This is a genomic window from Corynebacterium humireducens NBRC 106098 = DSM 45392 (genome assembly GCF_000819445.1).
GTDB classification, from domain to species: Bacteria; Actinomycetota; Actinomycetes; order Mycobacteriales; family Mycobacteriaceae; genus Corynebacterium; species Corynebacterium humireducens.
Genome location: NZ_CP005286.1, coordinates 786,931 through 1,010,109 on the forward strand (window position 1 = coordinate 786,931; position 223,179 = coordinate 1,010,109).

A 223,179-nucleotide genomic window follows, 5' to 3' on the forward strand; every position below is an offset into this window, starting at 1 on the left:
GCAGCAGGTGCACGAGACCCTCGGCCGGGAGGGCGTGTGGGCCGCGAAGCCGGAGATCCGGGAGGTCACCGACGACATGCCGGTCGAGCTCGTCGGCGTCGGCCTGCCCGAGGAGGGCGCGTCCTACCCGGTGATCACGGGTGACTACACGCAGCAGCAGGCTGTGTGGGAGCGGGTCGAGGTCGTCCCGGGTACGCCGCTGAGCAAGCCGCAGCCGCTCATCCAGAAGCTGGACCCGGAGCTGGCGGAGACCGGCCCGGAGTGGGCCCCGGTCCAGTAAAAGGTGTGACGTACTAGGCTGGGCCTCCACACAACGCTAGGAGGTCCAGTGTGAGTACCCCACGTCCGCGGTCGACGCAGGCCCTGTCTGCGCTCCTGCTCTTCGCCGCCGTGTTCTTCGCGGCGGTCAACCTGCGCTCCGGCATCTCCTCCCTCGGCGCCGTGCTCGGCGACGCCCTCGAGGCCTTCGGTGCCGGCGGTTCCCTCGCCGGCGTCATCACGGCGATCCCCGGCCTGTTCTTCTCCCTGCTGGGTCTGCTGGCGGTACCGCTGGCCACCCGGCTGGGGCTGTCGCGCACGCTCTTCATCGGCATGGCGTTGTCGCTGCTCGGCCTGGCGGCGCGCCCCTGGGTGGGCGACGTATGGGCGTTCATCGTGCTCACCGTCTCCGTCACGGTGGGTATTGCGCTGGCGAACGTGCTGCTGCCGGCGTGGATCAAGAACCACGGCGGCCGCCACATCGTCGCCCTCATGACGGTCTACGGGTCGGTGCTGGGCATCTCGGGTGCCGCCGGGCCGCTGACCGCCCTGCTCTCCGACGACTTCCGCTGGGCCCTGTTCCTCTGGGCCATCCCCGCTGCCCTGCAGGTCGTCGTCTGGTTCTTCGTCGTCCTGCGCGTCGGACGCGACGTGCCGACGTCCACCTCGCCGCGGGCGGCGGGGGAGCAGGGGGGCGTCGTGAAGCAGGTGTCCCTGTGGAGGTCCCCGACGGCGGTGTTCCTCATGCTGTTCTTCGGTCTGCAGTCGATGCACGCGTACATCCAGATGGGCTGGCTGCCGAAGATCTACGTCGACCACGGGGTCCCCGCCTCCACCGCGAGCCTGGCGCTGGCGCTGGTCGGCAGCTTCAACATCGTCGGCGGGCTCATCATGCCGGTCATCATCGACCGGCTGCGTTCCATCGTGTGGCTGCCGGTGCTCTTCTCCGCGCTCATGGGGGCGGGGTACGTGGGCCTGTGGCTGGCGCCTGCCGCCTCGCCGATGCTGTGGGCGTCACTGCTGGGCGTCGGCGGCTTCTGCTTTCCGACGGCCATCGCCCTCATCCCCGCCCGCTCCCGCGTCCCGCTGGTCACCGCCCGGCTCTCCGGTTTCGTCCAGCCGGTCGGCTACGTCATCGCGGCAGTCGGTCCGCTCGTGGTGGGCGTGGTGCGCGAGTCGACGGGGGACTGGTCGCTCATCCTCCCGGTGCTCGCCGCGATCTGCGTGCTCATGGGAGCGGTGGGTTTCCGGGCCGCCCGCAACGTGTACATCGACGATGAACTCGCAGCTCAGGCCTAATGTCGGGGACGTGGTCTAGCGTGGGGGCCATGCAGGCAACCAGAGATCGGGCCAATGAACTCCTCACCGGCATCGCGGGGCCGGGCGCGCAGCTGCGCGACGACCAGTGGACCGCGATCGACGCACTCGTGAACGCGCGGCGCCGCATGCTCGTCGTGCAGCGCACCGGCTGGGGCAAGTCGGCGGTGTACTTCATCGCCGCCAAACTGCTGCGCGACTCCGGGGCCGGGGCCTCCCTCATCATCTCCCCGCTGCTGGCGCTCATGCGCAACCAGGTGGCCGCCGCGCAGCGCGCCGGCATCCGCGCCGCCACGCTCAACAGCGCGAACATGACCGAGTGGGAGGAGATCCAGGGCCGCGTCGCCGCCGGGGAGGTCGACGTGCTGCTGGTGTCCCCGGAGCGGCTGAACAACCCGGGTTTCCGGGACGAGGTGCTGCCCGCCCTGGCGGCGACCGTCGGCATGGTCGTCGTCGACGAGGCGCACTGCATCTCCGACTGGGGGCACGACTTCCGCCCCGACTACCGTCGCATCCGGGACCTGCTCGCGGGGCTGCGGCCCGGGGTGCCCGTCCTGGCCACCACTGCGACGGCCAACGACCGCGTTGTCGCGGATGTGCAGGCCCAGCTGGGGGAGGACACCGGCCTGCTGCGCGGCGGGCTCGACCGGGAGTCGCTGCACCTGTCCGTCGTCCGCCTGCCGGACACGACGGAGCGCCCCGCCTGGCTGGCCACGCACCTCGCGGAGCTCGAGGGCTCCGGCATCATCTACTGCCTCACCGTCGCCGCCGCGGAGGATCTCGCGGAGGCGCTGGAGGCCGCCGGGTGGAACGTCGCCGCCTACACCGGCCGCACCGAGGCCACGGAACGCGAGAGGCTCGAGCAGGCGCTGATCGACAACGAACTCAAGGCGCTGGTGGCCACGTCGGCGCTGGGCATGGGCTTCGACAAACCCGACCTCGGTTTCGTCGTCCACGTCGGCGCGCCAGGCTCGCCCGTGAGCTACTACCAGCAGATCGGCCGCGCGGGCCGTGGCACCGACCGCGCCGACGTCATCCTCCTGCCGGGTGCCGAGGACCGTGACATCTGGGAGTACTTCGCCTCCGTCTCCTTCCCCGACGAGGCCACCGTGCGCCACCTGCTCGGCGTGCTGGGGGAGGAGGCCCAGTCGACCATGCGGCTGGAGGCCCAGGTGGATCTCTCCCGCTCCCGCCTGGACCAGGTGCTCAAGGTCCTCGACGTCGACGGCGCGGTCCGGCGCGTCCGCGGCGGGTGGGTGTCCACCGGTCAGCCCTGGGAGTACGACGCCGCCCGCTACGCCGGCCTCGCGCAGGCCCGGCGGGCGGAGCAGGAGGCGATGGTCGCCTACGAGACCACCGACTCCTGCCGCATGCTCTTCCTGCGCGGCCAGCTCGACGACGTGGAGGCCACGCAGCCCTGCGGGCGGTGCGACAACTGCACCGGCCGGCGCCGGGAGGCGACGGTGGACCCGGCCGTCGCCGAACGTGTCGACGCCCGCCTCACCGCCCCCGGCGTCCGTGTCACCCAGCGCCGCCAGTGGCCCACGGGGATCTCCGTCCGCGGCCGCATCCACGGCGTGGAACCCGGCCGCGCGCTGGGCCGCCTCAACGACATCGCCCGTGGCCCGGCGTTGACGCAGCTTCTCGACGACCCCTCCTGGCGCCCCACCTCCCCGTGGCAGCAGGACACCTGGTTGCCGCGCATCGTCGCGGTGCTCTCCGACTGGGGCTGGCCACAGCGGCCCACCACCGTGGTGGCGCTGGGCTCGCACGATCCGGAGCGCACCGCGTTCGTCGCGGCGCTGGCCGAGGCGATCGCCGCGGTGGGCCGGATGAGCTTCGCCGGGGTGCTGCCCGTGCGCCCCGGGGCGGGGGAGGTCACCGCCCAGAACTCCGCCTACCGCGTCACCGCGCTGCTCGACCACTGGGACTTCACCGGCGTGGGGGCCACCGACGGTCCGGTGCTGCTGGTCACCGACCTCATCGACACCGGCTGGTCCGTCACCGTGGCCGGCTCGGCCCTGGCGGAGCGTACCGGTCAGGTGGTGCTGCCGTTCGCGCTGGCCAGCAGGGGGTGATCCAGGAGCTGGTCCAGGGAGGCCAGCGCCCGGACCGCCGTCCGCTGGCGCCGACGCAGTTGCGCCCGACGCTCGGCAAGTAGTCCGGTACGGTGGCCTGCCGCCATCTCGTCGAGTCCGTCGCGGATCTGCGGAACAGACATCCCGGACCTGCGGAGCGTCTTGATCAACCGGGCGCGGTTGACGTCGCGACGGGTGAAGACGCGGTAGTGGGTGGCCGGGTCTCTCGCAGGAGTGAGCAGCCCCTCCCGTTCCCACACGCGGAGGGTGCTGGTGCGGACCTGCAGATGACGTGCGAGTTCCCCGATGCTGTACTGGGCGGACGGCAGGCGGACCCGTTGCCGGGGAGCCTTCCGGAGAATCGCGTCGAGGTCGTTCACCTCCTCGAGATCGGTGTGGAGTCCACTGATGAGCGAGGTGACTGCATCCAGGGCGGAGTCGGTGTCGCCGCCCCACAGGAGGGTGAGGACCCGGCCGGCTGCCGCGTGGTCGAAAGCACGGGAGAGGTGGAGGTAGGCGTGGAGCGCTGACACGTGGACCTGCCCGTAGCGGCGGTAACCGTTGGGCTCCCTGTCAGCGGCCGGGATGAGTCCCCGTGCCTCCAGGTTCCGGACGGTCTGCGTGGACACACCGCATGAGGCGGCCAGCTCCCCGGTTCTCATTTCCTTCAACTCCTCTTTGAGGGTCAGGGCAGGAAAAGGCTGTTCATTCCGTGTGAACTACCAACCAGCAGTTCAAGGATACGGTTCATAGGGGTCGGAAGGTCTCCGACGGTGTGAATCGCTGAAAGAAGGATGAGATGAGACTGACCTTGAGCATTGATCTGGACGCTGTGTCTGACGACCCCACCGCCGAGGTGGGCCGGATTCTCCGGTACTGGGCCGGGGCCGTCGGGCAGATGGATCTGACAGAGGAGGCTGAGCACCCCCTCATGAACTCCACCTACACCGCAGAGGTCGGACGGATCAGGCTTCACCGGGGGTGAGGGACCACCGCCATCGCCCGGCACGGGAACGATGACCCACCCGCGGGCACCGGCCAGGACACCCACACCTGCGCGCCCGTGGCGGGGACCGCGTCCAGGCCGGCGAGCAGCTCCACCTGCCAGCGGTCGTGTTCCAGCCACCAGCGCTGCGCCGGGTATTCCCCGCGGTCGGTCAGCTCGGCCGGGTCGGTGTTGAGGGTGTCGTGGCCGATGGCCCGCACCCCGCGGGCGTGGAGCAGCTGCACCGCCTCCAGCGACCACCCGGGCTGAGGGGCACCCGGAACCCACCCGGTGTGCAGGGCGGCGAAGCACCCGGCGGGCACGGGGCCGTGGACGTCCTCCCAGGCGAGGACGTGGGCGGCGGTGAGGGAGGGGGACGCGGGGGCGTCGGCAAGCGAAAACACGACGAGCGGCAGCACCATCTCGGGGAGGGGGATGTCGGCGAGGGTGCGGCCGCCGGGCAACACGTGGGAGGGGGCGTCGACGTGCGTGCCCGCCGGACCGACCAGTGAGTAGGCGCAGACCTGGAAGGAGTCCGCAGCTGCGGACTCCAGCTCGCTGACCTGCAGCGGTGGGTCGGTGGGGAAGCGGGGCATGTCGGGGTGCAGCGGGCGGGTGAGGTCGACGAAGCGGGGCATGTCCCTAGAATGTCAGCCATGTCGAAGAAGAAGCCCCGTCCCACGCCCGTGCCCGCTGATCCGATCCCCGGCATCGTCGACGCCCACACGCATCTGGCGTCGGCGGGGGCGCGGACCCCGGAGGAAGTCGACGCGATTGTCGCGAGGGCGGTGGCGGCGGGCGTCGAGAAGCTGTGCACCGTCGGTGACGGGCTGGCGGAGGCGGAGCTGGCGCTGGCTGCCGCGCAGCACAACGAGCGCGTGTTCGCGGCGTGCGCGATCCACCCCACGCGGGCGCGCGAGCTGGATGACGCCGCCCGCGCGCGGCTGACCGAGATGGTCGCCGATCCGCGGTGCGTCGCCGTCGGGGAGACCGGCCTGGACACGTACTGGATCCGGCATGAGCCGGAGCGCACTGCGCCGTTGGAGGTGCAGGAGGAGGCGCTGCGCTGGCACATCGACCTGGCGGTCAGCTCCGGGAAGGCGCTCATGCTGCACAACCGGGAGGCTGATGAGGAACTCATGGCGGTGCTGGCTGACGCGCCGCGGCCGGTGGAGACGATCCTGCACTGCTTCTCCTCGCCGCTGGCGGTGGCGGAGGAGGCCCTGGAGCGGGGCTATGTGCTCAGCTTCGCCGGGAACGTGACGTTCAAGCGGAATGAGGAGCTGCGGGAGGTCGCCCGGATCACGCCGCGGGGGCAGCTGCTCATCGAGACGGATGCGCCGTACATGACGCCGGAGCCTTTCCGTGGGGGTCGTAACGAGCCGGCCATCATCGGGCACACGGCGCTGTGCGTGGCGGAGGCGAGGGGGCAGGACGTGGCAGATCTAGCGCTCGAGCTCTCGGAAACGTTTCAGCGGGTGTACCAGCGGGGGTAGTGACAACATTCACAGAGCCCTCTGAGCTGCGTTTTTGTGAAGGAAGGGGCCTCAGTTAACTGAGTTTCCTGAGAAGCTGACGTGTCTCAGGTTCCCTGGCGGTCACATTACTGTTACCGTACTGTGATCAACGAGCCAGCGGCGCCTGCTGCAGGATGGCACGACTTCCCCGAATGAGATCGAGAACTTAAAACCCCATGGGCCTGAACAAGACTTCACGAATCACGCGGATCAACAACTCCGGCACCTCCACCCCCAAGCGACTCGCCACCGGCGGAGTCCTGGGTGCCCTCCTCGTCGGCGGCGTCACCGTCGCAGGTGCCCAGAAGGACGTCACCCTCGACATCAACGGTGAGACCACCGAGCTGACCACCCTGTCCCGCGACGTCGCGGGCGCGCTGGACGCCGCCGGCGTCGTCGTCGACGACGCGGACCTGGTCTACCCGGCCCCGAGCGAGGCCCTCACCAAGGGCGCGACGATCACCGTCCGCACCGCGAAGCCGGTCGCCGTCGTCATCGACGGTGAGGAGACCGAGCTCACCTCCACCGCCCTGACCGTCAACGACCTCATCGGCGAGCTCTCCGACCTCCGCCCGTCCGCGAAGGTCGCCGAGTCCGGCGACACCCGCGTCACCGACGGCATGCGCCTGGCCATCACCACCCCGAAGATCGTCGCCGTCAACGACGGCGGCAAGGTCGTCTACACCGAGGTCGCCGCCTCCAACGTCAAGGAGCTTCTCGACGCCCGCGGCATCGAGCTCGGCGAGCACGACCGCGTCACCCCGGGTCTGGACACCGCCCTGCGCAACAACACCCAGGTCACCGTCGAGCGCGTCAGCGTCACCGAGGAGACCGTCACCGAGTCCTACGAGGCCCCCGCCGAGTACGTCGACGACCCGCAGTCCCCCGAGGGCACCGAGACAGTCCTCCAGCCCGGCACCCCGGGCACCCGCGAGGTCACCACCCGCATCACCACCGTCAACGGCGTCGAGTCCTCCCGCGAGACGGTCGCCGAGCACGAGATCACCCCGGCGACCGCCGCCCGCATCTCCCGCGGCACGAAGGCCGCCCCGAGCGCACCGTCCGTGGCCGGCGGCTCGGTGTGGGACACCCTCGCGCAGTGCGAGTCCGGCGGCAACTGGGCCATCAACACCGGCAACGGCTACCAGGGTGGCCTGCAGTTCTCCCCGTCCACCTGGGCCGCCTACGGTGGCACCCAGTTCGCGCCGACCGCCAACCTGGCCACCCGCGAGCAGCAGATCGCCATCGCCGAGAAGACCCTCGCCGGCCAGGGCTGGGGCGCCTGGCCCGCCTGCACCGCCCGCATGGGACTGCGTTAGGCGTCTGCGCCGGAGCCCGGAAATCATTACCCTCGGGGCATACCACCCCCCGAGAAAGGTAATGAGCATGTCTGACTCCACCGCACTGCAGAACGTCCGGGTCGCCGTCATCGCGACCCACGGATTCGAGGACTCCGAGCTGACCAAGCCTGTCGAGGCGGTCCGTGCCGCCGGGGCCGAGGTCACCGTCCTCGCGCCCGAGGCGGGGACCATCGAGGGCAAGAACGGCACCGAGGTCACCGTCGACGGACTCACCGCCGACGCCGACCCGGCCGACTTCGACGCCCTCATCCTGCCCGGCGGCACGGGCAACTCCGACAAGATCCGCATGGACAAGCCGGCGGTCGCCTTCGTCCGCGCCCACGTGGAGGCGGGCAAGCCGCTGGGCGTGATCTGCCACGGCGCGTGGATCCTCACCGACGCCGACGTCCTCGCCGGCCGCACCCTCACCTCCTACCCGTCGATCCAGACCGACCTGCGTAACGCGGGTGCGACCTGGGTGGACGAGGAGGTCCGCGTCGACAGGGGCATCGTCTCCTCCCGCACCCCGGACGACCTCCCGGCCTTCAACGAGAAGATCGTCGAGGAGTTCGCGGCGGGCGGTCGCTGACACCCGACACATATACTGAACGGTCAGTTGGTAAATCCCGTAGTCCCGGAAAGGACCACCATGACCGTCACCCCGTTCGAGCCCGGCATCTTCGCAGGCCAGTCCGTCAACACCCAGTTCATCGGCGGCGAGTGGCGTGACGGGCGCTCGGAACGGGTCGCGGAGATCACCAACCCCTACGACGACTCCGCCGTCACCAGCATCCGCCTCGCCGACGCCACCGACCTTGACGAGGCCTACCGCGCCGCCGCGGAGGCCCAGCGGGAGTGGGCGGCGGTGGGGCCGGCGGGGCGTCGCAAAGTGATGCTCGCCGCCGCCGAGATCCTGCGCTCCCGCCGCATGGAGATCGTCGAGTGGCTGGTCCGCGAGGGCGGCTCCACCACCACCAAGGCCCACATCGAGGTCACCCTCGCCGTCACCATGGCGCAGGAGGCGGCGTCCTTCCCGACGCGCCTGTCCGGCCAGCTCTTCGACACCAACACGCCGAACCGTGAGGTCCGCGTCGAACGCGGCCCCGTCGGCGTCGTCGGCGTCATCAGCCCGTGGAACTTCCCGCTGCACCTCACCCAGCGTTCCGTCGCCCCGGCCCTCGCCGTGGGCAACGCCGTGGTGATCAAGCCGGCGAGCGACACCCCCGTCACCGGCGGCCTGCTGCTCGCCCGCGTCTACGAGGAGGCCGGCCTGCCCGCGGGAGTGCTCTCCGTCGTGGTCGGTGCCGGATCCGAGATCGGCGACGAGTTCGTCGCACACCCCGTCCCCGGCCTCATCAGCTTCACCGGCTCCACCCCGGTCGGCCAGAACGTCGGCCGCGTCGCCGTCGGCGGCACCCACCTCAAGCCCGTCGCCCTGGAGCTCGGCGGCAACGCCCCGCTCGTCGTGCTTGACGACGCCGACCTCCCCGCCGCCGTCCACGCCGCCGTCGTCGGCTCCTTCCTCCACTCCGGCCAGATCTGCATGGCGGTCAACCGGATCATCGTGACGGAGGGGGTGCGGGAGGCGTTCGTCGGGAAGCTGGTGGCCGCGGCCGGCAGGATCCGCACCGGCGACCCCGCGCTCAAGGACACCCTCGTCGGCCCCATCATCAACGACTCCCAGGTGGAGGCCCTGCACGCCAAGATCGCCCGCGCCCGGGAGGAGGGGGCGACGGTCGCGCTGGCGGGGGAGACCGAGGGCCGCGTCATCCCGCCGCACATCTTCACCGACGTCACCCCCGACATGGAGATCGCCCGCGAGGAGATCTTCGGCCCCCTCATCGGCATCCTCACCGCCCGCGACGAGGAGCACGCCCTGGAACTGGCCAACGACAGCACCTACGGACTGTCCGCCAGCGTGTTCACCCAGGACCTCGACCGCGGCCTGCGATTCGCCCGCCGTATGGAGTCCGGGATGGCCTTCGTCAACGAGGGCCCGATCCAGGACGAGGCGCACGTCGCGTTCGGCGGCACCCGCAACTCGGGGCTGGGCCGTTTCAACGGTCCCTGGGCGATGGAGGCGTTCACGCGGACGCAGACCCTCGGCGTCGTCCGAATCGGTGACTAACCGCTGGTGGTCTAGATTGGTTGCATGACCTCCAGTGAACAACCCGCCGACCTGCTCGGCCCCGTGGAGATCCGCGCCCTGGCGGAGAAACTCGACGTCACCCCGACGAAGAAGCTCGGCCAGAACTTCCTGCACGACCCGAACACCGTCCGCATGATCATCGCGGCCGCGGACCTCTCACCGGAGGACCACGTCGTCGAGGTCGGGCCCGGCCTCGGTTCGCTCACCCTGGGACTGCTGGACACCGTCGACCGCGTCACCGCCGTGGAGATCGACCCACGCCTCGCCGCGGAGCTGCCCAGCACCGTCGGGTGGCGCGCACCCGCGCAGGCCGGGAAGCTGACCATCGTGCAGAAGGACGCCCTCCGCGTCGAACCCGCCGACCTGGGCGAGCCGACGGCACTGGTCGCGAACCTGCCCTACAACGTCTCCGTGCCGGTGCTGCTGCACCTGCTGGCGACCTTCCCGTCGATCCGCCGCGTCCTCGTCATGGTGCAGGCGGAGGTGGCGGACCGGCTCGCCGCGGAGCCGGGCTCCAAGATCTACGGTGTACCCAGCGTCAAGGCAGCGTTCTACGGGGCGGTGCGGCGCGCGGGGTCCGTGGGCAGGCACGTCTTCTGGCCGGCGCCGAACATCGAGTCCGGTCTGGTCCGCATCGACCTCTTCGCCCCCGGCACCGAGCCGTGGCCGATCACCGACGAGTCCCGCGCCCGGGTATGGCCGCTCATCGACGCCGCCTTCGCCCAGCGCCGCAAGACCCTGCGCGCCGCGCTCTCCGGCCACTACGGTTCCGGCGCCGCCGCCGAGGAGGCTCTCCGCGCCGCCGGGATCGATCCGCAGCTGCGTGGCGAGAAGCTCGACGTCACCGACTTCGTCCGTCTCGCGGGGCTCACCTCATGAGCGGGCGCATGCGGACCATCAGTGCCCGGGCGCACGCCAAGGTCAACCTGCATCTCGGGGTCGGTGACCTGCGTGAGGACGGCTACCACGACCTCACCACCGTCTTCCAGTCCCTGAGCCTGTCCGACACCGTCACCCTGGAGATCGGCCCCGACCGTGACCTCGTCGTCGAGGGGTCCATCGTCTCGGGGCTCTCCGCCACGGGGCTCGACGCCGCCTCCGTGCCGACGGATGACTCGAACCTGGCGTGGCGGGCCGTCGACAAGCTCGTGGAGTACTACCGGACGCACCACGGCCTCGCGGAGTCGCGCAGCGTGCACATCCAGATCCACAAGGGCATCCCGACCGCCGGGGGCATGGCCGGCGGTTCCGCCGATGCCGCGGCCGCCCTCGTCGCCGCCCACGCCTTCCTCTCCGAGACGCACCCCGCCGTGCCGATGTCCGTGCTGGTCGACATCGCCGCGGAGCTCGGCTCGGACGTGCCCTTCACCCTGCGCGGCGGGACGATGCTCGGCCGCGGGCGCGGTGAACTGCTCACCCCGCTGCTCTCCCGCGGGACGTACCACTGGGTGCTGGTCTTCTTCCGGGAGGGACTGTCGACGCCGCGGGTGTTCGCGGAGCTCGACACCCTCCGCGAGCAGGGCACGTCACTCGGCTGGAGCATGGAGACCGACGACCTGGCCAAGGCCCTCCTGTCCGGCGAGGCCCGGCAGGTGGCGGCCCACCTCCACAATGACCTGGAGGCCCCTGTCCGCCAGCTCCGTCGCGACGTCGACCGGATGCGTGAGGCCGGCCTCGAGGCGGGCGCACTGCGGGCCGTGGTCTCGGGTTCCGGCCCCACGGTGGCCTTCCTCTGCGAGTCGGAGCTCCACGCCCGCGACGTCCTCGACGATCTGCTCGCCGACGGCGCCTACTCCGGCACCGTCGCACACGGTCCGGCGAAGGGTGCCCACCTGCTCACGTAGTGGGGTCGGAGTCCGCAGCTGCGGACTCCGGGTCGTCGAAGCTGTCCTCGTGCTCCCAGATCTGCAGCAGATGCTCATCGCCGGGAGGCACCGCGCCGGAGGTGTAACGGTCACCCCACCGGCCCATCGCCTCATCCGACACGGCGAGGCCCCGGTTCTCCGAGGTGAAGGACTCCCCACCCGGCAGACGGAAGCGGAGGAACCGGGGATCGGTGTCGATGATGATCGTCATGACCCCCGCCGACACCAGCATGTGGCACCCCGAGCACAGGGGCAGGAGGTTGGACAATTCAGTGGCTCCGCCGTCCCTCCACGGGACGATGTGGTGGAACTCGAGGAAGCGGGTGTGGCTGCAGCCCGGCCCGGCGCACTGGTAGCCCCACGCCACGAGGAGCGCCTTGACCTGCGCGGACGTGGCCAGACGCTGGGAGCGTGTCGTCTTCAGCGTCAGCCCCGACCGGTCAAGCAGGTGGTAGCGGACCGCCCCGTTGAGCACCAGGCGCATGAGGTCACCCGTCATCCCGCCGGGGTGGCCGGGGATGTAGGCCCGCTGGTCCTGGGTGAACAGGACGTTGACCTCCGCGCCGGGGGCACGCACGCGGCTGATCGGATGGCTGCGCACCATGTGGACGAGCCCCATGAAGGCGGTGAACACGGTGACGGTCAGTCCCGTGCCGAAGCGCGAGCGGTTGTGCCGTGGTTCCGTGTCGCCGGCTGAGTCGGGGTCGGGGGTCTCCCGTGCGTCGTCAATGAGCTTCTCGACGGCCACCGGATCATCCAGCACCTCCTGGTCGATGGTGTCCAGGTCGATGAGGTTGGCCAGCTCCGAGATCTTCAGTGCGGCCTTGAACTCCGCCCCGCGTTCGGGGTCGAGCTCACCCCAGAAGCGGACACGGCCGGTCTCGGGGTCGGTGACCACGGAGATCTTGTTCGCGCGCGGGGTGGCGCCGGGTTGATCGCGTCCGGCGAGCAGCGCGGTGAGTTCTGCCAGCGGGTGGGCCCTGGCGAGGGTGAGGAGCTCCTCCTGGTTGTCCTCGGTGAGGTAGCGCAGCAGGAGGCGGACGACGGAGTAGGAGAACTCGGCGTCGAGAAAGGCCTGCGCGAGCAGCGGGAAGACCCGGAGCTTCCGGCCGACGCCCAGGTACTCGAAGGCGGTGGAGCGGGAGAGGTGGAACGTGCGTTGGAGCCACGCGGCGGTGCCCGGCGCGGCGTGGGTACGGGCGAGGTCGCGGGCGTCGAACTCCGCGACCGAGAGGATGAAGCGGGCCTTGAAGTGGGTGAGCTGGCGGTGGGCGGAGGTGAGTTCGGCAGTGAGTTCGGTGTCGGTCCGGTCGATGATGGTCGCGAGCAAGTTATCCCCCAGAAGTCGAATTGCTGTGCGATCGACTGCACCGTAACATGCGCCCCCGACATGAGATCCTGCATGGGAAAACCGCAGGTCAGAAGGGGTCCGCAGTCCGCAGCTGCGGACCCCTGCCGCCACGTGACTAGTGGTCGTGTCCCTCGTGGTCCCCGTGGTCCCCGTGATCATGGTCGGCGGCCGCGGCGTCGACAGCCGCGATACCGTCGACGACGGCGATCTCGAAGGGGGTGACGTCGAGGCTGAAGCGCTCCTTCACCTCGCCGCTGAGCAGGTCGATGAGGACGAGCTCCTTCTTGGCGGGGTCGGTGACGTAGGCGGTGTGGCCGACGACCTGGAGGATCGGGCCCGGCTCCTGCCAGTTGTCGTTCTCGCGCCACTCGGAGATGGCCGGGATGTCTGCGGTGATCTCACCGGACTCCGGGTCGATGACCTTGAGGGCTCCGTCGCCGGTGAGCACCAGGGCCTCGCCGTGCGGGCCGCGGGCCAGCGTGCGGAAGGAGTAGGCGCTGTCGAGCTCCACGGCCTGCATGGTGTTGGTGCGCGAGTCGATGAGGCTGATCCGGGTCGGGCGCTCCCGCTTGCCGTCCTTGTCGGCCTGCTCGTCGGTCTTGTGGTCGCTGAGGAAGACAGGGGAGTCCGGGTGCCCGACGAGGGTGCCGGACTTTTGGAACTCCACGCCCGCCGGCAGCGGGACCTTGTGGAACTCCTTTCCGTCGAACACGACCGGCCCGCCGACGCAGCCGAATGCGGCGGTGCCGTCGGCGCCGGTGGCCTCGCCGTGGATCTTCGGGCAGTCCGTGGTCTCCGCGAGGACGGTGCCGTCGGCGGCGCGGTGCTGGATGGTGTCGCGCTTCTTGTCGTCGCCCACCGTGATGAGCACCGAGCCGTCCGCGAACGGCACTGCGACGCCGTGGTGCGGGGCACCGCTCTCGACGACCACGCCGTCGGCGGCCCGGTAGCCTCCGGCCACCTGGTCGGTCGGGATGATGCGCACGGAGCCCTCGCCGTCGGAGAACAGTGCGGTGAGGCCGTCGTTGACCACGACGTGGCCGGCGGCCGGGGAGTCGTAGGTGAGGTCGCGCAGCTCCGGCTGTCCGGAGTAGTGGTGGGCGTGGTCGCCGTGCGGGCGGGACTTGAGGGCGGCGTCGAAGGCGAGGAAGCGGTCGCCGTCGGCGACGAGGACGTGGCGGCCGTCGCCGGAAGGGCTCAGGCGCAGCAGTCCGCTGCGGTCGGTCCGGGAGATCGTCTCGCCGGTGGCGGTGTCGAGGACCGTCAGTCCGCCCTCGTGGGAGATGACCACGCGCGGGGTGATCGCGGAGACCTCCTGCAGCTCGGCTGCTGCCGCTCCCGGGGCCGCTTCCGCGGTGCTGCTCGTGGCCGGGGTGGCGGTGGCCTGGTCGGCGGCGGGGGTGGTCGGGCTGCCGCAGGCGGCGAGCAGGAGAGCGGTGAGGAGGGTGGGGACGGCCAGCGCGGCCGGGCGGAGTCGTTTCTGCATGGGCGGTACACTAATGCACATGAAAATCATGTGCAACAAGGGGGTCGGAGAGGTTCGCTCCCACCCCTGCCCACGGCCTAGACTGTGCAGTTGACATGACGAATCTGATTAATCTCGAGAACGTCTCCAAGACCTGGGGGCTCAAGACACTCCTCGACGGCGTGAGCCTCGGTGTGCAGACCGGCGACCGCATCGGCGTCGTGGGACTCAACGGCGGCGGCAAGACCACCCTCCTGGAGGTCCTCACCGGCATCGAGGAGCCCGACTCCGGCCGCGTCTCCCACAACTCCGACCTCCGCATGGCCGTGGTCACCCAGCGTGCGGAACTCGACCCGGACGACACCATCGCGGACGTCGTGGTCAAGCCCCTCGGTCTGCAGACCTACGAGTGGGCCTCCGACGCCCGCGTCCGGGAGGTCCTCGGGGGTCTCGGCGTCGCGGAGCTCGGCCTCGACACCCGGGTGGGCAGCCTCTCCGGTGGTGAACGCCGCCGCGTGAACCTCGCCGCCGCGCTCGTCCGCGACCTCGACCTCGTCGTCCTCGACGAGCCCACCAACCACCTCGACGTCGAGGGTGTGCAGTGGCTCGCGCAGCACCTCCTGGACCGCCGCATCGCCGTCGTCGTGGTCACCCACGACCGCTGGTTCCTCGACCAGGTCGCCACCCTGACCTGGGAGGTCCACGACGGCCGCGTCGACACCTACGAGGGCGGCTACAACGACTGGATCTTCGCGCGCGCCGAACGCGCCCGCCAGGCCGACGCCATCGAGCAGCGCCGCCAGAACCTGGCCCGTAAGGAACTCGCCTGGCTGCGCCGTGGCGCCCCCGCCCGCACCTCCAAGCCGCGTTACCGCGTCGAGGCCGCGGAGGCGCTGATCGCCGATGTCCCCGCCCCGCGCGACACCGTCGAGCTCATGGCCTTCTCCCGCCAGCGGCAGGGCAAGGTCGTCATCGAGCTCGAGGACGCCCGCATCGAGACCCCCGACGGCCGCATGCTCGTCGACCACCTCACCTGGCGTCTCGCGCCGGGCGAGCGCATCGGCCTCGTCGGCGTCAACGGCTCCGGTAAGACCACGCTCCTGCGGGCACTGGCCGGGGAGCACCCGCTGGCCGCCGGCCGCCGCATCGAGGGGCAGACCGTCCGCCTCGGCTGGCTGCGTCAGGAACTCGACGACCTCGACCCGGAACGCACGCTTCTCGACGCCGTCGAGGACGTCGCCACCTACGTCCACCTGGGCAAACGCGAGATGTCGGCCTCCCAGCTCGCCGAGCGCCTCGGCTTCTCCCCGAAGCGCCAGCGCACCCCCGTCGGCGACCTCTCCGGCGGTGAGCGCCGCCGCCTGCAGCTCACCCGCGTGCTCATGTCCGAGCCCAACGTGCTGCTTCTCGACGAGCCCACCAACGACCTCGACATCGACACCCTGCAGGAACTCGAGTCGCTCCTCGACTCGTGGCCCGGCACCCTCGTCGTCATCTCCCACGACCGGTACCTCATCGAGCGCATCGCCGACTCCACCTGGGCACTGTTCGGCGACGGCCAGCTCACCAACCTGCCCCGCGGCATCGAGCAGTACCTCGAGGTCCGCGCGCAGCAGGCCGAGGCCGCCGGGTCCGGACCCCTGGATCTGGGGGAGAGGGACCAGGCGCCCGTCGAGAAGCAGTCGGGCCTGAGCTCCCAGGAGGAACGCGAACTGCGCAAGCAGCTCAACGCCCTCGAGCGGAAGATGTCGCGTCTCGACGAGCGCATCGCCACCTTCGAGCAGGAGATGGCCGAACTGTCCGCAGCTGCGGACCCGGACTACGGGAAGATCGCCGACGCCAACACCGCCCTCACCGAGGCCCGTGCGGAACACGAGGAACTCGAGATGGAGTGGCTCGAGGTGGGGGAACAGCTGGAGGCCTGACCCCGATCTGGGGATAGGTGATATCTCAATTTCGGGTGCGAAAGGAACTCTGTCATCCTTCTCCCATGACCAACTTCCTCCGTCTCGCGGTCGCCGCAGCCACTGCCGCCACTGCCGCCACCGTCGCCCTCGCCCCCTTCTCCGTCGCCCACGCCAGCTCCTTCGGCGGCTCCTCCAACGGCTCCGCCGCCGTCGTGGACAAGCCCCAGCCGACCGAGCCCCAGCCGAGCCAGCCGGGCCAGACCGTCGAGCAGATCGACCGGGAGGTCAGCGAGACCCTGCGGAAGAAGTTCCGGGACGCCCTCAACAAGGCCGGCCACACCGAGAACGCCGACGCCACCGGCAAGGCGGAGGAGCTGGTGCAGCGTGCCCTGGCCGGCGAATTCACCCTCACCCACCGGGGCAACGGCGTCTACGCGTGGGAGGGTCCGCTGATCGAGGACGGCTACTACTACGGAGTGGTCATGCGGATGCCCAAGGCGGAGACCACCTTCGGCGTCCAGGTCATGGACCAGTTCGAGATGGAGTCGCAGGAGCACGCCTACCCCTACGGTGTCGCCACCGACTTCAACGACGACTACCACTTCCTCGCGGTCGTGCTGAAGCCCTTCTAGAGGGTGTTACGAAAGTCGTTTCAGCCAGTAGCGGATATTCGCCAACTGCACCGTGGCCTCGAAATGCACCGCTAACTTGTCGAAACGCGTGGCACACCCACGATGCTGCTTGATCCGGTTGATACCCCGCTCCACGGCATTACGCCGCTGGTAAGCCACGGCATCGAAGGCAGGGGGTCGGCCACCGGCCGACCCCCTGCGCCGACGGTTGGCGACCTGGTCCTTCGGCTGGGAGATCGTCGCCTTGATCCCCCGCGCCCGCAACCACGCCCGGTTCGCCCGTGAGGAATACGCCTTGTCCGCCAACACCCGCTCGGGTCGTTTCCGCGGCCGACCACGCGTGGCGGACGGCACCCGGATTTTCTCCAGTACCCGCACCATCTGTGGACCATCACCGGCTTGACCTGGGGTGATCGCAAAGGACAGCACCCCGCAGTCAGCGTCAATGGCCACATGGATCTTGGTCGACCACCCGCCCCGCGAGCGGCCGAACCCATGATGATCCGGCTCCCCCGGGTGGCGGAGGGGGCTGTCTTTCCGTGCACCCGCGGCGTGGATATGTCCACGGGTGGTTGTGGAATCCACGCTGACCTCCCAGGAGAGTTTTCCTTTCTCCTGGGCGTGGGTGAGCAGCCGGGTGTGCACGTTCTCCCATACTCCGTTGGCCCGCAGCCGGGCGAACAGATCGTGGACCCGCCACCAGGGGCCGTAGCGCTCATGGACGTCGCGCCACGGGCAGCCGGTGCGGATGCGAAAGAAGATGCCGTTGACCAGGGACCGTAGGTCCCAGGTGCGGGGGCGTCCCCGCCGTGACGGGGCCGGTAGCAGTGGGACAAGCAGGTCCCATTCAGCGTCGGTGAGGTCATGGCGTGCTGAGGGCGGTACAGTAGGCAACGAGGGTTTCCTTGCAAGCGTTGATGATTCGACACCAACAGCGTGCGCGGGGAGACCCTCGTTGCTGTTTATGACACGCCGGTCTCGGGTTAAGCACCAAAAAGTGTGTCTGGCCCGGGCGTGTCGTCTGGGCCAGACGAGGCGGGTCAGCGGCCTATCCATCCTTGCTGGATGCCCATGGAGTGCTGGTAGCTGGAATCAATCGCAGTGTCGTAGCCTGCAGGGGCACCGATTCCGTTTATGTCGGGGCGGGTGTTTTCGTGGTTGACCAAGTCCTGCGCCGTGGAAAGTGCGACTTGGCCCCAGGACTGACTCCTGGCGATCGCTACTGGATCGTCAGGAGTTTGTGTCTTCAGGTACAGCCACCAGTCAATGACGGGGTCAAGTCCTGGGAAGTGGTGTTTCTGCCTTTCTGGGCTTGCCCGCAAATCGTGGACAAATAGTTAAGCGGCTACCAGCGCCGCAGCTGGCTGATCAAGCGATAATTCATAGGCCACCGGACTCAGAAAGCCGATGGCGGAATGCCGGCGGTAGCGGTTGTAGAAGACCTCGATCCACTCACTGACACCGTCGTAAACCTCCACCCTGGTGGCGAAGGCATGCCGGTAGAAATACTCGACCTTCAACGTCGCCCAGAACGACTCGGCCATCGCATTATCCCAGCACACCCCGGTCTGACCCATCGACATCCGCACACCGACTTCACGGGCGGCCTCATCCAGCTGCCAGCTGGTGAACTGGGCACCGCGGTCAGCGTGCAAGATCACCTGCTCCGGGAGGCTGCCACGGGTGGCTCGCGCGTTGTTCAACGCTGTGAGCACCAGATCGGTGTCCTGCCTCGGTCCCATCGAATGCCCAATGACCCGACGAGAGTGCCCATCGCGGATAGCACACAGATACACCCAGCCTTCGCCGCAGCGCAGGTAAGTGAAATCCGTGATCCAGGCGGCGTCGAGACGTCCGTGATCCCAGGTACGCTCACACAGATCCTCGTGCCGGCACTGCGCCTGTATTTTACGCCCGGGCACCCGAAACGACCTGGTCGACAGTCCCTCCAGGCCTTGACGTCGCATGGATCGTGCGACCGTCTTACGGTCCACGTCCACACCGGCATCATGCAGGTCAGCGGTGATTCTCGGGGCACCGTAGGTGCCCCGGGAACGGTCATGGAACCAGCGGACCTGCTCATCCAGATCCTGCTGACGCGCACGGCGTTTACCAAGAATGTTCCGGCGCTGTGACCAGGCGTAAAACCCGGACCGGGAGACGTCCAGCACGCGTGCCATCATGGTGACCGGGTAGTTCGCCTTCTCTTGCGCCATTAGCTCGAACCGTTCCGGTGCTGTTGCTTGGCGGCGAAGAAGGCGCTGGCTTTTCCCAGGAACTCGTTTTCTGCCTTCAGGTCAGCGACTTCCTTACGTAGCCGGGCGATTTCGGCTGCCGTTTCCTCCGGTGACGGCTGTCCGGTGTCGGTGGAGGTGCGCCGGATGCGTTCTTTTTTGACCCAGCTACCGAGCAGTTGTTCGCCGAGGTCGAGCTGCTGGGCGACCGCCCGGATCGTTTGTCCGGTATCGAGGACCAGGCTCGCGGCGTCGCGGCGGTACTCCTCGGTGTATCGGCGTCGTTGTCCCATGTGAACATCCTTCCGCAGGGCACGGTGGCCCCGCTAGTTTAGGTGTCCACGACAAGAGGGTAACCCCATTCGATAAAACAAGCAGCGTGACGGTGTCAAGGACCGGCACGAGCCTGGGGCCGTGACTTGCTCATGCGACCTCCTGAGTAGCTTCGCCGGCATCGATCACAGCCGCGGCCATCATCGCCTTCGTCTGCTCCAGGCTGGTTAGCGACATGTAGCGTTTCTGCTGGATCCAGTCATCATGCTGCTCCGCCAACACGGCACCCACGAGGCGGACCACGGCCTCGCGGTTGGGGAAGATCCCGACGACGTCGGTACGCCGGCGGATCTCCCGGTTGAGCCTTTCGGTCGGGTTGTTCGACCACACCTTCGTCCACACCGCCTTCGGGGCGTGGGTGAAAGCCAGCAGCTCGTCGAGGGCTTCTTCCAGGGACCTGACCCCTGTTTGGTAGACACCCGACAACCCGGCTTTCTGCCGGGGAAGAAAGGTAACCTGCCACCATGCCGATCAAGACCTACACCGAGGAGTTCCGCCGCGACGCGGTCGCCCTCTACGAGAACTCACCCGAGGTATCGATCAACGCCCTCGCCACAGAACTCGGCGTCAACCGCAACACGCTCCAGATCTGGGTCCGCAAATACGGCACCGGCGCCCGCACCAGCAGCTCGGATTCTTCCTCCAGCTCTGACACACCGACCGTGGTGACCGAAGCGGAACGCATCCGCCAGCTGGAACGAGAAGTTCGCAGACTCCGGGAGGAACGCGACATTCTGCGCAAGGCCGCGAAATATTTTGCGGAAGAGACGAACTGGTGATCCGCTTCCAGTTCGTTGACGACGCCCGGAACGACCATTCGGTTAAGCGGTTATGCGAGGTCCTCAAGCTCAATCGGTCCTCGTACTACAAATGGAAAAACACCTCCGCCACCAGGAAGAAACGTCTGCTCAGCGACGCGATCCTCGGCGCAAGGGTCAAGGCCGTGTTCACCAAGGAACGCGGATGCTACGGGGCGAAACGCATCACTGCGGAACTCAACGACGATTCGACCGCAACCCCGGTCAACCACAAGAAAGTCGCCCGCATCATGCGCTCGTTGAAGCTGTTCGGGTATTCGAAGAAACGCAAGATCACCACCCCGGTGTCCGAGGGAAAGAAGTCGGTTTTTCCGGATCTCGTGGGAAGGAAATTCACCGCTGAGCATCCCAATCGGGTCTACGTCGGCGACATCACCTACCTGCCGATCGCGGACGGGTCGAATATGTACCTGGCCACCGTCATCGACTGCTATTCCCGTCGGCTGGTCGGCTTCGCGATCGCCGATCACATGCGCACCTCCCTGGTCCAGGACGCGCTGGTGATGGCGAAGGGACAGCGTGGAAGTCTAAAGGATGCTGTTTTTCACTCGGATCACGGAAGTGTCTATACCTCGCATGCGTTCCAGGACACGTGCGGGGAGTTAGGGATCCGGCAGTCGATGGGCGCGATTGGTGCCAGTGCTGACAATGCCTTGGCGGAGTCATTTAACGCCGCGTTGAAGCGCGAGGTCCTCCAGGACGCGAAGACGTTTACCAATCAGTTGCAGTGCCGGCGAGATGTTTTCCGCTGGTGTACCCGCTACAACACCACGCGTCGACATTCCTGGTGTAAATATCTCGCGCCAGCAGTGTTTGAGGAGCGGTGTCCTGTTATGCTGAGATCTGCTTCCTGATCACATCCCCTGTGTCTACTTTCCGGGGGTCGGGCCCGTGGGTTAACGTGCGGGAAATAGCTGTTCGGGAGCTATTAAACCCCGGTTTAGTGGCACTGTGCTGGGGCTACGCAGAGTCACGGACACACTTTTTAGTGCTTAACCCCCGGTCTCACTCACCGGATTTTCGTAACACGCTCTAGTCCGCAGCTGCGGACTCCTCCGCCAGCAGCGTCCCCAGCCACACGCCGAGGACCAGGTCGTCGATCTGGCCCAGCCACTTCTGGCGGACCCGGCCCTGCCGGTCGACGAGCATGGTGGTGGGGGTGCCCTCCAGCTGCCAGCGCTTCATGGTGACCGGCAGCACGCCGGTCTCGTCGGGGCGGTCGACGGCCACGGGGAAGGTGATGCCGAACTCGTGGAGGAAGACCTCCAGCGCATCCGGCCCGGTCACCGCGTGGTGCTCGAAGACGCTGTGGATGCCGAGCACCACCACCTGGTCGCCCTTGACCAGCCGGTGGACGCGTTTGGCCTGGGGGAGTGAGTGGTTGACGCAGCCGGGGCACAGCATCTGGAAGAACTCGATCAGCACCACCCGGCCGCGCAGGTCCTCCGGGGAGAGCGGTTCCGAGTTGAACCACTGTGTGACGTCGAACTCCAGCGGCTCGTATGCAGCCATGACGGCCTCCTTGTGCAGTAGGTCACAGTCTACCCGGTGGTCCGTCGGTACCCTGGGCACCATGATCCTCATCAACGTCCGATTCCGCCCGCTGCCCGAGTACGTCGAGAACTTCCGTGACCTGGTCGACGAGTTCACGCGGAAGACCCGCGAGGAGCCCGGCTGCATCTTCTTCGACTGGTCGCGCAACACCGACGACCCGAACGAGTACATCCTCATCGAGGCCTTCCACGACGACGGCGCCGAGGCGCACGTCAACTCCGAGCATTTCCGGGCCGCGACCGAGATGTTCCCGAAGATCCTCGCGGAGACCCCGCAGATCATCAACACCCTCATCGAGGGCAAGAACGGGTGGGACCGTATGGCCGAGTTCCAGGTCGGCTGAAGGTAGTCTGAGTTGTATGGCTAAGAAGGACACCGCTGACCAGACTCCGACACCGAAACCGAAGAAGCTGGACAACAAGGCCTACGAGAAGGAGCTCAAGAGGCTCCAGGCCGAGCTGGTGGACATGCAGCAGTGGGTCGTCGAGACCGGTGCGCGTGTCGTCGTCATCATGGAGGGCCGTGACGCCGCCGGCAAGGGGTCCGCGATCAAGCGGATCACCCAGTACCTCAACCCCCGTTCCGCACGCATCGAGGCGCTGCCCGCCCCGAGCTCCCGCGAGCAGGGGCAGTGGTACTTCCAGCGTTACGTCGAGAAGCTGCCGACCGCCGGCGAGATCGTGATCTTCGACCGTTCCTGGTACAACCGGGCGGGCGTCGAGCGCGTCATGGGTTTCTGCACGTCGCAGGAGTACCGCCGCTTCCTCCACCAGGCACCGATCTTCGAGCGTCTGCTCGTCGAGGACGGCATCCTCCTGCGCAAGTACTGGTTCTCCGTCTCCGACGAGGAGCAGATCGCGCGTTTCCAGTCGCGTCTGGAGGATCCGCTGCGCCGCTGGAAGCTCTCGCCGATGGATCTGCAGTCCATCACCCGTTGGGAGGACTACTCCCGTGCGAAGGACGAGATGTTCATCCACACGGACATCCCCTCCGCCCCGTGGTACACGGTGGAGAGCGAGGACAAGAAGCGTTCCCGCATCAACGTGATCGCCCACCTGCTGTCGACGATCCCCTACGAGAAGATCGACCGCCCGCTGCCGCAGATCCCGAACCGCCCGGAGTCCGACAACGGCTACGAGCGTCCGCCGCGCGCCGAGTTCCGTTACGTCCCGGACGTCGCGAGCAAGCTCGCCGTGCCGAAGCGGAAGAAGAACAAGAAGTAGCTCACTGCCGCAGCAGGTCGCGGAGGACGGTCACCACGCCGGCCTCCGTGTTCGGCGGGGCGATGTGGTGCGCGATCGCCTTGATGTCGGGGTGGGCGTTCTCCATCGCCCACGCCGTGCCCGCCGCCTGCAGCAGTTCCAGGTCGTTGAGGTAGTCACCGAACGCCGCGATCTGGTGCTTTCCGACGCCCATCGCCTCCGCGAGCGCCGTCAACGCCCGGCCCTTGCCCGCTCCGGCGGCCATGATGTCCACCCAGTGGGCGCCGGAGACGACGACGTTGGCGTCGGGGGCGGCGTCAAGAAGCGCCGGGTAGATCTCGCGTTCGGCGTCCCCGGTGGTGAAACCCGCCAGCTTGATGACGTCCGTCACCGAGTGCAGGTCCTCCGTCTCCTGGCGTGAGTGGTAGTACTTCGCCAGTTCGGCCTCCGTCGCCGCGGAGATCCCCGGCAGATGGTGGGCGACCGTCGGGGTGCACACCACGAGATCCATGTCGAGGCCCGCGGCGGCGTCGATGACGGAGTGGACGGTCGCGGCGTCGAGAAGCGTCGTGGACACGACCTCCCCCTCGTGGAAGACGCAGGTGCCGTTCTCCGCGATGAAGGTGTCGCCCGGGAAGATGGCGCGCAGCGTGGCCAGCTGCCGGCCGGAGGCGGGGGCGACGGCGACGCCGCGGGAACGCAGCTCCTCGAGGACCGGCCAGAAGGAGTCGGGGATCTGACCGGCGGCGTCGAGAAGCGTGCCGTCCATGTCGAGGGCGATGATCCGGAACTCCATTACTATGACCTTTCGCGTGGGTAGGCTGTCGGGCATGAATGAACAGCCCGTGCATGTCAGCGTCCGCCACACTACCGGCGTTCTGGAACTTGACCGACCCGAGGCGCTCAACAGCCTCAACCACGAGATGATCCGCATCATCACCCGTGCCCTCGAGGAGTGGCGTGATGACCCGGCGATCGAGCAGGTCCTTATCACCTCGCGTTCCCCGAAGGCGTTCTGCGCCGGCGGCGACGTGCGCTCGGCACGCGAGGGCATCCTCGCCGGGGACCACGCCAGCGTCGATGAGTTCCTCTCCGATGAGTACGCGATGAACAACCTCATCGGCACCTTCCCGAAGCCTTTCATCGCGGTGTGGGACGGCATCATCATGGGCGGCGGCCTCGGGGTGTCCTCCCACGGTTCCCACCGCGTGACCACCGAACGCGCGTGGGCCTCCATGCCGGAGCTGGCCATCGGCTACGTCACCGACGTCGGCATCTCCTGGTCCTCGCAGCGCTGGCCGGGCTCATCCCCGGCGATGGGCGCGTTCATCGGCCTGACCGGCTACCGGCTCAACGAGGAAGACATGCTCTACGTCGGCCTGGCCACCCACATGGTGGAGGACGCCGCCGAGTTCGCCCTCGACGTCATCGGCCTGGGCATCGACGCCGCCCTCGGGGAGCACGCCGTCGAGCCGCGGGAGAAGTCCCGTCTCGAGAGGTGGCGCGAGGACATCGAGGCCACCTTCGGCGCCGGGTCCTGGGCGGACATCGACGCCGCCCTCGAGGCCCACCCCAACCGGGAGTTCGTCGGCGACGTACGCCAGCTCATGGCCAAGGCTTCCCCGTCGGCGGCCGTCGCCGTCGCGGAGCTGTACCTGGCCAACCGTGACGCCCCGACGCTGCGCGACGGACTCGACAACGAGGAACGCCTCGGCGAGCTGGTCCGCCGCCAGCCGGACTTCGTGGAGGGGGTGCGCGCGGTCCTCGTCGACAAGACGCACGACGCACAGTGGAGCCCGGCCCACGACCCGGAGGTGTACCGGGCCGTGCTGGAGTGAGGGCCTGGGGCTGGTACCTGGGCATCGCCGCGGTCCTCGCGGCGTGCTGGTTCTGGCTGTGGACGAACTTCCACCTGGTGCCGGATCCCATGCCCATCCACTTCACGCTGGACGGTCAGCCGGACGCCTGGGCCACGAAATCACTGCCCAGCGCCCTGAGCCTCACCGGGTTGCCTACGCTCATGCTCGGGATCGTCGGGGCGGCGGCCGTCGGCCTCACCTCCGTCTCCGCCCGGGAGGCGGGGGAGCGGCAGAAGATGATCTCCACCGGCTTCGGCCCGGTACTGTCGCGCTGGATGTTCTGGATCTCCACGATCATCGTCGTCTCCTTCACAGCCTCCCTGCTGGGCCACTACGGGCCGCTGAACGACCTGCTGATGGTCAGCGGCCTCATCCTCAGCACGGTGTTCTTCGGGCTGCGGATCAGGACGCTGTACCGACGCGTCAGCGCCGTCTACCCGCCCGGGGAGAAGGAACAGCACATGCGGTACGGCTTCTACTGGAACCGGGACGACCCCGACACGGTGGTCAGCCTCGAGAACGGCATGTCCACCACCCTCAACTTCGCACGCCCCGGGGCGTGGGGCATCCTCGCGCTGCTGCTCGCCCTGCCGACGCTCGCGATCATCCTGGGTCTGCTGGCAGGGTGACGCCCCGGCGCTGCGCGTAGGCCTCCCGGGCCCTGCGCTTGTCGACGCCCTCCGGCACCCCCGCCCCCAGCACCATCTCCACGGCGCGCCGGGTCCGGGGGTCCTCCGGCCCCGGGAGGGTGAGGTGCGGGGCGTCGAGAAGCACGACGGCGTCCGTCTCCGGGGTGAGGGGGACGACGGCGTGGGTCCATACGTCAAGGACCGGCTTGGCCACGTCGATCAGCCCCGGGTCGAGGGGCAGGCGGGGGCGGACCAGGTCGATGATGCCGTGGTCCAGGCCGAAACGGCGCAGGTTCGCGGCGGGGGAGGGCGGCAGGTGCGGGTCCGCCCAGGCCCACGTCCACGTGCCGTCGGTGACGGTCGCGATGACGAGCGCCCGGGCCTCGTGCCCGTCGATCCGGGCCCGCCCGGCGGGGATATCCAACCGGATGTCCGGGTCCGGATGGAGCCCGTGCAGCAGCAGCTGATGCTCCCCGGACAGGTGGAGGGCGTCCGCCCGCACCTCCCGCAGGCTCAGACCCCCGGACACGTCCACGGGGCGGTCCCCCTCGAAGGTCACGGTCGTGCCGTCCGAGAAACCGAAGGAATCCTCCGTGGTGCGGACGCCGAGGCCGCGGGCGGCGGCGAAGGAGAGGAGGGCACGGCGGGCGTCGAGAAGCGGGGACAGCTGCGCCAGGCCCAGGGTGAGGGCGCTGCGGACCGGGCCGGGGGCGGTGTGGACGTCCACGGCGACGGCGCGCGCCCCGTCCGGGTACGGGGCGAGCAGCACCGGCACGTTGCCGTGCAGCGTGCGGGCGGCGCGGAGCAGTTCCTCACCGGCCGGCTGCGGGTCGTGGAGCTCCGGGACGTCGAGGTCGTGGTCCTCGCTCCAGGTCCACTCACCGTCGACGATGCGGGCCACCTCGCGGGCCGGGAGGTCCCGGACTCCGGCGCGGGAGTGGAGGCGCACGGTGTCACCGGTGAACTCCACCCCCGTGACCGTGCCCTGCGTGGCGGACCAGGTGGCGTCGACGTCGGCCTGCACAAGAGCACCGTCGGCGATGAGTTCATCCAGGGACGTGGGGGCGGGGAGATTCATGGATCCCAGACTAGTGAACACCCGGAGGTTGGCTGTGGGGACGTCCGTGGGTGATCATGGTCCAATGCACCGCATCCTCCGTACCCTCCGGTCGACCGCGCTCCTCGCCGCGACCACGCTGCTCCTCACCGCCGTGCCCGTCCATGCCCAGCCCCATGACCACGGCATGGACCCCGACGTGGTCGTCAACCCCGCCGACACCCCGAACCGACCGGACTACCACGGCCCGGAGTCCAGCTCCTGGCTGCCGGGCGGGCTGCAGAGGATGTCCTCGGACCCGACCGTCTACGAGGGTTTCATCCAGGATTTCCGCCCCCAGACCGTCAACCCCATGTTCCCGGGCGGCCGCGACCACCTGCCCAAGGCCGACATCGACATGGACCCGCAGATCCTCGCGCGCCTGCGTGAGTACGCGCGTGTCGACGGCGACCGGATCCGCCAGATCAACGCCTACTCGCCGTCCATGGGCCGGACGATCCCGCTCATCTGGATCGTGCCGGAGGACCTCTCCGAGCCGCGGCCGGTGGCCTACTTCCTCGGTGGCGGCGACGCCGGGCAGGGGCGCGACAACTGGATCACCAAGAGCGACATCGTCGACTTCTACTCCCAGCGCAACATCCACGTCATCATGCCGATGCTCGGCGCATACTCCATGTTCAGCGACTGGCTCGAGGACTACCCCGACCAGGGCGGGAAGCAGATGTGGGAGACGTTCCTCACCCACGAGCTGCCCGGCCCGCTCGAGGAGGCGCTCGGGGCGAACGGGAGGCGCAGCCTCGTCGGCATGTCCATGTCCGGCACGACCGCCCTGCTGTACGCCACCCACCAGCCCGGCTTCTACGACTCCGTCGCGGCGCTGTCCGGCTGCGGTGACACGAACTCGTGGATCGGGCGCCGCATCATCGCGTCGATCATCGAGAAGGGCAACGGCACCCCCGAGATGATGTGGGGCGCCCCCAACAGCGACTACTCCCGCTACCAGGACGCCATCATCAACGCCGAGCGGCTCCGGGACCAGCCCAACATGTACGTCTACAACGCCACGGGGCTGATGAACAGCGTCGACTTCGAGGGGCCCAACGCCCCGGAGGCCGAGTGGCAGCTCAAGGACCGCCTCACCATGGGACTGGTCATCGAGGCGGGCACCAACCTGTGCACCCACCGCCTCAAGGCCGCGACCGACGCCGCCGGCATCGACACGATCCACTACGACTTCCGCACCACCGGCACCCACTCCTGGGACGCCTGGTGGAACGCCGTCCTCGAGTTCTGGCCGCTCCAGGCCCGCGGCTTCGGCATCGACGCCGGTCCCGTCACCCCCGGCCTCGACGTCGGCTCCTCCGAGCCCGGACGCTTCCCGGACATCTGGGGCTCGGCCGCGCGCTCCTACGGCAGCGCCACCGTCCCGTCACTGTCCTCGCTTCTCGACGACCCCGTGCTCTCCACCCGTTCCTCCCTCACCGGGAGCAGCGCGGAGGGGGATGAGTAGAGGGTCGATGCCGACGGCGTCGAAAAGCAGGAGAGCCCCGGCCACCGCGAACGGTGACCGGGGCCTCAGCCTGTCAGGGGCAGGGACTACTTGATGCCCTGACGCTCCTTGAACTCACGACGCTTGGCGTGCAGGATCGGCTCGGTGTAGCCGGAGGGGGACTCGGTGCCCTTGAGGATCAGGTCCTTGGCCGACTGGAAACCGATGGAGTAGTCGAAGTCGACGGCCATCGGCAGGTAGGCCGGGTCACCCTCGTTCTGGCGGTCGACGACGACGGCCATGCGCTTGAGGGAGTCCAGGATCTGCTCCTCGGTGACGACACCGTGGACCAGCCAGTTGCACAGCAGCTGGGAGGAGATACGCAGGGTGGCGCGGTCCTCCATGAGGTCGACATCGTGGATGTCCGGGACCTTGGAGCAGCCGACGCCCTGCTCGACCCAGCGGACGACGTAGCCCAGGATGGACTGGCAGTTGTTGTCCAGCTCCTCCTGGATCTCCTCCGCCGACCACTCGGTGGACGGGGAGACCGGGACGGTCAGCAGGCCGTGGAAGGTGTCGCGACGGCCGGCGGCCTTGAGCTCCTCCTGGACCTTGAAGACGTCGACCTCGTGGTAGTGGGTGGCGTGCAGGACGGCACCGGTCGGGGACGGGACCCACGCGGTGTTGGCACCCTCCCGCGGCTGACCGATCTTGGCCTCGAGCATCTCGCCCATGAGCTCGGTCATGGCCCACATGCCCTTACCGATCTGGGACTTGCCGGACAGGCCGCGGGCCAGGCCGGCGTCGACGTTGGAGTCCTCGTAGGACTGCTTCCAGGTCTCCTTCTGCATGTCGGCCTTGCGGACCATCGGGCCGGCGTACATGGAGGTGTGGATCTCATCGCCGGTGCGGTCGAGGAAGCCGGTGTTGATGAAGGCCAGGCGGTCGGCGACAGCCATGATGCAGGCGTCCAGGTTGACGGAGGTGCGACGCTCCTCATCCATGACGCCGACCTTGAGGGTGTAGCGCGGCAGGCCGAGCAGGTCCTCGACGCGGCCGAAGAGCTCGTTGGTGAAGGCGACCTCGTCCGGGCCGTGCTGCTTCGGCTTGACGATGTAGATGGAGCCGGTGCGGGAGTTGCGCATCGGGTTGCGGACGTCCAGGCCCGGGATGGCGCAGACGACGGTGATGACGGCGTCCATGATGCCCTCGAAGATCTCCTCACCGTCGATGAGGATGGCCGGGTTCTGCATCAGGTGGCCGACGTTGCGGACGAACAGCAGGGAGCGGCCGTGCAGGCGGATGTCGGTGCCGTTGCGGCCGATGAACTCGCGGTCCTGGTTGAGGCGACGGGTGAAGGTCTTGTCACCCTTGGTGACCTCCTCCTTGAGGTCGCCGGTGTTCAGGCCGTACCAGTTGCGGTAGCCGATGACCTTGTCCTCGGCGTCGACGGCGGCGACGGAGTCCTCGAAGTCCATGATGGTGGAGACGGCGGCCTCGAGGACGATGTCCTTGACGCCGGCCTTGTCGTCCTTGCCCACCGGGGTGGACGGGTCGATCTGGATCTCGATGTGGAGACCGTTGTTGCGCAGCAGGATGGAGGCCGGGTCCTCGAGGGTGCCGGTGAAGCCGCGGTAGGCGGTCTTGTCCTGCAGGCGGAACCCCTCGTCGCCGACGTGGGCGGCCAGGTAGCCGTCGGTGATGGAGTAGCGGTCGACGTCGGCGTGGGAGGCGCCGTCCAGCGGGACAGCCTTGTCCAGGAAGTCACGACCCCAGGCGATGACCTTCTTGCCGCGGACCGGGTTGTAGCCCTGACCCTTCTCGGCGCCGTCCTCCTCGGAGATGGCGTTGGTGCCGTAGAGGGCGTCGTAGAGGGAGCCCCAGCGGGCGTTGGCGGCATTCAGAGCGAAGCGAGCGTTGAGGATCGGGACCACGAGCTGCGGGCCGGCGGTGGTGGCGATCTCATCGTCGATGCCGCGGGTGCGGATCTCGCCCTCCTCCGGGGCGTCGACGAGGTAGCCGATCTCACGCAGGAAGGCCTCGTGCTCAGCCGGGTCCGGCTGGCCCGGGTTGGCCTTGAAGTACTCGTCGAGCTGAGCCTGCAGCTCGTCACGACGTGCGAGCAGCTCCTTGTTGCGGGGGGTGAAATCCTTGACGATCTCTGCGAAGCCGGCCCAGAACTCGTCGGCGTTGACGCCCACGGCCGGGAGGACCTCATTGGCGAGGAAGTCGTGCAGGACCTTGGCGACCTGAAGGCCGGCAACTTCGATGCGCTCGGTGGTGTCCTTCGGCTCAGTCTGGGTCATCTGAATGCTCCTTGGATGCTGGGGAATGCGGAATTATTCGCGGCTAGGCGACGCCTCCACCCTAAGTGATTCCAGTCACGGGGTAAACGGTTTCACCAATTTAGCCGTGCACTACCCCTGCGGTGGCAGGTGTCTCTTTGCTGGATTCGGGTATGAATTTAATAGTCAGTGCCGGTACCAGCGCTTTTGTTTTTCTTTCGTTTGTGCAGGCCACGGGGCTGGGGGTAATTCGGGCATCGGGTTGGGTTTGCTTGTGGGATTTGCAAAGTTAGCAAAATCCCCCACTACCCCCGCACACAATTTAGACCCCCCGATCCATTGACGGCACGCACTTTTCCAGGCAACCTGTGAGTCATGCCACCGATTACGGTTTAAGACACCCAAAGGTGGATCCTCCTCCATCCCCACGCCGGCGGCCCGCGAGGTCCCGTCCGGCAACGAAGACAGGAAAGTGAGTCCTCTCTATGACCACTACCGGCCAGGCACGTACTGCAGCTGAAATCCAGAAGGACTGGGACGAGAACCCCCGCTGGGAAGGCATCAAGCGCGATTACACCGCTGAGCAGGTCGAGCAGCTCCAGGGCAACGTGATCGAGGAGCACACCCTCGCACGCCGCGGTGCTGAGATCCTCTGGGAGAAGGTTTCCAAGCGCGACGGCTCCTACATCAACTCTCTCGGTGCTCTCACCGGTAACATGGCTGTCCAGCAGGCCCGCGCCGGCCTGCAGGCTGTCTACCTCTCCGGCTGGCAGGTCGCCGGTGACGCCAACCTCTCCGGCCACACCTACCCGGACCAGTCCCTGTACCCGGCCAACTCCGTTCCGGCTGTTGTCCGTCGCATCAACAACGCTCTGCTGCGTGCCGACGAGATCGCCCGCGTCGAGGGCGACGACACCGTCGAGGACTGGCTGCTCCCGATCGTCGCTGACGGTGAGGCCGGCTTCGGTGGCGCTCTGAACGTCTACGAGCTCCAGAAGGCCATGATCGCCGCTGGTGCCGCTGGTACCCACTGGGAGGATCAGCTCGCTTCCGAGAAGAAGTGTGGCCACCTCGGTGGCAAGGTCCTGATCCCGACCCAGCAGCACATCCGCACCCTGACCTCCGCTCGCCTGGCTGCCGACGTCGCCAACGTTCCGACCGTCGTCATCGCCCGTACCGACGCTGAGGCTGCAACCCTCATCACCTCCGATGTCGATGACCGCGACAAGCCGTTCATCACCGGTGACCGCACCGCTGAGGGCTTCTACAAGATCCAGAACGGCCTCGAGCCCTGCATCGCCCGTGCGAAGGCCTACGCCCCGTACTCCGACCTGATCTGGATGGAGACCGGCACCCCGGACCTCGAGCTCGCCAAGAAGTTCGCTGAGGGCGTCCGCGAGGAGTTCCCGGACCAGCTGCTGTCCTACAACTGCTCCCCGTCCTTCAACTGGTCCGCACACCTCGATGCAGACGAGATCGCCAAGTTCCAGAAGGAGCTGGGCAAGATGGGCTTCACCTTCCAGTTCATCACCCTGGCTGGCTTCCACGCCCTGAACTACGGCATGTTCGACCTGGCCTACGGCTACGCTCGCGAGGGCATGACCGCCTTCGTCGACCTGCAGAACCGCGAGTTCAAGGCTGCCGAGGAGCGCGGCTTCACCGCCGTCCGCCACCAGCGTGAGGTCGGTGCCGGCTACTTCGACACCATCGCCACCACCGTTGACCCGGAGTCCTCCACCACCGCACTGAAGGGCTCCACCGAGGAAGGCCAGTTCTAAGAACTGACTGCTTCGACAAGCTAGTGCCGTAAGCGGCGTGCATCGTGAGTCACTCACGGGCACGCCGCTTCGTGCTTTTCAGATCCGATCCCACCACACCTACCCCCGAGAGGCTGATCCATGACCATCACCTTCATCGCCACCGCCGACCTCGTCGACATCATCGGCGAGGATGTCGTCCGCTCCTGCGACACCCAGTTCCAGAACTTCGGCGGCATCACCGAGTTCTGCGGCCCCATCACCACCATCAAGTGCTTCCAGGACAACGGACTGGTCAAGTCCACCCTGAACAGCCCGGGCAACGGTGGCGTCCTCGTCGTCGACGGTGACTCCTCCGTCCACACCGCGCTCATGGGCGACATGATCGCCGCCGCCGGTGTGAAGAACGGCTGGGCCGGCGTGGTCATCCTCGGCGCGATCCGCGACTCCGCGGTCATCCGTGAGATGGAGTTCGGCACCAAGGCACTGGGCACCAACCCGCGGAAGTCCGCGAAGGCCTCGGCCGGCGAGAAGGACATCACCGTCTCATTCGGTGGCGTCGACTTCGTCCCGGGTCACATCCTCTACGCGGACTCCGACGGCATCGTCGTCAGCGAGGAGCCGGTCGAGGCTCCGGCGGAGTAGCTCCGGACCTTTCCGCGCCCCGACGACGGCCCGGCTCCAGCGTGTCAGCTGGTGCCGGGCCGTTTCGTGTCCGCCGGGATAAGGGAATGCCGAGGACGTCGAGAAGCTCGCTGGCCACCCCCGTTTCGCCGAGGGAGAGCTCGTGGCAGTGGACCTGGCACGAGGAGCCCGCGCTGCGCTCCTTCGTCCGGCGCCTGCGCAACTAGGTCCCGGAGGCGTACTTCTTCGCCCTCGACATGGGACTCATGGAGCGGGATGCGATGACCATCAACGACAAGCTCGGCAGCGGGTGTGCAGTGGTCACGTCCTACGAGCTTAACGGCGTGTCCTTCGGCAAGCTGGGTGTCACCGTCTACGGCGTCGCCGGCCGCGACATCCCCGAGCTGCTCGCCGAGACCGCGCGGTCTGGAGCCACCACCCACAAGGCGGCACGGGCCCTCTCCCAGCAGCGAGTGCGGGCGGCGATGGAGTACCGCGGGGGAGTGCCCTCTGCCTGCCTGAGTCAGGCCAGCCGCACCACGTCGAAGGCCCGGCGGACCAGCTCCTCAGCTGCAGCCGGGTTCTTCGGCTCCGGGAGGGAGATGTAGTGCTGGAGGGCGGTCTGGGCGACAGCGGCGGCCGCGCGGATGGCCACCTCGGACTCGAAGTCGTCCATGCCGGTGGCGCGGGTGCGCAGTTTGTCGAAGAGGGGGCGCAGCTTCTCGTCCAGCTCGTGGACGGCGGCCGCACCCCGCATGGTGAGCAGCAGATCGGCCACGCGGAACAGGGAGGCGAAGGAGTCGAGGTGTGTGTCCACCCCGCCGTGGCCGCGCAGGCCTTCGATGATGACCCACTGGATGGCGTCGAAAAGCGAGGCGTCAGCGGGGGCGTGGCGCAGGTGTCCGAGCAGGTCGGTGACCCGGTCGACCATGAACTCCGTGAGGGCCTCGTCCATCGCGGCGAAGTAGTTGTGGAAGGTGCGCGTCGAGACGCCGACGGCCTCGGAGACGGCCGCGACCGTCAGTGCCTCAGCGCCCTGCTCGAGGGCCAGGCCGGCGGCGGCCCGGGCGATCCGGGCGCGGGTCGCGGCCTTCTTGCTCTCACGCAGTCCGGACATCCTTGAGCCCTTCCCCTTCCACGTCAACTGTAGGCAGGATACGGTCCAGCCAGCGGGGGAGCCACCAGGCGCGCTCGTCGAGAAGGAACATCGTCGCCGGGATGATCATCATGCGGACGACGAAGGCGTCGAGCGCCACGGCGACGGCGAGGGCGAAGCCCATCGTCTTGATGAACACCATGTCCTGCGCCATGAACGCCGCGAACACGGAGATCATGATGAGCGCGGCGGCGGTGACCACGCGGGCGCCGTGCTTGAAACCGTTGGAGGTGGCGTTGCCGGCGGTCTTGCCGTGCGACCAGCCCTCGCGCATGCGTGTGACCAGGAAGACCTGGTAGTCCATGGCGAGGCCGAACACGAGACCGATGAGCATGATCGGCAGGAAGCTCAGCAGCGGCTGCGGGTCGTCGATGAGCCCGAGCCAGCCCTCCTGGAAGAGTGCGACGGTGACGCCGAAGGTGGCCGCCACCGACAGTCCGAAGCCCAGGGCGGCGATGAGCGGCACCCAGATGGAGCGGAAGACGAGCAGCAGGACCAGGAACGCGAGCGCCAGGACGATGCCGACGTAGGGGAGCAGGACGTCCTGCAGACGGTCGGAGACGTCGTCGAAGATCGCGGTGGCGCCGGTGACACCGAAGGGGACACCGAGGTCGGTGTCGCGCAGGTCGGCCAGCAGCTGCGTGGCGGCGGGGTCGGTGGCCTCGAACTCCGGGGTGATGAGCACCTGCGCCGCCCCGAGGTCATCGGTGGTGGCGACGACCTGGGCGTTGGCCACGCCGTCGGTGGACACGAGCTTCTCGACGCCCCCGCCCATCACCACCGGACGCTCCTGCGGGTCGACCTCCGCGAGGTCGAGGAGGGCGATCATCGGGGCGTCACGGCCCGGGCCGAAGGCGTCGGCGGTGATCTCGTGCGCGATGCGCGGCGGGGTGCCCGGGGTGGCGGAGCCGTCGGTGGGCATGGCCAGGCGCATGTTCAGGGCGGGGACAGCCAGCAGACCCAGCAGGATGACGCCGACGAGCAGGTGCGCGACGGGGCGCTGACGCACGCGGCGCACCCAGCGCAGACCCATCGTGGGATGGTCGTCCTCCGGGTCCGGGGCCTTGATGCCGGGGACACGGGCGGCGAACACGCGGGTGCCGAACAGACCGACCAGCGCCGGCAGGAACGTCAGTGCGATGAGCACGGCGATGGCGACGGTGGCCGCGGCGGCCAGAGCCATCGTGGTGAGGAAGGGGATGTTGATGATCGACAGCGCTGCCAGCGCGATGAGCACCGTGAGGCCGGCGAAGATGACGGCTGAACCGGCGGTGCCGACGGCCATGCCCATCGCATGCGCGCGGGTGTCACGGTCCATGCCGCGCAGACGCTGCGCGAGGTCCTTCGGATCCAGGTCGTTGGCACCGGTGGCCTTGATGAGCTCCGTGCGGAAACGGGAGACGATGAACAGGGCGTAGTCGATGCCCACGGCCAGGCCGATCATGGTGGCCAGGACCGGGGTCATGTCGGAGACGTCGTCGCTGACCGCGGTGGTCAGCTGCACGCCGAGGAAACCGATGGCCACGCCGATGATCGCGGAGATGAGCGGCATGCCCGCGGCCACGACGGAGCCGAAGGTGATGATGAGCACCAGTGCGGCCACACCCAGGCCGATCGCCTCGGAGGTCATGTTGATGTCACCGGACATCGCGCCGAAGGTGTTGCCGTTGTAGACGACGGTGAGATCCCCCTCGTCGTAACGGTCGAGGATGTCGGTGACGGTGGCGACGTCGGAGGTGGGGACGTCGAGCATGGTGTCGGCGTCGAAACGCACGGTGACGATGCCGGTGGTCTCATCCGCGCTCAGCGGGCTGACGGTGGCCAGATCCGCCCGGATCTTCTCCTGGGGCATGCCCTGGGCCTCCATCTGGGGCACCATCTGCGCCTGCAGGCCCTGGGAGGCCATGACGGGGTCGACGATGGTCTCCGGGTCGCTCAGCAGGCCGGTGTCGCGGACCTCGGCGAGCATCTCGTCGACCTCGGCGGCGACGACCGGGTCGGTGAGGGTCGTGCCCTCCGGAGCCCGGATGACGATGTTGCCGGTGGGCGCGTTGGTCGGGTCCTCCGCAGCGGGGAAGATCTCCTGCATCTTCTCCATCGTGACCACGGAGTCGAGCCCCGGGATGGTGAAGGAGGACGAGGGCTTCTGCGCGAAGGCACCTGCCAGACCGCCGACGGCGAGCAGGAGGATGAGCCAGAAGGCGAGGAAGGGCCAGGAACGGCGGTACGCCGCGGATCCCAGGCGGTAGAGGAATGTTGCCATGCGCCCAGATTAGGGAATGTTGCACGTCGTGTGCAAACTTGCATGGCTGGTGCAGGAAAGTGGAGGGCTACTCCACCACGACGCCGAGGTTGAGGCCCTCGATTTCGTAGGCGCCGGCACCGCCGGCGACCTGTGCTGTCAGATTGTCCGCCACCGACGGAGTGAGTGGGATGATCCAGCCGCGCTTCGGGTCGTGGGCGGGGACGAGGCGCTCATCCTTCACCGGGATGAGGTTGACCACCAGCTCGCCGTCGACCAACGCGACCGCCTGGCGGGAGGCGGTGGCGTCGAGAAGCAGGGACGCCGTGGCGGCCGACACCGTGAGCACCACCATCGACTCGGCGGTGTGGACCGCCATGCCGTCGACGGGGATGCGGGGGAGGTCGGTGGGGACGTCGACAAGTTCCCGGCGACGGAACCACGCCATGCTAGTCAGCCACCAGGGTGTCCATGGTCAGGTGCGGCAGCTCGCGCTCGATGAAGGCGAGCTTCCACTTGTCGCCGAACAGGGCGATGAGCTCGCCGTCGGTGCGGGTGAAGATCTCCACGCCGCGCTGGCGGCCCAGCTCCGGGGCGGACTCGGCGTCGGTGCGGCGGGCCACGGAGTAGGGTACCGGTTCGGTGATGGTCTCGACGTTGTACTCCAGCTCCATGCGGGCCTGCATGACCTCGAACTGCATGGGGCCGACGGCGGCCATGACGGGGTTGGCCTCGCCGCGGGCGTCGTTACGCAGGATCTGCACGACACCCTCGGAGTCCAGCTGCTCGAGGGCCTTACGGAACTGCTTGTACTTGCCCAGGGACTTCGCACGCAGGGTGCGGAAGTGCTCGGGGGCGAACTGCGGCATCGGCGGGAACTGCACCTTGCGGCCGGAGTAGATGGTGTCACCGGGCGCGAGGGAACCGGCGTTGACCAGGCCGACGATGTCGCCGGGGTAGGCGGTCTCGACGGTCTCACGGGTGCGGCCGAAGACGGTCAGCGCGTACTTCGTGGAGAAGGAACGGCCCGACTGCGCGTGGGTGACCTGCATGCCGCGGTCGAACTCGCCGGAGACGACACGCATGAAGGCCAGGGTGTCGCGGTGGTTGCGGTCCATGCCGGCCTGCACCTTGAACACGACGCCGGAGAAGTCGTCGTCCAGGTCGCGGACCTCGTCGATGGCGGTGGTCGACTCCTCGACGGCCTTCGGGTCGGAGGCGCGGGAACGCGGTGCCGGGGCGATGGCGCAGAGGGTGTCCAGGATCTGGTGGACACCGAAGTTGAGCATCGCGGAGGCGAAGATGAGCGGGGAGGTCACGCACTGCTCGAAGAGGTCCTGGTCGTGGAGCGCGCCGTCGGCGGCCAGCAGTTCGGCCTCCTCGACGGCGGTCTCCCACACGTCCTCCTCGCGGGCCTCCGCCTCGTCGGGGGTGTAGTGCTCCTCCGGGGCGATGGTCGAGCCACCGGCGGTGCGGATGAAGTGGATGTACTCCTCGACCTCGCCCTCGTCGCCGACGCGGGCCAGGCCACGGAAGTCGCCGGCGATGCCGACGGGCCAGAACAACGGCGTGGGCTGCAGGCCGATCTCGGAGACGATCTCGTCGACCAGCTCCAGCGGCTCACGGCCCACGCGGTCCCACTTGTTGATCACCGTGATGATCGGCAGGCCACGGGCCTTGCACACGCGGAAGAGCTTGAGGGTCTGCGGCTCGAGGCCCTTGGCGGCGTCGATGAGCATGACGGCGGCGTCGACGGCCGTGAGCACGCGGTAGGTGTCCTCGGAGAAGTCGGCGTGGCCGGGGGTGTCGACGAGGTTGATCATGTACGGCTCGCCCTCGTGGCCCTCGGGGGCGTACTCGAACTGCAGGGCCGAGGACGCGATGGAGATGCCGCGGTCCTTCTCCATCTCCATCCAGTCGGAGACGGTGGCCTTACGGCCGGCCTTGCCGTGGGTGGCACCCGCCTCGGAGATGATGTGCGCGTGCAGCGCCAGCGCCTCCGTCAGGGTGGACTTACCGGCATCGGGGTGGGCGATGACGGCGAACGTGCGGCGGCGTGCGGCTTCGGCGGTGGTGCTCATAGTTACTTGAGCGTAGTCGTTGCCCTACCCCCAGGTCACACCGAGTGCGTCGGCTGGCGATGAGGCCCTCGTCGGGCCGGTCGATTTCGGTACCATTGACTGTGTTTACGTCAACAATTTCCAAGGAGTGCAGGCATGAAGATCGGTATTGTCATCGGGTCCATCCGCGAGGGACGCTTCGGGGAGGGCGTGGGCAAGTGGGTGACGGAGATCGCCCAGCAGCGTGAAGGCGTGGAGTACGAGGTCCTCGACCTCAAGGAGTTCGACGTCCCCCTGCTCACCTCCGCCACCATCCCGGGTGCGGCCAACAAGCAGTACGACGATGAGCGCGTCACCGCCTGGTCGCAGGCCGTCGACGGCTGCGACGGCTTCGTCTTCGTCACCCCGGAGTACAACCATGGCGTGCCGGGCGCGATGAAGAACGCCTACGACATCCTCGGCATGGAGTGGTACGGCAAGCCGGTCGGCTTCGTCGGCTACGGCGCCGCCGAGGGCGTGCGCGCGGTGGAGAGCTGGCGGCAGATCGTCGGCAACTTCCAGCAGTACGACGTGCGCAACCAGGTGTACCTGTCGACCTTCAACGACGCGGAGGAGGGCGTGTTCTCCCCGCAGGAGCGTCGCCTCGGCGAGCTGGAGACGATGCTCGGCGACCTGGAGAAGCTCGTCGCGCAGATGGCGAAGTAGATCCTGCGGGGCCGCCGGGGCCGAGGGGGTATTCGAACTGAGGCATTGATCGGGTAGCGCGTGGGCGTCACCCGATCAATGCCCCGACTCGAATACCCCCTTTGGTGCAGCAGCGCCCGGGGGCGATCACCGCGCGTGGATGACGTTCTGCGCCCTGCCCAGCCCCTGCTCGACGATGAGCCGCGCCGCCTCGGCGGCCAGGCGGATGTTCTCGCCGCCGTCGATGGGGCCGAGGACATGGTCGGTCACCGACACGCCCTGCGGCGGGCGGGCGATGCCGATGCGCACCCGCAGGTAGTCGCGGGTGCCCAGGTGCTCGGTCATGGACTTCAGGCCGTTGTGGCCGTTCTCGTTGCCGCCCTTCTTCACCCGCACGGTGCCCACCGGCAGGTCGAGCTCGTCGTGGATGGCGATGATCCGCTCCGCCGGCACCCCGAGCTGCTCCGCGAGTGGGGCGACAGCCTCGCCGGAGAGGTTCATGTAGGTCGTCGAACGCAGCACGAGCACGTCCTGCCCCGCGATCATCGTCTTCGCGTGCAGTGCCTTCGTACCGGGGAGGGGCTGGAGCGGGGTGGCGTCGAGAAGCTCGTCGACGGCCATGTAGCCCACGTTGTGGCGCGTGGCGGCGTATTTCGGCCCCGGGTTGCCCAGGCCGAGGATGATCCAGTCGGCGCTGAGCGCCGGGGTCGTCTGCTTGCGGCGGAAGAGGTCGAAGATCTTGAACACGCCCGATAGTCTCTCACACATGGACATCCCGCAGATCATCGTCGCGCCCATGGCCGGCGGCCCCTCGTCGCCCGCGCTTGTCGACGCCGCCGCAGCCGCCGGTTCCCTCGGTTTCCTCGCGCCGGGCGGCGCGCCCGCCGCGCTCCTGGAGGAGCAGCTGGCGCAGGTCACGGGGCCCTACGCCGTCAATCTGTTCACGCGGCAGGCGCCCTTCGAGTCGCTTGCCGACGTCCGCCGTGTCGCCGGCGACCGCCCCCTGCCGGAGGTCGACCTGTCGAACGACTTCGACGCCAAGTTCGCCGCCGTGCTCGCCGCGGAGCGTCCGCCGGTGGTCGTCTCCGCGACGTTCGGGCCCTTCACGCGGGAGGAAAACGACGCGCTGCACGCCCGGGGGATACATGCGTGGGTCACAGTGACAAATCCCACTGACGCGGTGGCCGCCGTGGAGGCGGGTGCGGATGCGCTCGTCGTCCAGGGGCCCGACGCCGGCGGGCACCGTTCGACGTGGACGGTCGCGGAAGAACCGGACACCCGCCCGCTGCCCGATCTGGTCCGATCTGTGGCGGCCGTCGTCGACGTGCCGCTCATTGCCGCCGGCGGCATCCGCGATGCGGAGGATGTGGCTGCAGCCCTGGCACTGCCCGGAGTGGTCGCCGTGTCCTGCGGTTCTGCGTTCCTGCTGGCCGATGAGGCCGGCACCTCGCCGCTCAACCGCGAGCTTCTGGCGGCGGGCGGGCGCAGCGTGGCGAGCCGGGCCTTCAGCGGCCGCGTCGCCCGCGGACTGGAAACGGACTTCACCCGGAACAACCCGGACATCCCGCCGATCTACCCCTACCTCGTGTCGCTGCAGGCCGCGGAACGGCGGGAACGCCCGCGGGAACTGGCCTACTGCCTCGTCGGGGTGGGCGTCGAGAAGCTCGGGGGTGGCCCCGCGGCGGGGATTCTGGCTCGACTCGCGCCTGAACAGGCAATTTCACGCTAAAGTCGTGGGGACGTTTCCCTTTACTTTCGGAGGTAAAAAGCAGTGACCGCCCACGCGCAGCCTGAGCACAACAACTGGAACGAGAAGATCGCCCTCGCTCAGGAGATGCTGCCGCTGATCGGCCAGCTCCACCGCAACAACGATGTCGTCGTCTCCATCTTCGGACGACTGCTTGTCGGCGCGACGGACATCGACATCATCAAGGCGCACCGTTACGCGCGCCGCGTCGCCGACCGTGAGATGAAGCTCGATCAGACCCTCCCGGTCCTGCGCGAGCTCGTCGACATGGACCTCGGCACCGCCTCCATCGACCTGGGCCGCCTGGCCACCGGCTTCGAGAAGTCCGGCGGCACCGACCTGCGTGCCTACCTGGACGAGCAGCTCGCCGACATCGTCGGCAAGCGCTCCGAGACCGAGCCGCGCGACGTCGTCCTCTACGGCTTCGGCCGCATCGGCCGCCTCCTGGCCCGCATCCTCATCTCCCGTGAGGCCACCTACGGCGGCGTCCGCCTCCGCGCGGTGGTGGTACGCAAGAACTCCGAGGACGACATCGTCAAGCGTGCCTCCCTCCTGCGCCGTGACTCCGTGCACGGCGCCTTCGACGGCACGATCACCGTCGACAAGGAGAACAACGTCATCTGGGCCAACGGCACCAAGATCCAGATCATCTACTCCAACTCCCCGGCCGAGGTCGACTACACCGCCTACGGCATCAATGACGCCATCGTGGTGGACAACACCGGCATCTGGCGCGACCGCGAGGGACTGTCCCAGCACCTGCAGTCCAAGGGCGTCTCCCGCGTCGTCCTCACCGCCCCGGGCAAGGGCGACCTGCCGAACATCGTCTACGGCATCAACGACGACATGATCACCGACGACGAGCAGATCATCACCGCCGCCTCCTGCACCACCAACGGCATCACCCCGGTCCTGAAGGTCATCAACGACCGCTACGGCGTCGAGCACGGTCACGTCGAGACCGTCCACTCCTTCACCAACGACCAGAACCTCATCGACAACTTCCACAAGGGCACCCGCCGTGGCCGTGCCGCCTCCCTCAACATGGTCCTCACCGAGACCGGCGCCGCCAAGGCCGTCTCCAAGGCCCTGCCGGAGTTCGAGGGCAAGCTCACCGGCAACGCCATCCGCGTCCCCACCCCGAACGTCTCCATGGCGGTGCTCAACCTCACCCTGGAGAAGGAGGTCGACCGCGAGGAGGTCAACAACTTCCTGCGCAAGGTCTCCCTGCACTCCGACCTGCGCCAGCAGATCTCCTACATCAACTCCCCGGAGGTCGTGTCCACCGACTTCGTCGGCAGCACCCACGCCGGCATCGTCGACGGCCTGGCCACCATCGCCTCCGGCAAGCACCTCGTGCTCTACGTCTGGTACGACAACGAGTTCGGCTACTCCAACCAGGTCATCCGCATCGTCGAGGAGGTCGCCGGCGCCCGCCCGGAGATCTACCCGCGTCGCCTGGAGGCCTCTGAGCTGAAGTAGCTTTTCCAGGATCAGCTTCAAGCTGCCGCAGCGACAGGCCCGGTTCTCCACGTGGAGAACCGGGCCTGTCGCATTCAGGAGGGGCGGCAGCGGCACAGGCAGATGAAGAATCGTCGTCGGTGTGTCCGCTCACTGCGCCTGGTGTTAGGCCCGTGCTCTACACCCGCCCGCTGCCGGTTACGGCAATCATGGCCAGGAGCAGGTGCTGACCGGTCTGACAGGCGCCTACGCTCACCCAGTCAACTGCTGACTGGGACATTGACTTGAGGATGCGTGCTTCCCGGCGTATGTGGTCCCTTGTCGAATGAGGGTCCAGTGGATGTGGTCCGGCGGAGCCCACCGTGAAGGTCACCTGGACATGTGAGGGGGAACCATCCGGCGCTGTCAGCCGGGCATGACAGGGGGCGTCGGGGTGCGGTTCATCGGAGATGACGGCGCGCATATCAATCTCGCCCACTGGAGTAGCGGTACGGGACTCCCACACCACCGTGCTGTCGTCGACGGGGGGAAAGGCAGAAGGAGATGCTGCGACTGTGAGAGAGAATCCACCGCAATGGAGGATGAGCGCGTTAGACTCCACAGGCTGACCTGACTTCCCGCCTTATGCCCGAGGCAGATCTACCTCCAGCATGGATTGTCGCGCTCACCCGGAAATCTCGGGAGCCAACTCCCCGGATACGGTGTGCTGTTCGCCAGTGGTTCCGCATGAGAACATCAGGAAAAAAACTGTACGCATGTTCGCTGAGCGTAGGGCGTGACCGGCTTCCTGCAACTTGAGAGATAAGGAAACGCCCCGTCTGCCTCCCCGGGTCGGGGGACAGACGGGGCGTCGATAAGCGGCTCTTCACGATTTAGAGTGCGTTGATCTTCCCCTGCAGCTGCCCGGAGTGGATCAGGCACCTCAATATGTAGTGGTTGAGATTCCTGAACCCCAGGGCAATTCCCCGCAGGTGCTCGAGCCTGCCGTTGATGGCCTCGACCGGACCGTTGGACGCCCCGATATCGAAGTACGCCAGGACATCTTCCCGCCGACGCCACAGGGTTCTCCCGAGTTGAGCCAGCTCCTCCAGACCTTTCGGCAAGCCTTTGCGCAGGGTGTTGATGATCCGGTCCATCAACTTCTTGCCCTCCGACTTCTTCGGATGCCCGTACGCCGCAATCATGTCCTGATAGAACAGCCACGTCACCTCGAGTGCCACGTAGTCATCATCAGTGGCCCACAGCATGTCCAGACGCTGTTTCTGCCGCTGCGTCAGGTAGTTCGTCCTGGTCAGTAGCGTGCGGCGGTACTTGTACAGCGGGTCATCTTTCCGTCCACGACGCCCGGTGGTCTCCCGTTGGAGTCGCTGCCGGCATCCGGTGAGCTTGTCAGCTGCCAGATGGACTACGTGAAAGGGATCCATGACCTTGGTCGCGTCCGGCAGGACCTGGTCCACAGCGCTGGCGTAACCGGTGAAACCATCCATCGTCACTACCTGCACCTGCTCCCGGAAACCGGGGTCGCGTTCCTGCAGCCACGTACGCAGCACTTCCGCGCTACGTCCGGGTCGCAGGTCCAGCAGGCGGGCCGGACCACGCCCATCGACCAGCGGGGTGAGATCCACGAGGATCGTCACCAGATTGGACGGCTGACCTGGCTTTCGGGTGTGCTTCCAGACGTGCTCATCGACCCCGAGGATCCGGACGCCGTCCAGGTAGTGCGGGTCGTCATAGACGAGCTGGCGGCAGGCATCCAGTGCGACCTGGTTGACCAGCGCCCAACCCACACCAAGTGCCTTGGCGGTGGCGGACACACTCATCCGGTCAATCGCCAGGCGCTGCAAGATCCAGCGGGTCACCCGGTGGGTGAGCTTGGCACCGTCATCAGCACAGCTGAGTGTGGCCTGGAAGATCTTCCTCGGGCAGGAGATAGCTGTGCACAGGAAGCGGGGGACGCGGACATGCAGACGGGTGGGGAACCCCACCACCGGCAGGTCGACGAGGCGGCGGAGGATGTGATCCCGCAACTTCCCGGCATGCCCGCAGTCCGGGCAGAGGCCGGTGACGACCACCGGTGTGGCGTCGATGATGGTGATGGCACCGGCGTCAGCGGCACCGGTGATCGTCAAGCCGATCTCGGCGGTGCGGCAGATGGTGTCGGCGACGAGATTGCCAGTAGGCTGCACAGTAGGGTCCTGGTTCGGTTAGATGAAAGCGTCGTAACTCTCATCTTGTACCGGCCAGGGCCCCTATATGTTGTGCCACCCCGAGCCCCACCTCGTGGTCAGCTACGCACTCTGAATCGTGAAGAGCCCGATAAGCGCCTGACTACAGCCAGCGCGGGGGAGCGGGGACCTCGCCCTGCGGGGAGGTCACGCCGCGGTCGCCGCGGCCGGAAGCCCAGCGGGCCAGGCCGGCCCAGCTGCCGTGGATCTCCACGGTGTCCTCACCGGGGGAGACCTCGATGCGCTCGTTGCCCTCGGGCACGAGCACCAGGCCCGCACCGTCACCGGCACCGCGCCACTTGGCGGCGATCTCCGGGACCAGCGTCTCCAGGATCACCTCCGGGATGTCGCTGAAACCGGCGTTGACGTCGAGGTCGACGGAATGGATCCACACCTCGCGGGCGCGCATCCACAGCGTCTCCGAGGCGGGGACGGTGCGTCCCTGCGCGGTCCTCACCTCGGCCTGCCAGGCCTCGTCGGTGGCGTCGCGCCAGGCGACGTCCAGGCGGACCAGGGTGTGGTCGTGCAGGTTGCGGATGGCGTCGGGGATGAGGGTGGCGCCGAAGTCGATCTCCTCGCCACGTGCCTGCGGGGAGGGGTACATGGGCTTCTCCACGCCCGTCTCCGCCCATTCCATCAGGTTGCACAGGGCGTTGGCGTTGTAGGCCACGTGCGCGGCCAGGTGCGCCACGGTCCAGCCCGGCAGGAGGGTGTCACGGCCGAAATCGGCGTTGTCGATGAGCGCCAGCTGGCCCGAGTAGTGGGCGGTGCCACGGCGGGTCAGGTTGAGGCGCTCCTCGATGGACAGATCGTGGAAGGAGCCCATTACTCGAACACCGTCTTGTTGGCGATGTGCCCGAGGCCGTCGATCTCGATCTTCACGACGTCGCCGTCGCCGATGTAGCGCTTCGGGTCACGGGCGTGCCCGACGCCACCCGGCGTACCGGTGACGATGACGTCACCCGGGTCGAGCGGGTAGATGTGCGAGATGAACTCGATGAGCTGGGCCGGGCTGAACACCAGGTCGTCGGTCGGGGTGCTCTGCATCTTCTCGTCGCCGAGGTAGGTGGCCAGCTCACCGCCCAGCTCGAAGGAGTCGGCGGTGGTCATCCACGGGCCGAAGCCGGCGCTCTTCTCCAGGGACTTGCCCTGGTGCCACTGGAGGGTGCGGTACTGGTAGTCGCGCATGGTGTAGTCGTTCATGACGGCGTAGCCGGCGATGTGCTCGGCCGCGTCGGCCTCCTTGACGCGGCGGGCCCGCTTACCGATGATGACGGCCAGCTCACCCTCCCAGTCGAGCGCGGCGGTGGCGTACCCGGGGACGAGGACGTCGTCGAAGGGGCCGGTCAGGGCGTCGGGGAACTTGATGAACAGGGTCGGCACCTCCGGGAGCTCGCGGCCCATCTCCCTGATGTGGTTCGCGTAGTTCAGGCCGACGCACACGATCTTCCGCGGGGCCGGGACGACGGCCTCGAGGTCGGCGGGCTCGAAGGAGACGGCGTCGCCGGAGGCCTGCGTGGCGATCTCACGCCAGTTGTCCTCCTGCAGCAGGTCACCGACGCCGGCGTAACCGTCGATGCGGACGGCGGTGGTGTCGGACTCGACGCGGGCGGCGAAGGTGCCCTGGGTGGAGCGGATGGTGGCGAGACGCATGATGATCAGATTCCTTCCGGAGTGTAGGTACGGGCCAGGTCCAGCTTCTCAAAGATGGGGTGGTCGGAGAAGCAGAACAGATCCACGCCCTCGGGGCCGGCCTCGAGGGACCAGGGCCGCCAGGACGGGACATTGACGACGTCGCCGTGGTTCAGACCGAAGACCTCGTCACCGATCCTGATGGTGGCGGAGCCCTCGAAGACCTGGAAGACACGGTTGCCGACCTCGTGGACCGGGGTGGTCACGGCCCCGGGACGCAGGCGGTGGAATTCGGCGCGGATGGTCGACATGACGTCGCCACCGGTCGTCGGGTTGGTGTAGCGGATCGCGGCGTGCCCCGGGCCGACGACGCCGGGGAAACCGGCGTCCTCGAGGGCGAGCTGATCCCGGAGCGCGGCGTCGGTGTGCTCCCAGGCGTAACGGCCGAGGGGCGACGCGGAGGCCTGGCCCGGGAACGCGACCGGCCGCAGGCCCGGGTGGGCCCACAGGCGCTCGGAGCGGGAGTGGTCCGGGGTGGACTCGTCGGTGAGCCGCTCGGAGCCGTACTCGAAGAATCCGCTGTCCATCTGGTGGGCGAAGGGGATGTCCAGGCCGTCCAGCCAGGCCATCGGCTCGGTGGCGATGTTGTGGTGGCCGTGGAAGTTCCAGCCCGGGGTGAGCAGGAGGTCACCGCGGCGCATCGGGACGGCGTCACCGTTGACGACCGTCCACACCCCCTCGCCCTCGAGGACGAAGCGGAAGGCGTTCTGGGAGTGGCGGTGCGCCGGGGCGTTCTCTCCCGGGGCCAGGTACTGGATCGCGGCCCACAGGGTGGGGGCGATGTACGTCGGGCCGCCGAGACCCGGGTTGGCCAGGCCGATGGCGCGTCGCTCGCCGCCGCGACCGACGGGGACGAGGTCGCTGGCGCGCCGGGCCAGGGTGATCAGCTCGGACCAGTCCCAGCGGTGGGCGACTGCCTGCGGCTCCGGCGCGTTCGGCATGAGGCCGCCGATCTGGTTCCACAGGGGCTTCATGTGGAGTTCGTCCATCCGGGCGTACATGGAGTCGAGTTCGGCCTGCTCCTCCGGGGTCGGCTCGGGGGCGGTGAACTCGACGTGCCGGGCGGCGTAGTCGGTGCTCTCAGTCATGAGCGAACCTCCTGAGTTGGTGGGTGGTGGCCTCCAACCTAGGGGTCCGGAAACAGCGGTTCAAAGGTTTTCCGTTATACGGAATTGTGTTCCGCGGGTGGAGAACGTCACCCCTTGAACGTCAGCGGGGCGATGCGGAGCTCCTCCAGGCGGCGGTTGAGGTCGCGGGAGTGCTTCAGCAGCACCTCCGCGCACCGCCGGTGCGTGCCCCGGAAGCGGCTCGTCGGCGTGGCCACCGTGACGGCCCCCAGGACGTCGCCGAGGTCATTGCGCAGGCACACCCCCACGGCCGAGACGTCGTGCTCGTAGAGGCCGTTGTTGATGGAGAACCCGCGGCTGCGCGTGCGGTGGAGCTGGCGGCGCAGGGACTCGAACTCGGCGTCGGGGAGCGAGGGGTACAGGGCCCGCAGCTCGGCGGCCGAGCGCTCGGCGAGCATGACCAGGCCACCGGAGTTCTGCTCGGCGGGCATGGCCTGACCTCGGCGGATGCCGACACGCACCGGGTGGGTGCCCTCCACCGTGTGCAGGAAGTGCACCTTGTTGCCCACCAGCACCATGAGGTGGACCGTCTCCGCGGTCTCCGCCGCGATGGCCTGCATGTGGGGCAGGCAGGCGGCGGTGGGCTCACTGCCGACGCCCGGCTCCAGGCTGGACGACGACAGCGCCGGGCCGGGGAGGTAGGTGCGGGACTCGCTGCGCGTGGCGAAGCCGCGGTACACGAGCATCGCCATGGAGCGGTGGACCGTGGAGGGGCTCACGCCGAGCGTGGCGGCGGCCGTCGAGATGGTCAGGGTGCCCTGGTCCCGTAGCAGCAGGATGAGGGTGAGGGCGAGGTCCACGGACTGCAGGAACTCGCGTGGGGGTGACCCGTGAGTGGGGCTGAGGCTCATAAAAATCACATCTTCCGCTATCTGGAATGTCATTGATTGTAACCCGGATCACCCAGATGATGGCCTCAAGGTCCCACACCAGAAAGGACAGCCCCCATGACCCAGCACATCCTGCAGGCCTCCGCGGAACTCCGGGGCCAGCGGTTCATCATCGCCGGCGGCGGCATCGGCGGCGCCGCCGGCGCCCTCGCCCTGTCGCTGCGCGGCGCCGACGTCACCCTCTACGAGCGTGCCCCCGAGTTCAAGGAGGTCGGCGCGGGCCTGCAGATCGGCCCGCACGGCGTGAGGATGCTCGAGAAGTGGGGCCTGAAGGACAAGGTCTTCGCGGCCGGCTACCTCCCGGAGCGCATGCAGTTCCGTGACGCCATCACCACCGAACCGATCCTCACCATGGATTTCGACGAGGACTTCCAGCGGCACTACGGCGGCCGCTACCTGGTGATCCACCGCTCCGACCTGCTGTCCATCCTCGTGGAGGCCGCGCAGGAGGCCGGCGCCACCCTGCACAACGGCGTGCAGGTGCTCGGTGCCGACACCCACGCCGACGGCGTGACCGTCCATATCGAGCACCGCGCCGAGGGCACCCGGGAGGACGTCGAGGCCGACATCCTCGTCGCCTTCGACGGCATCCACTCCGTGTTCCGCGGTGAGATCGTCCGGGACGAACCCGTCCCCTCCGCCTACGTCGCCTACCGCGGCACCTCCGAGCTGCCGACCGACCCGGACATGAGCGGCCTCAAGGACGTCATCGGCTACATCGGCCCGCGCTGCCACTTCATCCAGTACCCGCTGCGCCACGGGGAACTGCTCAACCAGGTCGCTGTCTTCCAGTCACCGCGCTATCTCAAGGCGCTGACCGAGGGCACCGAGGTCCCCGACGACTGGGGCAACAACGAGGAGTTCCGCACCGCCTTCGACCACACCCACGAGTTCATCCAGGGCCGCCTCGGCAGCATGTGGCTGGACACCTGGTGGCAGATGTCCGACCGCGAGCCGCTGGACAACTGGGTCGTCTCCGACCGCATCATCGTCATGGGCGACGCCGCGCACCCGCCGCTGCAGTACCTGGCCTCCGGTGCCGTCATGGCCATGGAGGACGCCGAGTGCCTCGCGCTCTACGCCTCCCAGGCGGCCGCGAAGGGTGAGCTCGACTGGCCTTCCGTGTTGGCGGAGGTCTCCGGTGAGCGCGCCCCGCGGTGTGCCCGCATCCAGATCACAGGTCGTTTCTGGGGGGAGCTGTGGCACGTCGACGGCGTCTCCCGCCTGATCCGCAACGAGACCTTCCGCCAGGCCGGCCGCACGTCCTGGTACCGCTACGTCGACTGGCTGTGGGGCTACGACGCCGGGCGTCGCGAGTATCTCCGTGACCCCTCGAAGGGGGAGCTGCCGGAGGAGCTGCAGGAGTGGGAGTACCAGATCCACAAGATCATCGCCCGGCGCGAGGGGGAGGCGGCCCCGGAGGAGCTCACCATCTAGACACCCGGGCAGCGTCCGGAACCTTCCGGGACCAGGTTCCACCCTGGGAGGTCAGAGGGCGCGTTCGAGTTCGTCGGCGGCGTCGGAGAGCAGGAAGGGCAGCTCCCCGGCCTCCTGGCGGGTGAAGGGCTTGAGCACGAAGGCGGCGGGGTCCATACGCCCGGGCGGACGGCCGATGCCGAGCGCCAGGCGCTGGTACTCCTTCGTTCCCAGCGACTTGGTCACGGACTTCAGGCCGTTGTGGCCGTGGTCGCCGCCGCCGGTGCGGAGGCGGTGCTCGCCGAAGTCCAGCTCGAGTTCGTCGTGGGCGACGATGATGTCGCCGGGGGCGATCCTGAAGAAGGTCGCCAGTGCCTTCACCGGTCCACCGGAGACGTTCATGTAGCCGCGGGTCCGGGCCAGCACGAGGCGACGGCCGCGATGACGGACCTCGGCGACCTCGGTGTTCGTGCGCTTGTGCACGGCGAAGCTGGCGGGGACGGGGGTGATGCGGGAGGCGAGCTCGTCGAGAAGCATGACGCCGATGTTGTGGCGGGTGTCGGCGTACTTCGCGCCCGGGTTACCCAGGCCGACGATGAGAAGTGGAGAATCAGTCACCCGATCAGTCTGGCACAGAAAAGGGGAGACGCCCCTGACCGGCCGGTCAGGGGCGTCACACGTGGCGGAAGGGGAGTGACTACTCCTCGCCCTCGGCAGCCTCGTCCTTGCCGGCCTCGCCGACAGCGTCTTCGGTGGCCTCCTCGCCCTCCTCCGGAACGTCGGCGACCTCCTCGAAGGTGATGTTGAAGACGAGCAGCTCGGCGTCGTCGACCAGGGTGACGTCCTCCGGCAGGGTGATGTCACCGGCGTTGATGACGTTGCCGGCCTCGATGCCCTCGACGGACACGACGATCTCCTCCGGGATCTCGAGGACGTCGGCCTCGACCAGGATGGTGTCGACCTCCTGGATGAGCATGGCGCCGGAGTAGACCTCGCCCTCGGCGATGACCGGGACCTCGACCTCGACGCGTTCGCCGCGCTTGATGCCGAGCATGTCGAGGTGGTCGATGTCCAGGGTCAGCACGTTCTGGTCGATGTGCTTGATCATGGTGAGGTGCTTCTCGCCGTCGATGTCGAGCTCGACGACGGCGTTGACGCCCTGGTTACGCACGACGGCGGTGAACTCGACGCGGTCCACGGAGAAGTGGACGTTCTCGGCACCGGCGGAGTAGATGACGCCCGGGACACGGCCGGCGACACGCAGACGACGGGCGAAGCCCTTGCCGAACTCGTCACGGGGGGCAGCGGTCAGGGTGGGGTACTTTGCCATGTGGCTAGCTCCTTGTTGTGTTCCGGCCGCCAGGCAAAAAGCCTGCGACCGACTCTGGATCTGAGGTGGAATGTCCTCGTCGAGTCATCGCAGGCTGAAATGAACCTTATGATCGCGTCGATAACGCCCCATGTGGGGCCTCGCCGAGACGTCGGGAATTTTATCACGCGCCGGTAGGGGGCTCCAAATATCTCGAGGCCTCCCGCCGCGTCAACGCCGCCACCCTGTGCGTGTCCAGGAACGCGCGCACCCACGCCGGATCCGTCCTCGAGTACTCGCGCAACGCCCAGCCGAGCGCCTTGTCGATGAAGAACTCACCCGACCCCAGGTTCGCGGCGAGGATCTCCGCGAGCAGTGCCGTGTCGGTGGCCTCCCGGCGCTTCAGCTGGTGCAGGATCGCCGCCCGCCGGACCCACAGGTTGTCGTCGCGCGCCCAGGCCCGCATCTGCTCCGGGGTGCACGACCGGCCGACGGGCGCGGCCAGGGCGTCGACGGTGTCCCACCACGACCTCGTGGTCACCAGGGTCCGCAGCCAGTCCGCAGGTGCGGACTCCGCCGTCCGCAGGTGGTCGCACGCGACGTACTGGAACTCGCGCTCGGGGAGGGCCCAGAGGGCGTCGACAAGCTCCCGGTCGAGGGTGCGGGGGAGCAGTCCCCGCGTTGCTTTGCGACGTTCCACTGCCCCCACCCCCAGAAACGCGAACTGATCCCGCATGTAGGCGGCCATGCCGACGGCCCGCCCGGGATCAGCCAGGGGACGCAGCGCCGATTCGATGGGTGCAGTGGTCACGGCCTAAGTTTAGGTGTCATGAGAAGACTGCAGATGGCGGCGATCCTGGTGGGCGGGTTCGTCGGACCCTTCACCGGGCAGGCGCTGGCTGTGGTGCTCACCGAGTTCGCCGCGACCTTCGGCATCAGCGTCGGCCAGGCGGCGTGGACCATCTCCGCGTACCTCTTCCCGCTGGCGACGATGATGCTCGTCTCCGGACGGCTGGTACGCCGCTTCCCGCCGCACCGCGTCGTGCTCACCGCCTACGCCGTGACGCTGCCGATGGCGCTCATGCTGCTGATCACCCCCTCGTGGGGACTGTTCCTCGCCTGCTACTCGACGATCGGTTTCGCCAACGCCTTCACCCTCCCCGTCCTGCAGAACATCCTCCGCGAACTCACCCCACCCGGCGAGCTGGGCAGGGCGCTGGGCACCTACGCCGCCATGCAGTCCCTCGGCATGCTCTCCGCCCCGCTCGTCGCCGGTGTGTCCAGCCTGGTGAGCTGGCGGCTCACCTTCCTGGTCACCGCCGCCTCCGCCGCCTTCATCCTCCTCGTCCGCCTGCCGAAGGTGCCGGCGCCGGTGGCCTCCCCGCAGCGGGTCCGGGGACGGGTCGAATGGGGGCCCACCCTCATCCACATGGCCACCGGATTCATCGTCGGCGCCGGCATCATCGGCCTGGCGGCCGTGACGGCCCTCCACGTCGGCGACGCCTTCGGACTCGGACCCGCCGGCCGCGGCGTGGTGGTCATGTGCGGTGGCACCGCCGCCTTCCTCGCCTCCCGTCAGATCGGGGCCATGGCGGACCGCCACGGCGCGCGGGCGGTCCTCATCGGCAGCGGGCTGCTCGCCGCGCTGGCGCTCCTCCTCCTGCCGCTGGCCCCGTGGGTGTGGGCGGCCGCGCTCATGTGGGCGGCGGCCGTCATGGCGGGGCAGGGGATGCAGGCGACGGTCAACCTGGCGGTCATCAGCGCGCCGGGCGGGCCCTCCCTGATCTCCACGGTGCAGGCCTTCCGCTTCTTCGGCTCCGCGGCGGCGCCGGCGACCTTCCTGCCGATCTACCTGGGCGTCGGCCCGGTGGCGTTCTGGGTGGCGGCGGCCGCGCTGGTCCTGGCCGCCGGGGCGCAGCGGCTCATTCCGCAGAAGGTGTGACCGGACCGACGACGACCTCCCCGAACATCGCCCGCAGCGGACCCAGGTCCTGCTTCTCGGCGGCGATGCGGCAGGCCTCGTCGTTGACGGGTCCCTCCACCGAGCGCCAGTCGAGCTCCCACCCCGCCTCGCGGGCGACCCGGGACCAGAAATAACGCTGGGCGCGGCCGTTGCCCTCCCGGAACGGGTGGATGTAGTTGAGCTGGTCGTAGTGGTGGGCCAGCCTCCCGATGAAACGGTGACGGGGCAGCCCCCGCAGGTACTTCTCGGCGCGCAGCTCCTCGAAGGCGTGGTGGGCGGCACGCTCGATCATCGGTACCGGGAGGAAGGGGTCGGCCGACTTCCGCAGGTCGACGGTACGCAGCTCACCGGCCCAGTCGTAGACGTCCTGGAACAGGTGGCGGTGGATGGCGCGCAGTTCGGCGAGGTCGGTGGTGTGGGGCGGGGGATCGTCGAGAAGCTCCAGCATCCGCGCGAAGCTGAGGTCCCCCTCCGCGGCGGTGAGTGCCTCCGGCGTGCGGGCACCGACCTTGTTGCGGAAGACGCCGGTCAGCGGGTCGAGGTACGGGTCCGGCCCGTCAGTGGAGGCCATATCGGGCTCGTGTGCGGGCGAGGAGTTCGGTGACGCCCAGTGCGCCGGAGATGTAGGCCTCGGCGTCGGCACGCATCGCGGGGGTCACCTCGACGCCCTCCATGCGGCCGTTGTGACGCGCGACGGACACCCGCCGGGCACGTTCAGTGGTGGTCGTGGTCCGGGTCATAGTGGATCCCATGCACCAATCCTTCCTGGCATTTGGTCCAGTTTACCCGAGGGATGGGGCGTCGAGAAGCAGAAAGATACCGTCAGGGCCCGCATCCGGGAGTGGAGGCGGGCCCTGACGGCATGAAAAGGTTGGCCTAGGCCTCGCCCTCGAAGAGGGTGGTGACGGAGCCGTTCTCGAAGATCTCGTGGATCGTCTTGGCCAGCAGCGGGGCGATGGACAGGACGGTGAGGTTCTTCCAGCCCTCGGTGGACTGCGGCAGGGTGTCGGTCGTGATGACCTCCTCCGCGCCACAGTCGGACAGACGCTCGCGGGCCGGGTCGGAGAAGACGCCGTGGGTGCAGGCGATGACGACCGACTTCGCGCCGGCCTCCTTCAGAACGCGGACGGCGCCGGCGATGGTGCCGCCGGTGTCGATCATGTCGTCGAGGAGGATGCAGTCCTTGCCCTCGACGTCACCGACGACGCGGTTGGACACGACCTCGTTGGCCACGTCGACGCTGCGGGTCTTGTGGACGAACGCCATCGGCGCACCACCCAGGGTGTTGGCCCACTTCTCGGCGACCTTCACGCGGCCGGCGTCCGGGGACACCACGCACAGGTTGTCCAGGGAGTACTTGGAGATGATGTAGTCCGTGAGGATCGGCATGGCGTGCATGTGGTCGACCGGACCGTCGAAGAAGCCCTGGATCTGATCCGTGTGCAGGTCGACGGACACGATACGGTCCGCGCCGGCGGCGGCCAGCAGGTCGGCGACCAGGCGGGCGGAGATCGGCTCACGGCCGCGGTGCTTCTTGTCCTGGCGTGCGTACGGGTAGAAGGGCAGGATCGCGGTGATGCGCTTCGCGGAGCCGCGCTTGAGCGCGTCGATCATGATCAGCTGCTCCATGAGCCACTTGTTCAGCGGCTGCGTGTGCGACTGGATGACGAAGCAGTCCGCGCCACGCACGGACTCCTCGAAGCGGATGAAGATCTCGCCGTTGGCGAAGTCCCGTGCCGTGGTGGGGGTGAGCTCGTAGTCGAGCTCCTTCGCCACCGCCTCGCCGAGCTCCGGGTGTGCACGCCCGGAGAACAGCATCATGTTCTTTTGGCTTTCAGTCCAGTGCGGAGTCATGATGTGCCGCTTAACCTTCCTGGTTGGTTGCGTTGTCGTTCTCAGATTCCCCGGCTGCCCGCGCTGCGGCCGCCGCCTCCGCGGCCGGGCTGCCCGGTCGCTTCCGTTCGACCCAGCCCTCGATGGTGCGCTGCGGTCCGCCGGACACGGCGAGGGCTCCCGGGGGAACGTCCTCGCGGATTACTGTACCCGCCCCGGAATACGCACCGTCACCCACGGTCACCGGAGCGATGAACATGGTGTCGGAACCGGTGCGGACGTGCGAACCGATCGTGGTGTGGTGCTTGGTCACGCCGTCGTAGTTGACGAAGACGGAGGAGGCGCCGATGTTGGACTCCTCGCCGACGGTGGCGTCGCCGATGTAGGTCAGGTGCGGCACCTTGGAGCCGCGGCCGATGGTCGCGTTCTTGGCCTCGACGAAGCCGCCGAGCTTGCCGTTCTCACCGAGGACGGTGTTCGGACGGATGTAGGTGTACGGGCCGACGCTGGCGTTCTCCCCGATGACGGAACGCTCACCGTGGGTGCGGATCACCGAGGCGCCGCGGCCCACGGTCATGTCGGTGAGGGTGGTGTCCGGGCCGATGACGGCGTTGTCGCCGATGGAGGTCGCGCCCCACAACTGGGTGCCCGGGTGGATGACCACGTCCTGCCCGACGGTGACGTTCACGCCGATGAAGGTCGAGGCCGGGTCGATGACGGTCGCGCCGCCGCGCATGGCGGCCTCCACGGTGCGGCGGTTGAGCTCACGGCCGGCCTCGGCGAGCTGGACGCGGTCGTTGACGCCGGCCAGCTCACGCGGGTCGGCGGCGACGTGGGCACGCACGGTGTGCCCGGCCTCGCGGGCGATGCCGAGGACGTCGGTGATGTAGAGCTCGCCCTGCGCGTTGTCGGTGTCGAGCTTGGTCAGCGCGTCGCGGAGGAGGGCACCGTCGAAGGCGAAGACGCCGGAGTTGACCTCGTCGATCTCCAGGACCTCCGGGGTGGCGTCCTTCTGCTCGACGATGGCGGTGACCTCGCCGGCGTCGTCACGGACGATGCGGCCGTAACCGGTGGGGTCGTCGAGACGCATGGACAGGACCGTGACGGCGGTGGGGGAGGCGGTGTGGGCCTCCAGGAGGGCGCGCAGCGTCTCCGGGGTGAGCAGCGGGACGTCACCGTTGGTGACCAGCACCGTGCCGTCGAAGTCCGGGATCGGGGTCAGCCCGCACTGCACGGCGTGGCCCGTGCCGTTCTGCTCCTCCTGGACGGCCTGCAGCACCTCGCGGCCCAGCTCCGCGGCCACGGCCTCGGTGGCCGGGGCGACCTGGTCACGCTGGTGGCCGATGACCGCGACGATGTGCTCGGGGTCGACCCCGGCGGCGGCGTGCAGCGCGTGGGAGAGCAGGGTGCGCCCGCCGATCTCGTGCAGGGTCTTCTGCTTCGCTGACTTCATGCGGGTTCCTGCGCCGGCGGCGAGTACCACCACGGCGCAACGGTTCTTCTGGGGCATGACTTCGATCTCCTTGGGGCGGTCGCAGGGCTCAGTCCGGTTCAGCATATCGGCAAGACAGGGCGGTGGGGCGCACAACAGGCGGGGAGGGATCACCCGCTCTCCCGACACCGCCGCTTCCCGACGCCCCCGTCCCCGGCCTCAGCGGCGCGTCGAGACGTCCGGCAGGCGGCGGGCCGCCACCACGCCGACGAGGCCGATCGCCGCGAGGAAGAGCAGCGCGGCGCCCGAACCCAGCTGGGCGACGGCACCGGAGAGCGCACCGACGAACAGCAGGATCACCCCCATGAGGGTGTTGGCGGCGCCGACGTAGCGGGTGCGTTCGTCCCCCTCGGCCATGTCGACGATGTACGTCTTCCGCGCCACGCGGATCGCGGTGTGCGCGAGGTTGACCAGGAAGAAACCGAGGGGGAAGAGCCAGGCGTTGACCGCGCCGGGCAGCCAGGCGGCCGCCGCGACCAGTCCGCCGATGACCACGGAGGCGGCCAGCGCCGCCCAGCTCATGACGTTGCGGGAGGAGATGTCCGACCAGATGCCGGAGATCCGCCCACCGAGCACCGCCGCCAGACCGGAGGCGATGAGGAAGGCACCCAGGCCCGTCAGCCCCTGGCCCACCTCCTGGCTGAGCGTGACGATGAACGCCGTCGACAACGCCGAGACCAGCAGCAGGGAACGCACGACGACGAAGCGGCGGAACTCCCGGTCCCCGGTGAACAGCCCCCAGGTGTCGGCCCACCAGCCGCGCTGCAGCCCCTGCGGCTCCCCCTCCGGGACGGGCTCGTCGATGGTGTGGAAGACGAGCGCCGCCACCGCCCACGCCGCCGCCGAGGCGAAGATGAGCCCGGCGAGCACCCAGGTGGGCACCGGGGTGCCCAGCCACTCCAGGAACAGGCCCACCACCAGCGAGGCGGCCCCGCCCACCGCGGCCGACCGCCCGGTGATCACCCCGCGCCGCCCCTTGCTGATGGTCCGCCCCTGCACGTCCTTCGACGCGATGGAGCACAGGGAACGGAAGACGGCGAGGACCGCCAGCAGGAGGGTGACGGTGAGGGCGAGGGGGAGGGCGTCGAGAAGCAGGGCCGCCAGGCCGATGAGCGCGGCGGCCACGGCCTGCCCCAGGGAGCCGATGACCCAGATCCGTCTGCGCGAACGCTGCGAGGTCACCCACGGGGTGAACGCGGCCTGGGGGAGCATCGAGCCGGCCTCCCGGATCGGGACGAGCAGCGCGATGAAGAAACCCGGCGCGCCCGCGGCCTGCAGCAGCCAGGGGAGGACCGTCTTCGCGGCGACGATCTGGTCGCCGACGCCCTGGAGGCCGTTCGACCAGATGAAACGGCGGGCGGCGTGTTCTTCGCGGGAGGGGAGGCTCACCGGACCGACTCTAATCCTGAATATTATTCCGGGCGGTCGGCGGGCATGTTCTACTCTTTCCAGACAAAGCAGTCTAGTTCCCCGAGGATCCCCCATGAGCACCTCCCTGCCCGTCATCTCCCTCGCCAGGCTCACCGGCACCGGCCCCGAACGCGCCACCGAGATCACCCGCCTCCGCCAGGTCACCCACGAGATCGGCTTCTTCTACCTCGCCGACCACGGTGTCCCCGAGGAACTGCAGGCCGAGATGTTCACCGTGGCCAAGGAGTTCTTCGCCCTGCCGCAGGAGGCGAAGGAGGAGATCGCCTTCACCGACAACCCGCACTACCGCGGCTACTCCCGCCTCGGTGAGGAGTTCACCCAGGGCAAGCTCGACTGGCGCGAGCAGATCGACTACGGCGCCGACCGGCCGGCCTGGAACGAGGGCCTCGACACCCACCCGTGGCGCGTCCTCGAGGGGCCCAACCCGTGGCCGAGCGCACTGCCGAGGATGAAGCCTCTCATCACCGACTGGCAGGACCGGCTCTCCGCCGTCGGCCTCGACCTGCTGCGCGCCTGGGCTGAGTCACTCGGCCAGGCCCCCGACTACTTCGACGACATCTTCGACCACCCGCACCCCATGATGAAGCTCGCCCACTACCCGGCGCCGGCCAACGGGGAGGCCGGGCAGGGCGTCGGCGCGCACCACGACGCCGGCGTGCTCACCCTCCTCCTCCCCGAGGAGGGCTCCGGGGGCCTGCAGGTGCAGCGCAACGGCGAGTGGATCGACGTGGAGGCGCTGCCGAACCTGTTCATTGTCAACATCGGGGAGCTGCTGGAGGCCGCCACCGACGGCTACCTCGTCTCCACCCCGCACCGCGTCCTGCCCTCCCCGCCGGGCACCGCGCGCTTCTCCATCCCCTTCTTCCTCACCCCGAACCTCGACGCCCGCTTCCCGCGCATCGAGCTCCCGCCGGAGCTGGCCGCCGCGGCCCGCGGCCTGGGGCGCGACATGGCCGGACAGGAGATCTCCGACATCTCCGGGCTCAACACCCTGAAGTCCCGCCTGCGCGCCCACCCCGAGACGACCGCCCGCTACCACGCGGAACTCGCCGCCAGCCTGGCGTGACCTTGGGCGTTACTCCTCGGTGGTCTCCACGCTGATCGGCGTGGTGCCATCCGGGGCGGTGAATCGGACTGCCCATTCGATGGAGTCGGGCGCGGCACCGAGAGGAGCATGAGGGGAATTGAAAGCCAGCGCCAAGCCGATCTCGCCCTTGTCAAAGGCCGGAGGGACATAGGTGCCGGATGCGTTCATCGCGGCAATGACATCTGGCGCACGGTCGTCGAAGACGGTCACGAGGACGGCGCCTCGGGCCCGCGCGATGGGGGAGTCCAGGTCGAAAGGCTCCGGGGTGTCGTTGGGTGTGTAATGGAGCATCGAGGAAAACTCGTGAAGGTCCTCGTCGCGCGGTTCCGTGCAGGGACGCCCGGATGCGATGTTCTCAAGGATGTAGGTGTACTTACGGTCGGTACCCGTGATGTCGTGACGATTTTCTCGACGACTGCGCTTGACCAGCGGAACAGGGAAATCTATCCCCGGCAGCGTGACCGTGTTCTTGTAGGCGTCGGTTCCCCGGGCACGCTGAGGTGAAGGGAGGATGATAGCGACCTCGGCAAAGTCAGACTGCTCCGGGTTGTGGTGTCGTCCGGTACCGATGAGACCCTGAAGGTACTTGATGCGCGGGGCGACGATGTCGGCGCGGTAATTGCCTTCCTTGTCATCGCCGTACCACTGCATGGCCGCAAAGAGTTCCAGAAACTCCGGGGCCGGAATGGTCCCGATGTGGGCGGTCGTTGTTCCCGCAGAGGGCTTGACGCTGCCGGACCGCTGTCCTTCGAGTCGGAAGTAGGCCAGCTCGGTGGGCTCGTGATCCAGTCGACTCAACAAGGGCAGGCCCACGGTGGTCATATTCTCCGCGAGCGCTTCCTTGTTATTCCGTTCCGGGAGGCTGTTGAACTCCATGGGATGGGGTGCACACGGGGAACTGACCATGTATGCGTTGAACATCTTGTTCTTGGCCGTGGGGCTCAGGTCGGGGAGCGACTGGCGGACCATCGGCGCCAGCTTCATCGGCGTCAGGAGCGGCTTGTTGTCCGACCCGGTGTGGGCGTACGCCTTGACGTTGTCTCGGAACACCTCCTCGTCGTGCATGGCGGCCTCGAACATCTCCACCAGTGACGGAGGGGCGTAGAGGCGCACCAGGTCCTGGTACCCCTTGCGGAAGCCGAACCAACGACCGGTCTGCATGAGGGTGTCCGCGCTTCCCGCTTTACGACGAAAGTAGCTGACCGTCAGACCCTCGACGGTGTAACCGCGGGAGAGCTTGGCGCCACCCACGAGGACCTTCCACACCCGGCCAATCTCGAAGTTGGGGGAGTCGTTGCCCACGGTGTCCACCTGGAGGATCGGGGTGCGGGAGCCGATCACATCCGACATGATTTCTTCGTAGGCCTCGAGAATAAAGGGCATGAGCTCCTCGTAGGTCTCGGGAACCTTGTACCCCTCGTTGTACCGGGCGACCCGCATGACGGGGAGCAGATCCTTCTCAAAGAGCGAACGCATCTCCGGGATCGGGCGACCGAGGTTGTAGCCGCGCTTGCGCCACAGGTCATCGAGCTTGAATCGGGCGTCGGCATGGATATCATTGCCCACACCCTCGTGAACCAGCATGGTGTGGTGCTTGAACACCAGACCGGGACTGTGGTGCTCGCGGTACTTCTTGATGGCTCCCGTAAGCACGAACATGTCCAGGCACTCTGCGAGTTCCGTGGACCTCACCTCATCGAATTCTTCCGGACCGAACGGGTCAGCCTCCTCAAGGTCGCGGATGAACGCCTTTGACTGCGAATTCTCAACGGTCGCTTCCTCCGGGTTGTCGGCGAAGTCGGCGCGGTCATGGAACCAGGTGGCACCCCGGTACGCCGGCGGCTCGTTGAGCATGAGGACGTAGTCGCGAGGGTAGAGGTCCTCCGGGTCGGAAGGATCGACGAAGACATTGGCAAAAGGAGTCGCGGTGTAACCGACATACTGTGCGCGGGGGCAGTTCTGCAGGAGTTGGGTGATCTGGCCGTTGACGGCAGTTCTCTCCTTTTCCTCCTTGGCATCGACCTTCGTGTTGTTCTTGGTGTTGATCGATGCCTGATCGGACTCATCGTCGATGATCAGCACGGGCAGATCCTTGAAGCGGGAATCCCGGTTGCCCACCTGCTGCAGGTTGGAGTTCAACTTCTTTAACACACCAGAGTGCTTCTTCACCACCGCGACCATGCAGGGCATAGCGGCCAAGTTATCGGGATGGTAGGTCGGCTTGTCCGGCTGCGGAACGAAGAATTCAATCGGATTCACACCAGACTTTGATCCTTGATAGTCCTGCCTCGACGTGGTCAGTCGCCGGATACGGGGGAACCACATATCGCCCACGTTGGGTCCGTGAGAGATGAAGACGCCGCCCGGTTCATTCCCGGAGCGATCCCACTCCTCATCGTTGACAAAGTATGACTCCTGCCGCAGCTCCCGGGCATCCATGTGTTCCACGGTGCGCCCGTCCAGAACGGCTTCCTTGCCGAACAGCTCTTTATCCAGGCGGCGCTGCGTCTGCTCGCGCAGATTGTCGAGCGTGCCTGCCAGAATGATGATCAACCGGTAGCCCGCGTCGATGGCCTTGGCGGCGACCGCGGTGAAGTTCGCGGTCTTACCGCTCTGGACGTAGCCGACCACCAGACCGCGGGTGGAAGAGTAGTGCTCAGCGGTGGGATCCTCGATCCGGCGCATCACTTGGCGGGCCTGCTCGCTCACAGTGTCCACGGAGACGGCATCCCAGCCATTTCGGCTGAGCATCTTTGCGTAGTCATCCCAGTAAGAGGAGTGTGCCTTTTCTCGCTCGGGGGTGTACCAATCGCGGAAATCCTCTTCGACGATGACCATCGGCTCGGGGTTGGGAAGCCGCTTCTCAATGGCCTCCGCCAGATGAGAGATGCCCAGCCGATCGAGCACCCAGGCCATGCGTTCGGGTGTCTTTGGTGCCGATTCAGGCTGAGGAGTGACGTTCTTGGCGTCAGCATCCCAGGCGGCGACGATGAAGCTGATGAGGGGCTGGATCTCTTCATCGGAGGTGTCAATGATGAAGCTGTCGAGCTCTTCCGGGGAGACATCAAGATCGCCGTTGAACTCCAGGGTCGCGAGAATCCCATGCTTCAGGCGCAGATTGCTCGGGTCGTAGAGGTTGAGGATCTCTGCACGGATCTCCTGGATGCGAGTGGTCATGATTCTCCCTGGTGGTAGTGGCGAACAGGCGTTCATTGGGCAGTGTAGGGCGGCTGGACGACATTGGGTGGTTTCACCCGAATAGTCGTTCTATTTCTTACTTCTCTGTTCCTGCTGATGGGCCGCGGCGTTGAGAATGGAGATCCACAACTCGGTGGTGGCCTCCGCCCGGCCGGTTCGTCGACCGCTGCTTGCGATTTCGTTGAACAATAGGTAGAGCAGCGCTTTTAGCACTGGCGCATCGTTGAGGCCAGTAGCGCCGTTGTTGAACAGGGCGCGATACCGATCGTTGATCACTATGCGATTGTCCTCGCGGAGAACTGACACGAAGTCGTCATTGCGAGTCTTACCCCATAGAACATCGATTGGTTCAACCGGTTTGAGGACAGCCTCGTATTCGACCACTGCTCGGATGGTGGGGTCCAGCCCTCTTCCAGCTTCCGCCAATGGGTATGGCTTCGAAGATTTACGGGCTCTTCACGATTTAGAGTGCGTTGATCCGGTTGTGTATCTGGCCGGAGTGGATCAGTGACCGCAAGATGTAGTGGTTGAGATTCCTGAACCCCAGAGCAATCCCGCGTAGATGCTCAAGCCGTCCGTTGATCGCCTCGACCGGACCGTTGGACGCCCCGATATCGAAGTACGCCAGGACATCTTCCCGCCGACGCCACAGGGTTCTCCCGAGTTGAGCCAGCTCCTCCAGACCTTTCGGCAAGCCTTTGCGCAGGGTGTTGATGATCCGGTCCATCAACTTCTTGCCCTCCGACTTCTTCGGATGCCCGTACGCCTGGATCACGTCCTGATAGAACATCCACGTCACCTCCAGGGCCACGTAGTCGTCATCGGTGGCCCACAGCATGTCCAGTCGCTGTTTCTGCCGCTCGGTGAGGTAGTCCGTCCTGGTCAGTAGCGTGCGACGGTGCTTGTACAGCGGATCGTCCTTGCGGCCCCGGCGTCCGGTGGTCTCTCGTTGGAGCCGTTGCCGGCATCCGGTGAGCTTGTCAGCTGCCAGATGGACCACGTGAAAGGGATCCATGACCTTGGTGGCGCCCGGGAGGACCTGGTCGACAGCGCTGGCGTAGCCGGTGAACCCGTCCATGGTCACGACCTGCACCTGCTCCCGGAAGCCAGGGTCGCGTTCCTGCAGCCACGTGCGCAGCACGTCTGCGCTGCGGCCTGGGCGGATATCCAGTAGTCGGGCCGGCCCACGTCCGTCGACCAGCGGGGTGGGGCCCGACCCCCGGAAAGTAGACACAGGGGATGTGATCAGGAAGCAGATCTCAGCATAACAGGACACCGCTCCTCAAACACTGCTGGCGCGAGATATTTACACCAGGAATGTCGACGCGTGGTGTTGTAGCGGGTACACCAGCGGAAAACATCTCGCCGGCACTGCAACTGATTGGTAAACGTCTTCGCGTCCTGGAGGACCTCGCGCTTCAACGCGGCGTTAAATGACTCCGCCAAGGCATTGTCAGCACTGGCACCAATCGCGCCCATCGACTGCCGGATCCCTAACTCCCCGCACGTGTCCTGGAACGCATGCGAGGTATAGACACTTCCGTGATCCGAGTGAAAAACAGCATCCTTTAGACTTCCACGCTGTCCCTTCGCCATCACCAGCGCGTCCTGGACCAGGGAGGTGCGCATGTGATCGGCGATCGCGAAGCCGACCAGCCGACGGGAGAAACAGTCGATGACGGTGGCCAGGTACATATTCGACCCGTCCGCGATCGGCAGGTAGGTGATGTCGCCGACGTAGACCCGATTGGGATGCTCAGCGGTGAATTTCCTTCCCACGAGATCCGGAAAAACCGACTTCTTTCCCTCGGACACCGGGGTGGTGATCTTGCGTTTCTTCGAATACCCGAACAGCTTCAACGAGCGCATGATGCGGGCGACTTTCTTGTGGTTGACCGGGGTTGCGGTCGAATCGTCGTTGAGTTCCGCAGTGATGCGTTTCGCCCCGTAGCATCCGCGTTCCTTGGTGAACACGGCCTTGACCCTTGCGCCGAGGATCGCGTCGCTGAGCAGACGTTTCTTCCTGGTGGCGGAGGTGTTTTTCCATTTGTAGTACGAGGACCGATTGAGCTGGAGGACCTCGCATAACCGCTTAACCGAATGGTCGTTCCGGGCGTCGTCAACGAACTGGAAGCGGATCACCAGTTCGTCTCTTCCGCAAAATATTTCGCGGCCTTGCGCAGAATGTCGCGTTCCTCCCGGAGTCTGCGAACTTCTCGTTCCAGCTGGCGGATGCGTTCCGCTTCGGTCACCACGGTCGGTGTGTCAGAGCTGGAGGAAGAATCCGAGCTGCTGGTGCGGGCGCCGGTGCCGTATTTGCGGACCCAGATCTGGAGCGTGTTGCGGTTGACGCCGAGTTCTGTGGCGAGGGCGTTGATCGATACCCCGGGTGAGTTCTCGTAGAGGGCGACCGCGTCGCGGCGGAACTCCTCGGTGTAGGTCTTGATCGGCATGGTGGCAGGTTACCTTTCTTCCCCGGCAGAAAGCCGGGTTGTCGGGTGTCTACCAAACAGGGGTCAGGTCCGTGAGGTCGACCAGGATCGTCACCAGGTTGGACGGCTGGCCTGGCTTTCGGGTGTGCTTCCAGACATGTTCGTCCACACCGAGGATCCGGACTCCATCGAGGTGGGAAGCATCGTCGTAGACGAGCTGGCGGCAGGCATCCAGTGCGACCTGGTTGACCAGCTCCCACCCGACGCCCAGCGCTGTGGCGGTCGCAGCCACGCTCATCCGGTCAATCGCTAGTCGCTGGAGGACCCAGCGGGTGACGCGGTGGGTGAGCTTGGATCGGTCATCCGCGCAGGCCAGTGAAGCCTGGAAGATCTTGCGGGGACAGGACGCCATCGTGCACAGGAATCTGGGGACGCGCACATGCAGGCGGGTGGGGAACCCCACCACCGGCAGGTCGACCAGAGTCCGGACCACGTGATCACGTTTCGTCCCGGGGTGTCCGCACTCGGGACAGGTGGTGGCCACGGCCACCGGGGTGGCGTCGATGATGGTGATGTTGCCGGCGTCAGCGGCTCCGGTGATGGTCAGGCCGATTTCTGCCGTGCGGCAGATGGTGTCGGCGACGAGGTTGCCACTAGGCTGCACAGTAGGGTCCTGGTTCGGTCAGATGGAAGCTTCGCAACTCTCATCTTGTACCGGCCAGGACCTCTACATGTTGTGCCACCCCGAACCCCACCCCGTGGTCAGCTACGCACTCCAAATCGTGAAGAGCCGATTTACGGTTAGATTCCTTGAGCGTCGCGGCCGCGGCCGCAAAGACCGTTTCGAGGGTGATAGACGGGTCATCCGGCGACTTAAGCGAACCTAAGAAGCGGTGGAAATCCTCGGAGAACCGCACTGACCCCTTCTGAGGACTGATGGTGATGTACCGGTCGATGATTCTGGGGTCGGACACATCGATACGCAGCAGCTTTAGCTCCTTGCGCGGCTCTTGAACACCACTCCAGTCGCCTTGAGTGATCAATCGGTCCGCGTCGTAGATGTAGAAGCCCTGGTGCCCGAGCTCGTCCTTGGCCTCGAGGTGGAAAGCGTCGTTGTTTGACCTGTTGGTCCAGATGTGGGCCGTGATGCCCGGGGCATCGGGGTTGCCACCCTGAGTGAGCAACCGCGGGTAGCCCCGCTGCCCCGACTTGTTGTAACCGAAAGGATTGATCGCGCGGATCGCCGGCGTAGGTGTCGGAGCTTCCCCGTCCCAACTGATGCGCAGACTCACGTTCAATCGCTCGGATTCAACAAAGCGGTGGTAACGGATGCCGATGTGTTTGCGTAGTTTCTCCAGCTGCTGGCTGACGAAGCGCTGACCTGCCTGCGAGTCATCTCCGAGGTAGACGTTTGTCAGGCCATCCCACAAGATGGTTGTGCCATGGGATAACGTCACCAGCCCGTGGCGAAGATTCCACGCCTTTGTGACGGCTCGTTCGTTGAGCACCCCGGCGGTGAAGCTGTCCTTCGACAGTTGATAACCGTGGGGATAGTCACCACGCCGACGAGAGAGGATAGTTGGCTGCTCTGAATTGGCGAACGACCCTTCCTTCAAACCCATGCCGTAGCGACCGATATTGGTTTCGGACTGGGCGGAGTGCCCGCCGAGACGTAGCACCTCCGTGATCTTCTCCTGGGACATGCCACGTCCATCGTCATGGATGGAGATCTGCTGCAGGCGGTGCCCATCCACGTGCAGGACAATGGCAATGTTCGTGGCGCCGGCATCGATGGCGTTGTCAATAAGCTCATCGAGGCCGGTGTCCAGATCGTGGTTAGCGCCGAGGGCATGGTTGATCGCGGCGTTGGGGGGTAAGTCGAGGACACCATCGAACTCGGTCGCTGAGATGTGGGAGGTCATTCAGCCGTGTCCTCCAGGCTCGCGACGATGCGGACTGTTTCCATTGCGACTCGGGTCACTTTAGCAATCAGATCAGCGATGTACCGCGGATTACCCACTTCATCAGCCCAGTCGTTGGGGTCGTTGACGATGCCAGAGGCCTTGTCCTTCTTTACCTTGTAGCGGTCGATGATCCACGCCAGCGCAGACCGTGACCCGAGCATGTACTCATCCGCTTCGGCCGGAATATCGGAGATCGTGACTTTCGGGTTGTAGATCATCCGCGTGACGTCATTGACCAGCTTCTTTGTCTCCGGGTCACGGTACTTCGCCCACTTCAAGGCGGTAACCCGCCAGGTCTCCCGGTCCGCGGGATCAGCAGACGGCTTCACCTCAACGGTCACCGGCCACGGCTCAACGTCCTCGTAGCGGACGTGCAGATCCATGAGCTGCTCGCCGCCCGCACGGACCTGATCGAAACGTGCCCGATCAGTGGGGGTTTCAATATGCGGCAGCATCTTCTTCAGATCTGCTTCATACATCTCGCGGTACTGCGGATCGTGTAGCTGGCCGTAGACGTAGTGGAAGATGTCATCTCCGGTCACATCCTCGCCGAGGGCATCCCGGTACAGCTTCTTGATCTCGTCGGTGATGTTGTCCACACGTCGGTACCCGTCAACGATTTCGCCGACATCGCCGTAACGGCTGGGCTCCGACTGCCTGGTGCCCGTCCCTCCCAGATCCAACTCACCCTCGGGGGCTTCGACGGCCTCCCAGGTGAAGCGCGGGAAGAACTGGCCTGTGTAGGTAAAAAAGGAGAGATCAGGCATCATGTTTGTTGCGAGCAACGCAAAGGTCGCTGCGTCCCGGGGAGCCATGACGACGAACCCAATGTTGGTGTGTTCCGGGGTCGGGAACATCGACGGCATTTGTGAGCGCTCGTGATTGAGGATTTGGTCGAAATAGCCAAATTGCTTGTTGAATGGCCGATAGAGTCCGGTGAATACCTTCTGTTCGGTGTAAGAAGCGGTCCGGTTTTGGGCTGCGGATGTACGGAGGCTTCTGCTCCATTTGATTCTGGTGGTGTTGTTGTGTTCGGGGAAGTCTTTGAGGAAGGCGTTGACTCGTGCTTCACCGGATCCTGTGGTGTAGTCATGCGCGTGCGTGGCAAAGGCAGCTGTTGCGGCGTTGTAACTATCGCTCAACAGTCGGACTTGGTGAGCAAGGCGCGTGGGAGAGGACTGGTACACCCACGGGTCGCGATTTGTTTGCAATCCGGCGGAGAATACTCTGAAGATCCGCGGTGTAGCTCCGTTTGACTTCTTCTCTCCCAGCACCGGCCATGTTTCAAAATCTTCCGAACGCTGTGACACCCAATCTCCGTAACGGTTGGGGGTGATGTTCTGCCAGTCGATATTGTCCACGGTTGAGCGATCGACGATGTTGAGCTTTTCTTCGGCGGTGAGGTAGTCGCCGATGTCGTGGTAGTGGATGGTGCAGCCGGTCTTATCCGGGTCGATGACTCCAACCGTGATCGCGATGGTTGTACGACCGCCATCGCGGAAGACGTTGCCGGCTTCCTTGCGACGGACGTCTCCCGCTGTCCGTGCATTTCCACGCAGGTTGAACACGTAGAGGTCGGTGAAGTCTTCGGTCATGGACAGGCGTACGCCGTCGCCGGTGTTGCCGTCGATCCAGCCGCCATTGGAGACGAACGCGACAACGCCCTGGTTTCCGATGCGGTCGGTGGCCCAGCGGTAGGCACGCAGGTAGGAGTCGTAGAGCGAGTTTTTGTTCGTGGCTGTGGACTTCGCGGCGTAAGTCTCCGAAATACGCGCGTCGAGAGTGGGGTATTTCAGGTTGGCGTTGAGGTCATTGGCTGAAGTCTGGCCCACGGAGTAGGGCGGGTTGCCGATGATGACCCGTACGGGGGCTTTCTTCTGTCGCTCGATGCGGGAGTTGTTGTCTACGAAGTAGTCGAGGTCGAGTTGGTCGTCTTCCTCATGCACCTGGAAGGTATCCGCCAGTGCGATGCCCTCGAAAGGCTCATAGGTGGGGGAGTCGGCACCGTCGCGTTGGGCGGCTTCCTCCTGCAGTGCCTGGTAGGTGGTCTCGATGTTGACGGCGGCGACGTAGTAGGCGAGCAGCATGATCTCGGTGGCGTGCAGCTCGGTGGCGTATTTACGCGCCAGATCCTCCGGCTTGATCAGACCCGACTGCAGGAGCCGGACCATGAAGGTGCCGGTGCCGGTGAAGGGGTCGAGGATGTGCACCCCTTCGTCGGTGAGGCCACGGTCGAAGTGCTTGCGGGAGACGTCGTCGGCGGCCCGGAGGATGAAGTCGACGATCTCGATGGGGGTGTAGACGATGCCCAGTGCCTCGGATTGCTTCTTGAAGGCCTTTTGGAAGAAGCGTTCGTAGAGTTCCTTGATCACGGTCTGTTTGCCGGAGGCGCTGGTGACCTCGGCGGCGCGGGTGCGCACGGACTCGTAGAATTTGGTCAGCGATTCGGTCTCGGATTCGAGCTGGGAGTCCGAGAGGGCTTGCACCATGCGGTTCATCACCTGGGCGACGGGGTTGTGGGAGATGAAGTCACTGTCGGCGAACAGGGCGTCGAAGACGGGGGCGGTGATCAGGTGCTGGGAGAGCATGCTGATCGCTTCGGCCTCGGTGATTGAGTCGTTGAGGTTGCCGCGTAGTCCTTCGACGAAGCGGTCGAACTCCGCCCGGACAGTGCCGTCGGCGGCGTTGATGAGCGAGGTGATGCGGATGATCTGGGCCTCGGCGATGCCGGCGACGTCGTCGGCCCACAGGTTCCAGTATTTGCGGTCCCCGACCTTGTCCACGAGCTTCGTGTACAGCGCCTCCTGCCACTGCTCCAGGGAGAACAGTGCAAGGGTCTCGGCAGTGAGGTCTTGATCGTAAGCTTCGGTTGTACGGTCGCCTTCATGCGCAGCGAGCTCCTTGCGGGGATCGGAGACCGAGTCGACTTCGATGGGTAGTGCTGCAGGCTCGCCTTCGTTGAGGGAGATGGAGTTGACCTGGGCGTTGAAGCGGTCGTCGTGGGCACGCAGGGCGTTGAGGATTTGCCACACGACCTTGAAACGCACGTTGTCGTTGAGCGCTTCAGAGGGGGAGGCGCCGGGCGGGACGGCCACAGGCAGGATGATGTAGCCGTAGTCCTTGCCCTCGGACTTGCGCATGACACGGCCGACAGACTGGACCACGTCGACCATGGAGTTGCGCGGGTTGAAGAAGACCACGGAGTCGAGGGCGGGGACGTCGACGCCCTCGGACAGGCACCGCGCGTTGGTGAGCAGCCTGGTTTCATTATCCGGCATGGTCGATTCCAACCAGGAGATCTTTCGGTCCCTGGTCTGGGCATTCATGCTGCCGTCGACATGATCAGCCTGGATATCGAGATCGGCATTAGACAGGTCAACGTCATTGAGTACCGCGTGGTCCCTGAGGGTCTCCTGGTGCTGGGAAATGAGCGCGGGGAAGGATTCTGCGATCTGCTTGGAGGTATTGATGTCCTTGGCAAACGCGACTGTCCGGCGCATGGGCTCCGCTCCATGGTCGAAGCCGGATTTCGTGCCCTGTTCCTTGCCGGAGCGTTTGGCCAGACCGTTCCATGCACCGATCATGGCCGAGGCCAGAGACAGGTTGACGGACTGTCCTGGGCCACGTGCCATGGCCTCCGCTGCGACATCCTCATCAACGGTCATGACGAGGACCTTGTAGTCGGTGAGCAGGCCCTTCTCCACGGCCTCACCGAAGCCGAGGCGGTGGAACTCCGGGCCGTAGACGGCCTCGTCGTCCATGGACGCCAGTTCGGCGGAGTGTTCGGCGGCTTTGCCCTTGACGGCGTCGTCGAAAAGCCGTGGGGTGGCGGTCATGTACAGGCGCTTGGTGGCCTTGATGTAGTTGTTGTCGTGGATGCGGACGAAGTTGGAGGCGTCCTCGCCGGCCAGGGTCACGCCGGTGGTGCGGTGGGCCTCGTCGCAGATGACCAGGTCGAAGTCGGCCAGGCCCTCCTGCTGTGCCTCGTGGATCGCGGGGAGGGACTGGTACGTGGAGAACACGACGTCCAGACCAGCACGCCGACGGCCCCGCTCGAAACGGCGGGCGATTGCCGTACCGTCCGTGGAGACGGGGATTTCCAGGTCATAAGAGGCGATGTCCTCAGCGCGCTTGTTAACCTTCGTGTCGGAACAGACGGCGTAGGGGCGCAGATCCACCTCTGTCTGGGCAGTCCACTCCTTGAGCGTCTGGGACAGTAGCGCGATGGAGGGGACGAGGAAGAGGACGCGAGCGCGGCCACCGTTGTTCTTCGCGACGCGCTCGGCAAGGCGCAGAGCCGTGAAGGTCTTGCCGGTGCCGCAGGCCATGATGAGCTTGCCACGGTCATGGGTGCTGAAGCCCTCAAGCACCTTCTCGATGGCAGTTTGCTGATGCGGGAGAGGCTTGTACACCTCACGCAGGGAGAGATTGATTTCGATCTCTGAATTCGGGAATGTCAAGTCCCAGTTGATGGGGGACTTCGAAATCGAATACATACCGATCCGGTTCGTGGGGATCAGCTGGTTCTCCAGCATCGCCTCCGCGGTGGAACCCCAGTGGTCGGTAGTGGAAATCACCAGGCGGTTGGCGAATGCCTCGGTGCCCTTGTCTGTCTGAAAGGTACGCCCGGAAGCTTCGAAGAAGGAATCCAGGTGCGGCTTCTGGATTCTCGTGGTGGGCAGGTAAAACTTGCACTGGATCGCGGTCCAGGTCTTGTCCTCACGTCTCCTGGCTACCAGGTCGATGCCGGTATCTATCTGGCCGCCGTTAAACTCCCAGTCCACCCAGCGGCACACCTGGTCGTACTCTTGGCTGAGCGTCGGGTCATGGCGGAAGTAGTTGACCATGAGCTTCTCGAAGGCGAGGCCGTACTTTGCCGGCGGCTGGTTGTTTCGAAGTTGCGCGATCGCGTCAGCAAAAGAAGACATGTATCGATTATGCCCGCTGTGCCAGTTGGAGGTGAACATCGACTGTCGGCAGTGAGGGAGTGATTACCACCGGGGAGCAACCTCTGTGGTTGGTTTCGCCGGAGCACAGCTCTTAGCTCTGGATCCTGCGGAAAGCCCGGAAGGATGAGAACGGACCGGACCATGACGTGGAACAGTTCCTTCTGTGGTGCGCACGCGGAACTCGCCGCCAGCCTGGCGTGAAGGGTGCCCGGCGGCGTCGGAAAGCACCGGAAAGCGGTGGAAAGAAGAAGCTTCCCCGCTAGGACTCGAACCTAGAAAGCTGGTACCAAAAACCAGAGTGTTGCCAATTACACCACGGGGAAAGACGTAGATCAGCGTACCTGAACCGTGGCTGGGGACTAAACGCCGCATCGGGATAGGCTGGTGGGCATGGTTCGACAGCGGATGACGGGCAAGGAACGCCGGGAGCAGCTCATTTCGATCGGCCGCGAGGTGTTCGCGGAACGCGGTTTCGAGGGCGCGAGCGTGGAGGAGATCGCGGCGCGGGCCGCGGTGTCCAAACCGGTGGTCTACGAGCATTTCGGCGGCAAGGAGGGGCTCTACGCCGTGGTCGTGGACCGGGAGATGATCCGCCTGGAGCAGATCATCACCGAGGCCCTGTCCCACGGCCGTTCCCGTGTGCGCATCGAGCAGGCCGTCATCGCCCTGCTCACCTACGTGGAGGAGGAGACCGACGGGTTCCTCATCCTCGTCCGTGACCTCGTGCCCGGCCAGGACCAGTCCTATGCGACGCTGCTCAACACCGCCGTTGGGCAGGTGTCGCACATCCTGGGCCGCTCCTTCGAGAAGCAGGGGCTCGACCCGGACGTCGCGATCCTCTACGGGCAGGCGCTGGTGGGCATGGTCTCCATGACCGCCCAGTGGTGGCTCGACGAGCGGGAACCGGCCAAGGAGGTCGTGGCCGCGCACATCGTCAACCTGTGCTGGAACGGCCTGGCCGGCATGAAGCCGCACCCCACCCTGTCCGATGAGGTCACCGCCCAGCTGGGGGAGAAGAAGTGACGCCTGCCATGCTCGCCGGCCTGCTCAAGGTCGCCGCCACCGACCCGAAGCTCAAGGGACTGGTCGCCAACGTCGGCGCCCGCCGCCTGCACCTGACCGGCATCGACCAGGTCCGGCCGTGGGCGATCGGCACGCTCGCGCACCACGCGCCCGTGCTCGTCGTCACCGCCACCGGCCGCGAGGCGGAGGACCTCACCGCCGAGCTGCGCGCCATGCTCGGCGACCGTGTTGCCTGGTTCCCGTCCTGGGAGACGCTGCCGCACGAACGGCTGTCCCCGGGCGTCGACACCATCGGCCAGCGGGCCCGCGTCCTCGACCTGCTTGCCGACGACCACCTGTCCGTCGTCGTCACCGCCGCCCGCGGCTTCTGCCAGCCACTGCTCGCCGAGGTGGAGGGCCGCGCCCCGATCCGCCTGCGGGTGGGCGCGGAGCACGACTTCACGGGCCTCGTGGAGGAGCTCGTCTTCCGCGCCTACAGCCACGTGGACATGGTGGCGCGCCGCGGTGAGTTCGCCACCCGCGGCGGCATCCTCGACATCTTCCCGACGACCGCCGATCAGCCCGTCCGCGTCGAGTTCTGGGGCGACGAGGTCACCGACATCCGCCACTTCGCCGTCGCCGACCAGCGCACCATCCCCGAGGTGGAGGTCACCCACGTCGAGGTGTACCCGGCGCGCGAACTGCCCATCACCGACGCCGTCGCCGCCCGCGCCGCCGACCTGGCCCGCGAGCACCCCGGCAACGCCACCCTCGTGGAGCTGCTGACGAAGATCTCCGACCGCATCCCGGCCGACGGGATGGAGGCGCTGATCCCGGCGCTCGTCGACACGCCGATGGTCACCCTGCCGGAACTCATGCCGGACAACACCCACGTCCTGCTCGTCGGCCCGGAGAAGATCCGCACCCGCATCGCCGACCTGGCCGCCACCGACGCCGAGTTCCTTGCCGCCGGCTGGGAGGCCGCCGCCATGGGAGCGTCCGGCCCCGTCGCCGCCGCAGGCCTGGACCTGGAGTCCTCCTCCTACCGCTCCTACGAGTCGCTGGAGGCCGGGGCCCTCCAGGCCGGCCAGCCGTGGTGGACCTTCGCCCCGCCGGGCATGTTCGAGGCCGACGACGCCGACACCCTGCCCCTCGACTTCGAGGCCGGCCCCACCCCGCGTGGTGACACCACCGAGATCGCCGCCATGATGTCCCTGCTCGTCGCCCACACCACCGCCGGCGGACGCGCCGCGTTCATCGCGCCCGCCCCCGGCGCGATCCGGCGCATGGTCGACCGCTTCGCGGAGGCCGGGGTCCCCGCCCGCGTGGCCACCCCCGGCTGGGAGCCCTCCCCGGGTGAGGTCACCCTCTACCAGGCGCTGAGTCACGCGGGCCTGGTCTTCGACAAGGTGCGCAAGCACCGGGACGCCGCCGCCCTGCCCCTCGTCGTCATCACCGAGACCGACCTCACCGGCAACCGCGTCGGCGACATCGCCGGCGCCAAGCGCCGCCCCGCGCGGCGTCGCCACCGTGTTGACCCCCTGGCGCTGAAGACCGGCGACCACGTCGTCCACGAGACACACGGCATCGGACGGTTCCTCAAGATGGCGGAACGGACGATCCACGCCGGGGACGAGACGTCGAGACGCGAGTACATCGTCCTCGAGTACGCCGCCTCCAAGCGCGGCCAGCCCGCCGACCAGCTGTGGGTCCCCATGGACTCCCTCGACCTGCTGAGCAAGTACACCGGCGGCGAGTCACCCACCCTGTCGAAGATGGGCGGCTCCGACTGGAAGAACACCAAGAAGAAGGCCCGCGCCGCCGTCCGCGAGATCGCCGGCGAGCTCGTCGAGCTCTACGCGAAACGCCAGGCCGCCCCCGGCCACCAGTTCGCCCCGGACACCCCCTGGCAGAAGGAGATGGAGGACAACTTCCCCTTCGTCGAGACCGAGGACCAGATGCTCGCCATCGACGCCGTGAAGAACGACATGGAGTCGAACGTCCCCATGGACCGCGTCATCGTCGGCGACGTCGGCTACGGCAAGACCGAGGTCGCCGTGCGCGCCGCCTTCAAGGCCGTGCAGGACGGCAAACAGGTCGCCGTCCTCGTGCCGACCACCCTCCTCGCCCAGCAGCACCTGGCCACCTTCGAGGAACGCATGGCCGGCTTCCCCGTCACCATCCGCGGCCTCTCCCGCTTCACCACCAACGCCGACGCGAAGGAGATCACCGCGGGACTGGCGGACGGGACCGTCGACATCGTCATCGGCACCCACCGCCTGCTGGCCACCGGCGTGCACTGGAAGAACCTCGGCCTCATCATCGTGGACGAGGAGCAGCGTTTCGGTGTCGAACACAAGGAGCACATCAAGGCGCTGCGCCACAACGTCGACGTGCTCACCATGTCCGCCACCCCGATCCCGCGCACCCTGGAGATGTCGATGGCCGGCATCCGCGAGATGACCACCATCCTCACCCCGCCGGAGGACCGCCACCCGGTGCTCACCTACGTCGGCGCGCAGGAGGAGAAGCAGATCGCCGCGGCCATCCGCCGGGAGCTGCTCCGCGACGGCCAGGTGTTCTTCATCCACAACAAGGTCGCCGACATCGAGAAGAAGGCCCGCGAACTGCGCGACCTCGTCCCCGAGGCCCGCATCGTCGTCGCCCACGGCCAGATGTCCGAGGAACTGCTGGAGAAGACCGTCCAGGGCTTCTGGGACCGCGAGTACGACGTGCTCGTCTGCACCACCATCGTCGAGACCGGCCTCGACATCGCCAACGCCAACACCCTGATCGTCGAGAACGCCCACCACATGGGCCTCTCCCAGCTCCACCAGCTGCGCGGGCGCGTCGGCAGGTCGCGGGAACGCGGCTACGCCTACTTCCTCTACCCCAAGGGCGCCACCCTCACCGAGACGTCCTACGACCGCCTCGCCACCATCGCCCAGCACAACGACCTCGGCGCGGGCATGGCCGTCGCCATGAAGGACCTCGAGATGCGCGGCGCCGGCAACGTCCTCGGCGCGCAGCAGTCCGGCCACATCGCCGGCGTCGGCTTCGACCTCTACGTCCGGCTCGTCGGCGAGGCCGTCGACGCCTACAAGGCACTCGCCTCCGGCCAGGTCCTCGACGCCACCGACCAGGGCCCCAAGGAGATCCGCATCGACCTGCCCGTCGACGCCCACATCCCCGAGTCCTACATCAACTCCGAGCGGCTGCGCCTCGAGGTCTACCGCAAGCTCGCCGCCTCCGCCACGGAGCAGGACCTGCGCCTGGCCGTCGAGGAGATGGAGGACCGCTACGGCCCCGTCCCCGAGGAGGTCTCCCGACTGCTGTCGGTGGCCCGCCTCCGCCACCAGGCACGCCGCGCCGGGATCTCCGAGATCATCGTCCAGGGCACCCGCATCAAGATCGGCCCGGTGGAACTTCCCGACTCCCGCCAGGTTCGCCTCAAGCGCCTGTTCCCCGGCGCGACCTACCGGGCGGCGGCGAAGGCCATCCAGGTGTCCTTCCCCAAGGCCGGCCGCGGCGCCGGGCAGCCCAACCTCCGCGACGTCGAGCTCATCCAGTGGGTCGCCGACTTCCTGTCCCGCATGTTCGACATCGGCGAGGTGGACGTCACCGGTGGCCGGCGGCAGGAGAAGAAGGTGTTCACCGTGACAGAAGTCAAGCGGTAGACTCCGCGCGGCGGCGTTTCTGTGGATAACCCGGTGTTGTCCACAGGGCAGGACAGTGCTTTCCGACGCCCACCCCGTCCACCCCCTATCGTCCGGGACATGGACATTGTCGCCGCGATGGAGGCCCTGCGGGGCGTGACGGTGCTGGAGGCCATCGCCTCCGGACACCTCACCCGGCAACGCATCGTCAGCCTCGGCTTCCGCGACGCCGGCGCCTGGATCCTTTTGGCCGAGGTGTTTCTCGGACCCACCCGACACCGGAAGCTGCAGGCCCAGGCCCTCGACGCGGCGCGGGAGGGCGGGCTGTCGCTGGATGCGCTGCGGGTCGTCGACAAGCACACCCGCAAACTCCTGCCCGGCGCCGCCGTCACCGAATGGGAACTCCGCGCCGAACTCTGCCACCTGCGCGGCACCGTCGACGAGATCGACCGGGCGGCCTCCGCCCGCGTCCGCGACCTCAACCGCACCGTGCCCGACGCGGAGAACAAGGCCTTCGCCGGACGCGCACTCAAGGGCGGCAAGAACACCGACGCCCGCGGCCTCCGCACCGCCACCATCACCCTGCCCGAACGGCACATGACCGCCTTCCTCGGCCGCCTCCTGCCCACCGCCCGCCGCCTCCGCCGCGACAACCCGAGACTCACCTACGAACAGGCGATGGCCGACGCCCTCCTTGCAGGTGGTACAGGCCCCAGTGGCCCGACCCCGCCGGTCCCCCTCGTCGTCGTCCCCGTCCCCGAGTGGGCGCAGGTCCTGCGCCGCGAAAAGGACGACACCATCTTCGGCCTCACCGACGGCACGACCATGACGGGCAGGGAACTAGTCGAGCAGGTCACCGCCGAACACCACTACGTCGGCGTCTACCACCCCGTGGAAGGCCCGGTGGACCTCTACCGCTCCGAGCGCACCGCCAGCCCCAAGCAGCAGAAACTCCTCGCCGCGGAGACCCTGCTGTGCCCCACCCCCGTGTGCACCACCTCCGCCGACGACTCCCAGGTCCACCACCTCAAGGCATGGAAGCAGGGCGGCAACACCAACGTGGCCGAGATGACCATCGCCTGTCAGGTACACAACGCCCGCAACGACGACGACCCCGACGCCCCGCCCCGCAACGGACGCCTGGAACGAGAACCCGGCGGGGTGGTGTTCCACCCACCCGACGGCGGGCCGCCGCAACGGAACAGACACCCGCTGCGGGAACTGTCGGCGATGGGACTCATCGCCGCCGGGCGGGCCTGACTACTCGCCCAGCCCCGACTGACCGACGGCGATCATGCGCTCGAGCGATTCGCGGGCCGCGTCGGCGGTCTCCTTCGGCACGTCCACCTCGTCGACACCCAGGGCCAGCGCGCGCAGCAGGGCGGCCGGGGTGATCATCTTCATGTAGGAGCAGGAGGCACGCTCGTTGACCGGCTCGAAGTCGATCTCCGGGGCGGTCTGACGCAGCTGGTGCAGCATGCCGATCTCGGTGGCGACCAGGACGGTGCCGGTCTGCTGGTTCTTCGCCTCGTCGAGCATCTGGCCGGTGGAGAGCATGTGGACGCGCTCCTCGTCGACCAGACCCTCACCGGCGAGGTAGATGGCGGAGTTGGCGCAGCCGCACTCGGGGTGGATGTAGAGGTCCGCACCCGGGTGCTCCTCCGTCTTGGCCACCAGATCCGGACCGGAGATGCCGGCGTGGACGTGGCACTCGCCGGCCCAGATGCGGATGTTGTCGCGGCCGGTCTCGCGCTTGACGTGGGCGCCGAGGAACTGGTCCGGGTTGAACAGGATCTCCCTGTCGGCGGGCAGCGACTTCACGATGTCGACGGCGTTCGAGGAGGTGCAGCACACGTCGGTGAGCGCCTTCACGTCGGCGGTGGTGTTGACGTAGGAGACGACGAGGGCGTCGGGGTGCTCGGCCTTCCACTCGGCGAGCTGCTCGGCGGTGATGGAGTCAGCCAGGGAGCAGCCGGCGCGCTCGTCGGGGATGATGACGGTCTTCTCGGGGGAGAGGATCTTCGCGGACTCGGCCATGAAGTGGACGCCGCAGAAGATGATGACGTCGGCGTCGGTGTCGGCGGCGATGCGTGACAGGCCGAGGGAGTCGCCGGTGAAGTGGGCGATGTCCTGGATCTCGGGGAGCTGGTAGTTGTGGGCGAGGATGACGGCGTTGCGTTCGGCGGCGAGGCGCCTGACCTCGGCCGCCCACTCCTCGTCGGCCTCGACACCGGTCCAGCCGGTGGGGCCTTCGGTGACCTTGTCGAGCAGGGGGGATGCGAGCGGGGACAGCTTCTGGGCCACTTCTTCTCCTTGGATTCCCGTTGTGTGGGGCCAAGTATCCCAGACAACGGGCATTTGGCCGAAACGGTGGGAGTCAGAGGCTGAGGGTGCCCTGGGCCAGTCCCCACACGGCGACAGCTCCGGCCCCGACCAACACTGCGACGACGACCGCCTCGAAACGGTTGAAGACCTTCTCGTTGGCCTGGAGGCGGGTCCACACGTAGGGGAGGAGGCCGGGCAGCACCGCGAGGGCGCCGAAGAGGACGAAGGTGAGGTCCGCGGCGTAGAAGAGCCAGGCGGCGTAGGTGAGGGCCAGCAGGCCGACGGCGAGGTGGCGGCGGTTGTCGGCGGGGGAGGGGGTGGGGCCGCTGTCGTCGAAAAGCACGCCGGCGTGGGGGTGGGCGACGCCGCGCCCGCGGACGGTGAGCAGCACGAGGTAGAGGGCGGAGAAGAGGTAGGGGACGAGGTAGAGGACCGTCGCGAGCTGCACCATCGAGATGTAGGCGGTCTCGTTGAGGAAGAAGATGATCACGGTGATCTGGATGACCACCGTCGACAGCAGCTGCGCCGCCCAGGGGGCGCCCGCGCGGTTGATGCTGCCGAAACGGCGCGGCAGCAGCCCGTCGTAGGCCATGAGGGCAAGCGGTTCGGCGCACAGCATCTGCCACGACACGTAGGCGCCGAGCACCGACAGGCACAGGCCGAGGGAGATCAGCGCCCCGCCCCAGGGGCCGACGACGGCCTCGAGGACGGCGGCCATCGAGTTGTCGGGCAGGGCGGCCAGCTCCTCCCGGGTGAGGACACCGTAGGAGAGCATCGACACCGACATGAGCAGCGCGAGGACGGTGAGGAAGCCGATGATGGTGGCGCGGCCGACGTCGGCACGCGTGCGCGCCTGCTTGGAGTACACCGACGCCCCCTCGATGCCGATGAACACCCACACGGTGAACAGCATGATCCCCTGCACCTGCCCGAAGACGGGCCCCCCGCCCCAGAAGTCCGCGGTGAAACGGTCCCAGCTGAAGCCGAGGAAGGCGACGAGCAGGATGAACGCGGCGATGGGGAGGAGTTTCGCCACCGTGGTGACGGCGTTCATGAACGCCGCCTGGCGGATCCCCCTCGACAGGCCGGCGAAGATCACCCAGGTGAGGGCGGAGACGGCCAGGGCGGTGGCGACGGGGTGGTCCGGCCCGATGCCGGGGACGTAGTGGCCGAGGGTGTTGAAGAAGAGGGTGGCGTAGCCGACCTGGGCGATGACGGAGCCGAGCCAGTAGCCCCAGCCGGAGGTGAAGCCGATGTAGTCACCGAGGCCCGCGCGGACGTAGGAGTAGACGCCGGAGTCGAGGTGGGGGCGGCGGACGGCGAGGATCTGGAAGACGAACGCTATCGACAGCATGCCGACCGCGGAGATCGCCCAGCCGATGAGTGCGGCACCGGGCCCGGCCGCGGAGGCCGCGTTCTGTGGCAGCGAGAAGATGCCGGAGCCGACGGTGGACCCGATGATGAGGGCCACCAGCGACCACACTGTCACTGTATGGATACGGGGTGATGTCACCCGTCCACTCTAGACCCCTAGGATTGGGGCCATGACTGTCCTGCTTCTCGACGACCGGTGGCCCACCCTCATCCCCCTGGAGGCTTTCGGGCGGCTCGGCGGTCCGCTGGAGTTCACGGACGAGGTGCCGGTGAGTGTGCGGTGGAACATCGACAAGCTGGTCGCCGCCGAGGGGGAGGGGGTCCTGGTGAGCACGAACGGCTTCGACCCCCGGGTGCTCCGGCGGGTGCGCGCCGGTGACGAGGTCATCGTCGCGGAGTCCCGGAGGGATCCGGTGCGGCACGCGGTGCAGGCGATGCAGCGGGCCTGTTCGATCGGGGAGTGGGAGTCGGGGCAGACGCACCGTTCCCTGCTGCCGTACCTGGCGGAGGAGGCGCAGGAGTTCGCCGACCAGGTCGTCGAGTGGGAGTCCGACGGTGATGAGCAGGCGCTGCTCCGTGAGCTCGGGGACGTCCTGCTGCAGGTCCTGTTCCACGCGGAGATCGCTTCCCGACGCTCCGCCTTCGACTTCGCTGACGTCGCCGCCAGCTTCGTCGGCAAGCTGCAGGTGCGTTCCCCCTATCTTTTCGACGGCACCGACCGAGTCGTGCCCGTCGAGGAGCAGGAACGCCTGTGGGCGCTGGGGAAGGCGCAGGAAAAAACCCGGGGGAACGAGATTCCCCCGGGTCTCTAGCAGAGAGCTACTTCTTGGCGACGGCGCTGGACAGGCCCTCGAACATCTCCAGGAACTGGGTGGAGCCGGCGATCGGGGACTTCGGGTCCTCCTTGACGATCTCGCACTCGAGGGCGCGGTCGGCCAGCTGGTTGGCGTAGGCGCTGGCGGCGACGTTGAAGAGCGGGTTGTCGATGACCTTGCCGGTCTCGGTGCGCAGCTTGGAGGCGAGCTGGTTGCGGGTGGTGTCCTCGTCGATGAGGTTGGCGGACTTGAGGCCCTGCTCGAGCTGGTTGCAGGGGAGCTGCTTGATGAAGGTGCCGAGGTCCGGGATGACCTGGGCGGAGGCGGCCGGTGCGAGGCCGACGACGGCGACGGTGGAGACGGCGATGGTGGCGAGTGCGCGACGGAGCATGAAGCGGTACCTTTCAGAGGGAAATAAATACGCTGGAAGCATACGTGGCCTGAGTGTCTGTTGTGATGCAAGTGGCAAAAGAGGGTGAACTCCGGGGGTGTACGGGTCACTGCCGTCCCGGGCGGGTCCATGCCGTAGGATCGTCCCCCATGAGTGGCGGCGCGCGACGGGTGATGGGCTGTGGCCTGGGGGTGGTTCTGGCCATCGTCATGGTCATCTCCCTGATCGGCTGGGCCCTGTCCTTCCTGGACATCTCGAGTCCCACGCGGCAGCTGCAGCCGGTGCCGGACAACGTGCCGCCGGCCGGTGCCGCGGAGGTCCCGCTCATCGACGTCCACGCGCCGGGCCGGACCTCCGACAAGCTGGACTTCTGGGCCGCGCCCCTGGCGGAGAAGACGGGCATCCCGGCGGCGGCGATCCGGGCGTACGGCAACGCCGAACTGATCGCCCGTGACGCCTGGCCGACCTGTCGCATCAGGTGGAACACCCTGGCCGGCATCGGCTGGGTGGAGTCCCGGCACGGCACGTACTCGGGTTCCTACTTCAACCGCAGCCACATCAACGAGGCCGGTTTCGCCGAGCCGAAGATCATCGGCATCCCCCTGGACGGCAGTCCGGGTTTCGCGGCGATCCCGGACACCGACGGCGGCCTCCTCGACGGTGACACCGAGTGGGACCGCGCGGTCGGGCCGATGCAGTTCATCCCGGAGTCGTGGAAGCGTTACGGCCGGGACGCCAACGGTGACGGGGTGGCTGATCCGCACCAGATCGACGACGCGGCCCTGGGGGCGGCGCACCTGCTGTGTACCAACGGTGGGGACCTCAGCACCCCGGAGGGCTGGTCCCGGGCGATCTACGCCTACAACCGTTCCGAGGCCTACCTCATCGACGTGCGTGACGCGGCCGCGTCCTATGCCCTGAACCAGCCGGCCCGGTGACGGCCACCCCTGGTTGCCCCCTGCAATCGTCGGGTTGTAGCCCCTGGTGGCGGTTTTTCTGGAAGAATTGTCCCCGGACGCGTGTCGAGAGCGCGCGACGATGACGAACTCCCATCTCATATGGCTATAGGAGGCCCCAAAAGTGGCTGACATCATTCACGTTTTCGCACGAGAGATCATGGATTCCCGTGGCAACCCGACCGTCGAGGCCGGCGTTGTGCTGGATGACGGAACCCTCGCCACCGCCGGTGTCCCCTCCGGCGCCTCCACCGGTGTCCACGAGGCACACGAGCTGCGTGACGGCGGCGACCGCTACCTGGGCAAGGGTGTCCTGAAGGCCGTCGAGAACGTCAACGAGGAGATCGCCGACGAGCTGGCCGGCTTCGAGGCCGATGACCAGCGCGCCATCGACCAGGCCATGATCCAGCTGGACGGCACCGACAACAAGGCCCGCCTGGGTGCCAACGCCATCCTGGGTGTCTCCATGGCTGTGGCCCGCGCCGCCGCCGAGTCCGCCGGCCTGCCGCTCTACCGTTACGTCGGTGGCCCGAACGCACACGTGCTGCCGGTCCCGATGATGAACATCCTCAACGGTGGCGCCCACGCCGACTCCGGCGTCGACGTCCAGGAGTTCATGATCGCCCCGATCGGTGCCGAGACCTTCTCCGAGGCTCTGCAGGTCGGCGCCGAGGTGTACCACACCCTGAAGTCCGTCATCCAGGAGAAGGGCCTGTCCACCGGCCTGGGCGACGAGGGCGGTTTCGCCCCGTCCGTCGAGTCCACCCGTGCGGCCCTGGACCTCATCGTCGAGGCCGTCGAGAAGGCCGGCTACAAGCTGGGCGACGATGTCGCCCTGGCCCTGGACGTCGCCTCCTCCGAGTTCTTCAAGGACGGCAAGTACCACTTCGAGGGCAAGGAGCTCTCCGCCGAGGAGATGTCCAAGGTCTACGAGGAGCTCATCAACGAGTACCCGATCGTCTCCATCGAGGATCCGCTGCAGGAGGACGACTGGGACGGCTACGTCGCCCTGACCGCCGCCATCGGTGACAAGGTCCAGCTGGTCGGCGACGACTTCTTCGTCACCAACCCGGCCCGCCTGAAGGAGGGCATCGCCAAGAAGGCCGCCAACTCCATCCTGGTGAAGGTCAACCAGATCGGTACCCTCACCGAGACCTTCGACGCCGTCGAGATGGCCCACCGTGCGGGCTACACCTCGATGATGTCCCACCGTTCCGGTGAGACCGAGGACACCACCATCGCCGACCTGGCTGTCGCACTGAACTGCGGCCAGATCAAGACCGGTGCCCCGGCCCGCTCCGAGCGCGTCGCCAAGTACAACCAGCTGCTGCGCATCGAGCAGGAGCTCGGCGACGCCGCCGTCTACGCCGGCCGCTCCGCCTTCCCGCGCTTCCAGAAGTAACTGACAGCGCTTTCCGACGCCCCCGTGCACCCCGGTGCACGGGGGCGTCCCCGTATCCGTGGGGGAGGACACCATGGCATTCTTCGGCAGACGTAGGGCACGGCCCCGGCTGGAGCCCGACTTCGTGCACACCTGGACCGGTGAGCAGCTGGTCCGGATCGCGGAGGGCGTCGACCTGGGCACCCTCCGGGCGGTGTACGGGCGTCTCGACGCCACCTCACGGATCCACTTCCTCTTCGACTTCGGTGCCCTCTTCTCCGACGGGTACCTCTTCGAGCTCTGGGAGCGGCGTCTCCTGGAGCCGGAGGATGCTCTGGAGCGGGTGGTCCTCGCGGCGGTCCACCTCGGGGCGGGGCACCGCGAACGGGCCCTGGTCCTGGCGTGGGAGGCCGGGCGGGACATCGTGCCGCTCCTCGTCGCGCAGCGGGCCTACGTCGGGGCGCAGGAGTGGCGTGACCTCGACCCGTACCACCCCCAGGGATTGCGGATCCTGGCGGAGCACCTGGACGCCGACGGGCAGGTGGAGCTGGCGGCGGACGTCGTGACGCATGCCCCGCCGGGGCACCTCGGGCACGGGGTGGTCCCGTACATCATCATGCGCAGCGGTGTCGCGGGGGAGTACCTGGAGCTGGCGTGGCGCATGTTCAGCGCCGGGCCGGCCCCGGACCTGCGGCAGGAGAGTGAGGTGCTCAACCGTTTCCTCTGGTGCCTCCCCCGGGCGGGGGAGAGGGAGCTGGCCCGGCAGGTGCTGCGGCGGCTCGACGGCCGGGTGTCGGGGACGGTGTGGGGTTCGCTCGACGCGTTCGAGGAGGCCCGTGCCGCCATCCTCGCCGGGGGCGACGAGTGAGTTAGACTCGGGGTTCTATGGCGACCGAACCTTCCCCCCGCTCCCGGCGTACCGTGCCGGTGGTGTCCCGTACCCGGGACGCCCGGCGTAAGCCCCCGCGTCGCCCGCGGATGCGTTTCAACACCGCCGAGTTCGGTGTGCTGGCGGCGGTGGCGATCATCGTGATCGTCACCATCTGGGCACCGGCGAACAACTACTTCCAGGGCCGCTCGGAGATCAACCGCCTCAACGAGTCGATCGCCGCGAAGCAGGCGGAGAAGGAGCGCCTCCTCGAGGAGATCGACCGGTACGGCGACGAGGCGTGGATCCGGGAGGAGGCCCGCCGCCGCCTCGGGCTCATCGAGCCGGGGGAGGTCGCCTTCCGTGTCATCGACCCGAACATGGAGGTCGACCCCACCGTGACCACCTCCGCGGAGGAGCTGACGGCGGACTGGACGTGGTACGAAATCCTGTGGGCGTCCATCGCAACGCCGCCCGCAGACGACCCCGGTGGTGTGCTCATGGAAGAATGAGCGCCATGACTGTCAACGATGCAGATCTGGCGGCCGTCGAGAAGCAGCTCGGGCGTGAGCCCCGTGGCGTCCTCGCGATCTCCTACCGCAGCCCGGACGGCGCTCCGGGTGTGGTGAAGACCGCGCCGAGGCTTCCCGACGGAACCCCGTTCCCCACCCTGTACTACCTCACCGACCCCCGGCTGACCGGCGAGGCCTCGCGCCTCGAGGTCGCGCACGTCATGAAGTGGATGGAGGAGCGCCTCGCCACGGACGAGTCCCTGCAGGCCGACTACCGGGCCGCCCACGAGCACTACCTCGCCGAGCGCAACGCCCTCGAGGACCTCGGCACCGACTTCACCGGCGGCGGCATGCCCGAGCGCGTGAAGTGCCTCCACGTGCTCATCGCCTACGCGCTGGCCGAGGGGCCGGACCGGGTGCGTTTCGGCACCGAGGCCGTCGCGCTGGCCGCCGACCGCGGTGGACTGCGCGGCACCGCGATCCCCGCGGACTGGCCGACGTGCGCGGAACTGGGCTTCGACGCCCACCAGTTCGACGACCTGTACCAGGAGGCCGCGAAGTGACCCGTGTCGCGGCCGTGGACTGCGGCACCAACTCGATCCGACTCCTCATCTGCGACATCATGGGCGACACCACCCGCGAGGTCACCCGCACGATGGAGATCGTCCGCCTCGGACAGGGCGTCGACGCCACCGGCCAGCTCGACCCGGAGGCCATCGAACGCACCCGGGAGGCGCTGGAGCGTTTCGTCGGGATCATGGAGTTCGAGCAGGTCAAGGCGGTCCGCATGGTCGCCACGTCGGCGACCCGCGACGCCTCCAACCGGGAGGACTTCTTCCGCATGACCGGTGAGCTCCTCGGCCGCATCACCCCGGGGGCCCGCGCGGAGGTCATCTCCGGCGAGGAGGAGGCGGCGCTGTCGTTCCGCGGGGCGATCACCGACCTCGACCCCTCCGACGGCCCGTTCTGCGTCATCGACCTGGGCGGCGGTTCCACGGAGTTCATCGTCGGCACCGCTGACGGCGAGGTCCTCGGCATGCACTCGACCCAGATGGGCTGCGTCCGCGTCACCGAACGGATCATGCGTTCCGATCCGCCGACCGAGACCGAGACCGAGATCGCCATGGAGTACGTGGCGGAGCGGATGGAGGACGTCGTCAAGATCGTGCCCATCCGGGAGGCCCGCACCTTCGTCGGAGTGGCCGGCACCTTCACCACTCTCTCCGCGCTGGCCCAGGGCCTGGAGACCTACGACCCGCGGGAGATCCACGGCTCCGTGCTGCGTTTCTCCGCGCTGCGTGTCCTCACCGCCGAGATCCGCCGCCAGTCCGCCGAGACCCGCGCCCTCAACCCGGTCGTGCACCCGGGGCGTGCGGACGTCCTCGGCGGCGGCAGCGCCGTCGTCGACGGGATCATGGACATGCTGGAGAAGGAGACCCGGGCGGACAGCTTCGTCATCAGTGAGAAGGACATTCTCGACGGCATCGTCGCGTCGCTGGGGGACAGGCTCCGCGCCTGATTCCGGTGGCCCTCCGCCTCTTCCTCCGCGCCTCCTGGGGCAGTGCGGTCCTCGGTGCGCTGGTGGTCGCCTGGCTGGCGGGCACCCTGCCCCGCTCGTTCGACGCCCTCGACTGGCCCTACTTCCTGACCGGTTACCTCGGTGTCGTGTGCTGGTCCGTCGCGGTCGGGGTGGCGGTGCTGGGGCAGGTCGGGCCGCGGCCCATGCTCATCGGCCACGCGGTGAGCGGCGCGGGACTGGCGTTGTGCTTCCTGGTATTCGCACTGGCCGGAGTTCCGGAGGCGCTGACCCTGGTTCCGGGCGTGTTCGCCCTCGGGCAGCTGCCCGTCCTGTGGCACCTGCTGCAGAGGCGGTCCGGACGCATGTCCTAGACTGTGTGTCCTCCCGCCCCCATAGCCCAACTGGCAGAGGCAGCGGACTTAAAATCCGCGCAGTCTGGGTTCGAACCCCAGTGGGGGCACTACATCTGCGCGACGAGTTCCTTCACCCGCGCACCCTGCTCCTCGTCCGGCCCGTCGACCGTGATCCCGGGGACGACGTCCTGGATCGGGATGGCGTTCACCGGGGCGGCGGGGTGGCCGAGCTCGGCGCGCCACTGCCCGATCTGGCGGGACGAGGCGGCGTAGACGATCCGTCCCAGCCCCACCCAGCCGTGGGCGGCGGAGCACATCGCGCAGTGCTCGCCGGAGGTGTACACGACGGCCTGCGCGCGGCCCTCGGGGGTGAGGTTCTCGGCCGCCCACCGGGCGATGGCGAACTCGGGGTGGCGGGTGGAGTCCCCGCCGGAGATGCGGTTGTGGTCGGCGAACAGTTCGGTCCCGTCGGCGCCGACGAGGACGGAGCCGTAGGGCTCGTCACCCGCCTCGAGCGCCTGTCGTGCCAGGTCAACGGCCCTGACGAGCCAGTCACGGTCAACATCGGTGATCATGGTCGCCAGCATAGGCACAATGGGCGGCATGCGTATCTTCGGTTTTCGCGCCCACGGAGGACCCGAGGTCCTCGAGCTTCTCGACGTCCCCGCGCCCACCCCCGGCCCCGGCCAGGTCCTCATCGATGTGCTGGCGACCTCCGTCAACCCCGGTGACCTGCGCACCCGGGAGGGCACCAACGGCTGGGAGGTGCGCTTCCCCATGGCGTTCGGGCGGGAGGCGGCCGGCCGGGTGGTCGGCACCGGGGAGCTGGTGTTCGGTGCCGCCGCCTCCGGCCACGGCACCTTCGGGGAGCAGGCGCTTCTCGACGCCGCCTCCGTCACCCCCGTCCCCGCGGGCATGGACGTGCGCCACGCGGCCTGCCTGCCGGTGGCATGGGGGACGGCCTACGACGCCCTCGACATGCTCGATCTGTCGGCGGGGTCGCAGCTGCTCGTGCTGGGGGCTGGTGGAGGTGTGGGGACCGCGATCACCACGCTGGCCACGGCCCGGGGACTCGAGGTCATCGGGGTGGCCTCGGACGCGAAGAAGGAGCTGGTGGAGTCCCTGGGGGCGCGGCACGTGCCCAAGGGGCAGTGGGCGGGGGAGCACCCCGCGGCGGTGTTCGACCTCGTGGGCGGGGACACGCTGCGGGAGGCGGCGGTGCTGGTGCCGGGGGCGCGGCTGGTGTCGGTGGCGGACAAACCGCTCGTCGAGAAGCTCGGGGGCAGTGCGGTGCCGCGCCGCCGCACCCGCGAGGTGTTCGAGCAGGTGGCGCGGCAGGCGCGGGTGCACGTCAGTGCCTACTACCCGCTGGAGCGGGCCGCGGAGGCCGTCGCCGCGGTGGAGGACGGCCACGCGACCGGCAAGGTGGTGGTCACGCTCGACTGACGCGGTCGAGCTCCTCCTCGATGCTGGGCCACAGGCGGGACAGGATGTCGTCCCAGGTGATGACACCCACGACCTCGCCCGGGGAGTCGGCGATGCCGTCCTCGGGGACGACGACGGCGACCTGCTCGTTGTTGCCGCGCATGAGGTTGAGGGCCTCCGACAGGGTGGTCGTCTGCGGCAGCAGGAGCGCGGGACGGGAGTAGATGTCGGCGATGTCGGCCGGGTCCGCGAGCAGGGTGTCGCGGACGTGCACCAGGTGCGGGGTGGGCTGCTCGGCGCCGGCGGGGGCGTCGAGAAGCACGCGCATGGAGCGGATCTCCCGGGAGCGGGCGCGGACCTCGGCGACGGTCGCGGTGGCCGGCAGCGGGCGGCGCGGGGTGACGGCGTCGCCGACGGTGATGGACTCCAGAGCGATGAGCCCGGTGATCTGGCTGGCAGACATGTCGTCGAGGGTGCCGGTGTCGCGCGAGTGCTCGACGAGGTGGCGCAGGGTCTCGGCGTCGTAGCCCTTGGCGGCGGCGCGTTCGACCGGGTCCTCCCCGGCCCGGCGGACCAGCGCGTTGGCCATCCGGTTGATCCACGACAGGAGCGGGCGGAAGAGCGTGATGAACACGCGCGCCGGCCCGGCGATGACGCGCACCGCGGTCTCCGGGTGGGCCAGGGCCCACGACTTCGGCGCCATCTCACCGACCACCAGGTGGAGGAAGGTGACGATGAACAGCGACAGGGCGAAGGACACCGCGTAGGCCACGCCGTCGGGGAGTCCGCCGAAGGCGGGCTCGATGAGGTGGTGGACCCACGGCTTGGTGATGGCACCGAGCGCGAACGTCGCCGCCGTGATGCCCAGCTGGGCGCCGGCCAGCATGAGGGTGAGCTCGTTGAGGCTGCGCAGCGCCGCGCGGGAGGAGGCGGAGGTCTCCGCAGTCTCCTCCAGGCGGTTGCGGCGGGCGGCGAGCAGGGAGAACTCGATGACGACGAAGAACGCCGAGAGCACGATGACCAGCACGGTCACCGGCAGGGCGATGTACCAGTTCATCATTTCTTCTCCTCCTCGATGAGTTCGATGCGGACCTCCGACGGCACGTGGCGGTCCACCTCCTCCACGCTCATGCGCAGGGAGCGGGTGGGGGCGTCCTCCCCCTCGACGAAGTCCTCGGGCTCGGCCTCCAGCTCGATGACGTGGACCTCACCCTCCTCGACGAGGCCGCCGGTGTGGGAGATGAGGAGACCCGAGATGGTCTCGAAGTCACCCTGCGGCAGGTCGTGGCCGATGGCACGCTCGATCTCGTCGAGTGGGGTGTCGCCGTCCACGAGCCACTCGTCCTCGTCGGTCTCGGTGATGTCCTCGGAGGACTCGCCGTCGTGCTCGTCGGTGACGTCGCCGAGGATCTCCTCGGCGAGGTCCTCGACGGTGATGATGCCGACGAAGCCGCCGTACTCGTCGATGACGCCGGCCAGCTTCTGCTGGGCGTCCTCGAGCTTGTCGACGGCGTCGGGGAGCGACATCAGTTCCGGCACCACGAGGATGTCGCGCATGATCTCGGTGACGGGCGCGGCGGCGGGAAGCTCGGTGTCCTGCACGTCGAGCAGGTGGACGAGGCCGACGGGGTTGTGCTCGTCGTCGATGACCGGGTAGCGCGTGTGCGCGGTGGCCATGAGCTGGCGGACCTCTCCGATCGTGGTCGCCGGGTCGACGACATCGGTGCGGGACCGGGGGACCATCGCGTGCTCGACGTCGTGCTCCGGGAAGTCGAGGAGGCGGTCGAGGACGAGGAAGGTCTGATCGTCGAGCTCGCCGCTCTCCCGCGAGGAGGACACGATGTGCTCGAGGTCCTCGGCGGTGGCGGTGGAGTCGATGTCCTCGACCGGCTCGATGCGCAGCATGCGCAGCAGGGCGTTGGAGGAGAAGTCGAAGAACCGGATGAGCCAGCCGAAGATCGCCAGGTAGATGTTCGTCGACCGGGCCAGCGCCAGGGAGGACTTCAGCGGGGCGGCGATGGTGTAGTTCTTCGGGAAGAGCTCACCGAAGATCATCTGCACGATCGTGGAGATCGCCAGGGCCAGCACGGTGCCCACACCGACGGAGACGGCCACGGGCACGCCGACGCCGCCGAGCAGCACGCCCAGCGACTCGCCGACCAGCGGCTCCGCGATGAAACCGACCATGAGGCCGGTGACCGTGATGCCCAGCTGCGCGCCGGAGAGCATGAAGGAGGTGCGGTTGGTCACCTTGAGGGCGGCGGCGGCCTTCTCGTCCCCGGCGTCGGCACGCGAGCGCAGCTCGGTGCGGTCGACGGACATGAAGGCGAACTCCTGCGCCACGAAATAGCCGTTGGCCACGATGATCAGACCGATGATCACCAGTCCCAGGACGAGCAGGGCGACGGCGGTCAGCATGTGACCACCTGCGTCAGGCTGAGCTGGGACGATGCGGGTCTGTCAGGGGGAGGCTCCATCGTGGAGTGGTCCGCCTTTCGGTTTGTGGAGACAAAAACATGGACAGTGTACGGGAACGGACACGGCGTCGGGAAGATTTTCCTCACCCGGGGAACTAAAGCAACGTTTGTTACGTTGTACGGGGTAGAACACAAGACGATCAGAAAGGCTCGGGGTTTCATCGTGCGTAGCAGCAACCCTGTCATGAACTCACTCACCACCGCCAAGGGTGGCATCCAGCGCGGTGCCTACCCTGCGGGAGCGCCGCAGGGTTACCAGGACCCGTACTCCGGTTACGGTCAGACCACGACCGGTGACCGTCCGATGACGGTCGACGACGTCGTCGCCAAGACCGGCATGACCCTCGCGGTCATCGTGGTCCTCGCCGTCCTGAACTTCAGCCTCGGCCTGGTCAACCCGGGTCTGGCGCTCATGCTCACCTTCGTGGGTGCCATCGGTGGCCTCATCACCGTGCTGGTGGCCACCTTCGGCAAGAAGTACGGCTCCGCCGCGGTCACCCTCATCTACGCCGCCTTCGAGGGCCTCTTCGTCGGCGGTATCTCCCTGCTCTTCTCCGGCGTCACCTTCGGTGAGTCCGCCGCCGACGCCGGTGTCCTCATCGGCCAGGCCGTCATGGGCACCCTGGGCGTGTTCCTGGGCATGCTCTTCGTCTACAAGACCGGTGCCGTCAAGGTCACCCCGAAGTTCAACCGCATCATGACCGGCGCCCTCGTCGGCGTCCTCGTCCTGGCGCTGGGCAACCTGCTGCTGGCGGTCTTCACCGGCGCCAACCCGCTGCGTGACGGCGGCATGCTCGCCATCATCTTCTCCCTGGTCTGCATCGGCCTGGCGGCCATGAGCTTCCTGTCCGACTTCGACGCCGCCGACAAGATGATCCGCGCCGGCGCACCGTCCAAGATGGCCTGGGGCGTCGCCCTCGGCCTGGCAGTCACCCTGGTCTGGCTCTACACCGAGATCCTGCGTCTGCTCAGCTACTTCCGTTCGAACTAGCCGCGCACACGAGAAATGCCCCGCCTGGTGCGGGGCATTTCTCATTCTCCGAGGTACAGCTCGAGGGTGCGTTGCGTCTGCGGCGTGTCGGCACCGGACCACTCCGCCGCCAACCGGCGGATGAAGGTCTCCTCCTCACCCTCGGCGGCGTCGGCGTCCATCGCCAGGTGGAGAGCCAGCGCAGCCAGGGAGCTGTCCCAGCCGATGCCGTTGACCGCGGGACCGTAGGTGTCCCAGTGTTCGTCGCGGGGCACGGTGTGGGTCAGCGTGAGGCGGGTACCTCGCTCGGCGGGGGAGAGGACGAGCTCCAGAGTGCCGGGGGTGCCGTCGTCCCACGCCAGGCGCAGGAGCTGCTCGGGCGTGCACGTGAGGATCTCCCCGGTGACGCCGCCCGCGCAGCGGACCGTGCCGCCGGCGCGCAGGTCGCCGGAGACCGGCTCGAACCAGTGCTCCAGCCGGGAGGGGTCGGTGAGGGCCTCCCACAGGTCGACGTCGGAGGCGTCGTAGGTGCGGGAGAGGGTGACGCCGACGGTGTCGCCGTCGTCGGTCACCCCGCGGGTGACCAGGGGGATCTGATCGAGCAGATGCACGGGGGAGGCTCCTCTAGAGGATGATGTCGTCACCGTCGACGACAAGCCTCGTGAACACGAGGCCCTGCGGGCTGTGGACCGGTTCCGACAGTTCCACCTCGACGCCGCGGGTCCTCTCGAAGGTGCCGCGGGCGCAGGACGGGTCGCAGTCGTTGGTCTCGCGGGTGGCGGTGCCGGACGCCGAGGAGGCGGTCCACTCGTCCCACGTGATGTCGATGAGCCGGTCGTTGTTGTCGGCGCACGCCAGCGCCAGGCGGCCGGGGCGCAGCTCCGGGCTGCCGACACAGTCGATGAAGCCCGGCAGGGAGGCCGGGTCGACCGGGGTGCCGGTGACGCGCGCCGGGGAGGTGGGGGCCGCCACGAACTCCGTGGCGGTGTCGACCTTGAGGTCGGAGGGCTGCTCGTTCGGCGGGGAGCAGGCGGAAATGAGAACACCCAGGCCGAGGATGCTCAGGGCCCGGGTGTGACGGGGGAAGATCACGGTCGGTGTTAGTTCTGGACCGGGGCTTCCTCGACCACGACGCCGTCCTGGATGACCGTCGTGGTGTCCTCGACCTCGGTGACCTCAGTGGTCGTGGTGGTCGTGGTGGTGGCGGTACCGTTCTCGGCTGCCGGGGCCTGGAATTCGGTGGCGGTGTCGACCTTGAGGTCGGAGGGCTGCTCGTTCGGCGGGGAGCAGGCGGCCAGGGCCAGGGCGAGAGCGGCAGCGCCGACGACAGCAGCACCCTTACGGGCGAAGATACGGTTCATGGTGGGGATCCTCCCTGTAGTCACTGATTCGGATACGAGATTACTTGGCCGCGCGCGGAGTTGCGGCAAGTTGGGAGTCGTAGGGCTTCGCCGACTCCAGAGTCACCGTGATGGTGGCCCCGTTCGGGGCGGTGTACTCGCGGGTCTCGCCCTCGCGGGCACCCAGCAGGGCGGCACCCAGCGGGGAGTGCTCGGAGTAGGTCTCCAGGTGCTCGTTGCCGGTGGCTGCGGCGCGGGTGCCGATGAGGAAGGTCTCCTTCTCGTTCTCGTCGCCGTTGTAGTAGACGTGGACGACGGAACCGACGAGGGCGACACCCTCGACGACACCCTCACGCTCGGTGGTGGAGTTGGCCAGCAGCTCGGAGATCTGCTTGATGCGGGCCTCCTCCTGGTCCTGCATCTCGCGGGCGGCGTCGTAGCCGGCGTTCTCCTTGAGGTCACCCTCCTCGCGGCGCTCGTTGATCTCGGCGGCGACGATCGGGCGGTGGTCGATCAGTGCCTGCAGCTCAGCCTCGAGCTTCGCCTTCATTTCCGGGGTGATGTACTGCTTGTGGTTGTCAGCCATAGCTACGTAGAGTCCCTGCCTTCCCTATCCCTCGGGCCGGTGGGAACATCATCCGGCGGGGAGCCCTTGCAGCCCCCGACACGCGCGTCACCCACCGGTGTGAACAATTGTCAGGGATTTTAACACACCGGCTGGGGCGGGGATCACTCGGCGATCTCGGTCGGTCCCGCGGTGAGGTACGGGGGGATCGAGGTGGAGCAGCCGTAGACGCTGCCGGAGACCGGCAGGTCGCGGGAGGGGATGTCGACCTGGAAACGCTGGAGGGCGTCGCCGCCCGGCTGCACGAGGATCTCGCGGCGCCCGACCTCGGCCATCTCGTAGTTCAGCGCGGTGACGATGCAGTAGGAGAGGACGTCCGGGTTCTTGCGGGTGACGTCGACCCAGAGGCGCATGTTGTCGTCGGCGGTGCGCTCGTGGGAGACCATCTCGACGGTGACGTCGCCGCGCTTGGCGTCGGCGTCCATGTAGCGGGCGATGGCGACGGCCAGACCGGCCATGAGGACCACGGTGACGATGGCGATCATCTTGCTGCTGAGGTTGCTGCCCGACTTCGGGTTACGGTCCGCTCCGTAGCGCTCGGCGGTGGTGTGGGCGGCGGGAGTGCTCATGATCTTCCTCTGCGCTGGCTGGGCTGGATGGAGGGGTGACCGCCTCATACTATCGGATGGTGCCCGTGAGCCCTGCTTTCCCATCGGGGGAGAGGGGCCACTAGGATGAGACGGGTTGACAACTCTCGATCCCCAGATAAGGACGCGACTCACGTTGAGCGGATTCCGGCTGCTGGCCATCCACGCACATCCCGATGACGAGGCATCGAAGGGTGCCGCGACCTCGGCCAGGTATGTGGCCGAGGGCAACCGTGTCATGGTGCTCACCTGCACGGGCGGGGAGCGTGGTGACATCCTCAACCCGGCGATGGACAGGCCCGGCGTGCTGGAGAACATTGTCGACGTCCGCCGGGAGGAGATGGCGGCCGCCGCCGCGGCCCTCGGCGTCGAGCATGTCTGGCTCGGTCACGTCGACTCCGGTCTGCCGCAGGGTGACCCGCTGCCGCCGCTGCCCGAGGGCTGCTTCGCGCTGGTGCCCGGCGAGGAGGTGGCGCGGGAGTTCGTCGAGATCATCCGTGAGTTCCGTCCGCACGTCATCGTCACCTACGACGAGAACGGTGGCTACCCGCACCCGGACCACCTCAAGGTCCACGAGGCCTCGATGCTGGCCTGGGATCTCGCCGGCGACCCGGATTACGCCCCGGAGCTGGGTGCGGCGTGGACCCCGCTGAAGCTGTACTACACGCACGGTTTCGTGCACCAGCGCATGAAGATGTTCCACGATCTCCTGCTCGCGGAGGGGCGCACCAGCCCCTACGGCCCGATGCTGGAGCGTTGGCAGCGCAACCCCGCCGACATCATGGCGCGGGTGACCACGCAGGTGGAGTGCGGCGAGTACTTCCCGCAGCGGGAGGCGGCGCTGCGGGCCCACGCCACCCAGATCGACCCGGCCGGCGCCTTCCTGGCGACGCCGGCGGAGGTGCAGCGGGAGCTGTGGCCGACGGAGGAGTTCGAGCTGGCCAAGACCCGGGTCGCCACGTCCCTGCCGGAGGACGACCTCTTCGCGGGCATCACGGCGGAGAAGCTCGATAAGCTGGAAGCCAAGTAGGAAGAGACGGAAGAATCCATGTTTGCTCTCACAGACCTCATGATCCTCGCCCAGCAGCAGCAGGGTGGCCCGCTGGGGCCGGAGTTCGGCAAGGCCTCGCCCATCGGCATGACGCTGCTGGTGCTGCTGGCCATCGCCGTGCTCTACATCGGCTGGGCCTTCCACCGCCGTTTCAGCCGCTACAACCGCCGCCGCATCTTCGCGGAGGCCCACGGCCTGGACCCCTTCGACCAGGAGGCCGTCGACAAGGCGATGGCCGAGGCCGGCCTGCTGGACCGCCGTAAGAAGAGCTGGTTCTAGGTCCGGGACGACTGTGCTACACTGCGTGGCATGTTCGTCCAGCGATTTTATTTTGGTGGGGCTCCGGGCCTGCAGTAGCAGACTCGAACGCCTCGCCGTTTCGCGTGCCCACTGAACAGCACGAGACGACGAACACCCCGGAGCCCAAGCAGCACCTCCCCGAGAAATCGGGTCGAGGGGCTGCTTTTTCTTTTCCACCCACCCGATGAAAGGCACCCACCAGATGACCACCGCAGTCCGCTACCCGTCCACCTCCAACCGCCGCGTTCTCGCCTTCCACGACCTGCCCAGCCCGGAGGAGGTGCAGGCCCGCGCGCCGTTGACACCCGAGCAGGAACAGAGGGTGGAGAGGGACAGGCAGGAGATCGCCGACGTCTTCCGCGGTGAGGACGACCGCCTCGTCGTGGTCGTCGGCCCGTGCTCCATCCACGATCCCGAGGCCGCGATCGACTACGCCCGTCGTCTGGCGCCGCTGGCGGAGACCCTGGCGGAGAACCTGAAGATCGTCATGCGCGTGTACTTCGAGAAGCCGCGCACGACGATCGGCTGGAAGGGCCTCATCAACGACCCGCACCTCGACGGCTCCTACGACATCAACCACGGCCTCGAGCTGGCGCGTGAGGTGCTGCGCGAGGTGGTCAACCTCAACCTGCCGACCGCCGCCGAGTTCCTCGAGCCCAACTCCCCGCAGTACTGGGCCGACCTCGTCGCCTGGGGCGCCATCGGCGCCCGCACCACGGAGTCGCAGGTCCACCGTCAGCTGGCGTCGGGCATGAGCATGCCCATCGGCTTCAAGAACGGCACCGACGGCAACCTGCAGGTCGCCATGGACGCGGTGTCGGCGGCCTCGCAGCCGCACTTCTTCTTCGGCACCTCTGACGGCGGTCGTCCCGCCGTCGTGGAGACCGCCGGCAACGAGAACTGCCACGTCATCCTCCGTGGCGGCACGTCCGGCCCGAACGCGGACGCGGAGTCGGTGGCGGGGGTCGTCGAGAAGCTCGCGGAGCGGACCGACACGCCGCGCCTCATGATCGACGTGTCGCACGCCAACTCCGGCAAGGACCATGTCCGGCAGGCGGAGGTGACCCGCGACGTCGCGCGGCAGATCGCGGACGGCAACCACGCCATCGCCGGCGTGATGATGGAGTCCTTCCTCGTGGGCGGCGCCCAGGACCTGGACCCGGCGAAGCTGCGCCGCAACGGCGGTGAGGGGCTCGTCTACGGGCAGTCGGTGACCGACGCCTGCATGGACATCGGCACGACTGCGGAGCTGCTCAGCGAACTGGCAGCCGCCGTCCGGACCCGGCGCGCGGGCCAGGCACTAGACTGAGAGCCGTGAAACTGTCCCGCCTGCTCTATCCGCTCTACGAGGCCCGGCTCGTCCGCGAGCTCAGGGGTGCGCGGCAGCCCAAGCACATCGCGATCATGGCCGACGGCAACCGCCGTTGGGCCCGCGAGGCGGGGCATGCCGACATCAGCCACGGGCACCGGGCGGGCGCGAGGAAGATCGGCGAGGTCGTCCACTGGTGCGAGGAGACCGAGGTCGAGGTCGTCACCGTGTACCTGCTGTCCACGGAGAACCTGGCCCGGGACCCGCGCGAGCTGCAGCTGCTCTTCGACATCATCGGTGACGTCGTCGAGGAGCTCTCCGGCCGCGACCACACCTGCCGCGTGCGGCTGGTGGGGCACCTCGACCTGCTGCCGCCGGAGGTCGCGGAGCGGTGGCGCGCGGCCGCCGAGCGGACCTGCGACAACGAGGGCATCACCGTCAACATCGCGGTCGGCTACGGCGGGCGGCAGGAGATCGTCGACGCGGTGCGTGACCTCATCGACGAGGAGGCCGCCGCCGGCACCACGGCGGAGGAGATGTCCGGGAAGGTGACCGTCGAGTCGCTGTCCCGGCACCTGTACACGTCGGGCCAGCCGGACCCGGACCTGGTCATCCGCACCTCGGGGGAGCAGCGGCTGTCCGGTTTCCTGCTGTGGCAGGCCGCCTACTCGGAGATCTGGTTCACGGACACCTACTGGCCGGCGTTCCGCCGCATCGACTTCCTCCGCGCGCTGCGGGACTACTCCCAGCGCAGCCGCAGATTCGGAAGGTAGGTTCCCCGTGGCCACCGTCCTCTACGAGTCCGCGTACGGCTCCACCGCGCAGTACGCGCACGCCCTCGCGGAGCGCCTCGGCGTCACCGCGGCGCCGCTTTCCGACGCGCCCCTGCCCGCCGGCGCCACCGGGCCCCTCATCGTCCTGTCCTACGTCCACGGGCCGAAGGTGCCGGCGGCGTCGTTCGTCTCCAGGCAGGACCTCGGGGAGCGTCCCGTCGCGGTGTGTGCGGTGGGCATGACGCTTCTCGACGTCGCCCGCGACAAGGACCAGCTCAAGGGCATGGTGCCCGCCGGCGTCGCGCGGTTCTACCTGCCCGGCCGGCTGAGCTACCCGACGATGTCGCGGCGGCACAGGATGATCATGTGGGGCATCGTCAAGGCGCTCCGGGCGAAGCGGGAGGCCGACCGCAGCCCCAACGAGCAGGCGATGATCGACTCCTACGACGCCGACACCGACCACGTCGACCTGCGGGAGCTGGACGCCGTGGTGGCCTGGGCGGAGGCGCGGGCCTAGATCTTGCGCATGCGCACGCGCTCGACCAGGTGGTCCGCGCCCTTGCGCAGCACCAGGGAGGCACGCACCCGCGTGGGCAGGATGTTCTCCACGAGGTTGGGCAGGTTGATCGACTGCCAGATCTCCCGGGCCTCGGCGCGGGCCTTCGCGTCGCCGTAGTCGGCGTAGTGGCGGAAGTGCGCGCCGGGCTCGCGGAACGCCGTGGAACGCAGCTCGAGGAAGCGGTCGATGTACCACTTCTCGATGTCCTCGGTCCGCGCGTCGACGTAGACGGAGAAGTCGAAGAGGTCCGAGACCATGAGCGTCGGCCCGGTCTGCAGCACATTGAGCCCCTCGACGATGAGGATGTCCGGCTGCTGCACCGTGAGCACCTCCCCGGGGACCCGGTCGTAGAGCTTGTGCGAGTAGACGGGCGCGTCGACGGAGGGGCGGCCCGACTTCACGTCGGTGACGAAGCGCAGCAGCGCCCGCTGGTCGTAGGACTCCGGGAAACCCTTCCGTCCCATCAGTCCCCGGGCGTGGAGCTCGGCCGCGGGGTAGAGGAAACCGTCGGTGGTCACCAGGTCCACGCGGGGGTGGGAGTCCCAGCGCTGGAGCAGCACCTGCAGCAGACGGGCCGTGGTGGACTTGCCGACGGCCACCGATCCCGCCACGCCGATCACGAAGGGCACGTGCCCCGACGATGCACCCAGGAAGGTCTCCGTCGCGGCGATGAGATTCTGCCGCGCGGCGACCTGCAGGTGGATGAGACGGGACAGGGGGAGATAGACCTCGGCGACCTCCACGAGGTCGATCGATTCGCCGATGCCGCGGAGCTGCTCGACCTCCTCCTCCGTGAGCACCTGCGGCATCGATTGACGCAGGGCACGCCAGGAGGAGCGGTCGAAATCCACGTAGGGGGTGGCGTCCTTGGGCCGAGACATGCGTCCCATTGTGTCATCTGCCCCGTCAACTGTGTCCCACTCACCCGGGGTGCGGGGGTATGAGGTGCCCTGTGGGCGGTATGCTGTCCACGAATGCCGTGTACCCCTAGAAAGGCTGGCTGTAACGCCCATGACCGCTGAGTCTTCTGATCTCCGTTACCAGGAACTGTCCGTCCTCGACCCGGAGGTCCACGCCGCCATCGGCGGTGAGATCGCCCGTCAGCGTGACTTCCTCGAGATGATCGCGTCCGAGAACTTCGTCCCCCGTGCCGTCCTGCAGGCACAGGGTTCGGTGTTCACCAACAAGTACGCCGAGGGCTACCCGGGGCGTCGTTACTACGGTGGCTGCGAGAACGCCGACATCGTCGAGGACCTGGCCCGCGACCGCGCCAAGGCCCTGTTCGGCGCCGAGTTCGCCAACGTCCAGCCGCACTCCGGCGCCCAGGCCAACGCCGCCGTCCTGCACGCGCTGGCCGACGCCGGCGACAAGATCATGGGTCTGTCCCTGGCCCACGGTGGTCACCTGACCCACGGCATGAAGCTCAACTTCTCCGGCAAGCTCTACGACGTCGTCGCCTACGAGGTCGACCCGGAGACCCACCGCATCGACATGGACCGCGTCCGCGAGCAGGCCCTGGCCGAGCGCCCGAAGGTCCTCATCGCCGGCTGGTCCGCGTACCCGCGCACCCTCGACTTCGAGGCGTTCCGCTCCATCGCCGACGAGGTCGGCGCGTACCTGTGGACCGACATGGCGCACTTCGCCGGCCTCGTCGCCGCCGACCTGCACCCGTCCCCGGTCCCGCACTCCGACGTCGTCTCCACCACCGTCCACAAGACGCTGGGTGGCCCGCGTTCCGGCCTGATCGTCGCGAAGCAGGAGTGGGCCAAGAAGCTCAACTCCGCCGTCTTCCCGGGCCAGCAGGGTGGTCCGCTCATGCACGCCATCGCCGCCAAGGCCGTGGCACTGAAGGTCGCCGGCACCGACGAGTTCAAGGACCGTCAGGCCCGCACCATCGAGGGTGCCAAGATCCTGGCCGAGCGTCTCACCGCCGCTGACGCGAAGGCCGCCGGCATCGACGTCCTCACCGGTGGCACCGACGTGCACCTGGTCCTCGCTGACCTGCGCAACTCCGAGATGGACGGCCAGCAGGCCGAAGACCTCCTCCACGAGGTCGGCATCACCGTCAACCGCAACGCCGTCCCGAACGACCCGCGCCCGCCGATGGTCACCTCCGGCCTGCGCATCGGCACCCCGGCCCTGGCCACCCGTGGTTTCGACGCCGCCGCCTTCACCGAGGTCGCCGACATCATCGGCACCGCCCTGGTCAACGGCAAGAACGCCGACATCGAGGCACTGCGTGCCCGCGTCGCGAAGCTGACCGACCAGTACCCGCTGTACGAGGGTCTGGAGGAGTGGAAGATCAACTAGGTCTTCCCGCCCTCCCCGTGCGCGTCCTCGTCATAGACAACCTCGATTCCTTCACCTGGAATCTCGTCGCCTACGTCGAGGACGTCACCGGTGTCGCCCCCGAGGTGATCACCAACAACGAACCCGGATGGGATGTCGACCGCGTCGCCACCTACGACGCCGTCATCATCTCCCCGGGCCCCGGCCGCCCGGAGCGTGAGAAGGACATCGGCATGTGCCTCGATGTCCTGCGCGACGGGCGTGTCCCGATTCTGGGGGTCTGCCTCGGGCACCAGGCCCTCGCCCACGCGTGGGGCGGCACCGTCGACCTCGCGCCGGAACCCGTCCACGGCCGGGTGTTCCCGGTGCGTCACGACGGCTCCGGCCTCTTCGCCTCCCTGCCGCCGCTCATCGACGTCGTCCGCTACCACTCCCTCCTCGTGACCGAGGTGCCCGACACCCTGCAGGTAACCGCCCGCACCGAGGACGGGCTGGTCATGGCGCTGGCGCACCGCCGCCTGCCGCAGTGGGGGGTGCAGTTCCACCCGGAGTCGATCGGCGGCTTCGACGGCCACACCCTGGTGGCCAACTTCCTCGGGATGGCCGCGGAACGTAACCGGCGCCTGCGGTCACGGTGGCGGCTGCACACCGTCACCGTCGACCACGAGGCCGACGGCGAGGCGGTGCACCACGCGCTCTTCGCGTCCTCCGCGAACTCCTTCTGGCTGGACTCCACCACCCCGGACCACGGGACGGGACGTTTCTCCTACCTGGGCGACGACTCCGGTCCGCTGGCCCGCGTGTGGACCGGACGGGCCGGCACCCTGCTCGATGAGCTGGCCGCGGACCTCGCCGCCAACACCATCGACGCCGGGGAGGTGGACTTCGGGTTCACCCTCGGCTGGGTCGGCTGGCTCGGCTACGAGCTCAAGGCCGAGTGCGGCGGGTCGGCGGCGTGGGAGTCGCCCTACCCGGACCTGGGCATGATCTTCGCCGACCGGGCGGTGGTCATCGACCACGCCCTGCGGCGCACCCACGTCATCGCGCTCATCGGCTCCGAGCACGACCGCGCCCAGCGTGCCTGGTGCGCGGCGACGGCGCAGCGCCTCGCCGACCTGGCGGGCGGCGCGGCGGGGGAGCACGGGGACGTCGGAAAGCTGCGTGCCCGGCACTCCCGCGGCGAGTATCTGGCGCTCGTGGACACCTGCCTGGAGGAGATCCGGCAGGGCGAGACCTACGAGGTGTGCCTGACCAACGAGCTGCACGCGACGGGTGAGCTCGACGTGCTGCCGGCCTACGCCGCGCTGCGGGCCGCCAACCCCACGCCCTTCGGGTCGCTGCTGCGGATCGGCGGGGTGGACGTGCTGTCCTCGACGCCGGAGCGGTTCCTGCAGGTCAAGGAGGGTGTCGTCGAGTCGCGTCCCATCAAGGGCACCCGGCCGCGCAGCGCCGACCCGCGGGAGGACGCCCGCCTGCGCTCCGACCTGGCGGTCAACGAGAAGGACCGCGCCGAGAACCTCATGATCGTCGACCTCGTGCGCAACGACCTCACCCGCGTCGCCGAACCAGGGACCGTCCGCGCCGAACCGCTCTTCGACGTCGAGTCCTACGCCACCGTCCACCAGCTCGTCTCGACGGTGTCGTGCCACCTGGCGACAGGGAAGACGGCGGTGGACGCGGTGCGGGCCACGTTCCCGGGAGGCTCCATGACGGGTGCGCCGAAGATCCGCACCATGGAGATCATCGACCGCCTCGAGCAGGGCCCGCGCGGCATCTACTCCGGCGGGATCGGCTACTTCTCGCTCGACGGGGCGATGGACCTGTCGATGGTCATCCGCACGATCGTCTCCGATGGTTCCGGGGTGAGCTACGGCGTCGGCGGCGCGGTCATCGCGCTGTCGGGCCCGGAGGGGGAGTACGAGGAGACGATCACCAAGTCCGCGCCGCTGCTGCGGCTGCTGGGACAGGACTTCCCGCAGTGACCCTGCTGCGCTGGGACGGTGCGGCGCTGGTGCCGTGCGCGGAACCGGGGACGACGCCTGACCGGGTGGACTCCTGGCTGGTGCGCGACGGCCACGTGGGCAACTGGCATCTGCACCGGGAACGTTTCGGGCACCCGGAGTTCATGGATGCGGTGCGGGTGCCGGCGGAGGGGGACTGGTTCCCGCGCGTCGAGAAGCACGGGGACGAGCTCTACCTGCGGATACGTCCCGCCCCACCGCTGCGCACGGAGACGGTGCTGTGGGTCCCGCCGACGCCCGACCCCCGGCGCGAACCGCGGGTCAAGGGTCCTGACCTGGAGGTGCTGGGGCGGTTGCGGAAGCAGGCGCAGGAGTTCGGTGCCGACGACGCCCTCCTGTGGACGCCCGACGGGCTGGTCGCGGAGGGGGCGCACTGCGCCGTCGCCTGGTGGGAGGACGGGCGTCTGATGGTGCCGGAGCATCCGCGCCAGCTGCCCTCGACGACGGTGGCGGCGACGCGGGAGCACCGGGAGGTGGGCACCCGGCCGATCACTGTGGAGGAACTGCAGACTTTTCCGGTCTGGGTGGGTAGTGCGCTGCACGGTTGGACCCCGGTGGTCCGCTGGGTCGGCAAAACGTACCTTTAGGGGCTTCCGCCGGACTGCCCGGAGGGCCTTCGCGGCATGGTTTGTTGCCGCCCCTACACCCGCCAGTCGCCGAGCGCGCCCTCCAGGGCTCCCAGCGCGGCCTCGATGAGCGGCCAGCGCTGATTCTCCGGGCAGCCGTCCTCCACCCAGTGCCGCCCGGCGGCCTCGAGGAAGCCGACCCAGCCCCACAGGGCCCAGGTGTGGCGGGGGAAGGAACCGATGCCGATGATCTCCCGCAGCTTCTCCACCAGCGCAGACGCCGCCGCCCGACGGTGGGCCACGGCAGCCTCGGGCTCGCCGACGCCGGCGACGAGCGTGTGGTCGGCGGCGAGGGTGTCGAGGTAGCCCTGCAACAGGGTGGACACCCGGTCGCGGGTGGTGTGGCCGGTGGGGAGGGGGGCGTCGATGAGCGAGCGCAGCGAGTCCTCGACCAGGGCGGCGTAGAGGCCGGCCTTGGAACCGAAGTAGTGGAACACCAGGGACTGTGAGCTGCCGGAGGCGGCGGCGATGGTGGGGACGGAGGCGTCGGGGTAGTGGGTGGTGGAGAAGTGTTCGCGTGCGGCGGCGAGGATGGCGGCGCGGCGTTCTTCGGTGGACAGGCGTCTGCGGGTGGTCACGGTTGACAACCCTACCCGTTGTTGAGTTAAGGTCAATAATAGTTACTGACTTCGACTCAATAGGAGTTCCCGTGCTCGACCACGCCATCTTCTGGCATGTCTACCCCCTCGGCGCCACCGGTGCCCGCATCCGCGACTGGTCGACCGAGGACGAGGGACACCGCCTCACCGACCTCATCCCCTGGCTCGACTACCTCATCGACCTCGGCGCGAACGGCCTGCTGCTCGCCCCGATCTTCGCCTCCACCACCCACGGCTACGACACCCTCGACCACTACCGCATCGACCCCCGCCTCGGCGACGACGCCGACTTCGACGCCCTCATGGCCGCCTGCCACGAACGCGGCATCAAGGTGCTTCTCGACGGTGTCTTCAACCACGTCGGCATCGACCACCCCATGGTCGCCGACGGCGGGCCCATCCGCCGCCTGCCCGACGGCACGCCGGAACCCTGGGAGGGCCACGGCGACCTCGCCCTCCTCGACCACGAGGATCCCCGCACCGAGGAACTCGTCGTCGACGTGATGAACCACTGGCTGGGCCGCGGCATCGCCGGCTGGCGACTCGACGTCGCCTACTCCGTGCCGGCCTGGTTCTGGGCGAAGGTCGTCGACCGGGTGCGCGGACAGCACCCCGACGCCGTCTTCCTCGGCGAGATCATCCACGGCGACTACCTGGAGCTGGTGGAGGAGGGCCACCTGGACACCGTCACCCAGTACGAACTCTGGAAGGCCGTCTGGTCGTCGATCAGGGACGTCAACTTCTGGGAGCTCGAGCACGCCCTCACCCGCCACGACGAGTTCGTCGCGCAGGCCCCGATGCAGACCTTCGTGGGCAACCACGACGTCGACCGCATCGCCAGTGTCGTCGGCCCCGAGGGTGCCGCCCTGGCCGCCGTGCTGCTGTTCACCCTGCCCGGCATCCCGAGCATCTACTACGGCGACGAACAGGCTTTCACCGGCGTCAAGGGCGAGGGCTTCTCCGCCGACGACCCGGTCCGCCCGCCGCTGCCCGCCACCCCGGAGGGCCTGGCGCCGCTGGGGCAGTGGATGTACGAGCTCCACCAGGGGCTCATCGCCGCCCGCCGCCGCCACCCCTGGCTGGTCCACGCCCGCGTCGAGGTGCTCGAGACGGAGAACGAGGCCATCTCCTACCGCGTGCACTCCGGCGACGATTCGCTGACCGTGCACCTGACCATCGAGCCGACGATGAGCGCCCGCCTCGAGTTCTCCGACGGCGAGACCGCCGAGTTCTCCTGGTAGAAAAAGACCCCCTGACCAGCTGGCCAGGGGGCAGCGGAGGGGTGGCTAGTCCTCCGAGTCCGCGGCGGACTCCTGGACTGCAGCAGCCTCAGCGGCCTCCGCGCGTCCCTCGGCGAGGGCGGTGCGGGCGGCGCGCAGCCACTCCGGCTGATCCTCCAGCAGAGCCTTGATCTCGGCGGTGGTCAGCGGCTTGTCCATGTCGTTGCGCTTGAGGGCGGCGATGGTGATGCCGAGCTTCTGGGCCACCACCGGACGCGGGTGCGGGCCGGTGCGACGCAGTTCGGCGAGCCACTCGGGCGGGTTCTCCACCAGCTGCTTGAGCTCGGCGTGGGTGACCGCGCCGGCCTGGAACTCCTCCGGCGTGGCGGGCAGGTAGATGCCGAGCTTCTTGGCCGCGGTCTGCGGCTTCATTGCTCGGCCGGACGGCTGACGTGCGGACTCTTCATTCACGCCCCCAACGGTAGCATTACCCCCATGTTGCGCCTGAGCTTCGTCACCGGCACCGAACCCGACAAGTGGTTCACCCGCTTCCGGGACCGCACCCCCCACCGTTTCGTCACCGCCGATTCGGTGGATCCCCTCGGGGAGCTTCTCGACGACCGCGCCGACCTCGCCCTCGTCCGCCTCCCGGACGCACGCCTCACCCCGGACCATCACGTCGTCGTCCTCTACCCGGAGGCGACGGGCATCGCGGTTCCCAAGGACCACGAGCTCACCCTGCTGGACACGGTCACGCCCGGGGACATCGAGGGGGAGATCATCAACTGGTCGACCCCGGACTCGGGGGAGGTCGACGTCGAGGAGGTGCGCGCCGGGCTGCAGGTGGTCGCCGCGAACGTCGGCGTGCTCATCGGGCCGCGCCCCCTCATCAAGGTGCTCTCCCGCAGGCAGATCGAGCACCGCGACTACGCCGGCGATGTCCCCGGCACCGAGATCGCCCTCGTGTGGTCCCGTGAGAAGGACTCGGAGGCGATCCAGGACTTCGTCGGCATCACCCGCGGACGCACACCCAACACCTCCCGCCAGGCGGCGCCGAAGCGTACCGCACGGGAGAAGGCCCTGGCCAGGCAGGAACGCCGGGCAGCAGAGACCCCGGGGAAGAAGAAGCCGCAGAGACGCCGGCGGCGTCGATAAGCAGCAAACGTAACCGAGATTTAATCTCACACCCATGTAGTTTCCACCTCACCGCGATAGATTCAGGACAACCGGGCGGCACCCAGTACCAGCCCCCACCCCGCCACCCGGCCCGCGCCCGTCGCGCTGGTACCGGCCTGGCGGGAGGCGCCACCAGGATCGCTGACAGGAGACGCTGCGGCACCGGGTACCCGGAGCCACGGCACTGGGGAGCCTGCCATGACCGAGCCGATCACCGCCCACCTGCCCGCGCACGAGCTGGACACACGCCGGGACGTCATCACCCGCACCTACGTCATCGATACCTCGGTGCTGTTGTCTGACCCGTGGGCCCTGCGCAAGTTCGCCGAACACGAGGTTGTCCTACCCGTGGTCGTGATCACCGAACTGGAGGCCAAACGACACCACCCCGAACTGGGCTGGTTCGCCCGCCAGGCCCTCCGGATGCTCGAGGACCTGCGCTCCACCTACGAGAGGCTCGACCAGCCCGTGCCCGTCAACGTCGACGGCGGCACCCTGCGCGTCGAACTCAACCACCAGGACCAGTCGCAGCTGCCCGCCGCCTTCCGCGGCACCGAGGGTGACCACCGCATCCTCGCCTGCGCCCTCAACCTGCAGCGCGAGGGCCACGACACGACGCTGGTGACCAAGGACGTGCCGCTGCGCGTCAAGGCCGGTGCCGTCGGTCTCGACGCCGACGAGTACCACGCCCAGGACGTCGTGCTCACCGGCTACACCGGCATGGCCACGGTCCACACCGACGCAGAGACCGTCGACCGGCTGTACCGGGAGGGGGAGGTGACCCTCGACGACGCCGCCACGACCGACGCCAGGGACTTCGTCGCCGAACTGCCCGTCCACTGCGGCATCACGCTGACCACCTCCACCCAGTCGGCGCTGGGCCGCATCACCGCCGACGGCGCCATCCGTCTCGTGCGCGGCGACCAGAACGCCTTCGGCCTGCAGGGTCGTTCCGCGGAGCAGCGCATCGCGCTGGATCTGCTGCTGGACAACCACGTGGGGATCATCTCCATCGGCGGCCGCGCCGGCACCGGCAAGTCCGCCCTCGCCCTGTGCGCCGGACTGGAGGCGGTGCTCGAACGTAACGAGCACCGCCGCATCGTCGTCTTCCGTCCCCTCTACGCCGTCGGCGGCCAGAACCTCGGCTACCTGCCCGGCTCCGAGACGGACAAGATGAACCCGTGGGCGCAGGCGGTGTTCGACACCCTCGACGGGCTGGTCTCCGACAACGTCATGGAGGAGATCCAGGCCCGCGACCTCATCGAGGTCCTGCCGCTCACCCACATTCGGGGCCGCTCGCTCCACGACTCCTTCGTCATCGTCGACGAGGCCCAGTCGCTGGAGCGCAACGTCCTGCTCACGGTGCTCTCCCGGCTCGGCCGCGGCTCCCGGGTGGTGCTCACCCACGACGTCGCCCAGCGCGACAACCTGCGGGTAGGACGTCACGACGGCGTGCAGGCGGTGATCGAGAAGCTCAAGGACCACGAGCTCTTCGCCCACATCACCCTGCAGCGTTCCGAGCGCTCCGCCATCGCGGAACTGGTCACCGACCTGCTCGAGGATGGACGCTAGCCCTTCCGGGGGAGAGGACGGACACCTGGCCCGCGGACGCGTTCCGTTTGCGGGCCCTCGTGGACGTGGGAGACAATCTCCGCATGGCAGACGCGACCTTCACGCTCCGACCCATCCGGCCCGAGGACTACCCTCAGGTCCGCTCCATCTACGAGACGGGGCTGGAGTCCGGCCACGCCACCTACGAGACGAAGGCCCCCACCTGGGAGCAGTTCACGCAGGCCAAGATCATGGAGACCGTGTTCGTCGCTGTCGAGAACGACAACCCCGACAAGCTCCTCGGCTGGGTGGCGGCCGCCCCCATCTCCTCACGCTCCGTGTTCCACGGCGTGGTGGAGAACTCCATCTACATCCACCCCGACGGCCGCGGCCGCGGCGTCGCCGGAGCCCTCCTGGACAAGCTCATCGAGGTGTGCCAGGACCTGCACAAGTGGGGCATCCACGCGTGGGTGTTCCCGGAGAACACCGGCTCCGCCCGACTGCACATGTCCCGTGGCTTCGAGAAGGTCGGCACCTTCCGGCACCTTGCCAAGATGACCTACGGCGACCTCGCCGGCCAGTGGCGCGACACCGACATCTACGAGAAGCTGCTCCCCAAGCCGGGCGAGGGCGGCGAGGACGGCGAGGAGACCGACAGCTAGGCGGGCCGGCGACCCTGTGAATCGTCGCCCGGTGTCCCGGGAACCCAGGAAGTGACCCACGGCATACGGTAGGTTCGTGCATGACACTGATTCCTGCAGAAAGTGACACCTCCCATGCTCCGTCTCCGAGCGGTCTCCCTTCTCGCCGCCTGTTCACTGGCCGTCGCCGGCGCAGGTGTCCCCTCAGCCGCAGCCGCCCCGGGACCGCTGGGGTCCTCTGCTGCGGCCGCGGATGAGTGGGTGCCGACCCCGCGTCCCGAGCGCGCCCCGCAGCCCGTGCCACTGCCCACCCCGGAACCTGCGCCGAAGCCGGAGCCTGGACCGAAGCCGTGGCCTGTGCTGACGCCTGAGCCCACGCCGACCCCCAGCCCCCGGCCCGGGCCCACGCCCTCCCCGGTGGGGGTGTGGGGCACCGGGGAAGGGGAACAGCCCCGGATCCACATCCAGGCCGACGGCAGGCTCGGCGGCAACGACGGCTGCAACGCCTTCGGCACCACCTGGCGTGAGTCGGGGGACGACACCATCATCATCGAGACCGACGAGTGGATCTCCACCCAGATGTACTGCGGCTGGGAGTGGTTCCCGGCGGCTCGGTCGGGCAAGGTCAACGGTGACGTCATGACCTTCTCCGACGAGTCGGGCAAGGTCATCGGCACGCTCACGCGCCAGGTGACGGAGACCCGCCCCTAGGCGTCGTCACGTCGCCCGGGGCTCCCGGTGCAGACGCCACCCACCCGGTCCTCGGGTGGGTGGCGTCAGTGTTTCTGCGTGGAGGATGTAGGGCGATCAGGGCGAAAGCGGGCATTCCCGGCTGTGTCCTCCATGGCCACCTGCACTTCGGGTGCGTCCACGGTCCGGTCCCCGGGCACGGGTCGGCAAAACGGCGTCGCGACGCGGCGGAGAGACCCTAGCGCGGAGGGAATCGGGGGCGTACTGTCGGGAACATATAATCCCCATGGAAAGTGAGCCATCATGTCCCGTCGTATCGTCACCTCTGTCCTCGCTGTCGCTCTGCTCGGTGCCGTCGGGGGCGTGGCTCCCGTGGCCACCGCCTCCTCCCTGCCGGATCTGCGGGGCCTGTCCTCGGTGCTGAACCCGGGGGCGCCGTCCGGTCCGGTCGGTGAGTGGGGGTCGCCCCTGCCGCGGCAGCCGCGCATCACGGTCCACGCCGACGGCACCCTCGGCGGCAATGACGGATGCAACACCTTCGGCACCACCTGGCGTGAGTCGGGGGACAACAGCATCATCATCGAGACCGACGAGTGGATCTCCACCCAGATCTACTGCGGCTGGGAGTGGTTCCCGGCGGCCCGCAGCGCCACGATCAACGGTCCCGTCATGACGGTCTTCGACGGTGACGGCGAGCGCATCGGCGAGCTGTTCCGCCTGGGCGCCGGCCTCTCCTAGTCGGAGGGGAACAGCAGCCCCAGGATCGAGGGGGAGCGGGTGACCGGCTCCGGACACCCGCTGGAGAACTGCCGGGCTGACTGGAGCTCCCGGTCCCCGGTGGGGGAAGGTTGCCCCAGGGCGATGGCCCCCGGCGCCAGTACCTCCAGCTCGGCATCCGCCACCTCGGAGGAGCGGAAGCGGTAGGCCTCGGGGCGGGCGTGGAGTTCCGCGTCGACGCTGATCATGTGTTTGTCGACGTCCCCCGGCGCCCCCTCCTTCTCCAACGTCCAGCCGTGCGGTGGCGGCGTGCCAGGCTCGAAGGCGGCCACACCGGTGAAGGGTGCGGTCGCCTTGTAGGAGAACGTGTGCCCGTCTGCCGTGACCTCTACCCGCGTCACGGTCTCCCCGCAGGTGTTGATGTGCGCCGTCCGGCCGCCGTCCCCGTCGTGGGAGACCCCGGACTGGCCGACGTAGGTGGTCTCCCCGATGGCCCCGATTGCGCTGAGCACCAGGGGAGAGGCGACCAGCCCCACCACCGTGAGGAGGGTGAGCAGGAGGAGCGTCGGTCGGGCGTGCCGCATGAGCTACTCGATCGTCTCCTTGAGCTTGTCCTCGCGGATGGGCAGGAGCAGCAGGAGGGCGAGGATGGTGAGGGGGACCATGAGCAGGTACACGGGGGTCAGTCCGTCGTTGTAGCTCGACAGCACGACCTCGCGGATCGGGCCGGGCAGTTGCACGACGGAGGCCGGCGTCAGAGAGTTCGCCGCCCCGCCACCCTCGGAGAAGGCCTCGGCGTAGGCCGCACCCTGCGGGCCCATCCGGGCGAAGGTGCCCGGGAGGCGTTCCGCCAGGTGGGACTGCAGGTTGTGGATGAACATCGAGCCGACCAGCGAGGCACCCAGGGAGGAGCCGATCTGGCGGAAGAAGTTGTTCGACGCGGTGGCGGTGCCGACCATGGTGATGGGGAAGGAGTTCTGCACGATGAGGACGAGCACCTGCATGACCAGGCCGAGTCCGAAGCCGAAGACGAAGAACAGGGCGCCCAGCTGCACGAGGGTCGTCTCCACGGAGAGGCGGGAGAGCAGGAACAGGGCGACGCTGATCACGCCCATGCCGACGATCGGGTACCACTTGTAGTTGCCGTGGCGGGAGATGAAGTACCCGGAGACCGTCGAGGTGCCGATCATGCCGAGCATCATGGGGATCATCATGAGGCCGGCGTCGGTCGGGGTCAGTGTGTGCACCATCTGCAGGTAGGTGGGCAGGTAGCCGAGTGCGCCGATCATCGCCAGGCCCATGATGGTGCCCGCGGCGGTGGTGAGCACCATGTTGCGGTTGCGGAACAGTTCCATGGGGATGAGCGGGTTCTGCGCCCGCAGTTCCACCACGACGAAGAGGATCGCGCCGATGACGGTGGTGGCGATGAGGCTGAGGATGACCGGGTGGTTCCACTCGTACTCGAGGCCGCCCCAGGTGGTGAACAGCACCAGGGAGGCGGTGGTGACGGTCATGAGCAGTGTGCCCAGCCAGTCGAAGCTGCCGGTCGCCCGGCCGCGACGCAGGCGGAGGACGAGCAGGGAGATGGTGAAGGCGAGGATGCCGAGGGGGACGTTGATCCACAGTCCCCAGCGCCAGCCGGGGCCGTCGGTGAACCAGCCGCCGAGTACGGGTCCGAGGACGGAGCTGAGTCCGAAGGTGGCGCCCATGACGCCCATGAACTTGCCGCGTTCGCGGGCGGAGACGACCTCGGCGACGATCGCCTGGGAGGTGACCATCATGCCGCCGGCGCCGAATCCCTGGATCGCGCGCGCGAGGATGAGCAGCTCCATCGACTGGGCGAAGCCGCCCATGGTGGAGCCGATGACGAACACGGCGATGCCGAAGAGGTAGAGCCACTTGCGGCCGAGCATGTCGCCGACCTTGCCGAAGATGGGCATGGCGATGGTCATGGCGACCATGAAGCCGGAGATGAGCCAGCTCATGTGGTTGACGCCGCCGAGTTCACCGACGATGGTCGGCATGGCGGTGGAGAAGATCATCTGGCCCAGGGAGCTCATCAGCATGGTGGTGAGCAGGGCGACGAAGACGAGCCCGACGCGGGGTGCCTGGGTCGGGGCGGGTGCCTGTTCGGCGGTGGTCACCATGGCAGCTCCTTCGCTAGGTGGGTGATGATGGCGCCGGTCTCCGGCAGGCCGAGGGCCCGCTCGGGGGTGGCGGCCGGGCAGTGGGTGAGGCGGTGGAGGTGCATCCACACGGTCTCACGGATGAGTCCGGAGATGATCGCCGCCTCCACGGGGACGGGTTGGTCGGGGAGGCGGCGGTCGGCGGGGTGGTTCTCGAGGTGCTTCTCGACGAGCCCGTGCACCAGCGCCGACTGCTCCCGGAAGCGGTTGACGGACATGAGTGCCACCGTCGGTTCGGCGGCGAAGATGCGGTGCCTCCGGGCGCGGACGGTGGCGAGGTGGTCGGCGTCGGCGCCGGCCTCGAGGTCCTCGCTCTCGGCGTCGTCGACGGAGGCGGCGATGTGCTCGAGCGCGGAGCGCACGAGGTTGTCGGACGGCGTCGTGAGGAACTCCGCCTGCCGTTCAGGGGAGAGCATCATCGGCGGGCGGCCGAGGACGGCCTCGTCCTTGGATTCCATGTAGTTGAAGAAGGTGCGCCGGGAGATCTCCGCGTCGCGGCAGATGTCCTCGACGGTGACGTTGTCGAACCCGTGCTTCTCGACGAGGCCGGTCGCCGCGTCCTCGATACGTCGGAGGGTGGCCCGTCGTTTGCGTTCGCGCAGGGGAGTCGTGTCGTTCATAAGATATGATGTTACACCGGGTGCACGTTTGCACTCAAGTGCAAAGTTTCGGGCAGTCGATACAGGTAGTCTCGGAGGCGATGATTCTCCGCCGCCTCCGTCGCCTGCGCGACCGGACTCGACCTGACCTGCACTTCCCCGGACTGACGAGGGGGCAGGCGGGCGAGCTCCGCTCCGCGCTGCGCCGCACCCTCGCCGAAAAGGGGGCCACCGTGCGTTACGACGGTCGCCACGCCGTCATCGAGCACCCCCGCCACGGACGGTTCACCGTCAACCTGGAGAACCTCATCGGCGACGTCGCCGCCTCCCAGCACCCCAAGGCGGCCCGCTCCATGGCCCGGGCCTTCGCCTCCTCCGTGCTCGACGCCGAGCACTCGGAGACGCTCGGCACCGCCGACCTCTACGCCCGTCTGCGCCTGCGGGTCGCCCCCACGACCCACCTCGTGCCCGAGGAGGAGGAGGTCATCACCGCGGCCACCCTGCACGGCTTCACGCAGGACACCGCGGTCACCCTCGTCCTGGACACCGAACGCTCCATCCAGACCATGCCCCTGGACCGGCTGCGCCGACACGATGACCTGGACACGCTGGTCCGCGCGGCGCGCAACAACCTGCGGAGTGAACTGCTCGACCTCACCGTCCACGCCCAGGTCCACCCCGGCTCCGAGGAGCACCCCGGGGCCCGCTTCCGCTCCTTCGAGTCGGCCAGCTACTACACGGCGTCCGCCGCGATCCTGCTCGCGGAGATCCTGCCCGCCTGGGCCCCCGACCTGGACCTCTCCCGCGGCGTGCTCTTCGCGATGCCGACCCGCCACATCCTGCTTGTCCGGGAGGTCACCACCGGCGAGGACCTGCTCGAGGGGCTGGGACGACTGGCGCCCGTCGCCGCCCAGGTGGCGGTCGACGGGTCGCACTCGGTCTCCCCGCTGCTGCACCTGTGGCACGACGGGGAGATCACCACGCTGACCTCCTTCAATCAGGAGGCGCGGGAACTCAGGATCACCCCGACGCCCTACCTGCTCGAGCTCATGGCCGGGGAGGACGGCGCGTTCTGACGCTCGGCGGCGGAGACCTGCTTCACGCGGTCGCCGAGCACCTTGAACAGCATGGCCAGGCCGAGCGACATGATGATGTGGCCCAGGCCGGCGATTCCCGAGATCGCGGCGTCCGGCATCGGCAGCTCGCCGCCGTCGACCTGCAGCAGACCACGCACCACCATGAGCGTCACCGTCAGGGCGAGGCCCACGTTATAGACCCACAGGGTGGAGCTGAAGAGCTTGTGGCCGCTGAGCTGGAAACCCCGGTCCAGGGCCAGCAGCACCAGGTGCACGATGAGGCCGAGGGTGAGCATGTGCGTGTGCAGGGTCGACAACTGCGTGGTGCCGGTGAAGTCGGCCAGCTTCGTCCACTCGCGGTAGAACACGCCGGACACCAGGCCGAGGATGAGCCAGGTGAGTGCGAGGTTGTACAGGGTCTTCAAGGGGGATCACTTCCAGGTGGTGGGGCGGATGGTTCCCCTCAACCATAAGTTGGACACCCGGCCCATCACCAGGCGAATCCGGTCTTCCCCGGGAGAATCAACCGATCCATGTACCCCGGCACGGGGAACGCCCCGGGCGTTCCTGCAGGGGGAACACCCGGGGCGTCGGAAAGCGGCGGTGACTAGTCGCGGTCGGTGTTGGCCATCGCGAGGACGTCGAGACGCTTGTCCAGCTCCTCCTCGGTGAGCTTCTCGCCGTCGACGAAGCCCATGTCGATGACGGTCTGGCGGATGGTCTTGCCCTCGGCCAGAGCGGCCTTGGCGACCTTGGCGGCGTTCTCGTAACCGATCGCGGAGTTCAGCGGGGTCACGATGGACGGGGAGGACTCGGCCAGGGTGCGCATGCGCTCGACGTTCGGCTCGATGCCGTCGACGAGACGCTCCGCGAAGACGCGGGCGGTGTTGGCCAGCAGGCGGGAGGACTCGAGGACGTTGCGTGCCATGACCGGGATGAACACGTTGAGCTCGAACTGGCCCTGGGAACCGGAGAAGGCGACGGCGGCGTCGTTGCCGATGACCTGAGCGGAGACCTGGGTGGCGGTCTCACACAGGACCGGGTTGACCTTGCCCGGCATGATGGAGGAGCCCGGCTGCAGGTCCGGCAGGTGGATCTCGGCGAAACCGGTCAGCGGGCCGGAGCCCATGAGGCGGATGTCGTTGGCGATCTTGTACAGGGAGACCGCCACGGTGCGCATGGCGCCGGAGAACTCGACGAGGGCGTCGCGGTTGGCCTGCGCCTCGAAGTGGTTCTTGGCCTCGGAGAGCTGGGTGACGCCGGTCAGGTCGACGAGGACCTCGGTGACCTTGGCGCCGAACTCGGCCGGGGTGTTCAGGCCGGTGCCCACGGCGGTGCCGCCGATCGGCAGCTCACCGAGACGCTCGACGGTGGACTCGATGCGCTCGATGCCCAGCTCGATCTGGCGTGCGTAGCCGCCGAACTCCTGGCCCAGGGTGACCGGGACGGCGTCCATGAGGTGAGTACGACCGGACTTGACGATCTCCTTCCACTCCACGGCCTTCTTGGCCAGGGACTCCTGCAGCACCTTCAGGCCCGGGATCAGGTCGTTGACGGCGGCCTCGGTGGCGGCGACGTGGGTGGCGGTCGGGAAGGTGTCGTTGGAGGACTGCCCCATGTTGACGTGGTCGTTCGGGTGGACCTCGACGCCGTTCTTCTTGGCGATGGAGGCGATGACCTCGTTGGTGTTCATGTTGGAGGAGGTGCCGGAGCCGGTCTGGAACACATCGATCGGGAACTCGGCGTCGTGCTTGCCGTCCGCAATCTCCTGGGCGGCGGCGATGATGGCGTCAGCCTGCTCGGTCGGCAGCAGTCCGAGATCCTTGTTGGCCTGGGCGCAGGCGGCCTTCAGCAGACCCATGGCGCGGATCTGCGCGGACTCGAGGCCACGGAAGGAGATCGGGAAGTTCTCCACGGCACGCTGGGTCTGGGCCTGCCACAGTGCGTTCACCGGGACCTTGACCTCACCCATGGTGTCGTGTTCGATGCGGAATTCCTGCTCGGTCATGGATAACCACCTTTATGTATCTGTAGTTAGGACGTGGGAAACTGGCCCGGCGGAGTGCAACTACTGCGAGGGACGCCGGGGAGAGTCCCCTCACAGTATGGCCGAAAAATCCGGACTAGGCGGACGGATTCTTGGAGTAGTCGATCACGGAGTACTCCTGCAGCTTCGCCAGCTGGTGACGGGACTCCACGAAACGGACGGTGCCGGACTTGGAACGCATGACCAGGGAACGGGTCGTCGCGCCGTTGGCACGGTAGGAGACACCACGCAGCATGTCGCCGTTGGTGACGCCGGTGGCGGCGAAGAAGCAGTTGTCGGAGGAGACCAGGTCGTTGATGCCCAGGACACGGTCCAGGTCGTGGCCGGCCTCACGGGCGCGGCCTGCCTCGGCGTCGTCGATCGGCCACAGCTTGCCCTGGATCTCGCCGCCCATGCACTTCAGTGCACACGCGGTGATGATGCCCTCCGGGGTGCCGCCGATGCCCATGGCGATGTCGATGGAGTTGGAGTCCTGCGCGGCGGCGATGGCGCCGGCGACGTCACCGTCACGGATGAGGCGGACCTTGGCGCCTGCGCGGCGGATGTCGGCGATGAGCTCGACGTGGCGCGGGCGGTCCAGCACGATGACGGTCACATCGGAGGAGGCGATGCCCTTGGCCTTGGCCACGGCGTTGATGTTGTGGGCGACCGGGGCCTCGATGTCGACGACACCGGCGGCCTCCGGGCCGACGGCGATCTTGTCCATGTAGAACACGGCGGACGGGTCATACATGGAGTGGCGGTCCGCGGCGGCGATGACGGAGATGGCGTTCGGGCGGCCCTCGGCCATCAGGGTGGTGCCGTCGACCGGGTCCACGGCGATGTCGACCTCGGGGCCGTCGCCGGTGCCGACGTTCTCACCGTTGAACAGCATCGGGGCCTCGTCCTTCTCGCCCTCACCGATCACGACCACGCCGTTCATGTTCACGGAGTTGATGAGCTGGCGCATCGCGTCCACCGCTGCACCGTCACCCTCCTCCTTCATGCCACGGCCGACCCAGCGACCCGATGCCAGCGCAGCTGCCTCGGTGACGCGGACGAGCTCCATCGCGAGGTTGCGGTCGGGTACTTCCGTACGGGGTGCATTCATGGTCAGTGGCCTCCTGCAGGCGGGTTCTTGTATGACAGCGTGCTTCTTCGGGGCGGCGGATGGTTCTCCGCCCGCCTCCTCGCTATTGTTCCACCGATTCGGGCTGCTCGTGTGGGTTTGACCACCCGAAAGAGGGGGCTGGCTCACAACCCCTGACGCAGATACCGCTCCGGGGGCCCGTCTGACATACTTGTCGGCGTGTCTGCAGCGGAAAAGCCCAGGATCTTCCAGGACGGCCGGGACATGTTCCTGTCCCTGGCCCTCATCGTCGTCCTCATGGTCGTCAGCGTCGGCGCCACCGGACTGTGCACCTATGAACCGGGTGCCCCCGAGGGTGGTCCCGTCCGCGAGGTCGACGCCCACACCTTCATGGACCTGGAGGCCCGCTCGGCGGCCTTCCCCGTCCGCATGCCGGAGAACCCCGACGGCTGGGTGACCAACTCCGCCCGGCGCGGCCAGGTCAACAGGACCCCCGCCCCGATCGTCGGCTGGGTCACCGCGGACCGCGGCTACATCCAGTTCACCCAGACCGGCGAGCTTCTCGACGACGCCGTGCGCGGCATCGACCCGCACCCGCGGGAGCTCGACCGCACCCTCCGGGTCGCCAACCACGAGGTGCAGGTCTACCACTCCGACGAGTCCGACGTGCGTGACCTGTGGGTCGTCGACATGGGTGACTCCCGCCTGCTGTTCTCCGGTGCCGGCCGGGACGAGGAGTTCGAGACCATCATCACGGCCGTCGTCGAGTCCGCGCCGCTGCCGGCCGCGCCGGCGCAGCCGCAGGGCCAGTAGCGTCAGGCCTCCGGTTCGGCGGCCCGCCCCAGGGCCTCCTCCACGCGGCGGGAGGCGCCGTCGAGGTGCTCCTCGCAGCGGCGGGCCAGCGCCTCGCCGCGCTCCCAGTAGCGCAGGGACTCGTCGAGTCCCATCTGCCCCAGCTCGAGGATCTTCACGGTCTCGATGAGTTCGTTGCGGGCCTGCTCGTAGCTCAGCGTGCTCACGTCCGGGAAGGCGTCGGGGCCTGCCTGGCCGCTGCCGATGGTGTTGTCGTTCATGATTCCTTCTTCGTGGGTCGGGGGAGGGTCAGTCTGCCGGCGTCGCGGACATGCCCGCGGCCGTGATGGAGCCGTCCGCCACGCGGATGCGCAGCTGACTGCCCGGCGGGGCCTGGTTGATGCTCATGACCACCTCGGGCGGCGTGCCGTCGCGCGGGACGACCTGCACCACGGCGTAGCCGCGGGACAGGGTGGCGGCCGGTCCCAGGGCGGCGACCCGCGCACGCAGTGACGCCACCTGGGCGGTCTCGGTGTTGAGCAGGTACTGCACGTCCCGGCGGAGGATGGCCACCGCACGGTCGATCTCCTCCCGGCGCTGCCGGATCGGGGTCATCGGGTCTGCCAGGGCGGGGCGGGAGCGTATCGACGCCAGCCCCTGCCTCTCCCGCTCCACCCAGCCGCGCAGGGCCGCCGCCATCCGGGAGCGGGCCTCGGCGACGAGGGCGCGTTCCTCCGCCACGTCCGGCACCACCCGCTTGGCGGCGTCGGTCGGGGTGGCGGCGCGCAGGTCGGCGACGTTGTCGAGCACCGGGTTGTCCGGTTCATGGCCGATCGCCGAGACCACCGGGGTGCGCGCCGCGGCGACCGCGCGCTGCAGCGCCTCCTCGGAGAAGGGGAGCAGGTCCTCGACGGACCCGCCGCCCCGGGCGATGATGATGACGTCGACGAGGGGGTCGTCGTCAAGCACCTGCAGCGCGGCGATGATCTCCGGCACCGCCGTCGCCCCCTGGACCGGCGTGTTGATGACGCGGAAGTCGACCGCCGGCCAGCGGTCCCGCGCCACGGACAGGACGTCGCGTTCGGCGGCGGAACCCCGGCCGGTGATGAGGCCCACCCGCCGCGGCAGGTAGGGGAGCGGCTTCTTGCGGGCGGGGTCGAAGAGCCCCTCGGCGGCGAGCTGGGCGCGCAGACGCTCGATGCGGGCGAGCAGCTCACCGATGCCCACCGGACGGATCTCCGTGACCCACAGCGAGAAGGAGCCGCGTCCCTCGTAGAAGGCGGGGCGACCGTGGATGACCACCCGGTCGCCGTCGCGCAGGGGCGAGGGCATTCCCTGGATGAGGGAGGTCGAGGCGGTGAGCTGCACGGAGGTCTCGGACTCCGTGTCACGCAGCGTCAGATAGGACAGCCTCCACGACGGCTTCATGTTCACCTGCGTGAGCTGCCCCTCCACCCACACCGTGCCCAGACGCTGGATCCAGCCCTTGACCTCGGCGTTGAGCCGCCGGACCGGCCACGGAGCCTCCGACGTGGACTTCCCACCCGTCATGTGACACTCCTGACAATGCATTCCCGGGACAGTGACGAGTCCCCAGTCTAGGCTTAACGCCTCCCGTTGGTTAGGGTGGGGCCATGAGCGAAAAGAAGATCCTCCTCGCCGCCCCCCGCGGCTACTGTGCCGGTGTGGACCGTGCGGTCGAGACCGTTGAGAAGGCGCTGGAGAAGTACGGCGCCCCCGTCTACGTGCGCAAGGAGATCGTGCACAACCGTTACGTCGTCGACAGCCTCGCCGAGCGGGGTGCCGTGTTCGTCGACGAGACCGATGAGGTCCCCGAGGGCTCCCACCTGGTGTTCTCCGCCCACGGCGTGTCCCCGGCCGTCCACGAGGAGGCCGCCGCCCTCAACCTCCAGACCCTCGACGCGACCTGCCCGCTGGTGACCAAGGTCCACAACGAGGTCAAGCGCTTCGTCCGCGACGGCTACCAGATCCTCTTCATCGGCCACGAGGGCCACGAGGAGGTCGAGGGCACCATGGGTGAGGCCCCCGACCACACGCACCTGGTCGACGGCCTCGAGGGCGTCGACACGCTCCCCGATTTCCCCGCCGACCAGCCGCTCATCTGGCTGTCCCAGACGACCCTCTCGGTCGATGAGACCCTGGAGATCGTCGCCGCCCTCAAGCGCCGCTTCCCGGACCTGCAGGACCCGCCGTCCGACGACATCTGCTACGCCACCCAGAACCGCCAGGTCGCGGTCAAGGCGATCGCCCCGAAGTGCGAGCTCATGATCGTGGTCGGCTCGCAGAACTCCTCCAACTCCAAGCGCCTCGTCGAGGTCGCCCTGGACGCGGGGGCCGACGCCGGTCACCTCATCGACTTCGCCCACCAGATCGACGACGCCTGGCTCGAGGGGGTCGACACCATCGGCATCTCCTCCGGTGCCTCCGTCCCGGAGATCCTCGTTCAGGACGTGCTGAAGTACCTCGCCGAGCGTGGCTACGGTGACGTCGAGGAGGTCACCACCGCCGCCGAGACCATCGTCTTCTCGCTGCCGCGCGTGCTGCGTCCGGCACGCACCTAGGATCTCTGCTCAGCGACGCCCGTGGGGCCCGCAGGCTGTGGCCTGCGGGCCCCACGTCTGTCTCAGGACCTCCGCTTGGACCCGTCCGCTTCCTCACCGGGGGCGACCGGCTCGGTGTGCTCCACGTAGACGAGGTTCACCGGCGGGTCATCGGGGTCGTAGTCGAGGTCGGCGTCGGCGAGCAGCTCGGAGGTCATGTCCTCCTCGAGCGCCGCGATGAACTCCTTGTCCGGGACGTTGGACTCCCGGATCAGACGCTGCAGCTCCCGCTGGTTCTTGCGGGTGTAGCGCTTGCGTGGATCGAGCTTGCGGGCCAGCAGCACGCGGGCCCGCAGACGGCGTCTGCCCTCCGTACTCACCTTCTCCCGGCCGCGCAGCCACGCCACCGAGATGACGAAGAGCATGAGGATGCCCAGGTAGCCCAGCACCGGGTACACGTAGGAGACCAGGTCACGGAAGCCCACGAAGCTGAGGCCGAAGCCGATGACGCAGGCGACGATGAACACCGGGCGGAAGAGCGCCGGCTTCCGGCGCGTGAGACGCCGCCCCAGCGCGTAGAACATGCCGATCGCGGTGTTGAAGATCATGCCGAAGACCACGAACGTCATCACCACACCCAGAATCGGGTGGAGCTGGTTGATGAGCGCCAGGACGGGCAGCTCCTCGCGGCCGACGGTGCTCACGGAGACGAACAGCGCGAGTACCAGCAGCATGAGCATGAGCAGGAAGAAGAAGCCGCCGATGAGCCCGCCGAGGCCGGCGGCGCGGGTGTCGAGGTTGGCGCCGCCGATGACGATCGCCATGGACACGGCCGTCATGATGGACAACCCGACGTAGTTCAGGGCGGCCAGCCACCAGTTGGGCAGCGAGGTGACGACGGTCGCCGACACCAGGTTGAGCGTGCTCCAGTCCGGGTTGGCGGTGGCCAGTGTCCACGCGGTCGCACCGACGATGAACACGATGACGAACGGGGTGATCGCCCCGATGACGGTGGACACCTTGTCGACGTCGAGCATGCCCGCCACCAGGACCAGCGCCAGCATGACCGTCGCGCCGATCCACGAGGGGATGCCGAACTGCTGCTGCAGGTTGGCGCCGCCGCCGGCGAACATGACGAAGCCGATGCAGAAGAGGGTGACGATCGTGGAGACGTCGAGGATCCACGACGTCACCCGGCTGCTGATCCGTCCGAGGACCGCGGTGTGCTCGGTGGCCTGGTAGTAGCTGCCCAGCTGGAGGACGGCGATGCCGGTGACCGTCATGAGCACCGAGGCGAGCACGGCACCACAGATGCCGCGGGTGCCGAAGGCGACGAAATACTGGAGCGCCTCCTGGCCGGAGGCGAAACCTGCGCCGACGATGAGGCCGATGAAGGCCATCGAGATACCCAGCGCTCTTCTGAACATGAGAAAACACTCCCGAGATAGGTCGTCTACCTTCCAGTAAACGCCATCCGGGAGTGAAAGTCATGCGTGGTCGAGCATGCGACGCGGGCCGCTTGCGGGGGCTGTGTCAGCTGTGGTCAGCTGTAGAGGTCGTCGTCGAAGCGACGGCGGCGACGCGGCTCGGGACGCTGCTGCTGCGGCACCTCCCGCTGCTGGCGCTGTTCCCGCGGGGGCACGGCGCGGCGTGCGGCCTGCCGACGGGGCGTCTGGCGGGCCTCCTCCGGGCGACGGGCCTGACGCTCACGGTTGCGGGCGAGCAGCTCCTCGACGGTGACCTGGTTGGTGCGCCGCCGCGCCCGGGAGACGGTGTCGCGGTTGCGCCGGTTGGCCTCGGCGGTGCGACGGCGGTCCTGCATCTCGGCGGACTGGGCGGCCCGGCCGGAGCGGTGGGAGAGCCAGACACGCAGCAGCGCGATGGCGGCGGCCGCCGAGGTGACGGACATCAGCGCCGGGAAGAACTGGGCGAGGGGGAAGACGGCGGTGGCGATGCTCGTCATCGAGAACGCGGCGGTGCCCTCCGAGGCGAGGGAGCGGGTCACGGCCCACGCGGAGACGACCGTCATGACGCCGAAGAGCAGCGGGATCGACGCGACGGTGAGGAACAACCCCCGGACCTCGGTGACGAGTGCGACGACGAGGGCGGCGACACCGAAGCACAGCAGGTACGGCAGGCCGACGGCCTGACCGTTGATGCTCAGCAGCAGGCCGGTGACGAGGGCCGCGAGGACGATGGCGATGCCGGACCAGGTCGGCAGACCGGTGCTGCGGGCGCGGGACCGGCTTCGACTCCGGTGGCTGGGGGTGGACACGGGGACCTAGTCTAGCCGGTGTCCTGTCGGGGATGGTCGTCAACAGACGGGGACGGGGTGCGGGGCCGGATGGTGATCTGCTCCAGATCGGTGGGGTGACGGTCGGTGCGGGCCGGCACGTCCATCTCCGAGAGGCGTCGCGCGGTGACCATCACGCGGGAGTCGAGGGAGCCGAGAGTGGCGTTGTACGCCTCGATCGTCTTCTCCAGCTGACGGCCCACCCGGTTGTAGTGGTCGCCCATGGTGTTGAGGCGGGTGTAGAGCTCGCGGCCGAGGCGCTGAATGTCGCGGACCTTGTCGGAGATGTCCTCCTGCCGCCACCCGAGGGCCACGGTGCGCAGCAGGGCGAACAGGGTCGTCGGGGTGGCGATGACGATGTTGCGGGCGAAGGCGAACTCGAGGAGCTCTGGGTCGACGCCGAGGGCCGCGTCGAGGAAGGGGTCGGCGGGGACGAAGAGGACGACGAACTCCGGGGTGGGGTCGAAGGCGTCGATGTACTCCTTGGCCGACAGCTGCGTCACGTGGGTGCGCAGGAGATGGGCGTGGCGACGCAGGTAGCCGGCGTGCTCCTCGGGGTCCTGTGAGTCGAGGGCGTCGAGGTAGGAGGAGAAGGGGACCTTGGCGTCGACGACGATGCGGCGCCCGCCGGCGAGGTTGACCACCAGGTCGGGGCGGACGACGCGGCCGTCGAGACGCGCGCTGACCTGGGAGTCGAAGTCGCAGTGGCGGACCATGCCGCCGAGTTCCACGACGCGTTCCAGCTGGATCTCGCCCCAGCGGCCGCGGATCTGCGGAGACCGCAGTGCGGTGACGAGCTGGTCGGTGCGGTCGTTGAGGCGGCTGGAGGTGCGCGTCATGGCCTGGACCTGGCTGGCCAGGGAGGCGTAGGTGGCGGCCCGGTCCTGCTCGAGTTCGCGGAGCTGGCCGCCGATGGTGCTCACGGCCTCCTCGAGGCGGATGATGCCGGGATCGGGGGCCGGGGCCGGAAGCTGGGCCGGGGTGGGTGCCGGGGGACGTCGGTAAGCATGGGCGAGCCAGCCGAGGACGGCGCCGAGCAGCACGCCGACGAGGAGGACGGGCAGGGCGGAACTCATGTTCCCACTGTGTCACACGCCCCCGACATCAACCGTCAGCGACGCCCGAATCTGCCGAACAGACGTTCTATGCGTCGGTTGCTCAGACGGAGGCGGCCGAAGCCGGCGCCACTCGTGGAGGTGGTCGGTGCGGGTTCCTCGCCGAGGTCGGTCGCAGGATCGTCAGCGGCGGGCGCCTTCTCCCGTGGTTCGTCGACGTAGACGACGGAGTCGCGCCACCGCTGCCGCAGGAGACGCCCCTCCTCCTCCGAGAGGCGGCCGTTAAGCTCGCCCTCCGGGGTGGCCCACGTGATGTCGGCGGCGAGTTTCTCACCGGACCGCAGGGAGGTCATGTCCTGCAGGTAACGGAAGGCGACGGCGATCATCGCGGCGACGGGCACGGCCAGGAAGGAACCGACCAGCCCGAAGAGGCCGCCACCGATGGTCACGGAGACGAGCACGATGACCGGGTGGAGGTTCATCGCCTTGGACTGCAGCCAGGGGGAGAGGATGTTGCCCTCGAGCTGCTGGACGGCGATGACGAGGCCCAGCACGATGAGCGCCTGCGTCACGCCCAGCGAGACGAGCGCCACGAGCACGGCCAGGGCACCCGCGACGACGGCACCGATCAGCGGGATGAAGCCGGCGAGGAAGGTGATCACCGCGAGCGCCAGCGCCATGGGCACGCCCACGATGACGAGGCCGAGACCGATGAAGACGGCGTCCACGAAGGAGACGATCGCCTGCGCGCGGATGAAACCGCTCAGGGTCGTCCACGCGCGGGTGAGGCTCTCGGTGAGGTGCCAGCCGATGCGGCGGCCCGCGATGGTGCGCGCCCACGGCAGGAAGCGGTGGCCGTCCTTGAGGAAGAAGAACGTCAGGACGATGACCACGAACAACGTGAAGATGAGGGAGGTGGCGGTGCCCACTCCCGTGAGGATCCCGCCGGCGATGGTGCCGGCCTGCTCCTGGACCCATTTCGCGGCGTCGTTGAAGAACTGCGAGAGGTCCTCACCGTTGAGGTTGAGCGGCGGGCCCTGGGCCCACAGCTGCAGGCGCTGCACACCCTCCAGTGACTGGAGGTAGAGGATCTGCGACTGCCGGGCGATGTCCGGTGAGATGAACGAGATGAGCGTGCCGAAGAACCCGAAGAAGCCCGCCATCGAGATGAGTGCCGCGAGCGCGGAGGGGAAACCCCTTCTGCGCATCCACGTGGTGGGCGGGGCGAGGACGGTGCACACGATGATCGCGAAGACCATCGGCATCACGCCCGTGCCGATCTGCTTGAGCAGGAACCAGCCGACGTAGAGGAACACCGCGATGATGAGCATGCGCAGCGCCCACATGGCGAACGACTTCAGCCACTCCGAGAGGACCACGGAGCGGTCGATCTGGTCCCTGTAGCCACCGAGCTCCTCCTGCTCGTCCAGGTCCATGCTGCCGAAGGCGGTGGACCCGGCGTCGCCGGAGGAGCCGGTCGGGGGAGTCTCGTCCCCGGGGATGCGGGAGGTCGGCTGGTCAGTCACAGACTCCATATTGCCTGACATCCCGGTGTGGTGTGACTAGTGGAGTTCCTGCGCGGCGAGGTGCTCGTCGCGCGCATGGTCCGCGACGCCCAGGGCGCCGGAGGTGTCATCGGGGTTCGCCCGCAGGTGCAGGGCGCTGGCGATGAAACCACCCCAGATGACGACCATGAACAGGACCATCATCATGATTGCGAGACCGCTCATCGGATCGTTCCTTCCTCGGTGGTGTGCTTGTCGACGCCCACCCGGTGGTCACCGTTGTACTTGCGCGGCGCGTGGAGCTCGCGGTGGACCTCCGGGTCAACACCGAAGTCGGAGCCCGGCGGACCGTTGAGCGGCAGGTTGCCGCGCCACGGCACCAGGGAGAAGACGAGGGCGTTGATACCGATGAGCGCCAGGACGGCCCAGCCGTAGATGGCGATCTGCGTCGTCGTGTAGCCGCCGTAGGGCTCCTGGATCAGGGAGATGAGCTCCTGCGCCAGGGTGAATCCCAGCACCAGGGTGGTGACGTTGACCACGAAGATGCGCCACAGCGTGCCCACCTTGAAGGAGGACACGGCGTTGATGTGGAGCGAGAACTCGTCGATCCGGCGCAGGACCCAATCGAGGATGATGACCGCGATCAGGGCGATGGCGACGATGCCGATGTTGTTGGTGAACTTGTCCATGATGTCCAGGGCCATGAGGCCGGACGTCGTGGAGAACAGCGCCAGGGAGATCAGCGCCATGAAGGTGCCGATGCCGATGGCGACGGTCTTGCGCGGCAGGTTCAGCTTGTCCTTGACGGCGGAGACGACGACCTCGAGCAGGGAGAACAGCGAGGTGAAGCCGGCGATGGTGAGGGAGCCGAAGAACAGGACGCCGAAGATCGGGCCGAAGGCCATCTCGTTGATGATCGCCGGGAAGGCCACGAAGGCCAGACCGATGCCCGAGGTCGCGACCTCGTCGACGGCGACCGACTGCTGCACGGCCATGAAGCCCAGGGCGGCGAAGACACCGACGCCGGCGAGGACCTCGAAGGAGGAGTTCGCGAAGGCGGTGGTCAGGCCGGTGCCCGTCAGGTTGGTGCGCGGACGCAGGTAGGAGGAGTAGGTGAGCATGATGCCGAAGCTCACGGACAGGGAGAAGAAGATCTGGCCGTAGGCGGCGATCCACACAGTGCCGTTGGTCAGGGCGTTCCAGTCCGGGGTGAACAGGGCGTCGAGACCCGTGGCGGCACCCGGCAGCATGAGCGCCTGGACTACGACGATGAGGAAGAGGACCGCCAGCAGGGGGATGAAGATCTTGGAGACCTTGCCGATGCCCTTGTCCACGCCGATCGCCAGCACGATGATCGCGGCGATCCACACGCCGGCCAGGGCCAGGGCGATCTGCGGGACGAAGTCGGTGGAGAAGGTGGCGGTCTCGTCGAACTGGAGGAAATCGCCGAAGAAGTAGCTGTTCGGGTCGGTGCCCCACGCCTTGTTGAAGGACTTGACCGCGTAGAGCGCGGCCCAGCCGATGATCGCGGCGTAGTAGATAGTGATGAAAAAGGACACACCGACCTGGACCCAGCCGACCGGCTCAGCCCAGGACTTGATGCGACGGAACACCAGCGGGGCGGAACCACGGTAGCGGTGGCCCAGGGCGTAGTCGAGGAAGAGCAGCGGGATACCAGCGGACAGCAGTGCCACGAGGTAGGGGATGAGGAAGGCGCCGCCGCCGTTGTCGTAAGCGACGTAGGGGAAGCGCCAGATGTTGCCCAGGCCGACGGCGGAGCCGATGGCGGCCAGCAGGAACGCCCAACGGGACGAGAAGATCTCGCGCCGCTCGCCCTGCTCCTGGCCCGACGGCGCGGGCTGCGGGGTGGTCGAAGACATGTGTATACCTGTCTGAGGTGGAGGATGTGTAGTTGGCTCCCGATGGTTAGGGAGAGGAAAACGTCCAGGGTGCGACGTATTTATCGTTGAAGTGGCCTGATCATATAATGACGTCCGTATCATCCCGCAACACAGGTACGGGCGCTGACCGGAGAGGCAAAACCGCTGGCTGCTAGGATCTACGCCCGTGAGCCTTACTCTTGGAATCGTCGGTCTGCCCAACGTCGGCAAGTCCACCCTCTTCAATGCCCTGACCCGAAACGATGTTCTCGCCGCGAACTACCCCTTCGCGACGATTGAGCCCAACATCGGCCTCGTCGAGCTTCCCGACGAGCGCCTGACCCGCCTCGCCGAGATCTTCGGCTCCGAGCGGATCCTCCCGGCGACGGTGTCCTTCGTCGACATCGCCGGCATCGTCAAGGGTGCCTCCGAGGGCGAGGGCATGGGCAACGCCTTCCTGGCGAACATCCGTGAGGCCGACGCCATCTGTCAGGTCGTCCGCGCGTTCTCCGACGAGAACGTCATCCACGTCGACGGTGAGGTCGACCCGGCCGACGACATCGCGGTGATCAACACCGAGCTGATCCTCGCCGACCTGCAGACCGTGGAGAAGGCCCTCCCACGTCTGGAGAAGGAGGCCCGCAAGGACAAGTCCCTGGCCGACACCGTCGCCGAGACCCAGAAGGCCCTGGAGATCCTCTCCGACGACCGCACCCTGTTCTCCGCAGCCAAGGCCGGCGAGATCGACCTGGAGCTCATCCGCGAGCTCCACCTCATGACCGCCAAGCCCTTCCTCTATGTCTTCAACTCCGACGAGGAGGTGCTCACCGACGACGCCCGCAAGGCGGAACTCGCCGCACTGGTCGCCCCGGCTGACTGCGTCTTCCTCGACGCCCAGACCGAGACCGAACTGCTCGAGCTCGACGAGGAGGAGGCGGCTGAGCTCCTCGAGTCCGTCGGCCAGGACGAGCCGGGCCTGCATTCCCTGGCCAAGGCCGGTTTCGCCACCCTCGGCCTGCAGACCTACCTCACCGCCGGCCCGAAGGAGTCCCGCGCGTGGACCATCCGCCAGGGTGACACCGCCCCGCAGGCCGCCGGAGTCATCCACTCCGACTTCGAGCGTGGCTTCATCAAGGCCGAGATCGTGTCCTTCGAGGACCTCGACGCCGCCGGTTCCATGGCCGAGGCCCGCGCCCAGGGCAAGGTCCGCCAGGAGGGCAAGGAGTACGTCATGGTCGACGGTGACGTGGTCGAATTTAGGACGGGGCTTACGTCAGGTGGCAAGAAGTGAAGACGAGACTGGGAGCGCTGGCATGAGTGTTCTGATTCCACTGCGTAACGCTTGTGTGCCACGAGAGGATGTGCTCGAGGGCGGTCTCGCCGATAACCACTTCGCAGCACAGCTCGACAAGGTTGTACGTGACGCCGAGCATTATCCGGTTTACGGCGACGCGGGGGCATTCTTTGCTCAGACCTATGAATCGCCCCGGGTCTGGTGGAGGCTCTGAATCCACGGGAGGATGAGGAGCATGGCAGCATCGAGGAAGTACCCCGATGAGTTTCGGGAGAGGACCACGAGGATGGCCGTGGACGCGCGGCAGGATCCAGCGACGAAGTCAGGCACGTTCCGCCGTGTGGGCGAGCAGCTCGGGATCAATCCCGAGACTCTGAGGAACTGGGTCGTGCAGGCCGAGATCGACGAGGGCCATCGGCCTGGGACCACGACCAGTGACGCCGAACGACTCGCTGAGCTGGAGAAGGAAGTGCGCGAGCTGCGCCGGGCTAACGCGATCTTGAGGTCGGCCTCGGCTTTTTTCGCAGCGGAGCTCGACCGCCCACAGCGTTGATCGTCCAGTTCATCGACATGCGCAAGCACGAGTTCGGCGTCGAGCCGATCTGCCGCACGCTGACCGCGGCGGGCACGCAGATCGCGCCGAGCACCTACTACGCCTTCAAGCCCCGACCACCCTCGAAACGGGCGATCCGGGACGAGGAGCTGCTGGTCGAGATCCGCCGCGTGCACGCGAAGAACTTCGGCGTCTACGGCGTGAAGAAGCTCCACGCTCAGTTGCGCCGGGAGGGTATCTCGGTCGCGCGCTGCACCGTGGAGCGGCTGATGAGAGCCGACGGGCTGCCCGGCATCAGCCGAGAGAAGGGCCCACGCACCACGACTCCGGGCGACGGTCCAGATTCCCGTAGTGACCTGGTCGAACGCGACTTCACGGCGACGGCCCCGAACCAGTTAGGGGTCGCGGACATCACGTACTGCCGCACGTTCGCGGGCTGGGTGTATGCCGCGTTCGTCATCGATGTGTTCTCCCGCCGTGTGGTCGGCTGGCAGCTATCGAAGTCGCTGCGGACCGACCTCGCGCTGGACGCGCTGGAGATGGGGATCTGGACTCGTGAGCACGCTGGTCACGACATCTCCGGGCTCACGCATCACAGCGACAAGGGCGTCCAGTACGTCGCCGTCCGCTACGCCCAACGGCTCGCCGAAGCCGGCGCGGTCGCCTCCGTTGGCTCCACCGGCGACTCCTATGACAATGCTCTGGCCGAGGCCTTCAGCTCGCTGTTCAAGGCCGAGCTGGTCCGCAACCGCGGCCCCTGGAAGGGCATCGACGACCTGGAGATCGCGACCGCTGAATACATCGACTGGTTCAACCACAGACGACTCCACGGCGAGATCGGCATGATCCCGCCCGTCGAGCTTGAGGACATCTATTATCACCACTAGACCGTGCCGGCGACCGCCGACCCGGCACTTGCGAGCCTCTAACAAACCCGGGGCGATTCACCAATAAAGGAGTCAGAGTTTTGCGCGCATACAACCTCCACTTTCAGTCCGCTAATGCCCATGCTGTGCCCCCCAAAGACGCTGTCGAGATTGGTTGGCTCGGCACCAATGGGCCAGCGATCGATGCATCCCTGTGGCCTCGGGGCACTAAGACTGGGCTGCCGATGATGCACGCGTTCACGATTCGCCTGCCCGAGGAATATCAGCGCCAGGGTCCCGAATATCCGGGAATTGCGTTCTTCCAAGGTGAGGACCAGTTCGCCACCGCGTTTGAACGGGAGGAGGGCGATCCGTTCGTGCAGCAGCTCAATGCATCGAGGGACCATCCGATGCTGCAGCGGCGCGAGGACTACACCGAGGGTCAGTTTGGGTTTATCTGGCTCACTGAGGCTGAGCTTCGCGGCGGTCCGACGGCTCCTCCTCGCGATGTGCGTCGCCAAGGCAAGCATTGCAACGACAACGAAGGCCCTAACGCTTGGGACAATCCGGTCGCGCACGGTCTCGTATATCGCTCAGACCGCAACGATCCGAACGCGGGCAAGGCACCGACAGAACCGGAAGTCGACGGCTATTTGTCGCCCGACGACTTTGACGGCCCGGCTCAGCCCTTCACCGAGTGGGCCGCAGAACTCTCCCAAGCCGACGGCCACATCGGCGGCACGGCGTTCCCTGCACAGGGGATGCCCGACGGGCTCACCCCGTTTTACCTCGAGTTCTGGGATTTCGAAGAGCTCAATTTCGGCGGCGGCCTCTGCCAGCTCGATCTTGAATCTGACACGTTCGACTGGGCCTGCAGCTAAGGCGTGTCATTCACGGAAGATTGGTGGCGCTTCACGATTTAGAGTGCGTTGATCCTGGTTTGCAGCTGCCCGGAGTGAATCAGTGACCGCAAGATGTAGTGGTTGAGGTTCCTGAACCCGAGGGCGATGCCGCGCAGGTGCTCGAGCCGTCCGTTGATAGCCTCGACTGGGCCGTTCGATGCGCCGATGTCCAAGTAGGCGAGGATGTCCTCGCGTCGGCGCCACAGTGTCCGTCCCAGCTGAGCCAACTCTTCCAGACCCGCAGGTAGTCCCTTGCGCAGGGTGTTGATGATCCGGTCCATCAGTTTCTTCCCCTCCGATTTCTTCGGATGCCCGTACGCCTGGATCATGTCCTGGTAGAACATCCAGGTGACCTCGAGTGCGACGTACTCATCGTCGGTGGCCCACGGCAGGTCCAGCCGCCTGTTCTAAACCGGCCTGGCTTGGTGAGAGGGCATGATGTTCCTCCTGCGTTACATGGGCCCGACCCCCGGAAAGTAGACACAGGGGATGTGATCAGGAAGCAGATCTCAGCATAACAGGACACCGCTCCTCAAACACTGCTGGCGCGAGATATTTACACCAGGAATGTCGACGCGTGGTGTTGTAGCGGGTACACCAGCGGAAAACATCTCGCCGGCACTGCAACTGATTGGTAAACGTCTTCGCGTCCTGGAGGACCTCGCGCTTCAACGCGGCGTTAAATGACTCCGCCAAGGCATTGTCAGTACTGGCACCAATCGCGCCCATCGACTGCCGGATCCCTAACTCCCCGCACGTGTCCTGGAACGCATGCGAGGTATAGACACTTCCGTGATCCGAGTGAAAAACAGCATCCTTTAGACTTCCACGCTGTCCCTTCGCCATCACCAGCGCGGGTCAAGTCCGCGGAAGTGGTGTATCTGCCTTTCGATAAAACAAGCAGCATGACGGTGTCAGGGACCGGCACGAGCCCGATGGTGAGACTGGCTCATGCGACCTCCTGAACGGTGTCGCCGGCATCGATGAGGTGGGCAGCCATCATCGCCTTCGTCTGCTCCAGGCTCGTCAGCGACATGTAGCGCTTCTGCTGGATCCAATCATCGTGCTGCTCCGCCAACACGGCACCGACGAGGCGGACCACGGCGTCGCGGTTGGGGAAGATCCCGACGACGTCGGTGCGCCGGCGGATCTCCCGGTTGAGCCTTTCGGTCGGGTTGTTCGACCACACCTTCGTCCACACCGCCTTCGGGGCGTGGGTGAAAGCCAGCAGCTCGTCGAGGGACTCCTCGAGGTAGTCCGCGACATGCGGGAACTTCTGCTCACAGAAGCCCACCACCTCCCGTGCCTGATCCCACACAGCCTGGGCGTCAGGTTGCTGGAAGATCGTCTGAAACATCGCCGACAATGTCGGCCACTGCGTCTTGGGCACCAGCCCGGAGAGGTTCTTAGCGAAGTGCGTGCGGCAGCGTTGCCAGGAGGCGTTGGGCAGGACCTCGCCGATGGCGTGCTGGATCCCCAGGTGCGCGTCGCTGGTGACCAGGTACACCTGGTCCAGGCCCCGGGCCTTGAGATCGCGGAAGAAACCGGTCCAGGAGGCCACCGACTCCGAGGTGGCGACCTGCATACCGAGTAGTTCCCGATAGCCTTCGGCATTGACGCCGGTGGCCAGCAGGACGGAGGTCTTGACCACCCGCCCGCCTTCACGGACCTTCATGGTCAACGCGTCGCAGGAAACATACAGATACGGGCCAGAATCCAACGGGCGGGTCCGGAAATCCTCCACCATCTGATCAAGATCCTTGGCCATCTCTGAGACCTGTGATTTCGAGAGATTGTTGATCCCCAAGCTGGCGACCAGGTCGTTCATCCTGCGGGTCGACACGCCTTTGAGGTAGCAGGTGGCGATCACGGTGGTCAGGGCCCGTTCGGCCCGGGTGCGTCGTTCCAGCAGCCAGTCCGGGAAGAAGGAACCGGTGCGTAGTTTCGGCACGGCGACGTCGATGGTGCCGACTCTGGTGTCGAGGTCTCGGTGGCGGTAGCCGTTGCGGACGTTGGTGCGGGACTCGGATGTAGTGGCGTAATCGGCGCCGCAGATCTGGTCGGCCTGGGTGGACAGGATCTGGTTGATGAAGTTCTGCAGCATCTGTCTCATCAGGTCCGGAGAGGCTTGAGACAGCAGGTCGTCGAGGTAGGTGGTGGGGTCGATAGAATGGGGGCCAGCGGCCATCGTGGTGTCCCTTTCGAGGAGATGTAGGAGTTGATTCGAAAGGTACTGCGGTGGTCGCCCACATCTTCCATGGGGTCCTCACCGGCAGTTACAGATACACCACGCTAACGGACGTCACCCCAGCGCGTCCTGGACCAGGGAGGTGCGCATGTGATCGGCGATCGCGAAGCCGACCAGCCGACGGGAATAGCAGTCGATGACGGTGGCCAGGTACATATTCGACCCGTCCGCGATCGGCAGGTAGGTGATGTCGCCGACGTAGACCCGATTGGGATGCTCAGCGGTGAATTTCCTTCCCACGAGATCCGGAAAAACCGACTTCTTTCCCTCGGACACCGGGGTGGTGATCTTGCGTTTCTTCGAATACCCGAACAGCTTCAACGAGCGCATGATGCGGGCGACTTTCTTGTGGTTGACCGGGGTTGCGGTCGAATCGTCGTTGAGTTCCGCAGTGATGCGTTTCGCCCCGTAGCATCCGCGTTCCTTGGTGAACACGGCCTTGACCCTTGCGCCGAGGATCGCGTCGCTGAGCAGACGTTTCTTCCTGGTGGCGGAGGTGTTTTTCCATTTGTAGTACGAGGACCGATTGAGCTTGAGGACCTCGCATAACCGCTTAACCGAATGGTCGTTCCGGGCGTCGTCAACGAACTGGAAGCGGATCACCAGTTCGTCTCTTCCGCAAAATATTTCGCGGCCTTGCGCAGAATGTCGCGTTCCTCCCGGAGTCTGCGAACTTCTCGTTCCAGCTGGCGGATGCGTTCCGCTTCGGTCACCACGGTCGGTGTGTCAGAGCTGGAGGAAGAATCCGAGCTGCTGGTGCGGGCGCCGGTGCCGTATTTGCGGACCCAGATCTGGAGCGTGTTGCGGTTGACGCCGAGTTCTGTGGCGAGGGCGTTGATCGATACCCCGGGTGAGTTCTCGTAGAGGGCGACCGCGTCGCGGCGGAACTCCTCGGTGTAGGTCTTGATCGGCATGGTGGCAGGTTACCTTTCTTCCCCGGCAGAAAGCCGGGTTGTCGGGTGTCTACCAAACAGGGGTCAGGTCCCATCATGCCCTCTCACCAACCCAGGCCGGTTTAGGGCGGTACTTCTCCATGGATGCGCAGTTCCGGATCAACCTGCAGTCGCATTATGACCTTGAGGTGGTGGGGGATCCCCAGGGGATGCTCTTGACGGCTTGACGCCGCTGGAATCTGTATGACGTCAGGGATGTGGCCCCATTGGGTATGGTGCAGCGGTGTAGATCCCAATCAGCTATGAGGAACATGAGATGACTTTCAACGTTTACCTGTCCGGCGAGATCCACACCGACTGGCGTGAGGAGATCCAGCGCGGCGCCGAGGCCGCGGGACTGGACGTCGTGTTCACCGCTCCGGTCACCGATCACCCGGCCAGCGACGCCGCCGGCGACCACCTGGGGGAGACGGAGAGCAAGTTCTGGCGTGACCACCAGTCCTCCAAGGTGAACTCCATCCGCACCCGCACGCTCATCGAGGCCGCAGACCTGGTCGTCGTGCGCTTCGGCAGCGAGTACAAGCAGTGGAACGCCGCCTTCGACGCCGGCTACTGCGCCGCGCTGGGCAAGCCGTACGTCACGCTTCACGACGCCGACATCGTCCACCCCCTCAAGGAGGTCGACGCCGCTGCCCAGGCATGGTGCCAGACCACCGACCAGGTCGTCGAGACCCTGCGTTACGTGCTCAAGGCCTAGGGACTCCACAGCGACGCCGCCCGTCTGGGGTTAGGGGCGGTGATGATGCTGACCATGCCGGAAAGGGAGCTGTCTGTGGCGTCACCCGAGAACATTCTTCTCCACCTGCCCGCCGAGGAGGAAGCGCAGGTACGGCAGATCTACGCGGAGCTTGAGGCGCGGGGGTTCCCGCCCCAGCAGCAGACGCCGCACATCACGGTCACGTTCGCCCCGCATATGCCGGAGGAGCCGATCGCGCTGGCTTCCGAACTCCTTCCGTCGCTCATCCCCGCGCGTTTCCAGCGGGTGGGCACCGTCGTGTTCGGCACGAAGCGTAAGCAGACCGTGGCCTGGCTCCTGGAAACCGACGACGAGCTGGAGATCGCCGCCCGCCGTATCAGCGCGTGTAACCCGGTAGGTCGGGGTCCCCGCTGGACCCCGCACCTGACGATGGGCCTGCGCCTGCCCCGGGAGATCGTCCCCGACTACATCCGGGCGCTGGACGAGATCGCCTCCGCCCGGATGAAGGAGCTCACCGGAGCACGCGCCGCGCTGTGGAGGCCGCGCCTCGGCCACCTGACCATCCTGGCAGGGGAAGGCTTCGGCAGCCGCGAAGTGCGCGTCACCGGAAAGTTGATCTGTGCGACCCCGGCCGAGGCTGAGATCGTGGAACACCACCTGCCGCGGCATGTCGAGCTGACCCGGGCTGAACCGGGGTGCCTGCACTTCGAGGTTCTCCCGACGGCCGGCGGACTGGTGTGGAACGTGCACGAGCACTTTGCTGACGAGGTTGCTTTCGGCGCGCACCGACGCCGGGTGGCCGACAGTGAGTGGGGCCAGGTGACCGCAGGGATCGAACGCAGTTACACGGTGGAGAAGTCATCCGGGTTCTAGAGGTCCGGTAGGGCCTTTCCTGGCGGCCGATCCGGGGGAGGGCTGCTTCATTCCACGTGGTCAAGGACGGGTTGCCCGCCTGAGGCCGCTGCCGTCGGGGATGACCAGATGCAGGCAGCCAGGACCGGCTGTCACCGGACGGCCCTGCACATTATCCGGAGGAGGCCTCGAGCCAGGAGTTCAGGGAGTCGGTCTCCTCCCACAACTCATACAGTTCGGAGTGCTCACCGTCGGACAGCGCGAGTTCCTGTTGCTGCCGGATCCACGAGATCCGTTCGGGGGTGAGTTGAGCCGCGAATGCGGCGAGGTCCGCTTCGTCCAGGGGGTTGTCCGGTGCCCCCGGATCCTGGTTGATGATCCGTACCAGGGCGGCGAGCGCCACGGCCATCTGCCCGGCGTCGATCTCGAGGTAGTCCTCGTCCTCGAAAGCCGAGGTAAACGACTCGAGAGAGAAGTCGCCCATTCTGATCTCCGCGAGGAGATCCAGTGCACCGTCGTTGTCGAAAGGTCCTATGTCCCAAGCTCCCATGCCTGGCACCCTACAATCAGGGTCCGTGTGTCGCTGGGTGAACTTGTGGGGCTGCCGCTATCGGGGGTGACCAGGTGGCCACGCGCCGGTGTTGCGGCCGGAGGAGAACCCGGCCCTACTCCGCGAATGCGAAGTTGTTCGGGTCGGCCGGGTCAATGGCGACGTTGTGCCGGCTGCCGGGGGCATACATGTCGGCAGTGTTCCGCGGCATCATGATCCGCGTGGTGGCGAGGTAAGGCTCCCGGCCGGGCAGGGTCATGTCGATCTCGATGTCGGCCCAGTCGACGCCGCCGGCCTTCTCACCGGTGGGGGAGACCGACCTGATGACACCGACTCCACGGATGCCCACCTGCTGCAGGCGCTGCAGTTCCCGGCCGTATTCCTGCAGGGCGTTGTGGTCGTCGAGGATGCCGAGCGGGTTCGCGGCGATGTCCTGGGCGCTCTGCACCGCGCCGTCGAATCCTCTCTTGAGGTTGTCGCGGGTGAATGCCTGCTTGAACTGGTCGAAGAGTCCCATGTCTGCTCCTTGTGGTGAGTGGTGTCGGCGCGTTCCGACAGACCTCACGCTAGGGGCGGGGTGCGGCTACCGCTCACGGGTTCCGGCAGGGGCGCGGGCGGCAAAAACGTACCTTTAAGGCCCTCCCACAGCATCGGCAATGGGGCTTCGCGGCATCCTTTAGCGCCTGAACACCAGCAGCGCGTCCCGTGTCAGGTCGTGGGGCAGCCGGTCCCACTCGATCTCGACGACCGCGACGCGCGTGAGGTGCTCGTCGAGTACACGCGCGCAGTCGTCGATGAGCGGGGTGTGGTCGCCCTCGTGGAGGATGTCGGCGACGTTCCACACGAGGTGGCCACCGGGGGCCAGAAGGCGCGCGCACTCCTGCGCCACGGTCCCGAGTTCCCGCAGGTAGCGCGCGTAGTCGCCACCGGTCTCCTCGTAGGCGGTGAGGGGGTCGGCCTCGTGGTGGGTGACGGTCATGTAGGGCGGGGAACTGAGGATGAGGGTGACGGCGGCGTCGAGAAGCGGGAGGAGCTCCCCGAGGCGGCGGGCATCCCCGGGGATGATGTGCGCGGCGGGGACGTGGCGGTGGATGTGGGCGACCCGTTCCGGGAGCAGTTCGACGCCGAGGGCCCGGCGGTCCATGTGTACCGCACGTCCGAGTGTCGTGCCGAAGCCGGCGAAGGGGTCGAACACGAGGTCACCGGGGCTGCTGCAGCGGCTGATCACGTGGTCGACGATCGCGGGGAGCATGTGGACGTCCTCCTCCGCGCCGGGCGGACGGTGCGCCAGGAAGGTGTCGTGAGAGGCGAACAGTCGCGCATCCACGGGGTTGCCCGGTGTCCCTGATCTTCTCATGACGGCAGCTTAACCGGGGGCGGGCCCGGCCCGGACACCGACTGCCGCCGTGCAGAGTACCGTGATGGTTATGACCAGTGAGAGGCCATTGTGGGAGCGTTTCCTCCCCGGGGTGGGCGCACTCAAACGCTATGAGCGTGCCTGGCTCGGCGGAGACATTGTCGCGGGTATCACCGTGGCGGCGTACCTGGTGCCGCAGGTCATGGCCTATGCGGTGATCGCCGGGTTGCCGGCGGTCGTCGGGCTGTGGGCGGTGCTGGCGCCGATGTTCATCTATTTCTTCCTCGGCACGTCACGGAAGCTGTCGATCGGACCGGAGTCGACCACGGCGCTGATGACGGCGGCCGGTGTCGGTGCCCTCCTGTCGGCGGCCGGCGGTCCGGAGTACTACGCCGAGGTCGCGGCGCTGTTAGCGATCGCCGTCGGAGTGGTCTGCATCGTGGGATTCCTGGCGCGGCTGGGATTCCTCACGACGCTGCTGTCGCGTCCGGTGCTCATCGGCTACCTCATCGGCATCGCGCTGCTGATGATCGTGAGCCAGCTGGGCAAGGTGACCAAGCTGCACGTCGACGGGGACAGCACGTGGCGGGAGGTGCTCGACTTCCTGGGGAAGCTGGAGTACGTGCACTGGCCGACGCTGGCGCTCTCCGCCGTCGTCCTGGTCATGCTCTACGTGGTGGCCTGGATCGCGCCGAAACTGCCCGGTTCGCTGATGGTGCTGCTCGTCGCGGCGGCCGTCGTGCAGATCTTCAACCTCCGTGCCTACGGTCTGGCGGTCATCGGTGAGGTGCCGCGGGGGCTGCCGGAGTTCCGCGTCCCCGACCTCGGGACGGTCGACGTCTGGACGATGCTGCCGTATGCGGTGGGCATCGCCATCGTCGGCTTCTCCGACAACATCCTCACCGGCCGTGCCTTCGCGTCCGGCAGGGGAGAGGTCATCGATTCCAACCAGGAACTCCTGGCGCTCGGTGCCGCTAACCTGGCGAACGGCTTCTTCCAGGGTTTCCCGGTGTCCTCCTCCGGCTCGCGCACCGTCCTCGGTGACGCCGCCGGCGCCCGCACCCAGGTCCATTCGCTGGTGGTCATCGTCATGGTCGTCATGGTCCTCATGTTCGCCGGCCCGGTCCTGGAGTCCTTCCCGACGGCCGCGCTGGGTGCCCTGGTCATCTACGCGGCCACCCGGCTCATCGACATCCCCGAGATCATCCGCATCGCCCGTTTCCGCAGGAGCGAGCTGGTGATCACCCTCGCCACCGCGGCCGCCGTGGTCATCTTCGGCGTGCTCGGCGGCATCGGTTTCGCCATCGCCCTGTCGATCCTCGACCTCCTGCGCCGCATCACCCGCCCCTACGCGGACGTCCTCGGCTACGCGCCGGGCGTGCCTGGCATGCACAGCCTCGACGACTACGAGGATGCACGCCCCGTCGACGGCCTCCTGGTGTTCCGTTACGACGCCCCCATCTTCTTCGCCAACGCCGACGGCTTCGTGCAGCACGCGATGAGGGCCGTCGAGGAGTCGGAGACGCCGGTGCAGTGGTTCCTCCTCAACGCGGAGGCCAACACCGAGATCGATCTCACGGCCGTCGACGCCCTCGACGAACTGCGTGCCAAGTTGGAGCGGCGCGGCATCAAGTTCGCGATGGCGCGCGTGAAGCAGGACCTCTACCGACGCCTCGAGCCCACCGGCTTCATCGACCACGTCGGCCGGGACTACATTTTCGAGACGCTGCCCACCGGGGTGCGGGCCTACGCCAACCGCTACCAGGCCCGGCACGGACGCTGGCCGGACGGGGTGCCGCGCGAGGTGGTCGAGCCCTGACGCGGACGGGGTGGACCCCGAGCTCATGCCCGCGGCGGGTACATTTGCATTCAGGTATTCCGTCGCCCCGAAAGGTGTCTGCATCACCATGCACAACCAGACCAAGCTCATCCACTCCGGCTATGTCCCGGGCAACAAGGACCCCCGACAGGTGCCGATCGTGCAGTCCACGACCTACACCTTCGACTCCTCCGAGGACATCGCGGCGGTGTTCGATGAGCCGACCCACGCGCTGATCTACTCCCGCTTCGCCAACCCGACCGTCATGGCGGTGGAGACGAAGATCGCCGAGCTGGAGGGCGGTGCCGCGGCGATGGCGACCTCCTCCGGCCAGGCCGCGACCGCGCTGTCGATCATGAACGTCTGCTCGGCGGGTGACTCCTTCGTGGCCTCCTCCGAGATCTACGGCGGCACCCTCAACCTCTTCCACACGACGCTCAAGCGTTTCGGCATCGAGGTCATCTACGTCGACCAGGACGCCTCCGAGGAGGAGATCGCCGCCGCCTTCAAGCCGAACACGAAGGCACTGTTCGGTGAGACCATCGGCAACCCGGCGATGAGCGTGCTGGACATCGAGAAGTTCGCCCGCATCGCCCACGGTCAGGGCGTGCCGCTCATCGTCGACTCCACCTTCGCCACCCCGATGCTGTGCCGCCCCATCGAGCACGGCGCCGACGTGGTCATCCACTCCACCTCCAAGTACATGGACGGCCACGCGCTGCAGGTCGGCGGCATGATCGTCGACGCCGGCACCTTCGACTACACCAACGGCAAGTTCCCGGGCTTCACCGAGCCGGACGAGTCCTACCACGGCGTCGTGTACACCAAGGACTACGCCGTTGCCCCCTTCATCATCAAGGCCCGCATGCAGCTGCAGCGTGATTTCGGCGCCTACCCGTCCGCGCACTCCGCCTTCATGCTCAACCACTCCCTCGAGAGCCTCGACGTGCGCATGCAGCGCCACTGCGAGAACGCACAGAGGGTCGCCGAGTACCTCGAGGGCCGCAAGGACGTGCTTGTCGACGTCCGCTACCCCGGACTCGACTCCTCCCCGTACCGCGAGCTGGCGAAGAAGTACCTCAGCGGCAACTCCGGCGTGCTGTGCATCGACATCAAGGGGGGCCGCGAGGCCGGCGTGAAGTTCATGGACGCCCTCGAGCTGGTCACCCGCCAGGTGCACGTCGCCGACGCCCGTTCCTGCGTGCTGCACCCGGCGTCGACCACGCACCGCCAGGTGCCGGACGAGCAGCTGCCGTCCGTCGGCATCACCCCGGGTCTGGTGCGCATCTCCGTCGGCCTGGAGAACGTCGACGACATCATCGCCGACATCGAGCAGGCCCTGGAGAAGTCCCAGGCCTAAGTTCGCTTATCGACGCCGCCCCGGTCCCTCATGTGGGACCGGGGCGGTGGCTTTCGGGGGATGGCTGCACTTTCACCCCGACTGGGTGCGTGTCGACAACGGGGTTTGGGGGACAGCGATGAGGGTATAAGTGCAGACACGGAGAAGGCCCGGACACTGTGGGAGGTGTCCGGGCCTTGGGGGCGTCGATAAGCGGTGTCTCTAGAACTCCGGCAGCGGCAGAACAGTGAGGGAGAACATCGCGACGATGGCCATGACCAGCGGGATGGCGATCATGATCGGGGCGGCGATAGCCGGGTTGACGATCGGGGCGGTGCGTGCGCCGCCGATCTTCTTGACGGTCAGCTCAATGAAGAACAGCAGGGTGGTGGCTGCGGCGGAGACCATGCAGAACGGGCAGATCTCGCCGATGACGAACAGCTGCAGGTAGACGAAGACCGCGGAGAGGGCGACACCGATGGCGGTGACCGGCAGGAGCAGCTTCTCCAGCAGCTCGCTCTTGGTGAACAGCCACAGGGCGGAGGCCGCCATCATGCCGATGTAGTAGACCGCGCCGATGGTGGCCAGCGGGATCGGGCCGACGTAGGAGTAGTCACTCATCATGACGGCCATGGGGCCGCGGGTGGGCACGCCCTCCGGGATCGGCAGGACCCAGAAGTGGATCGCGGAGAGGATGGCGCTGGCGGTCCAGCCCATGACGGCGACACCGAAGAAGGTCCAGATGAGGACGTTCGCCGTGTTACGGGGCTTCTCGACGGGGGCGGTCGGGGTGGTGAGCTTGCTCAGAACGGAGGTCGTCATGTGACTTTCATTTTCCTTTGCTGTGATGAGAACAGCCACAAAGATACCCCGGGGGGTATATTCCGTCAAGTCGGATGGTGTCACGTCCACGGTGGGGCGTCGGAAAGCGTGGGGTCCAGACCACGTCTGCGCAGCTCAGAGGCAGCGCGGTCCAGCCCGCCGTGTTCGAGGGCCGCCAGCGTGGTGCGGCCGCCCCACACGTGCCGGCCGAAGCGGGAGACGGTGACCTCCAGGTCGCCGGTGAGGTGCTCGAGATCGCCCGCGACGTTGCGGTGTTCGCTGGGGAGGGGGACGGGGAGGACGAAGGCGTCGGCGAGCGGGGCGGAGCCGGTGACCTCCACCCGCCAGCCGTAGCCCCGCCCCGAGAGCACCCAGGAGTCATCGGTGGTGCGGGTGTGGACCGGGCTGACCACGGGGTTGCCGAGGCGCAGCACGCGCGCGTCCGGCAACCGCACCACCAGCCCCGTCACCTCCACCCGCAGCGGCCCCGCCGTGACCAGCCCGCCGGCGAAGGCGACGCACGCCTCCGGCTCCGCGAAACCCTGCGCCTGCCCCCACCACCAGGAATCGGGGAAGCCCTCGCGGCCCCAGTTCTTCTCGCCGTAGACCTGGGCGTCGGTGAACTCCCAGGTCTCACCGCCGAGGGTGGCGGTCCCGGAGGCACGCCCACCGAGCAGCCACGGGTGCCAGTACTGGTTCAGCCCCGGGATCACCTGGAAGACGCTGGACCCGCCGAAGGTGCGGTGCGGCCACGGTCGCAGGCCATGGAAGCGCAGGTCCAGGCGGGCGTCGGCACCGAGGTCCACGTGCAGCCTCTCCGGGGAGCCCACGAACGCCGGGGAGGCGGCGGGGCCGCCCCGGACCCCGAGCCGCGCCGGGTCAGTCCATGCGCCGTCGACCGCCGCAGTGCGGAGGAAACCGTTCGACCCGGCCAGGCCGACCGTCGCCCACGGCCCCTCCGGCCCCTGGTTGGCGCCGCACAGGGCGATGAGGACGCGGCCGGTCGCCGGATCGGTGAGGCGCCAGAAGTAGCCCTCCATCGCGACACCGCGGTGGGCGCGGGTGGGGTCGCCGAAGGGGAGGTCGGCGCCGGTGCCGCGGTAACGGGCGAGCGGGTGCCCGGTCACCGGAACTCGTACCCTTCCATGTTGCCCTGCCCGAGGACCTTCTCCGGCAGGTCCTCCGCCACGCAGCGCCCCTCCAGGCCGTAGTTCACCGGTCCGCGGGCGAGGAGTTCCTCGACCGCCTCATGCAGGGTGAAACCCAGCAGTTGCGGGTCGTCGCAGTTCCGCAGCCGGCACAGCGTGTCCACCGGATCGCCCTCACGCTCGCAGGCGGCGACGGTGTAGGTGGCGTCCGGGTCCAGTGGGCGACCCCCGATCTCCACCGACTGCACCCGGTGCCCCATGGGTGCGCGGGAGATGAAACGCACCCGCATCCCGGCGAAGCGCACCACCCAGCCGCCGAAAACCTCGTCGGCGCGCGGGGAGAAGACGTTGTTCAGCTCCTTCTCCAGCCACGTGCGCAGCTGCGCACCGGTCACCGTGCCCGTCTTGACCTCGGCGTTCTCCGGCAGCATCGACCACAGGAACTGCCTGCTTATCGACGCCGCCCCGCCCTCCGGCACCAGCGGCGGGCAGAAGCGGAAGCCGTTGGACAGGGCGATGTCCAGGTGCTCGCCCCGCGCGGCCAGGGCCGCGGACGCCTTCGCGAACAGGGCGTCGGTGACGAGGTTGTCCATCGGCGTCTCCAGCACGTAGTAGCGCTGGAGCACCGAGGACGTCGTGCCGATCGTCTCCTCCAGCTCCGGGTGGGCGGCGCGGATGTCGTCCAGCAGCGACCGCAGATGGGGGTCCTCGGGGAGGTCCTCGTGGACGTCGAGAAGCTCGTAGTTGAGTTCGCGGACCCCCGCGCTGCCGACCTCGATGTCGAGCCTGCCCACGAAGGAGCCGAAGGCGCCGGGCTCGGTGACGCGGGCGTGCCTCCCCTGCAGGGGCTGGCGGATGCGTTCGTGCGTGTCGCCGCCGAGGATGTAGTCGACGCCCTCCGCGACGTCCTCGCTGGCCAGGGCCACCTGCGGGGCCATGCCCAGATGGCCCATGACGAGCACCACCGCGCAGCCCTCCTCCTCACGCAGGTGACGCACCCAGTGGGCCAGGCTCTGGGCCGGCCGGGTCATGGCGATGCCCCGGCTGTAGGCGGGTGCCTGGCGTCGGGTGAGCGCCGGGTCGTTGTAGGCCAGCACGCCGATCCGCACCCCGCCCCTCTCCAGGACGTGGAAAGGGGCGAAGAGGTGGTTGCCGATCACGTCGTTGCCCACCGGATCACCCGACTCATCGGCGTGGTGCATGTTGGTGCACACCATCGGGGCAGTGTACTCCCCGGCGATCTGAAGCAGCCGCTCCTTGCCGAACACCACCTCCCAGTTGCCCGGCATGAGCACGTCGTAGTCCAGCGCGTTCATCGCCGGGACCACGGCCTCGCCGCGGGTGAGCTGTACCCAGCCGCTGCCCTGGAAGCAGTCGCCGTTGTCGACGATGACCGTGTGCGGATTCTCCTCCCGGATCTGCTCGAAGAGGGTCTTCATCCGGGCCACGCCGCCGGCCCGCCGGTACACGGGCTGCCCGTCCTCCAGATAGAACTCGTCGTGGGTCTCCAGTTGGCCGTGCAGGTCAGCGGTCTGCAGAATGGTCAATCGGGTTGGGTCGGTCATCGTGGAACCTCCTGCGCCCCCACCCTAGTGGTGTGGGTTGGTCGGGGGAAGGCGTCGACCTATTGCAGAATCATGGAACTCACGTCATGATGTAGGTACGTACCTACCAGGAGGTGAATATGACTGTCGTTTCTTCGCGGGACTTCAATCGGGATGTCAGCGCAGCGAAGCGGGCCGCGTCCAAGGGGCCTGTCGTGGTTACCGACAGGGGCGAACCGGCGTTCGTCCTCCTGTCGATAGATGACTACCGACGTCTCACAGGTACCGACTCCGAAGACTCAGCGGAATTCCTCGATAGATTGCAGCTGGACGAGGTCATTGACGTCGAGTTCCCACAAATGGATATCACCTTGAAGGCACCAGATTTCTGATGTTCCTTTTGGATACCAACGTCATCAGCGAATTGCGTAAGCCACAGGCTGATCCAGCAGTACGAGCCTGGATTCTTCGGAGAAGGCCACACGATTTATATTTGAGTGTCGTGACCGTGATGGAGATTGAGCTGGGAATTCGTCGGCTCGAACGGAAAGATGAGATCCAGGGCAGGCGATTGCGGACATGGCTGGAAGACGAGGTTTTGGACCTCTTCTCTGGCCGAATTTTGGCCGTGGATATCAAGGTCGCTGCTCGAGCTGCTGCATTGCAGGTCCCAGACCCCCGTCCCGAACGTGATTGCCTTTTGGCAGCCACTGCGCTGGTACACGATATGGAGGTGGTCACCCGCAATGTGAAGGATTTCCTCCCCATGTCCTCCCGCGTCATCAATCCGTGGGAAACATAGCTTAATTGACCGGACTCCTACCCGTGCCGCGGCACCAGCACCGTCACGGTGCCGCCGCCGTAGCCGTTGACCTGGTCGCGGCCCTCGATGACGACTTCGGTGACGTCGTCGGGGATGGCGAACGGCCCGTGGGAACGGGTGAAGGGCTGCTCGTTCTGGTGATCGTGGTGGAGGGTGTGCTCGGCGAGCACGTCGCCGTCCGGGGTGAGCACGCGCCAGCCGTCCGCGTAACGCTCTGGGGTGTCGTACGGGGAGGACACGGTGACGACGACCCGGAACTTTTCCCCGGCCGGGGTGACCTTAGCCTCGAGAATGTCTGGGTACTCCTGGGAGTCCGCAGCTGCGGACTCTGCGGCGGACCCGGTGGCGGTCACGGTCTGTTCCGTGGTGGCAGGGGTCGGCGGGGCGGAGTCGTCGGCGCAGGCGGTGAGCGTGAGTGAGAGAAGGCCGACGAGGGCGGGGGCGAGGCTGCGGGACGTCATGGCATCGACGGTAGCGAAGAACCGACGAACAGCAGCACCGCGCCGACGGCGATGAACACGACGCCGACCACCGCGCTGGTCACCACCACACCTGAGGACTGCTGCTTCCCGTCTTTCGGCGCGAGAAACAGCTCCGGGTTGTCCTTCGAGTAGATGATCTGCACGGTCTGCCCGGTGCGGTCGGCGAGGCCGACATCGTTGAAGCGGGGGCGGCCGCGGACCTTCTGACCGGCGAGGGTGTGGAACTCGACGATCTCGACGAGCCGGTGCACGTCGTTGCCCTTGGAATTCTCCTCGATGCGCACGTACGAGGAGGTCACGGTGCCGCGGACCCGCTCGCCGCGCTCGGCGAGATCGCGGAGGGTCCTCCATTGCCGAAAGGCGCGGTAGAACATGAAGAAGCCAGCCACGACCATCATGATCGAGACGCCGGAGAAGACGAGCGAGAACATGGGGGACATGGTTGTCATTCCTTTTCCCGGTTGCGGAAGGCCAGCCGCCGCTCCCACGCCGCGCGCTGCGCCCGGCCGTGCTCGACCATGACGGGGAACAGCTCCGACTCGGGCAGGGTCTCCCCGGCGTGGGTGAGGGCGGTGGCCATCGTCAGGTACTGGCGTCGGTAGGACATCCCGAGAACCTGGTCGGCGTAGTCCGTGACCAGCTCGGGGACGACGCTGAGGGTGGTCAGCTCAAGCAGCAGGCGCTTCGCCGTGTGGCGGGGCAGGGGAGCGGAGTCGCCCATCTCCGACAGTGCCGAGCCGAGGCTGGCGGGGTCGACGGGTTGGTGGGCGCGGCGTCGAGAAGCAAGGAACCCGAAGAGCCGGCCGTGGTGCGGGTCGTAGAAGTCGCCGGGCTCCAGGACGCGGCACACCTCGTTGCTGGGCGGGTGCTCCTTGCCGGCCCACATGAGTCCGCACAGCAGGAGCGCCTCCGGGTCGAGCTGTGGTGGGTCCACCCCGAGGAGGGCGTCGTCCTCATCGATCATGCGAGAGCGTCCGCCACCAGTTCGGCGGTCGCCTTCGCCGACGCCGGGTTCTGCCCGGTGATGAGGGTGCCGTCGGTCACGGTGTACGAGGCGAACGGCAGGGTGGCTTTGCGGTAGTCGGCGCCGCGCTGCTTCGCCACCTCCTCGACGTTGTAGGGGACAAGCTTATCGACGAGCGCCAGTTTCTCCTCCACCCAGGAGAAACCGGTGAGGGGGCGGGTGTCGATAAGCAGGGAACCGTCCGACAACCGCGTGTTGAGCAACCCGCAGTAACCGTGGCACACCGCGGCGACGACGCCGCCGGCCTCGACGATCTCCCGGGTGAGCCGCTGGAGGTCCTCGTTGTCGGGGAAGTCGTACATTGCGCCGTGCCCGCCGGCGAACCAGATGGCGTCGAAGTCGGCGGCGTCGACCTCGGCGGCGGCGGTGGTGGTGCCGAGCAGCGCCATCTTCGACGGATCGGTGAGCCAGTCCGAGGCGGTCTTCTCCTTGGCGGGGAACGTCAGGGAACGCTTGTCGAGGGGCACGTACCCGCCGGCCGGGCTGACGATGGTCTGCTCGAAGCCGCGCTCCGCGAAGACCTCCCACGCGTGGGTCAGCTCGGAGAGCCACAGGCCGGTCGTGTCGGAGGGGTCGTCGAAATGGGCGACGTTGGTGACCACATGGAGGATTCGTGTCATGAGCCCATCCTCCCTGCGCCGGCGGCCGCGTGCCACCGTTTCCGGGAGTACGCTCAACCTCGTGAAGTACCTTCCCTATGTGCCCGCGGTCGCGGCCGTGGCCTTCGGTGCTGTCCTGCTGTATCTCGGCGAGCTGGACGACTCCCCGGGACTCGGCGGCATCGGTCTCATCCTCATCGTGGCGGCCGTGTTCTTTGCGGTGCGGCATGCCCGGAAATCCCGGCGCGGCTGAATCCGCCGTTCCCGATGAGCCGGTCTGGTAGCATCCCTTCTGATCTGTATACCGGTAACCGATGAGGTGGATGAGGATGCGCGCTGCGCGGTTGGTCCTGGGAATCATCAGCGTGCTGATCGTGATGGCGGTCGCCGTCGTCGCCGCCTACGCGTGGGGGAGTGCATCAGGGGAGCCGATCAAGGAGGAGACCACGTCGCGTACCTCAGAGATCATCACCGCGGTGGAGCGGGAGGAGGAGATCGTCCTCCTCAGCACGGCGACGCAGGGCCTGCACACGGTGGAACGGGAGGCGAAGATCTTCAAGTGGGAGATGCCGGGGTCCCAGCGCACCAACATCCTCCAGTACACCTTCACCGCCCAGTTGGGCATCGACGGCGGTGATGTCGCGATCCGGCAGACTGACACCGACTCGTACCTGGTGACCGTCCCGCCGTTCAAGTCCATCGGCTTCAAGGACCCGGAGTTCAAGACGGTGCACCGGGACGGCAGGGCCCTCAGCTTCATCACGGAGGAGATCGACTCCGCCGAGGCCGTCACCGAGATCCTCAATGACGAGAAGCGGCAGGAGCACATCGACGCCAACCGCGATCTCCTCGAGGACCAGGCCCGCAACTTCTACACCGGCATCATCCACGCCATCGACGAGGACGTGCAGCTGCAGTTCGAGTTCCGCTGATCCTGAGGTCGCTCACTCCGTGAACCGCTTGCGGTACGACGTCGGCGTGGTGCCGTAGTGTGCCGCGAAGCTCTGGCGGAAGGTGACGGGGCTGCTGAAGCCGCAGACCCGGGCGATCCGCTCGACCGTCCACGGGGTGGTCTCCAGCAGGGAGCGGGCTTCGTCCAGGCGGCGGTCGGTGACCCAGCGCGCCGGGCTGGTGCCGGTGATCTCGCGGAACCGGCGGGTGAAGTTGCGTCGGCTCATGTGGGCGCGTGCGGCCAGCTCCTCGACGGTCAGCGGCTCATCGAGGTTGGCCAGGGCCCAGTCGATGACCTCACTGACCGGTCCCTGACCCTGGTGTGCCGGGAGCGGTCACGCGCTACCGGGCTGACGGATACGGTGGCCGCCCCTGACCCTGGTGTGCCGGGAGCGGTCGCTCGATGTACTGGGCTTGTCCGCCTTCGCGGTGCGGGGCGATGACCAGGTGACGGGCCACGCGGGCGGCGGCGGCCGTGCCGAGGCGGGTGCGGACGATGTGGAGGCAGGCGTCGAGGGCGGAGGCGGTGCCCTGGTCATCGGGCACGTCGCGGCCCACACCTCGACGATCCGCCTCGGCGCGGGTGGTGTCATGCTGCCCAACCACTCCCCGTACATCGTGGCCGAGCAGTTCGGCACCCTGGAGGAGATGTACCCCGGCCGCATCGGCCTCGGCCGCGCGCCCGGCACCGACCGCACCACCCTGGCCCGCGCGCTGCGCCGCCCGGTCAACGCCGCGGAGAACTTCCCCTCCGACATCATCGAGCTCGCCCGCTACCTGCAGGGCGAGTCGCTCATCCCCGACGTGCAGGCCATCCCGGGCCGAGGCACGAACGTGCCCCTCTACATCCTCGGTTCCTCCCTCTACGGCGCGCAGCTGGCCGCCAAGCTGGGCCTGCCGTACTCGTTCGCCTCACACCTGTTCCCGCCCATGCTCGAGCAGGCCGTCACCGTCTACCGTGAAACGTTCGAACCGTCGGCGCTGATGGACGAGCCCTACGTCATCGCCGCCCTCAACGCGACGGCCGCCGACACCGAGGAGGAGGCGGCCCGCCTCCACCGGGAGATGGTGCGCCAGCACGTCACCGTCATGCACTTCAACGGCCGTGTCGCCGGGGACGACAAGATCGACCAGGTCCTGGCCTCCCCGGTGGGACAGCACTACGCCTCCATGCTCGACTACTACGCCGTCGGCACCGGCGAGCAGACCGCCGAGTACCTGGAGGCCTTCGCCGAGCGCGCGCAGGCCGACGAACTCATGCTGCTGATCAAGGGACCGACCACCCAGACCAACAACCGCACCCTCGAACTCATCGCGCAGGCGTGGGGCCTGGACCCGGCGACGGCGGCCGGGGACCCGACGACCTGGCGTCGTTAAGCGGACTTCGACTTCTTGGTCGTCTTCTTCGCCGCCTTCTTGGTGGTCTTCTTGGCAGGCTTCTTCCCGCCGCGCTTCTTGTCGAGCGACGCCTTGAGGGCCTCCATGAGGTCGACGACGTCGGCGTCGTCCGAGTCATCCTCGTCCGGTTTCTCCCCGAAGGTGGCCTCCGTGTCGAGGGTGTCGCCGGCCTCGAGTTTGGCGTCGATAAGCTTGCGCAGCTCGATCTGATACTCGTCCTCGAACGCCTCCGGAGTGAAATCCGAGGCGAACTGATCGACCAGCGCTGCCGACAGTTCGAGCTCCTTGTCGGAGATTTTCGCCCGCGACTTCGTGCCCTTGAAATCCACGTCGCGGACCTCATCGGCGCACAAGAGACCCTGCAGGACGAGCACCTTGCCGCGCACCCGCAGCGCACCCAGGCGGGTCTTCTGTCGCAGCGCGAACGTGACGATCGCGGTGCGGTCCGTCGCCTCCAGCGTCTGCCGCAGCAGCAGGTAGGACTTCGGCGACTTGCCCTCCGGCTCGAGGAAGTAGCTGCGCTCCAGCATGATCGGGTCGACCTGCTCGGAGGGGACGAACTGGACGACCTCGATCTCGTTGTTGTCGGCCTCCGGGAGCGCCTCGAAATCCTCGTCGGTGAGGACGACGGTGTCCCCGTCCGACTCGTAGGCCTTGTCGATGTTCTTGTAGTCGACCTTCTCGCCGCACACCTCGCAGCGCCGCTCGTAGCGGATCCGGCCGCCGTCCTTGTCGTGGACCTGGTGGAAGGAGATGTCGTGGTCCTCGACCGCCCCGTAGGCCTTGACGGGGACGTTGACGAGTCCGAACGTGATGGCTCCGGTCCATACTGCGCGCATAACATGAAGCTTATACAGAAAGGGCAGGCCATGGCGCGAGGCAGGAAGCAGTTTCAGGTCGGCGAGCGCACGCTGTCGGTGAGCAACCTCGACAAGGTGCTTTACCCGGCCACGGGCACGACGAAGGCCGATGTCATCCACTACTACCTCAGCGTCGCCGAGGTGATCATCCCGCAGCTCACCCGCCGTCCCGTCACCCGTAAAAGGTGGGTCGACGGGGTCGGCACCGAGGAAGAGCCGGGGCAGGTGTTCTTCCGCAAGGATCTGGAGGATTCGGCGCCCAGCTGGATCCCGACCGGCAGGATCGCGCACAAGACCTCCACCAACCACTACCCGCTGGCCGAGGAACCGGGCGTCCTGGCCTGGTTCGGGCAGGTCGCCGCCCTCGAGCTCCACGCCCCGCAGTGGCGTTTCGGCGCCAACGGCCAGCCCCGCAACCCCGACCGGCTGGTGCTCGACCTCGACCCGGGCGAGGGGGTGGGGCTGCGCGACTACGCGGCGCTCGACGGCACCCACAACTCCGAGACGATCTCCCAGGTGGCCCGCGAACTGGCCCGCGGCCTGGAGTCCGATCACCCGGATGAGGTGATCTCCACGATGAAGACGGCCGACCGCGCCGGGAAGGTGTTCATCGACTGGTCGCAGAACAACGCCTCCAAGACCACCGTCAGCCCGTACTCCCTGCGCGGTCGCCTGCGGCCCACGGTCGCCGCACCCCGTACCTGGGAGGAGCTGGCGGACCCGGACCTGCGGCACCTCGAGTACGAGGAGGTCCTCGAGCGGGTCGCCGAGGGGCTTGATCCGCTGGAGCCCCTGCGCGCCGACCCCTCCGAGACCCCCGACCGGCTGAGCACCTACCGCTCCATGCGCGATCCCTCGAAGACGGCGGAGCCGGTGCCGGAGGAGCGGCCGACGGCGCGTGCGGACGGTGAGCCGACCTTCGTCATCCAGGAGCACCACGCCCGCCGCCTGCACTGGGATTTCCGCCTCGAGCACGACGGGGTGCTCGTCTCCTGGGCGGTACCGAAGGGCCCGCCGCTGGACCCCTCCCTCAACCGCCTGGCCGTGCAGACCGAGGACCATCCCCTGGAGTACGGCACCTTCGAGGGGATCATCGCGAAGGGGGAGTACGGCGCCGGCGAGGTGAGCATCTGGGATGCGGGCACCTGCGAGATCGAGAAGTGGCGCGCGGGCAAGGAGGTCATCGCCGTCCTGCACGGCCGCCCCGACGGTGGGCTGGGTGGTGTGCCGCGCCGCTACGCCCTCATCCACGCCCCGGGCATGGGGGAGGAGAAGCACTGGTTGCTGAAGTTCATGAAGGATCAGCCCGACGATGCTTCTCGACGCCCCGCCGATCCCGCTCCCAGCGAGAAGGCTGAGGTCGCTGAGTCCCCTGCCGCCCGCCCGGCGTTCGGCGTCGCGGACCTGCCGTCCCCGATGCTCGCCACCCCGGGCACCCCGGCCGACATCAAGCTCGGCGTGCAGGACGGGGAGGAGTGGGTCTTCGAGATGAAGTGGGACGGCTACCGCATCATTGCGGGAGTGGGCGTCGGGACGGGGGACGGCCGGGTGGTGTTGGCCAGCCGCAACGGTCACGACTACACGGCGCTGTTCCCGCAGGCTGGGGAGCTGGTGGAGCTGCTGCAGGGCCCGGCCGCGGAGGCCGGTGGGGCGGTGTTCGACGGGGAGCTGGTGGCCCTCGACGACCGCGGCCGCCCCGACTTCGGGCTGCTGCAGGCCGCCGCCAAGGGGGAGGCCGGGGACGTGACGTTGCGCTACATGGTCTTCGACATCCTCCAGCTCGGCGCGCCGGGTGACCAGGACGCGAGTCCGCAGCTGCGGACTCCGTACCGTCAGCGCCGCGAACTCCTGCGCGAGGTGCTGGCGGAGGGTGAGCACGTCACCGTCCCTCCCGCGCACACCGGGAGCCTGGCCCAGGCGGAGAAGATCAGCCGCGAGCTGGCGCTGGAGGGGCTGGTGGCCAAACGCGCCGACTCTACCTACCTGCCCGGTAAGCGGGGCAAGGCGTGGCTGAAGCTGAAGACGCAGCTGCACCAGGAGGTGGTGGTGATCGGTGCCCGCCACGGCAAGGGCGGGCGCGCCGGCGGGATCGGTTCGCTGCTGCTGGCGGTGCCGGACGCCGACGGTCAGCTGCGCTACGCCGGCCGCGTCGGCACCGGCTTCACCGCCGCGCAGCTGGGGGACATCGAGAAGACCCTGCGCCGGATCGAGCGCAAGACCCCGCCGGTCGACGACGTGCCGGCGGCGGACCAGTCCGACGCGTGGTTCGTCACCCCGAAGCTTGTCGGGGAGGTGTCCCTGGCAGGCCGGACGCGTGAGGGGCGGGTACGCCAGGCCGCGTGGCGCGGGTGGCGTGCGGACAAGAGCCCCGACGAGGTGCGCTGGGAGGTGTAGGGGCCGGTGAACCAGTGGATGCTGGCGATCAACCGCACCCTGTGAACTACTGCTCCAGCGGCACGATGACCAGGTCCGTGGTGGAGTCCAGGAGCCCCTGCTCCGGCGTGGTGTCCGCGGTGACCTCGGTCTGCTCGACCCGGATGACGGACTGATCGCCGGCGCGGTCCTGCGGGACGGTCTGCGGAGCCATGCGGCCCTCCGGGGCGGTGGTGTCGGTGGGTGCGGTGCCGATGCCGAAGAACTCGTCGAGACCCGTGACGTTGAACTGGGTCGAGTTGTAACGGGTGTTGCTGCCGGTCCGCCACTGGGACACCACGAGATCCATGTCCCCGATGGTCGAACCCGGGACGATGTAACCGCCGTAGACCTGCGCGAAGTTGCCGGCGTCCTGCGGGGAACCCCACACGCCGCCGAGGATGACGTCCGCCGGGGTGATGGCGTCCCAGTCGTCGGTGATGTTCTCCGTGATGCGCACCTGCACGGTGTAGGTGGAGGCGTTGAACATGGCCAGGACCCAGTGGCCCTCGATGTAGCGCAGGGACATCTCGCCGGCGGCGACGTCGTCGCTCAGCACCGGGGTGCCGGCGAAGGTGGCGTCCCACTCGCCGGTGGTGGTGTTGTAGTGCTCCCAGGTGGTGCGGTCGGCGATCTGCTCCGGCAGGAAGCGGGAGAGGTAGACGTCGTCGGCACGCTTGAACTCCGAGGACATGACGTAGACGTAGCCGTCCGGACCCTGCTCCCACGTGATGAGATTGCCCTGGCCGTTCATGTACGAGGTCGGGGTGGTGCCGAGCGACTCCCAGGTGGCTCCCTGGTCGGTGGACTCCCAGATCTCGGTGCGCAGCACGTTGCCGATGCCCTGGTTCCACATGCCCTGCAGGTAGAGGGTGCCGTCGATGTTGATGACGTCGGAGGGGATGACGGTGATGCCGTCGGTGTGGGCGTAGTCGATGAGCTGCTCGACGCGGTCACCGTCGTTGAGGGGTCGGAGGATCTCGATGCGGCCGTCCTCACCCATGACGGCGACGACACCGACCGGGCTCATCCACTCGCCCTGCCCGAAGCGGGGACCCCGCCACGAATCGCCGAAGAGGATGGCGAACTCCTCGCCCACCCCGATGTTCGCCATGACGCCGAGGTCACCGATGAGGAAACCGACGTTCTCGGAGATGCCCTGGCCGAGGAGATCACCGACGACGGTGATGACCAGCGGGCCGTCCACCCGGTCCTCGCCGAACTCGACCTTGTTCACCGGGCCGCGGGAGCTGCCCGAGGAGCCGGAGGAACCGGAGGAGCCGGAGCTGCTCGAGCTCTGCGCCAGTGCCGGGGTGACGGCACCGCCGCCGAGGACGAGGGTGAGGGAGAGGGCGATGATGGGAAGCGTCTTCTTCACGGGGAGTTCTTTTCAGCAGGGGGCCGGACAACGAGTAGAGACATTACAGACCGGCCATGAACAGATCTCGATGACGCTCATCACATCGGATCTCTGGTTAGTGTGGGGCCATGCGTCGAATCCTCGCCCTGTCCCTATCCGCGGTCCTGCTCAGCGGCTGCACCTCGGAACCCGCGGAGGTGCCACCGCCCACGGAGGGGGCCACGGTGTCGCCGGCGACGGTGGACCCGGAGCTTGTCGAAGAAGAGGAGGAGGGCGCGGAGGTCGCCGGCACCCCGGAGCCGGTCGCCCTCGACGACGCCACCCGCGAGTTCACCGTCGACGAGCACGGCAGCTTCAACACCGGGTGGGCGATGACCTTCCTGCCGGGCACCGACCATCTGCTCATCGCCGAGCGCCGCGGCGCGCTGCAGCTGCGGGACCAGACGACCGGCAAGGTCACGGAGGTCACCGGTCTGCCGCCCGTGCACGCGCAGGGGCAGGCGGGCATGCACGACATCATCCCCGGACCCACCTTCGAGCAGGACGGCATGGTCTACCTCAGCTGGGTCCGGTCCCACACCAACGGTGCGCAGGGGGTCGTGGGTCGCGCGTACCTGGACATGGACCGGCATCAGTTGACGGGGCTGCAGGAGATCTGGGAGCAGACCCCGGCCGCCGGCAACGGCCATCTCTCGCTGCGCCTGCTCATTGACGACGGCCACCTCTACGTCACCTCCGGCGACCGGCAGGAGATGACCCCCGCGCAGGAGAACGACACGAACCTCGGTTCCGTCCTGCGCCTCACCCTCGACGGGCAGCCGGCGCCGGGCAACCCGTGGGACACCGAGCAGTGGACGATGGGACACCGCAACGCGTTGGGCATCGACACCGACGACCAGGGGCGCATCTGGGTCTCGGAGATGGGCCCGCAGGGCGGCGACGAACTCAACCTGCTGGTCGAGGGCGACAACTACGGGTGGCCGGAGGCGTCGATGGGCGTGCACTACAACAACGACCCCATCCCCGACCACAGCGACGACGACGGTTTCCACGGCCCCGCCGCATGGTGGGTGCCGTCGATCTCGCCCGGCAACCTCCTCATCTACTCCGGGGAGCTTTTCGACGGCTGGTCGAACTCCGCCCTCCTCGGCGGATTGTCCGGCGAGAAGATCGTCCGGGTGGAGCTCGGCGAGCCGGCGACGGTCGTCGACGAATGGGAGATGGGCGCGCGCATCCGGGCGCTGGCCGAGGCACCCGACGGGGCGATCTGGGTGCTGGAGGACGGCCCGGCCGGCAGACTGCTGGAGCTGCGCCCGGCCTGACGTGTCGGCGGGGTGAAGAACAGTTCCCGCTCGTGCCACAGCACGACGGCGGTGATCACGAGAAGGACACCGGTGGCGATGACCTCTGTGTCCGGGTGCGTGGCCAGGACCTGGGTGCTCAGGTTCGCGCCGAGGTGGACGAGGATCGTGAGCGTGATGTTGCGGTCGCCGCGGACGTAGATCCAGTTCATCAGCAGCACGAACGGGAGCATGCTCACGGGGAAGTTGAGGGCGTGGATCCACCCCTCGGCCACCGTCTGCTCCTGGGAGGAACCGGCGAACAGCGCGAGCGGGGCGTGCCACAGGGCCCACACCACCGCGAAAATCAGCGACGTGGTGAACAGCGAGAACCGGCTGCGCAGGGTGTCGGTGCCGTAGGAGTGCCAGGCCAGTTCCTCGACGACCGGTGCCAGGATGAGCACCGTCCAGCCGGACAGCAGCCCGATGCCGAAGGTTGCGCCACCCCGCCAGAGGAACTGCTCGGGGGAGTAGCCGAAGAACAGGGAGATGCCGGTGGCGACGAGCACCGCCCCCGGCATGAGCCCGACCGCCAGGGCCGTCCACACCGGGTGGACGCGACGGAAGTCCCACACGCGGCGCCACATGTCGCGTTGCAGTGCGCGGTCGTGGCGGGTCAGCCACCACACGACACCGAGCGGCGCGAAGAGTCCGGAAAGCGCCAGCAGGGAAGCTGGCCCGGCCTGGTCCTGGTGGCTGAACCAGGCACCGGGCACCCACAGAGCCCAGGGGACCAGGGTGGCGAGGAGGTAGAAGGTGAGGGGCCTGTCGTAACGGTGGCAGGGCACGCGGTCGGGGGCGTGAACTGTGCTCATGACCTGGACGTTAGGCCGGTCCCGGGTGGCTGTCTGCCCGGGGCCAGCAAGATCGGGGCGAACCCCGAGATAAACCGGGGCTCTCCCCTACAGCCCCTTGACGTTGAGCACCTGGCGCAGGGTGTGGCGGATCGTCACCAATGAGGCGGCGTCCTCCATGACGACGTCGATGGGTTTGTAGGCGGCGGGGATCTCGTCGACCCACTGTTTGCCGGGGCGGTAGACGATGTCGCCCATGGCCTTCTCCAGGTCGGCGGCGGTGTACTGCTTCTTCGCCTGGGTGCGGCTGAGGGTGCGGCCGGCGCCGTGCGGGGCGGAGCGCAGGGCCTCGTCGTTGCCGAGGCCCTCGACGACGTAGGACTGGGCACCCATGGAGCCGGGGATGAGGCCGGGGCGGCCCTGTGAGGCGTCGATGGCTCCCTTGCGGGTCAGCCACACGTGGACGCCGTCGATGACGGCGGGTTCGGTGTAGTTGTGGTGGGAGTTGATACGTTCGGCCTCGCCTACGTCCGGGTCGCCCATGAAGTCGGCGAGTGCCCAGGCGAAGCGGTCCATCATGTCCTCGCGGTTGAGCAGGGCGAAGTGCTGGGCCCAGCGCAGTTCACGCAGGTATCGGTCGAATTCCGGGGTTCCCTCGCGGAGGTAGGCGTGGTCGGGGTGGTTCAGTTTCACGCCTTCGCGGCGGCACTGTTCCTGGGCGGCGCGGATGTGGACGCGGGCGATCTTATTGCCCACGCCGCGGGAGCCGGAGTGGAGGAACATCCACACCCGGTCGTCTTCGTCGAGGCACAGTTCGATGAAGTGGTTGCCGCCGCCGAGGGTGCCGAGCTGGACTTTCCAGTGCGGGGAGTGGGAGAGGTCGACGTCGTCACGCCCGGCGAGTTGCTGCAGTTCCTTCAGGCGTGGGGCGGTGAAGGGGAAGCGGTCGGTGCGTTTGTTGTAGTTGCCGGGGGAGAGCGGGATGACGTGCTCCAGGGTGTCCCGGAGGCGGGTGAGGTCGCGGCCCTCGAGGTCGGCGGCGGTGTAGCGGGTGCGGGCGGCGATCATGCCGCAGCCGATGTCGACGCCGACGGCGGCGGGGAGGACCACGCCGACGGTCGGGATGACGGTGCCCACTGCGGAGCCGAGGCCGGCGTGGGCGTCGGGCATGAGGGCGATGTGCGGGTGGATGAAGGGCAGTTCACCCAGGGAGCGGGCCTGTTCGCGGGTGGCGTCGTCGAGAAGCGAGGCCCAGGACTTCACGGAGTCGGAGATGGGGAAGGGTGCCTGCATGGGTTCCTTGGGGTGGTGGGGGAGCATGACGGAACCCGTGACGACGGAGGCCGTCACGGGCTGCGGTCAGTTGACGGTGAAGCCGGCGCGTGGGTCACGGCCTTCGAGCGGGGTGCCGTCGGCCTCGATGGGCCATTCGATCTCCAGCTCGAGTTCGCGCTTGAGTACACGCTTGCCGGTGTTCTGGACCTCCATCTCAACGGTGAAGGTCTCGGGCAGGTCCATGGAGACCTGTCCTTTGCCCTGCCCGAGGGTGAGCTCGCCGTCGCGGACGCGGGCGGCCAGGTCCTCCAGCAGGTTGGCCAGCTCGTCACGGGTGAACGTGGCCTTGCTCTTGAGCAGCTTACCGGGCTTCTTCATGTGCTCCTCCTTTCTTCTAAGTACATGATCTCATACCTTACGGGGCTGGTAAAGAGTCCTGAGCTGGTGAAACTCGGATTCAGGTAGTGCTGTCCCGGGCGGGGATCCGCCCCCTCAGTCCCCGGACCGGTCGGGCCTCCGGCGGGTGGCCTTGAGGTCGGAGCGGCGCCTCTTCTCCGCCAGGCGACGCCGTACCGAACCGCGCGTGGGACGCGTCGCCCGGCGCGGGGGCGGCGGTGGGGCGAGGGCCTCGCGGAGCAGTGCCGCCAGGCGGCGACGGGCCTCCCCGCGGTTGCGCAGCTGCGAGCGCTGCCCGGAGGCCTGTACCTGCAGCACCGTGCCCGTCAGTCGGGGACCGAGGTTGCGCAGGGCACGGCGCCGCTGCGCGTCGGTGAGTGCGGAGGTGGTCGCGAGGTCGATCGACAGCTGCACCTTGCTGTCGGTGGTGTTGACCCCCTGCCCGCCCGGACCGGAGGAGCGGGCGAACTGTTCGTTGAGGTCGGCCCCCGGAATCACCAGGCCGTGAGGGATGCCGGGTCCGGGGTCGAGGTGCAGGGGGTCCATGGCCGCGAGTATAGGCAGCGCCGCCCCCGGGTGGTCTGCAGCGCTAGAGTGAGTGGCATGACAACAAACGTGCTGCCTGACCTGGACTGGAGTGCTTTCCGACGCGTCCTCATCGTCGTCGCGCACCCCGACGACGCCGAGTACGGCCTCTCCTGCGCCGTCGACATGTGGACCCGCGCCGGGGTGGAGGTCGGCTACCTGCTGCTCACCCACGGCGAGGCCGGCATCCGTCACCTCGACCCCGCCGAGACCGGCCCCCTGCGCGCCGAGGAGCAGCGGCAGGCCTGCGCCTGCGTCGGCGTCACCGACCTCACCCTGCTGGACCACCCCGACGGCCAGCTCATGGACTCGCTGGAACTGCGCCGCGACATCGCCCGCCACATCCGGCAGTTCCGGCCGGACACCGTCATCACCGCCAACTTCGACCTCGAGGCCTACGGCTCCTACAACCAGGCCGACCACCGCGTCGCGGGTCTCATGACCGTCGACGCCGTCCGCGACGCCGACAACCCGTGGATCCACCGGGACCTGGACCTGCCGGCGCACAAGGCTCAGCGGCTGCTCGTCGCCAACGCCGGTGACGCCACCCACCGCGTCACCGTCGACGAGAAGGCCGTGGAGGCGGGCATCGAGTCGCTGAGCCGCCACAAGGTCTACTTCGAGGCACTGCCGGACCATCCGGCGCCCGCGGACTTCATCCCCATGATGCTGGAGCAGCCCGACGGCGCGCAGGCCGTGCACTTCCGGGTGTTCGACCCGATCTAGCCGCTCACTCCCGGTGGTGCCCGGACGAGTTCACCGGGCCCCGCCACCGCAGCAGCGGCACGAAACGGAAGGCCCCGTGCTCGGTGACGGCGGCCTCGTCCTCGTTGATCCGCTCGACCCGCAGCATCGTGCCCGCCACCGGGATGACCATGACCCCGCCGACCCGCAGCTGGTCGATGAGCTCCTGCGGCAGGGTGTCGGCCTCCGCGGAGACGAGGATCCGGTCGAAGGGGCCCTGGTCGGGCAGCCCGAACACGCCCTCCGTCGCCTGGTGGACCGTGACGTCACGGCCGACCGCGGCGAGGTTGGACCGGCCGAACTCCACGAGTTCGGGCACGATCTCGACGGCGGTGAGGTGCCCGGTGCCGTCGAGAAGCTCGTGGAGCAGGGCGGTCGTCCACCCGGAGCCGGAGCCGACGTCGAGGACGCGGTGGCCGGGGCGGACGTCGAGGAGCCGGAGCATGACCGCCACGGTGTAGGGCTGCGAGTTGGTCTGCCCGTGGCCGATGGCGATGGGCAGGTCGAAGGGGGCGTGACGACGCGCCGCCAGCGGCAGGAAATCCGCACGGTCGACGCGCGACATCACCTCTCTGATCCGGTCGTCCATACTTTCCGAGGGTACCTACTTCCTGCCCCGCGGCGGCTCCACCAGTCCCAGCTGGACGAGCATGTCGAGGCTGTTGCGTAGCCCCCAGTGGGCGGCGATGAGGTCTCCGCGGGTGTGGAAGATGTGGACGGCGTCGATGGTGTAGGGACGTCCGGCCGCCTCCTCGCCGTGGATCGAGGCGACGCCCTTGCCGTGCTCCGTGACACGGGCGATGATGCGGTCGGGGGTCTCGATGATCGCCTCCTCCTCGACGTGCATGCCGAGGGTGCGGGCGAAGTGCTCGAGGGTCTTCATGTACCCCTCGACGCCCCGGGGGCTGCCCGAGGGGTCGGTGAGATCGAGGAAGTCCTCGGTGAACAGTTCCTCGAGTCCGGTGAGGTTGCGGCTGTTGATGGCGTCGCGGATACGGAAGACGCTGGTCAGGGCCGGATTCTTCTGGCAGTCGGTCATGGTGGGCTCCTTTGTGGGTGGGATAGATCACTTGAGTGTGAGTCTATTAGCACGGATACCCCCGGACAATAGGCCGACAGGGAAAGCCGGGCCCCTCAGTACGTGCTGTCGGCCAGCACCACGGGGCTGAGCACCCTCCGGGGGCCCGTCGGATTCGGTTCGGCGAGCTCCTCCCCGGGCACCGTCACATCCCACGGGTCCTGCGGGGACAGCGCCGGGGTGGCCGGCGAGGGGGCCTCCTCCACGACGACCCGCTCCGGCAGCACCGGGACGGGCGCGACATCGCCGACGCCGATGTCGATGAAGGACTCCCCGTCGACCACGAACACCCGCACCCCCAACGCACCGTCCTCGAGCGGCACGTACTCGAGCTGCCCGACCACCTCGCCCTCCACCCACACGTCGACGCCGTCGACCTGGCCGAGCATCTGCCGGTTCTCACCCGTCAGCGTCGCCGGGAGGCGACCACCCTGGGGGAGGAGCCGGGTGCCGTCGACAAGCGAGTTCCAGGGGACGGCGAGCTCGGGGGAGGGGAGTTCGAGGGCGACGTCGAGAAGCCCCCGCTCCTTGTTCACCGACACCCGCGCCCACGCCAACGGCTCGCACTGCGCCTGGTGGATGCGTTCGAGCTCGGGGAAGACGCCACGCAGCGGCGCCGGCACCGACCCGATCGTGCCGAACTCCCACCGCACCCGCCAACCACCGTGGATGAAGTCCGGGATCAGCCGCACCAGGATGAGCGTGCCCCCGGGTTCCATGAGCTCCGCGGCGCGCAGCTGCGAGAAGAGGATCGCCTGACTGACCTTCTCCACCGGCAGCGAGTGGACGTCCGTGCCCGCCGGCGGGCGGGCGAGGGGGTAGCTGGGAACGGCCATGCGTACAGCCTAGTCGCGCTAGCGTGGACGACATGAGGATCCCACCCGCCGGACTGTTCGTCCTCGCCGCCGGCGCCCAACTGCTCCACGGCCGCTTGTCGACGCCCCGCCTCACCCTCGCCGCGCCCCTGCTCGCCGCCTCCGGGGCGCTCGGCGTCGCCGCGCTGGGCGGCTTCGCACGCGCGGGCACGACCTTCGACCCCGTGCGCATCGACCGCGCCTCGGCGCTGGTCACCGACGGCGTGCTCGCGCACACCCGCAACCCCATGTACCTGGCGCTCGCCGGGGCGCTCGTCGCGCACGCCCTCGCCCGCGGCTCCTGGCCGGGGCTGCTGCCGGTGGCCGGCTTCGTGTGGGCCGTCGACCGCGGGCAGGTGGCGGCGGAGGAGGCGGTGCTGCGGGAGAGGTTCGGCCCCGAGTACGAGGCCTACGCCCGGCGGGTCCCGCGCTGGATTACCTAGGCTGGCGGCATGAAGCTGCGCATTGAACCAGGTGACATCACACGCGTGCGTGCCGACGCCCTCGTCAACGCCGCCAACTCCGGACTCCTCGGCGGCGGGGGCGTCGACGGCGCCATCCACCGCGTGGGCGGCCCGACGATCCTCGCCGAGTGCCGCGAGATCCGCGCCCGGGACCTGCCCGACGGACTGCCCGCCGGTCAGGCCGTGGCCACCGGGGCGGGGGACCTGCCCGCCCGCTGGGTGATCCACACGGTCGGGCCGGTGTGGTCCGCGACCGAGGACCGCTCCGCCACCCTCGCCTCCTGCTACCGGGAGTCACTGCGGCTCGCGGTGTCGCTGGGGGCCCGGACGGTCGCGTTCCCGGCGATCTCCGCCGGCGTGTACGGCTGGCCGATCGACGACGCCGCCCGCATCGCGGTGACCACCTGCCGGGAGGTGGGCGGTGTCGAGGAGGTCATCTTCGTCCCCTTCGGGGAGGCGGCGGAGGCGGCCTTCCGGGCGGCGCTGGACGATTAGTTAAGGGATTGTTATGGAATGCCCTTGTCGCCGGTGAGGGCCGGTTTCCTCCGGTGGGTGATGGCCGGGGCCTACGGAAAACGGGTGTCGGAGCGCGCCGGGATCTGCCTACGGTGGCCCTGACCTGTGTTCCCGACCCCGACCGGATCCCCCATGCTCACCCGCCTCGCGTCCACCCTGCGCCTCAAGACCGACCCGTCGGTGTACTTCGCCACCGTGGGGGCCGTCCTCGCCTTCGTCGTGCTGACCATCGTCGCCGGCGACTGGGTCGGGGACGTCTTCGGTGCCGCCACCACCTGGATCCTCACGAACCTCGGCTGGTTCTACATCCTCGGCGTCACGGTGTTCCTCCTGTTCCTCATCATCGTGGCGGTCAGCCGCTACGGGCACGTCCGCCTCGGCGCCGACGACGAACGGCCCGAGTACCCCACCCTCGTGTGGTTCGCGATGCTCTTCGCCGCCGGCATCGGCACCATCCTCATGTTCTGGGGCGTGGCGGAACCGATCTCCCACTTCGCCAACCCGCCGATCGGGGACGTCGACCCCGAGTCCGTCGAGGCCGCCCGCCAGGCCATCGCCATCACGCACTACCACTTCGGTCTCCACACCTGGACCATCTTCGCGCTGCCCGCGCTGTGCTTCGCCTACTTCATCTACAAGCGGAAGATGCCGCCGCGCGTCAGCTCGATCTTCTCCCCGTTGCTGGGCTCCCGCGTCTACGGGCCGCTCGGCCGGAGCATCGACGTCATCGCGCTCATCGGCACCATCTTCGGCGTGGCCACCTCCGTCGGCCTGGGCACCCTGCAGATCAACGCGGGCCTCAACGAGCTCTTCGGCCTGACGGTCTCGCCGGTGGTGCAGGTGGTCATCATCGCGATCGTCACCACCGTCGCGTGCCTCTCCGTGGCCGCCGGACTCGACCGCGGCATCCGGGTCCTGTCCAACGTCAACATCTGGATGTCCATCGGCCTGCTGGTGTTCGTCGTCGTCGCCGGCCCGACCGTGCTGGTGCTCAAGGGCACCATCGAGTCCTTCGGCATCTACCTCGCCCGCCTGCCCGAACTGGCCTTCTGGAACAACGCCACCCCGAACAGCCCGGAGAACGCCACGTGGCAGAACACCTGGACCGTCTTCTACTGGGCGTGGACCATCACCTGGTCGCCCTTCGTGGGCATCTTCATCGCCCGCATCTCCCGCGGCCGCACCATCCGGGAGTTCGTCGCGGGCGTCCTCGGCCTGCCGGTGACGTTCTCCCTCATCTGGTTCGGCGTGTTCGGAGCCTCCTCCTTCCTCATCGAGCAGGACGGCGGCGGCCTGGTGGAGCGCGTCGCCGTCGAGGGCGACATCCCGGGCGCGCTCTTCGAGTTCCTCTCGCACTACCCGGCCGCGACGTTCATGTCCGGGCTCGGCATCCTCATCGTCGTCATCTTCTTCACCACCTCCGTGGACTCCGCCGCGATGGTCACCGACATGATCGCCTCCGGCAGGGAACCCGTCTTCGCGCCCACCCACCAGAAGGTCACGTGGGCGGTGCTCATGGGGGCGGTCGCCGCGGTGCTGCTGGCCGCCACCGGTCAGGGCGGACTCTCGGCGCTGCAGCAGATCATCATCGTCATCGGCCTGCCCTTCTTCGTCATGGGCTTCGTCATGATGTTCAGCCTGGGCACCGCCCTGCGGAACGACCTCGGCGCCCCGGTGCCCATCGTCACCCGCCAGTGGGAGTCCGCCGCCACCGCCGAGGAGTGGGAGGAGATGGAGCAGGCCCCGTCCCCGGAGCCGATCGGCCCGATCCACCACATCCCCGACGAGGAGGGCGACGGCCACATCAACCCGGCCGTCGTCGGGGCCGTGCTGGAGGAGTACCAGAGGCAGGGCACCGACGACCACCAGGTGAAGATCGTCGAGCAGACCAGGCCTCGGTAGCGCACCGCAAACCCCTGAACAGCGAAAGTGTTCCGGGTTACAGTGAAGGGACAACATTCCACCAGATCACAGGAGAGTCCCATGTCACTCCAGGATTTCGCAGGTCAGACCATCATCGTCACCGGCGCCGGCTCCGGCATCGGGCGGGTCACCGCCCTCCGGCTCGCGGAACGCGGGGCGCACGTCATCGTCGCCGACATCTCGGACTCCGCCGAGGACGTCGTCAAGGAGATCACCGACGCCGGTGGACAGGCGAGCGCCGCCGTCGGTGACATCTCCGACCAGCAGGTCGTCGACGACGTCGTGGCGCAGGCCGTCGACACCGGCGGCCGCCTCGGCCTCGTCAACAACGCCGGCATCATGGACAAGTTCGACGGCGCCGCCGAGACCGAGGACGCCGTGTGGGAGCGCTGCCTGCGCATCAACCTCACCGCCCCGTTCCTGCTCACCCGCGCGGTGCTGCCGCACATGCGGAAGGCGGGTGTCGGCGCGATCGTCAACACCGGTTCGGCGGCCTCCCTGCGCGGCGCGGCGGCGGGCGCGGCGTACACCGCCTCCAAGCACGGCCTCGCGGGCCTGACGAGGAACACCGCCTACACCTACAGCCGGGAGAACATCCGCTGCAACCTCGTCGCCCCGGGTGGGGTGGACACCAACATCATGACCACCTCCGCGGCCGTCAACGAGGGCGACATCGACCCGTCCCACGGCCTCGCCGCGATCACCCCGGTGCACGAGTCCGCGCTGCGCACGGCGGAGCCCGAGGAGATCGCCGCGATCATCGTCTTCCTGCTCTCCGACACCGCCTCCGACGTCAACGGCGTGCTGCTGCCGGTCGACGGGGGCTGGGTCGCGGGTTAGCGCACGTACTCGCCCAGGTAGCGGCCCGTGAGGGTGGTCGCGTCGGCGATCATCTCCGCCGGAGAGCCGGTGAAGGTGACCAGTCCGCCGTCGGAACCCGCGCCGGGGCCGAGGTCGATGACGTGGTCGGCGTGCGCCACCACCGCCAGGTGGTGTTCGATGCACACGACGGTCCGCCCGGAGTCCACCATGCGGTCGAGGAGCCCGAGGAGCTTCTCGACGTCCGCCAGGTGCAGGCCCGTCGTCGGTTCGTCGAGGATGAACACCGTGGCCTTCTCCGCCAGGTGGGAGGCCAGCTTGAGGCGTTGACGCTCGCCGCCGGACAGCGTGGTCAGGGGTTGGCCGAGGGTGACGTAGCCGAGGCCGACGTCGACGAGCCGACCGAGGATCCGCGCCGCCGCCGGCACCTTCGTCCCGGCGTCCGTGAAGAACTCGTGCGCCACGGACGCGGGCATCTCGAGGACGTCGGCGATGTTGCGGCCTCCGAACTCGTAGTCCAGGACGGCCTCGTCGAAGCGGCGGCCCTCGCAGACCTCGCAGGGCAGGTCGACGCCCGACATGATGCCGAGGTCGACGTAGACCACGCCCGCTCCCCGGCAGTTCGGGCAGGCGCCCTCGGAGTTGGGGGAGAAGAGGGCGGGTTTCACGCCGTGCGCCTTGGCGAAGGCCCGGCGGATCGGTTCCAGCGCCCCGGTGTAGGTGGCCGGGTTGGAGCGGCGGGAACCGCGGATGGCGGACTGGTCGACGAAGACGGTGTCCGCGGTCCGCGGCAGTTCTGCGAGCAGCGAGGACTTGCCCGAACCGGCGACGCCCGTGACGGCGGTGAGCACGCCGAGGGGGATGTCGACGTCGACGTCGCGCAGGTTGTTGCGGTTCGCCCCGCGGATCTCGAGCGCGCCCGTCGCCTCCCGCACCGGGGACCGCAGCGAGACCCGGTCGTCGAGGTGCCGGCCGGTGAGGGTGTCCGACCTGCGCAGCCCCTCGACGGTGCCCTCGAACTGGATGAGGCCACCGTCGCGGCCGGCGTGCGGGCCGAGGTCGATGACGTGGTCGGCGATGGCGATGGTCTCCGGCTTGTGCTCCACGACGAGCACCGTGTTGCCTTTGTCCCGCAGTTCCAGGAGCAGGGTGTTCATCCGCTGGATGTCGTGCGGGTGCAGCCCGGCGGTGGGTTCGTCGAAGACGTAGGTGACGTCGGTGAGAGCGGAACCGAGGTGGCGGATCATGCGGGTGCGCTGGGCCTCGCCACCCGAGAGCGTGCCCGCCGGGCGGTCGAGGGTGAGGTAGCCGAGGCCGATGGCGGTGAAGTTGGCGAGGGTCTCGCGGAGGGAGTCGACGAGCGGGGCCACCGAAGGGGCGGAGAGCTCCTCCATCCACGCGGCGAGATCGCGGATCTCCATCGCGCACAGTTCGGCGATGTTGCGGCCCCTGATCCGGGAGTCCAGCGCATGCTGCGCCAGGCGGGTGCCGCCGCAGTCGGGGCAGTCGACGAAGGTGACGGCCCGGTCGACGAACTCGCCGAGCGACTTCTGCAGGGAGTCGCGGTCCTTCGACAGGATCGACTTCTCCACCCGGGGGACGAGCCCCTCGTAGGTGTAGTTGAAGCCGTTGAACCGCACCTTCCGCGGTTCGGAGTACAGCAGGATCTCGCGTTCCTCGGCGGTGAACTCACCGACGGGCACGTCGGCACGCAGCAGTCCGGTCTCGGCGAAGGTCCGCCACGCCCAGCCGTCGACCTTGTAGCCGGGGACGAGGATGGCGCCGTCGTTGAGGGAGAGGCGGTCGTCGACAAGCTCCGTGAGGAGGATGTCGGAGACCCTGCCCCTGCCCTCGCACCCGGGGCACATGCCGCCGGTGCGCCGGAACTCGACGCGCTCCCGCCTGCCGCCCTGCACCGACACCGCGCCCGCCGCGGACACCGAGGGCACGTTGAAGGAGTACGCGCCCGGGCCACCCGCCGGGGGTTCGCCGAGGCGGGAGAAGAGGATGCGGAGCAGCGCGGTGGCGTCGGTGGCGGTGCCGACGGTGGAACGCGAGTTCACGCCCATCGGCTCCTGACCGACGATGATCGCGGTGGTGATGCCCTCGAGGCGGTCGACGTCGGGGTGGGCGAGCGTGGGCATGAAGCCCTGGACGAAGGTGGAGTACGTCTCGTTGATGAGGCGCTGCGACTCGGCCGCGATCGTGCCGAAGACGAGCGAGGACTTGCCGGAACCGGATACGCCGGTGAAGACGGTGAGCCTCCGCTTGGGGATCTCCACCGAGACGCCGCGCAGGTTGTTCACGTGCGCGCCGGTCACGCGGATCACGTCGTGGGTCATGGCCTCACGGTACGTGATGCGTCCACGCCTCCGTGCCGAACTTCTCCGCGACCAGCGCATGAGCCGCCGCGAGGTCCTCCTCGGAGAGCGAGGCCGGTTCCGCGCCGTAACGGTTGGTGAACTCCGCCGCCATCGTCCCGATGATCTCCTCCCGCGACGCCCCGGTCTGCCGGCGCAGCGGGTCGACGCGCTTCTTCGCCGAGCGCAGCCCCTTCGACGCGAGCTTCACCTTGCCGATGCGCAGCACCTCCATCATCTTGTCGGCGTCGATGTCGTAGCTCATCGTCGCGTGGTGGAGGACGGCACCCCGGCGGCGCTTCTGGGCGGCGCCGCCGATCTTGCCGCCGTCGGAGGTGATGTCGTTGATCGGCTCGTACCAGGCGTTCACGCCGTGCCGGGCCAGGGCGCCGAGCACCCACTGGTCGAGGTAGGCGTAGGAATCCTCGTAGCTCAGTCCGGCGACCAGCGACTCCGGCACGTACAGGGAGTAGGTGATGCAGTTGCCGCCCTCCATGAACATCGCGCCGCCACCGGAGATGCGGCGCACCACCTCGATGCCGTGCTTCTCGACGCCCGCCGGGTCCACCTCATTGACGTAGGACTGGTAGGAGCCGATCACCGTCGCCCTGTCCTCCCACTCCCAGAAACGCAGCGTCGGACCCCGCTCACCCGCGGCGACCTGGTTGAGCATCACCTCGTCGAGGGCGACGTTGACCTGCGTCGGCAGGGGGCCGGGGCGGATGATCTGCCACTCGTGGTCGGTGAAGTCGGTGCCGCCGGAGACGGCCCGTTTCACGGCGACGGCGACGTCCCGCGTGCTGAAGCCGTGGAGGGCGAGATCCTCGAAACCGGCCAGGGCGCGGTCGAGGCGGGACTGCAGCTCCTCGGTCGTCTCGCTGACCGCCGCCCCCGTCAGCGCCGGGCCGAAGGCGTCGTAGGCCTCGTCGGGCTCGAGGAAGAAGTCGCCGGAGAGCCGGACGTCGGTGATGCGCCCCTCATCGGTGGCCACGTCCACGACGACCAGTTTTCCGCCGGGGACCTTGATCTCAAAGTGCTGGTGCATACCGCCCCAGGGTACCCGTGCTAACAAGGGGGCATGGAGTTCAATCTGGAGAAGCTGGTCCACCTTACCCCGCCGGAGGGCGCGGACGAGACGCTCGTGTGCGGGCCCGGGGGCTGCGCGCCGGTGCCCGTCGAGAAGGAGGACGACGACGGCGAGTCCCCGAGTCGAGCACCCGCCGACTGACCGCGTATTGTCTGGTCACATGTACGATCTCCCCACCGTCCTCACCGCCTTCGGACTGACGCTGTTCGCGGGTCTGGCGACGGGCATCGGTGGCCTGATCGCCGTGATGAAGAACAACCCCGGCCGACGTTTCATGGCCGGGGCACTCGGCTTCTCGACGGGCGTCATGCTCTACGTCTCCTTCATGGAGATCCTGCCGAAGGCCTTCGAGGAGCTCACCGTGGCCTGGGGCGAACGCGGCGGATCGTGGGGCGCGGTCGCCGCGTTCTTCGTGGGCATCGGCGTGATCGCGCTCATCGACCGTCTCGTGCCCGAGCCGATCAACCCGCACGAACGCGGCATCGGCGAGGACCCGCAGAAGGCCGCCCAACGCCGCCGCATGATGAAGATGGGCATGTTCACGGCGGGGGCGATCGCGATCCACAACTTCCCGGAGGGCTTCGCCACCTTCATCGCCGGTCTCGAGGACCTCACCGTGGCGGTCCCGGTGGCCGTGGCCATCGCGATCCACAACATCCCCGAGGGCGTGGCCGTCGCCGTCCCGATCCGCCAGGCCACCGGCTCCCGCCTCCGCGCCTTCACGTGGTCCACCGTCTCCGGCCTTGCTGAACCGGCCGGCGCCCTCATCGGTTTCGCGCTGCTCATGCCCTTCCTCGGCCCCGCCACCCTGGGTCTGTCCTTCGCGACGATCGCCGGCATCATGGTCTTCATCTGCCTCGACGAACTGCTGCCCACCGCCGTCTCCACCGGCCGGCACCACACCGCGATCTACGGCCTCATCGCCGGCATGGGGGTCATGGCGGCGTCACTGCTGCTGATGATGTAGTTGTCAAACGCGGGACTCGCCGATGCCCGGTTCCTGTGGATGGAGGGGGTCTGTCCACAGACCGGGCATCCCGCCTGTCGACGCCCCCTTCAACCCCGCCTATCGTCCCGGGCATGGACATCACCGCCGCGCTGGAGGCTCTCCGGGCCGTACGGGTGCTGGAGGCCATCGCCTCCGGGGACCTGACCACCCGGCAGCTCGACATGCTCGGCTACCGCGACGCCGGCTCCTGGACCCGCCTCGCCGACGTCTACTTCGGGCCCACCCGCCACCGCCGTCTGCAGGAGGCGGCCCGGCGCGCCGGTGCCGATCTCTCCCTCGACGCACTCCGGGTCGTGGAGAGGCACACCCGGAAACTCCTCCCCGGGGCCGCCGTGACCCCGTGGGAGCTGCGCGTCGAACTGTGCGCCCTGCGCGGCACCGTCGCCGAGATCGACCGGCAGGCGGCCGCCCGGGTCCGGGAACTGAACCGCGCGGTTGATGACGCGGAGACGAAGGCCTACGGCCGCCGCTCGGTCAAGGGCGGGAAGAACACCGACGCGCTCGGCCTGCGCACCATCACCATGACCGGCCCCGAACGCCACATCACCGCTCTCCTTGCCCACCTGCGGCCCACCGCGGAGAAACTCCGCCGCGCCGACCCGCGTCTGTCCCATGAGCAGGCGCTTTTCGACGCCGTCTTCGCCACCGGCACCGGCCCGGCAGGACCTGTCCCACCGGTGCCGCTGGTGGTGGCCACCGTCCCCGACGGGGTCAGGCTGCTGCGCCGGGAGGGCGACGACACGCTCTTCGGCCTCAGCGACGGCACCACGATGACCGGCACCGCCCTGGTGGAGCAGATCATGGCTGACCACCACTACGTGGGCCTCTACGACCCGGTGGAGGGGCCGGTGGACCTCTACCGTTCCCGGCGCACCGCCAGCACGAAACAGCGGATCCTGCTGGCCGGGGAGTCGCTGCTGTGCGAGGGCCCGGAGTGCACCACCCCGGCGGACGAGTGCGAGGTCCACCACCTCACCGCCTGGTCGCAGGGTGGGGACACGAACGTGAAGAACCTGACCATGGTCTGCAGGGTGCACAATGCCCGGAACGACGACGACCCCCACGCCCCACCCCGCAACGGCCGCCTCGAACGAAGACCCGGCGGAGTGGTGTTCCTCCCACCCGACGGGGGACCACCCCGCACCAACCGCCACCCACTCCGGAGGCTCTCGGCGAGGGGCCTGCTCAACGCCTGAGACGGCGGGGATTCAGCCTGCCCAGAAGATGGGCGGCGACGGCCGCGGGCAGCAGCAGCGGGATCGTCCACAGGGGTGCCCACGTCAGCTCCCACGCGATGACCGCGGCGAACAGCGGGGCCCGCTGCATGACCGCGAGCACCATCGCCGCGCCGAGGACCGCCAGGACGGGGACGGTCTCCGGGCCGGCCCCGAACAGGGCCCCCGCCCCCGCCCCGAGCGCCGCGCCCACCGCCAGGGCCGGCGTCAGCGTGCCACCGACCGCACCGGAGCCCAGTGACCCGGCGGTGAGCAGCGGCTTGACCACCAGCAGCGTGAGCAGCAGCGGCAGGGCGGTGGCCGGGTCGAGGGCGGTGCGGACGATGTCCTCGCCGTTGCCGGTCACCCCGGGCAGGAACTGGGAGACGGTGACCACGCCGGCCGTCGCCGCGCCGACGCTCAACGGCAGCCACCGCGGATCGACGACCTTCCAGCCGTGCGCGGACCGCATCATCGTCAGGAACACCCGGGCCACGGACACCGCGGCGAGCAGCAGCAGGGGCAGCACCCAGAGGACGAGGGGGTCGAAGGGGGCGTCGGGAAGCTGGTAGACGGAACGGTTGCCCACCAGGGGCCACGCCGTCACCGTCGCCACCCCGGACATGACGGTGGCGATGCCCAGCGCCCGCCAGCTGCGGCGGACCGGCATCGCCTCGAGGGTGAAGAGCACGCCGGCCAGCGGCACGTTGTACACCGCCGCCAGGCCGGCGCCGGCCGCGGCGGCGACCAGGAGGCGGCGGTGCGCCTCGTCGACGTGCGCCCACCGGGAGAACCGGTCGAGCAGCGCCGCCGCGGACTGCCGGGGAGCCTGCTCCCGTCCCAGGGAGATGCCGGAGCCGACGGCGAGGAGCTGGAGGAGGGCGTCGAGAAGCGTGCGTCCCAGCGGCAGGGGAGTGTCGGTGGTGACGGACTCCTCGACGCTGCGGACCGGGCGTGTGCGGCGCAGCCACCACCAGCCCAGCCCCGCGACGACACCCCCGGCCGCGGCGGCCAGCACCGGGTGGAGGGGGCCGGAGGCGGTGACGTGGTGGAACCAGTGGATGAGCCGGGCCATGGCGCCGCCGACCAGACCGGCGACGACCCCTCCGAGGAGGATCATCGCGAGAAGAACGGCCCGGCTGCGGTACATGGTCCCCAGGGTATCCCCGACGGAAATCTCCCGGTTCGGGGAGCGCGACGGCCACGGGTGAGATACTTTTGTGGCATGAAGCACCCCCGACGCCTCGTCGCCACGCTGGCGGCCGTCCTGGCCACCGCCGCCGTCTCCCTCACCGCCCCTACCGCCCCCATCGCCCTCGCCCAGTCCAGCTCCTCCAGCTCCGCCCCCTCCGGCGGTGGGCAGGAGACCAGCTTCGAGCAGATCATCATCGCCGAGAACACCCGCCACTCGCCGGGGTCGCAGCGGACCGTCGGCAACGACCGCAAGGCCGGGCAGTTCGCGGACTGGACCGTCCCGTACCTGCACCTGGTGCCGTGGGACTCGGAGGGGACGTACTGCGGGAACTGCCTGCGGTACTCGGAAGGCGACGACAGGAACCACACCGTCCTCCACAAGATCCCGTTCGCGTCCGCGGACGAGTACGTGCAGTCGAACTACGCGTGGGGTCCGGTCGACGGGGCCCCGCCGTACTGGGGGATCGCGTTCCGCAGGACCGCGGACTCCTGGATCATCGTCTACACCTGGTCCGAGACACCCTAGACGGGGCGTTTCTCCGGGTGGGTCTCGCCCAGCCGGACGAGCACCACGGTGCCGGCGGCGGCCGACAGGCCGGCGGCCACCCACACGGCGCTGGTCAGGGAGGTGGCGTCGGCGACGAGGCCGCCGAGGAGGGCTCCCGCGGTGTAGCCCAGGTCGCGCCACACCCGGTAGATGCCCACGGCCCGGCCCCGCCACTCGGGGGCGGCGACGTCGCCGATGACGGCGAGCAGCGCCGGGTAGACCAGGGCGGAGCCTACGCCGAGCACCGCCGTCCCCAGCGCCCAGCCGGGCATGGTGTCCGCGGCGGCGATGAGGGCCAGGGCACCCGCCTGCAGGAACATGCCGAGCGTCACCAGTGGCTTGCGTCCCACGAGGTCGGAGAGCCAGCCGGTGGCCAGCTGCCCGACGCCCCATACCAGCGGGTAGAGCGCGACGAGCAGGCCGATCTCCCGGAGTCCCAGGCCGGCGGCAGCGAAGAGGAGGGGGAAGACGCCCCAGGAGAGGCCGAAGTTGAGGTTGTTGGCCATGCCCGCCAGGCTGGCGGAGGACAGCGCCGGGTCGCGCCAGCTGACGTCGGCGAAGATCCGGCGGTCGGACAGTTGCCCGGCGGGGCTGCCGACGGTGCTCTCGAGGGCGACGAAGCCGCGGGTCTCCCGGACGAAGAGCGTGACCACGACAAGTGCGATGACCGTGTAGGCCACCCCCAGGAGGAAGGGGGCGGGGCGGAGTCCGTGCTGGGCGGCGATCCAGCCGGCGGCGGCGGAGGTGAGGGCGACGGCGAGGTAGCCGGCGGCCTCGTTGAGTCCCATCGCCAGGCCCCGTTGGCGGGGGCCGACGAGGTCGATCTTCATGGTGACGGTGGTGGACCAGGCCAGGCCCTGGTTGATGCCGAGGAGGATGTTGGCCACGATGATCCACTCCCAGGCGGGGGCCCACATGATGAGCAGGGGCACGGGGAGGCCGAAGAGCCAGCCTGCGAGGAGGACGGGGCGGCGGCCGTGGCGGTCGGAGAGGACCCCGGCGACGTAGTTGGAGGCGGCCTTGGCGATGCCGAAGGCGGCGACGTAGGCGAAGACGAAGGTGTAGCCGGTGAGGTGGAACACCTGCTCGGCGAGGAGGGGGAGGGTGGTCTGCTGTTGGCCGACCATGCCGCCGACGAGGGCGTTGACGGCCACGAGCAGGGTGAACTGGGCGGCGTTCTGCCGGAGGCCGAGTTGTGGTCGGGTCATGCCAGGCTCCTCAACTATTCAATGAATTGCTTGAACAGTACAATCAGGGGCATGCCACCGCAAGCGAGCGACCCCCGCGCCTTCAAGGACGAGATCTTCGGCCACATCGCCCGGATCGGCGCCGCCCTGGGCCACGCCAAGCGCGTCGAGATCCTCGACGTGCTCCTGCAGGGCGAGCGCACCGTCGAGTCTCTCTCGCAGCAGGTCGCCGCCTCCGTGGCCAACACCTCCCGCCACCTGCAGATCCTCGCCGCCGCCGGCCTGGTGACCCGCCGCGCGGAGGGCACCTCCCGCGTCTACCGCGTCGCCGACGACGAGGTGGCCGACCTCCACCTCGCCGTCCGGGGGCTGGCGCAGTCGCACATCGCGGACATCAGCACCCTCGCCGACGCCTTCTTCGCCGAGGTCGACGGCGTCCGTGCGGTCTCCTTCGAGGAGTTCGACGACCTGCAGCGCGCCGGTGACGCCCTGCTTGTCGACGTCCGCCCCGCCCCCGAGTTCGCCGCCGGCCATGCGGAGGGCGCGGTCAACATCCCTCTCGCCGACCTCGACCGCCGCCTCGCGGAGCTGCCCGCCGACCGGACGGTCGTGGCGTACTGCCGCGGCCCCTACTGCGTCTTCGCCGCCCACGCGGTGACCCGCCTCCGGGAGGCGGGCCTGCAGGCGGTGAGGCTCGCGGAGGGCTACCCCGAGTGGCGGGCGGCGGGTCGCCCGGTGGGGCGCCGGAATTCCTCCTGACCGGCCGCGACAACTTGGGCGCGGCGCCCTGATGTTTCCCCTGGCGAGGGACGAGTCGACGCCGATGTCGCCTACCGGTCGGAGTCTCGCTAGTGCGCCGCCGCTTCCTTCCGGCCGGTCAGCGCCTGCACCCCGTCGACGGTGAGGGCGACCACCATGCCCCACAGCAGGCCGAACACCAGCGAGAAGAAGGTGTTGACCAGCCAGCCGAGGATGCCGCCACCGGCGGCGACCTCCAGGGAGTGGATCGTGTCGTAGGGCCAGGTGACGCCGAACTCGGCGAGGCCCACCAGGATGATGTGGCCGCCGACCCACAGCATCGCGAATGTGCCCACCACCGCGATCGTGGACAGCACCTTCGGCATCGCGGTGACCAGGCCACGGCCGAAGGCGGCGCCGGGGCCGCCCCGTTCGGTCATGTGGAGGCCGATGTCGTCCATCTTCACCAGCACGCCGACCGCGCCGTAGACCAGGGCGGTGATGCCGATCGCCACGACCACCAGGACGGCGGCGCGGAAGGCCATCGGCTGGTGGGCGACCTCGTTGAGGGAGATGACCATGATCTCCGCGGAGAGGATCAGGTCGGTCATGATCGCGCCCTTGACCAGTTTGTCCTCGTCGGCGGCGGTCTTGTCTGCACCCTGCGCGTGGGTGTCCCCCTCGCCCTTGCCGTGGCCCTTGAGCTTGTGGAGCACCTTGTGGGCGCCCTCGAAGCACAGGTACGTGCCGCCGAGCATGAGGATCGGGGTCAGCGCCCACGGGGCCAGCCAGGACAGGAGCAGGGCGACGGGGAGGATGATGACCAGCTTGTTGACCAGTGAGCCCTTGGTGATCCGCCAGATCATCGGCAGCTCACGGGCCGGCTGGATGCCGGTGACGTAACGGGGGGTCACGGCGGCGTCGTCGACGACCACGCCGGCGGCCTTCACCGAGGTCTTGCCGGCGGCCGCCGCCACGTCATCGACGCTGGCGGCGGCGGCGCGGGCGATGAGGGCGACGTCGTCAAGCAGTGCTAGAAGTCCACCGGCCATGGTGCGCACCTTTCAGGGAGGAAATAAGAACATTCTAGAGCGTTCCTTAGAATGGTCGCATGAGAACAGCAGTGGTGGGTGTCGGTGCGGTCGGTGGATGGTTCGGCGGGTCCCTGGTGCGGGCGGGGCATGACGTGGTGTTCATCGCGCGCGGCGAGACCCTCGACGTGCTGCGCACCGAGGGGCTGCGTCTCAACGACGACCCGCCGATCCCGGTGGACGCCGTCGGCAGTCTCGCCGAGGCCGGCCCCGTCGACGTCGTCCTGCTGGCGGTGAAGGTCACCGCCGCGACCGACCTCCCCGCGCTTCTCGACGCCCTCCCCGCCGGCGCCCACGTCGCCGTCACGCAGAACTCCGTCGAGGTGCCCTCCCGCGTCGCCGCGGTCGTGGGGTGGGAGCGCACTCTGCCGGGTGTCGTGCGCGGCTACTACCACCACACCGGCCCGGGGCGGGTGGAGTTCCACGGGGGCCCTGTGTCGTATGACGTGGGAGGGGAGGAGAGAGTCGTCGGAAAGCTGGTGGCGGCGCTGAACTCCGCGGGCGTCGACGCCACCGCACGTGACGACATCATCGTCGACGTGTGGGAGAAGGCCATGTACGTGACCACCACCGGGGCGCTCGGGGCGCTGGCGCAGGCCCCGCTCGGGGAGCTGCGCACCCGGCTGCGGCCGACGCTGGAGGCGCTCATGCGGGAGGTCGAGTCCACGGCCCGCGCGAACGGGGTGCCGCTCAGCGACGACGTGGTCGAACGCACCCTGGAGTTCGCCGACCGCATGCCCGCCACGGCGACCAGTTCGATGCACCGGGACCTGCTCGCCGGGCGTCCCCACGAGCTGGACTCCCAGGTCGGTGCGATCTGCCGGATGGCGGCCCGGCAGGGCGTCGACGTGCGGCTCCATGACCTTCTGCTGGGGGTGCTGGGGTAACGTGACGGACATGACGGCTTCCTCCACTGCCCGGGTCAGGTGTGATCGCCCGGGGCGTTACGCTCGGTCCCTGGTCTCCACTTTCGCCGACACGGCGCACACGGAGTGGGATGCCGAGGAAGGCCGCGGGCACCTCGTGTTCACGTGGGGGCACGACGCCGAGGTGGACATGATCGCCGGCGACGGGGTCCTCCTGCTGCACCTGGAGTGCGCCGCCGCGGAGCTCGAGCAGCTGGAGAGGCTCATCGGGCGCGGCGTCGTCGAGCTCGCCGGCGACGCCGACGTGGAGGTCGCGTGGAAGCGTCCCGGAGGTCAGGACGGTACCCGCTGGGTCGCTGGGCTAGACTGACGCCCGACCACTTTCGTCCACGGGTGCCCGGTGCGAGTCCGGGCTGAGATGCCGCAACGGCGGACCGTCGAACCTGATCCGGTTAATACCGGCGCTAGGGAGATCCCAGTGACCACCACTGCTGCAAGAACGCGCGCCCGCTCCTCGTGGCGCGTCATCGACATCATCATCGCCTCCGTCCTCGGCGTGGCGACCGGCCTCATCTTCTGGGTGTGGAACTCCATCGGCTTCGCCTGGACCACCGCCATGGATGCGCTCACCCCCGGCTTCGGCGGCCTGGCCCTGGGCATCTGGCTGCTCGGCGGCGTCATCGGCGGGCTGGTGATCCGGAAGCCGGGTGCCGCGATCTTCGTCGAGGTCCTCGCCGCCGCCGTCTCCGCGCTGCTGGGCAACCAGTGGGGCATCGAGACCCTCTACCACGGCATCGCCCAGGGCATCGGCGCGGAGCTCGTCTTCGCGGCCTTCGCGTACCGGCGTTTCACCCTCCCCGTCGCCATGCTCGCCGGCGCGGGAGCCTCGGTGGGCAACTTCCTGGTCTCGCTGTTCACGAGCGCGAACATCGCGAAGTCGCTGGCCTTCAACTCGATCTACCTCACCTGCGGCGTGATCTCCGGGGTGATCCTCGCGGGGCTCCTCGGCCACTGGTTGGTCAAGGCCCTGGCCGGGACCGGCGCGCTGGACCGTTTCGCGGCCGGACGGAAGCGCGTGTAGATGACTGCACTCGTCGAGGCCCGCGGTCTCGGCTGGCGGCACGCCTCCCGGGTGGACCCGGCGCTGGAGAACATCTCCCTGCGCCTGGAACGCGGGGAGAAGGTGCTGCTGACCGGCCGTTCCGGCGCAGGCAAGTCCACTCTCCTGGCCGCGCTGGCCGGCCTGCTCGGTGACGAGGAGGACGGCGACCAGACCGGCACCCTCACCATCGACGGGACGGTCGGCATGGTCCTGCAGGACCCCGACTCCCAGGTCATCGCCTCCCGCGTCGGCGACGACGTCGCCTTCGGCTGCGAGAACCTGCGCATCCCGCGCGAGGAGATCTGGCCGCGCGTGCGCCGCGCCCTCGACCTCGTCGGCCTCGACCTGCCGCTGGACCACCCGACCCGGCACCTGTCCGGCGGGCAGAAGCAGCGTCTCGCCCTGGCGGGCGTCATCGCCATGGGGGCGGATCTCATCCTCCTCGACGAGCCCACCGCCAACCTCGACCCCGTCGGGCAGCGCGAGGTCGTCGAGGCGGTGACCGCCGTCGCCGCGGAGACCGACGCCACGCTGTTCGTCGTCGAGCACCGCCCGCAGCTGTGGGTCCCGCTCATGGACCGTTTCCTCCACCTCGACGAGGACGGCCTCCACGAGAGCACCGCCGCCGGCCTGCCCGCCCCGCCGGTCCTGCCGGCCGCCCGCGGCGTGGCCCCCGGGACGCCGCCGCTGGTCAGCGCCCGTGACCTGCAGACCATCTGGGGGCCGCCGCGCACCCTCGACCTGCCGCAGGGCGCGTCGACGGTCATCACCGGGCCCAACGGCGCCGGGAAGTCGACGCTCGCGCTGACGCTGGCCGGGCTTCTCGACCCCGTCGGCGGCGAGCTCACCTACGCGGAGGAGCTGCGGCAGGGCCTGCGGAAGAGCCCCCACGCCTGGAGTTCGCGGCAGCTTGCACAGCGGGTGGGCTACGTCTTCCAGGACCCGGAGCACCAGTTCGTCGCCCGCACCGTCGCCGAGGAGATGGCCGTGTCCGGCGGCCCGCAGGAGCGTATCGACGACCTCCTGCACCGCCTCCGCCTCACCCACCTCGCCGACGCCAACCCCTTCACCCTGTCGGGCGGGGAGAAGCGCCGGCTCTCCGTGGCCACCGCCCTGGTCAACGCCCCCGCGCTGCTCGTCCTCGACGAGCCGACCTTCGGCCAGGACCCCACCACCTTCGTCGAGCTCGTCGGCATGGTCCGGGAACTCACCGACCGCGGCGTGACCGTCGCGTCGATCACCCATGACGAGCTCTACGCCCACGCCCTCGGCGACCATCTCGTGGAGGTCCGATGAATCTGCTCGCCGGCATCAACCCGGTCACCCGCATCCTGGCCCTCATCCTGCTGACCACGCCGCTGCTGCTGTCGGTGGACATCGTCTCCGCGGCGGTGGCGCTGGGCTTCACGCTGCTCGCGGCCCCGTTGTGCGGGGTGAGCTGGGGCCGGCTGCTGCGGCGCGGCTGGCCGATCCTGCTGGCCGCGCCGTTGGCGGCGGTCCCCATGGCGCTCTACGGCCGCCCGGAGGGGGAGACGTACCTCCACTTCCTGCTCATCCACGTGACGGACAACTCCCTGCAGCTGGCGGCGGCGATCTTCGTGCGTGTGCTGGCGGTGGGGCTGCCGGTCGTCGTCCTGTCGGCGGACGTCGACCCCACGGACCTCGGCGACGGCCTGGCGCAGGTGCTGCGTCTGCCCGCCCGTTTCGTGCTGGGGGCGGTGGCGGCGACCCGCCTGGTCTCCCTGTTCCGCGACGACCTCGACTCCATGCGCCGCGCCCGCCGGGCCCGGGGCATCGCCGACCAGGGGCGCATCCGTCACTTCCTCACGCTCGCCTTCGGCCTGCTCGTGCTCTCTCTGCGGCGCGGCACCAAGCTGGCCACCGCGATGGAGGCCCGGGGCTTCAACCGCGTCGCCGAGCACGGCCGCACGTGGGCGCGGGAGTCGACGCTCTCGGGCCGCGACTGGGTCGTCATGTCCGTGTGCCTCGTCGCCTCCGTGGCGGCCATCGGCATCGCGGTGGCGGTCGGTTCCTTCCGTTTCCTGGGCGTGGCGTGACACGCCTGACGGTGCTCGTCGACGGTCCCTCCGGGGCCGGCAAGACCACCTTCGCCACTGCCGTGGGGCGGCGCACGGGCCTGCGGGTGGTTCACCTCGACGACTTCTACCCGGGCTGGTCCGGGCTGGCGGAGGCCTCCCGCATGGTGGTCGAGGACGTGCTGCACCCGACGCGACCCGGCTACCGACGCTGGGACTGGGAGGCCGACGCCCCGGGGGAGTGGGTGGCGCTGGACCCGCGGGAGTCGCTCATCGTGGAGGGGGTGGGGGCGGTGACGGCGGCGTCGATAAGCGCTGCGCGGGAGCTGGGCGAGGTGCTCAGCGTGCGTATCGACGCCCCCGTGGACGTCCGCCGCGTCCGTGCCCTGCGCCGCGACACCGGCTACGGACGTTTCTGGGAGATGTGGGCGGCGCAGGAGGAGGCGTTCTACGCCGAGCACGGTGCTGTTCCGGTGGACTTTGCGTTGACCTGGTGAGGAAATCCCACAGAGTCTCGGCATGGAGCAGGGGTCCGATCGGGCGGGGGGTGACGTCGGGGGTGGCGGTGGCCGGGGGCTGAGCACCGGCTGATAACCCCCTGAGCAGCCGGAAAGGTGACACTAGTTCATGGCGTGTGCGTAACCTTGTGGTCACAGTCTCATCACAAGTGGGGGGTGATGGACGTCACGCGGTAGCGTGAACAGAAGATTAAGTCCTTTCACACTGGAGGTCCACCACATGACACTCAGCAAGAAGACTCTGGCCCTACTCGCAGCCACCACACTCGGGTTCGGCCTGGTCGCCTGTACCGATTCCGGGGACAACGGAGCCGCCGGCGGCTCCGGCGGGGACAAGTACATCCTCGCCAACGGCACCGAGCCGCAGAACCCGCTCATTCCCTCGAACACCAACGAGGTGGGCGGCGGACGCATCGTCGACATGATCTACTCCGGCCTCGTCTACTACGACGCCGACGGTGAGATCCACAACGAGATGGCCGAGTCCATCGAGCCCGAGGGGGAGAAGAGCTACCGCGTCACCCTCAAGGACGGCTGGACCTTCGCCGACGGCACCGAGATCACCGCCCAGCACTTCGTGGACACCTGGAACCACGCCGTGGCCAACTCCCACCTCTCCGCCTACTTCTTCGAGCCGATCCTCGGCTACGAGGAGGGCAAGGAGTCCATGGAGGGCCTCGAGGTCATCGACGACAAGACCTTCACCATCGAGCTGAACCAGCCCGAGGCCGACTTCCCGATGCGCCTGGGCTACTCCGCCTTCTACCCGCTGCCCGACGAGGCCCGCGAGGACGAGGCCGGCTTCGGTGAGAAGCCCAACGGCAACGGCCCCTACAAGCTGCTCGAGTGGAACCACAACCAGGACGCCACCATCGTCCCGAACGAGAACTACCAGGGCGAGCGCACCCCGCAGAACGACGGCATCAAGTTCGTCTTCTACGCCCAGCAGGACGCCGCCTACAACGACCTCCTGGCCGGCAACCTCGACGTCCTGGACGCCATCCCGGACTCCGCGTTCGCCACCTTCGAGAACGAGCTCGGTGACCGCGCCGCCAACCAGGCCTCCGCCATCTTCCAGTCCTTCACCATCCCGGAGCGCGTCGAGCACTGGGGCGGCGAGGAGGGCAAGCTGCGTCGCCAGGCGATCTCCCACGCCATCAACCGCGCCGAGGTCACCGAGGCCATCTTCCAGGGCACCCGCACCCCGGCCACCGACTTCACCTCCCCGGTCCTGCCGGGCTACGACGGTGACATCGTGGGCAACGACGTCCTCGACTACGACCCGGAGAAGGCGAAGGACCTGTGGGCCCAGGCCGACGAGATCTCCCCGTTCACCGGCGAGTTCACCCTCTCCTACAACGCCGACGGTGGCCACCAGGCCTGGGTCGACGCGGTGGTCAACTCCATCCGCAACACCCTCGGCATCGAGGCCGTGGGCAACCCGTACCCGGACTTCAAGTCCCTGCGTGACGACGTCACCGGCCGCACCATCCAGGGTGCCTTCCGCACCGGCTGGCAGGCCGACTACCCGTCGCAGGGTAACTTCCTCGGCCCGCTCTACGGCACCGGCGCCGGCTCCAATGACGGTGACTACTCCAACCCGGACTTCGACGCCAAGCTCGCCGAGGCCGCGGCCGCGGAGACCCCGGAGGACGCCTCCCGCATCTACAACGAGGCCCAGGAGATCCTCTTCCAGGATCTGCCGGCCATCCCGCTGTGGTACTCCAACCTGACCGGTGGTTCCAGTGAGCACGTCGAGAACGTCGTGTTCTCCTGGAAGGACCAGCCGCTGTACTACAACATCACGAAGAACTAGCGTCGGCGGTTCACCGTGACAACCGATACCCGCGTGACGCCTGGTGCGTCACGCGGGTATCTGCCTGAATGCCACCATCACACCCACAAGGAATAGTTATGTTGCGCTACATCGGGCGACGACTGCTCCAGATGATCCCCGTGTTCTTCGGGGCCACCCTCCTCATCTACGCACTCGTCTTCCTCATGCCCGGCGACCCGGTCCAGGCGCTGGGCGGTGACCGCGGCCTGTCCGAGGCCGCCCGCGCCCGCATCGAGGCGGAGTACAACCTGGACAAACCCTTCATCGTCCAGTACCTGCTCTACCTCAAGGGAATCCTCACCCTCGACTTCGGAACCACCTTCTCGGGACAACCCGTCGCCGACGTCATGGCCCGGGCCTTCCCGGTGACCATCAAACTGGCCGTCATGGCACTCGTCTTCGAGGCCTTCTTCGGCATCATCTTCGGCGTCATCGCCGGCGTGCGCCGCGGCGGCATCTTCGACTCCACCGTCCTGGTCATGTCGCTGATCGTCATCGCCGTGCCCAGCTTCGTCATCGGTTTCGTCCTGCAGTTCCTCGTCGGCGTGAAATGGGGGATACTCCCCGTCACCGTGGGCTCGCGGGAGACGTTCACCGCACTGCTCATGCCCGCGGTGGTGCTCGGCGCCGTGTCCTTCGCCTACGTCCTGCGCCTGACGCGCCAGTCGGTGAGCGAGAATCTCCGCGCCGACTACGTGCGCACCGCCCGCGCCAAGGGGCTGTCCGGCGGGCAGGTCATGAGCCGTCACGTGCTGCGCAACTCGCTCATCCCCGTCGCCACCTTCCTCGGTGCGGACCTGGGCGCGCTCATGGGCGGCGCCATCGTCACCGAGGGCATCTTCGCCATCAACGGTGTCGGCGGCACCATCTACCAGGCGATCATCAAGGGCGAACCGACGACGGTGGTGTCCTTCACCACGGTGCTCGTCATCGTCTACATCGTCGCCAACCTCGTCGTGGACCTGATCTACGCCGTGCTCGACCCGAGGATCCGCTATGCCTGACATCAACCGCAACGTCGCCAACCCGGCCGGCGAGGACGACATCCTCGCGGAGAGCAAGCTGCAGCTCCGCCCCGGCCAGGACCACTACATCGCCGAGACCGACGAGACCGGCCTCGGGGCCGTCGACGCCGTCGCCGACGAGTCCGCCCCCTCCTCCATGTGGGGCGAGGCGTGGCGCAACCTGCGCCGCCGCCCGCTGTTCTGGGTCTCGGCCCTGCTCATCCTCGTGGCCGTGCTCATATCGCTGTTCCCGCAGCTGTTCACGTCCATCGACCCGCGCGCCTGCACCCTGTCCAACTCCCTGGCGGACCCGCAGCCGGGCCACCCCTTCGGCTTCGACCGGCAGGGCTGCGACATCTACGCCCGCACCATCTACGGCGCCCGCGCCTCGGTGGCGGTGGGCATCCTCACCACCGCGCTGGTGGTCCTCATCGGCACGGCCATCGGTGCCCTCGCCGGCTTCTTCGGCGGCATCCTGGACACGCTGCTCTCCCGCCTCACGGACATCTTCTTCGCGATCCCGCTGGTGCTCGCCGCCATCGTCGTGATGCAGATGTTCAAGGACTACCGCACCATCCTCACCGTGGTGCTGGTCCTGGGGCTGTTCGGCTGGACGAACATCGCCCGCATCACCCGCGGTGCGGTGATGAGCGTGAAGAACGAGGAGTACGTCACCGCCGCCCGGGCACTCGGGGCGTCGAGAATGAAGATCCTCTCCAGCCACATCATGCCCAACGCGGCCGCCCCGATCATCGTGTACGCCACCGTGGCGCTGGGCACCTTCATCGTCGCGGAGGCCACCCTGTCCTTCCTGGGCATCGGCCTCCCGCCGACGATCGTGTCCTGGGGCGGGGACATCTCCGCCGCGCAGGCCTCCCTGCGCACCAAACCGATGGTCCTGTTCTACCCGGCCATGGCGCTCGCGCTCACCGTCCTGAGCTTCATCATGCTCGGCGACGTCGTGCGTGACGCCCTCGACCCGAAGGCGAGGAAGCGATGACCACCCAGACCCCGCTGCTCGAGATGAAGGACGTGAAGATCTCCTTCACCTCCTCCACCGGCGTCGTCGAGGCCGTCCGCGGCATCGACATGACCATCTACCCGGGGCAGTCCGTCGCCATCGTCGGCGAGTCCGGCTCCGGCAAGTCCACCGCCGCCATGTCGATCCTCGGCCTGCTGCCGGGCACCGGCAAGGTCACCGGCGGGCAGATCCTCTTCAACGGCGAGGACATCACCGGGCTCAACGGCAAGGAGATGCAGAAGTACCGCGGCTCCGAGATCGGCCTGGTCCCGCAGGACCCGATGTCCAACCTCAACCCGGTGTGGCGCGTGGGCACGCAGGTCGCCGAGTCCCTGCGCGCCAACAACGTGGTCAAGGGTTCTGCCGTCGGGGACCGCGTCGCCGAGCTGCTGGAGGAGGCCGGGCTGCCCGACGCCCAGCGCCGCGCCCGCCAGTACCCGCACGAGTATTCCGGAGGCATGCGCCAGCGCGCGCTCATCGCCATCGGCCTGGCGGCCCGCCCGAAGCTGCTCATCGCCGATGAGCCGACCTCGGCGCTGGACGTCACCGTGCAGAAGCGCATCCTCGACCACCTCGAGGGTCTCACCGAGGAACTCGGCACCGCCGTGCTGTTCATCACCCACGACCTCGGCCTGGCCGCCGAGCGCGCCGAGCACCTGGTGGTCATGCACCGGGGCCGCATCGTCGAGTCCGGCCCCAGCCTGCAGATCCTCCGCGACCCGCAGCACCCCTACACCCGTCGCCTGGTGAAGGCGGCGCCCTCGCTGGCCTCCGCCCGCATCCAGTCGGCGCTGGCCGCCGGCGTGGAGTCGACCGAGCTGGTCGCCCACGGCCGTGAGGGGAAGCAGGAGGAGGTCATCCGCGTGGAGAACCTCACCAAGATCTTCGGTGAGAACAAGGCCGTCGACGACGTCTCCTTCACCGTCCGCAAGGGCACGACACTCGCCCTGGTGGGGGAGTCCGGGTCCGGCAAGTCGACGGTGGCGAACATGGTGCTCAACCTGCTCGACCCGACCAGCGGCAAGGTGTTCTACAAGGGCACCGACCTGTCGACGCTGAGCAACAAGGAATTGTTCGACATGCGCCGCAAGATGCAGGTCGTGTTCCAGAACCCCTACGGCTCACTCGACCCGATGTTCTCCATCTACCGGTGCATCGAGGAGCCGCTGGCCCTGCACGGGGTGGGCAGCCGCAAGGAGCGGGAGGCGCGCGTCGCCGAACTGCTTGACATGGTGGCCATGCCGCGTTCCGCCATGCGCCGTTTCCCCAACGAGCTCTCCGGCGGTCAGCGCCAGCGCATCGCCATCGCGCGCGCCCTGGCGCTGCGGCCGGAGGTGCTGGTGCTCGACGAGGCGGTCTCCGCCCTCGACGTGCTCGTGCAGAACCAGATCATCCGCCTGCTCGCCGAACTGCAGGAGGAGCTCGACCTGTCCTACCTGTTCATCACCCACGACCTCGCGGTGGTCCGGCAGACCGCCGACGACATCGTGGTGATGAAGCAGGGTGCGATCGTCGAGCAGGGCACCTCCGACGAGGTGTTCGCCGACCCGAAGGAGGAGTACACCCGCGACCTCATCAACTCCGTCCCGGGCCTCAACATCGAGCTCGGCACGGGTGAGAACCTGGGGCTCGTCGAGTAGGGGAGGCCGGTTCAGCCGCGCATCTGCGCGGCGAGCTGGCGTAGGGCGTGCGCGCGGGCGGCGGCGAGCACCTGCCCGGGCGTGCCCGGGAAACAGTGCTCCTCGACGCTCTCCCGTCCCCGCACCAGCGTCGCGATGACGACGGTGCCCGGTGGTTGACCCGCCTGTCCGGCGGGGCCGCCGGCGCCGCTGATCGCGATGACGGCGTCCGCCCCCATGAGGTCGGTGAGGGAGGCGGCCATCGTCGAGACGCATTCCGCGGAGATGACGGGGCAGTCGGGGGCGACGCCGAGGACGCGTTGTTTAGTCCGGGTCTGGTAGGCGACGACACCGCCGGCGAACCACTCCGAGGAGTCGTCCGCGGCGGCGAGTTCGGCGGCCAGGGAGCCGCCGGTGAGTGATTCCGCCACCGCCACCGTGTAGCCGTGCCCGCGGGCGAGCGCGGCGATCTGGTCGGCGGTCATGGCCTAGTAGTTGGCGGGTGGATCGGAGGCGGGGAAGGACTCCTCCTCGAACTGCTCCACCAGCTCCTCCTCGCTGGCCTTGTCACCCTTGCCGGGGTTCTCAGTGTCGGTGTTGTCCGGGTGTCCGGGGTCGGTCTCCTCGGCGAAACGGGTGTCGTCGAGGTCGGGGTTCTTCGGGTCGGTGTTCATGGGAGGGTCCTTTCGTGAAGTGTGACGGGTACCACATATGCAAGTGTACTCATTTCACTCCACCTGTGGCAGGTCCTTGACCGCCGGACCCTCGAGCACCGTCCCGTCGGCGGCGAAACGCGAGCCGTGCAGGGGACAGTCCCAGGACTGCTCCACCTCGTTCCACTCCAGCAGCCCGCCCATGTGCGTGCACAGGAGGCTGACCCGGCAGGTGCGACCGTCGACCACCGACTCGCCCACCGGGCGCACCCCGGCGCGGCCGGTGGCCGCCTCACCCTCGTCGAGGACGCTGCTGTCGTCCGGGCCCCGCGTGGGCTCGCCCGTCAGCGCCCCCGCCAGGTGTCCGGCGGCGGCGGTGGCTGCCTTCGTCAGCGTGGACGCCGTGGTGGCCGCGGTGGCGGCCACCGAGGGGCTGCCGAACGTCAGGGTCGGCTCCCGGCCTGCAACGAGGTCGGCGACGATGTGCGCCGCCGCGGGGGCCGCGGCCAGGCCCCACTTGCTGTAGCCGCCGGCGAAGAACACGCGGTCCCCACCCCAGCTGAGCTTCTCGACGACCGGCAGCATCGACACCGGGTGGTAGTCCTGCGCCGACCAGGCGTGGGTGCGTCGGGCGCCGGGGACGTGGTGGTCGGCCCAGGCGTCGAGGTCCGCCAGGCGGGCACCGGTGTCCGCCTCCTGGCCGGTGGGGTGACCCTGGCCGCCGACGAGCAGCCACTCGTCCCCGTCGACCCGGGCCGTGCGCAGTGAGATGGTCGGCTCCTCGGCGCTGATGAACATCCCCTCCGGCAGGGGGCCGGGTGCCCGGTAGGCGCACAGGTAGGAGCGCTGCGCGGCCAGGGACATGGTGGTGCGGCCGTGGTCGAGAATCGGGGAGGCCGTGGCCAGCACCACCTTCCCGGCGTGCAGGGTGCCCGCGGTGGTCTCCACGGTGACGCCGTCGGCGCCGGAGTCCAGCCCGGTCACCCGGGTGTGGTCGTGGATGCTGCCGCCGGCGTCGACGACCGCCCGGCCCAGCGCCACGAGCAGGTCAGCGGGGTCGAGCTGCAGCATGTCCGGCAGCGCCACCGCCAGGTGGGTGGCGAACTCCTCCGCCGGATGCTCGATGAGCTCGACGGGCAGGCCCAGGTCCCGGGCCGTCGCGTACTCCCGGCGCACGGCCTCCGCCCCGTCGTCGGTGGTGGAGAACGTCACCGCCCGGGTGCGTTCGACGGGCACGTCGTGGTCGCGGCAGAATCCGGCCATCCACTCCAGGCCGAAGTCGTTGGCGGCCAGGTACGCGGCGGCCGCGTCCCGGCCGTGGCGGTCGGCGATGTCACTCAGCCGCGTGCGCTGCAGCAACGTGGCTTTCGCGGTGGTCGCTCCGCTGGCCCCGGCACCGACGCGCCGGGCCTCGACGACGGCCACCCGCAGCCCGGCGCGGGCCAGCAGCAGCGCGGTGTGCAGGCCGGTGAATCCGGCGCCGACGACGGCGACGTCGACACGCAGTCCGGAGGGTAGGGCGGTGAGGGGTATCTCGGCGGTGACGTCCCGCCACAGTGGGGTGGTCATGGTTGCTCCTCAGGGTCGGGGACGACTGTGATGCAGCCGTCGTGATTCTTGTCGGACTTGTCGTGACGGAGGCTGCCGGTGCGTCCCCTCATGGCTCATCAGTCCCAGAAGGTGTCGCGGTCGTCGCGCAGCGCCCGCTCGCGTGCGTAGGCGTGGACGCGCTCCAGGGTCTCCAGCTGGCGGCGGGAGGAGGCGATGAGGTCGTCGAAGACCTGCGGGTCGAGCTGCAGTCCCTCCGCGTGTTCGCGCAGGGTCTCCCAGCCGCCCAGCTTGCCGCTCACCGCGGAGCGCATGAGCTCGGCCTCGAGGAGCATCGTCATGGGGGAGCGTTCGAGGACGCGGCCGTTGAGCTTGAGGCGGCCGACCCGCTCGCCGACCCAGGCGACGGCCTGGCGGTAGGGCTTGCGGGCGAGGCCGAGGTCCTCGATGACGTTGCGCAGCAGCTCGCGGTCGGAGCGGATCTCATCGGCGACGGTGGACAGCTCGGAGAACATGGGGGTGTCCACGTAGTCCGCGGCCATCCGCTCGATGCGGTTGACGCCGGCGGTGGCGCCGGTGAGGTGGTCGGAGAGGTAGAGCTCGAGCAGGTCCTTCGTGTAGTGGTCCGGGATCTTCTCCTCCCCGCCGGAGGCGTCGCCGCTGCCGGCATCGGCACCTTCCCCGGCCTGCTCGCCGACGGCCTGGTGGAGCAGCTCGTCCTTGTCGCGCGGACGCAGCGGGGGAGAGGGCAGGCCGCGGCCCTCGATCATGCCGTCGAGAAGCTCGGCGAAGGCGTCGGCGGCGGAGATCTCCGGGCGCCAGCCCAGTTCGGAGGCGGCGCGGGAGTTGTCCATGAGCGGGACCTCCATGCCCATGTCCAGCCAGCCGGCGTCGGCGGGGACGGTGCCGGACTTGTGGGCGGCGACCAGTCCGGCGCGCACGACGGCGGGCGGCAGCTCCAGGTAGCGGCCGTGGTCGACGATGTCGGCGAGTTCCTGCGGCCCGAGGACGTCGTCGGCGCAGACGTTGAACGCCCCGCCGATCTTCTTCAGCACCGCCGCGACGTAGGCGCGGCCCAGGTCGTCGGCGTGGACGGCCTGGAGGAGGATCCCCTTCGGCACCGGCAGAGCCGGCGGCCGGCCCGCCCGCAGCGCCTGCAGGGGGACGAGGTTGCCGAGGAAGTAGCGGTGGATCTCGGCGCCGGCGTCGCCCTGGAAGGTCAGGCCGGGGCGCAGGCGGGTGACGGTGACGTCCGGGTGGGCGGCCTCGAATTCGTCGAGCACCTGCTCCTGGGCGGCCTTGTCGACGCTGTAGTGCGAGCTCTCGATGCCGCCGGTGGGCCAGGACTCGTCGCGAAACGGCGGTTGTCCACCCTCCCCGCGGGCCTCGTCGGGGGAGTAGGCGCCCACGCTGGAGGTGACCACCAGGTGGGGGACGCCGGCCTGCGCGACGGCCTCGGCGACGCGCCGGGTGCCCTCGACGTTGACGCGGCGCAGCAGTTCGCGGCGGTCGTTGGGCTGGATGAGCCAGGCGAGGTGGATGACGGCGTCGACACCCTGGAAGGCCTCGACCAGGGAGGCGACGGCGTCGTCGTGGGTGGAGGCGGCGGCGATGTCGATGGAGTGCCACTCGACCCCGTCGTAGGGCGGGTGGTCCTGCTCGGGTAGCCGCCGGGCGATGCCGACGAGGCCGGTGACCTCGGGCGTGGCGTGCAGGGCGCGGAGGGCGGCGGTGCCGTGGTTGCCGGTGGCTCCGACGATGGCGATCTTCATGGGGTTCTCCTCGTGTCGTGGGTGTCGTACCGTGTACTGCCGAGGAAACGGGAAAACCCATCACATTTCAAGCATGTGATGGGTTTCGGCTGGTCAGATACTAGAGAATCTCGTCGATGGCCTCGGTCGGGCGCGCGATGCGGGTGCCCTTCGAGGTGACCACGAACGGACGCTCGATGAGGCGCGGGTGTGCGGCCATCGCGGCCAGCAGCGCATCCTCGGGCGTGTCCGGTGAGAGTCCCAGCTCCCGGTACTCCGCCTCGCGGGTGCGGATGGCGTCGTGGACGGTGATCCCGGCGGCGTCGACAAGCTCCCTGAGCTTCTCGACGTCCGGCGTGTCCTCCAGGTATCGGATGACCTCGGGTTCGATGTCGCGTTCCCGCAGGTACTCCAGCGCCTGGCGGGACTTGGAGCAGCGTGGGTTGTGGTAGATCGTCACGTTGTCGTTCATGCCACAACCCTGCCTGCGGGTCAGTAGTTCGCGGGCGGGTCACTGGCGGGGAAGGACTCCTGGCCCCACTCCTCGGGCAGCTCCTCGCGCTGCTCCGGGGTGCTCTTGCCGACGTCCTCGGGGTGGTTGTGGGTGAACGGCTTGTCCTCCGGGAACTCCCAGGTGTGGCCCTTCTTGCCGGTGTTGTCGGTGCTCATGGCACGTTCCTTTCGTTCGTAGGTGGGTGATAACCCCAACCTACCCACCAAAAGTGCGCCAGATCACAACAATGTGGTAACTATTCGGATTACTCCGCGGGGACCAGCGTGACGTTCTCGGCCCAGGTCAGTTCGATGCCCAGGGTGCGCAGCCACTCCATGGCGTCGTCCTGGTGGCGGGTGATGCCCTCCACGGCGGTCAGCGTCGTGTCGATGGCCCGCTCGGCGTCCTCGGCGGTGATGAGGCCGGCGGAGGTGGCGGCGGCCAGCTCGTCGATGTCCTGCACGTCGATCGGCTCGCCGGTGACGGACACGAGGTCGACGTAGAGGTCACGGGTGGACCACACGTCGTCCCGGACGTGGATGTCGGCGACGTCGAAGTAGAAGTCCTGGCGCTCGTCGACACCCTCGCGGAAGTGGAAGATGTTGGCGCGCAGGCCGAGCTTCGGCAGCAGCCAGGACTCCAGGTAGCCGAAACGGGGATGGTTGGCGCCGCGCGCCATGTACAGGCCGAAGTCGGTGACCCGGTAGGTGTCCACCGCGCGGAGGTGGCCCTTCGGGTCGATGTTGATCCGGTCGGAGGTGTTGAAGGTCTCCTCCTTGACCGGGTGCAGATCAGCAGTCATGACTGTTACCTCGCATCGATGATCGCAGCTGTGGGGATGAACGTGCACGGCCCGTCCTCGGTGTGGACGGTGCCGGAGACGACGGCCACGACGGTGCCGTGGCCGGTGTCGGCGGCACCCGAGAGGGTGGCCGGTCCATCGGGGTTGATGCCGTGGTTGCCCAGCGGCGTCGCACCCGTGCGCAGCGTGTTGATGTTCGCCCAGTTGACGGTCATGCCACCCTGCTCCGGGGTGGCCGGTGCAGTGCCCAGTGCGGTGAAGACGAAGGCCATCTGGCCGTCGGCCGCACCCGGGGCCGGGATCTCGGCGGGGCCGGGGACGGCGATGGCCGAGCCGACGGCGTCGAGCTCGCCGCCGATGCAGGAGCCCGAGACGGTCGGCCAGTAGAACTGGGTGAACCGCGGGGCGTTGTCCGGCAGCTCCGGGCCCCCGTCGCCGTTGACGCCGGCGGCGAAGGCCAGTCCCGAGAGCAGGGCGTTGCGCAGGTCGGCCGGCATCCACGGCTGGTTGGCGAAGGAGCGGATCTCCTCCTGGGTCCGCGGCGTCGGGCGACCGAGCTCGTCAAGTGGGTTGTGGCTGGAGAGATCGGGGAAGGGGGCGGCCTGTGCGGCGGGGGCGTTCAGTCCCACTGCGCCGACCATGCCGACCACGGTGAGTGCGATGGCGGTGGTGACGGCAATCGTCCTCATCATGGTGGTCCGTGCGGTGTGTCCCACTGACTGGCTCTCTTCCGGGTGATCTCGGGGCGATGTCGCGGATGTCACGGAGGGCCCTGCGGCGCGTCAGTCACAAACGCAACTTGGGTAACGGTAGTTTCGATACCCAACAATATTCACTTGCGTGATGGATTCAACCGGAATGGAGAAAACCCGGTCACTCCTAGTGTCGCTCGTCGAGATTGTTTCGTTACATTTGTCCGGAAAGCCATCGTGAACTGCGGGGTAGCGTGGGGGCATGGTGAGGGTGACGCGGACAGGCCGGGCAGGCACGGTCCTCGCGGGGGTGGTCGTGCTGACGGGTGTCGCGGCGGGCGCGTGCGGCAACCTCGTCGACACGAGCAACTACGACACACGTGGCGGCCTGGCCCTCGGGATGAACGGGGCCGGCGAGATCATCGCCCACGTCGAGGCCTGCCAGTTCCGGGTGGATGAGGTGCGTGTCGTCCAGGGCCGCGAACTGCTCGGGGGTGAGCCGAATCCGCGGCTCGGGCTCCTGGTCACCGATCAGCCGCAGACCGGCAGATTCGAGGTCAACCTCAGCAACCCCCGGGCACCCTGGCGGGCGGAGCAGCCGCTCACGGAGCCGCCGGACCCGGAGCACATCGTCATCGTCGACGCCATGCCGGACGGCTCGACCTCCCCGAAGATCGAAGGCATCAGGCAGGAATCGGCGTCGCGGGTGGAGCTGGAGGCGCTGGCGCCGGGTGAGGTCATCGTCAGCGAGTGGAACCCGGACGCCGGCCCCTCCGAGAGTCCTCTGCGCAATGTCAGGATCCGGCTGGAGGACTTCCACCCGGAGTGCCCGGCGGAGTGAGCGTCGGCCCGTGTTCCGCGACACTCGATAGTGCAATACCCCCTGAATGCGAGTATCGTCAAGGGCTGTTCACCACCGCCGCCGCCGTCTCCCCAGTGCAGACCGTGGCCGCGACCCTTTCTATAGGAGCAGCCCACTCGTGTCCCATCCTGAGTTCCGCAACGTCGCCATCGTCGCCCACGTCGACCATGGCAAGACCACCCTCGTCAACTCCATGCTGGAGCAGTCCGGAGTGTTCGACGACCACGGTGGCGTCACCGACCGCGTGATGGACTCCGGCGACCTCGAGCGCGAGAAGGGCATCACCATCCTGGCCAAGAACACCGCCGTGCGCCGCAAGGGTGCCGGCAAGGACGGCCGTGACCTCATCGTCAACGTCATCGACACCCCGGGTCACGCCGACTTCGGTGGCGAGGTCGAGCGTGCCCTGTCCATGGTCGACGGTGTCGTCCTGCTCGTCGACGCCGCCGAGGGCCCGCTCCCGCAGACCCGCTTCGTCCTCGGCAAGGCCCTGGCCGCCAAGATGCCCGTGATCATCCTGGTCAACAAGACCGACCGCCCGGACGCCCGCATCGACGAGGTCGTCGAGCAGGCACAGGACCTCCTCCTCGAGCTCGCCTCCACGCTGGAGGACCCGGAGGCCGCCGAGGCCGCCGAGCAGCTGCTCGACCTGCCGGTCCTCTACGCCTCCGGCCGCCACGGCAAGGCCTCCACCGAGAACCCGGGCAACGGCAACCCGCCGGAGGCCGAGGACCTGCAGGCCCTCTTCGACGTCATCTACGAGGTCCTGCCGGAGCCCTCCGCCGAGATCGACGCCCCGCTGCAGGCGCACGTGACCAACCTGGACTCCTCCTCCTTCCTGGGCCGCATCGGCCTGGTCCGCATCCACGCGGGCACCCTGCAGAAGGGCCAGCAGGTCGCCTGGATCCACTACGACGACGAGGGCAACCCGCACACCAAGACCGTGCGCATCGCCGAGCTGCTGCGCACCGTCGGCACCGAGCGTGTCCCCGCGGAGGGCGAGGTCGTCGCCGGTGACATCGCCGCCATCTCCGGCATCGACGAGATCATGATCGGTGACACCCTGGCCGACCCGGAGAACCCGGTCGCGCTGCCGCGCATCACCGTCGACGAGCCCGCCATCTCCATGACCATCGGCGTGAACACCTCCCCGATGGCCGGCCGCGGCGGCGGCGACAAGCTCACCGCCCGCATGGTCAAGGCCCGCCTGGACCAGGAGCTCATCGGCAACGTGTCCCTGCGCGTCCTGCCGACCGAGCGTCCCGACGCCTGGGAGGTCCAGGGCCGCGGCGAGATGGCCCTGTCCGTCCTCGTCGAGACGATGCGTCGCGAGGGCTTCGAGCTGACCGTCGGCAAGCCGCAGGTGGTCACCCAGGTCATCGACGGCGTCGTCCACGAGCCCTACGAGCGCATGGTCATCGACGTCCCCTCCGAGCACCAGGGTGCCGTCACCCAGCTCATGGCCGCCCGCAAGGGCCAGATGGTGTCCATGGACACCGGCTCCGGCGACTGGGTCCGCATCGAGTTCGACGTCCCGGCCCGTGGCCTCATCGGCTTCCGCACCACCTTCATGACCGAGACCCGCGGCACCGGCATCGCCAACTCCTACGCCATCGAGCAGCGCCCGTGGGCCGGCGAGATCAAGGACCGCGCGACCGGCTCCCTGGTCGCCGACCGCTCCGGCCAGATCACCGCCTACGCCCTGCAGCAGCTGGCGGACCGCGGCAACTTCTTCGTCGAGCCTGGCACCGACGCCTACGAGGGCATGGTCGTCGGCGCGAACAACCGCGACGAGGACATGGACATCAACATCACCCGTGAGAAGAAGCTGACGAACATGCGTGCCGCCTCCGCGGACACCACCGTCACCCTCGCCAAGGCGCACGTCCTCTCCCTCGACGAGGCCATGGAGTTCTGTGGCCAGGACGAGTGCGTCGAGGTCACCCCGGAGATCCTCCGGGTGCGCAAGGTCATCCTCAACGCCACCGAGCGTGCCCGCGCCCGCTCCCGTGAGAAGGCCCTCAACAAGTAGGGTGGCCTCTCCCGCCAGTCACCGCAGCCCCGTTGGTGTCGCACTGCTCTTCGCGACCAACGGGGCTGTGTTTTCGTCCGTCCTGCCCTGGTACCCCACCCTCAAGGACCAGTGGGGCCTCGGGGACCTGACCTTCGGCACGATCGTCGCGGCCTTCGCCGCCGGCTCACTGCTGTCGACGGTCCTGCCCTCCCTGGCGGTCAACCGCTACGGTCCGCGGCGTGTCGTCTGGTGGGGCACCGTCGCCGTCGCGCTGCTCGTCGCCGCCGTCGGCTGGTCCTCCTCGGGGCTCATGCTCGCGGCGCTGCTGCTGGGCATCGGGCTTCTCGACGCCATCGTCGACGTCTCCCAGAACGTCGCCGGGGTGCGCGTCGAGGCCCGCCTCGGGCGCTCCATCCTCTCGTCGATGCACGCCTGCTGGTCGCTCGGCGCGGTGGCCGGCGGGGTCGGCGGCACCTACGCGGCGAGCACGGGCACGGACATCCGCCTCCACCTCGCCATCGTCGCCGCCGCCGTCATCGCGGTGGTCACCCTCGGTGAGTGGCTGACGGGGCCGCTGCCGCCGGACCCGGCGGAGACGACGGAGGGGGACCACGGGGGCGTCGGCACGCGGGGGAGCATCCTGCGGCTCATGTGGATCACCCTGCCCGTGGCCCTGGTGGCCACGTCGGGCACAAGCATCGAGGACATCGCCAACAACTGGGCCGGGCTGGCCTCCGTCGAGCTCGCGGGGGTGGCGCTCGGGCAGGCCGGCGTGGCCTTCACCGTCGTGCTCGCCGCGCAGACCGTCGGGCGTTTCACCGGCGACCGCCTCATCGACCACTTCGGGCGCGTCGCCGTTGCGCGGACCGGTGGCGTGCTCATCGCGCTCGGTGGCGTCCTCGTCGTCGCCGCGGCCACCCCGTGGCTGCTCTACCTCGGCTTCGCCCTGGCCGGTTTCGGCTGCGCGACCCTCGTGCCCAGCGCCTTCGCGGCGGCCGCGACCCTGCCCGGCGTCAGCGAGGGCGCGGGCGTCACGGCCGTGAGCTGGCTGATGCGCATCGGTTTCCTCGCCACCAGCCCGGTCCTCGGCGCGCTCTCCGACGCGACGGATCTGCGCTGGGCGCTGCTGCTGCTCGTGGTGGCCGGAGCGGTGGTCGTCGTGCTCGCCCCGGCGCTGCGGGACCAGCCCCGCAGCGGGGCTGGTACATAATCATCAGTGTGAAAGCCCGCCTGTTACCCGCCCTCCTGCTGACGCTCGCCGTCTCCCTCACCGCCTGCGCCGCCAACCCCGGGCCGCCGCCGGTCGAGGACCCGGAGCCGGTGACCAGCACCTCGGCGGTGGAACCCACGCAGACCACCACGCCCGTCTCGCGGGCGGACAAGGTCATCACCGTCGGCGTCGACCCGCTGCCCGCCGGGTTCCACCCGCACCTGCTGGCCCACGAGTCGCACCTGACCCGTTCGCTGGCGCAGCTGGTGCTCCCCAGCGCCTTCCACGGTGGGGCGATGAACGCGGACCTGCTGGAGTCGGCGTCGCAGGTGGAGCCGGTCCCCGGGGTGGCGCAGACCATCAGCTACGTCATCTCCCCGGCGGCCCAGTGGTCGGACGGCACGCCCATCACGGGCGCGGACTTCCGGTACCTGTGGCAGGGGATGACGAACACGCCGGGTGTGAGCAACCCCGCCGGCTACCAGGCGATCAGTGAGATCCGCACGAGCGCCGACGGCCGCACCGTCGACGTCGACCTGCACACCTTCGTCTCCGACTGGCGTTCCCTCTTCAACCACCTCGTTCCCAGCCACCTGCTGCAGAACGACGTCTCCCGCTTCGCGACGGCCCTGTCCGACGGCATCCCCGCCTCCGGCGGCCGCTACATGGTGCGGGCCGTCGACCGTGCGCGCGGCATCGTCACCCTCCACCGCAACGACCGTTTCTGGGGTGCGGACCCGGCGGAGACCGACCGCGTCATCTTCCGCGAGGTCCGCGGCGTCACCCAGGGCGTCGAGCAGCTGCGCTCCGGGCAGATCGACTTCCTCGACACCATCCCCACCGAGACCTCCGTCGACTCCTACCGGCTCATGCGTGACACCCAGGTGCGCCTCGTCGACCAGCCCCGCGAGCTGACCCTCACCCTGTCGACGACGTCCGCGCTGCTGGCGGAGCAGCCGGTGCGCGCCGAACTGCACTCGCTTCTCGACGTCCCTCTCATCGCCCGCCTCGCCGCCGGACGGTCCGCCGAACTGCCCGTCCCGGGGCATCTCGACGCCCGCGGCCTCGACGAGGGGGCGCCCGCGCTCCTGCCGGGCCTGACGGGGGAGGAGGGCCGCCCGCTGCGCATCGGCGTCGACCCGACCGACGACTCCGCCCTGTCGGCCGCCCGCACCATCGTGGACCTGCTCTCCCACTTCGAGGTCCGCGCCGAGATGGTCACCGCCGACCTGCGGGCCCTCACCGCCGAGCACCTGCCGGCCGGGGACGACGGTGGAGTGGACGCCGTCATCGCGTGGCAGCACACCGGCGGCGCCTCCCTCGGGCTGGCAGGCCGCTGGCTGTGCCCGCCCGCCCCCGACAGCCCGCGCGCGGGCAACCTGTCCGGCTACTGCGCGGAGGACACCCAGACGATGGCGGAGGCCCTCATCACCGGTGAGGCCACCGTCGCGGAGGGGGAGGCGTTCTTCGCGGCGGTCAACGACCGGGAACACGTCGTCGTCCCGCTGCTGGGGGAACGTCGGGTGCTGGTCCTGGGCGCGGGTATCGTTGGTCCGGACCCGGATCTTGAGAACTGGACCGCCGGCATTTCGACGGTCGCGAGCTGGAGGAAGCAATGACGACCCGTGATCTGGTCGGCTACCGCGTGGTGGCCGTCCATGCACACCCCGACGACGAGGCCATCACCACCGGTGGCTCCCTCTTCGACCTGGCGCGCCGGGGTGCCGACGTCCTCGTCGTCACCTGCACCCTCGGTGAGGAGGGCGAGGTCATCGGCGCCCCGTTCGCGCACCTGACCAACGACCACGCCGACCAGCTCGGCGGCTTCCGCATCGGGGAACTCACCCGGGCCCTGGAGATCCTCGGGGTGCGCGGCCGCTTCCTCGGCGGGGCGGGCCGGTTCCGTGACTCCGGCATGGCCGGCAGCCCGGCGCACGAGAACCCCCGGGCCTTCGTCAACTCCGGCGACGAGGCCGTCGAGCTGCTCACCCGCATCCTCGAGGCGGAGCGCCCCCACCTGCTCATCACCTACGGGCCCGACGGCGGCTACGGCCACCCCGACCACATTCGGGCCCACGAGATCACCCACGCCGCCGCCGGGCGCGTCACCGTCCCCCGCATCCTGTGGACCGTGAGCTCCCTGCCGGAGACCCGGGAGGGCGTCGACCGGATCACGCAGGTCCCGGAGGGCTGGACTCTGCCGCCGCAGGAGTACCTGGAGAACGCGGGCGTCGAGAAGCACGACCTCGTGGTCACCCTCGACGACGCCGCCCTGGCCGCCAAGCGGGAGGCCATGCGCGCGCACGCGACGCAGATCTGGTTCGCGGACGGGTCCGTGTCCGCCACCAACCCGCGCGCCGCGTGGGGGCAGGGCGCGCACCCCGTGTGGGCGCTGTCCAACCTGTACGCCCAGCCGCTGCTGGGCCGCGAGCACTACCAGCTCGGCGCCGGCAGCCTCCCGGAGGCGGACCTGCTCGGCGGACCCGGACTGCTCGACGGTCTCGCCCGAGACGGAGAGCCCGCATGAGCACGCAGCAGGGGTTCGTGCGCACCGACTTCAGCCGCGGCGAGGCCGTCGGCGGGTTGATCTGGCTGTCGGTGGCGGCGCTCATCTCGGTGCTTCTCGAGGTCGTCTACCTGGGCACCTGGGTGACGCTGCCCGGCGGCGCCCGTCTGGCCGTGCCGTACACCATCGTGCTGGCGTTCCTGTTCAACATGGTGCTCACCCGCACCGCCCGGCTGTGGAGCCCCCAGCAGATCGTCGCCGCGATCCCCCTGTACGTGTGGCTGGCCGGATACCTCGCCCTGATGATGGGGGTCGTGGTGACGGGGGACCAGCTCATCGGCAGTAATATTCGGAGTGTTCTGCTTCTTTTCGCAGGTCTGGCCGGAGGCGTCTGGCCGCTCGTGCGGGGGAAGTGACATACTAGGTTGCATTATCTGCTGATTTCCAGGTTCTAAAGGAGTGCCCGACACCCATGACCTACATCATTGCCCAGCCCTGCGTGGACGTTCTCGACCGCTCCTGCGTCGAGGAGTGCCCGGTCGACTGCATCTACGAGGGCAAGCGGATGCTGTACATCCACCCCGACGAGTGCGTCGACTGCGGTGCCTGCGAGCCGGCCTGCCCGGTCGAGGCCATCTTCTACGAGGACGACGTCCCGGAGGAGTGGGACGACTACTACAACGCCAACGTCGCCTTTTTCGATGACCTGGGCTCCCCCGGCGGTGCCGCCAAGACCGGCCCCGTCGACAAGGACCACCCCTTCGTCGCCGCCCTGCCGCCGCAGAACCAGGAGTAGCCGGTGGCCCGCTCGTCCCTGGGCGCCCGTCTGCCCGACTTCCCCTGGGACACCCTCGACGCCGCGAAGGCGACCGCCGAGGCGCACCCGGACGGGATCGTGAACCTGTCCGTCGGCACCCCCGTCGACCCGGTCGCGCCGGGCATCCAGCTGGCCCTCGCGGCGGCCGCCGCGGAACCCGGCTACCCGCAGACCGCGGGCACCCCGGAGCTGCGGGAGGCGATCGCGGCCTCGCTGGAGCGCCGCCACAACATGAGGGGCCTGACCCGCGACGCCGTGCTGCCGGTCGTGGGCACCAAGGAGGCCATCGCGCTGCTGCCCACGCTGCTGGGCATCCGTGAGGGCTTCGTGGTCATCCCCGAGGTCGCGTACCCCACCTACGAGGTGGCGGCGCTGCTGGCCTCCAACCGGGTGCTGCGCGCCGACTCTCTGCTGCGGATCGGCCCGGAGAAGCCCGACCTGCTGTTCCTCAACTCGCCGTCCAACCCGACGGGCAAGGTCCTCGGCGTCGAGCACCTGCGCAAGGTCGTCGGCTGGGCACGGGAGCGCGGCGTCATCGTCGCCTCCGACGAGTGCTACATCGGACTCGGCTGGGACGACGAGAAGGAGCCCGTCTCCATCCTCGACCCGCGTGTCTGCGACGGCGACCACACCGGCCTCATCGCCATCCACTCGCTGTCGAAGAGCTCCAACCTGGCGTCCTACCGCGCCGGTTTCCTCGCCGGTGACCGCGCGCTCATCTCCGAGCTCCTCGAGGTGCGCAAGCACCTCGGCCTCATGGTGCCCGGCCCGGTCCAGGAGGCCATGCTCGTCGCCCTCGCGGACGACGACCAGGAGGCCGGTCAGCGTGTCCTCTACGGTCGCCGTCGCGCGGTGCTCATGCGGGCGCTTCTCGACGCCGGGTTCACCGTCGACGACTCCGAGGCCGGCCTCTACCTGTGGGCCACCCGCGGCGAGCACTGTCGCGACACCGTCGACTGGCTGGCGGAGCGGGGCATCCTCGTCGCCCCCGGCGACTTCTACGGCCCCCGCGGCGAGCAGTACGTCCGCGTGGCGCTGACCGGCACGGACGAGCGCATCGCCGCCGCCGCGGCCCGCCTCACCACCGGTGTGTAGCGCCCCGGTCCCCGCGCGGGAGGGCATCTCCCCGCAGCGGGTCGTGCTGCGCGACGTCGTCCCCGCGGACCGGGAGTACTGGGCCGGTGCCGCCGGCGACGCCCCCTTCCCCTTCGGCACGCCCCTGGTGGCGGGGGCGACGCTGGACCGCCCACAGCCCGCGTGGTTCCACCCTGACGTCCCGCCCGAGCCGGAGATCCCCTTCCGGCACACCGTGCTCTTCGCGGACGAGGACCTCATCGTGGTGGACAAGCCGGGCTTCGTGCCGTCGACGAGCAACGGACGCATCGTCCGCGAGACGGTGCAGACCCGCCTCCGCGTCGAGTTCGGTGAGGACGAGATCGTGCCCCTGCACCGCCTCGACCGGCTGACCTCCGGGGTGCTCGTGTGCTCGCGGCGCGCCGCGACGCGGGGCTCCTACCAGCGGCTGTTCCAGGAACGGGCCGTCGAGAAGCTCTACGTGGCGCGCGTGGACGGGCCTGTGACCGTGGGGCCGGAGTGGGAGCCCGTGGCACTGCCGATGCGCAAGGAACGGGGCGCCCGGCAGGTGACGGTGGGGGAGGGCGGCACGGAGACGCTGACGTGGCTGCGCGCGGTGGGGCCCGACACCGTGGAGGTGCGGCCCGTCACCGGGCACACGCACCAGATCCGCGTCGTGCTCAACCACCTGGGCATGCCGATCATGGGCGACGACACCTACCCCGTGGACCGGGGGCTCGCACTCTACGACTACAGCTCGCCGCTGGCGCTGCGGGCCGTGGCGGTGGCCTTCGACGATCCGCACCGCGGTAGTCGCCGGGTCTTCCGCGTCGGTGGGGCAGGCGGGTTGTAGGCTGGAGGACTGAGCAGCACCCACCCACCAGAAAGAGGTTCCGTGAGTTCCCCAGGCACACGGGGCAGGTCTGACAACCGGTCCAGGGCACTGGCCCGCATCCAGAACAACGCCCGCCAGTTCCTCATGTTCGGCCTCGTCGGTGGTTCCGGCACCATCGTGAACCTGCTGGTCAGCGTCGCGTCCAAGAAGATCGCCGGCTGGACCGCGGGCGTGTCCGAGTACGACGTGTTCCTGCCGCTGGTGGGCACGGACTTCAACATCCGCTGGTTCAACATCTTCATGACGATCGCCTTCCTCGTCGCGAACACGTGGAACTACCAGCTCAACCGCAGCTGGACCTTCCGGGGCCTGCCGCAGCGCACGTGGTGGCGCGGCTTCTTCCCGTTCCTGCTCACCGGCATCGGGGCGTTCCTGGTCAGCCAGGTCGTCGCGACGCTGCTGATGAACCCGCTGTCACCGATCGCGCTGTCCCCGGAGATCTTCGACGACTCCAGCGGCCTGCGCACCAAGTTCTACTGGGCCACCGCGATCTCCATCGTCGTGGCGATGCCCGTGAACTTCCTGGTGAACAAGCTGTGGGCGTTCCGGAAGCCGCGCCGGAAGGGCACGCGCGTGGTGCTGGACCAGCAGCCCCGGTAGCCTGCGTTACCCGAGGTCGACGGCGCGGCCCGAGCTGGGCGTCGCCTCCACGGCACCGGTGAGGGAGTTGCGGCGGTACATCACGCCGCTCACACCGGAGAGCTCGGACGCCTTGATGCGGTGGCCGTTGTCGGCGTCGATGCTGCGGGCCACGGAGTCCCACACCGTCACCTTCGTGCCGGAGGTGACGTAGAGGCCGGCCTCCACGACGCAGTCGTCGCCGAGGGAGATGCCGATGCCGGAGTTCGCGCCCAGGAGGCAGCGGCGGCCGATCGAGATGACCTCCCCGGAGCCGCCCGCCAGGGTGCTCATGACGGAGGCGCCGCCGCCGATGGCGGTGCCGCCGTCCACGACGACGCCCGTGGAGAGGCGCCCCTCCACCAGTGAGGCGCCGAGGGTGCCGGCGTTGTAGTTCACGAAGCCCTCGTGCATCACCGTGGTGCCCTCCGCGAGATAGGCACCGAGGCGGACGCGGTCAGCGTCGGCGATGCGCACGCCGGCGGGGACGACGTAGTCGACCATGCGGGGGAACCTGTCCACCGAGAGGACCGTCACCGGGCCGCGGGCGCTGAGGCGGCCGCGGATCATCTGGAAGTCGGCGACGGGGCAGGGCCCGTAGTTCGTCCACACGACGTTGGTCAGCAGCTCCTGCGCACCCTCCAGGTTCACCTCGTGGGGGCGGACCAGACGGTGGGAGAGGAGATGCAGACGCAGGTACACGTCGTACGCGTCGACGGGGGCGTCGGTGAGCGCACCGACCGTGGTGGTCACGGCGACCCGGGCGACGCCGCGGTCCTCGTCCGGGCCGACCAGGGCGGCGAACTGCTGCGGGGTCTGCTCGAGGCGGACCGTGCCGCCCTCGAGGGGGTCCTCCGACAGGCGGGGGGCGGGGAACCAGACGTCCAGGACGGTTCCGTCGTAGGTGATGGTCGCGAGTCCGCGCGCGATGGCTGAAGTCATGGCCGTGACGATACCCGACCCCGGGCCCATCTCGTCAGGTGTGCGAGCCCCACCAGCACCACGACCACCACCAGGACGGAGAGGACCTGGGAACGCGCGGGGGCGTCGAAGAGCATGAGCACCACGAGGCCCCACAGCGCGAGCATCGTGGCCCAGCCGAGCCACGGCCAGCCCCACATGCGGACCGTCGAGATCTCGCCGCGCTCCTCGAGCTGCGGGTGCAGGCGCAGGTAGCTGGCGGTGATCATGATCCAGATGACGATGAGGCAGCCACCCACCGCGTTGAGCAGGAAGGTGAGCAGGCCCGCCGGGTTCCAGTACTGCAGACCCACCGACGCGAAGGCGAAGAGCATCGACAGGACCACCGCGTTGATCGGGACGTTCTCCCGGTTGGTCACGGCGAAGATGCGCGGCGCATCCCGGTCGAGCGCCAGCGAGTGCACCAGCCGCGACGTGCCGTAGATCTGCGCGTTGAACGCGGAGAGCAGCGCCAGGACGATGACGGCCTCCATGAAGCCGACGACGCCGGGGATGTTCGCCATCGCCAGCACCGCGGTGAAGGGGGAGTCGGCGGCGGTCTCCGCGCCGCCGAGCTGGTCGTAGGGGAGCAGCAGCGTGATCACCAGGACCGAACCGATGTAGAACACCGCGATACGCCAGATCACCGACCGCACGGCCACCGCGATCGCCGACTGAGGGTTCTCCGACTCGGCCGCCGCGATGGTGACCAGCTCGATGCCGCCGAACGCGAAGGCCACCGCCAGCAGACCCGCCGCCAGCCCCGGCCAGCCGTTGGGCATGAAACCGTGCTCGCCGAGGAAGGTGCCCAGGCCCACCGGCGTGGAGCCCGGCAGCCACCCGAGGACCAGGGACAGTCCGACGGCGAGGAAGGCGATGATCACCGCGACCTTGATGAACGCGAACCAGAACTCGAACTCACCGAAGCCGCGGACCTGCGCGAAGTTCACCACCGCGAAGAACACGACGGACACCAGCGCCGGGATCCACGGGTCCACCCCGAACCAGGAGCCCATGATGGCGGCGGCGCCGGTCATCTCTGCGCCCATCACCATGATGAGCATGAACCAGTACAGCCAGCCGAGGGTGAATCCGGCCCAGTGGCCGAACGCCTGCTTGCTGTACGTGGAGAAGGAGCCGGAGGAGGGGCGGGCGGCGGCCATCTCGCCGAGCATCTCCATGACGAGCACGACGACGATGCCGGCCGCCAGGTAGGCGAGCAGGACGGCGGGGCCGGCGGCGCGGATGCCGACGCCGGTGCCGAGGAACAGTCCCGCACCGATCGCGGAGCCCAGTCCCATCATGGTGAGGTGGCGGGTCTTCAGTCCCGTTCCGAGGCGGGTTTTCTCGACAGGTTGATCCAGACTTGTGGTCATACCTGTCGAGAATAATGCCCGGGGCAGGTGCCCCCGCGCTCAGCCCCTGCGTGGGCGGGGCCGGGATCAGTGCCAGATGCGGCGCAGCACCGGCTCCGGGTGGCCGACCTCGCGGCGCACCGACCAGTTGGACTGGCCGTTGAGGGTGGAGGCGGCGACGTGGCGCTCGGCGTCGGCGTCCCAGACCTGGGTGTCGGCCTCGAGGACGATGTTCGCGCCGAGGGTGCAGTTGTCGCCGATGGTCAGGCCGATGATGCCGGAGGAGACCCCGAAGGTGCAGTTCGCGCCGATGGTGATCGGGTCGCGCAGGCCGTCGGAGCGGCGGCGCGCCATGATCGTGGAGGACAGGCCGACGTCGGTGCCCTCGCCGATGACGGTGGAGGAGGAGAGTCGGCCCTCGATGCGGGCGGCGCCGAGGGAACCGGAGTTGAAGGAGACGTAGCCCTCGCGCAGCACACGGGTGCCGGGGGCGAGGTAGGCGCCGAGGCGGACACGCTCGGCCTCGGCGATGTTCACGCCGGAGGGCACGACGTAGTCGACCATGCGGGGCAGTTTCTCGATGCCGTACACGTGGATCAGTCCGCGGGAGCGCAGCGCGGTGCGGACGAACTCGAAGTTGTCGGGGGTGCAGGGGCCCTTGTTGGTCCACACGACGGTGGACAGGCGGCGCAGCGAGCCGTCCATGTTGAGCTCGAGGGGACGGATCAGGCGGTGCGAGAGGAGGTGCAGGCGCAGGTAGACGTCGTGCGCGTCGATCGGCAGCGCCTGCAGGTCGGCGATGGTGGTGCGGACGGCGACCTGCTCGACCATGCGGTCCTCGTCGAGCAGCACGAGCTTGAGCATGTTGTCCGGGATGTCGGCGGCGCCGAGGCGCTCGGTGCCGGAGACCAGGTCGGTGCCGTCGACAAGTTCGGGTTCGGGGTACCAGGTGTCCAGAATGGTGCCATCCATGGCGATGTTGGCGATTCCGACCGCGGTTGCTCCCTGAGTTGTCATGTCTCCAGAGTCTACGGCCCTCCGTACCCGTACACACGTTGAGTCGCCGTGGGTACCCTTGGTCAGGTGACCGCACTCGATCTCACCCAGGATCCCGTTGCCCTGACCGCCGCGCTGGTGGACATCCCCAGCCCCTCCCACCAGGAGCGTGCCCTCGCTGATCTGGTGGAGCAGGCGCTTGCCGACGTCCCCTTCGTCCGCGTCCTCCGGAGGGGCAACACCGTCGCCGCCCGGACCGAACGCGGGAGGAGGTCACGGGTCATCCTCGCCGGTCACCTGGACACGGTGCCCATCGCCGACAACGTCCCCCACCGCCTCGAGGACGGCGTCATGTACGGCTGCGGCACCGTCGACATGAAGTCGGGGCTGGCGGTGTACCTGCACCTGTTCGCCACCCTTGCCGCCGACCCGGACCTGGCCTACGACCTCACGCTCATCGCCTACGAGTGCGAGGAGGTCGACAGCCAGTACAACGGGCTGGGCCACTTGGCGGTCAGTGACCCGGAGTGGCTCGACGGGGAGCTGGCCCTGCTCGGGGAGCCCTCCGGCGCGATCATCGAGGCCGGCTGCCAGGGCACCCTCCGCGTGCGGGTGACCACCCGCGGCCAACGTGCCCACTCCGCCCGGGGGTGGCTCGGCGACAACGCCGCCCACCGGCTCGCCCCGGCGATCCAGAAGGTCGCCGAGTGGCAGGGCCGCGAGGTCGACATCGACGGCCTGGTCTACCGGGAGGGCCTCAACGTGGTGAAGCTGGAGAGCTACGTCGCGACCAACATCATCCCGGACGAGGCGTATGCGCTGGTGAACTACCGTTTCGCGCCGGACCTGACGGCGGAGGAGGCGTTCGGGCGCGTCGAGAGGCACCTCGCGGGTTTCGAGGTGACGCTGGAGGACGCCGTCGCCGGGGCGCTGCCCGGCCTGGAGAAGCCCGCCGCGGCGGCGCTGATCCGGACGGTGGGGGAGGTGCGGGCGAAGTACGGGTGGACCGACGTCGCGCGTTTCGCCGGTCTGGGGATCGCCGCCGTGAACTTCGGGCCGGGCGACCCCGCCTTCGCCCACCGGAAGGACGAGCATGTCCCGGTGTCGCAGATCCGGCGGGTGGCGGCGCAGCTGCGTGATTTCCTCACCACCCGCCCCACCTGATCCGGCAGGCGCATCAGGAACGCGCTAGGTTTGAGGACTATGGCTCCGAACATCACACCCGATCCCGACAAGGCCCGGATGCTGCGCGGCCCCATGCTGCTGCGCACTGACGGGGCGAAGAAGTCCACCTACGACCAGCGACTGCTGGAACTCGGGTCGGACCACGACTGGCTGCATGCGGACCCGTGGCGCATCCTGCGCATCCAGGGTGAGTTCGTCTCCGGTTTCGACGCCCTGGCCTCCATGCCGAAGGCCGTCACCGTCTTCGGTTCCGCCCGCATCCCGGAGGGGCACCCCTGGTACCAGCAGGGTTGTGACCTCGGTAAGGCGCTCGTGGCGGCCGACTACGCCGTCATCACCGGCGGTGGCCCCGGCCTCATGGAGGCCCCGAACCGGGGTGCCCATGAGTCGGACGGCCTGTCCGTCGGCCTGGGCATCGAGCTCCCGCACGAGCAGCACCTCAACAAGTGGGTCGACCTCGGTCTGAACTTCCGCTACTTCTTCGCCCGCAAGACCATGTTCCTCAAGTACTCGCAGGCGTTCATCTGTCTGCCGGGTGGTTTCGGCACCCTCGACGAGCTCTTCGAGGTGCTGTGCATGGTGCAGACGGGCAAGGTGACCAACTACCCGATCGTGCTGCTGGGCACCGAGTTCTGGGGTGGTCTCATCGACTGGATCCGCGAGCGTCTCGCGGCCGAGGGACTCATCTCCCCGCAGGACATGGACCTGTTCCTCGTCACCGACTCCGTCGAGGAGGCCGTGCAGCACATCGTCGACGCACACGGCGTCATGACCGACGAGCGGCTGGCCAACGCCACCCAGGTCGACGAGTACACCCCTGTCCACGAGGTTCTCGAGCAGGCCGACCGCCGCTGACGTCTTCCGTGAACAGTCCTGCTTTGCCGGCGGTGATGGCGATCGTCAACCGCACCCCGGACTCCTTCTACGACCGGGGCGCCACCTTCGCCGACGAGGCCGCGCTGCGCCGCTGCGACGAGGTCATCGCCCAGGGGGCGACGATCGTCGACATCGGCGGCGTCAAGGCCGGCCCCGGGTCGCCTGTCGACGTCGCCGAGGAACTCGACCGCGTCATCCCCGTCATCGCGGCCGTCGCGCAGCGTCACCCGGACGTGCTGATCTCCGTGGACACGTGGCGGGCCTCGGTGGCCGACGAGGCCATCCGCGCCGGTGCCGGCCTGGTCAACGACACGTGGGCCGGGTACGACCCGGAGCTCGTCGAGGTCGCCGGTCAGCACCGCGTCGGCTACGTCTGCTCGCACACCGGCGGGGTCGAGCCCCGCACGAGGCCGCACCGCGTGCGTTTCGACGACGTCGTGGCCGACGTCATCGCCGAGACCACCCGCCTGGCCGAACGCGCCGTCAGCTGTGGTGTGCCGGAGGAGAGGATCTTCCTCGACCCGACGCACGACTTCGGCAAGAACACCTTCCACGGACTCGAGCTGCTGCGTCGTGTCGACGAGATCGTCGCCACCGGGTGGCCCGTCCTCATGGCCCTGAGCAACAAGGACTTCGTCGGTGAGACCGTCGACCGGCCGGTGGGGGAGCGCATCCCCGGCACCCTGGCCGCCACCGCCTGGGCCGCCGCCCGCGGGGTCGCGGCCTTCCGCGCCCACGAGGTTGCCGAGACCGTCGACGTCATCCGCATGACCGCCGCCATCGCGGGCACCGCGGCCCCGCTCAACACGATCCGGGGTCTCGCGTGAGGGTCTCGGTGGTCATCCCGGCGCTCAACGAGGAGGCCACCGTCGCCGGGGTCATCGCCGCCGTGCGGGCCGACGACCCCCACGAGATCCTCGTCATCGACGCCGACTCCTCCGACGCCACCGCCCGCGAGGCGCGGGACGCCGGTGCGACGGTGCTCAACTGGCGGGAGATCCTCCCGCACATCCCCACCCGCCCCGGCAAGGGGGAGTCCCTGTGGCGGGGCGTGGCTGCCGCGACGGGCGACGTCGTCGTCTTCGTCGACGCCGATCTGCGTCAGCCCGCGCCGGGCATGGTCCGGGCGTTGTCCGCCCCCTTCTCCGACCCGGGCGTCCATCTGGTCAAGGCCGATTACCGACGCACCTTCCGCGGGGAACCCACCGGAGGCGGCCGTGTGACAGAACTCACGGCCAAGCCCCTGCTGCGTGCCCTGTTCCCCGAACTGGGGCACATCAACCAGCCCCTGGCCGGCGAGTACGCCCTCCGCCGCGCCACCGCCCTCGAGCTGCCCTTCACCGCCGGCTACGGCGTCGAGGCGGGACTGCTTGTCGACGTCGCCCGCCGCCACGGCCCCGACGCCGTCACGCAGGTCGACCTGGGGGTGCGCCGCCACCGTAACCGCCCTCTCGCCGAGCTGGGCCCGATGGCCGATGTCGTGGCCCGCACCCTCCTGGACAGGGCGGGAGTGGCCGGGAACGGGGACGTCGACAAGCGGGAGCCCCTGGCGGGTATCCTCTAGCCATGCTCTCCTGGTTGCTGCTCATTGTCCTGCTGGCCGCGTTCGTGGTGCTCGGTGTCTGGTTCTGGGGCAGCGTCTTCGGGCGCGGTGAACTCCTCGAACCGCTCGATCCGCAGGAGACGCTGGAGGCGAACCGGCACGCCGTGGGCGCCGGGAGGATCGATGACGTCCAGTTCGAACTGGTGCCGCGGGGCTACCGCCCGGAGCAGGTCGACGACGTGATTGCGCACCTCACCTGGCGTCTCAATGAGGCGGAGGAACAGCTGTCCCGGCTCTCTCCGGAGAAAATTGACTAAACTGGTCAGGGTAGATCATCCGAGTAGAAGGAGCCAACTCACTATGGCAGCTATGAAGCCGCGTACCGGCAACGGACCCATGGAAGCAGTGGAGGAGAGCCGGAAGATCGTCATGCGCATCCCGTCCGACGGTGGCGGACGCCTCGTTGTGGAACTGAGCAAGGAGGAGGCCGCCGAGCTCGGCGCGCTGCTCACCGCAGCGGCTGAAGGCTAGCCAGTACCCGGGGGTATGCTCGACAGCATGCTCTCAGACATCATCGACGTGCTCGCTGATCCCGCCGACGGCACCGCCCTGTCCGGCGCGGACGACTTCGCCCGCCTCGTCTCCGAGTCCGGCCACTCCTACGACGTGGCCCGGCAGGGGTACGTGACCCTGGCCGCAGGCGCAGGCCTGCGCCACCAGGGCGACAGCATGGAGATGGTCCTCGCCCGCGAGACATTCCTGTCCCGCGGGCATTTCGCCCCCTTCGTGGAGGCCGTCACCGGCGGCGTGCACGACGCCCTCGACGAGGCCGGGGTGCCCGAGAACGCACGGCCCGTCATCGCCGAGATCGGCGCCGGCACCGGCTACTACCTCGCCCACACCCTTGACGACGTCGACGGGGCCCGCGGCGTCGGCATGGACATCTCCGTGCACGCCGCGAAGCGGCTCGCCTCCTGCCACCCGCGGGTCGGTGCCGTGGTCGCCGACGTGTGGGAGCGTCTGCCCATGCGCGACCGTTCCATCGACGTGATCACCGTCGTCTTCGCCCCGCGCAACGCCGCCGAGTTCGCCCGCGTTCTCACCGAGGACGGGCAGGCGGTGTTCCTCACCGCCGACCGCGGTCACCTGGCGGAGCTGCGTGAGCCGCTGGGCATCCTCGACGTCGAGGACGGCAAGATCGACCGCCTCATCGAGCAGGCAGCAGGCCACCTCACCCCCGTGCGTGAGCCCGAGCTCATCGAGTTCCCCATGACCCTGGACAAGGAGTCCATCGCCGCGCAGATCGGCATGAGCCCCTCCGCCCGGCACATCGAGCCGGAGGAGCTGGGCCGCCGTATCGCGCAGCTGCCGGAGACCCTGACCGTCACCGGCCGGGCCCACCTCATCCGCATGGGGCGGGCCTGAGCCGGACCTGCGCCGGACCTAGACGGAGCCGGGGCCGCGGCTCCAGTACTGCTCGATGACCGCGTCGCCGTCGAGCTCGACGCGGATCTCCCGGCAGCCGCCCTCGACGTAGACGCGGCTGGCCATCGTGACGGCACCGCCGTCGGCGAAGACCTCCAGCGTGGAGCCGTCGACGAAGATCGACAGGGAGTCGGTGTCGCCCTGCGCCAGTGCAGCGGAGGCGACCGGGTCATCGGCGTGGTGGGGGTTCATCGACCGGTCGACGCGCAGCGTGTCACCGGCGTGGGTGACGGTGGCGGCGGTGTTGCCCGCGGCGTCGATGAGCGTCGCCGTGAGGGAGCTCCCGGTCGGGATCTCGCACAGCCCGGTCCACGAACGGGCGCGGTCGGAGCGGCTGATGGCGTCGGGCAGTCCCGCCGGCGGGGTCTGGAACACCAGCCCGCCCTGCAGGGTGACCACACGCGGGAGTGACAGGGCGTTCGCCCAGCTCTCCTCCTCGAGGGAGAGGTGACGTGCCGGGTCGTCCTGCCGTCCGACGCCGTTGAGCAGTCCGAAGAGGACGGACTGCAGGTAACGCTTCTCCGGCTTCACGGTGCCCGGCGTGACGTTGGTGTTGCGGGGGCGGGTGAAGTCGTGGCCGTGGTCGATGCGCGTGAACGGGGTCCGCACGTCGAAGGTGGCCTCGCGAAGGGTGCCCACGAGGTAGCCGGAGATGTCGATGCCGTCCTGCTCGAGGGTGATGAGCAGTACGTCGTAGATGTTGCCGTCGACCTCGTCGCGGAGTCGGATGATGCGGGGGCCGACGACGATCGACGCGGCGTCGAAGCCCGGGTCACCGGTGAAGGTGAGCGGGCCGATGAAGTCCCAGGAGCGGCCGTCCGGGCTGGTCAGCACGACCGGCACGGGGGCCTCCCCGGAGCCGGTGACGCACAGCATGAGCCATCCGTCGTGCCCGGCGTGGCGGTCGTCCGCGGACTCCCAGTCCGGGACGACGCAGGGGGAGCGGAAACGCACGTGACCCTCGCGGTCACCGACGACGTCACCCGTGCGGCGGATGCGTTTGTCGACGGCGAACTCGTCGTCCGAGACCGGGCAGGCCTCGTCCAGTTCATCGAGGTGCGCCACCTGGATGGAGGTGCCGGCGGCCGTGACCGACGTGAAGTACAGGTCGAGGCCGGGGCCGGAGGACACGACGGCACCGGCGCGGACGGCGGTCTCACCCCCGGCGGGGACGAGGACGTCGTCGCAGATCTCCCAGTCGAAGGGGCCCTCCACGGAGACGGCGTGCGCCCAGCGGGCGGGTGCGTCCGGGGTGGGCCGGTACTGGTGGAAGAGGTGCCAGGTGTCGCCGTCGAGGAGAACTCCCGCGGGCGCGTCGAGGACCCCCGACTCCGGCGTGACGTGCAGTTCGGGGCGGTGGAAAGTCACTGAGAGCACTGCTCCTATCGCAGGGACTTGTAGATGTCGACGGTCTGCTGGGCGATGGTGGCCCAGGAGAACTCGTTCACGGCACGCTCGCGACCGGCGACGCCGAACTTCTGCGCGCGCTGCTTGTCGGCGACCATGGCGTTGACCTGCTCCGCGATGTCGCGCTCGAAGGCCTCCTCGTCGTTCTCGTCGTAGTGGACGAGGGTGCCGGTCTCACCGTCGACGACGACCTCCGGGATACCGCCCACGTCGGAGGCGACGACGGCGGTGCCGCAGGCCATGGCCTCGAGGTTGACGATGCCGAGCGGCTCGTAGATGGAGGGGCAGACGAAGGTGTCGGCGGCGGTGAGGATCTCCTGGATCCGGTCGCGCTCGAGCATGTTCTGGACCCAGAAGATGCCGTCGCGCTGGGACTGCAGGTCCTCGACGAGGGCGGTGGTGCGGGCGGCGATCTCCGGGGTGTCCGGGGCGCCGGCGCAGAGCACGAGCTGGACACCCTCGTCGAAGTGGGCGGCGGCCTTGACCAGGTGCTCGACACCCTTCTGGCGGGTGATGCGGCCGACGAAGGCGACGATCGGGCGGTCCGGGTCGACCCCGAGCTCGGTGAGCACGGAGTTCTCGTTCTCCTCGAAGGTCGGGCGCGGCTGCCACAGGGTGGTGTCGATGCCGTTGAGCACGACGTGGACGCGGTCGGGCTCGATACGCGGGTACGCCTCGAGGATGGAGTCCTTCATGCGGGCGGAGACGGCGATGACGGCGTCGGCGTACTCCATGGCGTTCTTCTCGGACCAGGAGGAGACCTCGTAGCCGCCGGCCAGCTGTTCCCGCTTCCACGGGCGGTGCGGCTCGAGGGAGTGGGCGGTGGCGACGTGCGGGATGCCGTGCAGCTTGCCCGCGAGGTGGCCGCCGAGTCCGGCGTACCAGGTGTGGGAGTGGACGACGTCGACGTTGTCGGCGGCCTGGGCCATGCGCAGTCCGGTGGACAGCGTCTTGATGGCGGGGTTGGCGTCCTCGAGTGCCGGGTCGACGCCGTGGACGTACACCCCCTCCATGTCACGCGGTGCGCCCATGCAGTGGACATCCACCTCCGTGATCTCGCGCATGAAGCGGGTCAGCTCGGTGACGTGCACACCGGCGCCGCCGTAGATCTCCGGGGGGTACTCTCTGGTCAACATTCCGACTCTCATAGGTTCCCAGCGTAGCGACGCCCCGCCGCCCGTGCAGGGGGCTCCGGGGGTAGTGGGTGCGTGCCGACGGCGGCCGCGGGGGAGGCGACCGGGGGAGTCCCCGGACCCCGGGAACCCCGGATTCGGAGAACAGGGGGAGTGGGGAGGGGAGAGAAACAGGAGTGAATATCATCTTCCCCGGCGAAAACCACTGGGACGACCTAGATTGGGGAGTGTGAAGACTCAGCCGAATGTTCTAGCCATTGTTCTCGCCGGCGGCGAAGGCAAGCGCCTGTTCCCGCTCACCGAAGACCGCGCGAAGCCCGCGGTGCCCTTCGGCGGCAGTTACCGCCTCATCGACTTCGTTCTCTCGAACCTGGTCAATGCCGGTTACCTCAAGATCGCGGTGCTGACCCAGTACAAGTCGCACTCGCTCGACCGCCACATCTCCCAGGCCTGGTCGCTGCACGGCCCGGTGTCGCAGTACATCGCCTCCGTCCCGGCGCAGCAGCGTCGCGGCAAGCGCTGGTTCACCGGTTCCGCTGACGCGATCGTCCAGTCCATCAACCTCATCTACGACGAGAAGCCCGACTACGTCATCGTCTTCGGCGCCGACCACGTCTACCGCATGGACCCGTCCCAGATGGTCGAGGAGCACATCGCCTCGGGCAAGGGCTGCTCCGTCGCCGGCATCCGCGTTCCGCGCAAGGAGGCCACCGCGTTCGGCTGCATCCAGTCCGACGACCAGGGCAACATCACCGAGTTCCTGGAGAAGCCGGCCGACCCGCCGAGCACCCCGGACGATCCGGACGTCACCTACGCCTCGATGGGCAACTACGTGTTCACCACGGACGCCCTGATCCAGGCGCTGCTCGAGGACGAGAAGAACGAGGACTCCGAGCACGACATGGGCGGCGACATCATCCCGTACTTCGTCTCCCGCGGCGACGCCCACGTCTACGACTTCATGGGCAACGAGGTCCCGGGCGCCACCGAGCGTGACAAGGGCTACTGGCGTGACGTCGGTACCATCGACGCCTTCTACGAGGCGCACATGGACCTCATCTCCGTCCACCCGGTGTTCAACCTGTACAACCGTCTGTGGCCGATCCACTCCACCGAGGACGAGAACTTCCCGCCGGCGAAGTTCACCCAGGGCGGTATCGCCCAGTCCTCGATGGTTGCCCCGGGTTCGATCATCTCCGGCGGCACGGTCCGCAACTCGGTGCTCGCGGGTGACGTCCATGTCGCCGAGGGTGCCACTGTCGAGGGTTCCGTCCTGATGCCGGGTGTCCGCATCGGCCGCGGCGCCGTCGTGCGCCACGCCATCCTGGACAAGAACGTCTACGTCCGCGAGGGCGAGATCATCGGCGTCGACCGTGCCCGCGATGAGGCACGCTTCAAGATCTCGGCCGGCGGCGTGGTCGTCGTCGGCAAGAACGAGGTCGTCTAGCGCTCCCGGTCAACGGGCCGCGGGCAGTCAGCTGAGGGACTGCCCGCGGCCCGTTTCTCGCTTTCCGACGCCCGCGGGGTGGCACTCAGCGCCGGGTGATCAGAGTGAGCCCGGCCCCCAGCGGCAGGCGGGTGACGATCGCGCCCTCCAGGGAACGCGCCATCTCGTCGGCCTCGCGGGCGGCGCTGGTGTCGCGGTCGCGGCGGGACTCGTCGGCGAGGGTGGCGTCGAGAAGCGCGTCGGCGAGCACCAGGGTGCCGCCGGGGGTGAGCAGCGGCCAGGCGGCCTGCAGGATGGCGGGCATCTCCACGGGCGCGACCTCGGCGTAGACGAGCTGGTAGGCGCCGGCGGCGAGGCGGCCCATGACGTCGAGCGGACGGGAGGGCAGGAAGCGCACGCGGGAGGGGGCGTAGCCGGCGGCACGGAAGACGTTGCGGGCCTGGGACTGGTGCTCGACCTCGGGGTCGATGCACGTGAGGGTGCCCCTGTCGCCGAGGCCCCGGAGGATGTAGAGCCCCACCACACCGGCGGCGGGGGTCACGGCGACCGCGCCGGTGGAGTTCGACGGGGAGCCCGTGGCGGCGGCGAGGGTGGCCAGGAGCTGGCCGGTCATCTCGTCGGGCACGGTGAGGCCGAACTCGGCGGCGTCGCGGCGTGCGTCGGCGAGCGCCTCCGGGATCTCCGTGGTGGATTCGATGTAGGTGCGCAGTGCGTCATAAGCCGTGTCAGTCACGATTCCCCAGTCTAGGCTGGTCAGGGCGTATTGTGCCGGAACCCCCCGTGATTGTGACTGGTGTGACGAATGGGGGTGGTGGGAGCCGTTCACAGTATGTTGACAGACCACTCTGCAGCCTTCCGCAGTGGTGTGTAGCACAATCATCGGTATGACACGCAACGCAGGACACGACGCCCACACCCAGGACGCCGCGCTCACCGCCCCGGAGGACCTCTCCGGCACCGCTGCCTTCGACGCCGGCCAGGGGGACATGCCCAGCTGGGGTGAACTGGTCGCCGAACACGCCGACAGTGTCTACCGCCTCGCGTTCCGCCTCTCCGGTAACCCGCACGACGCGGAGGACCTCACCCAGGAGACGTTCATGCGTGTGTTCCGCTCCCTCAAGCACTACCAGCCCGGCACCTTCGAGGGCTGGCTGCACCGCATCACCACGAACCTCTTCCTGGACATGGTGCGCCACCGCAACAAGATCCGCATGGAGGCGCTGCCGGAGGACTACGAGCGTGTCCCCGGCACGGACATGACCCCGGAGCAGGCGTACTCCGTGGCCAACCTGGACCCGGCCCTGCAGGCCGCGCTGGACCAGCTCAGCCCCGACTTCCGTGTCGCCGTCGTCCTCTGTGACGTGGTCGGCATGTCCTACGACGAGATCGCCGACACTCTCGGCGTGAAGATGGGCACCGTCCGTTCCCGCATCCACCGCGGTCGGACCCAGCTGCGGGCCAGCCTCGAGGCCGCCGCACAGAAGGACGAGGGCGCGCAGCTCCTCCTGCGGACCCGCTGACCCTGCGAGGGGGTATTCTGGCGGAGAAGAGGAGGTAGACACACCGCGATGAGCCGCCCCAACCTGCCGCGCATGCCCCGCATGCCGAAGATGACCCGCCCGGCACGCGCACGCGCGACGCGTCGACCCCGTGAGTTCGCCTCCGTCGAGCACCTCAGCCCCGAGGCCGTGGCCGCCTTCGTGGACGGCGAACTCACCGACCTGGCCTGCCACCGCGCCCGCGTGCACCTCGTGCACTGCGCCGAGTGCCGCGCCGAGATCGAGCGCCAGCGCGGCGCCTCCGAGTGGCTGCGCGGCTCCAACATCGGGGAGGACGTCCGGGCCCCGCACGAGCTGCTCGCCCGGCTGGCCGGCATCGCGTCCGCGCCACCCCGCTCCGGCCCCGACGCGGAGTCGACCCCGACGCCCGTGCCCGAGGGCCTGCTGGACAAGATGGAGATGATCCTGCGGGCGGTCAAGCGTAACCAGGGCCACTAGCCGCACGGCGGTGGCGTGGTGTGACTAAGGTGGATGTGTGTTTCAGAGTATCGGTTGGCTGGAGATCTTCACGCTGCTGATCGTGGCTCTCATTGTCGTCGGCCCGGAGCGTCTGCCCGGACTCATCGAGGACGTGCGGGCGGCGATCTTCGCGGCCCGACGCGCGATCAACAACGCCAAGAAGGAGCTGAACGGCGAGTTCGGCCCGGAGTTCGACGAGTTCCGTAAGCCCCTCGAGCAGGTGGCGGAGTACACGCGCCTCGGCCCCCGGGGAGCCCTCACCAAGGCACTCTTCGACGGCGACGACTCCGCCCTCGACGACTTCGACCCGCAGCGCCTCATGCGGGAGGATCCGCGTGACACCCCCGACGCCCGTCGCCGGACCCCGCAGCCGCAGCCCTCGCAGCAGCAGGCGTGGCAGCAGAATCAGCCGAACCCGCCGCAGTCCCCGGACGACACCCCGAAGGGTGACTACGGGACCGGCGGCGGGTTCTCCTGGGCCGACATCACCTAGCTGCGGGTGACGCCCAGCCCCAGCGACTTGCCGGCCAGCGACTCGCGACGGGTCATCAGCTGCTCCGCGACGGCTCCGATGGCGCGGCCCGCCGGGCTGTCCGGCTCGGAGACGGCGATCGGGGTGCCGTCGTCGCCGTGGGCACGCAGCGCCGGGTCCAGCGGGATCTGGCCGAGCAGCGGCACCTTGCCGCCCGTGAGCACGGACAGACGCTCGGCGACGTGCTGGCCGCCGCCCTCGCCGAAGACGTCGAGGGTCGTGCCGTCGGGAAGCACCATGGCGGACATGTTCTCGATGACGCCCGCGACCCGCTGACGGGTCTGCTGGGTGATGGAACCGGCGCGCTCGGCGACCTCCGCGGCCGCGGCCTGCGGGGTGGTGACGATGAGCAGCTCCGCGTTCGGCACCAGCTGCGCCACGGAGATGGCGACGTCACCGGTGCCCGGCGGCAGGTCCATGAACAGGAAGTCCAGGTCGCCCCAGAAGACGTCGGCGAGGAACTGCTGGATCGCGCGGTGCAGCATGGGGCCGCGCCACACGACCGGCGCGTTGCCGTCGACGAAGTGGCCGATGGAGATGAGCTTCACGCCGTGGGCCATCGGCGGCATGATCATGTCGTCGACGGCGGTGGGGCGGTCCGTGGAACCGAGGAGACCCGGCACGGAGTGGCCGTAGATGTCGGCGTCGAGGACACCGACCTTGAAGCCGCGCGCCGCCAGGGCGACGGCCAGGTTGACGGTCATCGAGGACTTGCCGACGCCGCCCTTGCCCGACGCCACCGCGTACACGCGGGTCGTCGAGTCGGGCTCGGCGAAGGGGATCGTGGGCTCCTCGACGCCACCGCGCAGCGACATGCGCAGCTCACGGCGCTGCTCATCGCTCATGACGTCGGTGGTGACGGTGACGGAACCGACGCCCTCGATCTCCTCCACCGCCGCCTGCGCGTTGGACGTGATGGTGGATTTCATCGGGCAGCCGGCGATGGTGAGGTAGAGCTCGACAGCGACGTCCGAGCCGTTGACGGCGATCGACTTGACCATCCCCAGCTCGGTGAGGGGCTTGCCGATTTCAGGGTCCTCTACGCGGGACAGCGCGCTGCGGACAGCGGATTCGGTGATAGCAGACATGACAGCGTCCATCGTAGTAAGTCAGCGGCCGGTGTCGTCCGCCAGGTCACCCTGGGTGGGCTCGGAGAGGTCCTCGTGGGAGTCGGCGACATCGGCGGAGACGTCGTCGAGCTTCGCCTCCAGGCGCTCCAGCAGAGCCCGCAGATCCTCCAGCTCGTGGCGCAGGAAGTCGCGGGACACCATGTCACCGACGGCCAGTCGCACGCCGGCGAGCTCCCGGGCGAGGAACTCGGTGTCCGCCTTCGTCTGCTCCGCCCGCCGGCGGTCCGCGGACAGCGTCACCTTGTCACGGTCCTCCTGCCGGTTCTGCGCCAGGAGGATGAGCGGGGCGGCGTAGGCGGCCTGCGTCGAGAAGGCCAGGTTGAGCAGGATGAACGGGTAGGGGTCCCACTTCCAGATGAACCAGCCGCCCGCGTTGAGCGCGATCCACACGATCACGATGACGGTCTGCCACATGAGGTACTGGCCCGTGCCGAAGAAACGGGCGACCTGCTCCGCGCCGGCGCCGACGGCGTCGTCGTCGATACGCAGCAGCCGGGAGCGGCGCTTCGCGACGGGGGTGTCCAGGTAGTCAGCCACGGTGCGTCTCCTTACGCGGGCGCAGGCCCTCGGAACGCCAGTCCTCGGGCAGCAGGTGGTCGAGGAGGTCATCGACGGCGACGGCCCCCAGCAGATGGTTGTCCTCGTCGAGCACAGGCCCGCAGACGAGGTTGTACGTCGCGAAGTAGCGGGCGGCGGTCTCCTGGTCGTCGTCCGCGTAGAGCGGCGGCAGGTCTGGGTCGAGGATGCCCGACACCAGGGTCGAGGGCGGCTCGCGCAGCAGCTTCTGCAGGTGCACGCACCCCAGGTAGTGGCCCGTCGGGGTGGCCGTCGGGGGACGCACCACGAAGACCATCGACGCCAGCGAGGTCGGCAGATCGGGGTTGCGGGCCAGGGCCAGCGCCTCCGCGACGGTGGTCTGCGGGGTGAGGATGAGCGGCTCCGGGGTCATGAGCGCGCCGACCGTGTCGGGGGAGAAGCTCATGAGACGACGGACCGGGGCGGACTCCTCCGGGTCCATCAGCTCGAGGAGCACCTCGGCCTTGTCGCCCGGCAGCTCCTGGAGGATGTCGGCGGCGTCGTCCGGGTCCATCTCCTCGAGGACGTCCGCGGCACGCTCGATGTCGAGGGTCTCCAGCAGCTCCGCCTGATGATCCTCCGGCATCTCCTGGAGGATGTCGGCCAGACGCTCGTCGTTGAGCTCGTTGGCCAGCTGGTGCCGCTCGTCGCTGGACAGTTCGTGGAGGATGTTCGCGACGTCCGCGGGACGCATCCGGTCGAAACCCGCCAGCCGCTCCGCCAGCTCGTCCGACTGCCCGGCACCACCCGAGGACAGTCCGTGGACGTGATTCCACGGGGCGGTGAACAGGCTGGGGGCGCGGCCGAACTTGGGGCGCGCACCGAACATCGCCACCTTGGTGATCACCCAGTCGCGTGTGCGCACCCGCTCCAGCTCGATGTCGGCGATCTCCACTGCCCGACCCTGCAGGTGGGGCAGCTCCGGGTCGTCCGTGTGCACCTTCGCACCCACCAGATCACCCATGAGGGTCAGCTCACCCGCACGGACCTGGAAGGCCCGCATGGACACCGAACCCGACGCCAGGGTGATGTCACCCGGCTCGATCGCCGCGATGCGTCCCATCGGCACGAAGATGCGCCGTCGGCTCACCAGCTCCACCACCACACCCAGCGCGCGGGACTGCTGCCCCTGCGGACGGATGGTGACCACGACGTCGCGGACACGGCCGATGGGGTCCAGATCCGGGCCTCTGACCTGCAGTCCGATCAGACGACCCGCGTACACGCGGGTGACAGCACTCATGACACCCAATTCTAGACCGGAACCAAACGGACTCCTGATTCGTTGAACAGGTATGAGCTCCCCCGAGAAACGTCCACCCCTGCGCGCCCGACCCACCGGCTGGCCGGTGGGCAGTTTCGACTCCTACGAGGATGCGCAGGCGGCCGTCGACAAGCTCTCTGACCTGGATTTCCCCGTCGCCGACCTCACCATCGTCGGTGTGGACCTCATGGAGGTCGAGCGGGTCAGCGGACGCCTCACCTGGCCGCGCGTCATCGGCGGGGGTGCCGCGTCCGGTGCCTGGATCGGTCTGTTCTTCGGACTGCTGTTCAGCTTCCTCGGCGGCGACATGACCTCCGCCCTGCTGCTCGGCCTGCTCCTGGGCGTGGTCTTCGGCATGGTGTCCGCCGCCGTGCCCTACGCCCTGTCCGCCGGCAAACGGGACTTCACCTCCCGCACGGAGATCGTCGCCGGCCGCTACGACCTGCTGTGCGACCCCGCCCGCGCCCCCGAGGCCCGCGACATCATCGCCCGCTCGGGTCTGGCCCGGATTCAGCCTCCGACCGGGTAGATTCATCGGCATGAATGCCGCCCCGTCCGCCGCCCGCACCCCGAGGAGGCTGGTGTGGTCGGCCACACTGGCCGCCGTGACCCTGCTCGCGGGGCTCGCGGGCTGCTCCACCGCGGAACCCGGCCGCTCACCGGACCCCGACCACGAACGTCCCGTCCGGATCCTCGTCTCCGGGCACTCCCCGGAACAGCTGATCCTCGGGCAGATCTACCTCCAGGTCCTCAACGAGGAGGGCCGCGAGGCCGACCTCATCAGCGAGTCCACCCCCCAGCCCCTCAACCGGCTGGCACGCCTCCGGGAGAAGGAGGTGGACCTCGTCATCGGCTGCACCGGCAACCTCCTCCACCGCCTCGACCCGGTGCGCGCCCACGAACTGTCCGCCGAGATCGCGGCCGGAAAGGTCGAGGACCCCGCCGACCAGACCCACCGCGAGTTCGTCGGGGCGCTGCCCGGTTCACTCACCACCACCGACCCGTCCTCCGCGCAGGGCTGCGCCGAGGACGTGCACCTCCGGCAGGTCCCCGACCTTCCCGAGAGCATCGTCCCCGTCTTCTCCCGGGACCTCTTCGACCGGGAGGAGACCGCCGCCCTCGCCGCCGTCACCCGCGTGCTGACCACCGAGGAGATCGCCTCCCTCATCGAGGAGCTGGAGAAGGAGTCTTCGGTCTCGACCGTCGTCGCAGAGTGGCTGGGTTACTAGGACCTGCCTGAAAACAGGTGAAACGTCAATCCACCGACATCCCTGACACCACAAACGGGCTCACCTGTTCTCTTTTCATCCCGACTGGCGATCGTCCCTGGACGTCGATCAGCCACCCGTGTCGAGTTTCGGTGAGGAGGTTCAGGCAGCCTCCTCGTCACCCGGCTCGGGTGGCGGCTTGCGCATCCCGCGCCATACGGCGAGCCAGCTCTCCACGGTCTCGGACGGCCGTAAGGCGAATCCTACTGTGACCGCAATGATCACTCCCACTGGCACTTCGTTTATATCCATGTGGAGATAGAAGCACGGTGCTGTGCGCGTGAGGTTGGACGTGCTCGTAGGAGACCGGTAATGACCAGCTCAGTCGGGTTTTCGTGGTTGACCGTACTGACCGAACCTACTGTGCCGCCCAGGTGTACCCGCCGATGACGCGGACGTCGGGAAGCACAACGGCGCCCGGCCCCTCCGAGGAGGAGCCGGGCGCCGGCGGTGAGTCAGGAACCCTGTCGGACTAGGCGAAGGCCTCGTCGATCAGCTGGGCCTGCTCAAGCTGGTGGACCTTGGTCACACCGGTGGCCGTCGAGGACTGCGCACGGCGGGAGATACGGCGCATCTCCGGCATACCCGGGATCAGGTTACGCAGGTGCTCGTTGTAGAACGGCCACGGACCCTGGTTCGCCGGCTCGTCCTGGACGAAGCGGACCTCGGTGGCGTTCGGGTAGCACTCGAAGGCCTCGCGCAGACGGTTGAACGGGATCGGGTGCAGCATCTCGACGCGCACGATCGCGATGTCCTCGCGCTTGTCCTTCTTACGACGCTTCTCCAGTTCGTAGTACACCTTGCCGGAGCAGAGCATGATCGTGGTGACCTTCTCGGCGTCGCCGATGATGTTGCCCTCGAGGTCGACCAGACGCGGGTCGTTGTAGACCGACTGGAAGGACTTCACGTCGGTGAAGTGCTCGACCGGGGAGGCGGCGTCCTTCATGCGGAGCATCGACTTCGGGGTGAACACGACCAGCGGGCGACGCATGGTACCCAGTGCGTGACGACGCAGCAGGTGGAAGTGGTTCGCCGGGGTCGTCGGCTGGGCGACGGTCATGGAACCCTCGGCACACAGCTGCAGGAAGCGCTCGATGCGGGCGGAGGAGTGGTCCGGGCCCTGGCCCTCGTAGCCGTGCGGCAGGAGGAGGATGACGCCGGAGGTCTGACCCCACTTGGCCTCACCGGAGGAGACGTACTCGTCGATGATGGTCTGCGCACCGTTGGCGAAGTCACCGAACTGTGCCTCCCAGGCGACGACGGCGTCGGAGTTGCCCATGGTGTAGCCGTACTCGAAGCCCATGCCGGCGTACTCGGTGAGGGCGGAGTTGTACACGAGGAACTTGCCGCCGTTGCCCTTCTCCACGGCCAGCTCGTTGAGCGGGTTGAACTCGTTGCCGTTGCGCGGGTCGATCGGGATGGCGTGACGCTGGGTGAAGGTGCCTCGGCGGGAGTCCTCACCGGCGAGGCGGACCAGACGGCCCTCGTTCGCCAGGGAGGAGAAGGCGATGAGCTCGCCCCAGCCCCAGTCGATGCCACCCTCGCGGACGGACTCGGCGCGACGCTTGGCCACCGGTGCCACACGCGGGTGGAACTCGAAGTCCTCCGGTGCGTTGGAGTAGGCCATGCCGATCTCGACGAGGTCCTCGCGGGTGATGGAGGTGTCCAGGCCACGGGTCAGCTCCTGGGAGCCGGTGATGCCGGTCTGCTCCTGCGGGCCCTCCTTCTCGGCCTCCTTGACCTCGTTGAAGACGGACTCCATCTGGTCGTGGAAGTCCTGTGCCGCGATCGCGGCGTCCTCGGCGGAGAGGTCACCACGGCCGACGAGGTCGTCGGTGTAGCGGGCACGGACGGACTTGCGGTCCGCGATGAGGTCGTACATGAGCGGCTGGGTCATCGACGGGTCGTCGGCCTCGTTGTGGCCGCGGCGACGGTAGCAGATGAGGTCGATGAAGACATCCTTGCCGAAGCGGCGACGGTACTCGGTGGCCAGCTGACCGACCCAGACGACGGCCTCCGGGTCGTCGCCGTTGACGTGGAAGACCGGGCAGTCGAAGCCCTTGGCCACGTCGGTGGCGTAGTGGGTGGAGCGGGAGGAGTCCGGGGTGGTGGTGAAGCCGATCTGGTTGTTCACCACGATGTGGACGGTGCCGCCGACGGTGTAGCCGCGCAGGCCGTACAGGTTGATCGTCTCCTGGACGATGCCCAGGCCGGCGAAGGAGGCGTCACCGTGGAGCATGAGCGGCATGACGGTGAAGCCGTCGTCGCCCTTGTCCAGCAGGTCCTGCTTGGCGCGGGCCATACCCACCATGACCGGGTTGACGGCCTCGAGGTGGGACGGGTTGGCGGTGAGGGAGACCTTGATCTCGCCGTCGCCGAACATCTGGATGTGGGTGCCCTCGGAGCCGAGGTGGTACTTCACGTCACCGGAGCCACCGATCTGGCCCTGGGTGATGTTGCCCTCGAACTCGTTGAAGATGGTGGCCAGGGACTTGCCCACGATGTTGAACAGGACGTTCAGGCGACCACGGTGCGGCATGCCGATGACGACCTCGTCGAGGCCCTGGCCTGCGGCGGTGTCGATGGCGGCGTCCATGAGCGGGATGAGGGCCTCGGCGCCCTCGAGGGAGAAGCGCTTCTGGCCGACGTACTTGGTCTGCAGGAAGTTCTCGAAGGCCTCGGCGGCGTTGAGCTTCTGCAGGATGTACTTCTGCTCGGCGTTGGTCGGCTTGGGCATGCCCGCCTCGAGGCGGTCCTGCAGCCACTCACGCTCGTCGCGGTCGAGGATGTGGGTGTACTCGGAACCGACCTTGAGGGTGTAGGCGGCGCGCAGGCGGGAGAGCACCTCGCGCAGGGTCATGGACTCCTTGCCGCCGAAGCCACCGACGTGGAAGGTGCGGTCCAGGTCCCAGATGGTCAGGCCGTGGGTCTCGATGTCGAGGTCACGGTGGTCCGGCACCGGCATGCCCGGCTGGATCCACTGCAGCGGGTTGGTGTCGGCGATGAGGTGGCCGCGGGAGCGGTACGCCTCGATGAGCTGCATGACGCGGGTGTTCTTGTCGATGCCGCGGTTCGGCAGGTCCTGCGCCCAACGCATGGGGGCGTAGGGGATGTTCATCCGGTCGAAGATGTGGTCCCAGAACTTGTCGTCGACCAGCAGCTGCGACATGGTGCGCAGGAACTCACCGGACTCCGCGCCCTGGATGACGCGGTGGTCGTAGGTGGAGGTGATGGTGACGAGCTTGCCCACGCCCAGCTCGGCGAGGCGGTCCTCGGAGGCGCCGGCGAACTCGGCCGGGTAGTCCATGGAGCCGACGCCGATGATGGTGCCCTGGCCCTTGGTCAGACGCGGGACGGAGTGGCGGGTGCCGATGCCGCCCGGGTTGGTCAGGGAGACGGTGACGCCCTGGTAGTCATCGAGCTTCAGCTTGCCGACGCGGGAACGCTCGACGATGTCCTCGTAGGCCTCGACGAACTCGTCGAAGGCCATGTTCTCGGTCTCCTTGATGGCGGCGACCACGAGGGCGCGGGAGCCGTCCTTCTGCGGGAGGTCGATGGCGAGGCCGAGGTTGATGTTCTCCGGGACGACGACGGACGGCTTGCCGTCCTTGATCTCGTAGGAGACGTTCATGTCCGGGTGGGCCATGATCGCCTTCACCATGGCGTAGCCGATGATGTGGGTGAAGGAGATCTTGCCGCCGCGGGTGCGTGCCAGGTGGTCGTTGACCATGGCGCGGTTCTCGAACATGAGCTTGACGGGCATGTCACGCACGG

The 223,179-nt window shown here is 68.3% G+C and carries 219 protein-coding genes, 1 tRNA gene, 8 pseudogenes, 1 riboswitch and 1 other annotated feature (2 of these 230 cut by a window edge); of the genes and pseudogenes, 116 read left to right on the forward strand and 112 right to left on the reverse strand.

All coding sequences use genetic code 11. The annotated features are described in order from the left end of the window. The 3 genes in view from metG to B842_RS04030 are tightly spaced (at most 50 nt apart) and all read left to right on the forward strand, a layout consistent with a single transcriptional unit that may run on beyond the window. Positions 1-280, forward strand: partial view of a methionine--tRNA ligase gene (gene metG, locus B842_RS04020; protein WP_040085324.1) — the end only. The gene continues 1,550 nt to the left of window position 1, outside the view; only the last 280 of its 1,830 coding nucleotides appear in the window; the start codon falls outside the window, past its left edge; the stop codon is at positions 278-280. Between the two features lie 50 nt (positions 281-330). Next, positions 331-1,557 carry an MFS transporter gene (locus B842_RS04025; protein ID WP_245631398.1) on the forward strand — a complete coding sequence of 409 codons (1,227 nt, stop codon included), beginning with the start codon at positions 331-333 and terminating at the stop codon, positions 1,555-1,557. 29 nt (positions 1,558-1,586) lie between these two features. After that, positions 1,587-3,653, forward strand: a complete 2,067-nt coding sequence (locus B842_RS04030) for a RecQ family ATP-dependent DNA helicase (protein WP_040085325.1) — start codon at positions 1,587-1,589, stop codon at positions 3,651-3,653. Here the strand turns inward: B842_RS04030 and B842_RS04035 are convergent. Together B842_RS04035 and B842_RS04045 are read right to left on the reverse strand one after the other, a co-directional pair. Further along, positions 3,614-4,315, reverse strand: a complete 702-nt coding sequence (locus B842_RS04035) for a MerR family transcriptional regulator (protein WP_082028361.1) — start codon at positions 4,313-4,315, stop codon at positions 3,614-3,616. The two genes, B842_RS04030 and B842_RS04035, sit on opposite strands and share 40 nt — an antisense overlap. Before the next feature lie 310 nt (positions 4,316-4,625). Further along, positions 4,626-5,276 carry a cyclase family protein gene (locus tag B842_RS04045; RefSeq protein ID WP_040085327.1) on the reverse strand — a complete coding sequence of 217 codons (651 nt, stop codon included), beginning with the start codon at positions 5,274-5,276 and terminating at the stop codon, positions 4,626-4,628. Between the two features lie 18 nt (positions 5,277-5,294). On the opposite strand from B842_RS04045, the gene B842_RS04050 reads away from it, so the two are divergent. The 6 genes from B842_RS04050 to B842_RS04075 all read left to right on the forward strand — a co-directional run bounded on the left by B842_RS04050 (position 5,295) and on the right by B842_RS04075 (position 11,488). Further along, positions 5,295-6,134 (forward strand): TatD family hydrolase, encoded by an 840-nt coding sequence (locus B842_RS04050; protein WP_040085328.1) that lies wholly within the window; start codon positions 5,295-5,297, stop codon positions 6,132-6,134. A gap of 197 nt (positions 6,135-6,331) precedes the next feature. Continuing rightward, entirely contained in the window at positions 6,332-7,474 is a 1,143-nt protein-coding gene (locus tag B842_RS04055) for a resuscitation-promoting factor (RefSeq protein ID WP_040085329.1), read from the forward strand. A gap of 67 nt (positions 7,475-7,541) precedes the next feature. After that, positions 7,542-8,084, forward strand: coding sequence for a type 1 glutamine amidotransferase domain-containing protein (locus B842_RS04060; RefSeq protein WP_040085331.1), 543 nt, complete (start codon positions 7,542-7,544; stop codon positions 8,082-8,084). 60 nt (positions 8,085-8,144) lie between these two features. Continuing rightward, positions 8,145-9,623: an aldehyde dehydrogenase family protein gene (locus B842_RS04065; protein WP_040085333.1), complete on the forward strand. Its 1,479-nt coding sequence runs from the start codon at positions 8,145-8,147 to the stop codon at positions 9,621-9,623. Between the two features lie 24 nt (positions 9,624-9,647). Then, complete coding sequence (gene rsmA / locus B842_RS04070; RefSeq protein ID WP_040085334.1) at positions 9,648-10,523, forward strand: 16S rRNA (adenine(1518)-N(6)/adenine(1519)-N(6))-dimethyltransferase RsmA; 876 nt, start codon at positions 9,648-9,650, stop codon at positions 10,521-10,523. 8 nt (positions 10,524-10,531) lie between these two features. After that, positions 10,532-11,488 carry a 4-(cytidine 5'-diphospho)-2-C-methyl-D-erythritol kinase gene (locus B842_RS04075; protein ID WP_040085336.1) on the forward strand — a complete coding sequence of 319 codons (957 nt, stop codon included), beginning with the start codon at positions 10,532-10,534 and terminating at the stop codon, positions 11,486-11,488. Here B842_RS04075 and B842_RS04080 read toward each other — a convergent pair. Further along, positions 11,481-12,839 carry an HNH endonuclease gene (locus B842_RS04080; protein ID WP_052437729.1) on the reverse strand — a complete coding sequence of 453 codons (1,359 nt, stop codon included), beginning with the start codon at positions 12,837-12,839 and terminating at the stop codon, positions 11,481-11,483. The two genes, B842_RS04075 and B842_RS04080, sit on opposite strands and share 8 nt — an antisense overlap. 136 nt (positions 12,840-12,975) lie before the next feature. Beyond that, positions 12,976-14,346 (reverse strand): hypothetical protein, encoded by a 1,371-nt coding sequence (locus B842_RS04085; RefSeq protein ID WP_174520288.1) that lies wholly within the window; start codon positions 14,344-14,346, stop codon positions 12,976-12,978. 95 nt (positions 14,347-14,441) lie between these two features. On the opposite strand from B842_RS04085, the gene B842_RS04090 reads away from it, so the two are divergent. Continuing rightward, a complete protein-coding gene (locus B842_RS04090; protein WP_040085337.1) occupies positions 14,442-16,250 on the forward strand; it encodes an ABC-F family ATP-binding cassette domain-containing protein in 1,809 nt (602 codons plus the stop codon). 65 nt (positions 16,251-16,315) lie between these two features. Next, on the forward strand, positions 16,316-16,864 hold the full coding sequence (locus B842_RS04095) for a hypothetical protein (RefSeq protein WP_040085338.1): 549 nt from the start codon (positions 16,316-16,318) through the stop codon (positions 16,862-16,864). A 6-nt stretch (positions 16,865-16,870) separates the two neighbouring features. Here B842_RS04095 and B842_RS04100 read toward each other — a convergent pair whose 3' ends face one another. The 4 genes and pseudogenes from B842_RS04100 to B842_RS04115 all read right to left on the reverse strand — a co-directional run bounded on the left by B842_RS04100 (position 16,871) and on the right by B842_RS04115 (position 19,857). After that, positions 16,871-17,758, reverse strand: coding sequence for an IS5 family transposase (locus B842_RS04100; protein ID WP_040084736.1), 888 nt, complete (start codon positions 17,756-17,758; stop codon positions 16,871-16,873). 146 nt (positions 17,759-17,904) lie between these two features. After that, positions 17,905-18,135, reverse strand: a pseudogene (locus B842_RS13630) (IS256 family transposase); the annotation flags it as partial. A gap of 66 nt (positions 18,136-18,201) precedes the next feature. Next, a protein-coding gene (locus B842_RS04105) for an IS3 family transposase (protein ID WP_156119430.1) occupies positions 18,202-19,391 on the reverse strand; the annotation gives its coding sequence in 2 pieces (ribosomal slippage) (positions 18,202-19,124 and positions 19,124-19,391; 1,191 coding nt in all). A 130-nt stretch (positions 19,392-19,521) separates the two neighbouring features. Beyond that, entirely contained in the window at positions 19,522-19,857 is a 336-nt protein-coding gene (locus tag B842_RS04115; protein WP_040085343.1) for an IS256 family transposase, read from the reverse strand. A gap of 38 nt (positions 19,858-19,895) precedes the next feature. Between B842_RS04115 and B842_RS04125 the strand changes: the two genes are divergently transcribed. Next, positions 19,896-21,103 (forward strand): IS3 family transposase gene (locus tag B842_RS04125; RefSeq protein ID WP_428839103.1). Its coding sequence is split into 2 segments (ribosomal slippage): positions 19,896-20,196 and positions 20,196-21,103, totalling 1,209 coding nucleotides; the frame shifts between segments, so codons are not numbered across the junction. A gap of 178 nt (positions 21,104-21,281) precedes the next feature. Here the strand turns inward: B842_RS04125 and B842_RS04130 are convergent. Beyond that, positions 21,282-21,761: a peroxiredoxin family protein gene (locus B842_RS04130; RefSeq protein ID WP_040085346.1), complete on the reverse strand. Its 480-nt coding sequence runs from the start codon at positions 21,759-21,761 to the stop codon at positions 21,282-21,284. A 61-nt stretch (positions 21,762-21,822) separates the two neighbouring features. On the opposite strand from B842_RS04130, the gene B842_RS04135 reads away from it, so the two are divergent. Together B842_RS04135 and ppk2 are read left to right on the forward strand one after the other, a co-directional pair. Next, positions 21,823-22,146 carry a putative quinol monooxygenase gene (locus B842_RS04135; protein WP_040085347.1) on the forward strand — a complete coding sequence of 108 codons (324 nt, stop codon included), beginning with the start codon at positions 21,823-21,825 and terminating at the stop codon, positions 22,144-22,146. 16 nt (positions 22,147-22,162) lie between these two features. Next, on the forward strand, positions 22,163-23,026 hold the full coding sequence (gene ppk2, locus B842_RS04140; protein WP_052437730.1) for a polyphosphate kinase 2: 864 nt from the start codon (positions 22,163-22,165) through the stop codon (positions 23,024-23,026). A gap of 1 nt (position 23,027) precedes the next feature. Here ppk2 and B842_RS04145 read toward each other — a convergent pair whose 3' ends face one another. Then, entirely contained in the window at positions 23,028-23,801 is a 774-nt protein-coding gene (locus B842_RS04145) for an HAD family hydrolase (protein WP_040085349.1), read from the reverse strand. A 34-nt stretch (positions 23,802-23,835) separates the two neighbouring features. Here B842_RS04145 and B842_RS04150 point away from each other — a divergent pair, with 34 nt between their 5' ends. Further along, entirely contained in the window at positions 23,836-24,843 is a 1,008-nt protein-coding gene (locus tag B842_RS04150) for a 3-hydroxyisobutyryl-CoA hydrolase (protein WP_052437731.1), read from the forward strand. Then, complete coding sequence (locus B842_RS04155) at positions 24,840-25,493, forward strand: DUF1648 domain-containing protein (RefSeq protein ID WP_040085351.1); 654 nt, start codon at positions 24,840-24,842, stop codon at positions 25,491-25,493. The genes B842_RS04150 and B842_RS04155 overlap by 4 nt, the downstream gene beginning before the upstream one ends. Here B842_RS04155 and B842_RS04160 read toward each other — a convergent pair. Then, the gene (locus tag B842_RS04160) at positions 25,468-26,571 is read right to left on the reverse strand and encodes a DUF6882 domain-containing protein (protein ID WP_052437732.1); all 1,104 of its coding nucleotides are present in this window, start codon (positions 26,569-26,571) and stop codon (positions 25,468-25,470) included. The two genes, B842_RS04155 and B842_RS04160, sit on opposite strands and share 26 nt — an antisense overlap. Before the next feature lie 64 nt (positions 26,572-26,635). On the opposite strand from B842_RS04160, the gene B842_RS04165 reads away from it, so the two are divergent. Next, positions 26,636-28,060, forward strand: coding sequence for an alpha/beta hydrolase (locus B842_RS04165; RefSeq protein ID WP_040085353.1), 1,425 nt, complete (start codon positions 26,636-26,638; stop codon positions 28,058-28,060). An 86-nt stretch (positions 28,061-28,146) separates the two neighbouring features. Here B842_RS04165 and glcB read toward each other — a convergent pair whose 3' ends face one another. Next, positions 28,147-30,345 (reverse strand): malate synthase G, encoded by a 2,199-nt coding sequence (gene glcB, locus B842_RS04170; protein ID WP_040085354.1) that lies wholly within the window; start codon positions 30,343-30,345, stop codon positions 28,147-28,149. A 464-nt stretch (positions 30,346-30,809) separates the two neighbouring features. On the opposite strand from glcB, the gene aceA reads away from it, so the two are divergent. From aceA to B842_RS13390, 3 genes are all read left to right on the forward strand, one after another. Next, positions 30,810-32,102: an isocitrate lyase gene (aceA, locus tag B842_RS04175; protein WP_040085355.1), complete on the forward strand. Its 1,293-nt coding sequence runs from the start codon at positions 30,810-30,812 to the stop codon at positions 32,100-32,102. A gap of 120 nt (positions 32,103-32,222) precedes the next feature. Further along, complete coding sequence (gene rraA, locus B842_RS04180) at positions 32,223-32,726, forward strand: ribonuclease E activity regulator RraA (protein WP_040085356.1); 504 nt, start codon at positions 32,223-32,225, stop codon at positions 32,724-32,726. A gap of 260 nt (positions 32,727-32,986) precedes the next feature. Next, entirely contained in the window at positions 32,987-33,313 is a 327-nt protein-coding gene (locus B842_RS13390) for a hypothetical protein (protein WP_156119433.1), read from the forward strand. On the opposite strand, the gene B842_RS04190 is transcribed toward B842_RS13390, so the two are convergent. From B842_RS04190 to B842_RS04205, 4 genes are all read right to left on the reverse strand, one after another. Then, positions 33,229-33,822 (reverse strand): TetR/AcrR family transcriptional regulator, encoded by a 594-nt coding sequence (locus B842_RS04190; RefSeq protein WP_040085359.1) that lies wholly within the window; start codon positions 33,820-33,822, stop codon positions 33,229-33,231. The two genes, B842_RS13390 and B842_RS04190, sit on opposite strands and share 85 nt — an antisense overlap. After that, on the reverse strand, positions 33,806-36,124 hold the full coding sequence (locus tag B842_RS04195) for an MMPL family transporter (RefSeq protein WP_040085360.1): 2,319 nt from the start codon (positions 36,122-36,124) through the stop codon (positions 33,806-33,808). Before B842_RS04195 ends, B842_RS04190 begins: the two co-directional genes overlap by 17 nt. A 67-nt stretch (positions 36,125-36,191) precedes the next feature. Next, positions 36,192-36,551 carry a hypothetical protein gene (locus B842_RS04200; protein WP_052437733.1) on the reverse strand — a complete coding sequence of 120 codons (360 nt, stop codon included), beginning with the start codon at positions 36,549-36,551 and terminating at the stop codon, positions 36,192-36,194. A 1-nt stretch (position 36,552) separates the two neighbouring features. Then, positions 36,553-38,184: a peptide chain release factor 3 gene (locus tag B842_RS04205; protein ID WP_040085361.1), complete on the reverse strand. Its 1,632-nt coding sequence runs from the start codon at positions 38,182-38,184 to the stop codon at positions 36,553-36,555. A 135-nt stretch (positions 38,185-38,319) separates the two neighbouring features. On the opposite strand from B842_RS04205, the gene B842_RS04210 reads away from it, so the two are divergent. Next, positions 38,320-38,868 (forward strand): NADPH-dependent FMN reductase, encoded by a 549-nt coding sequence (locus B842_RS04210; protein WP_040085363.1) that lies wholly within the window; start codon positions 38,320-38,322, stop codon positions 38,866-38,868. A 126-nt stretch (positions 38,869-38,994) separates the two neighbouring features. Here the strand turns inward: B842_RS04210 and pth (B842_RS04215) are convergent, their stop codons facing one another. Continuing rightward, the gene (gene pth, locus B842_RS04215; RefSeq protein ID WP_082028364.1) at positions 38,995-39,621 is read right to left on the reverse strand and encodes an aminoacyl-tRNA hydrolase; all 627 of its coding nucleotides are present in this window, start codon (positions 39,619-39,621) and stop codon (positions 38,995-38,997) included. On the opposite strand from pth (B842_RS04215), the gene B842_RS04220 reads away from it, so the two are divergent. Next, complete coding sequence (locus B842_RS04220; RefSeq protein ID WP_040085364.1) at positions 39,614-40,576, forward strand: nitronate monooxygenase; 963 nt, start codon at positions 39,614-39,616, stop codon at positions 40,574-40,576. The genes pth (B842_RS04215) and B842_RS04220 overlap by 8 nt on opposite strands. A 42-nt stretch (positions 40,577-40,618) precedes the next feature. Continuing rightward, on the forward strand, positions 40,619-42,076 hold the full coding sequence (locus B842_RS04225) for a glyceraldehyde-3-phosphate dehydrogenase (RefSeq protein ID WP_040085365.1): 1,458 nt from the start codon (positions 40,619-40,621) through the stop codon (positions 42,074-42,076). An 851-nt stretch (positions 42,077-42,927) separates the two neighbouring features. Here B842_RS04225 and B842_RS04230 read toward each other — a convergent pair. From B842_RS04230 to B842_RS04250, 5 genes are all read right to left on the reverse strand, one after another. Further along, on the reverse strand, positions 42,928-44,241 hold the full coding sequence (locus B842_RS04230) for an ISL3 family transposase (RefSeq protein ID WP_040085366.1): 1,314 nt from the start codon (positions 44,239-44,241) through the stop codon (positions 42,928-42,930). Between the two features lie 142 nt (positions 44,242-44,383). Further along, complete coding sequence (locus B842_RS04235; protein WP_040085368.1) at positions 44,384-45,106, reverse strand: maleylpyruvate isomerase family mycothiol-dependent enzyme; 723 nt, start codon at positions 45,104-45,106, stop codon at positions 44,384-44,386. After that, positions 45,106-45,933 (reverse strand): fumarylacetoacetate hydrolase family protein, encoded by an 828-nt coding sequence (locus B842_RS04240; protein WP_040085369.1) that lies wholly within the window; start codon positions 45,931-45,933, stop codon positions 45,106-45,108. The genes B842_RS04235 and B842_RS04240 overlap by 1 nt, the downstream gene beginning before the upstream one ends. Positions 45,934-45,938: 5 nt before the next feature. Next, on the reverse strand, positions 45,939-47,060 hold the full coding sequence (locus tag B842_RS04245) for a cupin domain-containing protein (protein ID WP_040085371.1): 1,122 nt from the start codon (positions 47,058-47,060) through the stop codon (positions 45,939-45,941). Positions 47,061-47,167: 107 nt separating this feature from the next. Further along, entirely contained in the window at positions 47,168-47,950 is a 783-nt protein-coding gene (locus B842_RS04250) for an IclR family transcriptional regulator (RefSeq protein WP_040085372.1), read from the reverse strand. Between the two features lie 96 nt (positions 47,951-48,046). Here B842_RS04250 and B842_RS04255 point away from each other — a divergent pair, with 96 nt between their 5' ends. Next, entirely contained in the window at positions 48,047-49,426 is a 1,380-nt protein-coding gene (locus B842_RS04255; RefSeq protein WP_040085373.1) for an FAD-dependent monooxygenase, read from the forward strand. A 51-nt stretch (positions 49,427-49,477) separates the two neighbouring features. Here B842_RS04255 and pth (B842_RS04260) read toward each other — a convergent pair whose 3' ends face one another. The 3 genes from pth (B842_RS04260) to B842_RS04270 form a co-directional block, all read right to left on the reverse strand. Continuing rightward, positions 49,478-50,023, reverse strand: coding sequence for an aminoacyl-tRNA hydrolase (pth, locus tag B842_RS04260; protein WP_040085375.1), 546 nt, complete (start codon positions 50,021-50,023; stop codon positions 49,478-49,480). A gap of 79 nt (positions 50,024-50,102) precedes the next feature. Continuing rightward, on the reverse strand, positions 50,103-50,735 hold the full coding sequence (locus B842_RS04265; protein WP_040085376.1) for a 50S ribosomal protein L25/general stress protein Ctc: 633 nt from the start codon (positions 50,733-50,735) through the stop codon (positions 50,103-50,105). A gap of 163 nt (positions 50,736-50,898) precedes the next feature. Further along, on the reverse strand, positions 50,899-51,525 hold the full coding sequence (locus B842_RS04270; protein ID WP_040085378.1) for a DNA alkylation repair protein: 627 nt from the start codon (positions 51,523-51,525) through the stop codon (positions 50,899-50,901). A gap of 18 nt (positions 51,526-51,543) precedes the next feature. On the opposite strand from B842_RS04270, the gene B842_RS04275 reads away from it, so the two are divergent. Then, complete coding sequence (locus tag B842_RS04275) at positions 51,544-52,656, forward strand: MFS transporter (RefSeq protein WP_040085379.1); 1,113 nt, start codon at positions 51,544-51,546, stop codon at positions 52,654-52,656. Here B842_RS04275 and B842_RS04280 read toward each other — a convergent pair. The 5 genes from B842_RS04280 to B842_RS04300 all read right to left on the reverse strand — a co-directional run bounded on the left by B842_RS04280 (position 52,637) and on the right by B842_RS04300 (position 57,391). Continuing rightward, positions 52,637-53,248: a Fic/DOC family protein gene (locus B842_RS04280; RefSeq protein ID WP_040085380.1), complete on the reverse strand. Its 612-nt coding sequence runs from the start codon at positions 53,246-53,248 to the stop codon at positions 52,637-52,639. The genes B842_RS04275 and B842_RS04280 overlap by 20 nt on opposite strands. Next, on the reverse strand, positions 53,235-53,429 hold the full coding sequence (locus tag B842_RS04285; RefSeq protein WP_040085382.1) for an antitoxin VbhA family protein: 195 nt from the start codon (positions 53,427-53,429) through the stop codon (positions 53,235-53,237). The genes B842_RS04280 and B842_RS04285 overlap by 14 nt, the downstream gene beginning before the upstream one ends. A 124-nt stretch (positions 53,430-53,553) precedes the next feature. Beyond that, complete coding sequence (locus tag B842_RS04290; RefSeq protein WP_040085383.1) at positions 53,554-54,531, reverse strand: ribose-phosphate diphosphokinase; 978 nt, start codon at positions 54,529-54,531, stop codon at positions 53,554-53,556. Positions 54,532-54,541: 10 nt separating this feature from the next. Continuing rightward, complete coding sequence (glmU, locus tag B842_RS04295; protein WP_040085384.1) at positions 54,542-56,020, reverse strand: bifunctional UDP-N-acetylglucosamine diphosphorylase/glucosamine-1-phosphate N-acetyltransferase GlmU; 1,479 nt, start codon at positions 56,018-56,020, stop codon at positions 54,542-54,544. 141 nt (positions 56,021-56,161) lie between these two features. Further along, positions 56,162-57,391, reverse strand: coding sequence for an MFS transporter (locus tag B842_RS04300; protein ID WP_040085386.1), 1,230 nt, complete (start codon positions 57,389-57,391; stop codon positions 56,162-56,164). 94 nt (positions 57,392-57,485) lie between these two features. Between B842_RS04300 and B842_RS04305 the strand changes: the two genes are divergently transcribed. Beyond that, positions 57,486-58,499, forward strand: coding sequence for an isopenicillin N synthase family dioxygenase (locus B842_RS04305; protein WP_040085387.1), 1,014 nt, complete (start codon positions 57,486-57,488; stop codon positions 58,497-58,499). Positions 58,500-58,508: 9 nt separating this feature from the next. Here the strand turns inward: B842_RS04305 and B842_RS04310 are convergent, their stop codons facing one another. The 7 genes and pseudogenes from B842_RS04310 to B842_RS04340 all read right to left on the reverse strand — a co-directional run bounded on the left by B842_RS04310 (position 58,509) and on the right by B842_RS04340 (position 71,042). Next, positions 58,509-61,697 (reverse strand): Z1 domain-containing protein, encoded by a 3,189-nt coding sequence (locus tag B842_RS04310; protein WP_040085388.1) that lies wholly within the window; start codon positions 61,695-61,697, stop codon positions 58,509-58,511. 90 nt (positions 61,698-61,787) lie between these two features. After that, positions 61,788-62,102, reverse strand: coding sequence for a hypothetical protein (locus tag B842_RS13635; RefSeq protein WP_156119434.1), 315 nt, complete (start codon positions 62,100-62,102; stop codon positions 61,788-61,790). A 79-nt stretch (positions 62,103-62,181) separates the two neighbouring features. Next, a pseudogene (locus tag B842_RS04315) lies at positions 62,182-62,913 on the reverse strand (ISL3 family transposase); the annotation flags it as partial. A 50-nt stretch (positions 62,914-62,963) separates the two neighbouring features. Then, a protein-coding gene (locus B842_RS04320; protein WP_373277311.1) for an IS3 family transposase occupies positions 62,964-64,171 on the reverse strand; the annotation gives its coding sequence in 2 pieces (ribosomal slippage) (positions 62,964-63,871 and positions 63,871-64,171; 1,209 coding nt in all). Between the two features lie 70 nt (positions 64,172-64,241). Continuing rightward, positions 64,242-64,814, reverse strand: a pseudogene (locus B842_RS04330) (transposase family protein); the annotation flags it as partial. A gap of 40 nt (positions 64,815-64,854) precedes the next feature. Continuing rightward, positions 64,855-66,072, reverse strand: a complete 1,218-nt coding sequence (locus B842_RS04335) for an ATP-binding protein (RefSeq protein ID WP_052437734.1) — start codon at positions 66,070-66,072, stop codon at positions 64,855-64,857. Beyond that, entirely contained in the window at positions 66,069-71,042 is a 4,974-nt protein-coding gene (locus B842_RS04340; RefSeq protein ID WP_040085390.1) for a DEAD/DEAH box helicase, read from the reverse strand. Before B842_RS04340 ends, B842_RS04335 begins: the two co-directional genes overlap by 4 nt. Before the next feature lie 411 nt (positions 71,043-71,453). Here B842_RS04340 and B842_RS04350 point away from each other — a divergent pair, with 411 nt between their 5' ends. From B842_RS04350 to B842_RS04360, 3 genes are all read left to right on the forward strand, one after another. After that, on the forward strand, positions 71,454-72,086 hold the full coding sequence (locus B842_RS04350; RefSeq protein ID WP_040087317.1) for a TetR/AcrR family transcriptional regulator: 633 nt from the start codon (positions 71,454-71,456) through the stop codon (positions 72,084-72,086). Between the two features lie 8 nt (positions 72,087-72,094). Continuing rightward, complete coding sequence (gene mfd, locus B842_RS04355; protein WP_040085391.1) at positions 72,095-75,742, forward strand: transcription-repair coupling factor; 3,648 nt, start codon at positions 72,095-72,097, stop codon at positions 75,740-75,742. 99 nt (positions 75,743-75,841) lie between these two features. Then, complete coding sequence (locus B842_RS04360; RefSeq protein WP_040085393.1) at positions 75,842-76,981, forward strand: HNH endonuclease signature motif containing protein; 1,140 nt, start codon at positions 75,842-75,844, stop codon at positions 76,979-76,981. Here the strand turns inward: B842_RS04360 and nadA are convergent, their stop codons facing one another. Continuing rightward, positions 76,982-78,079 (reverse strand): quinolinate synthase NadA, encoded by a 1,098-nt coding sequence (gene nadA, locus B842_RS04365; protein WP_082028366.1) that lies wholly within the window; start codon positions 78,077-78,079, stop codon positions 76,982-76,984. It abuts the gene before it with no gap. Between the two features lie 19 nt (positions 78,080-78,098). Further along, positions 78,099-79,559 (reverse strand): amino acid permease, encoded by a 1,461-nt coding sequence (locus tag B842_RS04370; RefSeq protein WP_040085396.1) that lies wholly within the window; start codon positions 79,557-79,559, stop codon positions 78,099-78,101. Between the two features lie 31 nt (positions 79,560-79,590). On the opposite strand from B842_RS04370, the gene B842_RS04375 reads away from it, so the two are divergent. Beyond that, complete coding sequence (locus B842_RS04375) at positions 79,591-80,232, forward strand: MazG nucleotide pyrophosphohydrolase domain-containing protein (protein WP_040085397.1); 642 nt, start codon at positions 79,591-79,593, stop codon at positions 80,230-80,232. 7 nt (positions 80,233-80,239) lie between these two features. Here B842_RS04375 and B842_RS04380 read toward each other — a convergent pair whose 3' ends face one another. After that, complete coding sequence (locus B842_RS04380; RefSeq protein WP_052437735.1) at positions 80,240-80,626, reverse strand: hypothetical protein; 387 nt, start codon at positions 80,624-80,626, stop codon at positions 80,240-80,242. Between the two features lie 149 nt (positions 80,627-80,775). Here B842_RS04380 and B842_RS04385 point away from each other — a divergent pair, with 149 nt between their 5' ends. The 8 genes from B842_RS04385 to B842_RS04420 all read left to right on the forward strand — a co-directional run bounded on the left by B842_RS04385 (position 80,776) and on the right by B842_RS04420 (position 86,322). Beyond that, positions 80,776-81,564, forward strand: a complete 789-nt coding sequence (locus B842_RS04385; protein ID WP_245631390.1) for a lytic transglycosylase domain-containing protein — start codon at positions 80,776-80,778, stop codon at positions 81,562-81,564. A 142-nt stretch (positions 81,565-81,706) separates the two neighbouring features. Continuing rightward, positions 81,707-82,984 (forward strand): phosphopyruvate hydratase, encoded by a 1,278-nt coding sequence (gene eno / locus B842_RS04390; RefSeq protein ID WP_040085400.1) that lies wholly within the window; start codon positions 81,707-81,709, stop codon positions 82,982-82,984. Positions 82,985-83,057: 73 nt separating this feature from the next. Then, positions 83,058-83,831, forward strand: coding sequence for a hypothetical protein (locus B842_RS04395; RefSeq protein ID WP_156119435.1), 774 nt, complete (start codon positions 83,058-83,060; stop codon positions 83,829-83,831). 17 nt (positions 83,832-83,848) lie between these two features. Further along, positions 83,849-84,343 carry an FtsB family cell division protein gene (locus B842_RS04400; protein ID WP_082028368.1) on the forward strand — a complete coding sequence of 165 codons (495 nt, stop codon included), beginning with the start codon at positions 83,849-83,851 and terminating at the stop codon, positions 84,341-84,343. A 5-nt stretch (positions 84,344-84,348) separates the two neighbouring features. Continuing rightward, positions 84,349-84,906, forward strand: coding sequence for a DUF501 domain-containing protein (locus tag B842_RS04405; protein WP_040085402.1), 558 nt, complete (start codon positions 84,349-84,351; stop codon positions 84,904-84,906). Then, entirely contained in the window at positions 84,903-85,862 is a 960-nt protein-coding gene (locus tag B842_RS04410) for a Ppx/GppA phosphatase family protein (protein WP_040085404.1), read from the forward strand. Before B842_RS04405 ends, B842_RS04410 begins: the two co-directional genes overlap by 4 nt. Before the next feature lie 5 nt (positions 85,863-85,867). Beyond that, positions 85,868-86,233 (forward strand): hypothetical protein, encoded by a 366-nt coding sequence (locus B842_RS04415; protein ID WP_040085405.1) that lies wholly within the window; start codon positions 85,868-85,870, stop codon positions 86,231-86,233. A 15-nt stretch (positions 86,234-86,248) separates the two neighbouring features. Further along, positions 86,249-86,322 (forward strand) — tRNA-Leu (locus B842_RS04420). Here the strand turns inward: B842_RS04420 and B842_RS04425 are convergent. After that, a complete protein-coding gene (locus B842_RS04425; protein WP_040087320.1) occupies positions 86,323-86,790 on the reverse strand; it encodes a nucleoside deaminase in 468 nt (155 codons plus the stop codon). It lies immediately after the preceding tRNA gene. 28 nt (positions 86,791-86,818) lie between these two features. Here B842_RS04425 and B842_RS04430 point away from each other — a divergent pair, with 28 nt between their 5' ends. Beyond that, positions 86,819-87,661, forward strand: coding sequence for a quinone oxidoreductase family protein (locus tag B842_RS04430; RefSeq protein ID WP_040085406.1), 843 nt, complete (start codon positions 86,819-86,821; stop codon positions 87,659-87,661). Here the strand turns inward: B842_RS04430 and B842_RS04435 are convergent. Further along, positions 87,648-88,700, reverse strand: coding sequence for a CNNM domain-containing protein (locus tag B842_RS04435; protein WP_040085408.1), 1,053 nt, complete (start codon positions 88,698-88,700; stop codon positions 87,648-87,650). The genes B842_RS04430 and B842_RS04435 overlap by 14 nt on opposite strands. Then, the gene (locus B842_RS04440) at positions 88,697-90,058 is read right to left on the reverse strand and encodes a hemolysin family protein (RefSeq protein WP_040085409.1); all 1,362 of its coding nucleotides are present in this window, start codon (positions 90,056-90,058) and stop codon (positions 88,697-88,699) included. Before B842_RS04440 ends, B842_RS04435 begins: the two co-directional genes overlap by 4 nt. 222 nt (positions 90,059-90,280) lie before the next feature. Here B842_RS04440 and B842_RS04445 point away from each other — a divergent pair, with 222 nt between their 5' ends. After that, entirely contained in the window at positions 90,281-91,108 is an 828-nt protein-coding gene (locus B842_RS04445; RefSeq protein ID WP_040085411.1) for a Bax inhibitor-1/YccA family protein, read from the forward strand. A gap of 41 nt (positions 91,109-91,149) precedes the next feature. Here B842_RS04445 and B842_RS04450 read toward each other — a convergent pair whose 3' ends face one another. The 5 genes from B842_RS04450 to B842_RS04470 form a co-directional block, all read right to left on the reverse strand. After that, complete coding sequence (locus tag B842_RS04450) at positions 91,150-91,698, reverse strand: SRPBCC domain-containing protein (protein WP_052437736.1); 549 nt, start codon at positions 91,696-91,698, stop codon at positions 91,150-91,152. A 13-nt stretch (positions 91,699-91,711) separates the two neighbouring features. Next, the gene (locus B842_RS04455) at positions 91,712-92,179 is read right to left on the reverse strand and encodes a hypothetical protein (RefSeq protein WP_052437737.1); all 468 of its coding nucleotides are present in this window, start codon (positions 92,177-92,179) and stop codon (positions 91,712-91,714) included. 8 nt (positions 92,180-92,187) lie between these two features. Next, positions 92,188-92,448 carry a hypothetical protein gene (locus tag B842_RS04460; RefSeq protein ID WP_040085412.1) on the reverse strand — a complete coding sequence of 87 codons (261 nt, stop codon included), beginning with the start codon at positions 92,446-92,448 and terminating at the stop codon, positions 92,188-92,190. A 40-nt stretch (positions 92,449-92,488) separates the two neighbouring features. Beyond that, the gene (gene greA / locus B842_RS04465; RefSeq protein WP_040085413.1) at positions 92,489-93,013 is read right to left on the reverse strand and encodes a transcription elongation factor GreA; all 525 of its coding nucleotides are present in this window, start codon (positions 93,011-93,013) and stop codon (positions 92,489-92,491) included. A 143-nt stretch (positions 93,014-93,156) separates the two neighbouring features. Continuing rightward, complete coding sequence (locus tag B842_RS04470) at positions 93,157-93,621, reverse strand: DUF4307 domain-containing protein (RefSeq protein ID WP_040085415.1); 465 nt, start codon at positions 93,619-93,621, stop codon at positions 93,157-93,159. A gap of 154 nt (positions 93,622-93,775) precedes the next feature. Here B842_RS04470 and mca point away from each other — a divergent pair, with 154 nt between their 5' ends. The 5 genes from mca (at position 93,776) to B842_RS04495 (ending at position 97,589) form a co-directional block, all read left to right on the forward strand. Next, entirely contained in the window at positions 93,776-94,669 is an 894-nt protein-coding gene (gene mca / locus B842_RS04475; protein ID WP_040085416.1) for a mycothiol conjugate amidase Mca, read from the forward strand. An 18-nt stretch (positions 94,670-94,687) separates the two neighbouring features. Further along, positions 94,688-94,969: a hypothetical protein gene (locus B842_RS04480; protein WP_040085417.1), complete on the forward strand. Its 282-nt coding sequence runs from the start codon at positions 94,688-94,690 to the stop codon at positions 94,967-94,969. A gap of 223 nt (positions 94,970-95,192) precedes the next feature. Beyond that, positions 95,193-96,299: a 3-deoxy-7-phosphoheptulonate synthase gene (locus B842_RS04485; protein WP_040085419.1), complete on the forward strand. Its 1,107-nt coding sequence runs from the start codon at positions 95,193-95,195 to the stop codon at positions 96,297-96,299. Then, the gene (locus B842_RS04490) at positions 96,296-97,072 is read left to right on the forward strand and encodes an isoprenyl transferase (protein ID WP_373277305.1); all 777 of its coding nucleotides are present in this window, start codon (positions 96,296-96,298) and stop codon (positions 97,070-97,072) included. The genes B842_RS04485 and B842_RS04490 overlap by 4 nt, the downstream gene beginning before the upstream one ends. 7 nt (positions 97,073-97,079) lie before the next feature. Next, positions 97,080-97,589 (forward strand): flavodoxin domain-containing protein, encoded by a 510-nt coding sequence (locus B842_RS04495; protein WP_040085421.1) that lies wholly within the window; start codon positions 97,080-97,082, stop codon positions 97,587-97,589. Here the strand turns inward: B842_RS04495 and coaA are convergent. Beyond that, on the reverse strand, positions 97,586-98,512 hold the full coding sequence (coaA, locus tag B842_RS04500; RefSeq protein WP_040087323.1) for a type I pantothenate kinase: 927 nt from the start codon (positions 98,510-98,512) through the stop codon (positions 97,586-97,588). The genes B842_RS04495 and coaA overlap by 4 nt on opposite strands. Before the next feature lie 130 nt (positions 98,513-98,642). Between coaA and glyA the strand changes: the two genes are divergently transcribed. From glyA to B842_RS04515, 3 genes are read left to right on the forward strand one after another with little or no spacing between them, the layout of a single operon-like run. Next, positions 98,643-99,941 carry a serine hydroxymethyltransferase gene (gene glyA / locus B842_RS04505; RefSeq protein ID WP_040085423.1) on the forward strand — a complete coding sequence of 433 codons (1,299 nt, stop codon included), beginning with the start codon at positions 98,643-98,645 and terminating at the stop codon, positions 99,939-99,941. A 17-nt stretch (positions 99,942-99,958) separates the two neighbouring features. Then, positions 99,959-101,902, forward strand: coding sequence for an aminodeoxychorismate synthase component I (gene pabB, locus B842_RS04510; RefSeq protein ID WP_040085424.1), 1,944 nt, complete (start codon positions 99,959-99,961; stop codon positions 101,900-101,902). After that, positions 101,899-102,528, forward strand: a complete 630-nt coding sequence (locus B842_RS04515; RefSeq protein WP_052437738.1) for an aminotransferase class IV — start codon at positions 101,899-101,901, stop codon at positions 102,526-102,528. Before pabB ends, B842_RS04515 begins: the two co-directional genes overlap by 4 nt. 53 nt (positions 102,529-102,581) lie before the next feature. On the opposite strand, the gene B842_RS14055 is transcribed toward B842_RS04515, so the two are convergent. Next, complete coding sequence (locus tag B842_RS14055; protein ID WP_040085425.1) at positions 102,582-103,145, reverse strand: TetR/AcrR family transcriptional regulator; 564 nt, start codon at positions 103,143-103,145, stop codon at positions 102,582-102,584. A gap of 71 nt (positions 103,146-103,216) precedes the next feature. On the opposite strand from B842_RS14055, the gene B842_RS04525 reads away from it, so the two are divergent. Next, positions 103,217-104,407 carry an alpha-amylase family protein gene (locus B842_RS04525; protein WP_040085427.1) on the forward strand — a complete coding sequence of 397 codons (1,191 nt, stop codon included), beginning with the start codon at positions 103,217-103,219 and terminating at the stop codon, positions 104,405-104,407. Between the two features lie 45 nt (positions 104,408-104,452). On the opposite strand, the gene B842_RS04530 is transcribed toward B842_RS04525, so the two are convergent. Next, a complete protein-coding gene (locus B842_RS04530; protein ID WP_052437740.1) occupies positions 104,453-104,818 on the reverse strand; it encodes a DUF5997 family protein in 366 nt (121 codons plus the stop codon). A 63-nt stretch (positions 104,819-104,881) separates the two neighbouring features. On the opposite strand from B842_RS04530, the gene B842_RS04535 reads away from it, so the two are divergent. The 5 genes from B842_RS04535 to B842_RS04555 all read left to right on the forward strand — a co-directional run bounded on the left by B842_RS04535 (position 104,882) and on the right by B842_RS04555 (position 109,182). Then, positions 104,882-105,541 carry a type 2 periplasmic-binding domain-containing protein gene (locus tag B842_RS04535; RefSeq protein ID WP_040085430.1) on the forward strand — a complete coding sequence of 220 codons (660 nt, stop codon included), beginning with the start codon at positions 104,882-104,884 and terminating at the stop codon, positions 105,539-105,541. A gap of 219 nt (positions 105,542-105,760) precedes the next feature. Further along, on the forward strand, positions 105,761-107,134 hold the full coding sequence (gene phoH2, locus B842_RS04540) for an RNA 5'-3' helicase PhoH2 (protein ID WP_052437741.1): 1,374 nt from the start codon (positions 105,761-105,763) through the stop codon (positions 107,132-107,134). Between the two features lie 83 nt (positions 107,135-107,217). Continuing rightward, positions 107,218-107,775: a GNAT family N-acetyltransferase gene (locus B842_RS04545; protein ID WP_052437980.1), complete on the forward strand. Its 558-nt coding sequence runs from the start codon at positions 107,218-107,220 to the stop codon at positions 107,773-107,775. A 114-nt stretch (positions 107,776-107,889) separates the two neighbouring features. Then, positions 107,890-108,465 carry an META domain-containing protein gene (locus B842_RS13395; RefSeq protein ID WP_156119437.1) on the forward strand — a complete coding sequence of 192 codons (576 nt, stop codon included), beginning with the start codon at positions 107,890-107,892 and terminating at the stop codon, positions 108,463-108,465. A gap of 282 nt (positions 108,466-108,747) precedes the next feature. Beyond that, positions 108,748-109,182, forward strand: a complete 435-nt coding sequence (locus B842_RS04555; RefSeq protein WP_052437742.1) for an META domain-containing protein — start codon at positions 108,748-108,750, stop codon at positions 109,180-109,182. Here B842_RS04555 and B842_RS04560 read toward each other — a convergent pair. From B842_RS04560 to B842_RS04570, 3 genes are read right to left on the reverse strand one after another with little or no spacing between them, the layout of a single operon-like run. Then, a complete protein-coding gene (locus B842_RS04560; protein ID WP_040085433.1) occupies positions 109,179-109,745 on the reverse strand; it encodes a hypothetical protein in 567 nt (188 codons plus the stop codon). The two genes, B842_RS04555 and B842_RS04560, sit on opposite strands and share 4 nt — an antisense overlap. A gap of 3 nt (positions 109,746-109,748) precedes the next feature. Then, positions 109,749-111,308 (reverse strand): MDR family MFS transporter, encoded by a 1,560-nt coding sequence (locus B842_RS04565; RefSeq protein ID WP_040085435.1) that lies wholly within the window; start codon positions 111,306-111,308, stop codon positions 109,749-109,751. Then, a complete protein-coding gene (locus tag B842_RS04570) occupies positions 111,302-111,967 on the reverse strand; it encodes a TetR/AcrR family transcriptional regulator (RefSeq protein ID WP_052437743.1) in 666 nt (221 codons plus the stop codon). The genes B842_RS04565 and B842_RS04570 overlap by 7 nt, the downstream gene beginning before the upstream one ends. A gap of 80 nt (positions 111,968-112,047) precedes the next feature. On the opposite strand from B842_RS04570, the gene B842_RS04575 reads away from it, so the two are divergent. Further along, complete coding sequence (locus B842_RS04575; RefSeq protein ID WP_040085436.1) at positions 112,048-113,022, forward strand: hypothetical protein; 975 nt, start codon at positions 112,048-112,050, stop codon at positions 113,020-113,022. Here the strand turns inward: B842_RS04575 and B842_RS04580 are convergent. The 3 genes from B842_RS04580 to glpX all read right to left on the reverse strand — a co-directional run bounded on the left by B842_RS04580 (position 112,980) and on the right by glpX (position 116,159). Next, positions 112,980-113,447 carry a DUF2871 domain-containing protein gene (locus B842_RS04580; RefSeq protein ID WP_040085437.1) on the reverse strand — a complete coding sequence of 156 codons (468 nt, stop codon included), beginning with the start codon at positions 113,445-113,447 and terminating at the stop codon, positions 112,980-112,982. The two genes, B842_RS04575 and B842_RS04580, sit on opposite strands and share 43 nt — an antisense overlap. 182 nt (positions 113,448-113,629) lie before the next feature. After that, positions 113,630-115,030, reverse strand: a complete 1,401-nt coding sequence (locus B842_RS04585) for a class II fumarate hydratase (protein ID WP_040085438.1) — start codon at positions 115,028-115,030, stop codon at positions 113,630-113,632. A 115-nt stretch (positions 115,031-115,145) separates the two neighbouring features. Then, complete coding sequence (glpX, locus tag B842_RS04590; RefSeq protein WP_040085439.1) at positions 115,146-116,159, reverse strand: class II fructose-bisphosphatase; 1,014 nt, start codon at positions 116,157-116,159, stop codon at positions 115,146-115,148. Between the two features lie 198 nt (positions 116,160-116,357). Between glpX and B842_RS04595 the strand changes: the two genes are divergently transcribed. Beyond that, the gene (locus B842_RS04595; RefSeq protein WP_082028371.1) at positions 116,358-116,951 is read left to right on the forward strand and encodes a DUF4245 domain-containing protein; all 594 of its coding nucleotides are present in this window, start codon (positions 116,358-116,360) and stop codon (positions 116,949-116,951) included. Between the two features lie 2 nt (positions 116,952-116,953). On the opposite strand, the gene B842_RS04600 is transcribed toward B842_RS04595, so the two are convergent. After that, positions 116,954-117,211: an exodeoxyribonuclease VII small subunit gene (locus B842_RS04600; RefSeq protein ID WP_040085442.1), complete on the reverse strand. Its 258-nt coding sequence runs from the start codon at positions 117,209-117,211 to the stop codon at positions 116,954-116,956. Between the two features lie 28 nt (positions 117,212-117,239). Then, entirely contained in the window at positions 117,240-118,481 is a 1,242-nt protein-coding gene (xseA, locus tag B842_RS04605) for an exodeoxyribonuclease VII large subunit (protein ID WP_040085443.1), read from the reverse strand. Between the two features lie 83 nt (positions 118,482-118,564). On the opposite strand from xseA, the gene B842_RS04610 reads away from it, so the two are divergent. Then, positions 118,565-119,512, forward strand: a complete 948-nt coding sequence (locus B842_RS04610) for a 4-hydroxy-3-methylbut-2-enyl diphosphate reductase (RefSeq protein WP_040085444.1) — start codon at positions 118,565-118,567, stop codon at positions 119,510-119,512. 62 nt (positions 119,513-119,574) lie between these two features. On the opposite strand, the gene B842_RS04615 is transcribed toward B842_RS04610, so the two are convergent. The 6 genes from B842_RS04615 to B842_RS04640 form a co-directional block, all read right to left on the reverse strand. After that, positions 119,575-120,918 (reverse strand): YkvI family membrane protein, encoded by a 1,344-nt coding sequence (locus B842_RS04615; RefSeq protein ID WP_040085445.1) that lies wholly within the window; start codon positions 120,916-120,918, stop codon positions 119,575-119,577. Positions 120,919-121,034: 116 nt separating this feature from the next. Beyond that, complete coding sequence (locus B842_RS04620; RefSeq protein ID WP_052437744.1) at positions 121,035-121,766, reverse strand: DUF6542 domain-containing protein; 732 nt, start codon at positions 121,764-121,766, stop codon at positions 121,035-121,037. A gap of 11 nt (positions 121,767-121,777) precedes the next feature. Next, on the reverse strand, positions 121,778-122,860 hold the full coding sequence (locus B842_RS04625; RefSeq protein WP_052437745.1) for a DNA recombination protein RmuC: 1,083 nt from the start codon (positions 122,858-122,860) through the stop codon (positions 121,778-121,780). Positions 122,861-122,895: 35 nt separating this feature from the next. Beyond that, entirely contained in the window at positions 122,896-124,374 is a 1,479-nt protein-coding gene (locus B842_RS04630) for an AI-2E family transporter (protein WP_156119438.1), read from the reverse strand. 27 nt (positions 124,375-124,401) lie between these two features. Next, entirely contained in the window at positions 124,402-124,569 is a 168-nt protein-coding gene (gene metS, locus B842_RS04635; protein WP_040085446.1) for a methionine/alanine import NSS transporter subunit MetS, read from the reverse strand. Beyond that, positions 124,566-126,224 carry a sodium-dependent transporter gene (locus tag B842_RS04640; protein WP_040085447.1) on the reverse strand — a complete coding sequence of 553 codons (1,659 nt, stop codon included), beginning with the start codon at positions 126,222-126,224 and terminating at the stop codon, positions 124,566-124,568. Before B842_RS04640 ends, metS begins: the two co-directional genes overlap by 4 nt. Positions 126,225-126,411: 187 nt before the next feature. Here B842_RS04640 and ychF point away from each other — a divergent pair, with 187 nt between their 5' ends. From ychF to B842_RS04660, 4 genes are all read left to right on the forward strand, one after another. Beyond that, positions 126,412-127,515 (forward strand): redox-regulated ATPase YchF, encoded by a 1,104-nt coding sequence (gene ychF / locus B842_RS04645; RefSeq protein ID WP_040085448.1) that lies wholly within the window; start codon positions 126,412-126,414, stop codon positions 127,513-127,515. A 22-nt stretch (positions 127,516-127,537) separates the two neighbouring features. Then, a complete protein-coding gene (locus B842_RS13640) occupies positions 127,538-127,732 on the forward strand; it encodes a hypothetical protein (RefSeq protein WP_156119439.1) in 195 nt (64 codons plus the stop codon). Positions 127,733-127,753: 21 nt separating this feature from the next. After that, a protein-coding gene (locus B842_RS04655) for an IS3 family transposase (RefSeq protein ID WP_245631391.1) occupies positions 127,754-128,958 on the forward strand; the annotation gives its coding sequence in 2 pieces (ribosomal slippage) (positions 127,754-128,039 and positions 128,039-128,958; 1,206 coding nt in all). Continuing rightward, positions 128,032-128,160, forward strand: a sequence feature (AL1L pseudoknot). It overlaps the preceding gene by 129 nt. Positions 128,959-129,182: 224 nt before the next feature. Next, positions 129,183-129,818: a hypothetical protein gene (locus B842_RS04660; RefSeq protein WP_052437747.1), complete on the forward strand. Its 636-nt coding sequence runs from the start codon at positions 129,183-129,185 to the stop codon at positions 129,816-129,818. 38 nt (positions 129,819-129,856) lie between these two features. Here the strand turns inward: B842_RS04660 and B842_RS04665 are convergent. The 4 genes and pseudogenes from B842_RS04665 to B842_RS13645 form a co-directional block, all read right to left on the reverse strand. Then, positions 129,857-130,237, reverse strand: a pseudogene (locus B842_RS04665) (transposase); the annotation flags it as partial. A gap of 97 nt (positions 130,238-130,334) precedes the next feature. Beyond that, a pseudogene (locus B842_RS13400) lies at positions 130,335-130,694 on the reverse strand (transposase); the annotation flags it as partial. Between the two features lie 94 nt (positions 130,695-130,788). Next, positions 130,789-132,027, reverse strand: a complete 1,239-nt coding sequence (locus B842_RS04670; protein WP_040085452.1) for an IS256 family transposase — start codon at positions 132,025-132,027, stop codon at positions 130,789-130,791. Between the two features lie 120 nt (positions 132,028-132,147). Continuing rightward, a pseudogene (locus B842_RS13645) lies at positions 132,148-133,001 on the reverse strand (IS3 family transposase); the annotation flags it as partial. A 295-nt stretch (positions 133,002-133,296) separates the two neighbouring features. On the opposite strand from B842_RS13645, the gene B842_RS04685 reads away from it, so the two are divergent. The 3 genes and pseudogenes from B842_RS04685 (at position 133,297) to B842_RS14105 (ending at position 134,610) form a co-directional block, all read left to right on the forward strand. Then, the gene (locus tag B842_RS04685) at positions 133,297-133,737 is read left to right on the forward strand and encodes a YtoQ family protein (RefSeq protein WP_040085454.1); all 441 of its coding nucleotides are present in this window, start codon (positions 133,297-133,299) and stop codon (positions 133,735-133,737) included. Positions 133,738-133,812: 75 nt separating this feature from the next. Continuing rightward, positions 133,813-134,301 (forward strand): annotated as a pseudogene (locus tag B842_RS14100) (2'-5' RNA ligase family protein); the annotation flags it as partial. Between the two features lie 30 nt (positions 134,302-134,331). Further along, a complete protein-coding gene (locus B842_RS14105; protein WP_306306304.1) occupies positions 134,332-134,610 on the forward strand; it encodes a putative quinol monooxygenase in 279 nt (92 codons plus the stop codon). Between the two features lie 151 nt (positions 134,611-134,761). Here B842_RS14105 and B842_RS04695 read toward each other — a convergent pair whose 3' ends face one another. From B842_RS04695 to B842_RS04705, 3 genes are all read right to left on the reverse strand, one after another. Beyond that, positions 134,762-135,139 carry a DUF4259 domain-containing protein gene (locus tag B842_RS04695; protein WP_040085456.1) on the reverse strand — a complete coding sequence of 126 codons (378 nt, stop codon included), beginning with the start codon at positions 135,137-135,139 and terminating at the stop codon, positions 134,762-134,764. A 115-nt stretch (positions 135,140-135,254) separates the two neighbouring features. Beyond that, complete coding sequence (locus B842_RS04700; RefSeq protein WP_040085457.1) at positions 135,255-135,656, reverse strand: hypothetical protein; 402 nt, start codon at positions 135,654-135,656, stop codon at positions 135,255-135,257. Between the two features lie 159 nt (positions 135,657-135,815). Further along, positions 135,816-136,496 carry a TRM11 family SAM-dependent methyltransferase gene (locus B842_RS04705; RefSeq protein WP_040085458.1) on the reverse strand — a complete coding sequence of 227 codons (681 nt, stop codon included), beginning with the start codon at positions 136,494-136,496 and terminating at the stop codon, positions 135,816-135,818. 70 nt (positions 136,497-136,566) lie between these two features. Here B842_RS04705 and B842_RS04710 point away from each other — a divergent pair, with 70 nt between their 5' ends. Both B842_RS04710 and B842_RS04715 read left to right on the forward strand, forming a co-directional pair. Then, the gene (locus B842_RS04710; RefSeq protein WP_040085459.1) at positions 136,567-138,315 is read left to right on the forward strand and encodes a SulP family inorganic anion transporter; all 1,749 of its coding nucleotides are present in this window, start codon (positions 136,567-136,569) and stop codon (positions 138,313-138,315) included. A gap of 88 nt (positions 138,316-138,403) precedes the next feature. Then, positions 138,404-139,675 (forward strand): O-acetylhomoserine aminocarboxypropyltransferase/cysteine synthase family protein, encoded by a 1,272-nt coding sequence (locus tag B842_RS04715; RefSeq protein ID WP_040085461.1) that lies wholly within the window; start codon positions 138,404-138,406, stop codon positions 139,673-139,675. A 201-nt stretch (positions 139,676-139,876) separates the two neighbouring features. On the opposite strand, the gene B842_RS04720 is transcribed toward B842_RS04715, so the two are convergent. From B842_RS04720 to B842_RS04730, 3 genes are all read right to left on the reverse strand, one after another. Continuing rightward, complete coding sequence (locus tag B842_RS04720) at positions 139,877-140,476, reverse strand: vitamin K epoxide reductase family protein (RefSeq protein WP_052437749.1); 600 nt, start codon at positions 140,474-140,476, stop codon at positions 139,877-139,879. Positions 140,477-140,556: 80 nt separating this feature from the next. Then, positions 140,557-141,603, reverse strand: a complete 1,047-nt coding sequence (locus B842_RS04725) for a tocopherol cyclase family protein (protein ID WP_040085463.1) — start codon at positions 141,601-141,603, stop codon at positions 140,557-140,559. Further along, positions 141,600-143,189: a bifunctional metallophosphatase/5'-nucleotidase gene (locus tag B842_RS04730; protein WP_082028376.1), complete on the reverse strand. Its 1,590-nt coding sequence runs from the start codon at positions 143,187-143,189 to the stop codon at positions 141,600-141,602. The genes B842_RS04725 and B842_RS04730 overlap by 4 nt, the downstream gene beginning before the upstream one ends. Positions 143,190-143,308: 119 nt before the next feature. On the opposite strand from B842_RS04730, the gene B842_RS04735 reads away from it, so the two are divergent. Together B842_RS04735 and B842_RS13410 are read left to right on the forward strand one after the other, a co-directional pair. Next, the gene (locus tag B842_RS04735; RefSeq protein WP_040085465.1) at positions 143,309-143,560 is read left to right on the forward strand and encodes a type II toxin-antitoxin system Phd/YefM family antitoxin; all 252 of its coding nucleotides are present in this window, start codon (positions 143,309-143,311) and stop codon (positions 143,558-143,560) included. After that, a complete protein-coding gene (locus B842_RS13410) occupies positions 143,560-143,970 on the forward strand; it encodes a type II toxin-antitoxin system VapC family toxin (RefSeq protein ID WP_082028377.1) in 411 nt (136 codons plus the stop codon). Before B842_RS04735 ends, B842_RS13410 begins: the two co-directional genes overlap by 1 nt. A 17-nt stretch (positions 143,971-143,987) precedes the next feature. Here B842_RS13410 and B842_RS04745 read toward each other — a convergent pair whose 3' ends face one another. The 4 genes from B842_RS04745 to B842_RS04760 are packed head-to-tail and all read right to left on the reverse strand — an operon-like array spanning position 143,988 to position 146,117. Next, on the reverse strand, positions 143,988-144,452 hold the full coding sequence (locus B842_RS04745) for a hypothetical protein (RefSeq protein WP_040085467.1): 465 nt from the start codon (positions 144,450-144,452) through the stop codon (positions 143,988-143,990). Beyond that, positions 144,449-144,913, reverse strand: coding sequence for a DUF3592 domain-containing protein (locus B842_RS04750; protein WP_040085468.1), 465 nt, complete (start codon positions 144,911-144,913; stop codon positions 144,449-144,451). The genes B842_RS04745 and B842_RS04750 overlap by 4 nt, the downstream gene beginning before the upstream one ends. 5 nt (positions 144,914-144,918) lie before the next feature. Further along, positions 144,919-145,437 carry a DnaB-like helicase N-terminal domain-containing protein gene (locus B842_RS13130; RefSeq protein WP_052437751.1) on the reverse strand — a complete coding sequence of 173 codons (519 nt, stop codon included), beginning with the start codon at positions 145,435-145,437 and terminating at the stop codon, positions 144,919-144,921. Beyond that, positions 145,434-146,117 (reverse strand): type 1 glutamine amidotransferase domain-containing protein, encoded by a 684-nt coding sequence (locus B842_RS04760; protein ID WP_040085469.1) that lies wholly within the window; start codon positions 146,115-146,117, stop codon positions 145,434-145,436. The genes B842_RS13130 and B842_RS04760 overlap by 4 nt, the downstream gene beginning before the upstream one ends. Between B842_RS04760 and B842_RS13655 the strand changes: the two genes are divergently transcribed. Next, positions 146,116-146,349: a hypothetical protein gene (locus B842_RS13655; protein WP_156119440.1), complete on the forward strand. Its 234-nt coding sequence runs from the start codon at positions 146,116-146,118 to the stop codon at positions 146,347-146,349. The two genes, B842_RS04760 and B842_RS13655, sit on opposite strands and share 2 nt — an antisense overlap. Positions 146,350-146,425: 76 nt before the next feature. Further along, on the forward strand, positions 146,426-147,028 hold the full coding sequence (locus tag B842_RS04765) for a hypothetical protein (RefSeq protein WP_040085470.1): 603 nt from the start codon (positions 146,426-146,428) through the stop codon (positions 147,026-147,028). 12 nt (positions 147,029-147,040) lie between these two features. Here the strand turns inward: B842_RS04765 and B842_RS14110 are convergent, their stop codons facing one another. Beyond that, positions 147,041-147,274, reverse strand: a complete 234-nt coding sequence (locus tag B842_RS14110) for a helix-turn-helix domain-containing protein (RefSeq protein WP_052437752.1) — start codon at positions 147,272-147,274, stop codon at positions 147,041-147,043. 187 nt (positions 147,275-147,461) lie between these two features. On the opposite strand from B842_RS14110, the gene B842_RS13950 reads away from it, so the two are divergent. Next, positions 147,462-148,424 carry an MsnO8 family LLM class oxidoreductase gene (locus tag B842_RS13950; protein ID WP_052437753.1) on the forward strand — a complete coding sequence of 321 codons (963 nt, stop codon included), beginning with the start codon at positions 147,462-147,464 and terminating at the stop codon, positions 148,422-148,424. Here the strand turns inward: B842_RS13950 and ku are convergent. Next, on the reverse strand, positions 148,421-149,284 hold the full coding sequence (gene ku / locus B842_RS04780) for a non-homologous end joining protein Ku (RefSeq protein ID WP_040085471.1): 864 nt from the start codon (positions 149,282-149,284) through the stop codon (positions 148,421-148,423). The two genes, B842_RS13950 and ku, sit on opposite strands and share 4 nt — an antisense overlap. A 30-nt stretch (positions 149,285-149,314) precedes the next feature. Between ku and ligD the strand changes: the two genes are divergently transcribed. Continuing rightward, positions 149,315-151,699 (forward strand): non-homologous end-joining DNA ligase, encoded by a 2,385-nt coding sequence (ligD, locus tag B842_RS04785; protein ID WP_040085473.1) that lies wholly within the window; start codon positions 149,315-149,317, stop codon positions 151,697-151,699. Between the two features lie 46 nt (positions 151,700-151,745). Here the strand turns inward: ligD and B842_RS04790 are convergent, their stop codons facing one another. Continuing rightward, a complete protein-coding gene (locus B842_RS04790) occupies positions 151,746-153,095 on the reverse strand; it encodes a DUF4185 domain-containing protein (protein ID WP_040085474.1) in 1,350 nt (449 codons plus the stop codon). Between the two features lie 110 nt (positions 153,096-153,205). Between B842_RS04790 and B842_RS04795 the strand changes: the two genes are divergently transcribed. Beyond that, positions 153,206-154,399: a PQQ-dependent sugar dehydrogenase gene (locus B842_RS04795; RefSeq protein ID WP_040085475.1), complete on the forward strand. Its 1,194-nt coding sequence runs from the start codon at positions 153,206-153,208 to the stop codon at positions 154,397-154,399. A 131-nt stretch (positions 154,400-154,530) separates the two neighbouring features. On the opposite strand, the pseudogene B842_RS14115 reads toward B842_RS04795, so the two are convergent. The 4 genes and pseudogenes from B842_RS14115 to arfB all read right to left on the reverse strand — a co-directional run. Beyond that, positions 154,531-155,232 (reverse strand): annotated as a pseudogene (locus B842_RS14115) (CPBP family glutamic-type intramembrane protease); the annotation flags it as partial. Between the two features lie 87 nt (positions 155,233-155,319). Then, entirely contained in the window at positions 155,320-156,504 is a 1,185-nt protein-coding gene (locus B842_RS04800; protein WP_040087338.1) for an RtcB family protein, read from the reverse strand. Between the two features lie 66 nt (positions 156,505-156,570). Next, entirely contained in the window at positions 156,571-156,864 is a 294-nt protein-coding gene (locus tag B842_RS04805) for an amphi-Trp domain-containing protein (RefSeq protein WP_040085476.1), read from the reverse strand. Between the two features lie 114 nt (positions 156,865-156,978). Next, positions 156,979-157,428: an alternative ribosome rescue aminoacyl-tRNA hydrolase ArfB gene (gene arfB / locus B842_RS04810; protein ID WP_040085477.1), complete on the reverse strand. Its 450-nt coding sequence runs from the start codon at positions 157,426-157,428 to the stop codon at positions 156,979-156,981. A gap of 57 nt (positions 157,429-157,485) precedes the next feature. Between arfB and B842_RS04815 the strand changes: the two genes are divergently transcribed. Next, entirely contained in the window at positions 157,486-158,193 is a 708-nt protein-coding gene (locus tag B842_RS04815) for a PIG-L deacetylase family protein (protein WP_040085479.1), read from the forward strand. A 4-nt stretch (positions 158,194-158,197) separates the two neighbouring features. Here the strand turns inward: B842_RS04815 and B842_RS04820 are convergent, their stop codons facing one another. From B842_RS04820 to B842_RS04830, 3 genes are all read right to left on the reverse strand, one after another. Then, on the reverse strand, positions 158,198-158,800 hold the full coding sequence (locus B842_RS04820; protein ID WP_052437754.1) for a protein-L-isoaspartate O-methyltransferase family protein: 603 nt from the start codon (positions 158,798-158,800) through the stop codon (positions 158,198-158,200). Between the two features lie 15 nt (positions 158,801-158,815). Next, entirely contained in the window at positions 158,816-159,250 is a 435-nt protein-coding gene (locus tag B842_RS04825) for an ester cyclase (RefSeq protein WP_052437755.1), read from the reverse strand. A gap of 95 nt (positions 159,251-159,345) precedes the next feature. Beyond that, positions 159,346-160,125 carry a hypothetical protein gene (locus tag B842_RS04830; RefSeq protein WP_040085480.1) on the reverse strand — a complete coding sequence of 260 codons (780 nt, stop codon included), beginning with the start codon at positions 160,123-160,125 and terminating at the stop codon, positions 159,346-159,348. Positions 160,126-160,157: 32 nt separating this feature from the next. Between B842_RS04830 and B842_RS04835 the strand changes: the two genes are divergently transcribed. The 4 genes from B842_RS04835 to B842_RS04850 all read left to right on the forward strand — a co-directional run bounded on the left by B842_RS04835 (position 160,158) and on the right by B842_RS04850 (position 163,886). Next, a complete protein-coding gene (locus B842_RS04835; protein ID WP_040087341.1) occupies positions 160,158-160,586 on the forward strand; it encodes a methyltransferase family protein in 429 nt (142 codons plus the stop codon). 9 nt (positions 160,587-160,595) lie between these two features. Further along, a complete protein-coding gene (locus tag B842_RS04840) occupies positions 160,596-161,102 on the forward strand; it encodes an O-acetyl-ADP-ribose deacetylase (protein WP_040085481.1) in 507 nt (168 codons plus the stop codon). 153 nt (positions 161,103-161,255) lie between these two features. After that, on the forward strand, positions 161,256-163,025 hold the full coding sequence (locus B842_RS04845; RefSeq protein ID WP_040087342.1) for a BCCT family transporter: 1,770 nt from the start codon (positions 161,256-161,258) through the stop codon (positions 163,023-163,025). Positions 163,026-163,106: 81 nt separating this feature from the next. Beyond that, complete coding sequence (locus tag B842_RS04850) at positions 163,107-163,886, forward strand: SDR family NAD(P)-dependent oxidoreductase (RefSeq protein ID WP_040085483.1); 780 nt, start codon at positions 163,107-163,109, stop codon at positions 163,884-163,886. On the opposite strand, the gene B842_RS04855 is transcribed toward B842_RS04850, so the two are convergent. Both B842_RS04855 and lplB read right to left on the reverse strand, forming a co-directional pair. After that, on the reverse strand, positions 163,883-166,207 hold the full coding sequence (locus tag B842_RS04855; protein ID WP_040085484.1) for an ATP-binding cassette domain-containing protein: 2,325 nt from the start codon (positions 166,205-166,207) through the stop codon (positions 163,883-163,885). The genes B842_RS04850 and B842_RS04855 overlap by 4 nt on opposite strands. Before the next feature lie 4 nt (positions 166,208-166,211). Continuing rightward, positions 166,212-167,270 (reverse strand): lipoate-protein ligase small subunit, encoded by a 1,059-nt coding sequence (gene lplB / locus B842_RS04860; RefSeq protein WP_040085485.1) that lies wholly within the window; start codon positions 167,268-167,270, stop codon positions 166,212-166,214. A 33-nt stretch (positions 167,271-167,303) separates the two neighbouring features. On the opposite strand from lplB, the gene B842_RS13665 reads away from it, so the two are divergent. The 3 genes from B842_RS13665 to B842_RS04870 all read left to right on the forward strand — a co-directional run bounded on the left by B842_RS13665 (position 167,304) and on the right by B842_RS04870 (position 169,517). Beyond that, positions 167,304-167,453, forward strand: a complete 150-nt coding sequence (locus B842_RS13665) for a hypothetical protein (RefSeq protein WP_156119441.1) — start codon at positions 167,304-167,306, stop codon at positions 167,451-167,453. A 19-nt stretch (positions 167,454-167,472) separates the two neighbouring features. Next, the gene (gene zupT / locus B842_RS04865) at positions 167,473-168,279 is read left to right on the forward strand and encodes a zinc transporter ZupT (protein WP_040085486.1); all 807 of its coding nucleotides are present in this window, start codon (positions 167,473-167,475) and stop codon (positions 168,277-168,279) included. A gap of 113 nt (positions 168,280-168,392) precedes the next feature. Then, positions 168,393-169,517 (forward strand): HNH endonuclease signature motif containing protein, encoded by a 1,125-nt coding sequence (locus B842_RS04870; RefSeq protein WP_052437757.1) that lies wholly within the window; start codon positions 168,393-168,395, stop codon positions 169,515-169,517. Here B842_RS04870 and B842_RS04875 read toward each other — a convergent pair. Next, on the reverse strand, positions 169,507-170,685 hold the full coding sequence (locus tag B842_RS04875) for a chloride channel protein (protein WP_156119442.1): 1,179 nt from the start codon (positions 170,683-170,685) through the stop codon (positions 169,507-169,509). The two genes, B842_RS04870 and B842_RS04875, sit on opposite strands and share 11 nt — an antisense overlap. Before the next feature lie 75 nt (positions 170,686-170,760). Between B842_RS04875 and B842_RS04880 the strand changes: the two genes are divergently transcribed. After that, entirely contained in the window at positions 170,761-171,255 is a 495-nt protein-coding gene (locus tag B842_RS04880) for a hypothetical protein (protein ID WP_040085487.1), read from the forward strand. On the opposite strand, the gene B842_RS04885 is transcribed toward B842_RS04880, so the two are convergent. Then, complete coding sequence (locus tag B842_RS04885) at positions 171,252-172,484, reverse strand: MFS transporter (RefSeq protein WP_040085488.1); 1,233 nt, start codon at positions 172,482-172,484, stop codon at positions 171,252-171,254. The genes B842_RS04880 and B842_RS04885 overlap by 4 nt on opposite strands. Positions 172,485-172,535: 51 nt before the next feature. Between B842_RS04885 and B842_RS04890 the strand changes: the two genes are divergently transcribed. After that, positions 172,536-173,222, forward strand: coding sequence for a metalloregulator ArsR/SmtB family transcription factor (locus B842_RS04890; RefSeq protein WP_040085489.1), 687 nt, complete (start codon positions 172,536-172,538; stop codon positions 173,220-173,222). A gap of 89 nt (positions 173,223-173,311) precedes the next feature. Here the strand turns inward: B842_RS04890 and B842_RS04895 are convergent, their stop codons facing one another. After that, positions 173,312-174,253, reverse strand: a complete 942-nt coding sequence (locus tag B842_RS04895; RefSeq protein ID WP_040087345.1) for a DUF808 domain-containing protein — start codon at positions 174,251-174,253, stop codon at positions 173,312-173,314. A gap of 59 nt (positions 174,254-174,312) precedes the next feature. Between B842_RS04895 and B842_RS04900 the strand changes: the two genes are divergently transcribed. The 10 genes from B842_RS04900 to B842_RS04945 all read left to right on the forward strand — a co-directional run bounded on the left by B842_RS04900 (position 174,313) and on the right by B842_RS04945 (position 184,316). Then, a complete protein-coding gene (locus B842_RS04900) occupies positions 174,313-175,179 on the forward strand; it encodes a 2-dehydropantoate 2-reductase (protein WP_040085490.1) in 867 nt (288 codons plus the stop codon). Between the two features lie 10 nt (positions 175,180-175,189). After that, entirely contained in the window at positions 175,190-175,528 is a 339-nt protein-coding gene (locus B842_RS04905; protein ID WP_040087346.1) for a DUF2218 domain-containing protein, read from the forward strand. 9 nt (positions 175,529-175,537) lie between these two features. Beyond that, a riboswitch (TPP riboswitch) is annotated at positions 175,538-175,646 on the forward strand. Further along, a complete protein-coding gene (locus B842_RS04910) occupies positions 175,637-176,239 on the forward strand; it encodes an ECF transporter S component (RefSeq protein WP_040085491.1) in 603 nt (200 codons plus the stop codon). It overlaps the preceding riboswitch by 10 nt. Then, entirely contained in the window at positions 176,240-177,556 is a 1,317-nt protein-coding gene (locus tag B842_RS04915) for an ABC transporter ATP-binding protein (RefSeq protein WP_040085492.1), read from the forward strand. Beyond that, positions 177,553-178,317, forward strand: coding sequence for an energy-coupling factor transporter transmembrane component T family protein (locus tag B842_RS04920; protein ID WP_040085493.1), 765 nt, complete (start codon positions 177,553-177,555; stop codon positions 178,315-178,317). Before B842_RS04915 ends, B842_RS04920 begins: the two co-directional genes overlap by 4 nt. Then, positions 178,314-178,793 (forward strand): nucleoside/nucleotide kinase family protein, encoded by a 480-nt coding sequence (locus tag B842_RS04925; RefSeq protein WP_245631353.1) that lies wholly within the window; start codon positions 178,314-178,316, stop codon positions 178,791-178,793. Before B842_RS04920 ends, B842_RS04925 begins: the two co-directional genes overlap by 4 nt. Before the next feature lie 241 nt (positions 178,794-179,034). Further along, positions 179,035-180,630, forward strand: a complete 1,596-nt coding sequence (locus B842_RS04930) for a peptide ABC transporter substrate-binding protein (protein ID WP_040085494.1) — start codon at positions 179,035-179,037, stop codon at positions 180,628-180,630. Between the two features lie 98 nt (positions 180,631-180,728). Continuing rightward, positions 180,729-181,655, forward strand: coding sequence for an ABC transporter permease (locus tag B842_RS04935; RefSeq protein ID WP_040085495.1), 927 nt, complete (start codon positions 180,729-180,731; stop codon positions 181,653-181,655). Beyond that, positions 181,648-182,655 (forward strand): ABC transporter permease, encoded by a 1,008-nt coding sequence (locus B842_RS04940; protein ID WP_040085496.1) that lies wholly within the window; start codon positions 181,648-181,650, stop codon positions 182,653-182,655. Before B842_RS04935 ends, B842_RS04940 begins: the two co-directional genes overlap by 8 nt. Then, positions 182,652-184,316, forward strand: coding sequence for a dipeptide ABC transporter ATP-binding protein (locus tag B842_RS04945; RefSeq protein ID WP_040085498.1), 1,665 nt, complete (start codon positions 182,652-182,654; stop codon positions 184,314-184,316). Before B842_RS04940 ends, B842_RS04945 begins: the two co-directional genes overlap by 4 nt. Before the next feature lie 11 nt (positions 184,317-184,327). On the opposite strand, the gene B842_RS04950 is transcribed toward B842_RS04945, so the two are convergent. From B842_RS04950 to B842_RS04980, 8 genes are all read right to left on the reverse strand, one after another. Next, the gene (locus tag B842_RS04950) at positions 184,328-184,780 is read right to left on the reverse strand and encodes a nicotinamide-nucleotide amidohydrolase family protein (RefSeq protein WP_040085499.1); all 453 of its coding nucleotides are present in this window, start codon (positions 184,778-184,780) and stop codon (positions 184,328-184,330) included. 3 nt (positions 184,781-184,783) lie between these two features. Beyond that, entirely contained in the window at positions 184,784-184,969 is a 186-nt protein-coding gene (locus B842_RS04955) for a hypothetical protein (RefSeq protein ID WP_040085500.1), read from the reverse strand. A 54-nt stretch (positions 184,970-185,023) separates the two neighbouring features. After that, complete coding sequence (locus B842_RS04960) at positions 185,024-186,517, reverse strand: FAD-dependent oxidoreductase (protein WP_040085502.1); 1,494 nt, start codon at positions 186,515-186,517, stop codon at positions 185,024-185,026. Positions 186,518-186,615: 98 nt separating this feature from the next. Continuing rightward, the gene (locus B842_RS04965) at positions 186,616-188,268 is read right to left on the reverse strand and encodes an NAD-dependent epimerase/dehydratase family protein (RefSeq protein ID WP_040085503.1); all 1,653 of its coding nucleotides are present in this window, start codon (positions 188,266-188,268) and stop codon (positions 186,616-186,618) included. Between the two features lie 100 nt (positions 188,269-188,368). Next, positions 188,369-188,719 carry an arsenate reductase (glutaredoxin) gene (gene arsC / locus B842_RS04970; RefSeq protein WP_040085504.1) on the reverse strand — a complete coding sequence of 117 codons (351 nt, stop codon included), beginning with the start codon at positions 188,717-188,719 and terminating at the stop codon, positions 188,369-188,371. Between the two features lie 20 nt (positions 188,720-188,739). Further along, positions 188,740-188,916, reverse strand: coding sequence for a hypothetical protein (locus B842_RS13835; protein ID WP_169744849.1), 177 nt, complete (start codon positions 188,914-188,916; stop codon positions 188,740-188,742). A gap of 89 nt (positions 188,917-189,005) precedes the next feature. Further along, on the reverse strand, positions 189,006-189,542 hold the full coding sequence (locus B842_RS04975) for a ribonuclease FAU-1 family protein (protein ID WP_040085505.1): 537 nt from the start codon (positions 189,540-189,542) through the stop codon (positions 189,006-189,008). A gap of 5 nt (positions 189,543-189,547) precedes the next feature. Next, entirely contained in the window at positions 189,548-190,234 is a 687-nt protein-coding gene (locus B842_RS04980; protein ID WP_156119540.1) for an Rv1157c family protein, read from the reverse strand. Between the two features lie 262 nt (positions 190,235-190,496). Between B842_RS04980 and B842_RS04985 the strand changes: the two genes are divergently transcribed. From B842_RS04985 to B842_RS05030, 10 genes are all read left to right on the forward strand, one after another. Further along, complete coding sequence (locus tag B842_RS04985) at positions 190,497-191,075, forward strand: hypothetical protein (RefSeq protein ID WP_156119443.1); 579 nt, start codon at positions 190,497-190,499, stop codon at positions 191,073-191,075. A 139-nt stretch (positions 191,076-191,214) separates the two neighbouring features. Further along, the gene (gene typA, locus B842_RS04990; protein ID WP_040085508.1) at positions 191,215-193,128 is read left to right on the forward strand and encodes a translational GTPase TypA; all 1,914 of its coding nucleotides are present in this window, start codon (positions 191,215-191,217) and stop codon (positions 193,126-193,128) included. 1 nt (position 193,129) lies between these two features. Then, on the forward strand, positions 193,130-194,320 hold the full coding sequence (locus B842_RS04995) for an MFS transporter (protein WP_040085509.1): 1,191 nt from the start codon (positions 193,130-193,132) through the stop codon (positions 194,318-194,320). 8 nt (positions 194,321-194,328) lie between these two features. Continuing rightward, positions 194,329-195,939 carry an ABC transporter family substrate-binding protein gene (locus B842_RS05000; protein ID WP_245631350.1) on the forward strand — a complete coding sequence of 537 codons (1,611 nt, stop codon included), beginning with the start codon at positions 194,329-194,331 and terminating at the stop codon, positions 195,937-195,939. After that, positions 195,936-196,847 (forward strand): N-acetyl-1-D-myo-inositol-2-amino-2-deoxy-alpha-D-glucopyranoside deacetylase, encoded by a 912-nt coding sequence (mshB, locus tag B842_RS05005; protein WP_040085510.1) that lies wholly within the window; start codon positions 195,936-195,938, stop codon positions 196,845-196,847. Before B842_RS05000 ends, mshB begins: the two co-directional genes overlap by 4 nt. Then, on the forward strand, positions 196,844-197,242 hold the full coding sequence (locus tag B842_RS05010) for a hypothetical protein (RefSeq protein WP_052437761.1): 399 nt from the start codon (positions 196,844-196,846) through the stop codon (positions 197,240-197,242). The genes mshB and B842_RS05010 overlap by 4 nt, the downstream gene beginning before the upstream one ends. Before the next feature lie 56 nt (positions 197,243-197,298). Continuing rightward, a complete protein-coding gene (gene fdxA / locus B842_RS05015) occupies positions 197,299-197,622 on the forward strand; it encodes a ferredoxin (protein WP_040085512.1) in 324 nt (107 codons plus the stop codon). Positions 197,623-197,625: 3 nt separating this feature from the next. Next, positions 197,626-198,738 (forward strand): succinyldiaminopimelate transaminase, encoded by a 1,113-nt coding sequence (gene dapC / locus B842_RS05020; RefSeq protein ID WP_040085514.1) that lies wholly within the window; start codon positions 197,626-197,628, stop codon positions 198,736-198,738. After that, a complete protein-coding gene (locus B842_RS05025) occupies positions 198,731-199,570 on the forward strand; it encodes a pseudouridine synthase (protein WP_082028382.1) in 840 nt (279 codons plus the stop codon). The genes dapC and B842_RS05025 overlap by 8 nt, the downstream gene beginning before the upstream one ends. Before the next feature lie 126 nt (positions 199,571-199,696). Beyond that, positions 199,697-200,212 (forward strand): GtrA family protein, encoded by a 516-nt coding sequence (locus tag B842_RS05030; RefSeq protein ID WP_052437762.1) that lies wholly within the window; start codon positions 199,697-199,699, stop codon positions 200,210-200,212. 6 nt (positions 200,213-200,218) lie between these two features. Here the strand turns inward: B842_RS05030 and dapD are convergent, their stop codons facing one another. The 3 genes from dapD to B842_RS05045 all read right to left on the reverse strand — a co-directional run bounded on the left by dapD (position 200,219) and on the right by B842_RS05045 (position 203,562). Next, positions 200,219-201,172 (reverse strand): 2,3,4,5-tetrahydropyridine-2,6-dicarboxylate N-succinyltransferase, encoded by a 954-nt coding sequence (gene dapD / locus B842_RS05035; RefSeq protein WP_040087352.1) that lies wholly within the window; start codon positions 201,170-201,172, stop codon positions 200,219-200,221. Further along, a complete protein-coding gene (locus B842_RS05040; protein ID WP_052437763.1) occupies positions 201,169-202,566 on the reverse strand; it encodes an amino acid permease in 1,398 nt (465 codons plus the stop codon). The genes dapD and B842_RS05040 overlap by 4 nt, the downstream gene beginning before the upstream one ends. Before the next feature lie 66 nt (positions 202,567-202,632). Further along, positions 202,633-203,562, reverse strand: a complete 930-nt coding sequence (locus tag B842_RS05045) for a DapH/DapD/GlmU-related protein (protein ID WP_040085516.1) — start codon at positions 203,560-203,562, stop codon at positions 202,633-202,635. A 66-nt stretch (positions 203,563-203,628) separates the two neighbouring features. On the opposite strand from B842_RS05045, the gene dapE reads away from it, so the two are divergent. Genes dapE through B842_RS05075 form a run of 7 tightly spaced genes read left to right on the forward strand, consistent with a single transcriptional unit; the run spans position 203,629 to position 208,570 of the window. After that, positions 203,629-204,705: a succinyl-diaminopimelate desuccinylase gene (gene dapE / locus B842_RS05050; RefSeq protein WP_040085518.1), complete on the forward strand. Its 1,077-nt coding sequence runs from the start codon at positions 203,629-203,631 to the stop codon at positions 204,703-204,705. Between the two features lie 39 nt (positions 204,706-204,744). After that, positions 204,745-205,581, forward strand: a complete 837-nt coding sequence (locus B842_RS05055) for an LOG family protein (RefSeq protein ID WP_052437764.1) — start codon at positions 204,745-204,747, stop codon at positions 205,579-205,581. A 35-nt stretch (positions 205,582-205,616) separates the two neighbouring features. Next, entirely contained in the window at positions 205,617-206,429 is an 813-nt protein-coding gene (folP, locus tag B842_RS05060) for a dihydropteroate synthase (protein ID WP_040085519.1), read from the forward strand. Continuing rightward, entirely contained in the window at positions 206,426-207,166 is a 741-nt protein-coding gene (locus B842_RS05065; RefSeq protein ID WP_040085520.1) for a glucosyl-3-phosphoglycerate synthase, read from the forward strand. The genes folP and B842_RS05065 overlap by 4 nt, the downstream gene beginning before the upstream one ends. Positions 207,167-207,168: 2 nt before the next feature. Then, entirely contained in the window at positions 207,169-207,462 is a 294-nt protein-coding gene (locus tag B842_RS05070; RefSeq protein WP_040085521.1) for a hypothetical protein, read from the forward strand. A gap of 43 nt (positions 207,463-207,505) precedes the next feature. Next, on the forward strand, positions 207,506-207,676 hold the full coding sequence (locus B842_RS13420; RefSeq protein ID WP_082028383.1) for a DUF3117 domain-containing protein: 171 nt from the start codon (positions 207,506-207,508) through the stop codon (positions 207,674-207,676). 27 nt (positions 207,677-207,703) lie between these two features. Continuing rightward, entirely contained in the window at positions 207,704-208,570 is an 867-nt protein-coding gene (locus B842_RS05075) for a methyltransferase domain-containing protein (protein ID WP_040087355.1), read from the forward strand. 18 nt (positions 208,571-208,588) lie between these two features. On the opposite strand, the gene B842_RS05080 is transcribed toward B842_RS05075, so the two are convergent. Continuing rightward, complete coding sequence (locus B842_RS05080; RefSeq protein WP_040085522.1) at positions 208,589-209,998, reverse strand: GH32 C-terminal domain-containing protein; 1,410 nt, start codon at positions 209,996-209,998, stop codon at positions 208,589-208,591. A gap of 14 nt (positions 209,999-210,012) precedes the next feature. After that, entirely contained in the window at positions 210,013-211,185 is a 1,173-nt protein-coding gene (gene glgA / locus B842_RS05085) for a glycogen synthase (RefSeq protein WP_040085523.1), read from the reverse strand. A gap of 214 nt (positions 211,186-211,399) precedes the next feature. Here glgA and glgC point away from each other — a divergent pair, with 214 nt between their 5' ends. Further along, positions 211,400-212,617 (forward strand): glucose-1-phosphate adenylyltransferase, encoded by a 1,218-nt coding sequence (gene glgC, locus B842_RS05090; RefSeq protein ID WP_040085524.1) that lies wholly within the window; start codon positions 211,400-211,402, stop codon positions 212,615-212,617. An 85-nt stretch (positions 212,618-212,702) separates the two neighbouring features. Here the strand turns inward: glgC and B842_RS05095 are convergent, their stop codons facing one another. Beyond that, positions 212,703-213,350, reverse strand: a complete 648-nt coding sequence (locus B842_RS05095) for an O-methyltransferase (protein WP_040085525.1) — start codon at positions 213,348-213,350, stop codon at positions 212,703-212,705. Positions 213,351-213,501: 151 nt separating this feature from the next. Between B842_RS05095 and sigE the strand changes: the two genes are divergently transcribed. Genes sigE through tatB form a run of 3 tightly spaced genes read left to right on the forward strand, consistent with a single transcriptional unit; the run spans position 213,502 to position 215,128 of the window. Then, complete coding sequence (gene sigE, locus B842_RS05100) at positions 213,502-214,137, forward strand: RNA polymerase sigma factor SigE (RefSeq protein WP_040085526.1); 636 nt, start codon at positions 213,502-213,504, stop codon at positions 214,135-214,137. A gap of 48 nt (positions 214,138-214,185) precedes the next feature. Further along, positions 214,186-214,614, forward strand: a complete 429-nt coding sequence (locus B842_RS14060) for an anti-sigma factor family protein (RefSeq protein ID WP_281178830.1) — start codon at positions 214,186-214,188, stop codon at positions 214,612-214,614. Between the two features lie 37 nt (positions 214,615-214,651). Beyond that, positions 214,652-215,128, forward strand: coding sequence for a Sec-independent protein translocase protein TatB (gene tatB, locus B842_RS05110; RefSeq protein ID WP_040085527.1), 477 nt, complete (start codon positions 214,652-214,654; stop codon positions 215,126-215,128). Here the strand turns inward: tatB and B842_RS05115 are convergent. The 3 genes from B842_RS05115 to B842_RS05125 are packed head-to-tail and all read right to left on the reverse strand — an operon-like array spanning position 215,125 to position 218,116. Further along, positions 215,125-216,255 carry an Mrp/NBP35 family ATP-binding protein gene (locus tag B842_RS05115; protein WP_040085529.1) on the reverse strand — a complete coding sequence of 377 codons (1,131 nt, stop codon included), beginning with the start codon at positions 216,253-216,255 and terminating at the stop codon, positions 215,125-215,127. The genes tatB and B842_RS05115 overlap by 4 nt on opposite strands. A gap of 21 nt (positions 216,256-216,276) precedes the next feature. Further along, a complete protein-coding gene (locus tag B842_RS05120) occupies positions 216,277-216,834 on the reverse strand; it encodes a DUF1003 domain-containing protein (RefSeq protein WP_040085530.1) in 558 nt (185 codons plus the stop codon). After that, positions 216,827-218,116 carry a magnesium transporter MgtE N-terminal domain-containing protein gene (locus tag B842_RS05125; protein WP_040085531.1) on the reverse strand — a complete coding sequence of 430 codons (1,290 nt, stop codon included), beginning with the start codon at positions 218,114-218,116 and terminating at the stop codon, positions 216,827-216,829. The genes B842_RS05120 and B842_RS05125 overlap by 8 nt, the downstream gene beginning before the upstream one ends. A gap of 52 nt (positions 218,117-218,168) precedes the next feature. Here B842_RS05125 and B842_RS05130 point away from each other — a divergent pair, with 52 nt between their 5' ends. Both B842_RS05130 and B842_RS05135 read left to right on the forward strand, forming a co-directional pair. After that, positions 218,169-218,666, forward strand: coding sequence for a YflT domain-containing protein (locus B842_RS05130; RefSeq protein ID WP_040085532.1), 498 nt, complete (start codon positions 218,169-218,171; stop codon positions 218,664-218,666). Positions 218,667-218,676: 10 nt separating this feature from the next. Then, positions 218,677-219,366 (forward strand): hypothetical protein, encoded by a 690-nt coding sequence (locus B842_RS05135; RefSeq protein ID WP_156119445.1) that lies wholly within the window; start codon positions 218,677-218,679, stop codon positions 219,364-219,366. Between the two features lie 511 nt (positions 219,367-219,877). On the opposite strand, the gene B842_RS05140 is transcribed toward B842_RS05135, so the two are convergent. Then, positions 219,878-223,179, reverse strand: the 3' portion of a protein-coding gene (locus tag B842_RS05140; RefSeq protein ID WP_040085535.1) for a multifunctional oxoglutarate decarboxylase/oxoglutarate dehydrogenase thiamine pyrophosphate-binding subunit/dihydrolipoyllysine-residue succinyltransferase subunit. Its footprint extends 436 nt past the window's final position; only the last 3,302 of its 3,738 coding nucleotides appear in the window; the start codon falls outside the window, past its right edge — the gene reads right to left on this strand; it ends in the stop codon at positions 219,878-219,880.

Excerpts from the sequence above, each read along its gene's own strand:
- B842_RS04030 (WP_040085325.1), top strand. The coding sequence starts at position 1,587 with ATGCAGGCAACCAGAGATCGGGCCAATGAACTCCTCACCGGCATCGCG.
- B842_RS04035 (WP_082028361.1), bottom strand. The coding sequence starts at position 4,315 with ATGAGAACCGGGGAGCTGGCCGCCTCATGCGGTGTGTCCACGCAGACC.
- B842_RS04045 (WP_040085327.1), bottom strand. The coding sequence starts at position 5,276 with ATGCCCCGCTTCGTCGACCTCACCCGCCCGCTGCACCCCGACATGCCC.
- B842_RS04050 (WP_040085328.1), top strand. The coding sequence starts at position 5,295 with ATGTCGAAGAAGAAGCCCCGTCCCACGCCCGTGCCCGCTGATCCGATC.
- B842_RS04055 (WP_040085329.1), top strand. The coding sequence starts at position 6,332 with ATGGGCCTGAACAAGACTTCACGAATCACGCGGATCAACAACTCCGGC.
- B842_RS04060 (WP_040085331.1), top strand. The coding sequence starts at position 7,542 with ATGTCTGACTCCACCGCACTGCAGAACGTCCGGGTCGCCGTCATCGCG.
- B842_RS04065 (WP_040085333.1), top strand. The coding sequence starts at position 8,145 with ATGACCGTCACCCCGTTCGAGCCCGGCATCTTCGCAGGCCAGTCCGTC.
- rsmA (WP_040085334.1), top strand. The coding sequence starts at position 9,648 with ATGACCTCCAGTGAACAACCCGCCGACCTGCTCGGCCCCGTGGAGATC.
- B842_RS04075 (WP_040085336.1), top strand. The coding sequence starts at position 10,532 with ATGCGGACCATCAGTGCCCGGGCGCACGCCAAGGTCAACCTGCATCTC.
- B842_RS04085 (WP_174520288.1), bottom strand. The coding sequence starts at position 14,346 with ATGCAGAAACGACTCCGCCCGGCCGCGCTGGCCGTCCCCACCCTCCTC.
- B842_RS04090 (WP_040085337.1), top strand. The coding sequence starts at position 14,442 with ATGACGAATCTGATTAATCTCGAGAACGTCTCCAAGACCTGGGGGCTC.
- B842_RS04095 (WP_040085338.1), top strand. The coding sequence starts at position 16,316 with ATGACCAACTTCCTCCGTCTCGCGGTCGCCGCAGCCACTGCCGCCACT.
- B842_RS04130 (WP_040085346.1), bottom strand. The coding sequence starts at position 21,761 with ATGGCTGCATACGAGCCGCTGGAGTTCGACGTCACACAGTGGTTCAAC.
- B842_RS04135 (WP_040085347.1), top strand. The coding sequence starts at position 21,823 with ATGATCCTCATCAACGTCCGATTCCGCCCGCTGCCCGAGTACGTCGAG.
- ppk2 (WP_052437730.1), top strand. The coding sequence starts at position 22,163 with ATGGCTAAGAAGGACACCGCTGACCAGACTCCGACACCGAAACCGAAG.
- B842_RS04145 (WP_040085349.1), bottom strand. The coding sequence starts at position 23,801 with ATGGAGTTCCGGATCATCGCCCTCGACATGGACGGCACGCTTCTCGAC.
- B842_RS04150 (WP_052437731.1), top strand. The coding sequence starts at position 23,836 with ATGAATGAACAGCCCGTGCATGTCAGCGTCCGCCACACTACCGGCGTT.
- B842_RS04160 (WP_052437732.1), bottom strand. The coding sequence starts at position 26,571 with ATGAATCTCCCCGCCCCCACGTCCCTGGATGAACTCATCGCCGACGGT.
- B842_RS04165 (WP_040085353.1), top strand. The coding sequence starts at position 26,636 with ATGCACCGCATCCTCCGTACCCTCCGGTCGACCGCGCTCCTCGCCGCG.
- glcB (WP_040085354.1), bottom strand. The coding sequence starts at position 30,345 with ATGACCCAGACTGAGCCGAAGGACACCACCGAGCGCATCGAAGTTGCC.
- aceA (WP_040085355.1), top strand. The coding sequence starts at position 30,810 with ATGACCACTACCGGCCAGGCACGTACTGCAGCTGAAATCCAGAAGGAC.
- rraA (WP_040085356.1), top strand. The coding sequence starts at position 32,223 with ATGACCATCACCTTCATCGCCACCGCCGACCTCGTCGACATCATCGGC.
- B842_RS13390 (WP_156119433.1), top strand. The coding sequence starts at position 32,987 with ATGACCATCAACGACAAGCTCGGCAGCGGGTGTGCAGTGGTCACGTCC.
- B842_RS04190 (WP_040085359.1), bottom strand. The coding sequence starts at position 33,822 with ATGTCCGGACTGCGTGAGAGCAAGAAGGCCGCGACCCGCGCCCGGATC.
- B842_RS04195 (WP_040085360.1), bottom strand. The coding sequence starts at position 36,124 with ATGGCAACATTCCTCTACCGCCTGGGATCCGCGGCGTACCGCCGTTCC.
- B842_RS04200 (WP_052437733.1), bottom strand. The coding sequence starts at position 36,551 with ATGGCGTGGTTCCGTCGCCGGGAACTTGTCGACGTCCCCACCGACCTC.
- B842_RS04205 (WP_040085361.1), bottom strand. The coding sequence starts at position 38,184 with ATGAGCACCACCGCCGAAGCCGCACGCCGCCGCACGTTCGCCGTCATC.
- B842_RS04210 (WP_040085363.1), top strand. The coding sequence starts at position 38,320 with ATGAAGATCGGTATTGTCATCGGGTCCATCCGCGAGGGACGCTTCGGG.
- B842_RS04220 (WP_040085364.1), top strand. The coding sequence starts at position 39,614 with ATGGACATCCCGCAGATCATCGTCGCGCCCATGGCCGGCGGCCCCTCG.
- pth (WP_082028364.1), bottom strand. The coding sequence starts at position 39,621 with ATGTCCATGTGTGAGAGACTATCGGGCGTGTTCAAGATCTTCGACCTC.
- B842_RS04235 (WP_040085368.1), bottom strand. The coding sequence starts at position 45,106 with ATGGGCTCCTTCCACGATCTGTCCATCGAGGAGCGCCTCAACCTGACC.
- B842_RS04240 (WP_040085369.1), bottom strand. The coding sequence starts at position 45,933 with ATGCGTCTCGCCACCATCCGCTCCACCCAGGGCACCTTCGCCGCCCGC.
- B842_RS04245 (WP_040085371.1), bottom strand. The coding sequence starts at position 47,060 with ATGACTGAGAGCACCGACTACGCCGCCCGGCACGTCGAGTTCACCGCC.
- B842_RS04250 (WP_040085372.1), bottom strand. The coding sequence starts at position 47,950 with ATGAGCCTCAGCCCCACTCACGGGTCACCCCCACGCGAGTTCCTGCAG.
- B842_RS04255 (WP_040085373.1), top strand. The coding sequence starts at position 48,047 with ATGACCCAGCACATCCTGCAGGCCTCCGCGGAACTCCGGGGCCAGCGG.
- B842_RS04265 (WP_040085376.1), bottom strand. The coding sequence starts at position 50,735 with ATGGCAAAGTACCCCACCCTGACCGCTGCCCCCCGTGACGAGTTCGGC.
- B842_RS04275 (WP_040085379.1), top strand. The coding sequence starts at position 51,544 with ATGAGAAGACTGCAGATGGCGGCGATCCTGGTGGGCGGGTTCGTCGGA.
- B842_RS04280 (WP_040085380.1), bottom strand. The coding sequence starts at position 53,248 with ATGGCCTCCACTGACGGGCCGGACCCGTACCTCGACCCGCTGACCGGC.
- B842_RS04285 (WP_040085382.1), bottom strand. The coding sequence starts at position 53,429 with ATGGGATCCACTATGACCCGGACCACGACCACCACTGAACGTGCCCGG.
- B842_RS04290 (WP_040085383.1), bottom strand. The coding sequence starts at position 54,531 with ATGACTCCGCACTGGACTGAAAGCCAAAAGAACATGATGCTGTTCTCC.
- glmU (WP_040085384.1), bottom strand. The coding sequence starts at position 56,020 with ATGCCCCAGAAGAACCGTTGCGCCGTGGTGGTACTCGCCGCCGGCGCA.
- B842_RS04305 (WP_040085387.1), top strand. The coding sequence starts at position 57,486 with ATGAGCACCTCCCTGCCCGTCATCTCCCTCGCCAGGCTCACCGGCACC.
- B842_RS04310 (WP_040085388.1), bottom strand. The coding sequence starts at position 61,697 with ATGACCACTCGCATCCAGGAGATCCGTGCAGAGATCCTCAACCTCTAC.
- B842_RS04335 (WP_052437734.1), bottom strand. The coding sequence starts at position 66,072 with ATGACCTCCCACATCTCAGCGACCGAGTTCGATGGTGTCCTCGACTTA.
- B842_RS04340 (WP_040085390.1), bottom strand. The coding sequence starts at position 71,042 with ATGTCTTCTTTTGCTGACGCGATCGCGCAACTTCGAAACAACCAGCCG.
- B842_RS04350 (WP_040087317.1), top strand. The coding sequence starts at position 71,454 with ATGGTTCGACAGCGGATGACGGGCAAGGAACGCCGGGAGCAGCTCATT.
- mfd (WP_040085391.1), top strand. The coding sequence starts at position 72,095 with ATGCTCGCCGGCCTGCTCAAGGTCGCCGCCACCGACCCGAAGCTCAAG.
- B842_RS04360 (WP_040085393.1), top strand. The coding sequence starts at position 75,842 with ATGGACATTGTCGCCGCGATGGAGGCCCTGCGGGGCGTGACGGTGCTG.
- nadA (WP_082028366.1), bottom strand. The coding sequence starts at position 78,079 with ATGCCCGTTGTCTGGGATACTTGGCCCCACACAACGGGAATCCAAGGA.
- B842_RS04375 (WP_040085397.1), top strand. The coding sequence starts at position 79,591 with ATGACTGTCCTGCTTCTCGACGACCGGTGGCCCACCCTCATCCCCCTG.
- B842_RS04380 (WP_052437735.1), bottom strand. The coding sequence starts at position 80,626 with ATGCTCCGTCGCGCACTCGCCACCATCGCCGTCTCCACCGTCGCCGTC.
- B842_RS04385 (WP_245631390.1), top strand. The coding sequence starts at position 80,776 with ATGAGTGGCGGCGCGCGACGGGTGATGGGCTGTGGCCTGGGGGTGGTT.
- B842_RS04395 (WP_156119435.1), top strand. The coding sequence starts at position 83,058 with ATGGCATTCTTCGGCAGACGTAGGGCACGGCCCCGGCTGGAGCCCGAC.
- B842_RS04400 (WP_082028368.1), top strand. The coding sequence starts at position 83,849 with ATGGCGACCGAACCTTCCCCCCGCTCCCGGCGTACCGTGCCGGTGGTG.
- B842_RS04405 (WP_040085402.1), top strand. The coding sequence starts at position 84,349 with ATGACTGTCAACGATGCAGATCTGGCGGCCGTCGAGAAGCAGCTCGGG.
- B842_RS04425 (WP_040087320.1), bottom strand. The coding sequence starts at position 86,790 with ATGATCACCGATGTTGACCGTGACTGGCTCGTCAGGGCCGTTGACCTG.
- B842_RS04430 (WP_040085406.1), top strand. The coding sequence starts at position 86,819 with ATGCGTATCTTCGGTTTTCGCGCCCACGGAGGACCCGAGGTCCTCGAG.
- B842_RS04435 (WP_040085408.1), bottom strand. The coding sequence starts at position 88,700 with ATGATGAACTGGTACATCGCCCTGCCGGTGACCGTGCTGGTCATCGTG.
- B842_RS04440 (WP_040085409.1), bottom strand. The coding sequence starts at position 90,058 with ATGCTGACCGCCGTCGCCCTGCTCGTCCTGGGACTGGTGATCATCGGT.
- B842_RS04460 (WP_040085412.1), bottom strand. The coding sequence starts at position 92,448 with ATGAACCGTATCTTCGCCCGTAAGGGTGCTGCTGTCGTCGGCGCTGCC.
- greA (WP_040085413.1), bottom strand. The coding sequence starts at position 93,013 with ATGGCTGACAACCACAAGCAGTACATCACCCCGGAAATGAAGGCGAAG.
- B842_RS04470 (WP_040085415.1), bottom strand. The coding sequence starts at position 93,621 with ATGAGCACTCCCGCCGCCCACACCACCGCCGAGCGCTACGGAGCGGAC.
- B842_RS04480 (WP_040085417.1), top strand. The coding sequence starts at position 94,688 with ATGTTTGCTCTCACAGACCTCATGATCCTCGCCCAGCAGCAGCAGGGT.
- B842_RS04485 (WP_040085419.1), top strand. The coding sequence starts at position 95,193 with ATGACCACCGCAGTCCGCTACCCGTCCACCTCCAACCGCCGCGTTCTC.
- coaA (WP_040087323.1), bottom strand. The coding sequence starts at position 98,512 with ATGTCTCGGCCCAAGGACGCCACCCCCTACGTGGATTTCGACCGCTCC.
- glyA (WP_040085423.1), top strand. The coding sequence starts at position 98,643 with ATGACCGCTGAGTCTTCTGATCTCCGTTACCAGGAACTGTCCGTCCTC.
- B842_RS04530 (WP_052437740.1), bottom strand. The coding sequence starts at position 104,818 with ATGAAGCCGCAGACCGCGGCCAAGAAGCTCGGCATCTACCTGCCCGCC.
- B842_RS04535 (WP_040085430.1), top strand. The coding sequence starts at position 104,882 with ATGTTGCGCCTGAGCTTCGTCACCGGCACCGAACCCGACAAGTGGTTC.
- phoH2 (WP_052437741.1), top strand. The coding sequence starts at position 105,761 with ATGACCGAGCCGATCACCGCCCACCTGCCCGCGCACGAGCTGGACACA.
- B842_RS04545 (WP_052437980.1), top strand. The coding sequence starts at position 107,218 with ATGGCAGACGCGACCTTCACGCTCCGACCCATCCGGCCCGAGGACTAC.
- B842_RS13395 (WP_156119437.1), top strand. The coding sequence starts at position 107,890 with ATGCTCCGTCTCCGAGCGGTCTCCCTTCTCGCCGCCTGTTCACTGGCC.
- B842_RS04555 (WP_052437742.1), top strand. The coding sequence starts at position 108,748 with ATGTCCCGTCGTATCGTCACCTCTGTCCTCGCTGTCGCTCTGCTCGGT.
- B842_RS04560 (WP_040085433.1), bottom strand. The coding sequence starts at position 109,745 with ATGCGGCACGCCCGACCGACGCTCCTCCTGCTCACCCTCCTCACGGTG.
- B842_RS04565 (WP_040085435.1), bottom strand. The coding sequence starts at position 111,308 with ATGGTGACCACCGCCGAACAGGCACCCGCCCCGACCCAGGCACCCCGC.
- B842_RS04570 (WP_052437743.1), bottom strand. The coding sequence starts at position 111,967 with ATGAACGACACGACTCCCCTGCGCGAACGCAAACGACGGGCCACCCTC.
- B842_RS04575 (WP_040085436.1), top strand. The coding sequence starts at position 112,048 with ATGATTCTCCGCCGCCTCCGTCGCCTGCGCGACCGGACTCGACCTGAC.
- B842_RS04585 (WP_040085438.1), bottom strand. The coding sequence starts at position 115,030 with ATGACCGAGCAGGAATTCCGCATCGAACACGACACCATGGGTGAGGTC.
- glpX (WP_040085439.1), bottom strand. The coding sequence starts at position 116,159 with ATGAATGCACCCCGTACGGAAGTACCCGACCGCAACCTCGCGATGGAG.
- B842_RS04600 (WP_040085442.1), bottom strand. The coding sequence starts at position 117,211 with ATGAACGACAACACCATCGGCAGCGGCCAGGCAGGCCCCGACGCCTTC.
- xseA (WP_040085443.1), bottom strand. The coding sequence starts at position 118,481 with ATGACGGGTGGGAAGTCCACGTCGGAGGCTCCGTGGCCGGTCCGGCGG.
- B842_RS04610 (WP_040085444.1), top strand. The coding sequence starts at position 118,565 with ATGAGCGAAAAGAAGATCCTCCTCGCCGCCCCCCGCGGCTACTGTGCC.
- B842_RS04615 (WP_040085445.1), bottom strand. The coding sequence starts at position 120,918 with ATGTTCAGAAGAGCGCTGGGTATCTCGATGGCCTTCATCGGCCTCATC.
- B842_RS04625 (WP_052437745.1), bottom strand. The coding sequence starts at position 122,860 with ATGAGTTCCGCCCTGCCCGTCCTCCTCGTCGGCGTGCTGCTCGGCGCC.
- B842_RS04630 (WP_156119438.1), bottom strand. The coding sequence starts at position 124,374 with ATGGAGTCTGTGACTGACCAGCCGACCTCCCGCATCCCCGGGGACGAG.
- metS (WP_040085446.1), bottom strand. The coding sequence starts at position 124,569 with ATGAGCGGTCTCGCAATCATGATGATGGTCCTGTTCATGGTCGTCATC.
- B842_RS04640 (WP_040085447.1), bottom strand. The coding sequence starts at position 126,224 with ATGTCTTCGACCACCCCGCAGCCCGCGCCGTCGGGCCAGGAGCAGGGC.
- B842_RS13640 (WP_156119439.1), top strand. The coding sequence starts at position 127,538 with ATGAGTGTTCTGATTCCACTGCGTAACGCTTGTGTGCCACGAGAGGAT.
- B842_RS04660 (WP_052437747.1), top strand. The coding sequence starts at position 129,183 with ATGATGCACGCGTTCACGATTCGCCTGCCCGAGGAATATCAGCGCCAG.
- B842_RS04670 (WP_040085452.1), bottom strand. The coding sequence starts at position 132,027 with ATGGCCGCTGGCCCCCATTCTATCGACCCCACCACCTACCTCGACGAC.
- B842_RS04685 (WP_040085454.1), top strand. The coding sequence starts at position 133,297 with ATGACTTTCAACGTTTACCTGTCCGGCGAGATCCACACCGACTGGCGT.
- B842_RS04695 (WP_040085456.1), bottom strand. The coding sequence starts at position 135,139 with ATGGGAGCTTGGGACATAGGACCTTTCGACAACGACGGTGCACTGGAT.
- B842_RS04700 (WP_040085457.1), bottom strand. The coding sequence starts at position 135,656 with ATGGGACTCTTCGACCAGTTCAAGCAGGCATTCACCCGCGACAACCTC.
- B842_RS04705 (WP_040085458.1), bottom strand. The coding sequence starts at position 136,496 with ATGAGAAGATCAGGGACACCGGGCAACCCCGTGGATGCGCGACTGTTC.
- B842_RS04710 (WP_040085459.1), top strand. The coding sequence starts at position 136,567 with ATGACCAGTGAGAGGCCATTGTGGGAGCGTTTCCTCCCCGGGGTGGGC.
- B842_RS04715 (WP_040085461.1), top strand. The coding sequence starts at position 138,404 with ATGCACAACCAGACCAAGCTCATCCACTCCGGCTATGTCCCGGGCAAC.
- B842_RS04720 (WP_052437749.1), bottom strand. The coding sequence starts at position 140,476 with ATGACGACCTCCGTTCTGAGCAAGCTCACCACCCCGACCGCCCCCGTC.
- B842_RS04730 (WP_082028376.1), bottom strand. The coding sequence starts at position 143,189 with ATGACCGACCCAACCCGATTGACCATTCTGCAGACCGCTGACCTGCAC.
- B842_RS04735 (WP_040085465.1), top strand. The coding sequence starts at position 143,309 with ATGACTGTCGTTTCTTCGCGGGACTTCAATCGGGATGTCAGCGCAGCG.
- B842_RS13410 (WP_082028377.1), top strand. The coding sequence starts at position 143,560 with ATGTTCCTTTTGGATACCAACGTCATCAGCGAATTGCGTAAGCCACAG.
- B842_RS04745 (WP_040085467.1), bottom strand. The coding sequence starts at position 144,452 with ATGACGTCCCGCAGCCTCGCCCCCGCCCTCGTCGGCCTTCTCTCACTC.
- B842_RS04750 (WP_040085468.1), bottom strand. The coding sequence starts at position 144,913 with ATGTCCCCCATGTTCTCGCTCGTCTTCTCCGGCGTCTCGATCATGATG.
- B842_RS13130 (WP_052437751.1), bottom strand. The coding sequence starts at position 145,437 with ATGATCGATGAGGACGACGCCCTCCTCGGGGTGGACCCACCACAGCTC.
- B842_RS13655 (WP_156119440.1), top strand. The coding sequence starts at position 146,116 with ATGAGCCCATCCTCCCTGCGCCGGCGGCCGCGTGCCACCGTTTCCGGG.
- B842_RS04760 (WP_040085469.1), bottom strand. The coding sequence starts at position 146,117 with ATGACACGAATCCTCCATGTGGTCACCAACGTCGCCCATTTCGACGAC.
- B842_RS04765 (WP_040085470.1), top strand. The coding sequence starts at position 146,426 with ATGCGCGCTGCGCGGTTGGTCCTGGGAATCATCAGCGTGCTGATCGTG.
- B842_RS14110 (WP_052437752.1), bottom strand. The coding sequence starts at position 147,274 with ATGAGCCGACGCAACTTCACCCGCCGGTTCCGCGAGATCACCGGCACC.
- ku (WP_040085471.1), bottom strand. The coding sequence starts at position 149,284 with ATGCGCGCAGTATGGACCGGAGCCATCACGTTCGGACTCGTCAACGTC.
- ligD (WP_040085473.1), top strand. The coding sequence starts at position 149,315 with ATGGCGCGAGGCAGGAAGCAGTTTCAGGTCGGCGAGCGCACGCTGTCG.
- B842_RS04795 (WP_040085475.1), top strand. The coding sequence starts at position 153,206 with ATGCGTCGAATCCTCGCCCTGTCCCTATCCGCGGTCCTGCTCAGCGGC.
- B842_RS04800 (WP_040087338.1), bottom strand. The coding sequence starts at position 156,504 with ATGCAGGCACCCTTCCCCATCTCCGACTCCGTGAAGTCCTGGGCCTCG.
- B842_RS04805 (WP_040085476.1), bottom strand. The coding sequence starts at position 156,864 with ATGAAGAAGCCCGGTAAGCTGCTCAAGAGCAAGGCCACGTTCACCCGT.
- arfB (WP_040085477.1), bottom strand. The coding sequence starts at position 157,428 with ATGGACCCCCTGCACCTCGACCCCGGACCCGGCATCCCTCACGGCCTG.
- B842_RS04815 (WP_040085479.1), top strand. The coding sequence starts at position 157,486 with ATGACAACAAACGTGCTGCCTGACCTGGACTGGAGTGCTTTCCGACGC.
- B842_RS04820 (WP_052437754.1), bottom strand. The coding sequence starts at position 158,800 with ATGGACGACCGGATCAGAGAGGTGATGTCGCGCGTCGACCGTGCGGAT.
- B842_RS04825 (WP_052437755.1), bottom strand. The coding sequence starts at position 159,250 with ATGACCGACTGCCAGAAGAATCCGGCCCTGACCAGCGTCTTCCGTATC.
- B842_RS04830 (WP_040085480.1), bottom strand. The coding sequence starts at position 160,125 with ATGGCCGTTCCCAGCTACCCCCTCGCCCGCCCGCCGGCGGGCACGGAC.
- B842_RS04835 (WP_040087341.1), top strand. The coding sequence starts at position 160,158 with ATGAGGATCCCACCCGCCGGACTGTTCGTCCTCGCCGCCGGCGCCCAA.
- B842_RS04840 (WP_040085481.1), top strand. The coding sequence starts at position 160,596 with ATGAAGCTGCGCATTGAACCAGGTGACATCACACGCGTGCGTGCCGAC.
- B842_RS04845 (WP_040087342.1), top strand. The coding sequence starts at position 161,256 with ATGCTCACCCGCCTCGCGTCCACCCTGCGCCTCAAGACCGACCCGTCG.
- B842_RS04850 (WP_040085483.1), top strand. The coding sequence starts at position 163,107 with ATGTCACTCCAGGATTTCGCAGGTCAGACCATCATCGTCACCGGCGCC.
- B842_RS04855 (WP_040085484.1), bottom strand. The coding sequence starts at position 166,207 with ATGACCCACGACGTGATCCGCGTGACCGGCGCGCACGTGAACAACCTG.
- lplB (WP_040085485.1), bottom strand. The coding sequence starts at position 167,270 with ATGCACCAGCACTTTGAGATCAAGGTCCCCGGCGGAAAACTGGTCGTC.
- B842_RS13665 (WP_156119441.1), top strand. The coding sequence starts at position 167,304 with ATGGAGTTCAATCTGGAGAAGCTGGTCCACCTTACCCCGCCGGAGGGC.
- zupT (WP_040085486.1), top strand. The coding sequence starts at position 167,473 with ATGTACGATCTCCCCACCGTCCTCACCGCCTTCGGACTGACGCTGTTC.
- B842_RS04870 (WP_052437757.1), top strand. The coding sequence starts at position 168,393 with ATGGACATCACCGCCGCGCTGGAGGCTCTCCGGGCCGTACGGGTGCTG.
- B842_RS04875 (WP_156119442.1), bottom strand. The coding sequence starts at position 170,685 with ATGTACCGCAGCCGGGCCGTTCTTCTCGCGATGATCCTCCTCGGAGGG.
- B842_RS04880 (WP_040085487.1), top strand. The coding sequence starts at position 170,761 with ATGAAGCACCCCCGACGCCTCGTCGCCACGCTGGCGGCCGTCCTGGCC.
- B842_RS04885 (WP_040085488.1), bottom strand. The coding sequence starts at position 172,484 with ATGACCCGACCACAACTCGGCCTCCGGCAGAACGCCGCCCAGTTCACC.
- B842_RS04890 (WP_040085489.1), top strand. The coding sequence starts at position 172,536 with ATGCCACCGCAAGCGAGCGACCCCCGCGCCTTCAAGGACGAGATCTTC.
- B842_RS04895 (WP_040087345.1), bottom strand. The coding sequence starts at position 174,253 with ATGGCCGGTGGACTTCTAGCACTGCTTGACGACGTCGCCCTCATCGCC.
- B842_RS04900 (WP_040085490.1), top strand. The coding sequence starts at position 174,313 with ATGAGAACAGCAGTGGTGGGTGTCGGTGCGGTCGGTGGATGGTTCGGC.
- B842_RS04905 (WP_040087346.1), top strand. The coding sequence starts at position 175,190 with ATGACGGCTTCCTCCACTGCCCGGGTCAGGTGTGATCGCCCGGGGCGT.
- B842_RS04915 (WP_040085492.1), top strand. The coding sequence starts at position 176,240 with ATGACTGCACTCGTCGAGGCCCGCGGTCTCGGCTGGCGGCACGCCTCC.
- B842_RS04920 (WP_040085493.1), top strand. The coding sequence starts at position 177,553 with ATGAATCTGCTCGCCGGCATCAACCCGGTCACCCGCATCCTGGCCCTC.
- B842_RS04930 (WP_040085494.1), top strand. The coding sequence starts at position 179,035 with ATGACACTCAGCAAGAAGACTCTGGCCCTACTCGCAGCCACCACACTC.
- B842_RS04935 (WP_040085495.1), top strand. The coding sequence starts at position 180,729 with ATGTTGCGCTACATCGGGCGACGACTGCTCCAGATGATCCCCGTGTTC.
- B842_RS04940 (WP_040085496.1), top strand. The coding sequence starts at position 181,648 with ATGCCTGACATCAACCGCAACGTCGCCAACCCGGCCGGCGAGGACGAC.
- B842_RS04945 (WP_040085498.1), top strand. The coding sequence starts at position 182,652 with ATGACCACCCAGACCCCGCTGCTCGAGATGAAGGACGTGAAGATCTCC.
- B842_RS04950 (WP_040085499.1), bottom strand. The coding sequence starts at position 184,780 with ATGACCGCCGACCAGATCGCCGCGCTCGCCCGCGGGCACGGCTACACG.
- B842_RS04955 (WP_040085500.1), bottom strand. The coding sequence starts at position 184,969 with ATGAACACCGACCCGAAGAACCCCGACCTCGACGACACCCGTTTCGCC.
- B842_RS04960 (WP_040085502.1), bottom strand. The coding sequence starts at position 186,517 with ATGACCACCCCACTGTGGCGGGACGTCACCGCCGAGATACCCCTCACC.
- B842_RS04965 (WP_040085503.1), bottom strand. The coding sequence starts at position 188,268 with ATGAAGATCGCCATCGTCGGAGCCACCGGCAACCACGGCACCGCCGCC.
- arsC (WP_040085504.1), bottom strand. The coding sequence starts at position 188,719 with ATGAACGACAACGTGACGATCTACCACAACCCACGCTGCTCCAAGTCC.
- B842_RS13835 (WP_169744849.1), bottom strand. The coding sequence starts at position 188,916 with ATGAGCACCGACAACACCGGCAAGAAGGGCCACACCTGGGAGTTCCCG.
- B842_RS04975 (WP_040085505.1), bottom strand. The coding sequence starts at position 189,542 with ATGACTGCTGATCTGCACCCGGTCAAGGAGGAGACCTTCAACACCTCC.
- B842_RS04980 (WP_156119540.1), bottom strand. The coding sequence starts at position 190,234 with ATGATGAGGACGATTGCCGTCACCACCGCCATCGCACTCACCGTGGTC.
- B842_RS04985 (WP_156119443.1), top strand. The coding sequence starts at position 190,497 with ATGGTGAGGGTGACGCGGACAGGCCGGGCAGGCACGGTCCTCGCGGGG.
- mshB (WP_040085510.1), top strand. The coding sequence starts at position 195,936 with ATGACGACCCGTGATCTGGTCGGCTACCGCGTGGTGGCCGTCCATGCA.
- B842_RS05010 (WP_052437761.1), top strand. The coding sequence starts at position 196,844 with ATGAGCACGCAGCAGGGGTTCGTGCGCACCGACTTCAGCCGCGGCGAG.
- fdxA (WP_040085512.1), top strand. The coding sequence starts at position 197,299 with ATGACCTACATCATTGCCCAGCCCTGCGTGGACGTTCTCGACCGCTCC.
- B842_RS05030 (WP_052437762.1), top strand. The coding sequence starts at position 199,697 with ATGTTCGGCCTCGTCGGTGGTTCCGGCACCATCGTGAACCTGCTGGTC.
- dapD (WP_040087352.1), bottom strand. The coding sequence starts at position 201,172 with ATGACTTCAGCCATCGCGCGCGGACTCGCGACCATCACCTACGACGGA.
- B842_RS05040 (WP_052437763.1), bottom strand. The coding sequence starts at position 202,566 with ATGACCACAAGTCTGGATCAACCTGTCGAGAAAACCCGCCTCGGAACG.
- B842_RS05045 (WP_040085516.1), bottom strand. The coding sequence starts at position 203,562 with ATGACAACTCAGGGAGCAACCGCGGTCGGAATCGCCAACATCGCCATG.
- B842_RS05055 (WP_052437764.1), top strand. The coding sequence starts at position 204,745 with ATGGCTCCGAACATCACACCCGATCCCGACAAGGCCCGGATGCTGCGC.
- folP (WP_040085519.1), top strand. The coding sequence starts at position 205,617 with ATGGCGATCGTCAACCGCACCCCGGACTCCTTCTACGACCGGGGCGCC.
- B842_RS05070 (WP_040085521.1), top strand. The coding sequence starts at position 207,169 with ATGCTCTCCTGGTTGCTGCTCATTGTCCTGCTGGCCGCGTTCGTGGTG.
- B842_RS13420 (WP_082028383.1), top strand. The coding sequence starts at position 207,506 with ATGGCAGCTATGAAGCCGCGTACCGGCAACGGACCCATGGAAGCAGTG.
- B842_RS05075 (WP_040087355.1), top strand. The coding sequence starts at position 207,704 with ATGCTCTCAGACATCATCGACGTGCTCGCTGATCCCGCCGACGGCACC.
- glgA (WP_040085523.1), bottom strand. The coding sequence starts at position 211,185 with ATGAGAGTCGGAATGTTGACCAGAGAGTACCCCCCGGAGATCTACGGC.
- sigE (WP_040085526.1), top strand. The coding sequence starts at position 213,502 with ATGACACGCAACGCAGGACACGACGCCCACACCCAGGACGCCGCGCTC.
- B842_RS14060 (WP_281178830.1), top strand. The coding sequence starts at position 214,186 with ATGAGCCGCCCCAACCTGCCGCGCATGCCCCGCATGCCGAAGATGACC.
- B842_RS05115 (WP_040085529.1), bottom strand. The coding sequence starts at position 216,255 with ATGTCTGCTATCACCGAATCCGCTGTCCGCAGCGCGCTGTCCCGCGTA.
- B842_RS05125 (WP_040085531.1), bottom strand. The coding sequence starts at position 218,116 with ATGAGTGCTGTCACCCGCGTGTACGCGGGTCGTCTGATCGGACTGCAG.
- B842_RS05130 (WP_040085532.1), top strand. The coding sequence starts at position 218,169 with ATGAGCTCCCCCGAGAAACGTCCACCCCTGCGCGCCCGACCCACCGGC.
- B842_RS05135 (WP_156119445.1), top strand. The coding sequence starts at position 218,677 with ATGAATGCCGCCCCGTCCGCCGCCCGCACCCCGAGGAGGCTGGTGTGG.